A 230,686-nucleotide genomic window follows, 5' to 3' on the forward strand; every position below is an offset into this window, starting at 1 on the left:
TAAATTGAATGACAGCCTGCTTTTCTTTCAGCAAAGCTTCTCCGTCTTCTTTTTTCATTCCCGCTGTCGGTATTGTGGTGTGTTTTGGTTTTACCGGACGGATCGCGAGAGGTTTTGTCTTGCGGTTATAAATAATGACAGCTTTCGCACCAGCATCTTGGGCGTTTTTTATTTTTTGAGATACTGATATTTTCCCCTCTCTAATAACGGCTATTTTTCCTTTTGCTTCTTTTACTTCAAGGTTTAACCCATAGCCTCCGTCAAAGACGGCAGCCTCTATTTTTTCTTCATCTTCCACAAAGTTCTTATCTGCTGAGCGTATTGGATATTCATGATCGCCTGCCATTACTGAACCAGTAAAATATGTTTTCACATGAAATGGCTGAATCCGAACAGTTAACCCCTCATCTTGAAGCCGTTTCGATATGTATGATGCCGCTTCTTTTTCTTTCTCTGTCCCTGTTTCTCTCGGACCTATGACTTCACTAAGCTCATGAATGGTTTCATACGCATGCTCTTCATCAAACAACGGGGCCATTTCAGACAAAGAAAGAGGCTGCTTCTCATTCAGCTGTTCAGCCGAAGCTCCCCATATGACGCTTCCGGCCAGTGCTGCGGCCATTAATATCAGTTTCATTCTTACATTCCTCCTCTTATTCACTCCTTTCTTTTCGGTTCTGCTGTGTTGATTCCTTTAAAAAGCAATAAAATGAATACTAATTACCAAATCAAGGTAATCATATAGAAGGAGAATAAGAATGACAGCTAGGAAAGTTTGCATAAAAAAAGCCGCCGAGACATATCTCGGCGGTCTTTTTATTACTTATTCAAGTTGTAGAAAGAGTTAATACCGTGGTATTGAGCAGTTTCAGCCAACTGATCTTCGATGCGAAGAAGCTGGTTGTATTTCGCTACACGGTCCGTACGTGACGGAGCACCTGTTTTGATTTGTCCTGCGTTTGTTGCCACAGCGATGTCAGCGATTGTGCTGTCTTCAGTTTCACCAGAACGGTGAGAGATAACAGCAGTGTAGCCTGCGCGTTTCGCCATTTCGATCGCATCGAATGTTTCAGTCAATGTACCGATTTGGTTTACTTTGATCAGGATAGAGTTGCCTACGCCGTTTTTGATACCTTCAGCAAGTTTTTTCGTGTTTGTAACGAAGAGGTCATCACCAACAAGCTGAACTTTTTTGCCAAGACGCTCAGTAAGAAGCTTGTGGCCTTCCCAGTCGTTTTCGTCAAGTCCGTCTTCGATAGAGATGATTGGGTATTTAGAAACCATTTCTTCGTACCAGTCAACCATTTCAGCAGATGTTTTCACAACGCCTTCGCCAGACAGATGGTATTTGCCGTCTTCTTTGTTGTAGAACTCAGAAGATGCAGCATCCATTGCAAGTTTTACTTCTTCGCCAGGTTTGAAGCCGGCTTTTTCGATTGCTTCAACGATTGTTTGAAGCGCTTCTTCGTTAGAACCAAGGTTTGGAGCGAATCCGCCTTCATCACCTACAGCTGTGTTCATTCCTTTAGCAGAAAGAACTGATTTCAGGCTGTGGAAGATTTGAGCGCCCATGCGAAGTGCTTCACGGAAGTTAGGAGCACCTACTGGCATGATCATGAATTCTTGAATATCTACGTTGTTGTCAGCATGCTCTCCGCCGTTGACGATGTTCATCATCGGTACAGGAAGCGTTTTTGAGTTAAATCCTCCAAGGTATTGGTAAAGAGGAATCTGTAAGAAATCAGCAGCAGCACGTGCACAAGCCATAGATACGCCAAGGATTGCGTTCGCACCAAGTTTGCCTTTGTTTTCAGTACCGTCAAGCTCGATTAAAAGCTGGTCGATTGCATTTTGTTCAGTTACATCAAAGCCAAGAAGCTCTGGAGAAATGATTTCGTTTACGTTGTTAACAGCTGTTAACACGCCTTTTCCAAGGTAACGGTCTTTGTCGCCGTCACGAAGCTCAACTGCTTCGTATTCACCTGTAGAAGCTCCGCTTGGCACTAATGCGCGGCCGAATGCTCCTGTTTCTGTATATACTTCAACTTCAACTGTTGGGTTGCCGCGGGAGTCTAATACTTCGCGTGCATAAACATCAACAATGTATGGCATGAGTTTGTCTCTCCTTTGATTTTCAGCTTATTTTTGAATTAAAGATGTTCCAGTCATTTCTTTCGGTTTTTCAACACCGAGAAGGTCTAATAACGTTGGTGCAAGGTCGCCTAGGATTCCGCCTTCACGCAGCGTGATGCCTTCTTTCGTAACAATTACAGGGACTGGATTTGTCGTATGTGCAGTGTGCGGTTCGCCTGATTCTGTGATCAGAATATCAGCATTACCGTGATCAGCGGTAATGATAGCGTGTCCGCCTTTAGCGAGAATCGCGTCAACGACTTCGCCTAAGCATTCGTCCACTGCTTCAATCGCTTTAATTGTAGGTTCAACCATTCCGGAGTGGCCGACCATGTCTGGGTTTGCGAAGTTAAGGATAATCGCGTCATGCTTGTCAGCTTCGATTTCTTTGACAAGCGCGTCCTTCACTTCATACGCACTCATTTCAGGCTTCAAGTCGTATGTTGCGACTTTCGGCGAGTTGATAAGAATACGCTCCTCACCCGGGAATTCAGCTTCACGGCCGCCACTCATAAAGAACGTGACGTGCGGATACTTTTCAGTTTCTGCAATTCGAAGCTGTTTTAATCCTTGCTGAGATAATACTTCTCCGACTGTATTATCAAGATTTATCGGTTTAAACGCCACATAGCCGTCAACTGTTTCACTGAAGTGAGTCAGGCAGACGAAATGCAGGTTTTTCGGATAATTCTCACCGCGGTCGAAATCGCGGAAGTCTTTGTTCGTGAACGTGTTGGAAATCTGGATGGCGCGGTCCGGTCTGAAATTATAGAAAATCACAGAATCGCCGTCTTCGATTTTCGCAACAGGCTCACCGTTTTCTTTTGTGATGACAGATGGAATAACGAATTCATCGTGGATTCCATTCGCATATGAATCATCAACAACATCCAGTGCGCTGCGGTATGTCGGGCCTTCGCCATATGCCATTGCACGGTACGCTTTTTCTACACGGTCCCATCGTTTGTCGCGGTCCATTGAGTAGTAGCGTCCGGAAATGCTGGCGATTTCTCCGACACCGATTTCCTCGATTTGTTCGTTCAGCTGGTTGATGTACGTTTTCGCTGTTTGCGGACCTACATCACGGCCGTCAAGGAAGCCATGGATATATACCTTTGTCAGCCCTTCTTTTTTCGCAAGCTTTAACAGCGCGAATAAATGATTGATATGGCTGTGCACGCCGCCGTCTGATAATAGACCGAACAGATGCAGGGCTTTGTCGTTTTCTTTCGCGTTGCTGATCGCGTCAAGGAATGTTTGATTGCGTTCGAACTCTCCCTCGCGAATGGCAACATTTACGCGTGTTAAGCTTTGGTACACAATACGGCCCGCACCGATATTTAAGTGGCCTACTTCGGAGTTCCCCATCTGTCCGTCAGGAAGACCTACAGCCTCGCCTGAAGCAGTCAGTGTCTGATGAGGATACTGATTCCAATAGCGGTCAAAATTCGGTTTTTTCGCCAAAGCGACTGCGTTCCCTACTGTTTCGTTTCGTAATCCGAACCCATCAAGAATGATGAGTGCAGCTGGTTTTTTACTCATATTGACCTTCCTCCAATAATTGAACGAATGACTGTGGCTCAAGGCTCGCGCCGCCGACCAAAGCACCGTCAATATCGGATTCTGCCATATATTCTTTAATGTTTGCAGGCTTTACGCTTCCGCCATATTGAATGCGAAGCTTGTCTGCCGCTTCTTGGCCGAAGCTTTCAGCGACGGTTTTACGGATATGCGCACACACGTCGTTCGCATCTTTAGATGTAGAAGATTTGCCTGTTCCGATTGCCCAGATTGGCTCATAAGCAATAACAGAAGCTGGAACTTGTTCTTCAGAAAGACCAGCAAGGCCTTTTTTCACTTGGTCAGCCACAAGATCATTTGTTTTGCCGGCTTCACGCTCTTCAAGCGTTTCTCCAACACAGATGATCGGCACAATGCCGTGTTTGAAAGCAGCATGTGCTTTTTTGTTAACTGTTTCATCAGTTTCAGCGAACATTTCACGGCGCTCAGAGTGGCCGATGACGCAGTAGTCAACGCCAAGGTCTTTCAAAGCAACCGGGCTGATTTCGCCTGTGAACGCGCCGCTTTCTTCGAAGTGCATGTTTTGGGCGCCGACTTTAAGGTCAGTGCCTTTAACAGCAGAAGTCAGCTTTTCTAGGAAAAGCGCTGGCGCGCAAACAACAGCTTCCGCTTTGTCTGCTGCTGGAATGGAAGATTTCACTTCTTCAACGAAGCTGACAGCCTCGCCGAGTGTTTTGTTCATTTTCCAGTTACCGGCTATAATTGGTTTTCTCATCTGTTCCACTTCCTTATAGCAGTTTTAAAATTATTTATCGTTCAGTGCGGCTACCCCTGGAAGCTCTTTGCCTTCCATGAACTCAAGGGATGCGCCGCCTCCTGTTGAGATGTGGCTCATTTTGTCAGCTAGGCCGAATTTTTCAACCGCTGCTGCAGAGTCTCCTCCGCCGATGACAGAGTATGTATCTTTTGCCTCTGCCAATGCTTCCGCAACCGCTTTTGTTCCTTGAGCGAACAAGTCGATTTCGAATACGCCCATCGGTCCGTTCCACACGACAAGTTTGCTGTTTTTGATTACATCAGCATACGTTTCGCGTGTTTTTGTACCAATGTCAATCGCTTCTAAATCACTAGGGATTTCAGAGATCGGCACAATTTTTACGTTTGCATCGTTAGAGAAATCATCTGCAACGAGTACATCTTCAGGCATGTAGAAGTTAACGCCTTTTTCTTTCGCGCGATCCATAAATGTTTTCGCAAGCTCGATTTTATCTTCTTCAAGCAGAGATTTACCAACCTCATAACCAAGCGCTTTAACGAATGTGTAAGCAAGACCGCCGCCGATGATCAGGTTGTCTACTTTATCAAGAAGACTTTCGATGACGCCGATTTTATCTTTTACTTTCGCTCCGCCGATAATGGCAGTGAACGGACGATCAGGGTTGGAAATTGCTTTTCCGAGTACGTCAAGCTCTTTTTCCATTAAGAAACCTGCAACCGCTGGCAGATGCTCGGCAATTCCAGCTGTAGATGCATGAGCACGGTGGGCAGCACCGAATGCGTCATTCACATATACATCTGCAAGCTCAGCAAATGCTTTTGCAAGCTCAGGATCATTTTTCTCTTCACCAGGATAGAAACGTACGTTTTCCAATACAAGAACGTCTCCGTCCTTCATGTCGGAAATTTGTGATTTTACAGCATCACCGTATGCTTCATCCGCTTTTTTCACTTCTTTGCCAAGCAGTTCGCCGAGGCGTGCAGCAACAGGAGTTAAACGAAGCTCCTCAACGACTTCGCCTTTCGGGCGGCCTAAGTGGCTCGCAAGAAGGACTTTCGCGCCTTGGTCTGCAAGGTGTTTGATTGTCGGAAGTGCAGCACGGATACGTGTATCGTCTGTTACTTCCCCGTCTTTCATTGGAACGTTAAAGTCAACGCGGCAGAATACAACTTTGCCTTTTACGTCGATGTCTTTGAGAGTTTTCTTATTCATGCTTTAGGAGATCCTCCTTCAAAATGGTTTGCATGCAGCACGAAAAACGTGAAACCGTCTGATCAAGCGATTACTCCGCGAGGGCAGATCGCATACTTTTCGGCACAGGGCAGATCGTCTGAAGCCAGGGCAGTGGCCGCAGGCGAAGGCGCCGGAAAGCTGCAAAACGCAGATGCTTCTCTTTCACAGAACGTTTTCTGAAAGCCGGTCTTCATGGAAAAAGGGAAAGGGAGTCCGTCCCCTTCCCTTGTCCGCTTTCATTATAGCGCTTCTATTCAAAAGAACCAAGTCAGGTCCTTTTTTCAGCTATGAATTAAAGACCTTTTTTAGCGATGTAAGCTGCAAGGTCAACAACGCGGTTAGAGTAGCCGCTTTCGTTATCGTACCAAGAGATTACTTTTACCATGCTGCCTTCCATAACCATTGTAGAAAGAGCATCGATTGTAGAAGAATTTTTGTTTCCGTTGTAGTCGCCAGAAACTAATGGCTCTTCGCTGTAGCCAAGGATTCCTTTAAGATCTCCTTCAGCTGCTTCTTTAAGAGCTGCATTTACATCTTCAGCTGTTACTTCTTGGTTCAGTTCAGCAACCAAGTCAACTAAAGAAACGTTTGGAGTTGGAACACGCATTGCTCCGCCGTTCAGTTTGCCTTTTAGTTCAGGAAGAACTAGAGAAACGGCTTTAGCAGCACCAGTTGAAGTTGGGATGATGTTTTCAGCTGCTGCACGCGCACGACGGTAGTCTTTGTGCGGAAGATCAAGAATTTGCTGATCGTTTGTGTAAGAGTGAACTGTTGTCATCATACCGCGTTTGATGCCGAATTTGTCGTTAAGTACTTTTGCAAACGGCGCAAGGCAGTTTGTTGTGCAAGATGCGTTAGAGATAACGTCGTGGTTAGCCGCATCGTATTTATCTTCGTTAACACCCATAACGATTGTGATATCTTCTTCGTTAGCAGGAGCAGAGATGATTACTTTTTTCGCGCCAGCTTCTAAGTGCTTCGCAGCGTCTGCGCGTTTTGTGAAGAAACCAGTAGATTCAACTACGATTTCAACGCCTTGTTTACCCCAGCTAAGTTTAGCAGGATCGCGTTCTGCAGAAACTTCAATTGTTTTACCGTTAACAACAAGGTTGTTACCGTCAACTGAAACCTCAGCGTCTAATTTTCCGTGTACAGAATCATATTGTAAAAGGTGAGCGAGCATGTTAGCATCTGTTAAATCGTTAACCGCTACTACCTCAACTTCAGGATTGTTTAATGCTGCGCGGAATACGTTACGTCCAATACGACCAAAACCGTTAATACCGACTTTTACTGCCATGATTGTTTCCTCCTTTAAATAAGTGAGAGATATTTATATTGAGGGATTATTCATCCCTTAATAACTTCTTTGCGGCTCCTTCGTCAGTGACAAGAACCGTGTTGCGCGGCTTTTTAAAGTAAGCCTCGATCGCCTCGGCTTTTGATGATCCGCCCGCTACCGCTATAATATCGGGAATGGCGTCTATGTCATCCAGCTGCATTCCGACAGAATGCACTTTGTGGACCACTTCGCCGTCCGCGTTAAAATAGTAGCCGAACGCTTCTGTCACCGCGTTGTTATCATCTATTTTCTTTAAGTCTTCTAAAGGTGTGTTTCTCCGCTCAGCCATAGTTTTAGCTTCGCCGATTCCGTGAACCAGCATACTCGCTGATTTAATCGTGTTCAGCACCTCTTTGACAGAAGGTTCTTCAATAATAGATGAATAGGCGCCTTGTGACAGCTGACCCGGAACAAACAAAAGCCGGTAAGTGCCTGAAGCCTTTTCCGCCATATGCGCGCATATGGTGTTCGCCTGGTTTTTTACGTCTTCGCCTAAACCGCCTCTTGCAGGCACAAACAAAAGCTTGCGGTTTTTAGAATCCGGCGTCATCATCTCGGCGACAGCTTCAATTGTCGTACCGCCGGTCACAGCGACGATATTTTTGCCTGAAAATCTTTTTTTCATACATGCGGCAGCCGCTCTTCCCATTTCTTTTTTGACCCATGGGGAGTGGTCGCTGTCTCCGGATACAATAATGACGTCCTTTAGATTTAAACGTTCTTTTAATGTCTTTTCCAAAAGCGTCAAACCTAAAACATCTTTCATCGTATCTTCTAAAACGGAAAGCAGTTCATAACCTTCTTCTGTCAGCGTCATACCATTTGTTTTAATATCGACCAGATTCTGTTCCTTCAAAAACTGAACCTCGCCTCTCAGCACACGCTCGCTGATTCCGAGACTGGCAGACAGGCTTCTGCGGCCGATGGGTTCTGTCAGCCTGATATACTGCAAGATTTCGAACCTCTTTTGCATAACGAGCAGAAGATCAGGCAATAATTTTTTTTGAGCTTGTATTAACTGGTTCATGACTCAAACGTTCCTTCCTTTTTTTGCTGGACATCAAACGTCCCGCTATGACAAAAAACGTCCCATCATAGCCAAAAAAAATTATTTCTGCTTTCTTTAATTATTTTAACAGGGTGGAAATGTTTATTCAACTGTTAAGAGCCAATTCATCGACAATATTCGCGCAGTTTTCATGCAGCTGCGTTTCTTATTCAATATTTTTTCCTTTATATCTCTATCTTATACAGCAGACCGTTAATGGTGCGCACAAAATAAAAGAGCCCTCTCAATCGAAAGGGCTACATATTTTAAAGCGTTTTCATTTTATCCATAGCTTTTCAATCTCTTCGAGCGATTTATTCTTCGTTTCCGGACAGATTGTGACGACAAACAGGAAGCAGAGAATGTTAATGACGGCAAAGATCCAGAACGTGTAGGCCAGTCCGAACGAGCTGATCATCATCGGCACAAACTGCCCGATCGCCCAGTTTGCTCCCCATAAAAAGATGGTGGCGATCCCTGCGGCTCTCGCCCGCAGATGGTTCGGGAAAATTTCAGAAATCATAATCCATGTGATCGGCCCGACCGATACACAGAACGCGGCGACAAACCCTAATATAAAGAAGATCAGCATAAATCCGCTTGTTAACTGAAAATAAAACGAAGTCCCGATTAAGATCATAAAAATAGCCATGAAAGCAGAACCGATGGACATCAGTTTTTTGCGCCCGACTTTATCAATCAATAAAACTGCGATGACGGTAAAAATGACTTCCACGACACCGACAATACAGGTTGTCACAAATCCGGCATTTTGTCCGAATCCCATCATTTTAAAGATTTCCGGTCCGTAGTAGGTGATGGCGTTCATGCCGATCACTTGATTAAAGAGCGCCAGCAGGATTCCAATGATAAGCGCTTTTCTGAGACCTGGTTTGAAGAGCTGTGATAGTGACCCCATTTGTTCTATTTTTAAAGAGTTTTCAATGTTCTTCAATTCTTCTTTTGCGACAGTTTCTCCATTAATGCGTGTCAGAATCGATAACGCTTCTTTTGTTCTGCCTGCTTTCGCCAGCCATCTTGGACTTTCCGGCACGACCAGCAGGACAAGGAAAAAGATAACGGATGGCACCATTCCGTAAGCGAGCATCCATCTCCATCCGGTTTGCACGCCCCATTCATATGTTCCGGAACGCTGGACAGCGAGATTAATAAAGTACGTTGCGGAAATACCTAGTATCGTAAAGAGCTGATATAAGGAAGATAAACTTCCGCGTATGGCGGGCGGCGCCGCTTCCGTAATATAAGTCACGGATAATGACGAACCCATTCCGATCCCTAAACCTCCGATAATCCTCGCGATGATTAAGGTCGACACGTCTTGTGAAACAGCAGAAACAACTGCTGATACCGCAAATAACAGGGCCGCTGTCATTAAGATTTTTCTGCGTCCGAATCTGTCGCTTAAAAACCCGGATACCCCGACTCCCGCAACTCCTCCAATCATAATGCTTGAAATCACCAGCCCCTCCATGAACGGACTCAGGCTGTATAAATCCTTTAGAAAACCAATAGCACCGGAAATAACTGCAGTGTCATAGCCGTACAATAAACCGCCAAGCCCCGCCGCGCATGATATCAAAATCACAAATCCCATTGAATGGCTTCTTGTTACAGGAGCATTTGGTTCTAATTGAGTTGGAGTATTCTTCATTTCTCTGCCCTCCCGAAAGTTGAGTAAAGCGTTTACATTTTCCGTTCCAATTGTACGTACTTATTTAAAAATTTAACGAAAATTATTGTTTATTAGTACGTACAAATATAGAATAATCCCGTTTGCATTTTCTGTCAATGTTTTCTTGTATAGATCACTGTGATATACTGAAATTTGTCCGTATACATTTTGGAGGAATGGATATGTTACCAAAATATGCTCAAGTAAAAGAAGAAATCAGTTCATGGATTAATCAAGGCAAAATTCTGCCCGATCAAAAGATCCCTACCGAAAACGAGTTAATGCAGCAATTTGGCGTCAGTCGGCATACCATTCGTAAAGCCATCGGAGACCTCGTATCACAAGGCCTGCTTTACAGCGTGCAAGGCGGGGGCACCTTTGTCGCTTCACGCTCTGCTAAATCAGCGCTGCATTCCAATAAAACAATCGGCGTTCTGACGACCTACATATCAGACTATATTTTTCCGAGCATCATTAGGGGAATCGAGTCTTATTTAAGCGAGCAGGGATATTCTATGCTTTTGACAAGCACAAACAACAATCCGGACAATGAACGCAGAGGTTTAGAAAACCTGCTGTCACAGCATATTGACGGATTGATTGTAGAACCGACAAAAAGCGCTCTGCAAACGCCGAATATTGGCTACTATCTCAATTTAGAAAAAAACGGCATTCCTTTTGCGATGATTAATGCGTCATACGCCGAGCTTGCCGCACCGAGTTTTACTCTGGATGATGTGAAAGGCGGCATGATGGCGGCCGAGCACCTGCTCTCTCTCGGCCATACGCACATGATGGGTATTTTTAAAGCTGATGACACGCAGGGTGTCAAACGGATGAACGGATTTATACAGTCGCATCGCGAGCGTGAGTTATTTCCTTCTCCGGATATGATTGTGACGTTTACGACGGAAGAAAAGGAATCAAAGCTGCTGGAGAAAGTAAAAGAGACACTGGAGAAAAACAGCAAAAACATGCCGACTGCTATTCTTTGCTATAATGATGAAATTGCACTGAAGGTTATTGATATGCTTCGGGAGATGGATATCAAGGTGCCTGAGGATATGTCCATCGTTGGGTATGATGATTCCCATTTCGCGCAAATCTCTGAGGTGAAATTAACCTCTGTGAAGCACCCGAAGTCTGTGCTGGGAAAAGCGGCTGCAAAATATGTTATTGACTGTTTAGAGCATAAAAAGCCTAAGCAGGAAGATGTCATTTTTGAGCCTGAGCTGATCATCCGCCAGTCCGCAAGAAAGCTGAATGAATAAAAAAGCAATGTATGGGTTTCCCCTTTACATTGCTTTTTTATGGCCTTTATCTGTTTTTCCAAATGTCAGCCACGATTTCAAATGAACGCATTCTGTCAGCGTGATCAAAGGTTTCTGAGTTGACCATAATTTCATCGGCCTGAGTTGTTTTGACAAAGTCTTCAAGCTTTTCCTTCACTTCTTCAGGACCGCCGACGATGGTTGAACTGAGCTGTTGATGAACCATTGCTTTTTCATTTGGGCTCCAGATTTGATCCATGTCTTCTACTGGCGGCTTCAGCTGGTTCGGCGTGCCGCGGACAAGATCAAGGAATCGCTGGTAATGCGATGTAGCCAGATGCTGTGCTTTCTCGTTTGTATCTGCGGCGATAATCGTTACGCCGACCATCGCATACGGTTCGTTGAGCACTTCTGACGGCGTAAAGGAATTGCGGTACAGCTCCAACGCGGGAACCGTATTCGCCGGTGAGAAATGAGCAGCGAATGCAAACGGAAGGCCCAGCTCACCTGCAAGACGGGCACTAAAATCGCTTGAGCCCAGCAGCCAAATCGGCACATCTATGCCCTCTCCCGGAATGGCGCGGACTTGATTGCGCACATTTCCTGACGGTTTAAAGTAATTGCGCAGTTCCTCTAATTGTTCTGGGAAATCTTCACCGCTGCTGATGTTTCTGCGGAGCGCCCTTGCAGTCAATTGGTCTGTTCCCGGTGCACGTCCGAGCCCCAGATCAATCCGTCCGGGATACAGTGTTTCCAGTGTGCCGAATTGTTCAGCGATTACAAGTGAAGAGTGGTTCGGAAGCATAATACCGCCGGAACCGACGCGGATTTTCTTTGTACCGCCGGCAATATGGCCAATCAGAACCGATGTGGCAGAGCTTGCGACACCTTCGATATTATGATGCTCAGCGAGCCAGTAGCGATGATAGCCCCATTCCTCAGCACGGCGCGCCAAGTCCATGCTGTTTCGGAATGACTCTGCTATCGTTCCTCCTTGAACAACAGGAGATAAATTCAAGACAGAAAGCAAGGTATCTTTGCGTTGGTTGTTAGACATATTGTTCTCCTTTGCAGTTGTGATATAAGTAAACAGCCTCATGCTGTTATGTCTTTATCGAAAGGACTTCTATCACACCATAACACAACTGCGTTTAGGATTAAAAGAATTTGATTCGATGAGATTCGAACAATAAAAATTACGTTTCTTCATTTTGATTTTTACGCAAACAGTTCCTGTGCCATCTCAATGAAAAGCTTAGCCGCCAAAGAAGCCTCATGTAATGAAGGAACGGCAAGCTGCACATCCCGATACACCTGCGGATCGAGATCCCGCGTCACCACATGCTCCGGCAGCGGCATGCCCGACATGGACATTTCTGATAAAATCGCCAGCCCCAAGCCTTCTCTGATCATATTGATCGAGGTGTTCATGTTATAGACTGTAAAAGCGGCGTTCAGCGTAGCGCCCGCCTGCCTGAACATATCGCGAAAAGGTGATTCATAGCCGCCGTCACAGACGATTATCGGTTCATGATCGAGATCTTTCAGCGTAATGGCTGAACGGCTGCAAAGCGGATGATCATCTCTGAGCACGACGGCCATTTTATCTTTTTTCAGATGAATGTACTCCATCTCCTCTGTTGGATACAGAAGAATGCCGACATCTATCATCCGCGTGTGAAGCCACTCCTTAACTTCATTTACGGTTCCCTCATGCAGTACGAGCTCCAGTTTCGGATATTTTTGTTTAAACTCACTGATCAGCTTCGGCATAAAATAAGCCGAGGCAGTTGAGAATGTGCCAATATGGATCGTTCCCAATTCGAAGCCTTTTTCCGCGGCCGCGACTTGTTCAACTTTTTCAACACCTTTTAAAACTTCCCTGATGTGGACTAAAACCTTTTTTCCTGTCTCGGTCAGCATCAGGCCATTGCGGCGGTCACGGATGATCAGCTTCACATCAAGCTCTGCTTCAATGGCAGAAATCGCATGGCTGACAGCCGGCTGCGTCATGTTCAGCGCCTGCCCCGCTTTTGTAAAACTTCCCGTTTCAGCTATTTTTACGAAAACCCTTAATTGTGTAATGGTCATAACAATTTACTTATGCTCCTTATAAAAAAGATTCATTTTATTTATCTTATATTCTACCGTATCATATGATGGAAAAGTTCTACAAGGAGTGATCAAAAAGTGAACCAGCTCTCAAAAACGCGGACAGCGCTCCTGCTCGCCTTTCTCGTCATCATGTGGGGCGTCAATTGGCCGCTGTCGAAAGCAGCGCTCGCCTATTCGCCGCCATTGTTGTTCGCGGGCATCCGGACGCTGATCGGCGGACTTTTATTAGTCATTGTCGCACTGCCGCGCATTCATAAATTGCGCTTAAAAGAAACATGGCCGATTTATCTTGTTTCTGCGATTTTAAATATTACATTATTCTATGGTCTGCAAACGATCGGGCTGAATTATCTTCCAGCAGGCTTGTTTTCCGCTATCGTCTTCTTTCAGCCGGTGCTGATGGGTGTGTTTTCTTGGCTGTGGCTTGGCGAATCGATGTTTGCGATGAAAGTGATCGGGCTGATCCTCGGTTTTGCGGGTGTAGCGGTCATTAGTGCCGCGGGCTTTGGCGGGCATATTTCTGTCATTGGGGTTCTGCTCGCTCTCGGTTCCGCAATCAGCTGGGCGTTCGGGACGGTATATATGAAAAAAACAGGGAGCCGCGTCGATTCCATTTGGATGGTCGCCTTGCAGCTGACGATCGGAAGCGTGTTTCTGTTGATATCCGGCTTTGGGACAGAAAGCTTTTCCGCGATCCAATGGACAGCTCCTTTTATCACGAGCCTGCTGTTCATCTCTGTATTCGTCATCGCGCTCGGCTGGCTTGTCTTTTTTACCCTTGTCGGTTCAGGAGAAGCAAGCAAGGTCGCATCATATACTTTTTTGATCCCGCTCATATCAATCGTGGCCAGCTCCATTTTCCTGCATGAACCGCTCACCTTAAGCCTCTTGGCGGGTCTGCTGCTGATTGTCACGAGCATCTGCCTCGTGAATTCGAAATCCAAAGCACAGAAAACCGCGTCGATTGGTGTAAAGGAGAAGGCCGCACAATAAAAAAAACCCTCTTGCCGGATGTGGCAAGAGGGTTTTTCTTATTTACTGATACTTGCGTCCTTTGACCAAATATGCAACTGTAATCAAAAGGTAGATCGCCGCAGTGATGAGCGTAATGACAATTGACGTTGTCATGATGACCCCGATCAGAATGGCGAGTAATGCCAGAACCGCAAACCATGTCGTGTACGGGAACCATTTGACATAATAAGCAGGTGTTTCAGTTTGCTCTTTTCTCGATTTCAAATGGGCGAATCCGATGATCAGCCAAATGAATAAAACGGTATATCCCAATGAACCCATTAAGTAATTAAACGTTTGGCTTCCTGCGAACAGAGAAATCAATACGCCAATATATAGAGAAGAAGTGCACATCAGAATCGCAAACATCGGGACGTTTTTCGATGAAAGCTTAGAAAAGATCCGCGGCAGTCTTCCGTCAGTTGCCTGTGTATACAAAATGCGGGACGATCCGTATAAACCTGAATTCATAGAGGAAATGATGGCAAGCAGGATGACTGCATTCATGATATGGTCCGCCCCCGGAATGCCTACCATTTTAAAGACCATCACAAAAGGACTTTCAGGAACTGAATTCACTTGATTCCACGGGATCAGACTGACAATGATGAAAAACGGAAGCAGGTAGAATGCGACAATCCGTGTTAATGTGCTGCGGACTGCTTTCGGGACAACCTGTTCCGGATTTTTTGTCTCAGCCAGCGTCACACCGATAATTTCTGTACCGCCATAGGAATAGATGACGACAAGCATGGCTGTGATCAGCCCGGTGCCTCCGTGCGGGAAAAATCCGCCGTGCTCTGTCAGATTCGAAAACCCGGCAGCTGTATGATCACCGAATGATACAAATAAGAGCAGCAATCCTAATAAAATAAAGATAACAATAACGGTAATCTTGATCATAGCCAGCCAATACTCAGTTTCGGCAAAGATTTTTACAGAAAGCAAGTTCACAATCGTAACAACAAGAGAAATTGCTAATGCCAGCACCCAGATCGGGCAGCCCGGCAGCCAATATTGAATAAAGATCGCAGCTACAACAGCCTCAGCCGCAATGTTAAGCACCCACATTTTCCAGTAGATCCAGTCCAAGAAATATGCAGCGTAATTTCCTAACACCTGCTGCACAAGATCACGGAAGGTTCTCGCGTTTCGGTTGCGCACAGCCATTTCTGCGAGCCCCTGCATTATAAACAGCAAAATAATGCCGCCGAGCAGGTATGCGATAATGACCGATGGCCCTGCCACATCGATTGCCGAACTGCTTCCTTTAAATAAACCTGCTCCGATTGCACCGCCCAGCGCCATCATCATAATATGGCGGGACGTCATCGTGCGTTTTAACGTCTGATTGTCCTTTTTCATCCTCTTATTCCTCTCCTTCTCGTCTTCAAAAACAAAAAAAGCCCGCCGTCTCTTATCTATACGAATAGATAAAGAGACGACGAGCCTTCGGCTGACCGCGGTACCACTCTTGTTGATCCTTCCTAGAAGAATCCAGCTTTTTGACCCTGTAACGAAGGTTAGCCGTTAAAACATGGGGAATATTCAATCTATTCCGTTTCGTCCTACCACTCCCGGGCGAGTTCAAAGAAGAATCAGGCTGCGTCGCACCATCCCGCAGCTCTCTGTTCTGATACCTTTCTTTTACTGCTCCCAATCTATGTGTTTTAGTTTTCTGAAAAACTTAAATTTTATGATCTGAATATATTAACATAATATACGTGCTTCTCTTTTCTCTGTCAATAACTTGCGAGAAAAAAGAAATTGTTATTTTGTCCCTTTCTGAATGGCCTTCCAGAAGGATTCCGATTCGTGTCCTAAAGCATAGACAGAGACACCGGCTATTTTATATTGTTTCGCCAGACGGCTTTTTGTTTCGATTGTTTTTTCATTTTCATACCAAACGACATGTTTATGTTTCTTTTTGTCAGTGTAAGAAAACGTCATAGAACCTGTTTTTTTATTGAATGCCGGCTTTGCTTTCTGCTTCTTAATGAGGGACTTGATGTCATTCCATTCCTTCGCTGAGCTGCTGCTTCCGTCTTTCAGATCCCAATCATAGCCGTACGCAGGGACCCCCATGATCACTTTGTTTGCTTTTATTTTTTTGACAGAAAACTGCAGCGAGCGCTTGATCCAGCTTGTGCTTGCCACTGAGCCCGGTTCGCCCCAAATGCCGTGTTCGTCGTAAGTCATGACTTGCACATAGTCGGCATATTTCCCGATTTTCGCATAATCATACGGCCAGCTCCAGTCATCGTTTTTATTATCGGCGCTTTTGGCCGGAACGGAAACCATTGTTTTGATATGTTTCTTTTTCAAAGCTTGTGAGACATATTGAATGAAGCTTGAGTATGCAGAACGGTCTTTCGGATTAACTGCCTCAAAGTCAATATTGACTCCGTAATAGTGGTGCTTTTTTGCCAAAGAAATGAGCTGGTCTGTGAATCGTTTTCTCGCTGTTTTGTCAGTCATGACCCGATTCGCTAAGTTTCCGTCAAAATCATAAATAGCGTCATTATAATTGGAAATGACGGCCCACGTTTTGATTTTATTTTTTTTCGCGTATGTAAGCTGCTTGCTCGGGACATCGCCAATCACACGTCCGTTTTTATCAAACGCAAACGTATCAGTGGCAATGGAGCTGATATATTTATGGTATTTCGTAAGAGAATTGTATGATGCCGTATTCCCAGTTGTATAGCCTAATGTCATACCGGCCGCCTTTGCTTCTGTTTTTGTATACATAAACAGAACGATCGCAATCGCTAGTGAAACAGCTATGATCAGCCACTTTTTCATTTCGTTCCCTCCTTTTTGACGTCATATTCTTCTCATCGGCCAAATTTTTGGAAAATGAAGTTTTTTCAAGCAGAAAGCCCGGCATAAGTTGCCGGGCTTTTTTAGATCAGCGGTCAGATACGAGAATATAAGCCGCTTTAACCGGACCGTGAACACCGACCACCAAATCCATTTCGATGTCGGCGGAGTTGCTCGGTCCTGTAATGTAGTTAATGCATGAGGGAACCGTGATACCGTCAGCGATATTTTGCCGGATGATATCACTGGCTTGTGTCATTCTCGGCACTATGCTTGATTTCGGCACAATGGCAATATAGGTTGTCGGCAGAAGACTGACAGAGCGGCCGATTTCTTTTGAAGAATAAAGGACAACCGTACCCGACTCGGCCAGTGTGATTTCACTGAATGTAATCCCCACATTCGCTTGCTCCGCTTTTTTGATATTTTCTTCACCTTGGTCAGCATCCCATTCCCAGACTTGCGTTCCTTCACCAGGCCAGTCTTTGGTGAGCAGGCTATTTAAACCGTAAGCCTCAAACCGGGGGTCCTTCGGAATGATGACAGGCCCTCCGGAAAACCGGCTGACTTGTTCGCGCAAGGCATCGTACAAACCGATTGAATCCGTCTCAATCAGCTCAGTATGGATTTTGACACAATGGTTTTTGAGCACCGTGACTAAGTCATCGGCCGAATACCCTTCAAATGTTTTATATTGCGGCTGATGCGCCCACTCAGGGACGGCCACGCCACCCGTTCTTCTGTCTCGGCCAAGGCGTGACGCGATCCGGTTTAAAAAGCTCTCTTGATTCTGAATGGTTCCCTTCGTCATCACTGCTCCTCCTTCGTGCGTTCACTTGTTTCTCTGTCTGTAAACCAGTCTCTGAATCTTGATTTATGCGGTGCCGGGAAGTCGCGGATTTGCGTCCAGCCTTTTAGCGGGCCGGGCCCTTTCGAAATTTTGTCATCCTCTGTAAAAGGCGTCATGGCGGCCGGCGCCCATTTTGAGCCCATTTTATAAAGCGACAAAGAGGAAGACCCAAGACCGAATGCTTTCATCGCAAGCTTTTCACTGATCGGCGCTCTGCCTTCTTTTTCGACGATGTTCTGACGATGCTTGAGAAGCAGCTCATGAAGCGGGATTTTGACCGGGCAGGCTTCTGAACAAGCCGCGCACAGTGTAGACGCGTACGGCAGCTCCTTATAATCGTCATAACCGCCGAGCAGCGGCGATAAAACGGCCCCGATCGGCCCCGAATAGATCGAGCCGTATGAGTGTCCGCCGACATGGCGGTACACAGGGCAGACATTGATACAGGCAGCACAGCGGATACATTGCAGCACAGACTGAAATTCGGTGCCGAGAATGTTGGACCGGCCATTGTCAACAATGACAAGATGGAATTCCTCCGGGCCGTCGATTTCGTCTTCCAGTTTGGGGCCGGTTAAGGCCGTGATATAACTCGTCAGCCGCTGTCCGACAGCACTTCTTGTCAGCATGCCGACAAGCACTTCAAATTCGGAAAATGACGGGACAATGCGCTCCATTCCCATGACAGTGATTTGTGTTTTCGGCAATGTCGTGACAAGCCGCCCGTTTCCTTCATTGGTTACAAGGCTGACTGAACCCGTGTCGGCAATGGCAAAGTTGCAGCCGGTAATGCCGATATCGGCTTCCAGGAATTTTTTCCGGAGGATGCCGCGCGCATGCATAACGAGCTCTTCCGGTTTTTCTGTGTGTTTATAGTCCAGTCTTTCTTTAAACACATCGCGAATCTGCTCTTTATTTTTATGAAGAGCCGGTGCCACAATATGTGACGGCGGGTCGTGATCATCAATCTGCAAAATATATTCGCCGAGGTCAGTTTCGACGACTTCGCAGCCTTCCTTCTCCAGCACTTCATTCAGATTGATTTCTTCTGTCACCATAGATTTAGACTTTACGATTTTTTTGCCGTTTTTCTTTTGAATCACGCTGCGGATATAAGAGGATGCTTCTTCAGCTGTCTCAGCAAAATAAACGTGTCCTCCTCTGCTTGATACATTGGATGCAAGCTGCTCCAAATAAAAATCAAGATTTTCAAGGACATGCTGTCTGATCTCCTCAGATAACGAACGCCATTCTTCCCAGTTTCCCAGCTCTTCGGCTGCTTCCAGCCGTCTCGTCCGCAGACGCTCCTGCGCACCCGAAACAGCGCCTCTCATAAATTCATTATCGATCCCCTGTGATACCCGCTTTTTAAAAGCGTCAGTACCGATTTTCATCGCCATGATCCTTTTCCCCCTCTGTATCCAGTGTTATCTGCTGTTGAGCACTTCGGCGATGTGCATCACTTTGACATTCTTGTCTTTTCGGCCGAGCCGTCCCCCGATATTCATCAAACAGCCGCAGTCAGCGCCGATGAGCACCTCTGCTCCCGTTTCCTCCACACATGCGACTTTCTCATCAACCATCTGCTCAGAAATCTGCGCCATTTTAACAGAGAACGTTCCTCCGAATCCGCAGCAGTTGTGTTTCCCCGGAAGTGACGTGAATTCAAGCCCCTTCACATGGCTCAGCAGTTTCATCGGCTCCTCAGATACGCCAAGCAGCCTCGTCATATGGCATGACGTATGTAAGGTCGCTTTTTTATGAAGGGTCGCGCCGACATCCTCTACCCCAAGAACGTTGACGATAAAATCTGTTAATTCATACGTTTTATCCGCCAGCTTCTGCGCTTTATCCGCCCATTTCGGATCATCTTTAAACAGGTGCGGATACTCCCTGAACATTGTGGTGCAGGAACCGGATGGACTGACGACATAATCTGACTCCTGAAACGTTTCAATCATTCGTTTCATTGCTTTTTTGGCGTCATTGACGTAACCGCTGTTGTAAGCCGGCTGCCCGCAGCAGATCTGCCCCTCCGGAAAATCAACCTCACATCCGAGCCGCTCAAGCAGCTCTACCGTTGCTTTTCCTACGTTTGTTTGAAACATATCAACAAGACAAGTGACAAAAAGTGAGACTTTCATGATGAACCCCTCTCTCATCCCCAATATATGATCTGGTCATCTGATGACCTGAAGTTAAAGCTTTTACCAATATCGTACACTATTTGGACACAAAATTGAAAGCATTTTCTAATGATTTCAGCAATAAAAAAACGCCTGTACATAGGACAGAGCGTTCAAAAGGGCTGATATTGCTTTTTAATGTTCCTGCGTATTTCTTATATGTTTTCACAAAGAGATAAAGGAACGAAAGAGCACTGAGAAGGACGATCCAACCCGCGCCTCCTCTCATTAGCGCAAAAGGGTTTCAAACAAAAAAGCACCGATGAACGCTGAACCTGACATATCCCATAACCCTGGTGTATAGTACCAGCTTTGCGGACGGACAAATAGATAACCGAAAATAACCATGTAAATAAAAAGGAACCTGGTTATGTATGATTAACCAGGTTCCTCATTAAATCCATCCTTTCTCCTCAGCAATACTAGCCGCTTCTGTCCGATTTTTCGCATTCAGTTTTTGGATGATTTCTGAAATATAGTTTCGGACTGTGCCTTGAGATAAATAGAGTTCAAGTGTGATGTCTTTTGTTGTCTTGCCTAAAGCAGCCAGCCGCAGTATTTCTTGTTCTCTTACAGTCAGCGGATTTTCATCACGAATCATGTTGAAGGTTAATTCCGGGCTGAACATCCGTTTTCCCTTTACACACTTTCGTATGGCATCTGCCAGATCGTCAATTTCCCCATCCTTCAAAAGATATCCGTGTACGCCGGCTTTGACGGCGCGTTCAAAATATCCTGGGCGGGCAAAGGTTGTCAGAATAATGACCTTGCTTTTACAGCCTTTTTTCATTAGCTCCTCTGCAACCTCCAGCCCGCTGTGAACCGGCATTTCAATGTCCATGATGCAGACATCCGGCTCCAGCCTGAGAATGGCTTTCAGCGCCTCTTCTCCATTTAACGCTTGTCCGATGACCTTCATATCCTCTTCCAGGTCAAGCAAGGATCCCAGAGCGCCTAAAAGCATTCGCTGATCCTCAGCAATAAACAGACGAATCATCTATTTCGTCCTCCTATCATTCTGCTTTTCTAATGAGCGGAATCGTCAGTGTCAACACCGTTCCGTTATGGTCTGAAAGAGTCATCTCTCCGTCAATAAACATCAGCCGCTCTTCCATTCCCCGCAATCCATTCCCAAACATCTTCTCCTTCACCGCTCCTGTTCCGTCATCCCTTATGAGAACGGTCATTTTGTCGGCATATTGAGAAATGGTGACTGCACAATGGGTCGCTTTGCTGTGCTTGATGATATTTGTCACTGCCTCCCGCATACACATACTGACAATATTTTGAGTGACGGGAGATATGTCTGTAAAATCTTCGGCCCCTTCGTATTGAAAGGTAATATTACCCGCTCTTAAAATGTGCCGAATGTTGGCTAGCTCCTCCGTCATGGTGACCGTTCTCATATCCGCTACAAGCTCACGAACTTGTTTGAGTGCCGCACGCGAGCTTGTTTCCATTTCTTTCGCTTCAAGCTTGGTCCGTTCTGCATCGGCTGCCGCCAGCCGCTGAATCAGCTGGCTTTTTAACGTGAGGAGCGAGAGGGTATGGCCGAGTGTATCATGAAGATCGCGGGCTATCCGAACACGTTCCTCCCTTTTGGTGAGTTCCTTTATATGTTCGTTGGCTTGGTCAAGCTTTTTTTCAAGCTCTATTCTTCGAAACATGGAACGAATTCCGAAGGGAGAAATCAGCATAATGACCAGAAACGGAAGAACAGAAAACAGCTCCCTGATCGAAGCAGAATCCGCCAGAAAATGATACAGGCAAGGAAATATCAGCATGAAGACAAGCCCAAAGAAAGCACGGTTGAACTTCGTTTTCTCACGGTAATAGCCCACAAAGTTTGCCGGGAAAAAGCCTAAATAAATATAGCTGATATGATAAAACAAACTATAAATAAAAATAATGGCCATTTGCGCGCATAACCAATACGTAAATGAAGGTCTGTCCGCACTGACGAACAATTGACGATATGTCACAACAAATAGGAGCAGCATGCCATATCCCAGCACTTGTTTGCTGCCTGATTCTCTCAATAAAGAAAGAAACGGCATAATGGTATACACCAAAAAGATATAAGGGAAAAAACCGAAATGCTTTGGAAATATGGAATTTATGAGTTTCATGTATTACACCGCTTCTTGTTTTCTTCTTATATACTTAAATAGTAGCATGAAGATCACTAAATAAGCGATTAACATCAGAATATTTTTCCAGGTTGGAAGCTCGCCTTGAACAAGAGCCCACGCTCCGCTCCCAAAATGATAAGACGGGAGCCATTGACCTATGTTTTTCAATATGTCCGGCATGACCTCGATCGGCATCCACATGCCCCCGCTTATCGCCAGCAGCATGTAAAGCACATTACTGACCCCGGCTGCCGTTTCTACTTTTCTCATGAGACCGATTAATGTCCCTAACGCTAAAAACGGAAATGCCCCAATTAAAATCCAAAGCCCGCTCATGACCCATTCAAACGGTGACAAGTCAATGCCGTTTATGATGGCGCCGGCAAGAAAGATGACAGTAATAGATAAAAGATGAATGACACTTTGCCCGATCATCTGAGCCGCCAAATAAATATAATCCGGCAGAGGCGTGATGCGGATAAAAACTGACCAGCCTTGTGCCCGTTCTTGTACCAAACGGATTCCAAGCGTCATCATAGACGAACCCATTACGCTGAAAGTGGTCATTGACATTAAATAATGGGCATTCCAGGCATCCTTGTCAGGAACATTGGTATTCACTACGTTTGTAAAGAGATAGTAAAAGGCAATCGGCATAACAAGCGACCAAAACACAAAGTATTTATTCCTGAGCACCCTTTTCATTTCAGCTATGCACTGTTTCCGCAGCATGTTCATTTCACATCGCCTCCCTGTTCCCGTCAGCAAGCTGTCGAAATGCCTCATCGAGCGTTCCTTGTTCGATTCGAATATCATGTGCATTGATGTTTTCTTGAAAGATGAGCCCTAACACTTTATCGGTATTTGACGTTTGAATGCTGACTCGCTGATGCTTTTGAGTCACTCGTTCTACTTCCGGATGCCGATAGAGCTTTTCCAATGATTCATCCGATGAAACCTTAAAGGAAACAGACTGCTTCTGAATCCTTGCTCTGATTTGCTTCGGCGTTTCGTCTGCGGCAAGCCGTCCTTCAGCAAAAAACAAAATGCGCTGCGCGGCATCATCTGCTTCCTGTAAATAATGAGTTGAAAAAATAATGGTCTTTCCTTGATCCGCCAAGCTGTTCACTGTCTTCCAAAACTGGTGTCTTGATGTCGTGTCCATTCCGACAGTCGGTTCATCAAATACAAGTAACTCCGGATTGCCGGCAAGTGCCAAAGCAAAGCTCAGACGGCGTTTTTGTCCGCCGGATAATTTCTCTGCCGGTGTTTTCAAATCTTCTTTTGTGAGTGCTGTCAGCGAGACAAGCTCTTTCATGGATAATGGATGGGGATAATAACTGCGGATAAGCTCGAGGGTTTCGCAGACCTTTAATCCCGGCATGACACTTACTTCCTGCAGCATGGTACCGATTTTTTCACGCACCTGTTTTTCATCAGGCTGACGGTTAAATAATTTGATTTCACCCTCACTTGGCTTCAGCAATCCCAGCATCATAGAGATCGCTGTTGTCTTCCCTGCGCCATTCGGGCCAAGGATGGCCACGATTTCTCCTTTTCCTATGCTGAAATGAATGTTCTTCACTGCTGTTTTTTGCTGAAAATGTTTTGTGACATTTCTTACTGACACAACCTCATTCATTTTATGAGCACCTCCTGATTGCTTACATTGATTGTAAAATACCGGATCAGATGATTTTAGTAAGGGATGTCATGATTTGAGATGACAAATGTCATTTGTGTCATTCAGATGATATTACCGCTTTATATTATATCCGGCCCTAGGCAATCCTTCCGCTACATCTTCCAATCAATCCAGCTCTCCATGCCGCATGTCCTCTTTCTGCAAGACGCCTATTTACTTTCATAGAAAGCCCGCAATTCACGCCTTGAAGTGGTATGATATACATATTAATCTTCATGTCGTTTTAGCTGAAAGGAGCCGACTATGGATCAAGCTATTTTGACTAGGAATCATGTGAAGGTGAGGGGGAACGGCACAACACCAATTGTATTTGCACCTGGATTCGGGTGTGATCAAAGTGTGTGGGATGCCGTAGTTCCTGCCTTTGAAGACGAATACCAGCTGATTCTATTTGATTACGTAGGTGCGGGAAATTCTGATTTGCACGCATATGATATGGTTCGTTACCGCACACTTGACGGCTATGCCCAGGATGTTCTGGATGTTTGTGAAGCGTTAGATCTGTCAAAAGCCGTTTTTGTGGGGCATTCTGTGGGGGCTGTGATTGGCATGCTTGCATCATTACGACGTCCCGAGCTTTTTTCACAACTGATTATGGTGGGGCCTTCTCCTTGCTATTTAAATGATCCGCCTGAATATTACGGAGGTTTTGAGGAAGAGCAGCTCCTTGGGTTAATAGATATGATGGAGAAAAACTACATAGGCTGGGCAACCGTTTTTGCGGCGACCGTAGTGAATCAGCCGGATCGGCCAGAAATTAAGGAAGAGCTGGAAAGCCGTTTTTGTTCTACTGATCCTATCATCGCACGGCAATTCGCGAAGGCGGCGTTTTTTTCAGATCATCGAAAAGATCTGCCAAAGGTGACCGTGCCTTCGCTTATCCTGCAATGTTCGAATGATGTCATTGCACCGTCATTAGTAGGTGAGTATATGCAAAAGCATCTCCCTTACAGCACACTCATACAGATGAAAGCCAACGGGCACTGCCCGCATATGAGCCATCCCGAAGAGACGATACAGCTGATCAGCGATTATTTGAACGCATACGTGATTTAGGAACGAAAGGGATAGAGGTGACCCTCTGAATGGATCAACAATTGAATTATGCACCATGCGGTTTCCTTACTTTATCTGAAGAGGGTACAATTTTTGCTGTCAATCACACCTTGCTTAAGATTCTTGATTACGAATCGGAACAGGTGATCGGTCAGCATATCAATGCTCTTTTAACCGTTCCTGCAAAGCTTTTTTATCAGCTTTATTTTGTTCCGCTTTTGCAGCTTGAACAACACATTGAAGAAATGTACATCTCCCTGGAAACAAACAATGGGGAAGAAGTCCCCGTCCTTGTAAACGCAGTTCGGAGAGCGGATCAGGAAGCCGCTGTAACAGAATGCGTTGTCATTCCGATGCGGAAGCGAAACGAATATGAAAATGAGCTGCTGATTGCCAGAAACGCGGCTGAGGAAGCACTGCTCGCCAAACAGAAAGCAAATGCGGAGCTGGAAATTGCTTTGCAGACGCTGAAGGTGAAACAAGAAGAGCTTCTTGCGATCAATAAGCAAAATCAGCAATTCAGATCGAATACAAAAAGAGAGCTTGAACTCGCCAGGAAGATTCAAGAAAATTCATTGACCGAACCGATCTTGAATGATCAAATTCAGATTGATTCGTATTATAAAGCATCCAGTGACTTATCAGGCGACTTATATGGATTTTATCAAATCGATGAGCACCGCTACGGCTTGATCCTCCTTGATGTGATGGGACACGGCATTTCTTCTGCATTAGTTACGATGTCCCTCCACCCTTTATTCCAGCGATTAATGACACAAGGGATCAGTCCCGACAAAGTCATGAAGGAACTAGACTACCATCTTCACAGTTTGTTTCAAAACGACGAGGAAGCAAGGCATTACTGTACCGCCATTTGCCTCATCATTGATACAGGCCGGCAAAGAATTGATTATGTCAACGCGGGCCATCCGCCCGCATTATGGCAGGATGCCGAGGGAACCCAATCAACGCTGGACGCAACCGCACCGCCGATTGGGATGTTTGAAGAAGCGGTGTTTCAGTCAAGCAGCCTTCACTATACACGCGGCGGAAGGCTGCTTCTGTATACAGACGGTGTGATGGACCCGACGGCATCATGTTATTTACACCGTTTAATAAAGAATCATCCTGATTTGCCTATAGCTGAGCTGAAAAACAAAATCCTCTCATCTCTTCAAGCTGAGCCCAAGAACGATGATGAGTGTTTTATTTTAGTAGATGTAAAATAAAAGAATCCATGAGAGATAACAATGCGTTGTTACACCTCATGGATTTTCATTATTTTTTCGGGATATGGCCTGTTTCCGCGTATTTGAATACCTGTAAGGACGGCAGCGGATGTCCGTTGAAATCAAACAAAGCTTGATTATCCACTGCACTTCCTCCATACCACTTACCTGCGTCTTCAGGATCGTATTCGGCTGCATAGCTGGAGGCCCATCCGGAACCATATGTTTCCCATATCGTTTTATTTTTCTCCAATTGCGTCTTCGGGCCGACCGGAATCCACGCAGGCTCCCAATAAAAAACGCCCAATCCGGCTGTTCCTGTCTTTGCCACTGCGTCCATCACATCTCTTACGGCATTTGCCTGGCCTTGCACTGAAATCGGGTATGGCAGCGTCTGACCGCTTTTAGGCGCTGTGTTTTCATGTCCGTCTCCGTCTTCAGCCGTATAGGTGTATGACGTTTCCGCCACCATGACTTTTTTGCCGTACGTATCCGCAACAGCTTTCAGTACGGAGGACAAATTGTGTAACGTACCGTGCCAGAATGGATAATACGAGCTGGCAAATACATCATAATCGACTTTATTTTTGTTGAGGGTTTCAGCAATATATGAATATCGTCCCGACGTTTCTGGGTTGGTGAAATGCAGCGCGATCAATATGTCACGATTTGTTTCCCTGACTGCCCGGCTTCCTTCATTGAATAATTGACTCATCTTCTTCCAATCCGTTTCCCCGGCAAATGCTCCTGTTGTTTCGTTTCCGACCTGTACCATACCGATATCAATGCCTTCCTTGACCATGGCTTGCAGACTTTGTTTTGTAAATCCATAGAGCTTCGCTTTCTTAGCTTCGAAGCTTAAGTTCGCCCAAGCCTTTGGCACCTTCTGTTTTGCAGGATCTGCCCAGAAATCGGAATAATGAAAATCTGCCAGCAGCTTCATCCCGTTCGCGGTTGCTCTTTTTCCGATTTGGATGGCTTTTTGAACATCATTATTGCCTCCCCCATAACCATTGCCATAAGCGTTATACGGGTCATTCCAAATGCGGACGCGGACATAGTTGACACCTGCTTGCTTTAAGGTTGTAAAGATGTCCTGACGTTTTCCGCTTGCATTGTAAAAGGTTACACCGCTGTTTTCTAAAGCAATAATGCTCGACACGTCAACTCCTTTGATAAAGTCCTTGTTCATGCCCGCTACCTTTTTAACAAAAAGGTCATTTGCCTGAAGCTCTGACACATATTTCTCCCCCTCTGCGGCGGCATATCCCGTCGAACTTCCGATCCCGCTCCAGACGATGACAGCGGCTAACAGCACGATGATTCTGCTTTTCATATTTCCACCCTCTCACGTAAGCGATTTCAAAAAAGACCCTGCCCATATAGAGCGGAGGCACACCTCAATGTGAGTTCACGACAATTCTCACTTCATATTTTTCCAAGATCAGGTCTCCTGAAAGCATTTCACCAGTAACGATATCCTTCACACGCTCATCAAACGAAACCAGCTGCTGTTGTTCCGTAAAATTCATGATGAAGATATAGTCATTGTGCTGATCCTGTCTCGCCTGTACGGAGACGCCTTTACCATGCTTAACCGGAAAAACCGGAGACAAAGACAGTTCTTTTATCAAACTTTGATAAAAATCCCGGTGAAATTGATCCTCTAAACGCGCGCCGATAAAATACGCTTTTCCTTGTTCATATTGATGGCTTGTAACCGCAGGAGTATGCGCATAAAAGTCATCCTGATACACACCCTCTGCCGTTGCGGCTTTCAATTCGATCACCGTTGCATAATCTTTCATTTCATACGTTTGATTGCGGTAGCTGACGGCATTTCGGTCTTTCGGATACAGCGTATCTGTTTCGAGCGGCTCAATTCCAAATATCGTTTGCAAGTCTGGGTGCCAGCCGCCTGTGTACGTTAAGTCATGCTCGTTGACGATTCCGCTGATATAGGTCATCACCAAGGTTCCGCCGTTAGCCGTAAACTTCTTTAATCGCGAAATGGTTTCTTCACTGATTACATACAGCATGGGGACGATCAGCAGCTTATACGCTGAAAAATCTTGTTCTTTTGTAATGACGTCGACCGGGATATCCTGTTCCCAGAATGTGCGGTAATGCTGCTGCAGTGTTTGCGGATAACGCTTTGTCGCTTTTGCAAATCCCTGAGCGTCCTCAAGCGCCCAATTATTTTCCCAATCATACAAAATAGCAGCTTCAGACGGTCTCTTCGTTCCAACGACTTCAGACAGCTGTTCCAATGTCTCCCCGACTTTTGCCACTTCTTGAAAGACGCGGTTCTTTGTGCTGTTGTCATGATCCACAATCGCCCCATGCAGTTTTTCCGATGATCCTCGTGATTTTCGAAATTGGAAATAGAGGACGCTGTCTGATCCGTGGGCAATCATTTGCATAGATGAAAGCAGGTTCATGCCCGGGCGTTTTGCTTTGTTTACGTTATGCCAATTGACAGCGCTAGGCGTACACTCCATTAATAGAAAGGGCTGCTGCTTCAGGCTTCTGTACAGATCATTGATAAAGCCGACCTTCATCGCCAAATCTGCTGTGCTTTCCCAATCATTGTGCCACACAGGATAAGCGTCCCAGCTGATAACATCCACATGCTTTGCAAATTTGCTGTAGTCGAGACCCTGATAAGGAATTAAATCTGGTGTATCACCCATAAAATTCGTTGTTATCGGAATGTCCGGCGTCAGCTCTTTCAGCGGTACGATTTCATTTTCATAAAAGGAAATGGTTTGATCCGTGACAAACCGGCGCCAGTCTAAGTTCAGGCCGTGCAAGCCATTTTCTCCAATCGGGGAAGGGCTTTCAATTTGTGACCAGTCATTAAATGTATGGCTCCAAAACGGCGTCCACCACGCGTTATTCAATACCTTGAGACTATTGTCATATTTCATTCTCAGCCACTCTCTGAAAGCGTTCTGGCATAGGTCACAGTGGCATTCTCCTCCATATTCGTTGGAAATATGCCACATGAAAAGCGATGGATGTCCGCGGTATCTTTCTGCTAATAAACGGTTGATGTGCCGCGTTTTTTCACGATAGACCTTGGACGTCAGGCAGTGGTTATGCCGTCCGCCGTGCAGCTGTTTCACTCTGGAGGCATTGACCCGCAGCACTTCAGGGTAGGTTTGCGACAGCCAGGCAGGACGCGCTCCGCTCGGCGTTGCTAAAATGACACGGCCGCCGATACTGTGGATACGGTCAAAAACATCATCAAGCCATTCAAATTGATATACACCTTCCTCCGGCTCAAGCGCACTCCATGCAAAAATGCCGACAGAAAACGTATTGGTATGGGAAAGCTTCATCAGCTTTATATCGTCGGCTAAAATATCCGGCCGATCCAGCCATTGATCAGGGTTGTAGTCTCCTCCGTGGAGCATAAATTTCGCTTTTGTAACGTGCTTTTTTTCAAGCTTTGACATGATTTTCTCCCCCTTATTCTCTTATCCTTTCGTTCCGCCTGCGGTTAATCCGGACACAAAATTCTTTTGCAGCATGATAAAGATGACGGCAACCGGAATGCTGATGAGCAAGGCACCCGCCGCAAATGTCGTATAGCTTGCTCCCATGACATCATTGACTAAATTGAATAAGCCTACGGGCAATGTATATGATTCAGGTGTTCTCAATATCGTTGATGACAAAACAAAATCTCCGAGCGGGCCGGTAAATCCATTCATCGCAACCACTGCCGCCATCGGTTTTGACAAAGGCAGGATGATCTGCAAAAAGATCCTCGTGCTGCTTGCCCCGTCAATCTTTGCGCTTTCGTCTAAATCAATCGGAATGGAATCCATATATCCTTTCATCAAGTACGTATTCATCGGGATCAGGCCGCCGATATAAAGCAGGATCAGCAGCCAATGGCTGTTGACCATTCCTAACATTTGAGCCAGCACAAACAAGGCGATCAATGCAGAAAACTGAGGAATCATTTGCAGCAATAAAAAGAGCGTTAATGCGTATTTCCTCCCTTTAAACCGAAAGCGGGAAAACGCATAAGCCGTAAACGTCACACAGATCAGTGAGCCAGCCATCGTAAACAGGCTGATTTTTATCGAATTGATATACCACTGCACATATTGAAGGCTTTCTTTTCCCGCAAATAATTCTTTGTAGTGGTCAAATGTCGGATTCTTCGGAATGAGGGATGTACTGATTAAACTGTTGCCGGGATTAAAGCTGGCGCCTGCCGTCCAAAGGAGAGGATACACAATGATGACCGCCATGCAGGCTAAAAACAAGTAAGAGAAAAGGAGCCGCATAAATTTTCTGACCTTCATATCTGCCAGCATGTCTCAGCCCTCCTCTTTAAAAGACTTCGTCTGTCTGAATTGCCACAATGCAATGGCGATCACAAACACAGACAATAAAATGGTTAAAGCAGCCGCAAGGGAATATTGGCTGGACTGCATCGTCAATTTATAAATCCACGATACGAGGATATCTGTTCCGCCGGCTGTTGATCCCGCAACAGCCGGACCGCCTCCATTGAAAAGATAAATAATATTGAAGTTATTAAAATTAAATGTGAACTGCGTAATGATAATCGGAGCCATCGCAATGAACACCATCGGGAGCGTGATGTATCTCAGCTTTGAGAAGATGGAAGCACCATCAATTGTCGCCGCTTCATAAAGATCTTCAGGAATCGATTGCAAAACACCCGTTGAAACAAGGAAGATATACGGAAAACCAAGCCAGCCTTGCATGAGGATCAGCGCCAGCCTCGACCAATTCGCATCTGTCATCCACGGAAGCGGATCAATGCCAAAGAAAGCCAAGATGTCATGATTCATTGCGCCGAAACTATCGTTAAACAAACCTGCAAAAATTAAAATCGTGACAAATCCGGGAACAGCCCATGGCAAAATCAAAATAGTCCGGAAAAACCGTTTAAACCGGATGTCTTTCTGATTCACAATGATCGCCAGACATATCCCCAGACTGACTTGCAGAGTGGAAGCACAAAGTGTCCACACCACCGTCCAAGCCAGCACATCAAAAAAGGTCGAGCGCCAAATATCGACAGTAAAAATATCAGTGAAGGTTTGAAAACCAACCCAATCTACTAATTTAGCAGGAGGAGAATGATATAAATCATAGTTTGTAAAAGCTAAGGCAAAGCTGAATAAGATGGGAAAAATCACCGCGAAAACTAAAATAAACAGAGATGGTCCGCTGACGACATATGGATAGCCCTGAGCGACGATATTTTGATATTGTTCCTTGAGAGAGCTCAAGGGCCTCTTTTCATCACGGCGTTTTCCGCTTTGATAAGCGTCTCGCAAATTCACATAATATACCGCAAGTCCAAAGCATGTCACAATGACAGCGATAATGCCTTCCGCCAGCAGAAACACCGAGTTATCCCGCGGCACCTCTGTTCCCAGCGTAAAGATTCCCCAAAGCCCCATATTCAGCAAATCTCCAAATACCGCAAAAAACGATGCGCCCAAGAGGAGAAACAGGAGGCCTTTAATCCATTGTTTGTTGTAGAATTGACCAAGGCCCGGAATGATTGACAATAACAAAGCGACTTTACGATGCTGCACCGTTTTCACCTCTCTTACAATACAAATCTACTTTTCTCTTTATGTTCCGCTATGCTTTGCCTTCATCTGCCCTTTGGCTGTTTCGGCAGCCTGATCTAAGGCTTTTTTCGGGTCCGCTTTTCCTGTTGCAATCGTTTGTAATGCTGAATCAGCCGGGGTCCATATTTCATTCATTTCAGGTATATTCGGCGTCTGCTCTGAGAATCGGGATTGTTCGGTGACCGCCCGTGCCGCTTCGCTTTTCATAATAGCCGTGTCACTTGCTAATGATTGAACGGCCGGAACTTCTTTCGTTTGTTCATATCGTTTTTTGGAATTCGTTTCATTTGTCAGAAAAACGGCTAACTCTTGCGCCAGCTCTGCATGTTTTGAAAATGCGCTGACATTGTAGCTTTTGACGCCGATAAAGGAGCTCATGTTTTTGCCGTTTTCCAGCTTCGGAAGCTTGGTGATGCCATAATCAATTCCCGCTTTTGAAAAGGCTTCTACATTCCACGGGCCTGAGATAATCGCGGCAGCCTTTCCTTCTGTAAACAGCGACTCGAGTACATTTATTCCCTGCTCTCCGACAATGCCAGCCGGGAATAAGCCGTCTTGATAAAACTTCTGAATCAGCTCAGCACCTTTGACAGCGCCTTCATTATTGATTCCAAGATCAGACGGATCATCGTTTCCATCCTTATCCTTTCCAAAGATATATCCGCCGTACCCGCCCATGACACTTTGCGCGTAATAAATTTGATCAAATAAGGCTAAAAATCCAAATTTGCTGCCATCAGCCGTTTTTTTAGAGTAGTCGTACCACTCTTCCAGCGTTTGCGGCAATTCGTCCTCTGAGATGAGATCTTTGTTATAAAAAAGCACTGTTGTTTCGACGGCTTTAGGCAGGCCATAAATCTTCTGATCAATCATTTGAGATTGAATGGATGCGTCTGTGTAGAGCGATTGAACATCCTTTTCAACGTTTAATTCTTTGATTAATCCCTCTGTGACAGCCGTTCCGATCTGGTCACCGGGCATTGTTAACACGTCAGGCCCTGTGCCGGCCGGGCCGTCCATACGCAAATCTTCAATCTGCTGGGCATAAGGTTTTTCAACAACTTTGACCTTTACATCATGTTCTTTTTCAAATTCGGCAACAGCGTCTTTAATGCCGATGCTTTTTTCTTTATCCTCCCACACGACAAGCTCTGAGCCCTTTGAACTTGTTTTTTCGCTGCTGCTTTCCTGCGGTCCGCAGGCGGCTAAAGATAAACTGACAGCCGCGCAGAGCATGACACCGGCGTACTTTTTTATCATTTTCATCAATTGTCACCCTTCCGTATTAGATGAAAGCGCTTTAAAAATAATATAGCATGACTAAGAAAATGTGTAAACAAACTATTCACTCTTATAAGTAAATTTTTTTACCAAACAAAAAAATGACTTAGAATACTAAGCCATTTTGAAACGATTTAATTCATGCTCTTTCTGACGATTAATTCAGCTCCCATATATAACGTTTTAACCGTTTTCCGCTTTTCCAGCACTTGCTCAAGCAATAATTCCACAGCGTTTTTACATAGTTCCTTGATATCAATATGAAAGGTCGTCAGCGGCGGAGAGACGTACTTGGCAAAGCTGATGTTATTGATGCTCACGACGCTCACTCTGTTTGGTATCGCGATTCCTTTTTCATTCAGGGCCTGCAGACAGCCGACCGCAATCGGGTCTGCCGCGATAAAAAAGGCGGTCGGAAGCTGATCACCCAATGCTTCAATCGCTTTAGTCATCAGGCGGTAGCCATTTTCGACGGAGAAGCCGCGGTGGCATAAAATATAGCGCTCGTCCAGCATCCCTTTTTCCTGCATATAGGATCGGAACGTTTTTTCACGAATATCCATTTCATCTTGATTCGTGTTCGGATTTTTGTACGTGCCGCCAATAAATCCGATATTCTTATGCCCTTTTTCAACTAGGATGTTTACCGTTCTCTTCGTCATTTGCGCTAAGTCCGGCCTTACCGAATCAAAATGGTCGGGATCAGGGGAAGAGTCAATAAAAACACCGTTCTCCGTCAGATTTCTGAGAAACGCTAATTCTTTATCAGAAAAGGTGCCCACGGCAATAAAACCTTCTGTATGAGCTGGAATGCATTCAATACCGTCCGTTATTTTATAGATCGTCATGTCGACATTGAAGGTTTTCGCCAATTTCTCTACTTCTAATCTCATTGTTTTGAAATAGACATCTTCCAGCTCCTCTTGATCTGTCAGCCAATATAAAAAAGCAATGTGTTTCACCAGAGGCCTTACAGTTTTCTTGCGATAATTAAGTTTCTCCGCGGCTTCATATATCTTTTCACGCGTCTCGTCCGGTACAGAAAGGCTCTCATCGTTATTTAAAACACGGGAAACGGTTGAAATCGAAAATCCCGCGGCTTGTGCGATATCTTTAATTGTCGCCATTATATCTGCCTCCATTTTCAAACATGCCAGTGTTCGTTTTAGTAAAATATTTTACTTTCTTTTTCGTAAATGTCAAGCTGTGTCAGCCGCACAATGTAAATAAGACTGAACCATTACAGCTCAGTCTTGGTTGTGTGTATGCACCGGCAGAATTGCCCGGGAAATGAGTCGGTTATTGCACGTTTTCCTCAAAATATCCCGAAAGGACATCTTCCACATTCGTCAAGTGTGCCAGCATCGCTTCTTCCGCCTGTGCTCCGTCTTGGGCAGCCACGGCATTATAAATCCGTTCATGCTCCTCGTAAAGCCGCTGTACCGAGGTCTTCTTGGAAAACAGCCAGATTTTCCGCGTTTCTCTCATCGTTTCCAGCAGCAATGATGATACGTGATTCATCAGATGTTTGAGCAGATCGTTTTGTGAAGCGTCAGCGAGTGCCAAATGAAAGGCGAAGTCTGCTTTTTCACCTAGCTCCCCGTCTGCTTCAATCTCCCCCATTTCCTTTAACGCCGCATGAATGCTTTGGAGATTCTCTTCTGTCCGTTTTTCGGCAGCTAATGAAGCCACGCCGATTTCAAGCAGCTTTCTGACCTCGAGCAGCTGTTTGACATCTTCTTTTTTCATTAAAAGGGCGGCTGACAGAGGCTGAGAAATTTGATCAGGTTCAAACTCCTTCAGATAGGTGCCTTCTCCCTGTTTCATTTCGACAAGCCCCATCGCTTTTAATGCGGAAAGCGCTTCGCGCACCGCTGAACGGCTGACTTGAAAGCTTTCAGAAAGCGCCTGCACGGAGTCTAATTTATCCCCCGGCTTCAATTGGCCGGTTTTGATCATATCTAATAATGCATCCGCTACTTCTTCATATATCTTCTTTGTTTTAATCTGTTTATATTTCAATGCAATTCACCCCGCAACTTGTAGGTCTGGCTGTTTACGATCTATTATACTCCCTTTTGGGCGCCGCCAAAAGATTTAGACAATTTCGTCAAAAAGTCTTGTACTTTGATTTTTTTCAAAATATAATGCTAGGTAACTGGTCTTATTATCTAGTCATCAGATGATCATATCATCTTTAGAAACCGCTTACACATAGCCAGTTATGTTTGAAGGAGGGGTTTGGGATGCAATGGACACAGGCATATACGCCTATAGGGGGAAATTTGCTTTTATCTGCGCTTGCCGCACTTGTACCGATTATTTTCTTTTTCTGGGCACTCGCAATTAAACGAATGAAGGGGTATACGGCGGGATTGTCCACCTTGGGAATCGCGCTGCTGATTGCTGTATTGATTTACGGGATGCCGGCGGAAAAAGCGCTGATGTCCGCTACACAAGGAGCCGTATACGGCATTCTGCCAATCGGCTGGATCATTGTGACGTCTGTTTTTTTGTATAAAATCACTGTAAAAACGGGACAGTTTGATATTATTCGCAGCTCTGTTCTCTCCATTACCGATGACCGCCGGCTTCAGGCGCTGCTGATCGCTTTCTCATTCGGGGCTTTTTTAGAAGGAGCGGCGGGCTTCGGGGCGCCGGTCGCGATTTCGGCCGCACTGCTTGTCGGCCTCGGTTTTAACCCTCTTTATGCGGCGGGGATCTGTTTGATTGCCAATACGGCGCCAGTAGCCTTCGGGGCGATTGGGATTCCGATTACAGCTGTAGAAGGGCCGACAGGGATTCCGGCGATGGAGATTTCTCAAATGGTCGGGCGGCAGCTGCCGTTTTTATCTGTATTTATTCCTCTTTATTTAATTATCATTATGAGCGGATTCAGGAAAGCCTTTGAGGTATGGCCGGCGATTCTTGTTTCCGGTGTTTCCTTTGCCGCTGTTCAGTATCTCAGCTCCAACTTTCTGGGGCCGGAGCTGCCGGATGTTTTGTCGGCGCTAGTGTCGATGGCTGCGCTAGCTGTGTTTTTAAAATGGTGGAAGCCGAAGAAGACATTCCGGTTTGCGGGGGAGCAGGAATCGGCCGCCGCGATTGAAGCGGCAAAACTGCACCCTGATGCACCGGCTTACACCGGGGGGCAGATTTTTAAGGCCTGGTCGCCGTTTCTGCTGCTGACGGTGATGATTTCTGTTTGGGGCATTCCTTCGGTCAAATCCGCGCTGACAGGGCATTACGAAGGCACAGCCGTTGTCTTAAAATGGCTGAATGTGATTGGAGAACAGCTGACGTTTGCTCCTGGGGTGCCTTTTTTGAACAATCAGATCGTCAATGCTGACGGCACTCCGATTGAAGCTGTTTATAAGCTTGAGGTGCTCGGTTCGGCAGGAACCGCGATTTTAATTGCCGCAGTGCTGTCAAAATTCATCACGTCCATTTCGTGGAAAGAATGGGGAGCTGTTTTTAGCGAAACACTGCAGGAATTGAAGTTTCCGATTTTAACGATCGCCTCGGTCGTTGGTTTTGCATATGTCACCAACTCCTCGGGAATGAGCACGACGCTCGGCATGACGCTGGCGCTGACAGGCTCGATGTTTACCTTCTTTTCGCCGGTTCTCGGCTGGCTCGGCGTCTTTATTACCGGCTCGGATACGTCGGCTAACCTGCTGTTTGGAAACCTGCAGAAAGTAACGGCCTTGTCGGTCGGAATGGACCCTGTCCTATCGGTCGCGGCCAATTCATCAGGCGGCGTCACCGGCAAAATGATTTCCCCGCAGTCGATCGCGGTCGCGTGTGCGGCAGTCGGACTCGCCGGGAAGGAGTCGGATCTTTTCCGCTTTACGATCAAGCACAGCTTGTTTTTGCTGCTGCTCGTCTGTATCATCACCTTTTTGCAGCACCAGTTTTTCAGCTGGATGATCCCGTAAAAAAATCCTCCCTTACAGGGAGGATTTTATTTGTACCGTTTTCTTGCTGCCGATGACGGAATGTTCAATTGATCGCGGTATTTCGCCACTGTGCGTCTGGAGATTTGGATGCGGTGCTGTTCATATAACAGGTCGGCAAGCTTTTGATCTGAGAGGGGTTTTGTTTTATCCTCTTGCTGAATCAATGCTTGAAGATGCGTTTTGACCGCATAGTTGGATGTATCGCCATCCCCAGAGGCCTCTGCTTTTCCTGAGAAGAACATCTTCATCTCAAACAATCCGTAAGGCGTTTGTATCGTTTTCCCTTTAATGGCCCGGCTGATGGTTGATTCATGCAGGCCCAGACAATCCGCCACCTCTCTCAGTGTCAGCGGCTTCATGGCGCTCCGCCCTTTCAGGAAAAAATCTTTTTGACGCGCGGTCAGCTCATTTACAATTCTGGTGATCGTCTGCTTCCGCTGCTTCAGCGCGCGGCTCAGCCAGCGCCACTCCTGATATTTCGCAGATAAATAGGAAACCGTATCCTGACAGGCGCCCGACGATAGAAGCGGCCTGTACTGCGGATGCAGCTCAATCTCCGGGAACGAGCGGCTGTTCAGTTCCGCTGTGATCTGGCCGTTTTTAACGATGATGAAAATGTCAGGTTCAATATACATATCCTGCTCCGGACTGGCAAACAGAAGGCCGGGTCTTGGGTGAAGCGCAGCAATTTTATCAGAAATATCCTGAATCGCGTGAAGCGGGATTCCAGTTTCTTTTGAAAGCGCTTTCCAGTTTTTTTGCGCAAATACATCAAAGTGTTCTGAAACAAGCAGTTCTGCCTGTTCATTTCTGTTCGGGAGACGCTGTAATTGCAGCAGAATACACTCTTGAAGAGATCTTGCGCCGATTCCCGCTGGTTCAAGCGACTGTAGTTTTCTCAGAACCGCTTCCGCTTCCTCTGCCGAAACAGACAGGCGCCGGGCTGCCTCCTCCACATCTTCCTCCAGATATCCGTTTGAATCAAGCGAATGTATCAGATAATTAAAAATCTTTTTTTCAGTGTTTGACAGATTCATATCCAGTGACTGCTGTTTGAGGACATCCTGCAGTGTTTTTTGCGGATTGCTTAATTGAAGGCCCGCCTCCTGCCTGCTGATCCTGTTTATGTTTGTTTTATGGTAAGATAGTGGCGGTGTGTCTGTTTCCTTTCGTTCAATAAGAGGGTTTTCCAGTGAGAGCTCATCAATGTATTCGGCCAGTTCCGCCGAATGATAGCCAAGCAGCGTGATGGCCTGCCTGAGCTCCTGTGTCAGTTGAGGCTTTAGTACTTGTACTTGCTGAAGTTTCATATCCATCTTGCTCACTCCCCTTTCTTCATTGTACATGATTGGGATGACACCGTATACATTTATGAAAAAGGAGCTGCCAAAGAAATGTCTGAACTTTTTTCTGTACCGTATTTTATTGAAAACTTAAAGCAGCATATTGAAATGAACCCGTCTGAGGATAAGATCCACGCAATGAACAGCTACTACCGTTCTGTGGTCTCAACACTGGTGCAGGATCAGCTGACAAAAAACTCAGTTGTCCTGAAGCGGATTCAGCATTTAGATGAAGCCTACAACAAGGTAAAACGCGGAGAATCAAAATAAACCTTCCGCTCACATATGAGCAGGAAGGTTTTCCTTCTTTGAGGCGTCCCGAATGATTTGAGTATTTGGCACTCCCTCCATCCAAGTATGATAGTAATTGGCGTTTTTTCCGTAGGAATTATCAATGACCGTGTTTTCCTTTTGAAGAAGAGAGGACAAAATATGGCCGTGCAGCCTTGACGTTTCCACCGATTGGTAACGGCTGAAAAAGCGAATGGCTTTGGTGACGATGTAATCCGAGTATTTTCTCCATATAAATGCGATCGGCAGAGGATTGCCCGCTTTTTTGTTCAGGACGTTCAGCGTTTGGAGAAAAGCGATTGTCCGGCGGTCTGAAGCTGACAGCACTGTACGCCAGTCATAGCTTTCCGCTTGCGCATGTCTTTGAAGCTCATCATTTGCTTCATGATCTGTTCTGATAAATCTCAGCTTTTGGCCGGTCGGCTGCTGTGTCGGAATGATGGGAAACAGCTGGTGGGCCATATCAGGCAATAGCTTGATATGATTGTTTTGAAAGTACGCCTGTGCCGTTGCATAGGAGGCTTTTTCCCTTGTGATGATATGCAGATTTGAATGGGCAGAGAAAATGTCAGCTGTCCGTTTTAAGTTATCTTCATTCTGATAATAGATCGATTGCGGCAGGATGACGATTTTGTGGTTCGGATAGGTTTGAACGATTTTCTCTCTAAATCCTTGATAGTACGGATATAAATCCCCGAAGTTGCCGCCTCCCTGACAGACGATGATCAGATTCGGATCAAGCTTACGCCCGATTGGGAAATTGTCTGGATTCCAGCGGTTTCTGACCCGAATGTCATTTTCTTTAAAAAAGGCTTCCGTTCCTTTCATTATAAATAGATCCCCTACATTTCTGTATAGAGGATAGTCGGCGTAAATGATTTCGGATTGCTTCGGAATCATTTCGAGCAGCCCGGCCAGTTTTTTCTTCAGGCTGATCATTGAATGCTTGCTGTCCATCTCTTCACCTCTGTTGTTTGGAATAAGTGTAACAACACATCGATTACTCGGTCTTGATCTTCTTCGGTCATATTTGTTCCGGATGGGAGGCAGATCCCTCGCCTGAATAAGTTTTCGCACACACTTTCAGAATCTGTATGGGAATAAAATGCAGATGACGCAAACAGAGGCTGGGTATGCAGCGGCTTCCAAAGCGGTCTCGCTTCAATCTGTTCTTCAGCAAGATGCTGAACTACCTCATATGGAATCAGCCCGTTATCGAGCGTGAGTGCAGTAAGCCAGCGGTTGGACACGCCTTCTGAGTATTCCGGCATAAAGCAAACGCCATCTAGGCTGCCAAGCGCATTTTCATACCTCGTAAAAATCTCCCGTCTTTTCTCCACCCGCTCATCCAGCACCTCAAGCTGGGCAATGCCGACTCCGGCAAGGATATTGCTCAATCTGTAGTTGTGCCCGATTTCACTGTGCTGATAATGAACAGCAGGATCGCGGGCCTGTGAAGCGAGAAATCTTGCTTTTTCAATGGCGGCTTCATCGTCTGATACAAGCATCCCGCCTCCTGAAGTGGTAATGATTTTGTTTCCATTAAATGAATAAACGCCGAAACGGCCGAATGTCCCGCTCTGCTTCCCTTTATAGACCGAACCGAGGGATTCAGCCGCATCCTCAATGACCGGCACGCCGTATAAGCCGCACAGGCTTACAATCTCATCCATTTTCGCGCTTTGTCCGTACAGGTTGACAGCAATGACCGCTTTTGGCGGATTTCCCTTTCGTTTTGCTTCCTCCAGTGCTCTTTCAAGTGCTTTCGGAGACATATTCCACGTATCCGGCTCAGAATCTATAAAAACAGGCACCGCTTTTTCATATAAAATCGGGTTTGCCGTTGCCACAAATGTAAAGGACGGACAAAACACGGTATCTCCCGCTTTTACATCCAGCAAACGTAGCGCCAAATGAATTGCGGCGGTGCCTGAGCTGACCGCAGCCGCCCCTTTGGCGCCGACTCTGTCAGCCAATTTTTCTTCAAATGTATTCACAAGCGGCCCAAGCGGCGCAATCCAGTTTGAGCGAAAGGCTTCTGAAATATAGTGCTGCTCCCTGCCGCTCATATGAGGGGCGGATAAGTAGATTTTTTTATGCATGTAACCATCCTTTGCTTTAGGTTTGAATAGAGGAAATCACGCGCGCCGGGGTTCCTGCTGCCGTTACCCCGGCAGGGATGGAGCGGATCACCGCGGAGCCTGCGCCGACAATGCTCCAAGAGCCAATAGTAACCTGCGGAATGACGGAGGCCCCGGTGCCCACATGAGCCCCTTCTTGAACCGCAATACCACCAGAAAGCGTGGCGCGCGGAGAAAGATGTACAAAATCGCCGATCTGATTGTCGTGCTCTGCAATCGCGCCCGTATTGATGATACAGTGGGTGCCGATCAGAACATCCGCCTGAATAATAACACCGGCCATAATAACCGTTCCCTCCCCGATGACAGCCGATTTGCTGATGATGGCTGACGGGTGGATTAATGTGATGAAATCTTCTTTGTATAACCCTAGCCGCTCCGCCAGCTGTTTTCTGACGCTGTTGTTTCCAATTGCAATCACAAACATGACGTCAGGGATCAGCTTGCGCAATTCAGGAATTGCTTCCGAGGGGCCTGTGTACAGCTCTTTCCCGGCATCAAATGTGCTGAATTTATCGTCCAGCACCGCAGCTAAGCGCGTGTCTGAACGGGCGCTTATGAGTTCTCTGATCACCTTTCCGTGACCGCCGTCTCCCACAATGGCCACGTTTCTCATGAGGACACATCTCCGCTTCCTGTGAAGCGTTCTGCGGTCACATGATTGGTTTGCTGTATACCTTCTGACACAAGAACTTTGCGTACCGTCAGACATAAAATTTTCAAATCGAGCAAGAATGAACGGTTGTCAACGTACCAAACATCCAGTTCAAATTTCTTTTCCCAGGAAATCGCGTTTCTGCCGTTGACCTGTGCCCAGCCTGTAATCCCGGGTTTTACCTCATGGCGCCGTGCCTGCTGTTTCGTATAAAGCGGCAGATAGTCCATCAGCAGCGGCCGGGGACCGACGAGGCTGAGGTCTCCTTTCAAAACGTTCAGAAGCTGCGGCAGTTCATCAATGCTCAGCTTTCTGATCAGCCTGCCTGTTTTCGTAAGCCTGACTGCATCCGGCAGCAGATTTCCCTCACTGTCCCGTTCGTCCGTCATCGTTCTGAATTTATAAAGGGTGAACGGCTTCCCATGCAGGCCGGGCCGTACTTGTTTAAAAAAGACAGGCGATCCTATTTTCAGCCTGACAACGGCGATAGTGAATAGAATAATGACACCCGTGCAGCACAATAAAAGAATAGCGGCCGTCAGATCAAAAAGACGTTTCAGGATCAAATATTTACAGCTCCTTTCGTTTTTCTAAACCGTCTCAGCACCAGCTGTCGTTCCTCTTTCGTACAAACAAACATAAAAGCGAAAACGGCGTAGCAGCAGCTGACAGCGGCACCTGCGGCAATCAGTGATGTCCAGCTTTCAATGGTGATACATAACTGAATGGCCTCACAAACCGCCCAGGCAAATAAAGCGGCAAAGACCGGACCGAACATGCCTGTAAAGAACACATGCTTTTTGTAGCCGGTAATGCGTGATACATATAGCGGCGTAAAGATGACATTTTTCAGCACAAGCGAAATCGCCCCGGCCAGCGTAATGCCGTAAAGCCCCAGATGCGCTGGCCCGCTTAATGTGACCGCCAGCACAACATTCACTGCGCCTAACAGCAGGGTGACGAGCGCCGGTGTTTTTTGTTGATTAAAGGCGGTCCATATATAAAACAGCGGCATAAAGGCAAGACTGACCGCCAAATATCCGGCGTGAATATATAAAAGCGGCGCTACAGAGGAAAAGGACGGTCCAAGCCAGATCGTCAGAAAAGGCCCGGCCAAACCTCCCAATAATGCAGCCGGAAGCGCAAGCAAAAGCCCGTTCAGTCTCACTGCCTGATTGGCGTACTTGACCAAGCCGTCCATATCGCCTTTTGAATAATAAGAAGTAATGACAGGCGCAAATAGAGATGCAACTGTTCCTGCCAAACTGCGCAGCAGCAGCGGAAACTGGATAATCGCCGCGTATTTTCCCGCTTCAGATGCACCCAGCACCAAGTTGGCGGTTAATAGGTCGATCTGCAAAAAAAGCAGCACGCCGATCTGATTGACTGAGTTCCAGGTTCCTGCCTGAAACAGTTCCTTGCTTATGCGGAATGACAAATCTTTCAGCCTAAATGAAAACCATGGAATCAGTTTTCTGAAAAAGCAGAAAGACAGAATAGACGCTATGACGGCACCGGCTAAAGCGGCAAGCTGAATCTGCCAGATTTTTGGCGTAAAGCAGGCAAACAGCGCCAGCACACACAATACACGGATGAGCATTTGCACTGCCTGAATCGAACTGGTGATATACAGCCGGTTGGCATAAAACGGCGCCGCCCCAAACCCCGCCATCAAAAATGTTAAAAGAAACAGCAGACTTCCAATCAAAATCGACAGCCGAACATCAGCCAAAAGATCCTGTGGGACGTTCATGACGCGGTCAATAAAAAAAGCCGCACTCAAAAGAGGCAGCAGAAGCAGCAATGAAATCAAAACAGACGCAGCCAAATAATTGCTGATATACGCATTTGCTTTTTCCTGCTCTCCCCTGTGGGCTGCAACAGAAAAAAAACGCACAACCACGGAGCTGAGCGCCACCGTGATAATTGAAAAATAATTAATCACATTTTGCGTTAAATTCACAAAGCCGAAAGCCTCCACACCGAGCGTTTTGACAATAAAAGGCGTCATCCAGACAGACAGGAATACGGACAGAAGAAAAGCTGTGAGATTGGCGCTGAAGTTAATGGTGAATTTCATGCCTGCTTTGCACTGCCTTTCATGGTTCCGCGTGTCTCAAAAAACAGCTTGATGAGAAAGATCAGCCGCCATTTGCACAGTCCTAAGACCAATCGCTCGCCTCTGCCTAATTTCTCATGCTGGAACGGTGTGTGTCTGACAGCCTGCCGAACCATGTCATAGGATAAAATCTGTCTGATCTGTTTTTTGATGTCTTTCGCCGGCTGCGATGAGGCACAGGCGTTTGCCAGAAGCATCGGAAGCTGGTGCTTGCAAATGTACACATCTAAATCTTCTTTGCACACAGCCGATAAGCCGCACTGATTGTAAAATGCGAGTTTGGCTTGATATTGTTTTTGGATATTTTCATCCATCGCAGGTTTATAAGGGAGTTCCGTCAGGCTGTTCGGATTTTCACGGTATATGTACAAGCCTTCATCCAGCATTTTTACCCGCTCGGCTTCATAAAAAGCAGATAAATTAAAGGGTGAATCTTCAGCAAAACGGATGTCTTCATCAAACCGCAGGTTCGCCCTTTCCAAAAGCTCACGGCGATACACATATCGCCATACATACCAGATAAATCTCGTTTCGTGGGCACATTGGAGCTGTACAGCTATATCCGCTTTTGTCAGCATACGGCCTGTTTCGAGCTGCGGCGGTACGTATACCCGTTTGTCTTCAAACTGTTTATAAAATCCGCAGCCAGCGATATCGAGTCGGTGCTGCTCCGCTTCTTCTGCAAGCCTTTGAAACATGGCGGGAGAGACATAATCGTCTCCGTCTACAAACCCGATATACGTGCCGCGCGCCGCTTTGATTCCCGCGTTTCGTGCCGAACTCAAGCCGCCATTTTTTTTATGAATGACTTGAACTCTTGCATCCCGTTTCGCGTATGCCGCTGCCATCTCACCAGATCGATCGGGTGTTCCATCATTAACAAGGATGATTTCTATATCGGAAAGCGTTTGGGCAAGCAGTGAATTGATGCATTCTTCAATGAATGGTTCAACGTTATACATCGGGACAATAATGCTGACGAGCGGTGTCATTGTGCTTCACCGCTGATTTTATCCCGCAGCCCTTTAAAATACATATCCCGCGGAAAGCCGGCACGGTTTGTTTCTTTTGTCAGCAGCTCTTTCACTGCGGCTGTCACAATTTCCGGCTCCGGCTGTTCAATCAGCTTCATGGTTGGAATATCTTTCAGCCATTGGTAGCCTTCCATGACTTTATGATCAAAAGACCGAATCACTACACACGGCGTTCCTGTCAGCGCACAAAAAATCATGCCGTGCAGCCTGTCAGTGACAACGGCTTCAGCACTTTGCAGCTTAGACCAAAGCGCTTCCAGCTCCTGTTCCCGTGTGCCGCGGCTGACCCGGCGACCGATCGTTGTCGTAAAAGCTTTGATATCGCCAAATTCATCAAAAAGAGCGGCCTTCACGCGGTTTCTCTGATCCTCCTGAAGCACGCTTTCCTGATCCTCGCGCAAACACATATAAACCCCTTCGCGATCCGCAGGGGTGCTGCTTCTATCTAAATACAGCACCATATCAGGCTGCTTCAGGATCTTTTTTTCTTTAAAATGCCGCTTCATAAATTGATACGTAGTTTCATCCCGGGCCATCAGCAATAAACCGGGGTGCGCGTTATAAATTTTCTGCGCCCGTTTCAGCTCTCTTCGTCCCTTTTTCGTATCAGAAAAATGAACGGTTGCCGGTAGCTGGACGATTTGATAATCATGAAACGTTTTAATGATAAAACGGCGCGTCCACTCTTCATACCGGTATAAATCCCCCATGTTTCCGCCGCCGATGATAAAGACCATATCCTCCGGGTGGCGGGAGCGGATCAGCGCTTTTGCTGATTTGTATATGTCCTTCATATCGACCTCAACGATTTCAAAATCGGAGTATTCCTGCTCAAGAAACGCTTTGCTGGCATAAGCAATGGCATGATCCCCCAAATTGTCATGGGAAGGCAGCAGGGTCAGTATGATTTTCTTCTTATGTGCGGCAGCCTTTACCGGCTGATCGGCCGCACCCAGCCAAAATTGGGACGGGTACTTGACCTTTAGCAGCAGCCATTCTGCAAGATTGATTTTCAATGAATGTAACGACATGTCTTCACCCTCTGATTTTCATTTTGTACTCGATCACTCGCTGATACACGGCGGACGCCATAGCAACGAACGGTATCATTCTGTATTTCGCCATCAGCAGCAGGCATGACCGTTTTGCGTCAAAAGGCGCTGTCCCCGTTTTCGACAGACTGCCTTGAAACACCGGATCAGCGCAAATCACGCCGACCGTTTTGAGCCTTTCCAAAAGACGCCGGCTGCCGCTTGTTTTCCATTCGTTCAAGAGACAGATGGTCCCATGGAGAACGATAAAGAAATCAAGCTCCTTTCGGTACTCCTCCAGCTTGTTGTTCTCCTGTAAAAACGCTGCGTTTGCCTGATACAGCGCCAGTCCTGATTCAAACAGTTTTTTCTGATAACCCTGCACGATGGAGGAAAGGTGAATTCGGTAATGGTAGAGAGGCGCTTCTACATAGGAAACCGAGCGGGCGAAAAAATGTGCCCTGAAGCTGAAAAACTGATCCTCGACATGCTCCAGCTCACCTCTGAGCGGGAACGAAAGCCGGTGTGCGTCAATCATGCTTCTTCGGTACAGTTTATTCCATGAAAATCCCCTGACCTTCCCTTCGAATAACGCCTTGATATAGGACTCCTTCGGCTGATCCTGATAGGTTTCCGCAATGTCTGAGACAACGGTTTTTTCAGTGTCCTCAAACTCCGCGGCATAGTTGCAAATGACCAGATCGGTTTCCTCCGATGCTGCCTGAACCATTTGCAAGCAATAATCAGGCTCGATCCAGTCGTCTGAATCAATAAAAGCCACAAATTCGCCTCGGGCCGCCTCGATCCCTTTGTTCCGGACCGCACCGAGCCCTTGGTTTTCCTGGTGAATGACTCTGAATCGTTTATCCTTTTCTGCATATTCCTCTGCGATGTCCGGACTGGCGTCTGCCGAACCGTCATTGACGATGATGATTTCAATATTGTCCAATGTCTGGTTCCTCAAAGATTCAAGGCAGTTTCTGATATAGGTTTCTGTATTATAAACAGCGACTAACAGACTAACCGCAGGTGTTTCCATAATGACCGGCTCCTCTTGCATAAATTACCGGGAAAAAATCGTTCTGTACGGCAGAACGGAAGAATCAACCGGCATAAGCAAATAACTGTATAAAAAATAACAAACCACAATGGCGATATAGATCAACGCATTCGATTTCTCATCAAATATTCTGACAAAATAAGGGACTAGGATCATTTGATACAGTCCGAAGTAAATATTAAACCTGGCAAAGATCACGTCCTTTGTGGCCAAGAGACCGAATAAAAACCCGAGAAGGCACAAATTGACGACAATATCGATTTGCGGCCACAGCTTTCGGAGACGCTCCCTGTAACAAAAGGCCAAAAACAGCGGCAGGACCAAAACAGCGATTTTGACCACATTCATTCCGTTTGTATTTGTCATCAGCCACTTTTCATAATGGCTGTATGAGCTGTTTTCAAGGACAACGACAAATACCGAAATAAATTTCTGATATAAAAAGGTCATGCCGAGAAATAAAGCTGAGAGGCCGAATATTGCCGGTGACCAGGCTTTTCTTCTGACAATAAAATAGACCGGAATCATCACCAGCGCCGAGGAGTGAAAGAGCGAACTGACCAGCACAATCAGAAAATAACGCTTCCAGTTTCCATTGATGATATAGCGAATCGCCCAAAACAAAGCGGCCGCCACCATGTATTGTCTGATTCCGTTAAAGGATGCGTAATAATGAAAGGTTCCTAAAAATAAAAAGACGCTCAGCTCAAACGGTCTTCCGTAGTCTGCCAGCGTCTTGATAATAAAGATATAGGTCACGGCCGCAACGGTCACATACATGATTTGCGGGTCCTTCGTGATGAAATTCATCAGCCATAGCAGTGCGGTAAAGCCCGGATCTGTTGCCGTTTTCGCCGTGCCGAAACCGAATATCTGCCAAATATTTTGATAGTCTCCTGCCATTTGATACAGCAGCGTATACGTCTGAAAATCTGTACCGACCCTGTAACGCAGGCCCGAAACAAGCACAAGTGAGGCAAGCGGAATCCAAATGAGAAGCTTGTTCGGACGATAGCCGGTAGCAAGTGACTCATCCCGGCCGCCGCACATTTTAGCAAACCAAGACCAAATATATACAATTCCCATATTGACGACATACACAATCATTTTTATTGTCCTTTTTCAGTGCTAATCTGATATAAATTCATCAATGCACCCACATTTCGCCGCGCATCATAGCCAAGTTTCGCAAGGGTATCTTTCACGAGCTCCCGCTTCGGCCTGCCTGCGGCGGCCGCTCTTACAATCGTTTCAGCCCAAATGTCCATCGGCTTAGAGAGACTCACCCTTTTCACAAGTCCGAGGCCCGTGTCGACTTTTTCTGTGATCGTGTCGGAAATAATGCACGGAAGGCCCGAAGCCTGCGCTTCCACAAGCACAACAGGCAAGCCTTCGTACAGCGACGGCATGACAAATACATCAAAGGTGCGCATGAGCTCATGAATGTGTTCTTCAGTTCCTAAAAAGAGGACATCTGAAAGCAAATTCAGCCGCCGCGCTTCCTCCTCCATCTGCTCCCGCAGCGGTCCGTCTCCTGCGAGAACCATCTGAAAGCGAACTCCCCGTTTTTTCAGGTGAACGGCAAGCTTCAGCAAAAACGCGTGATTTTTCACTTCATGAAATCGGGCCACATGACCAATGATCAGACGGTCAGACGCTATGCCGCGTGCTTTTTTTTCGTCATCGGCCGCCTGCCCGGCGGGAGAGAACAAATCAAGGTCGATTCCGTTCGGCAGCAGATGAACACGCTTCCGCTCCATATTTGATCGCCCGAACAAAAACCGGCCCGCATCCTCTCCGCAAGCGCACAATTCAGTCGCATAAGCCAAAATGAGGCGTCTGAACACCATCAGCTGCAGGCGGTCCTTCCAATTGAAGCCGGTCTTCCACGAGGTGTTATGGGAATGGCATACTCTGACCTGCACCCCGGCTAGCCTTGCCGCAAGCGCGATAAAGCCGGTTTGAAAATCTGTGTGCGCATGAACCGCGCTGAACGGCCCGTTTTCTTTTATTGTGTTTCTTACATTCTTCACAAATGTGAGGGGATTGCTTTGTCCGATACTCGGGACATAAAAAAGCCGCCCGCCTAGCGATAAAATTTCTTCATCATAAGCGCACGGATCATTTCGATAGGTTAAAAAATCAAATTGCACCTTGCTTCTATCCATTTTCCGATATAAATTCATGACCATGGTTTCCGCGCCGCCCCTGTTCATGCCACTGAAAACATGGAGCACGCGCTGCTGGCTGTTATTCATGCTTCACAAGCCCTTCCTTCTGATTCATCACTCTTTTTTTATGGTAACGATTCATCACAGCAGGAGGCATAAACGCGCGAATGAGCGGTTTTGCGATATAGATGTAAGCGGAAAAAGGAAGCTTCAGGCGTCTGCATGCCTGGTACACAAGAATAGCGTTGTCGATTGAATAGGTAAAAGACCGCCTCTTGAATGCGTCGCTGTCTTCCCTTACTTTATACAGCGCTTCTTGGAGGTTATAGCCTCGGAAGCCCTCTCCAAAAAAGCGGAGCCACAAATCGATATCCTCCATTCGTCTTGTCCGCCGCACCGAACGATAGCCTTTCAGCGTACGGTAAGCGCTGGCTCTCATCATGATTGTCCCATGACAAAACGGCGTCCCTTTCGCCATGATGGCCGGCTCCGGAACAGAAGGCAGCATCCGTGTGCCCCTTACGCCAAATTCATCAAACACTAGCATGCCGGTGCCGACCACCTGGTAGTGCCGATGCTTTTCTAAAAAGGCAACCTGCTTCTCCAGACGGCGCGGAAAGGACAGATCATCTCCGTCCTGACGGGCGATATACTCGCCTGTCGCATAAGAAAGACAGTGATTTAACGAAGCGGCCAGCCGCTTGTTTGTTTGATTGTGAATCAGCTTGATGCGGTCGCTGTAATGAGCGGCATACTGCTTCGCAATACGGAGCGTGCCGTCTGTTGACGCATCATCGCACATAATCAGCTCCCAATTTTTATAGGATTGGCTGAGAATGGATTCAATGCTTTCCGCCAAAGTGCGTTCACAATTATAAATGCCCATAATGACAGAAACTTTCGGTCCTGAATTCATACGCTTTTCTCCTTTTTATCCATATCCATGTACACGGAATAAATATCTGCCATTTCTTCTACCGTTCGCGCTTCCGAAAAGCGCAAGGCTGTTTGGCGGCCTTCCTGTCCGAGTGTTCTCCGCAGTTCCGGCTCAAGGTAGAGCTGTTCAATCCGATCGGCAAAAGCGGCGCTGTCGCCAATTTTGATGAGAAACCCGTTTTTTCTGTCCCGGATGATTTCCCGGTGTCCGCGGTTCTCAGTAGCAATCGCCGGCTTCTCCGCCGCCATGCCCTCAAGCACATTCATGCCGAGGCCTTCTCTGATGCTGGAGGCGACAGATACATCCGCAAGCTGAATCAGCTCGTGAATATCGCGGCAAAAGCCGTAAAAGCAAACATTGCGGGAAGCTCCAAGCTTTTCAGCTAAGGCCCGATACGTTTGTTCCATCGCTCCTTCTCCGGCAAAAACAAGACGAAGCTCAGGAATCTTATCTTTCAGCAGTGCGGCAGCTTCAATTAACAGCTTCTGATTTTTGTTGAGATTCAGTTCAGCCGGATAGATCAATATAAAGTCGTCTTTTTGGAAGCCGTGCTTTTCTCTCAACCTATGCTGCTCTTCAAGGCTGACTGGCCGGAACCTGTCTGTATTAACGCCGATGCCGTGAATTTTTTCTGTCATTCCGCCCGGTCTTTGAAGCCCTTTCGCTCGTGTGTAATCTTCTTCATTTATGGTGATCAGGCAGTCTGTATAGGCAGAAAGCCATTTTTCAACCGGATAATAAAGGACCCAGTTTTTCATCGGCGCTCCGCTGCAAAAATGAAATCCGTGAGCGGTGTAGAGCACCTTTGTTCCGTTTCGTCTCGCATGCCGTGACGCAAGCCGGGCAAGAACACCGCCGACCGGCGTATGGCAATGGACGATGTCGTACTGATTGGTCTCGATCACTTTCTTCAGCTGTCTGTAAACGGCAATGTTATGAGGATGAAAGGGTGACCTTCGGATCGGAATGGAGAATTTCTCATCGACATACGGCAGCCGCGTCTGTCCGCTCGCAGCGACATGAACCTCCCAGCCCAATTGTTTAAACCATTTAAAGTAAGGAAGATGAAAGGCTTTAAAGTGATAATCGACAGTGGCACAAAATAGTATTTTTTTCGTCATCTCCACTCCCCCTAACGAACGCCGGCAGCCGTCATTTCGTTTGATGTGTCTATTGCCGCAAACAGCCGCTCTCTGAGCTCGGCTTCCGGCAGCTGATTGAAATCTTCTATAAAGCGCATCAGCAATGGCCAGTCGCCGTCCACCGCTTTGCCGATATGGATTTTCGGAAAAACTTGTTCGGCGTGAACTTCATTTTTGTTCAGCAGCTCCTCATACATTTTTTCACCCGGGCGAATGCCTGTGAACTCAATCGGAATCTGCTCTGTCGTGTAGCCCGATAAATGAATGAGATTTTTGGCGAGATCGACAATCTTCACGGGCTCGCCCATATCAAGAACAAAAATTTGGCGTCCTTTCGCCAGCGCTCCAGCTTGGATGACAAGCCGTGACGCTTCGGGAATGGTCATGAAATAGCGGGTCATCGCCGGATGTGTCACCGTAACGGGACCGCCTTTTTCAATCTGTTTCTTAAAAACCGGAATGACGCTGCCTCGGCTGCCGAGCACATTGCCAAAGCGGACAGCGACGAATTTTGTTCTGCTGAATTTCCCCAGATTCATAATAATCATTTCAGCAAAGCGTTTTGTTGCCCCCATTACATTGGCCGGGTTCACCGCTTTATCAGATGAAATGAGCACAAATGTCTCTGTCCCGCACATATCTGCCGCTTCCGCCACATTTTTTGTTCCGATAATGTTGTTTTTGACTGCCTCTTCGGGGTTGTGCTCCATTAAAGGCACATGCTTATGGGCAGCCGCATGATAGACGACGTGCGGTTCGTATTTTTTCATTAAGGTAAACATTTTGTCGCGGTCCTGCACATCCGCAATTTCTGTGTGGAACACGATGTGTTTGCCGAATCGTCCATTCAGTTCAGAATAAATAGAATGAATGCTGTTTTCCCCATGACCGAGAAGAACGATTTCCTTAGGCTGGAACGCGCTGATTTGCCGGCAGATTTCCGAGCCGATTGAACCGCCCGCTCCTGTGACGAGAACTGTTTTTTCTTTGATGCGGTTTGAAATTTCGCTTGTGTCGAGGGTTATCGGCTTTCTGCCGAGTAAATCCTCAGCCTTTACATCTCTGATTTGCCCGGCAGTGCGCGTTCCAAGCAGCATTTCATCAAAATGAGGCATGATTTTGATGTTCACCCCGGTCCGCACGCATTCTTTGTATAGCACCTGCAGTTCATGGGTACGAAGAGAAGGAATCGCAATAATAATATAGTTAATTTTGAGCTTTTGCACCGCAGGCATGATACTTTCTTTTCCGCCGATGACGGGCAGCCCCATCATTTCCAGCTTATGTTTCGTTTGATCGTCATCAATAAAAGCGACAGGTGTAATGTCGGGATCGTCTTTCTGCAGCAGCTGCCTGACCATCAGGGTTCCGCCTGATCCCGCTCCGATAATCAGTGCGCGGGCCGACGTGCTGCGTTTTTTTCTGATGCTTTCTTTTAATATTCTCGATAAAACGCGGGTCCCCCCGATGAACAGAAGCTGAAGCACCCAGCACGCCGTTAACAGCCGGAAAAACATCGTATGATACACAGCGTACTGAATGATGCCGGTCACAGCGGCTGAAATCGTAATGACCTTAAGCAGAGCGATCAGTTCGCCGAGCCCGGTGTATGTCCAGACCTGTTTATACTGACGGAACAGGATAGCACATACATGATAGCTGAGGAGCAAGCTGACAGCGGTAAGCAATAATGCTCCGGAGTCATAAAATTGATAAGAATCTTTTAAAAATTGATATCCTGCAATAACTGAATTCAAAACGAGATAAGTATCCAGCGCGATAATCATTGACAGTCTTCTCCGGTAACTCAACCTTTTCCCCCCTAATACTTTTATCGGTTTAGCTGCGGCGGTTTTCGTCATCTAAAAAACGACAGCAGCTAAACCGATAACATTTCCTATGTATATCAAATAAGTGGGCATTTAACCCGTCCTCACGCCCCGCCAGCGACGACCAGCATCTAAGGCAGCCTGTTCAAGCTTGCCCACAGCGGAGCCGAGTGCCTCCATTGATACAGGTAAGGAGACATCACCTAAAAGCACAAATTAATAGGAATAGTGTTCAGATTTTTTCATTTTCTTTTTATTTAAGAGAGCGCCTAAAAGCTTTGCATTGGATTGCTCCAGTGCGTCCTTCGCTTTCAGGACGGTATCGGTTTTTGTTTTTCCGCTTAAGACAACGAGCACGCTTCCATCTGTCTGGTTCGCTAAAATTTGAGCGTCCGCGACAGCTAAAAGCGGAGGAGAATCAAAGATCACCAGACTGAATTGGTCATAGATATCTGATATCAAATCTCCCATTGCCTTCGAGGATAACAGTTCTGCCGGATTCGGCGGCGTCGGTCCGCTTGTCAGCACATATAAGTTATCGATCGGTGTCTTTTGCACCGTTTCATTTAGAGAAGCATTGCCGACCAGCACATTTGTCAGCCCGGTCAGATTTTCAACCTGAAACGTCTGGTTAATTGTCGGTTTTCTTAAATCGGCGTCCACCAGCAGCACTTTCTTTTCCTGCTGCTGCGCAAAGACTGCCGCAAGATTCGCTGCACTGAACGATTTTCCTTCACCAGGCACAGAGGAGGTGACGAGAATGGACCGCAAGTTGGTCTGTACGGATGAAAACTCAATGTTTGTCCGAATGGTGCGATATTGTTCCGCAACAATTGATTTATGATGTAAAACGGATATTTGAGCCAAACCTCGCCTTGCTTTCTTTTTTCTAAAGACCACTCACTTCACTCCTCGAAATGTTTTATCCAACCCTGCGATTCCGTTTCTTTTTGACATCAGGGACGGAGCCTAAGCAGGGCAATCCGGTTTTCTCGCTGAGCTGCCGTGCGCTTTTGCACGTATCATCGAGAAAATGCAGAAAAAATGCCAGTGTAATGCCGCCCATCACGGCCGCCCCAAAAGCCATGACCATATTTCTCATTCGGGACGGCTTGATCATCGAGCTTTCAGAAGCCTTCGCCTCTGATAGAATATGTACGCCTTGGACATTCATTCTTTCATCTACTTCTTTTTCAAACTTGCTGACTAACGTGTTCGCAATCTTAGCCGCTCGCTCCGGGTTGTGATCCTGAACAGCAACGGTGATAATTTCTGATTCATTTTCACTGCTTGTCATCACTTTTCCTTTCAGCGAGGAAGCCGATTCAGAAAGATGCAATTCCGCCTTGACCTCTTCCATCAAGGCCGTGCTTTTTATAATGGATTGGAACGTGCTGCTGTACTGAAGATTTCGCTGGATGTCACTGAGATTCGAGTTTTCTTCACCGTCTGATTCATGAATCAGCACTTGAGTCGACGCCTGATAAGTCGGTGAAATAACCTTAAATTGCACAAAACCTGTAATAAAGGTGACGCCTATTGTGATGAGCAGAATCAGCACGAATCTATGTCTGACAATCGCGTATAATTCTTTAAAACTCATATTCTCATTCATATATTCATAGCCTTCAGCCTTCTCACGGCTGGCTTCCCAAGCCCCTTTCTGTTAATGATTGGATTATAAAAGAAAACTTTATTATTTAAAAATTGCAAAATAAGCCAATAAGTTCTCTTTAGAGAACAATATCATGATTTTCCTCTTATTTACTGCGCTTCCCTTATTATTTTAAATTTTATAAAGAACGAATAATTCCTTATAATGAACGAAATAACGACAGGAATAGAGGAGAATTTCATATTATGATTGGAAGAATTATCCGTTTGTACCGCAAAAGAAAAGGCTATTCTATTAATCAGCTGGCTATCGAGTCAGGCGTTTCTAAATCCTATTTAAGCAAGATTGAAAGAGGCGTTCATACGAATCCGTCCGTTCAATTTTTGAAAAAAGTATCAGCAACCCTGGATGTCGAATTAACAGAATTATTCGACGCTGAAACGATGATGTATCAAAAAATCAGCGGCGGAGAGGAAGAATGGCGTGTGCATCTTGTACAAGCTGTTCAAGCCGGAATGGAAAAAGAAGAATTGTTCACTTTTACGAACAAGCTAAAGAAAGAGGAGCCTGAAACCGCCTCCTACCGAAACCGAAAGCTGACAGAATCGAATATAGAAGAGTGGAAAGCGCTGATGGCGGAAGCGAGAGAAATCGGCCTGACGGTTCAGGAAGTCAAATCCTTTTTAAAAACGATGGGAAAATGAATATCAGATAAGGGCTGAGGTTCGCACCATCAGGACAAATCTGTTTATAATGGGGGAAAAAGGGAGAGAACGCTATGTCTGAATCAGTGGTCAAAACGCAATACGGCACAGTGAAAGGCATTTCAAAAAACGGTGTCCAAACATGGAAAGGCATCCCCTACGCAAAGCCGCCCGTCGGACAATTGCGCTTTAAAGCACCTGATCCGCCGGCGGCCTGGGAAGGCGTACTGGACGCAACTGCATACGGCCCGGTTTGCCCGCAGCCGCCTGATTTACTTTCATATTCATACCCTGAACTCCCCCGCCAGTCTGAGGATTGCCTGTATGTAAATGTATTTGCACCTGACACTCCGGGCAAAAATCGTCCTGTCATGGTGTGGATTCATGGCGGCACATTTTATCTCGGCGCGGGCAGTGAGCCTTTATACGACGGATCAAACCTGGCGGCTCAGGGGGATGTCATTGTCGTCACACTGAACTATCGGCTGGGGCCATTCGGCTTTTTGCATTTGTCTTCAATTGATGAAGCGTATTCCGACAACCTTGGACTGCTTGACCAAACCGCGGCTCTGAAATGGGTCAAGGACAATATCTCTGCGTTTGGCGGCGATCCGGAAAATGTAACGGTGTTTGGAGAATCAGCAGGCGGTATGAGCATTGCCGCACTGCTTGCCATGCCTGCTGCAAAAGGCCTGTTCCAGAAAGCAATCTTGGAAAGCGGCTCTTCCCGAACCATGACAGAAGAAAAAGCGGCAAGCACCGCGCATTCTTTTTTACGAATCCTTGGAATTGACCGTTACCAATTGGACAGGCTGCATACTGTGTCTGCGGAAGATTTGCTTAAAGCCGCCGACCAGCTGCGAAAAACCGAAAATGAAAATATCTTTCAGCTGTTCTTCCAGCCTGCACTTGATCCGAAAACACTGCCTGCTGAGCCGGAGAAAGCCATTGCTGAAGGGGCCGCTGACGGCATTCCGCTGTTAGTCGGAACAAATCGTGATGAAGGATATTTATTTTTCACGCCGGATTCAGAAGTTCACTCTCAGGAAACGATTGATGAAGCGCTTGAGTATCTATTGGGTCAGCCGCTGGCAAAGAAAGCGGCCGATCTGTATCCGCGCTCTCTCGAAAGCCAAATTCATATCATGACCGATTTGCTGTTTTGGCGCCCGGCCGTCGCCTGCGCCTCCGCCCAGTCCCGTTACGCACCTGTCTGGATGTACCGATTCGACTGGCATCCGGACAAGCCGCCGTACAATAAAGCGTTTCACGCCCTGGAACTGCCGTTTGTGTTCGGCAATCTAAACGGACTGAAACGAATGGTACAAGCAGACATTACGGATGAGGTCAAACAGCTCTCACACACGATACAATCAGCATGGCTTGCCTTCGCAAAAACAGGAAATCCAAGCTGCGAGGATGTACAATGGCCGGCTTATACTGAAGACAAACGAGAAACCTTGATTTTGAATTCCGAACTTTCTATTGAGCATGATCCTGATGGTGAGAAGCGGAAACAACTATTACACTCATAAGGAGAATCACATGGGGAAATCAAGCTGTATGGGTGCCGTCATCGTTGTGGCAGCGTGTATCTTTATTTTATCAGCAGTCGTTTTTTTGCGAGACACAGCTTATTACCAGCCCATTCGCTGGATTGGAATCATACTGTTTTTCCCAGGAATTGTGATGGTGCCCACATACTCAGCAAAAAGAACCCGGTAAAGAGAAGTCATTCTCTTTACCGGGTTTTTGTTTTTTTACAGTTTTCCTGCGCGAATATCGTCTGTCATTCCTTCATAAGGCGCTTTAGAAATGACTTCCTCATTATCGGCTCCCTCATTTTTCAGAAATGTAATTTCCGCAAATTCAGGCACTACGTATTTTGGATAGGTTTCATATTTTTCGCGTGATTCTTTCATCAGGTCAATGTGGTCATTTTGGTAGCAGACCGTAATTTCAGGATGTTCATGCACCCATTTTGGGAAGAAAATAATGCCGTGCATGCGTTTTTCATTCGGCATAAAGTTTAACGAAACATCTGTGCCTGTCGGCTCTGTCCAAGACACTTTATATACGCCCTCTGTCAGTTTGACAATGTTCACTTCCTGATCCCGAACCCAGCGTCCGGCAACCATTCCGCTATGAATTCTATAATCAATTGTATGGTCATTTTTAATATAAATCTCGTATTCCCAACCGTTTTCATAAGTATAAATCATGTGGCTTCCGATAAAGTTTTCCATATTTCACACTCTCCTTAGTCTTTTACTCTACTTCATAAATATCTAATCGAACGTAATCAGGGGTTCTTTCTGCGGAACCGATAAACAAGCGGTCATGCAGCCATTGATAGGTTTCACTGCCTGTCTCAAAAGTCGGCAACGTGCGGAAATAAACATGCTCGGTGTCAATCATTTCACCGGCAGCTGCTTGTGTTCGGAACGGCTCGCTGACTTGCCGTATTCCATTGTTTTCAATGTAAATCAGTTCATGATCTGCTGTTTCTATGACATATCTGGCAGATAAATCTGTTCTGCCGTCAGCGCGAATGATTTGCAAATCAGCTCCGCCCGGCAAAATACGTCCTTCCACTTCCCCGGTTATTGTTCCCGATCGAATCGGAATCCAACGTCTCAGCCCTAAGCCTGTCTCACCAATGGTGATCGGAGGATCAACCTTCATGTCTAGAGAGACGAATTTCTTTAAAACTGGCTTCTTCATAAGCACCACCTGACCTTCAGAAGAGATCATGTAACTATTTACATGTTTACTTTAACAACATTGCATGAGGCTGTCAAACGATAAGAACACAAAAAAACAAGAGCCGATTACATACAGCCCTTGTTGAATGGTTCGTTTTGATAGGCAAGATACGTGCTGACCGTGCTTTTTGCGAGACAATCAGAGGAATCGATAATCGGGATATCACCGTGAAAATGATCTAACACCGTGTTCAAATCTGTGCAAGCCGAAATGATGAGATCCGCTCTTTTACTGATTTCCAAATATAGCTCCCGCCATATGTCCTGAGTCTTGTGAACATGATTCGGCTGTTTGATCGCGGCGATGAGCTGATTGACTTCCCGCTGCCAATGTTTCTCATGAATAAACTCATGTCCGCCCGCCTTCAACCCTTTTTGATAAATACAGGATTGTATGGTTGAATCTGTTCCTAAAACAGCCACTTTTTGTGCTGAATCCGGAAGCTCCTTCACTGTTTCCTCAATGATATGTAACAAAGGAATCGACAATGCCTGCTGGATGTCTTCAAAATAGGCATGCGCCGTATTACAAGGAAGAGAAATAAAGTCCGCACCGGTCTTCTCCAGCTTGACGGCTCCATCAATAATCGCTTTTTTCATTTCATCATGATCGATTGGACGATCGACATAAAAGGGTGTCGGACAGGAATAAATCATCATCTGCGGGTAGTCGATATCATGTGAAGCGCCATACAGCTTCTGACAGTAATCAATGACCTTATCTAAAAACGGAGAGGTCGATTTTGGCCCCATTCCAGCTAATATGCCAATCATCAAATTCATTCCTTTCTATCCGTCCGGACCGCTTCTTCCTCTGTTCCGTCCTGATAAATGATAAAGCTCTTCGCAGCACCATCCCCTAACATAAATTCAACTTCAACAGGCAATGATTGGATAAAGAAACGGGTTTCCGAGGAAGGAAATAATTCAAACCTCATCTGTCCGGTAATTTGCAGATAAAGCCGCTCGTTCTCGGCTGTCACCGTCGCAGCTGTCCCATCATGAATGGAGTAGCTGCCAACATAGCGGCTGTAAATCGCTGTATCAATGTCTTTTTTCTTTTTATCAGCAGGACGTTCCGGGATTTCATATGGCTGGTCAAATAAAATATTCTCCGCCGCCTTCAGAATCGCTTGTTCATATTCGGCATCCTGTTCCATATTGCTCAAATAGATCAGCGTTTTACGATGGTCTATATATCGGATCATCATCGTCGAATAGCCGGGCCAGCCTCCGCTATGGCTGACAATTCGTCCTTTTTCAGGGCTGTTTTGCAGCACCCAGCCAAATCCGTAGTCAACCGTTTCCCCATTGTTCAGTTGTACAGGAGAAAACGCGGCTTCCTTAGAAACCTCGCTGATCAATTTGTCCTGATATAAAGCCTGATCAAACCGAAATAAATCGCTTGTGACAGAATTCACTGTACCGTCTCCCTGTATTCCATCCAGATACACAACATAGCTGGTTTCCTCCAGATCATCAGGAAGAACGTACTGTCCGGAATGCACATCATACACATATCCATACGCATAGCCTTCAATCTGCTCAGGACGCAGCCTCCTGTTATATACTCTCGTGTTCGCCATGCTGACCGGGGTGAAAATATGCTGTTTCAAATAATCCGCATAGCTTATGCCGGATGCCTTCTCGATCAAAACTGCCAGCAACACATACCCCGTATTGCTGTACAGCCAGCCTTCATTCGGAGCAAAATAGCAAGGAGGCTGCTCATTCATCAGCATATCCACTACATCCTGATTCACTGCGATCCTGCTTTTATCCCAATTGACAAAAAACCACTCTATATATTCCGGAAGCCCGGATGTATGGTTCAATAAGTGCCGAATCGTAACGCCCTCATAAGGAAATCCGGGAATCCAGCGCTCCACCATATCCTCATAACCAAGCATCCCTTTCTCCTCCAATAGAACAACTGCCATTGCTGTAAAAGGCTTTGATAGTGATGCCAGCTCAAACAAAGAATTCTCTTGCAAAAGCCGTTTTCCCGGCAAATCCGCATAACCGAAAGCGTGATGATATAATATGTCGCCATCCTCTGCGGCTAAAACCGCCCCGTTGAAATGTTTTCTTTCACCTAATGTTTCAAATAAAGTCTTAAGTTCCTTCCTTTTCTTCTGCTTCATTGCTCCACCTCCCCTTTTTCATACGATACTGAGCTATTAATGTTTCGATTATTTTGAAAATATAAAAAAAGCTGATCAATCCTCTAGCAGGAAAAATCAACTTTAGATTTACATTGAATCAAAATCTCTTTTTTACGCAGTCGGAGAAGGAACTCTGGCGGCTGCAAAACGGGTTCTCGGAGTCGCTTGAATGAATCCGGCGGCAGTACTTCTCATTGCAACTGTCACCGTATCTCCGGCGTTTAACTGAAGAATTTCCGTAATGGCTACGACTGCCGGAAGATTTCCTGCTTGAAATTGGCTATTTCCGCCTATCACATCTTGATTCACGAGAAATACGACTTCTAAGTTGAAGTCAACAATCGCATTCGTTTGAAACTCAACTGATGCATTTAAAGAATATACGCCTGCTGTTCTCGGTGAAAATGTAGATGTGTTGGGGTTATATTCATTCGCCAAATCAAATTGTACATTTTGAAATCGAACTCCGCTAGCTGCATTTGCAGCCACTGACAGATTCGCATTGCTGGTGGCTCTGAAAGCAGAAATAGGCTGGTTCGTATCTGATGTAATTGGTGCGAAGAGCTGGTTTTGTTGAGTGGATGGGGTATTTCCATTTCTGCCTTGCATGACACTTGGTGATAAAAGAGGTTCCGGTCGATCGTTTCTCTTAATCCATTTAGTTGGCCTGGGCGGCATTGACTTATTCCTCCTTATACGTTTTCTTTCGCTTCTATCATTTGTTTGCTTTCGCAATACATTATTATATTGATCCTTACAAGCTTTGAAACGGTATCTGCCCGACTAAACTCAAAACAAAAATGAAAGCTTCTAGTTCCGAAACGGATTACCGCTTCTATTACAAGACCATAAAAAAGATAGAAGATCAATCCACATTTTAAATTGCGATTACGAGAATTACCAATGGCAATATCGTTTGGTATCCCCTACCTGGGGTACAGCCATCATCATCACCGCGATGAGAGCCACAAAAAAGCCGGGAGACCATCCTCCCGGCTTTTCCAGCTTATTTACCTGTTTCCGCAAAGCGCTTGAGCCGCTCGCCGATTTCGTCACGAACTCGCTGAAAGAACACCCATTTTTCCGCTTCCGATCCTTCCGCTTTTGCAGGGTCATCAAAGCCCCAGTGCTCGCGCTTGACGTGAGGCGGCGTCATCGGGCATTTATCAGCCGCGTCCCCGCAAAGCGTCACGACAAGATCAGCACTGTTTAAAATAGCCGGATCGATGATATCTGATGTTTGGCCGGAGATGTCAATCCCCGCTTCCTTCATCGCTTTTACAGCATTCGGATTGAGCCCGTGCGCTTCGATTCCCGCGCTGTATACATTCCATTCATCTTCTAGATATTGTTTCGCCCAGCCTTCAGCCATTTGGCTGCGGCAGGAGTTGCCCGTGCATAAAAAGCAGATGGTTTTTTTAGACATGTTTGTTCATCTCCCAGATGTTTTAGTGAATGATCAATAACCAGATATAAAGGCCAAAAAGAGTCATCAGCAGGGTCGGAACCGTCAGGATCACCCCTGTTTTCACGTATGTCCCCCAAGAGATTTTCACTCCTTTTTGGGCGAGAACATGAAGCCATAACAGCGTCGCCAGCGACCCAATCGGCGTGATTTTTGGCCCCAGATCAGAACCGATGACATTTGCATAAATTAAGGCTTCTTTCATCATTCCATGTGTATCTGTACCGGCTATCGCAATAGCATCAATCATGACGGTCGGCATGTTATTCATTATCGATGATAAAATAGCCGCGATAAAGCCCATTCCAATGGTTCCCGCCAATAGCCCCTGATCTGCGGCTGCCTGTATAAGGCTGGACAGAAGGTCTGTTAAGCCGGCGTTTCTTAACCCGTACACGACGACATACATCCCAATGGAAAAAAACACAATCGCCCACGGTGCCCCTTTGACCACCTGCTTCGTATGAACGGCCGGGCTGTTCTTCGCCATAATAAGAAAGAAAACAGCCACCGCACCGGCGATAAAGGATACGGGGATGGACCATATCTCGCTTACAAAATAACCGATTAATAACATGCCCAGCACAAGCCATGACATACGAAACATGTTTATATCTTTAATGGCGTCAGCCGGTTTCTTCACCTGACTGAGATCATAATGTTTCGGAATCCCTTTTCTGAAAAATAAGTATAAGACGAGTATACTTGCCGCAAGCGAAAAGAGATTCGGGACAATCATCCGTGCCGCATATTCAATGAACCCGACGTGAAAGAAATCGGCCGACACGATATTCACCAAATTGCTGACCACAAGCGGAAGCGATGTTGTATCAGCGATAAACCCGCTCGCGATAATGAATGGGAACACCAGCTTTTCTTCAAAACGCAAAGCCCGCATCATCGCAAGCACAATTGGCGTTAAAATAAGCGCCGCACCGTCATTGGCAAAAAACGCCGCCACGACGGCGCCTAAAACGGAAATATAAATAAACATACGCAGGCCGCTGCCTTTAGCCGCCTTCGCCATATGCAAAGCAGCCCATTCGAAAAAGCCAATGTGGTCTAAAATGAGCGAGATGAGAATGATCGCCACAAACGCCAGAGTCGCATTCCATACAATGCCGGTAACGTCCGCCACATCCTTTACGCTCACAACCCCCGCAAGCAAAGCCAAAACCGCTCCCCCGCAGGCTGACCAGCCAATAGACAGATTTTTCGGCTGCCAAATAACAAAAATAAGTGTAAGGATAAAGATAATTGCTGCTAAAACTGCTGAACTCAAACGAGAACCTCCTACTTACAAGAAACTTGAGTTTCTTTTTTCTGAATAGACTGCAACACGTCATCATCTGAGCTGATGTGACCGAGAATCGATTGAATCAATCCATATTCAGGACAAGCCGAATTAATTGAATAAAACCGCCACTGTCCCTTTTTCTCTTCCTTCACAAATCCAGCCTGTTTCAGCTTCCGTAAATGCTGGCTGATAGCTGGCTGGCTCATGTCAAACATATCGACAAACTGGCAGACACAGTATGTTTTTTCCTCCAGCAGCTTCATGATCAAAAGCCTGGTTTGATCATGAAGAAGCTTCAGGCAGTGACTGATTTCAGCAGATGTCAAGGCATGCTTCATGAAAGCATCAGCTCCCTTCCGCGTTCATTGTATAACTCACCGATTATATAAGTCAATGCTTATATCATAGAAGAAAAAGGATCACCGTTTAAAATCTTTTTTTATTATCATTCCTTCCCTTATGAAGCTAAAATGGCTTTATTTATACTGTCACATATTGTGAATGATTTATGAATTTACATTTCTTTATCACTTTTGTGTTGTTCGGATAGGCCTGATAAAAAGGAACTTTGTGCCCATGCGAAAGCTTGTTATAACCTATAGAAGATGTAAAGAAACAATCAGCCGGATTAGTCCATAAGACCTGTACTCTTAAATTTTTTTTATTCATTTTCTATCAAACAAAAGAGGAAAATAGACCCGTTGAAATAAGATTCAGTGTCTAATAGAATAATGTCGAAAAGCAAATTACGCAGGTTTGTTACTGATAAAGCAGGCAAGACCTAAAATGTGTTAAGGGCAAAGTGTATTCTTTGACGTCATCCCTTTACATATTTTAGGTCTTTTTTTATTGCACGTAATCGACTTGCCATTATCAACAGGAGGGCTGGAAGAAAGCAGACCGCTAACACAGTACATAAAAAAGGAGACAAGAACGATGAACATCAAAAAGTTTGCCAAACAAGCAACAGTATTAACCTTTACAACCGCACTGCTGGCAGGAGGCGCGACTCAAGCGTTTGCGAAAGAAGCAGATCACAAACCGTATAAAGAAACGTACGGCATTTCCCATATTACCCGCCACGACATGCTGCAAATCCCTGAACAGCAAAAGAATGAAAAATATCAGGTGCCTGAATTTGACCAATCGAAGATTAAAAACATCTCTTCCGCAAAAGGCTTGGACGTGTGGGACAGCTGGCCATTGCAAAACGCTGACGGCACAGTCGCAAACTACCATGGCTACCATGTTGTCTTTGCATTAGCCGGAGACCCTAAAAACGCGGATGACACATCGATTTACATGTTCTATCAAAAAGTTGGCGAGACTTCCATTGACAGCTGGAAGAACGCAGGCCGTGTCTTTAAAGACAGTGACAAGTTTGATGCAAATGATCCCATCTTAAAAGATCAGACACAAGAATGGTCAGGATCAGCTACATTTACATCTGACGGCAAAATCCGTTTATTCTACACTGACTTTTCCGGTAAACATTACGGCAAACAAACACTGACAACTGCACAGGTTAACGTATCAACTTCAGACAGTTCTCTTACGATTAACGGTGTAGAAGATCACAAGTCCATTTTTGATGGCGACGGCAAAACATATCAAAATGTTCAGCAATTCATTGATGAGGGCAACTATAGTTCAGGCGATAACCATACGCTGAGAGACCCTCACTATGTGGAAGATCACGGCCGCAAATACCTAGTATTTGAAGCGAACACAGGAACTGAAGACGGCTACCAAGGCGAAGAATCTTTATTCAACAAAGCTTACTATGGCAAAAGCACATCATTCTTCCGTCAAGAAAGTCAAAAACTTCTGCAAAGCGATAAAAAACGCACTGCTGAATTAGCTAACGGCGCACTTGGCATAATTGAGCTTAACGATGACTACACACTGAAGAAAGTCATGAAGCCGCTGATCACATCTAACACAGTAACTGACGAAATCGAACGTGCGAATGTCTTCAAAATGAATGGCAAATGGTATCTGTTCACTGACTCTAGAGGATCAAAAATGACAATCGACGGCATTACATCTAACGATATTTACATGCTGGGTTATGTCTCTAACTCCTTAACAGGCCCGTACAAGCCGCTGAACAAAACCGGCCTTGTGCTGAAAATGGATCTTGATCCTAACGATGTGACCTTTACTTACTCACACTTTGCCGTACCGCAAGCTGAAGGAAACAATGTCGTGATTACAAGCTACATGACTAACAGAGGCTTCTATGCAGACAAACAGGCAACGTTTGCGCCAAGCTTCTTACTGAACATCAAAGGCAAAAAGACATCTGTTGTGAAAAACAGCATCCTTGAACAAGGACAATTAACAGTTAACAAATAAAAACGCAAAAGAAAATGCCGATATCCTATTGGCATTTTCTTTTATTTCTTATCAACATCATAAAGGTGAATCCCATATGAACTATAAAAAAGCAGGCAAATGGCTAACCGTATTCCTGAGCTTTTTAGGAATATTGCTGTTTATCGACTTATTTCCAAAAGAAGGACATGACCAAAAAACAAAATCAACACAGAAGCCGGACTACCGGGCGGCATATCATTTTACGACGCCGGATAAATGGAAAAATGACCCTCAAAAACCGATCTATTTTGATGGCAAGTATCATTATTTCTATCTATATAACCGGGATTACCCAAAAGGCAACGGTACAGAATGGCGCCATGCCGTATCAGACGATTTGGTGCATTGGACAGATGAAGGCGTGGCGATTCCGAAATATACAAACCCGGACGGTGATATTTGGACCGGTTCCGTCGTGGTGGATAAAGAGAACACAGCCGGCTTCGGGAAAAATGCGCTTGTCGCGATTGTGACACAGCCCTCAGCCAAAGACAAAAAACAGGAACAATATTTGTGGTACAGCACAGACAAAGGAAAATCATTCAAATTCTACAGTGGCAACCCCGTTATGCCTAATCCGGGCACAGACGATTTTAGAGATCCGAAAGTGATATGGGATGACCAGGATAACAAATGGGTCATGGTCATGGCTGAAGGATCAAAAATCGGCTTTTATGAATCCGATAATCTTAAGGACTGGCATTACACAAGCGGATTCTTCCCAGAGCAGGCGGGAATGGTCGAATGTCCTGACCTCTACATGATGCGGGCAAGCGACGGAACGAATAAATGGGTTCTCGGTGCGAGCGCGAACGGTAAACCGTGGGGCAAACCAAATACGTACGCCTACTGGACCGGTAGCTTCGACGGAAAAGAATTTACAGCCGATCAGACTGAAGCCCAATGGCTTGACTATGGCTTCGACTGGTACGGCGGTGTGACGTTCGAAGACAGCAAAAGCACAGATCCATTAGAAAAGCGGTATGCGCTTGCCTGGATGAACAATTGGGATTATGCCAACAACACCCCGACAATGAAGAACGGCTTTAACGGCACAGATTCTGTCATACGCGAACTCCGGCTGCAGGAGCAGGACGGAACATACAGCCTCGTCTCACAGCCGATTGAAGCTTTGGAGCAGCTGACTGTTTCAACTGACGAAATAGAGGATCAGGATGTGAACGGATCAAAAACTCTGTCGATAACAGGTGATACGTACCAGCTTGATACGGATCTTTCTTGGTCAGAGCTGAAGAATGCTGGCGTCAGACTGAGAGAGTCAGAAGATCAAAAACGCCATATTGATGTCGGCATATTCGCTGAAGACGGCTATGCATATGTCAATAGAGCAGCCACAAATCAGCCTGACAAAAGCAATACCTATGTCGAAAGCAAAGCTCCTTATGATGTAAGCAAACGTAAGGTGCATTTGAAAATACTTGTCGATAAAACAACGATAGAGGTATTTGTTGACGACGGGAAAACCGTTTTTTCAAATGAAGTCTTCCCAAAGCCTGAAGATAAAGGTATTACCCTTTTTTCTGATGGCGGCACAGCCTCCTTCAAAAATATAACAGTGAAACACTTTGATTCGATTCATGAATAAAAACAGGTGCAGCGCGGGCTGCGCCTGTTTTTTATTCAGAACGGTATTCTCTGTTTCATATTGGGCATTGTAAGAAATATAAGGCTTGTTTCTAAGGAGGAAGCGGATGTCTAAACAAGGAAATTTTCAAAAATCGATGTCGCTGTTTGATCTGATTCTGATCGGGATGGGAGCTATCTTTGGATCAGCATGGCTGTTCGCTGTCAGTAATGTCGCTTCAAAAGCAGGACCCTCCGGCGCTTTTTCCTGGATTATCGGAGGAGCCATTATTCTGTTAATCGGACTGGTGTACGCAGAACTCGGAGCCGCTTTACCCCGCACTGGAGGCATCATCAGGTATCCGGTCTATTCACACGGCCATTTGGTCGGCTATTTAATTTCATTTGTCACAATTGTCGCTTACACAAGCCTGATTTCGATTGAAGTCACAGCCGTCCGGCAATATGTGGCCTATTGGTTTCCTGGCCTGACCAAAGAGGGCTCTGACTCACCGACCATTGCAGGCTGGATTTTGCAGTTTGCCTTGCTCTGCTTGTTTTTCCTGCTGAATTACTGGAGCGTTAAAACCTTTGCAAAAGCCAATTTCATTATTTCTATTTTTAAATATATCGTACCGGTCACGATCATTATTGTGCTGTTTTTTCATTTTCAGCCGGGAAACTTGTCGGTTGAAGGGTTTGCGCCTTTTGGTTTTACAGGCATACAGGCCGCCATTTCGACCGGGGGTGTCATGTTTGCATATCTCGGGCTGCACCCTATTGTGTCTGTTGCCGGTGAGGTACAAAATCCGAAACGCAATATCCCGATCGCTTTAATTATCTGTATTATCGTTTCAACCATTATTTACACGATTTTACAAATCACCTTTATCGGTGCGATTCCGACAGAAACGCTGAAAAACGGCTGGCCGGCAATAGGCCGTGAATTTTCATTGCCGTTTAAAGACATTGCGGTCATGCTCGGTTTAGGATGGCTTGCAACGCTTGTCATTTTAGACGCCATTCTGTCTCCGGGAGGAAACGGGAATATTTTTATGAATACGACATCTCGCCTCGTTTACGCTTGGGCGCGGAACGGCACATTATTTGGCATATTTTCAAAGGTCAATAAAGAAACGGGAACACCCCGTGCTTCACTCTGGCTTTCATTTGCCATGTCGATTTTCTGGACGCTCCCCTTCCCTTCGTGGAACGCGCTCGTCAATGTCTGTTCTGTCGCTCTCATCCTTTCTTATGCGATTGCACCAATTTGTTCAGCCGCACTGAGAGTAAATGCGAAGGACTTAAACAGGCCGTTTTATTTAAAAGGAATGAGCATCATCGGGCCGCTTTCATTTATTTTCACAGCTTTTATTGTGTACTGGTCAGGATGGACAACCGTTTCCTGGCTTCTCGGCTCACAGCTCGTCATGTTTTTGATCTATCTCTGCTTCAGCAAATACGCGCCTAAAGAAGACGTCAGCCTGGCCCAGCAGCTGAAATCAGCCTGGTGGCTCGTCGGATTTTATGTCATGATGCTGATTTTTTCCTATATCGGCTCTTTCGGGCATGGCTTAGGCATTATCAGCAATCCCGTCGATCTCATATTGGTTGCCATCGGCTCGCTTGCGATTTACTATTGGGCAAAGTATACCGGGCTCCCGAAAGCCGCGATTGATTATGATAAATAAGAAGCAGGAGTTTCTCTTGCTTCTTTTTTCGCTTTACAAACGCCATCACTCGAGATAAAATGAATGATAGTCAGTCATTAAAGGAGGTGTTCCTCGTGCCAAAACAAACATCAGGAAAATATGAAAAGATTCTGCAGGCGGCGATTGAAGTCATTTCTGAAAAGGGACTCGATAAAGCCTCCATCTCAGAGATCGTAAAAAAAGCCGGCACTGCCCAAGGAACGTTTTATTTATATTTTTCATCCAAAAATGCTCTGATTCCGGCCATTGCGGAAAACCTTCTCACTCATACGCTAGAGCAAATCAAAGGAAGACTGAATGGCGAGGAAGATTTTTGGACCGTCTTACAAACCTTAATTGATGAGACGTTTCACATCACAGAGCGCCATAAAGATATTATCGTCCTCTGCTATTCGGGGCTTGCCATCGACCATTCCATGGAAAAATGGGAGACCATTTATCAGCCTTATTATTCCTGGCTTGAGAACATCATCAACAAGGCGATCGACAGCCAAGATGTGATCGAAGGCATCAATGCAAAGTGGACGGCAAGAACCATCATCAATTTGGTTGAGAACACAGCAGAACGGTTTTATATCGGGTTTGAACAAGATGAAAACCTTGAAGTATCTAAAAAAGAAATTTTCACATTCTTAAAACGGAGCTTAGGTAAAGCTTAAAAAATGACTGGGTGACACCGCTCATTTTTTAATACCTAAAAATGACTGACGTTCATTCATAAAAAGAGGTGTTACTGTTGTATTGGGTACTTGTTTTGATAGCAGGGCTTCTAGAAGTGGTTTGGGCCTCCTCCCTCAAACATGCGGATTCGCTTTTTGATTGGATTATCGTTTTTCTATTAATAGCGATAAGCTTTATACTGTTAATCCGCTCTTATCGAAAAATTCCTATGGCCGCGGCGTATACCGTATTTGTCGGAATTGGAACGGTCGGAACCTACACGACCGGGATCTTCTTAGGCGAATCCTTCTCAGCAGCGCAAATCTTCTTTTTGATGCTGCTGCTAGCCGGTATTTTAGGAATGAAGCTTTTCACAAAAGAAAATAAAACTCAGCCGAGAGGTGAAAAATAATGGCGTGGTTTTTATTATTTATTGCGGGTATAGAAGAAATTATAGCTGCCATCGCCATGAAATATATAGACGGCACAAAGAAAAAATGGCCGATTATTGTGATGACTGCCGGATTTGCTTTATCTTTTTACTGTCTTTCACAGGCCATGCAAGTCCTGCCTTCCGGTGTCGCTTATGCCGTCTGGACCGGTATAGGCAGCATAGGCGTAACAGCAGTCAGCCTAATTTGGTTTAAGGAACGGTTTCAGCTTTCTCAGCTGATTTCTCTTTGCCTGATACTTGCCGGCGTCATCGGCCTGCGTCTTACGTCTTAGATCATAAAAGGCATATACAGAAAGCTGTATATGCCTTTTATCTTTTACTCATCATCTTGATGTTTATGAAGATGAAGCGGCGGCGGGATGAGCCAGCCTTTGTTTTTCAGCAGCCTTAAGTATTTTGCCCCTGTTGCCGCCTTGGTCATATGAAATTGCCCAAACATCATGGCGATGTCTTCGCGAATCGACTGCCCCATAATTTTGCTGCATGTCACAAGACCGGCTGCATTTTGCGCCGCTGCAGATGCGGCCACATCCGGATCGAGAAACCGCGCGCCCGGCGGAATGTCGTTAAGATCTGCATCCGGCGGCTCAGGAGAAGCGGGCGGAAGCCCCACGCCATTTTCTTTCAGGATATTGCTGACCTGTTTGATTTCATCTTGGCATTTCTCGATGGACTCACGAAGCAGCTTCTTTAAATCGCCATCACCAACATGATGCAATAACATCTGGTAATTGCCGATCATTTTATTTCCCGCCATCACATAACTCCACAAACTGAATACCTCACCGTAATGCATCGGTTCTTCCTGCGGGTTTCCGCTTAAAATACCCATGTTCATCCTCCTTGCAAATTCATATCGTACATCTCATAACGTGCCCGAGAGGAGGAATATTTATGTTTCAGCGGGAAATTTTTATAAAACAAAAAAAGACAAAAGCGCAAAAATGCCAAGCCCTTGTCTTTCCTGTTGTTCTATTGGACGCGCTCGGAGGGATTCGCCCCCCCGGCAGACGTGGTACCGGAAACCATTCAAATGCTTTTGTAGTATGAGTTATTGATTCCATCTATTTTTTAATTAAAGTTATAAACTCAGGGGGTTTTATTTTCGAAACGAATTAATTTTTAACGAGCTGGCGGGATGCTTTGTGGAAAACAAAATAAATTTTCGGGATCATATTTCGCTTTTATTTTTCGAAGCCTTGCAAAGTTTGCACCATAATATTCTTTTCCGAAATTTTCAATGTTTTGATCTGGAACATTAACATATGAACCTGCTACATATGGTTGCATCAGCTGACGTACTCTTTCAACTGAGGCAAGGTTTGAAGCTTCTTGTGATTTATTTTGCCAACTAGCCGTCCATTCCGTATAAAACAGTGGATGGCGCCAAAAAAAGGCTGTTTCGTCTTTAGGTACTCTTCTTATAGCACCCCCCCAATTTATAAAAAAGAAGTTGGAGTCTGCTCCAGTGGCCTCTTCCAAGAATTTTCTCATGATTGAAATGGGTTCGTCAGACCAAAGATCATGTCCCCAGGCTGAGGAGAATTTAACACTCTGATCATTTCTGCCAGGGATGGGTTCGTCAGGGTCTAAGAAATCTATAGCATCTGGATAGGATAATGTTTTGATATCTGCTCGTGTTGGAGTTCCAGCATTTAATAAAGGATTTAATAATTTAATCAATTCATTTTTTGGACCGAGGAAAATTCCTTCTGCATGACACAAACCATTTACTTTGCTGTAAATTTCAAGGTAGCATCCTAATCGTTCATCTACAAACGGCGCCCATTTCTGCCAGGCTTTAAAAACCGTCTCCAATTGTTCCCATGGCCAAATAATATTGAAGACAGTTGCTGTTTTAGGGGCACGATGAACTTTGAAAGTATATTGGGTATTATATCCAAAGTTTCCTCCGCCGCCACCTCTAGAAGCCCATAGTAAATCCTCATTGCAAGATTGATTTGCGTGAATAATCCTGCCTTTTGCATCTACCGTTTTCAGTGCGAGAAGGTTATCACTTATAAGGCCAATCGATCGTGAGACTACTCCAAATCCACCGCCCATCGTAATTCCTCCGATTCCAACTGTTGGGCTGTCTCCAAACGGAGCCATAAAACCATCTCGAGCTAATCCTTTTACAAGCGGGCCAACATGAATGCCAGTTTGAACGGTTGCAATCGCGTTTTCTTCATCTAAGAAAACTTTATTCATGTCACTCACATCAATAACAATTCCTCCACTTACTACTGAAAGGTTCTTATCTAGAGCATGGCGACCACTTCTGACACGTAAGGGCACATTATTCTCACGAGCCCATTTAATAGCATTACTTACATCGTATGAATCTTGTGCAAAAACAAAGACAAGGGGATAGACATCAACATAAGGGTTCCAATTCTTAACTGCCTGTGTATAGCCGGGGTCCCCTTTGAAGATTACACGCCCTGTTAACTGTGTTGATCCCATATATTTCACTCCCAATAAAATTTGATTCCGATATCAGCATATGTAGGATCTGGATAAATTCTTAGACAAATTTTCTACGAACTTAAAAACATACAAAAAAGACAAGAGCGGCAAAATGCCAAACCCTTGTCTTTCCTGTTGTTCTATTGGACGCGCTCGGAGGGATTCGAACCCCCGGCAGACGTGGTACCGGAAACCACCGCTCTATCCAACTGAGCTACGAGCGCATATTGACATATTTTCACTGTGTGATGATAACGTCAGCATAACTCATTATACGGTATTTCAGCCGAAATAACAACCCTCTATTTTAAAGGGCTGTTTTTTTAAGAAGACACATCATCTTCTTTCAGAAGCTCACATACGATGGTTTGAACCGTTGTATTTTTGGGGAAAATGGGAAAAAGAGAAGAGTTTGCATGTCAAGCCAGCTTTTTGTTTGACCTTTATTGACCAAAAATGTATCATGTAACTACATACTTACCTAAAAGGTGAAGGAGGAGCATTATGAATTTAATACCTACAGTCATTGAACAAACGAACCGCGGGGAAAGAGCGTATGACATTTATTCTCGTTTATTAAAGGATCGTATCATCATGCTTGGATCTGCGATTGATGACAACGTTGCGAACTCCATCGTGTCACAGCTTTTATTCTTAGAAGCGGAAGACCCTGAAAAAGATATTTCTATTTACATCAACAGCCCGGGCGGCTCTATCACGGCCGGTATGGCGATCTATGATACCATGCAGTTTATTAAGCCGAAGGTATCTACAATTTGTATCGGTATGGCTGCGTCAATGGGCGCGTTCTTGCTTGCTGCCGGAGAAAAAGGCAAACGCTATGCACTTCCGAACAGTGAAGTTATGATTCACCAGCCTCTTGGCGGAGCTCAAGGTCAAGCGACAGAAATTGAAATTGCCGCGAAACGTATTCTCTTGCTTCGCGACAAATTAAACAAAGTGCTTGCTGAACGTACTGGCCAGCCGCTTGAAGTGATCGAACGCGACACAGACCGCGATAACTTCAAGTCTGCTGAAGAAGCGCTTGAATACGGCCTGATTGACAAAATTCTGACTCGCAACACTGAAGAGCAAAAGTAAAACGAGAAGAGCCTTCCTTTCGGAGGGCTCTTTTTTAAATTTCTGTCCACTTTTTCTCTAAAATCGGATATGAGTAGTTCTTCATTTGCTCAACTAACTCATCGGGCCGTGAAGAGCTATGAATCAGTTTAAGATGAGAGTCGTTAGAAAATCCTTCTTGAATGCTGTATTTGACCATTTTCATCATCGGTTCAAAATATCCGTTGACATTATACAGTCCGATCGGCTTTTGATGAATGCCGATCTGCGCCCAGCAAAGCACTTCAAATAATTCTTCATATGTACCGAAACCGCCCGGCATGGCGATATAGCCGTCAGCCAGTTCGCTCATTTTTGCCTTCCGTTCGTGCATACCGTTGACTTCAATCAGCTCTGTCAAGTTTTGATGGACAACCTCTCCGCTGAACAGGCCGCTTGGCATCACTCCAATTGCAGTGCCGCCGTTTTCCATTAACGCATCGGCAATCGCGCCCATCAACCCTACACGAGAGCCCCCGTATACCAGGCCGATTCCCTGCTCTGCCATATACACGCCAAGCTCTGTCGCTTTTCTTTTATACGCTTCATTTCCCCCCGGGTTTGAGCCCGCAAATACACAAATTGTTTTCATCTCGTCATCTCCGCATCTATATATCGTGTTAACATTCAAAAAACACACTATATATTGTCCCACCTTCATGTGATAATATCAATATGAAATACATAAAGAATGCAGGAGTGATGATGTTGCAGCTGGCTGATGCTGAAAAATGGATGAAAGAGTTTTACGAAAAAAGGGGCTGGACGGAATACGGACCGTTTATTCGAGTCGGGTTTTTAATGGAGGAAGCCGGAGAGCTGGCACGGGCTGTCAGGGCGTACGAAATCGGCAGAGACCGGCCGGATGAGAAAGAATCGACACGAGCTGAGCAAAAACAAGAATTGATTGAAGAAATGGGAGACGTCATCGGAAATATCGCCATCCTTGCTGATATGTACGGCGTTTCTTTAGAAGACGTGATGATAGCCCACCAAGAAAAACTGACAAAGCGATTTGAGCATGCCTAAAAAAAACGGCCGCAGTCGGCCGTTTTTTTCATCCTGTGATTTCATCATGATGATCAAAGAAATGCTGCTTTCCTATTTTGTGAAAGAGGCCTGTTTTATGCAGGAGCTCTTTAGGCTGAGACTGCAGCCCTACGATCATCAGCTTTCCGTTGTGGCGCTTAATTCTGTTCATGATGTTCACAAGCACCGCTTCTGCAGATGTATCCATGTAATGCACTTTATTCATGAGTAAAATGAGGGTCTTCGGCTTTTTCTGTACATGCTCTAACAGTGACGATTCAAGCGAATCAATCGATCCGAAAAACAGCGGTCCTTCTATGGAGTACATGCTGACGGAAGGATCTGTCCCCTGCTCACTCTTAGCCGCTTTCGCAAGAGCTGGATGAGACTCCTGATTGTGAATACGGGTCGCTTCACTCATTCTTCTGATGAAGAACACAAATGCGAGCAGCAATCCGGTCGCCACACCGACGATTAAATCAAACAGAACGGTCAGGACAAAGGTAGCGGCTAAAATGAAGGAATCGGCGTTTTTCAATCTCAGCATGTTTGCGACTTCCTTCCGCTCACTCATATTCCATGCGACAACCATCAATATCGGCGCCATACTTGCAAGCGGAACGTGGGAAGCATAAGGCGCGAATACAAGCAGAACAAGAAGAACCACGACGCCGTGAACGACACCTGAGACAGGTGAAACCGCTCCGTTTTTAATATTGGTTGCCGTCCGCGCAATCGCTCCGGTAGCCGGGATTCCGCCAAACAGCGGCGCGGCCATATTCGCAATCCCCTGGCCGACAAGCTCTTTGTTGCTGTCGTGCTTTGACCCTTTCATATTATCGGCAACCATCGCGGATAATATTGACTCGAGGCCGCCAAGAAGCGCGATGACAAGCGCTGCCGGAAACAGCATGACCATTTTATCTATTGTCAGCTCCGGAAACTGAAATTCAGGCAAATGGCGAGGAATATCTCCATAGGTTGAGCCAATCGTTGCCATGCGGTCAGGGAAAAACACAACCGCAACAAGCGTAGAAATGAGAAGAGCCAATAAAGCTCCGGGTACTTTTGGCATCACTTTGGCGGATACAAGCAAAATGACAAGTCCTATGACTGCTGTCAAAATGGCATATCCGTTAAAGGTGCCGAGCTTCTGTGCAATTTCAAACATGTTGTGATGAAAGTTCTCATGTTTTTCTACGTTTTTCAAACCGAGAAAATTAGCGATTTGTTCAGTGAAGATTAACACGGCGATTCCAGCCGTAAATCCGACGATAACTGGCTTCGGCACATACTTCATAATTTTGCCGAGCTTAAACAATCCGAACAGCACCAGCATGACGCCTGCCATAAATCCCGCTATCAGCAGATTTTCCAGCCCGTACTGCATCACAATACCGAATAAAATCGGGACAAACGCGCCAGTCGGACCGCCAATTTGATATTTAGATCCCCCGAACAAAGAAATACAGATCCCCGCCACGACAACAGTATACAGCCCGTATTCAGGCTCGACTCCCGAGGCAATGGCAAACGCCATCCCTAAAGGAATTGCCACGACTCCTACTACGATACCTGCAATTAGGTCTTTCTGAAATTTCTGCAAATTGTATCCCTTGAATCTCCCAGAGAATCGCATATTTTGTTAAAACCTCCCTTATGAATTAGTCTTTATGAACTCAGTTTCATAACCGTTAATCACGACGTCAAGTTTGCCTGTCTCCGGGTGTATCACAAGCCCGTGAACCGGCAGCTTTTTTGGCAGCAGCGGATGATTCTTGATCAGATTGACACTGTGGGAAACGCTTTCTTCCACACTGTGAAAACCGGTCAGCCAGGTTTTCAAATCTAATCCGGCGCTATCAAGCAAACTCAGGCAGCTTGCTTCTACCCCGCGTTCCTTTGCTTTTTCAAGAATCGAGGCCGCATTCAGGCCTGACATCCCGCATTCATGGTGGCCGATAATGCAAACCTCTTCAGCCTGCAATTCATAAATGGCGACCAATATGCTGCGCATAACACTTCCAAATGGGTGAGAAACGATGGCTCCCGCGTTTTTTACAATCTTAGCGTCGCCGTTTTTAAGCCCCATTGCTTGCGGAAGAAGTTCTGTGAGTCTTGTATCCATACAGGTAACAATAACGAGCTTTTTTGAAGGAAATTTTGTCGTTTTGTAGGGTTCGTACTTCTTCTCTCTGACAAACTGCTGATTGTGTTCCAAAATTGATGTTAAAGAAACCATTTTTATTCATCTCCCATCCCTATGTTATTGCAAGCCTTCTTACCCAGCTTACAGTAAGGAATTATAGCATAGGAACAGGCTGCGAAAAGGCTTTCAACAAAAGACGATCTAATTGGACTGTAAAATAAATACGTAAAAATTTATATCTTTCAAAGATAATAAAATTTATATTTATTGAATCCTATAATCCAGGTTCTGCTGATATTTTGGTGATTTGTCTGACAAAAAATATAGGCGAATTCAGATAATTAAAAAACTTATTTAAGCAGCGGCTGCTGTTTTTTCAGTCATCTCGATCATTTTAAGTTCAAAAGAACCAGAAATTTAAACAAACGCAGCAATATTTCTAACTTCTATTTCTTTCCGATATAATAAAATAGACAACAGCCATAAAGGGGGAGCCTTGTTGAAACCATTTGTATTTATCACCAAACCGATTCCTGAAGAGATTGAAAACATGATCAGTGAGCATTGCCGCTATGAGATATGGCAGGAGGATACACTTCCGCAAGAGGTGCTATTCGAAAAAATGAAAGATGCTGAAGGGCTTTTAACTACTGGAACATCTGGGCCGTCCATCAACAGCGAGCTGCTTGAACATGCTCCTAAGCTGAAGGTCGTCAGCAATCAATCCGTCGGCTACGATAATTTTGATATAGAAGCGATGAAAGAAAAAAGCGTCGTCGGCACTCATACGCCTTATACACTGGATGACACAGTGGCCGATCTGGCCTTTTCTTTAATTCTATCATCGGCCAGACGTGTTGCTGAACTGGACCGTTTCGTCCGGGCCGGTAAATGGGGTACGGTTGAAGAAGAAGACCTTTTCGGCATTGACGTCCATCATCAAACATTAGGCATTATCGGCATGGGCAGAATCGGCGAGCAAGCGGCCAGACGCGCCAAATTCGGTTTCGATATGGACGTGCTTTATCATAACCGCCATCGCAAACAAGAAACTGAAGAAAGCATCGGCGTCAAATACGCTGAGCTTGACACACTGCTGGAGCAATCAGATTTTGTTCTGCTGATTACTCCGCTGACTGACGAAACGTATCACATGATCGGGGAACGTGAATTTAAACTGATGAAGGATTCTGCAATTTTCGTCAATATTTCCCGGGGAAAGACGGTTGATGAAAAAGCCCTCATCCGCGCTCTTCAAGAAGGCTGGATTCGCGGTGCCGGTTTAGACGTGTACGAAGAAGAACCTGTCGCAAAAGACAACCCGCTCTTGCAGCTCGACAATGTCACCCTACTGCCGCATATTGGCTCAGCAACAGCGAAAGTGCGCTTCAATATGTGTAAACAGGCCGCTGAAAACATGATCGCAGCTATCAAAGGGGAAACACCGAAAAATCTGACAAGAGAATTTCAGTAAATCAAAAAATCCGGTCTGATGAAGACCGGATTCCATATTACATATGCTGGAGTACAGCACGCTTATAAATATGACGTGTGACGATATAATAAACAGTCTGGAATACAAAATAAATGAAGATGACAATCACGGCCTCAAGAAATAAGTTAGCATTCAGCATGTTGCTTAACGCCACATACGCAAAACCGGCGTGAATCGTGCCCGCGATAAACGGGATGAAGAACAAAAATCCAATTTGTCTTCCAAGGATGGAGTGAATCTCATTGTCCGTAACCCCCATTCTCTTTAATGCTAACACTTGCACTCTCGTATCTTCTATTTCAGTAAACATCCGCAAATACAGCATGCTTCCTTGAACAATAAAAAACAGTACGCTGACAAACAGACCGATAAACAGCATTAGTGCGACTCCCTGCTTCACAACTTGAAAACTCGGAGCACGCGTTTGAAAATCAGATGTATGTTCTTTCGGCACCATGTTTTCAAGCTTCTCAGAGACGTCCACCGTCTCCTGCCAATGCTCAAGCTCATAGCCTACCACTCTCGTCTGATCCTTCAGCGGCACCTCCTGTGTCAGGCTGTCAAAGCTTTTTTCGCCGACAACCAATAAACGGCTGACTCCTCCGACTGACATCAATATCCCTTTGTTTTGCTGCTTTTTCATGACATAGGAAAGTGATTTTCCTGACTTCATATGAAACGCTGCTTTTTCCCCTTCCCTGAACGTATCTTTCACCATCATTTGAAACGGAACATTGATAAACGCTTCATTTTCTTGTAAATGAATAACGGGAAAACCTTTTTCCTTTGCGACTTGATTATAGATTTTCTCTGAAATCAGCAAGGCCTCTGTTTCCGCTTTCCTGTTTCCATACGGCAAGTCTGATTGAAATGTAACAGGAATACCTGTGGCATTCACCTTATATTTAATCTCAGCATCTGCTCTTTTCAATGTATTCTCAGCCGTCTCAGGCTTCATAACCTGAAAGCGGGAAGCGTCTTTTTCCACCCAGGCAACAGATTGAGGAATGCTTTGCTCCTCCTGCCTTTCTAAATCAGCATAAAACATATAGATCACACCTGTAGCGGTTAAAATGACTGCTGTAATCACAGAGGTTAAAAACAGCATGCGTGCGTGATCTTTCAGCCTGAATATCATGTTGGAACGCACAATGATATTGGTTCCTTTGTAAAAGCTGTGTTTCTTTCTGTACAGCATGCGGAAAAACGCGACACTGCTTTGTGTAAAAAAGAAATACGTGCCGATTAACACTAAAATCAAAATCGGAAAGACACGAAACATCATGTCGATCGCATTGGCTGTGGCAGACAGATAATAACCGCCAGCCAGACAAAGCAAAGACAGCACAGTGAGCCATTTTGAATAGGCCGGTAAATTTTTAGGTTTTTGAGCTGATTTAATCAAATCTATGATTTCGAGCTTGCGAATCTGCCCCAGCGATAAAATAAGCAGGACTTGAAACAATATGAGAAAACCGACCGCCGTCAGCACAAATGCTTTCGGTACAATCGCAAACGAGATCGGCACCTTCACACTGAGCATCCATGTCATGACCATAAAAAACAGTTTTGAAAATAACAGCCCCGTGCCGATACCGGCCGCAATCGCCGCAAGAGAAATCAGCGACTGCTCATAATAAATCATCTTTCGGAGCTGCTGCTTTGATGTCCCAAACAGCGTAAACAAGCCAAACTCTTTCTTTCTCGCTTGTAAAAATGCTGAATTTGAATAGGAAATAAAGAATATACAAAACACGATGATGACGATAAGAGCCGCGCTCAAACACGTTTTCACAAGGCTTCCGCCATACACATTGTCTTCCGTCACATCCGGGTGAAAAATAAAAGATGTGAAGACGAAAAAGACCGAGACGGCAAACACACAGCTTAAAAAGTAAGCAACATATCTTTGCAGATTCCCAATAATGTTCTTACGGGCGATGGTTCTCAAATTCATGAAAATCGCCTCCCAACACGCTCAGGGTATCTAGGATACTTTGATAAAACACCTGCTGATTCGTTCCCCTGCGGATCTCTGAAAAAAATCTTCCGTCTTTAATAAAGACGATCCGTTTACAGAAGCTTGCCGCTGTGGCATCATGCGTAACCAATAGTATCGTTGCTTCCTTTTCTTCATTTAGCTGAGCCAGCGTGTTCATGACCTGTTTTGCAGATTTTGAATCAAGGTTGCCTGTCGGTTCATCCGCCAATATCAGAGCCGGATTATGAATAATGGCTCTTGCACAGGCCGCACGCTGTTGCTGGCCTCCGGACACTTCGTATGTACGGTGGTCCAGAATATGTTTGATTTGCAATGTATCTGCCAGTTCATCTAAGCGGTTTTCCATTTCACTCAGCTTTACCTTGTCCAACGCGAGCGGAAGCAGGATGTTTTCCCGAATCGTCAGCGTATCAAGCAGATTAAAGTCTTGGAAGACAAAGCCCAGCTCTCTTCTGCGAAACAGAGCCATCTCTTGATCCTTTAACGTTTTCGGCTGAATGCCGTTGATCATCATCTCGCCCTGGGTCGGCTTATCAATGGTGGCCAGCAAATTCAGGAGCGTGGTTTTTCCGCTTCCCGACGGCCCCATGATGCCGACAAATTCTCCTTTATTTACACTGAGGTCAAAATCGCTAAGCGCCTGATATGACATCGTTCCTTTATTTGAATAATATGTTTTTGACAGCTTCGTTGTTTGCAGCACGTTCATGCCTCTGATCCTCCTTTTTTCTTTATTATAAAAAGGAAGTCAGCAGCCTCCCATCGAACTTTCTTTCAATCTCGCTTTCGAACCTTACAATGCTGTCACATTCGCCAGGGTGTCACTTGAAAAGACGATTGTCATCACGGTGCCCGCTCCCTCTTTTGATTGTGCGTACAGTTTATGGCCCAGCTGGCTGCACACCTCTTTCGCCAAATATAGGCCCATTCCTGTCGCCTGCGTCATGCTTCGCCCGTTTTCACCAGTAAAAAACGGATCAAAAATCCGGGGAAGATCCTGCACCGGTATGCCGATACCGTCATCTGCAACTGATAAACGCGTTTCACGGCCTTGCGTTTCAATCCGGATGGTAATATGGTCCCCAGCGCCTTGCTTTGAATATTTCAGGGCATTGAAAAGGATTTGCTCCACAACAAAGGAGAGCCACTTTTGATCACTGGAAACCTGGACGGCGTTTGATGGCACATGTAATTTCGGAAAAAGGCGCCGTTTAATAAACTGCCGTTTTTCCTGATTGATCAATAAGCGGACAAGCTCTGTCAAATCAAAGGTTTCTGGTTTTACATCAAAAGCGAACTCCTCCAGCCGGGCTGTTTGCAGCATCATGTCCAGCCCATGGCGAAACCGTTCATTTTCATCTTCCAGCTCCTCTAAAAATGTCTGAAAGGAAGAAGCGGTCCCGTTCTTTCCTTCTTGAATCATTAAGGAAATGACGGATACGGGTGTTTTCATATGGTGAATCCATTGATTCGTAAATGTATAATGCTGTTTTTGTTTATTGATATATTGTGAGAGCTTTCCGGCATATTGATCACCAAGCGCGTTAATCATTTTTGTCCAAAGGGCTTGCTCTCTTGTTCTTGGCTTGCGGGCTTCAAGCGACCGCCCTATGTCATTTGAAGCGGGTGCCTGGTCGGCCAGTTTTTTCAAAAATGCCAGAAAGGACACTTGCCGTATGTAATCGGCAGTAAAACCGGCCGCCAAAAGGACACCAGGCAGAACCCATATGTACATCATATTTTCTGCAGAAGGCTCGGCACCGCTCTCTATAATGCTTAAATAGGCAATAAACATAGCGGCACCTATGCTTAATAACGAAAAAAGAATAATGGCTAATCGGTCGATTATATAAGTCTTTAACACTCCCGTTCATCCTTCCGATTGACTTCAAATACATAGCCCTGCCCCCTGATGGTTGCAATGGCGTCTTTCAATCCGGCATTCTCCAGCTTTCTCCGCAGCCGGTTTACATTAACCGTTAATGTATTATCATCAACAAAATCGACGTCGTCCCATAATGCCTCCAGCAATTCATCACGCGAGACAATTTTTTTATGCTCTCTTATGAAAATCGAAAGCAGCTGAAATTCTTTTTGTGAAAACGAAATGCGGCTGTTCTTCCACTCCGCTTCATATTGATCTGGATATATGGTTAGACCGCCAAGCTCCACCAGTCTTGATTCCTGAGACAAAGAAGGAGAATACTCACCATAAGTCCGGCGCAGCACGCTTTTGATTTTGGCCATGACGACTTCTAAGTGAAACGGCTTTGTGATATAGTCATCGCCCCCGTTCTCAATCGCCATCACCTGATTCAGTTCATCAGTCCGCGCCGAGATAAAAATAATCGGAGCATTGGAAACCGTCCGGATTTGCCTGCACCAATAAAACCCGTCAAAAAAAGGGAGATTAATATCTAGCAGCACAAGATCCGGTTTCATTTCCGCAAATTCTTCCTTTATGTTATTCAGCTTTTCAGCTATTTTTATATGATATCCGTATTTCTGAAGATGGCCGCCCAGCAAAGAAGCAATCCGTTCATCATCTTCCACGAGTAAGATCCGATACACGTTTATCCCCCTTATATGCCTAGCACGTTGATTTTTCTAGAAGATTCCAAAATTCATTATAGCATGTGGGGGATAGTAAATCGGTCTTTTTCTATTCGTTATGGCAGAATGAAAAAAGGGAAAAATTTCTTAATAAGTAGGTGTCATTATGAAGATAATCATGCTACTTGTAACCATTACGTCAACTCTTTCAGCATGCCAGCCGAACTATACCGGGGAATACATAGAAATTGGAGATTCACTGACTGAATACGAAAAAGAGTGCTTTAAAGAGAATCACATTCCTTATCAATATGAAAAAGGGAAACTGTATATCCCGGAAGATGCATTTGATGTAGTAATCAATACTTGTTCATAAGAAAAAGCTTGCAGTATGTCTGCAAGCTTTTCACATTACAAAAAATAAGTGTTTAATTTCTCTTCAAACTCTGAAGGGGCGATGTCACTTTTTTGGCCTTCTCCGCCGTTTTCATGAATCGTAAAATGGCGGTCTGACATGACCATCCGCCCGTTCGGTGTCAACTTTGAGGCGAGCAGTGATTTGTTAAAAGGAGATTTTTCATGAGAATGAATCAGGTCCTTCATGTCATCTAAATCACCGGGATCCCTCTCTTCAAGGGTAAAGGCATAACCGATTTGCCAGCCTTCTCCTTTTTCCATCAACAGAAGATGGGTACCCATTTCCGTCGCTTTTTCCTTGATTCGGAATGCTCCCACAGGAGATTGTACCGTTTCTCCGGAAAGCGGTATCGGCTCCAGCGCCAGGTTGATGCCAAAACCAATATCAACGATGTAATCTCCCTTTTCTGCCGACAGCCATACAGCAGCATGGGTTCCTTCTAATGCCCACTCTTCTTGCTTTCCTGCATAAACTGTTCCGCGAATGAGCTTCACATGAAAACCGGCATCGCGTAAGACATAGTAAAGAAAACCATTCAGGTCGTAGCATAGTCCCCCATGCTGCTCTTTGATCAGACGGCGCCAAAGCTCCTCTTTGGTTACCTTATAATTCTCTTTTGCAAGAACTGCCCGGTTTTCAAAAGGGTATCGGTACGCCATCGCTTTTAGAAAAAGGGGAAGATCGTCGAAGCTGACATGATCCTTCTTCCAGCCGATTTTCTTAAAACAGTCTTTCAGAAAATCATTCATTTTGCATCACCTAAACTTCCTCTTGAACATACGCCGAAAGCTTTTCCAGCGCCTCTTGTTCATCTTCTCCCTCGGCAATCAATATGACTTCTGTGCCTGTGCTTACTGCAAGGCTCATCAGCCCCATGATGCTTTTCGCATTTACTTTTTTCCCATCCTTCTCAAGAAACACATCTGACGTAAACCGGTTTGCTTCTTGTACAAACAAAGCAGCAGGACGCGCCTGCAGTCCAGTCTTTAATCGAACTTCCACTTTCTGCTGAACCATAAGATCTCCCCTTTTCTTTACGGTTATTTTAAAGTGACGGTTTGCCCTGTCCGCAGCTGTTCTGCGATTTCGTCAAGTTTTCTCAGCCTGTGATTGATCCCTGATTTGCTGATTTTTCCGCTCGCTACCATTTCTCCCAGCTCTTTCAGCGTCACTTCCTGGTAATCAATCCGCAGCTGCGCGATTTCCCGAAGTTTTTCAGGAAGCGCCTCCAAGCCGATTCTTTCATCGATGTATTTAATATTTTCTACCTGTCTGAGCGAAGCCCCAATGGTTTTGTTTAAGTTGGCTGTTTCACAATTGACAAGGCGATTAACCGAATTTCTCATGTCTCTGACGATTCTGACATCCTCAAAACGCAGCAGCGAATTATGTGCGCCGATTACGTTCAGAAATTCAGTAATCTTTTCTGCCTCTTTTAAGTAAGTGATATAGCCTTTTTTCCGTTCGAGTGTTTTGCTGTTTAAATGAAACTCATTTAACAGGTCGCATAATGAATCGTTATGCTCTTTATAGAGAGAAAAAATTTCTAAATGATACGAGGAAGTTTCCGGGTTATTGACTGAACCTCCCGCCAAAAATGCCCCTCTCATGTAAGAACGCTTGCAGCATCTCTTTTTGACAAGCTCTTTTGAAATATTTCGCTCAAACACAAAATTCTCGCCGAGTATTTTTAAATCCTCTAAGATGAACTTTGCATTCTCTGAAAAACGCACAATATAGACGTTATTCTTTTTCAGCCGCATTTTCTTTCTGACCAGCAGCTCAACCGACACATCATATTGTCTTTTCAGCAATGTATAGATGCGGCGTGCAATCGCTGCATTTTCAGTTTGAACATCAAGTACGAGATGGCGGTTAGCAAATGATAAAGATCCATTCATTCGGATAAGTGCAGACAGCTCTGCCTTAATGCAGCAGTCTTTCACTTCCAGGTTCGTTAATTCTTTTTTTGTTTCCGATGCAAATGACATATAGTCACCTCATTTCAAGGCTTCATTCTTTCAGTAAATCGACAAGAAGAGAAGCCACTTTATGTGTATCGTGACGAATTACGTCATTTTTATGTGTTACGATTTGATCTCTGATAACTTCAAGCCCCATCGCTTTCAGCTCTTCGATATCAAAATCAACAGGACGCGCCGATTCTACTGCGTACTTACGTTTTATTTCGTCAGGAATGTCTTCACTGTTAACCAGTATGGTATCGATAAAGCCGCAGCCCATATGCTGATTGAGCGCTTTCACATGATCGGCAGCGGTATAATGCAGCGTTTCTCCGGGCTGTGTCATCACGTTGCAGATATACACTTTTTTCGCCGGCGCCTTGATCACTTCTTCTCCAATTTTCGGGACGAGCAAATTAGGAAGAATACTGGTATAAAGGCTTCCCGGTCCGATAATAATCAGATCCGCTTCCCTGATCACGTCTATCGTTTCCGGCAGCGGATCAATGTTTTCAGGCGTCAGAAAAACGCGCTTAATACGCTGGCCGTACTCCGGAATAGTGGACTCGCCTGAGACCACGCGGCCGTCCTCCATTTCGGCATGCAGAACAACACTGGCATTGGCTGCCGGCAACACCTTTCCTCTTACATTCAGCACCTTGCTCATTTCTGTGACAGCGTGAAAAAAATCACCGGTTATATTCGTCATCGCTGCCAAAATTAAATTTCCGAGTGAATGACCCGTTAAGTCGTTCCCTTTATTAAAACGGTGCTGAAAGAGATCTTCAACTAGCGGCTCCACATCGGATAAAGCGGCAAGTACATTTCTGATGTCTCCTGGTGGCGGGATTTGCAGTTCGTTCCGCAGCCGCCCCGAGCTACCTCCGTCATCAGCAACTGTGACAATCGCCGTAATATCAACGGGTTTATGCTTTAAGCCCCGAAGCAATACAGAAAGGCCCGTGCCGCCGCCAAAGATTGCGATTTTCGGTTTTTGTCCCATCTTATTTCCGGCTTCTCTTTTCAATGTCCCGGTGAGTAACATGAGTATAGTAATCCTTTTTGAAATAGCCAGCTAAATACTCGGCAAGTGTCACAGAGCGGTGCTGGCCCCCTGTGCAGCCGATCGCAATGACGAGCTGGCTCTTTCCTTCTCTTTTGTAGGACGGCAGCATGAAGCTGAGTAAATCGATTAATTTTTCATTGAACTTTTGTGTTTCATTCCATTTCATGACGTAAGAGGATACCTCTTCATCTTTTCCGGTCAGCGGCCTCATGCTTTCGATATAATATGGATTCGGCAAAAATCTGACATCAAAGACGAGATCGGCATCAATCGGAATACCGTATTTAAAACCAAATGACATGACATTTACCGTAAATGTCTCTCCTTGGTTTGTCGCAAAATGCTTTACAATTTTCTCGCGCAGATCGCGCGGCTTCATGTCTGATGTATCATAAATCATTTGAGAGCGGCCTTTTAATTCCTCAAGCAGCTCACGTTCCAGCGCGATGCCTTCGAGCGGAAGACCAGTCACTGCCAGCGGATGCGAACGTCTCGTTTCTTTATATCTTGTCACGAGAATCGAATCCTTCGCGTCTAAAAATAAAATTCGCGGTGTAATCCACGGATTTTCCGCCATTTCATCCAGCGCCTCAATCAGCCGGTCAAAAAATTCACGGCCGCGCAAATCCATAACAAGCGCGACCTTGCTCATTTTCGAATTTGATTCCTTCATCAGCTCTAAAAACTTCGGAAGCAATGAAGGCGGTAGATTATCGACGCAGAAATAGCCGAGATCCTCAAAGCTTTGAATCGCAACGGTTTTTCCCGCTCCCGACATACCGGTTATAATGACAAGCTGAATATCATGTGATTCACTAACACTCATCTTTCTCCCCCCTGACTTGTCTTTCTATTTGATGTGCTGCGGATCTAAACGATAACTGAGCAGCTCAAACTCCGGTGTATACGTAAATGTGCCGTGCAGCAGACCTTGTCCCTTCATCATAAAGTCGAGGATATGGCCGTCTCCCGGGGCCATAGGCAGGTTTTGAATATCCTTCACATTGTGCCACTGCAAAATGCCTTCTTCTGATTCTGACACATTTTCTCCCGTATAGGAATCAGCAACAAACGTAAACATCATCCACTCAGACACAATGTGGTCACCGTCTTTAATAATAAAGGTAAAAACGCCTTTTAGCTGGGGATTTATGATATAGATACCAGTCTCTTCTCTGAATTCTCTGATGACGGAATCCCTGACTGATTCTCCGCTCTCCATCTTGCCTCCCGGCGCAACCCACCAGCCGCGTCTTGGCTTTTGAAGAAGAAGAACTTTGTCATCCGCCTTGAGAACACAATTTGTCACTCTTTGCAAGTACGTCACCTAACCTTCTCGTCCTGTCATCGTCTCTTTATTATACCGTTTCAAGATGCCTCTCACAATGAAGAGACATTGACAATCTTTTCTTCTATTTTACAGCATATTCTTTCCCGCGTTCAGATGATTTTATTGTGAAAGGAAATTGTCTTTTATTTTTGGACAAAAAAAGGACACGGATAACTGGAGAATCCGTGCCAAAAGTGTATTCATTATAAAAAGGGGGTCAATTACTTTATTAATCATAACCGATAAGTTTTACACAACTGTTACAGCGGAATTAAAACCCAGTAACGTTATGTGAAACTCGTATGACAGCCCTTTTTATTTTAAGGTTTTCAGCGTTTCCTGGAGCTCTTCGACATAATGCTGTACGCTTTGTGCCGCAATACTTCCGTCACCTGTAGCCGTTACGATTTGGCGCAATGATTTTTCGCGAATGTCTCCGGCTGCGAAAATCCCTTCAACCTTTGTTTCCATTCGGTCGTTGGTTTCGATGTAGCCTTCTTCATTTGTGATGCCAAGGTTTTCAAACGGTTTAGACAGAGGAAGCATACCGATATAAATGAATACGCCGTCTGTTGTGAATTCACTTTCTTCACCAGTTACCGTATCCACAAGCGTCACTTTGCCGACTTTGCCGTTTTCCTCATGAATTTCCTTCACGGTTTTATTCCATAAGAAATCTACTTTTTCATTATCAAACGCTCTCGCTTGGAGAATGCTTTGCGCACGGAGTTTGTCACGTCTGTGTACAATCGTTACTTTTGAAGCGAAACGTGTTAAGTACACGCCTTCCTCAACCGCTGAGTCTCCTCCGCCGACAACAACCAGCTCTTTGCCTTTAAAGAAAGCGCCGTCACATACTGCACAATACGAAACACCGCGGCCGCCCAATTCTTTTTCGCCAGGTACGCCGATTTTTTTATACTCTGCACCTGCGGCAATGATAACAGCACGTGCTTTATATTCTTTTGAACCGGCTTTCACAACTTTGTACTCTTTGCCGTCCACAATTTCTTTAATATCGCCATAAGCGTATTCCGCGCCGAATTTCTTCGCGTGTTCAAACATTTTGTTGGAAAGCTCAGGTCCGAGGATGCTTTCGAAACCAGGATAGTTCTCCACATCTTCCGTGTTTGCCATTTGTCCGCCTGGAATTCCTCTTTCAATCATTAATGTCGATAAGTTTGCTCTAGATGTGTATACAGCGGCCGTCATCCCAGCAGGACCCGCGCCGATAATAATCACGTCATATATTTTTTCTTCTGACACACTCATTCACTCCTTAAAACGTCTTTTCGAGTTGGGCTCTTCCTTATATGATAAGAATCCCCATCAAACGTATTCCTTACCCATATCCTATAAAATCTCATGGTGATACGCCATTTTTTTGCTCATTTTTTTCGAAACGCGATTAAATGTATTTCAAAAGGGTATGTATATTAATAAAGAAAGAGCCTTCTGTCCATAGAAGGCCCTTGTCTTATTTATTATTGAACAACACGTCTTACAACGCCTTTAAATGCTTTTTTCCAGTACACGTTGTTCATAGAGTCAACAGATACACCATGAGATGTATTGTCGTTAAGGAACGTACCGTTTCCTAAGTAGATTCCAACGTGACCATTTGTTTTGTATGTGTCAAAGAAAACTAAGTCTCCGCGTTTCATGTCTGACGCGCTTACAGCTTGTCCTCTTCCAACTAAAGTATCAGTCGTTGTTCCGCCGACAGGTCCAAGGTTGACACCTGCAGAAGCGTAAGCCCAGCGAACGAATGATGAGCAGTCAAAAATACGGTTGTTGATATCAGACTGAGAGCGTCCGCCGCCAAACTTGTACGGAGATTGTCCGACAATGCTTGAACCAACGCTGATCGCGCCTTCAATTCCGCCTGAGTTGCTGATGACAGTGCCGCCTGAGTTATTGCTTGAGCTGCTGCTCTTCTTAGAAGATGAGCCGTTAGACGAACTGTTAGATGAACCCTTAGAAGAGTTGTCTGAAGAATCATCATCAGATGAGCTTGCTTTTGCTGTTTCAGTTGTAGCCGTTTGGCTGTCATCTGTTTGTGTTTCATCAGATGCTTTTTGTGCTTCTTCCTGCTTTTTGATCAGGGCAGCCGCAGCTTCTTGTTGTTTTTTGATACGCGCTTGTTCTTCTTCAGTATCTGCTTTTTGGTTTGCAAGGTCAGCTGCTTCTGATTTTAATTCGGAAATCGCGTCAGCTGTTTTCTTCTGGCTGTCCTTTGCTTCGTCGAAAAGCTTGTCTTTTTCATCAAGCTGTTTATCAAGATCTTTTTGCATTGTTTCTAATTTAGCCAGTGCAGCTTGTACTTCTTTCAGCTTATCATTCAGATCTGCTTCAGAGTCTTCAAGCTTCGCTTTATCCTGCTCTTGCTGCTTGATTAAATCTTTGTCTGCATCAACAATAGATGAAACCGCAGTTGCACGTGAGATAAAATCACCAAAGCTCGTTGATCCTAAAAGTACATCTATGTATCCTTGAGATCCGCCGCTTTCCTGTAAAGAACGAACGCGTTTTTTCAGGATTTCGTTGCGTTTTTCGATGCGTGCTTCTGTTTCTTTAATCTCTTTTTTCAGTTTTTTGATTTCTTCTTTTGTTTTATCGTTTTCTTCTTTTTTATCATCGATTTTGTTGCTTGTATCGAGCGCCTTAGCGTTAATGTCTTTCAGTTCTTTTTCAATCTTTGATTGGTTTTCCTGAAGCTCAGTTAATTCTTTTTCCTTCGCTTCAATGCTGGAAGCAACCTCAGATTGCTTGCTTTCGATTTTTTGTTTCTTTTCATCTAATGTTTCCGCCGATGCAGTTTTACTTGTAAATGGGATCAAAAAACTGCTTGTCCCGATGACGGAAGCCAAACCAAGTGTCAATAAACTCTTTCTCACTTTTTATATCCTCCCTTTTACTGTGAACCTGTTCTCATTTGGAATTGTATTTTGAACATCAAGTTTCGTTCCTCATACTCTACGAGGAATGATGATTTTTTATGGTTAATTATTCTGTGCATCTCTTAATCTGGGTGTATAGCGTTTATTTCACATCATATGTAAAAAACACTAATTCCTTATGTACGAGAATCATTATACCATCAAGTTTCGACAAATTAGCGATAAATTTTATTACATTTGTGTTTCAAACAGATGTCAGGTTGCACATCATTTGTCATTTTTCTTAAATTGATAAAAAACCTGTCGATATTACTTTCTTAATATACTTCTTAGAATAAAAAGAGAGTTGATTCTGTGAATCAACTCTCAATCAATATACTATTCTAAAATATCATCAATATATTTCATATATTTCGTCAAAGTAGCCGGAGAGATGCCAAATTGGGCTGCTGTTTCTTTTTTGGTGTCATGTTTGCCATGGGCTTCTTTCCAAATATAGTAGATAGCCGCAGCCCATCCGCTCACATTTTTCAGCGGCCCCGCTGCGCGGATTTGCTGTATCACATGGAATACCCAGCAGCTCATGACTTCTGTTTTCATCTCATCTTGTTCTGCTTCTTCCAGCAATTTAACCGTTTGATAAGCGAAAAGCGCATCCTCTGACACATCTGCTGCTGCGGAATCTCCGTTCAAGAGCAGCTTAACAAAATGGTTTTCAAAAGGAGCGGTGATGCGCTTCGAGCGTATCACGGCCTCAAGATGCTCCGTTTCACCCTTGGTGCTGCTGATATAATAGGCCGCCAATCGCTGTTCTACTGACGAAGGAAGTACTTCCCGCCGCTCAATCCACGGAGCCGGACGGTCTGCTCCTGGATATTGCGACTCGACTTTTCTCCATACCGTTTCGGCAAATTCTTTATGGCCCGTAAAGTAAGCAGAGCACGAGAGCCAGTAGTAGAATGTGTCGTCTCCTTCAAAACCGCTTTTATATAGTGATCTGAGCCATTTGTACCCAATATCATACCGGCCGACAAGCGACAGAGTGGCACCCAGTTTATAGCGCTGTTCAAATAACATCGGATATACATTTGAAAGCTGATCACTCAGCTCTGCCACCTTTTCATCTTCTCTTTCATAATAGTAGAAAACGAGAAGATTACATAATGCGTGAAGATTTCCTTCATTATTATTCAGCACTTGATAAGCCGTTTGTTTCGCTTTCACAACATTGCCGGAATAAAAGTGGGCAAGGGCGAGATTATTATAAGCGGACCAAAGCTCAGGATATTCGTGTGTGATTTCCTCAAGGGCCGCAACGGCTTCAGCAAGCTGACCGCTTTCAAGCAAGGACTTCGCCCGGTCCTGTTTGATAAGCAATTCATCCTGATCATATAAAGAATCCTCAGGCCCGCCGTCTCCTAAATCAAGCAGTTCAAGCAGACTATCATTCTCTTCGGAAAATTCACCGTCCGGATCAGCGTCTGAATAAGCAGCAGCTTCTTTATAAGCTTCCTGAAAGAGTCCCAGATGGGCAAAGTTATTTGCTTTAAAATAATGGCATTCCGGCATTTCCGTCTCAAGATTCGCCAAAATATAATCAAGCAAATCGTTTGATTCCTGGTATTGCCCCATCTCAGAATAAATGACCGCAAGCTGCGAAAGCATCTCTGAATCCCTCGGCTCCAAATGAACCGCACGCTGGATCAGTTTGCTTGCCCGCTTCAAATTGCGTTCTTTATACGCTTTCAAACCTTTATGAAAAAAATAATGTCCATCTTGAAGCAGCTGGACAATTTGTGCGTGATTTTTATGTTCAGAAGTGTGTTTTCCCACAACTACCCTCCGTTTTATACAATATTACCGTCAGTAGTATACCATAAATCGTAAGCCTCTCAATAGTTCAAAAGGAAGGATTGGGAAAATCCCTCCTCTTTTTTTTATTGGCTGAATCGACCAGAATTTACCCGGCTTTGTTTTCTAAATCTGCATTCATTTTAAGCTGCTGTTCAGCAAAATCTCTGTAAAGGTCATGGGTAGCCATTAATTCATGGTGCGTGCCGCGTCCCGTAATTTCCCCTTTTTCAACAAATAATAGCTGATCAGCATCTACAACAGTCGATAAGCGGTGAGCGATGACAATTGTTGTCCGGCCTTCCATCAGCACCTCAAGTGCCTGCTGCACTGATTTTTCAGATTGGCTGTCGAGGCTGGAAGTGGCTTCATCAAGCATCAGGATGCTCGGATCACGGAGAAGCGCCCTGGCAATCGCAATTCTTTGTCTCTGTCCGCCCGACAGCATAATGCCGCGTTCACCCACTTCAGTATCAAGCTGATTCGGCAGCTCCTGTATAAAATTAAGAGCGTATGCCATCTCCGCTGCTTTTTCGATTTCGGCATCCGTTACCTCACGTTCCAGCCCATAACAAATATTGTCTCTGATCGTTCCCGACATTAACGGACTTTCCTGTGACACGTAGCCGATATGCTGACGCCACGATTCGAGCGAATACGTATCCACCGGCTCGTCTCCCAGCAGAATGGTCCCTTCAGTCGGAGAATAGAAACGCTCAAGCAGCTTAAACAGCGTGGTTTTCCCGCCGCCGCTCGGCCCAACAATTGCTGTAACTTTCCCCGCTTCAATCACGGCGCTGATATCCTTCAAGATCATCTGCCCAGGCTTATAGCCAAAGGACACCTGATCAAGCCGGATAGGCAGATGCGCGTTGTCAATTTGGTTACCTGTGACGGTATCTTCCTCTTCCTCTGCCAAAATCTCAATCATCCGTTCCGTTGCACCGATTGATTTTTGCAGCTGTGTGAAGAACGTTGTAATCTGGCCCATCGGCATAATGATTTGAAACAAATATAAAATAAAAGCCACGAGTGCTCCGGCAGTCAATTCGCCTGATGACACCTGCATACCGCCGTATCCAATAACAGCCACGAGTGCGGCCATTAATACGAGAGAAATAAGCGGCCCAACAAGCGATTGCACCTTCGCTTCACGAACCCCCAGCTGGAATAATGAAGAAATCCCCAGCTTTCCGCGTTTGTATTCGACTTCCTCTGCATTTGAAGCCTTCACAAGCCTGATTTCCGGAAGTATTTGATTGAGCAACCCTGTAAAACGTGCGGTTTCATCTTGAGTTTCCCGAGAAATGGAGAACATCTTCTGGCCGATCGGCACTAAAATCAGCGCCGCTAATGGAACAACTACTAAAACAAGCAGCGTCAGCTTCCAGTTCATAATGAATAAGATGGTGAGTGATCCAATGACCGAAATAATGCCTGTTATAAATCCGCTGATATGGCTGGTGATCAGCTCTTTTACCACCATCGTATCATTCGTGACCCGGCTGACAGTTTCACCGGAAGCGTTAGTATCAAAATAAGATACAGGAAGCTTAATTAATTTCTTCCATAATAAATCCCTTAACCCAGAGATGATTTTTTGCCCGCTATAGTTTAGCGCGTATGTAGCGTAGGCGCTTAAAGCGGCCTGAATAAGAAAAACGAGCGCGATCAGCCCGATTTGCGTGCCGGACAGCGCTGACATGGAAAAACCGTCGACAAGCTGTTTCGTTAATAAAGGAATCAGCAGGCTGACCAGTGTTGTCACAATACTGAGAATCAGCGCAAAAGCGAGCTTTCCATAGGATGGGTTTGTCTGTTTCACTAATGCAAAAAAGGCTTTGAATTTTCTTTTAGGTTGCTGTGTTGACATAGTATTTTTCCTCCTGTTTCAATCCCTTTACGCGGTCAGCAAGGTTGAACGGAATATAATAGGATTATTTTTACTCTTTCTAAATCATAACAATGGAGAGAGGCTTTTTCAGTATATTTTTCTTGTACACTGAAAATAAAAATCCCCTATTCATGACTCGAATAGGAGACGTTTCATCTTATAGATCCTTTTCGGGCTTCTTTTTTCGATACGTTAAGGTAACCTCTTGCTGCCTCAGGTCTTCAATGATCATCTTGAACCGGTCAACCTTTGCAGTATGCTCTTCTTTTATCGTTTGAAGTGCAGTTTTCTGCTTTTCGCTTTTCGATTCAAGCTCTTCTTTTATTTTTTTGACAATCATTCCTTTTTGCCCTTTGATTTCTTCTTTTAATGCAGACTCAAATTTTTTAGTCAGGCTGAGAATGTCGTTGATGGGTTTATTGAGACTGCCTGCTTTCCCCTTCATTTCGTCATGGGTTAGAAACATATAGGTGGTTGATACAACTTCTGTTTCACTTTCTGAAAATAAGGAAGTCACTCTGTCTATTCCTCCTAAGGCTGAAAATCGAATAACTGTGAGATCATTTCTTCTTTTTCAAATAGCTTTTCGATGCTCTCGCGGATATTTTTGATAAAGTTCTTTTTTTCCGATGTCTGTTTTTTTAGTTCTGCAACAATTCCGTCATTAGCAGGGAGAGCACCTGTATGGAACGATTCATGAACTGATATTTTCTCTAATTTATCGAATGTGTGACTGAAACCGGCCGCAAGCCGGAATTGAAGATCGAAGGCATAATGCGAAGGGTTTTCTTCCATATGTTGAATCGACGTGATGATTGCCTGTTTTTTGTCTATAAACTCATCATCGATTTCCTGACGGAATACCTTTTGGTACGCGGAAATCGCATCTTCCATATCTTCAACTATCTTCATGCCGTTTTGATAGATTCTGACAGCGGAAGAGATATTGACTTTAATCGTTTCTCCCGAGCCGCCCTTCCCTGTAAAGTAAATATCAGAACCCTTATAGCTAAATCCTTTTTCCTTTGATAATGCGTTCAGCATTTGAACGATGCTGTGGCCGTCGACGATGAGTTTTAATGCGTCTTTTGTTTCTGTGTCGAGTGTTTCAAAAGAAGAAATCATTGATTTTACATACTCCACAATTTTACCAACATCATTTAGAGCTTGCGTGAATTGGCCATGCTTTAGATGATCAATGAAATCATCGTATTGTAATTCTATACCTTTCATACTCGCATTAAGATTAGATAACTCTTTTTTTATGACTTTTTTCTGTGTATCATCAATATAACCATTTTCAGCAAGCTGATCTACAATAGGCCCGCTGTTTCCCAACAGGGTGTGAAGAAAACCTAAAAAGGCTGGCAGCTGCTCTTTAATTCGGCCATACATTTGCTTAACATCATCAAAATTTTCATAAACAACACTTGCTTTCGCTAAAACGCCGTCTGTATGCTTTACTTTTTCTATCAATTCTATGTCTATTCCGCTGGCTGCCTTTACAAAACCGTTTAAGCCGTCTTTTTCATAGTCGTCCTTATATTTTTGAAGGTATTCCTGCATCGACCTTACGTCTTCATCAGGAATCCCATCCATAATGTTTCTGATGCCTTTCACACTTGTGTTCGTATCCGCCATCTTCACATCGCCGAATGTAATGAAATCCGCCTTGCCGCTGACTCCGTACAGCGGGTCATCTTTTGATATGCGTTGGGTGATGTTTGCTGTGACGCCTTTGTCTTCATAATATTTTTGGATTTCTATTTTTAGCTTTTCTGATGGGATATCATTAATATCTTTTAAGCGTCTAATATGAAATTTATGCATTATCTTATCTCTCAAATTCAAATCAGTTGCTAATAGGTGATCAACACTTATTTGAGCTCCGTTAACTCCATAAACTTCATCAAATTCCCCGTCAATTAATTGAACCATCACCTGATTATTATTAGCCAGTGAGTGACCCATAGCAAAGGTCTTTAAATCATTAGAATCCTTTGTTTCTTTTTTTGCATTTCTTGTAAACTCTTTTGTCGCTTGATACTGGCTGTCATCTATCCCTAAAAAGAGACCGAAGAAATTGTATGACCAATCCTCGTTATCTGCACTACCCTCTGAAATAATATGAAGCTGATTAATGTGTTGTTTGTCATCCTTAATGTAAATAGCTGTACCATCATATCCGGACTCTCTTATTGATGTATCTACTTTTGAATTTTTTTTAATAAGTTCATTTGATGTATATATTTCCACGTTTTTTGGAAGCTCTTGGTGTGTTTCTTCTTTATAAATTCTTCGGACCTCCGCTTCAAAATCGGCTTTAGCCTTCTTTGTTTCATGCTCATTATCAGAAGCAAATTTTTCTTTATAATCGTATTCTAAGTTAATTAAACGGAGTTTCACATTTTCATTTTCAAATATATTTTTGTTTTCCATTCTATTTCTCCTTTTTAACTTTTAAAAAGGTAATGGAGTCTATTATTTTTTGAACTTTTTGTCTGGCTTCTTCTTCTTTTAATGAACAAGGTTCTTCATCTTTATAACAAGCAAATCTAAAGGAATATTCTATTCCTAGATAATCCTTTTTGGTAGATTTAACATAGCCAAAAAATCTATAAGAATAATTGCTCTTTCCGTCTACGTCATCAAAAACACTTTTCTTTTGAGCAGAATATACAATTTTATCAGATAGCTCTCTTTCTCCGTATTTTCCTTTATAACCGTTTCTTCCGCTTACGATGTCAAGCATTGTATCCTTGTCATTTGCAAAACTTTTGTCTTGATGATAATCCAGTTGACCATCATATTGAATGTTAGTTTTTTTATTAAAACTATCAAATACTATTGTTTCTTCATTGTCTCCTGTACTGGACATATCAGGTACGTATTCCCCATCCGCCGGAAACAACATCCTAAACCCCTTCAGCTTAGACTCCAGCAAATAGTACCCAGGCTCCTCTTCCTTCGTTGACACCATGTACTCTCTCGTTTTCTCATCCTGAAACGCGGGAACTTGCGGCAGGTCTTTTGGATCCATGTCTTTTGGTTTTACGGCTTCTGTTTTATTTTCATTTGTGTTTTTATCATTGTCGTTCATACTGCATCCTCCTGTCAGGGCAAGTAATAAGCTGAAGCAAATAAAGATAATCTTTTTCATTACGAACCTCCAAGGGTTTTGTGGGATCATTCTATTTTTCAAAAGTAATACTATTGACCCGGTTGCAGGGTGATTATATTATCCTTTTCCATGTTACATCATGGCGGAATTTGGATAAATAGGAAATCAGACTTGGTTTTGACCTTCTTTTATCCATTCGGAATGTGAAACACTCATCCCATTACTAAATACCCATTACATTTTTCTTACAATAAAAAAAGAGCCGTTATCCATAGGCTCTTTCCATTTACTATTCAGAATGGCGTTTTCTCAGCACTTCCAGCACATCATCCAGCGGTAATGCTTGTTCTCTGAGCAGGACAAGGAGATGATACAGCAGGTCTGCCGCTTCCCATTTCAGTTCCTCGTGATCACGGTTTTTGGCGGCGATGATGACTTCTGATGCTTCTTCACCGACTTTTTTCAAAATCTTATCGACGCCTTCATCGAAAAGGTAAGTGGTGTAAGCTCCTTCAGGCATTTCCGCTTGGCGTTCTGCGATGACGCGCTCCAGCTCGCTTAAGATGTCAAATCGGCCGGAAGTTTGTTCTTCTGTCTGTTCCTTTGTAAAACAGCTGTAGCTGCCTGTGTGGCATGCCGGACCGGACGGCTCTACAAGCACGACCAGTGCATCTTGGTCGCAGTCATATCGAATGCCCTTGACGCCTTGCGTATTCCCCGATGTTTCTCCCTTGTGCCATAGCTCTTGCCGCGAGCGGCTGTAAAACCACGTTTCTTTCGTTTCCAGTGTTTTTTCGTATGATTCCCTGTTCATATATGCAAGTGTCAGCACTTCTTTGCTTGACGCGTCCTGCACGATGGCAGGGATTAATCCGTCTTCGTTAAAACGCAGTTCATCTGCCTGTTTCATCTCACATTCACCCCGTGCTCTTTCAAATATGATTTCACTTCTTTAATTGATGTTTCTTTATAATGAAAAATGGAGGCAGCCAGCGCGGCGTCCGCTTCCCCTTTTGTAAAAGCCTCGAGCATATGCTGCGCGTTTCCTGCTCCCCCTGAGGCGATGACAGGAACCGGAACACCTTCTGACACGAGCTTTGTCAGCCTGTGGTCAAAGCCCTTTTTCTCCCCATCCGAGTCCATGCTGGTCAGGAGGATTTCTCCGGCTCCGCGTTTGACAGCTTCCTTCGCCCATGCTGTAACTTCCCAATCCGTTTTCTTTCTGCCGCCATGCGTGTAAACTTTATATGTGTCAGACTCTTCGTCGTACTTGGCGTCTATGGCGAGTACGATACATTGAGAGCCGAAAAACTCCGCGCCTTCGGTAATCAGCTCGGGACGGAGAACAGCTGCCGTGTTTACAGAAACTTTGTCCGCGCCGGCACGCAGAATCGTTTTCATATCGCTAAGCTGATTGATGCCGCCTCCGACTGTAAACGGAATCGCAAGCTTTGCAGCAACCTGCTCTACGACGTCAACCATCGTTTTGCGGCCTTCATGCGAGGCAGAAATATCAAGAAACACCAGTTCATCTGCGCCTTCCTGATCGTATACTTCCGCCAGCTCGACAGGGTCGCCGGCATCCTTCAGCTCAAGAAATTGAATCCCTTTGACAACGCGCCCTTCTTTCACATCAAGACATGGGATAATCCGTTTTGTTATCATTTCCCCTTCATCCTTTCAAGCGCCTCGCCAAGTGTAAACTGGTTGGTATACAGTGCTTTTCCGATAATCGCTCCAGAAACCCCATTCGCATGATAACGGGCAAGAGCTTCAAGGTCCGCAACGGAGCTGACTCCGCCAGAGGCGATGACAGATTTTCCGGTTTCCTTTGCGAGTTCCACTGTGCTTTCGAGATTGGGGCCTGACAGCATCCCGTCTGTCGCGATATCAGTAAAAATAAAAACTTCTGCGCCTTCGTTGGCGAGCTCTTTGCCGAGTTCAGTCGCCTTAAGACTTGATGTTTCCAGCCACCCTTCTGTTGAAACAAAGCCGTTTCTTGCGTCCAGCCCGATGGCTATCCTTTCGCCATACTCTTTCAGCATTTTTTTTACAAACGGCGGATCAGAAACAGCAGAGCTTCCCAGGATCACGCGATCGACTCCTGCCGATAAGTAATCGTAGACGTCGCTTTCCGAACGAATGCCGCCGCCGATTTCGACTTTCAGATTGAGCTTTTGTACAATTTCGATGACATGACGGTCATTTACTTTTTTTCCTTCCTTCGCGCCGTCAAGATCAACAAGATGAATCCATTCAGCCCCCTCACTCGCAAATAAAGAGGCCATGTCGAACGGTGAATCACCGTATACAGTTTCCTTGCTGTAATCACCTTGAACGAGGCGTACGCATTTGCCGTTTCTCATATCAATGGCCGGGTATAATGTAAAAACACTCATTTTTTCACCTTCTGTTCTGCTGCCATTTTTGTGAATTGGATTAAGATAGACATTCCGACCGTGCTGCTTTTTTCCGGGTGAAACTGGGCGCCGAAGACATTCTCTTTTCCGACAACCGCAGGCACCCGAACACCGTACTCGGCGCTTGCCAAAAGCGCGCCGTCATCCATTCCGTCAATATAAAAGGAATGGACAAAATAAGCGTAGCCTTCCTCCACTCCTGCCAGCAGCGGAGATTCGTTATGAAAGGAAAGGCGGTTCCATCCCATATGCGGAACCTTCAGCTTGTTTCCCTCCTGATCTTCCGGCTTCAGCCTGACTGCTTTTCCCTTTAACAAACCGAGGCCTGCAGCGGTTCCATGCTCTTCGCTCTCATCAAACAATAGCTGCATGCCAAGGCAGATCCCAAGAAGCAGTCTCCCCTCTGATACCATATCGTGAATGAATTGATCGAGTTTGGCGTTGCGCAAATTGTCCATCGCATCCCCAAATGACCCGACTCCCGGCAAAATGAAAGCATCTGCTTTCCTCAGCTCCTCTGGCATGCCAGAAACAAAGTACGGCACGCCGACACGCTCCAGCGCCTTTGAGACGCTGTATAAATTGCCCATTCCGTAATCTATCACACCGATCATTTACAGCATCCCTTTCGTTGACGGAATCCCTTTGACACGCGGGTCAATCGTTGTCGCTTCATCAAGCGCGCGTCCTAATGCTTTAAAAACAGCTTCTATCATATGGTGCGTATTTGTGCCGTAATGAACGATCACGTGCAAGTTCATCCGTGCTTCAAGCGCCAGCTTCCATAAAAATTCATGTACAAGCTCAGTATCGAAAGTTCCGACTTTCGCTGCCGGAAAGTCAGCACGCATTTCTAAGTGCGGCCGATTGCTTAAATCAATCACCACCTGAGCAAGCGCCTCATCCATCGGCACAAACGCCGAGCCGTAGCGTTTAATTCCTTTTTTATCGCCTAGTGCTTCAAGCAAAGCCTGCCCTAAGCAAATGCCGATATCTTCAGTTGTATGGTGATCATCAATATCGACATCGCCTTTTGCATGAATGGAAAGATCAAATTGCCCGTGTTTTGTGAACAGATCCAGCATATGCGTCATAAACGGCACATCTGTTTTGATTTCTGCTTGCCCTTCACCGTCTATTGCGAATGCCAGCTCTATATCCGTTTCGTTTGTTTTTCTGGCGCGCTCCGCTTTTCTCATTTTGAATTCCTCCGTTCTCTCGCTTCGATTGATCTCGCATGCGCTTCTAATCCTTCCAGTCTGGCAAAAGCCGCAATGCTATCCGCATGTTCTTCAAAGGCTGATTGGCTGTATGAAATAATGCTCGATTTCTTTTGAAAATCCGTGACGTTTAATGGGCTTGAAAATCTGGCCGTTCCATTTGTCGGGAGCACATGGTTCGGTCCGGCAAAATAATCTCCGACCGGTTCAGGGCTGTATCGGCCTAAGAAAATCGCACCTGCGTGCTTGATATTGCCAAGCAAAGCTTCGGGAGACCGTGTGATGATTTCTAAATGCTCCGGGGCGAGCGTATTGACTGTATTGACCGCTTCATCTATCGTTTCAGCCACATAAATAGATCCATAATCTCTCACTGAAGCTTCCGCAATATCTCTGCGCGGCAAGGTTTTAAGCTGCTCGTTCACCTCGGCTGAAACGGCCTCAGCCAGCGGCATGGAATCTGTGACAAGCACACATGAGCTGAGCATGTCGTGTTCCGCCTGTGACAGCAGGTCAGCGGCAATTTCCCGCGGGATAGCTGTTTCATCAGCCAGCACGACGATTTCACTCGGTCCGGCAATCATATCAATATCGACATCACCGAACACCTCTCGTTTGGCAAGCGCGACATAAATATTTCCCGGGCCTGTGATTTTATCCACCGGCTCAATGGTTTCTGTTCCGTACGCCAGCGCCGCAATTGCCTGAGCCCCTCCCATTTTGTATATATCTTTAATGCCCAGCTCGGCAGCGGCAGCTAAGACTCCCGGAGACAGCCGTCCGTCTTTTCCCGGAGGTGTGACAAGAACAATTCTTTCCACGCCCGCTGTAAGCGCCGGAATGACATTCATCAAAACAGATGACGGATATGCGGCAGTTCCGCCCGGCACATAAACGCCGGCAGAATCAAGTGCTGTCACTTTCTGTCCCAGCATTGTGCCATCCTTTCTGTGATAAAACCAGGAAGACTGAAGCTGCCTTTCGTGATATTCAGTAATGTTTTTGATCGCTTGCCTGATCACCTGCAGCAGCTGGGGATCCAGCAAGCTGTATGCTTCTTCAATTTCTTCTGTTGTGACCAATGCACTGTCGAGCTTGATGCCGTCAAACTTGGCCGTGTAGTCACGAACGGCCTGATCACCGTTTGCTTTTACATGTTCAATAATGGATCGGACCGCTTTTCTTTGTTCTTCCGTTCCGGAGTCAATTGACCGCTTGAGAGAAAGCCGGTCCGCGCCGCTGATCGTTTTGATTTTCATTTTGCCGTTTCTCCTTCCACAACAAGAGATAAACGGGATGCCATTTCGTCGATGACATCATCCTTCATGCGATAGCTTACTGGGTTGACGATAAAGCGGGAGGTGATATCACAAATATGCTCTGTTTCAACGAGTCCGTTTTCTTTGAGCGTCTGTCCCGTTGATACGATGTCGACTATTCTGTCCGCAAGCCCGATAAGAGGTGCCAACTCGATAGAGCCGTTCAGTTTAATAATCTCGACTTGCTCTCCCTGCTCCCTAAAATAACTGGAAGCCACATTCGGATACTTTGTGGCGATTCTCGGCGCGACGCCGCTCCAGTCTGTATCTGGAAGTCCGGCAACCGCCAGATGGCATTTGCTGATTTTCAAATCCAGTACCTCATATACATCGCGTTCTTCCTCCAGCATGACATCCTTCCCCGCAATTCCGACGTCTGCCACGCCGTGCTCCACATATGTGGTGACATCCATCGGCTTTGCTAAAATGAAGCGGAGATTTTCCTCCGGCACGTCGATGATCAGCTTTCTGGAATCCTCAAACTCTTCCGGCAGCTTGTATCCCGCCTGCCGCAGCAGCCCTGCTGCTTCTTCAAATATTCGCCCCTTCGGCATTGCCATTGTGAGTAACTTACCCATTTTGCTCTTCCTTTCTGGCACCGATAAAATAGGTGACATTCGCAAATGATTTTGTCATCTGATCAATATTTTCAATCCCCAGTAAATCCTGAAGAACAACTTTTTTACCTTTCAAACGCTCTTCATTTGCAAAAGCGATGGCCTGCACCCGCTGTTCTTTGCTGAAAATGACAGCATCCATTTCACAAGGTTCGTCTTTCATATGGAGCGCTTCAATCATCCGGTCAATCCGAAGCCCAAAACCCGTCGCCGGCGCCGGTGAATTAAAATGTCCCAGAAGCTTGTTATAACGGCCGCCGCTGCCAATCACAAAGCCGACATTCTTCGCGTACACTTCAAATAAAATCCCAGTGTAGTAGCTCATATGGCTGACCATATTCAGATCAAGACGGACATTTTCCGTACATCCGTAGTCCTCAAGAATCTCCCACAGCGCCTTCAGTTCATCAACCACACTTTTACCTTGCGCTGAATCGACGATTTCTTCAGCACGTCTGCATACTTCTATGCTCCCTCGCAATTCGAGAAGCTCAAGCAATCTGTTTTTATCAATGGAGGAAAGCGGAAGAGATTTGACGTGCTCTCTGTAGCCGACATAATTCTTTTCATATAAAAACCTCCGCAGCACGTCCGCTCGTTCAACATTCCCGAGCACCTCGACAAACAGGGCATCTGCAATGCCTGCGTGGCCGATTGCAATTTTAAATGAAGTCAAGCCGGCATTTTTTAACGCACCGACTACTAAGGCAATGACCTCTGCGTCCGCACTTGTCGTGCCATCACCGATCAATTCCACTCCAACCTGTTCAAACTCGGCAGGACGTCCGCCCTCGCGTTCCTGGGCTCTGAACACATTTGCCGCATAGCCGACTCTGAGGGGATGATCATGTTTCAGCAGCTTTGATGCCGCCACCCTTGCGATCGGCCCTGTCATATCCGGGCGAAGCACCAGTGTCTTTCCATCCTGATCCAGAAGCTTAAACAGCTGCTGCTCTTCAATTGCTGACTGCACACCAACCGTATCGTAAAACTCCAGCGTCGGTGTTTCCATAAATTGATAGCCCCATTTATCTATCATATCGGTTAACGATTGCCTCACCTTTTTTTTCGTTTCATATAAACCGGGCAGTGTATCTCTCATGCCGTGCGGTTTTTCAAACATAAACATCAACCCGAGCACCTCCGTAATCCTTTGAAGGAAAATTCCGAATCCTTTAGTTCGCTAATATGATAATATGTTAGCAGATGAAAGAATGGAAATCAATGCTTAACTTTCGCACGAATCTTTTTCGTTCAGAAATCCTCCTCCTAAATATGAAAAAGTCATGAATAAATGATGAAAGGTAGGTCATATCTCAAATTCTTGATGTTTGGCATGCTATAATACAAATCAAATAGAGAACAAGGAGTTAAAGATGAAAACACTGCGAACGTTATGTGTACTGATCATACTTTCTGCTGTCATTTTCTTCGGCATCAAAATATATGCAAAAGATATAGATATTTCGTTTTTCAAAATTGATTTAGGTGCAACGAAGAATGAATCTGAAGCAGCAAACAAAGAGAAGAAACTGAAAGGAAGCGCTGAGCCGATGGACGTCACGCTTTTCAATCAGATGGATGCCCCAAAGCTCTATAATGGCTGTGAGGTGACGAGCCTTGCGATGGTGCTGCACTATGCGGGATACAACGTGACAAAGAATACACTGGCAAACCAGATCGCAACAGTGCCTTTGACATACAGCAGCGGATTAAAAGGTGATCCGAATGACGGATTTGTCGGTGATATGGCGAACGGCCCGGGGCTAGGTGTCTATCACGGCCCGATCTATCAGCTCGCTAAAACCTATGCGGGGGACAGCGTTTCTGATCTGACAGGAAAAAGCATCTCTGCTGTTTATGAGCAGCTTGAGAAAGGCAACCCGGTTTGGGTTATCACGACAGCCAACTTTACGCCGGTTGACAACATGCAGACATGGAAAACGCCAAACGGAACGATCGATATCACGTACAGCGAACACAGTGTCGCCGTCACGGGTTATGATGAAAATTACGTGTATGTGAATGACCCTTATGGCTATAAAAACAGAAAAACAGACCGGACCAGCTTCGAAAAAGCGTGGGTGCAAATGGGCAGCCAAGCCATCGTCGTTCAAAAGTAAAGCTGCCCGCTTTCACAAGCTTTTCTTATGCTCTCTCCTGAGCAAATACGCCAATACTCATGCTTGATGTTTAAATCAGGTAACAATGACGCATTTTCCATTTTCCATCCAAATTTGTCTTTACTTTCAGGCTGGCTATTTTTATGATTAAAACAGATTCAGCCTTGCCCCGATCTATGTGAGAGAAGCCGGTGCAAGATGCTGACGCTTCTCTTACAAAACTAAAGATATCCGGGGAGGATTTTATCATTGAAAAAAATCGTGTCTATCCTATTTATGTTCAGTTTGGTTATGGGCTTCAGCCAGTTTCAGACATCAACTGCTTTTGCAGCTGACAAAGTGGTTCATGAAACAATTATCGTGCCAAAAAATACAACATATGACGGGAAGGGACAGCGGTTTGTAGCAGGAAAAGAATTGGGTGACGGAAGCCAATCCGAAAACCAAAAGCCTGTTTTTCGTGTGGAAGACGGAGCAACTCTGAAAAATGTAGTGCTCGGAGCTCCTGCTGCTGATGGCGTGCACACTTATGGAAACGTTAACATTCAGAATGTGACGTGGGAAGATGTCGGTGAGGACGCGTTAACTGTGAAGAAGGAAGGAAAAGTAACCATTGACGGCGGTTCTGCTCAAAAAGCTTCTGATAAAATCTTTCAAATCAATAAAGCCAGCACGTTTACAGTGAAAAACTTCACTGCGGATAACGGCGGAAAGTTTATTAGACAGCTGGGCGGGTCGACCTTCCATACCGATGTCATTATCGACAGATGCACCATCACAAACATGAAGGAAGCGATTTTCCGTACGGACAGTAAAACGAGCACTGTCACCATGACGAACACAAGATACTCCAACGTCGGCAAGAAATGGATCGGCGTCCAGCACGTAACGGAAAAAAACAATACCCAATTTTAATATACAGAAAAAGCCCGCGCTATTTATTCAGCGGGCTTTTTATTCTTTCCTGCATTTCTTCCCTTGTGTATATGATTTTCATCGGATTTCCGCCGACAAATGCTCCGGCTGGCACATCCTTATGGACAAGCGTTCCGGCAGACACGACTGCGCCATCCCCTATTTCTACGCCTGGCAGAATGGTCGTGTTGGCTCCGATCATCACTTCGTCTCCGATCAGGACTTTACCGGTTCGATACTCCTGAATTAAATACTCATGGGCCAAAATGGTCGTATTGTATCCGATGATTGAATTCGTTCCGACTGAGATCTTTTCCGGAAACATAATATCGGGCATCACCATGAGGGCAAAGGATGTCTGCTTTCCGACCTTCATCCGCAAAAATGTACGGTACAGCCAGTTTTTCATCCCTATAAACGGTGTGTATCTCGCGATTTGAATGATCATGAAATTCTTCACTACCTTCAAAAAAGGCACCGTTTGATAGACATGCCACAGTGAGTTAGCACCTGATACCGGATGCCGATCTGTTTTTCTCACAGATTACTTCACTCCAACGATTTGTAATAGATCACTCATTTTCTCAAGCATATAGTCAGGCTCATGTTTCGCCAGCGCTTCCGGGCCTTTAATCGTCCAAGCGACCCCGGCTGTTTTTGTGCCGGCGTTTTTACCCGCCAGAATATCATGATAGTTGTCGCCGACCATGATGGCTTCCGCAGGCTCGCTTCCCAGCTGTTTCAGCGCCAGCAGAACAGGCTCGGGATCAGGTTTTGCCATCGTGACGTCATCAAGTGTAACAACGGTTTCGAAAAATTCGCCGATGCCCGTCAGCTTAAGGCCCATATTGACAGTATCTCTTAATTTTGTTGTCACAATTCCTAATGTAAAGCCTGCTTTTTTTAGTTCATCCAGCGTTTCATAAACCGTTTCATATTCGGTGACAAGTGTGTCATGCATCTGGTGATTGTATGTTCTGTACATGCTGATCATATCTTCAGTTTTCTCAGCATCCATTGAAGAAAACGTTTCAAAAAGAGACGGGCCGATAAACGCAAGCACATCTTCACGTTTATAGCGGCTCGGGTAATAATGCTCCAGCGTATGCAAAAATGAAGCGATAATTAATTCATTCGTATTAATAAGGGTTCCGTCTAAATCAAACAGAATTGTCGTAACTTGTTTATCAGTCATACTGCTTCCTTTCCAACCGCTGAGGGTTTCCATTTTTTCCACGTATACGATATAGCCATCGTCAGCAGCACAGCCGTAGTGACCCGGATCAGCAGAAGCGGCCAAACCGGAATGCCAAGCGGAATAAAGACAAGTGTATCTTCAACGACGGCATGGCAGGCAACGAGAAAAATAAAGGCCAGTGTCATGTCGCGCCTGCCAACGCCGTCATCTTCGACTGCTTTAATCATGACACCCGCTCCGTAGGCCAGACCGATTGTCAAGCCGGCCACCATTGTCATCGAGGTATTTTTATTCATGCCGAGCATCTGCGTAAACGGAGACAGCCACTTCGAAAACGTGTGCAGCCAGCCTAAGTCTCGCATAAATTGAATGATGATCATCAGCGGGATCACAATTGCCGCCAGCTGCAAAACGCCAAGACCGGCTTTCATTAAAGCCTCGGCCAGCATCGCCAGCCAGCCGTCAGGCGCATCACCCCTTGCAGCGATAAAACCGTACTGCGCCGTTTCCTGCCCGCCATGCCAGATGAGATTGATGACGATTGCAGAAACAGCTGCCAAACCAATGCGCACTGCCAATATGATGCCAATCCTGATCCCGACCTTTGCTGCGACTGTCGATTCGATAATCAAGTTATGACAGAATGAAAGCATCACCGCTAAGATAAAAACTTCCTTCACGGATAAATCCAGTGTCAATATCCCGGCAATCCCCGCGTACAGATTCAGCATATTCCCAAGAACAAGCGGGATCGCCGCTTCACCGGAAAGCCCGAACAGGCCCATTACCGGTGTGATCAGCCGTACCAGCCAATCCATGACAGGCGTATGCTGAAGCAAAGTGACCACCAGCGTTACCGGAAAAATGACTTTGCCGAGTGTCCATGTTGTTTGAAGACCTGCCGCAAAACCGGCCAGAAAAATCTTCTTCATCCCTCATCCCCCTTTGTTACCGTCTACTCTGCGTAACGTTTCGCCGAGTACCCCTTGACGCGTCTGAAGATGATGGCTGCTACAGCCAAAACAATCAATACGATTGAGATCACCTGAGCGATGCGAAGCGAACTTGTCAGCATTAAGCTGTCAGTCCGCATTCCTTCAATAAAGAGCCTTCCGATTGAATACCAAATGATATAGGTTAAAAACAGCTCGCCTCTCCGCAAATTCGCTCTGCGCAAAAGCAGCAACATAATAACGCCGACAAAGCTCCATAGTGATTCATATAAAAAAGTAGGATGATAATATTGGCCGTTGATGTACATTTGATTGATGATAAACTCAGGCAGGTGCAGGTTTTCTAAAAAGGCTCTGCTGACCGCCTCCCCGTGTGCCTCTTGATTGACAAAGTTTCCCCAGCGGCCGATCGCCTGACCGAGCAAAATGCTTGGCGCCGCGATATCCGCAAGCTTCCAGAAAGAAATGTTTTTCACTCTCGAAAAGACATAGCCTGTCAAAATGGCACCGATTAAGCCGCCGTGAATCGCGATGCCGCCCTTCCAGATTTTTATGATTTCCCCCGGATGTTCGGCATAATAATCCCATTCAAATGCAACGTAATAAATCCGTGCGCAAATAATCGCGATTGGGATCGCAAAAAGGACGAGATCGATAAAAATATCTTTCTGCAGTCCTCGTTTCTCACTTTCTCTCATGGCAATCCAAAGCCCCAGCAAAGCACCGAGGCCGATAATGATTCCGTACCAATGGACGGCTAACGGTCCCAGCTGAAACGCTATCGGATTGAGTGGTTCTATCGCTTCATTCATTTATTGCCAACTCCTATTCGTCTTGTTCACCGTCTTCGATGACATCCGCCAGCTTGTTGGTAAATTGCTCAGCGGCGTTTAAGCCCATCCGCTTCAATCTGAAGTTCATAGCAGCCACTTCAATAATGACCGCGAGATTTCGTCCCGGACGGACAGGGATCGTGAGTTTTGTAATTTCTGTATCAATGATTTTCATTGTTTCTTCTTCGAGTCCAAGGCGGTCGTATTGCTTGCCCTGCTCCCAGAGTTCAAGATTCATGACAATTGTAATTCGTTTATTGCTTCTGACCGCACCGGCACCAAACAGCGTCATGACGTTTATAATGCCGAGCCCTCTAATCTCAAGCAGGTGCTCAATGAGCTCAGGGGCGTTTCCGACAAGGGTATCCTGATCCTCCTGCCGAATTTCAACACAATCATCAGCAACAAGGCGGTGGCCTCTTTTCACAAGCTCCAACGCGGTTTCACTTTTTCCGACGCCGCTTTTCCCTGTGATCAGCACCCCTACTCCATATATATCGACAAGCACACCGTGAATGGCTGTGGTTGGCGCAAGTCTGCTTTCTAGGAAGTTGGTCAATCGGCTTGACAGTCTTGTCGTTTTCAAAGGCGATCTGAGGACAGGCACGCCGTTTTTCTCGGAAGCGTCAATGAGCTCCTGCGGGATAGGCATATCTCTAGACAGAATAATAGCTGGTGTTACATCCGTGCATAGAGAGTCCATTCGCTGCTTTTTATCCTCTTCCGGCAGCTGTTCAAAGAAAGAGAGCTCTGTTTTCCCCAGAAGCTGTACGCGCTCCCTGGGGTAATATGTAAAATATCCGGCAATTTCAATGCCTGGTCTTGATAAATCGCTCATCGTAATCGGGCGGTTAATTCCTTCTTCTCCGCTGATTAATTCCAAATGAAACTGTTCCATTACATCTTTTGTCCGAACCTTTGCCACGATATGTTCCTCCTGTTCCGGGATAACCCGAGCTTGCTCAACAATAATTTCATTTTATCACTTTCGGGCTTGAACCTAAAACAGATTTTATAAAAGACTGGCAAACGTGTCAGCTGGTCTAGATCACTAGTCTGAAAAAGAGTAAAATAAACGTATTCATATTCCAGAAAGGCGGATCATTCATGGCAGATAGTCTTCTTCTCAGCGGAATCAGTATCGTGACAGAAAATGAAGTGATCAAAAACGGCTATGTTGGGGTCAAGGACGGAAAAATCAGCGCTGTCTCAACAGAACGGCCAAAAGAGCAATACGCAAAGGAAATTCAAGGCCCAAAGGATGCCGTATTGCTTCCGGGGCTGATTGATATTCATATTCACGGCGGCTATGGCGCAGATACAATGGATGCGAGCTTTTCCGCGCTCGATGCCATGTCCTCAAGACTGCCTGAGGAAGGCACAACGAGTTTTTTAGCGACAACCATCACACAGGAGCACGGCCAAATTTCTCAAGCTCTGGTAAATGCGAGAGATTGGAAGTCTGCGGAGGAATCCTCTTCCTTAGGTGCGGAATTGATCGGAATTCATTTGGAGGGTCCCTTTGTTTCACCTAAAAGGGCCGGAGCGCAGCCAAAGGAATGGATCAGGCCCTCAGATCTTGCACTTTTCAAGAAGTGGCAGCAGGAGGCAGGCGGACTGATCAAAATCGTCACGCTTGCGCCGGAGGAGGACCAGCAATTTGAGCTGATCCGTTATTTAAAGGATGAGTCGATTATCGCGTCAATGGGGCACACGGATGCAGACTCCGCATTACTTTTGGAAGCCTTTGAAGCAGGCGCCAGCCATATGACTCACTTATACAATGCGATGAGCCCGTTTCATCATCGTGAACCCGGAGTAATCGGGACAGCCCTCGCACATGAGGGGTATGTCACAGAGCTTATTGCTGACGGTATCCACTCCCATCCGTTAGCGGCAAAGCTTGCTTTTTTAGCAAAAGGCAGCAGCAAGCTTATCTTGATCACCGATTCGATGCGGGCGAAAGGGCTGAAAGACGGAGTCTACGAGTTCGGCGGACAGAGTGTGACAGTAAAGGGAAAAACAGCTCTTCTTTCGGACGGGACGCTTGCCGGTTCGATTTTAAAAATGAATGAAAGCGCCCGGCATATGCGCGCGTTTACGAATTGCTCTTGGACGGATATAGCAAATATAACTTCAGCAAACGCGGCCAAACAGCTTGGCATCTTTGACCGAAAAGGCAGTATAACAGAGGGAAAAGATGCGGATCTTGTAATTGTCAGCAGTGAATGTGAGGTGCTTCTCACCGTTTGCCGCGGAAACATTGCATTTACATCCAAGGAGGCTGATCATATATGAAAGTAATCGAATGTCAATCGTATGAGGCATTAAGCCAAAAAGCTGCCGGCATTGTGGCTGAAACAGTCAGGGAAAAGCCTGATGCCGTTCTCGGTTTAGCAACAGGCGGGACACCGGAAGGCACGTACCGCGAGCTGATCCGCCTGCACCAAACAGAGAATCTTTCTTTTCAAAACATCACCACGATTAATTTAGATGAATACGCCGGGCTTTCCGGTGATGACCCAAACAGCTATCACTGCTATATGAATGACCGTTTCTTTCAGCATATCGACAGTCAACCGAGCCGGCATTTTATTCCTGATGGAAACGCAGGTGACCTGGAAGCCGAGTGCAAACGCTACGAACAATTGATTGAATCACTTGGCGGAGCGGACATTCAGCTGCTCGGCATCGGCCGGAACGGGCATATCGGCTTTAATGAACCAGGTACATCATTCCAGTCCCGCACACATGTCGTGGCATTAAATGAACAAACCCGTCAGGCCAATGCCAGATATTTTCCCTCCATTGACAGTGTGCCAAAAAAAGCCGTTACAATGGGAATTCAAACGATTCTCTCAAGCAAGCGGATTCTTCTGCTTATCTCCGGCACAAGCAAAGCCGAAGCTGCCAAACGGCTGCTGGACGGACAAGTCAACGAGGAATTCCCTGCGTCTGCTTTGCATCTGCATCCTAACGTTTCGGTTTTGATTGATCAACAAGCCGCGGAATTCAGGCATTGAAAGGATTTTCGCTATGAATATCGATAAACAATCTCCTATCCCGATTTATTATCAGATTATGGAGCAATTAAAAGCCCAAATAAAGAGCGGAGAGCTGAAGCCGGATATGCCGCTTCCTTCCGAGCGGGAATATGCCGAGCAATTCGGGATCAGCCGGATGACAGTGCGCCAAGCGCTTTCTAATTTGGTCAATGAAGGTTTTCTCTATCGCCAGAAAGGCCGGGGCACCTTTGTCAGCAAGTTAAAAATGGAGCAAGCGCTCCAAGGGCTTACAAGCTTTACCGAAGATATGAAAAGCCGCGGTATGAGGCCGAGCAGCAGGCTCATCGATTATCAGCTTATCGATTCGACTGAGGAGCTGGCCGCCATACTAGGATGCGGGCACCCGTCCCGCATCCACAAAATCACACGGGTTCGGCTGGCGAATGATATTCCTATGGCGATCGAAGCCTCACACATCCCATTTGAGCTGGCAGGTGAATTAAATCAGTCTCATTTCAAGTCTTCGATTTACGAGCATATCGAAAGGTACAACAGCACGCCGATTTCCCGCGCCAAACAAGAGCTTGAACCGAGCGCCGCAACACAGGATGAAGCAAGCATGCTCGGCATCCAAGAGGGGGCGCCAGTCCTGTTGATTAAACGAACAACGTATTTGCAGAACGGGACTGCTTTTGAGCATGTAAAGTCTGTATACAGGGGCGACCGTTATACTTTTGTTCACTACATGGATCGGCTGTCATAAAAAATCTCCAACCCCTTTTTAAGGATTGGAGACACGGCGAAAATCAAACTGGTCTGGCGCTGGACGATAGGTTTCTTTTTTCGTCTTGAACTTCCAGATCGGTGATTTCGTTTTTCCGTTAAAGCTGTCTTCCACAATGGTGTACCAATAATAAACAGAACTCGGCTCTAGATTCTCCCAAAGGAATTCGGCGGTTTCCCCGCTTTTCACTTTCTCGCGTTTTCCGAGCTGTTCGTTTGTATAGACATTGCATTCAAAATAATCGGTTTCTACTCTTTTCATTCTTGGCTTCAGATCAAGCTCCAGCGTAAACTCATCCTTGTTGCCGTAACTATCTGTATCATAAAAGTTTTTATCATCCAAATACGGAGAGTATGTGGATACATGCACCACATTGTTTGCCTGGTCAAACTGCATCAAACGCAAATACCCCTGGCCGCCCTCGGGCCCGCCCTGATAATCAGCAAGCATTTGATGTACGAGACGATCCGGTTTTCCGTCTCCGTCATCATCCAGCTCATCTGTTTTTCTCATCGCGCTGTGATAATGTCCGCTTAACACCATCACGACATTCGGGTTCGGCTTGACAACTTTCTTGAAAATTTTCTCGCCGATCGGGCTTCTGTTTCCGCTTACGAGTAAATATTCATGAAAAGCTAAGACAGCTGTCCTGTCAGGGTGCTTCTTCAGCACTTGATTCATCCATGCGATGTCTTCGTCCGTGATGCCCCAGCCCATGTACAGCATGATATAATCATTGCCGCTGCTTGATATGAGGTCATAATGCCCGCGGTTATTTTTGTACGATTCGCCATAATGCAGTCTCTTATCGAAACGGTGGCTGCCAAAGTATTTGCCAAATGCCCTGTAGGAGCCGTCCTTATGACCGACATCGTGGTTTCCGGCCAGCACGCCGTAAGGAATTCCGCTGTTGTCCAGGACACGCATTGATTGATCAGCGTTTCTCCACTGTCTGATATCCGCGGAATCATCTACAATATCCCCTGTATGAAACACGTATTTCGTATTCAGCTTCCTTTGGGTATTTTTGATCCATGCAGTCTGCTTATCAAAAATATGCGGATAGCTTTTTGCATAATACTGCGTGTCTGACATCCAGACAAAGGTATACATATCCTTCGCAGGAGGAATTTCGTCCTGAACAATGATATTCACCTTAGATTTCCGTACATAATCGGAAGCGATGACAGACGCCTTTAGCGTGAACTGTTTGTCATCTTTGGCAACGAAGCTGTCAATCGGCTGCCACTGGCTTGTCCGGTAATTCCAAGCGTACATTGTCACTTTTCTCCCCGGCAGAGAGCTTCCTCTCCAAACGGCTTCAGCCAAATCATTCTCATCAATGGACGGGTCAACCGTCACTTCAAAACGGTGATAAGGAAAAAGCTCCTTCTCTTCAGTTGACACTGTTTTTCCGTCAGCTCCTGACACCCGATTCATTTCTTCATTGGTAAACGGCGTCTCGCTTTCCGGGACAAAGCTCTTCGGAGGTTCAGTCAGTGACGCATGCTTAAAAATTTTCACATTATTTCTGTTTTGCGCCGTATATTGAAAGCCTCTGTAAAAAGACACATCCATCGCGTCATTCGTCGGATCCTTCACCCGCACCGAAAGCTTGGCTTTGTGCGTATCGGCATCGCTATTTACGATTTCCGGCTGGTCCGGATGCTCCCGCTCTGTCTTAAATGTCCGCTCAATAACCGTTTTATTGCCAGCCAAATCTGTTGCTGAGACTTTCAGCGTGTGTTTGCCCGGAGACAGCTCAGAAGTGGACGTATGATACGGGAGCGTAATGCTGTCACCATCTAAAAATGCCTCTGTTTCCTCTATTTTGCTCCATTTATCAAACATATCTGCCTGCAGAACCAGGTTTCCTTTATACGACTGTCCGTCCGTCACATTCGGTTCGATGTGCGGCCCTGAATTATCAACCCGCACTACAAAACTCAGGTTTTCATTCCCGTCGCTTACTGCAATATGATGGGCTCCTTCAGTCAGTTTCTCTGTATCCCACTTCAGCAGCTGTGACGTAAACAGTCCGTCAGGCAAATGAAATTGAAACGGCCAGCTTTTATTTGAGCGCTGATTATCCCCAATAAAAAGCTCCTTCTCGGGAGAAATACGCTCATCCCTGATCACCGTTCCATCCGATAATACCAATCGGGCATTTTTGACTAAAAAGTCATCACGGTTTTCAGCCGTATCAAACGGAGATACCTTTGAACCCGATCGTATCGTGATACGCTGCAGCTGCTTCCCTTTTTGAAGCAGCGTCTCCGGCAAAGGGACAGAATAGGTGCGGTATTTATTTGTCGTATCATCGAAGACTTTTAGCACCTTGCCGTCCATCGTTACAGCATTTTTAAAGTAAAGGTTCGTTTTTCGGGTATCGAACGCAAAATATACTTCTTTTTCCATGGCGGGCTCTGTCAGTTGTTTTTTTCCGTCAATCCACAACTTAATGCTGTCAGTCCGCCCATCCGTAGTCGCTTTGAGAAACTGTGTCCCCGAAAGTGTATCTCTGTTTTCTATATTCATCCGCAAACCGTGCGACTTGCTTGTTTGCTTAATATCAATCATTTTGACAGGCGTCTTCGCTTCATTAATCCCGTCACCGGCTACGACGTAATACTCAAGCTGATCCATCCCGATCAGCTCAGGTGAGTAGACAATATAATGGTACAAATGATCGTTGCGGTCTTTTTCAGCGAAAATGCGTTTGAACGGTTTGTTTTCATCTGTCCGATAATAAAAGGCGGCCGTTTTCACTAAACTGCGGTCACGTATGTCAGCCCGCAGTTCAATGCTTTCAGCCGGACGGACAGGCTTGCGGTCTGTTAAATCTTCTATAACCGGCTTTTCTTTATCAAGCATCATTTTTCGTTTTTGCTCTGGAACCTGCGCCTGTAAAACCGAGCCTGGCGACGGATTTTTTTCTGCTATTGAAATGTTGAGCAGTTCCGCTGTTCCATCGAGAGGATATTTATAAAGCACAGACGACAGGCGGCGCAGCGCATGCTTTCTGTAGTGCGCAACTGAAATATCCTTCCCTGTATTCGTCGATATCGCAACCGCACGCGGCCGGGTATTCGCCATGCCCTCTGTTCCTTCCAGCACCAACAGATTTTCCCCTTCTCTCAAATGTGTCTGATAGTGCCGGTTAAAATCATCCGCTGTCAACTCAGGATGTCCGGCAGGCTTGAGCCAAAATACACAGGTTTCGCCAGAAGGAATGACGACCCGCTGATCAGGTCTCCAAATCAAATCGGAGTCCGGCCCTTCCTTCGGATAGCGATAGCGGATGTGATAATCTTTAAAATCAATTGTTCTGTCGGTTGTATTATATACCTCAATAAATTCATAACCGTCTGTACGCCCGGTATTTTTTGTATCAACCGCAAGCTCGGTGATCAGCAGCTCCGGGATATGGGCGAGATCAGCCTGAAATCCATCCAGCTTCAGTGTCTTCGTTTCTGACTCCACCTGCTGCTTTCCATTCGAGAACACAATGTAATACTCGAGCTCGCTATTCCAGATTGACCTCTTCGGAATTTGCGCCAAAAACTGGCGGATAGCTCCAGGGGTTGGGTCCATCGGCACCATTTTATAGCCCAGTTCATTGCTTTGTTTATAAAACAAAAAGGCAGAAAACGATTGATACTCACTGTCACGCACGTGCGCCTGAATGATCAGGTTGCCCTTCATTTCAGCCTTCACTTCAATTTGAGGAGGGTTTTCAAGCAAGGGTATGTAATGAGGCGTTTGAAACGGCTCCTGCTTTATGACGGGCAAGGCCCTCGCTTCATGATGGCCGCCAGACTGAACAAACAGAAAAGACAATAATAAAGAAGCGATGACTGTGTATTTTCTCATCACGACACCTCCCTTTTACGTATTTTGCGTCTGAACAGGGAAGCTTATGAGTTAATTTTTGTGCAAAAAGAACAAAAAGATATCTGCACCTTGAAGTTCCACTATTATCCAATAAACCGAGGTTAGTTAAACCGGTTAACGATAAAATCAGAGAGGCAGATTGATGAATAACAGCATTCATAATGAATGATTTCAAAGCGATACAAGAGTTCGCATTAAAAAGAGATAAGCACGGTACAGCTTCCATCTCATTTACCTCTTAAAATGAGATGGATTATTGATAGACAGCACTTAAAGCTTCAACGGATCATTTTCAGCAATAACCTTTTTTCGTTTCATAGACGATTATCATAATTAATGTTTATCAGTAAACATCGGTCATTCCATCCCTTATTCTGCCATGTGTCAATATCATCAGCCCTAAAAAATTGAAAATAAGTGTAAATGCCATGGTTATTACACTATTTTTACTGGTCATTTTTCAGCTTCTTTAAGCACCAGCAATTGACAACAAAAACAAGTACAGATAAAATAAAATCGTTCACCGGTAAACAATTTTTATTATTTCCTGGTAAACCATTCATTCAAAGAAAGAAGGTAGCCTATGTCCGGTCTGACAAAACAGCTGATATACGACATATACGTTCGGCTCCTGCATCTTAATGAACAAAAAGCGAATACTTCACTTCAGCAGTTCTTTAAGGAGGCCGCAGAAGAAGATGTGATTGATGTTCCCAAAAACATCACTAGCATCCATGTCATTGACTGTATTGGCCAACATGAACCGATTAATAATACGGGAATTGCCAAAAAAATGAACTTATCAAAAGCGAACGTAACGAAAATCAGCACAAAACTGATCAAAGAAGAATTTATCAATAGCTATCAGCTGACTGATAACAAAAAAGAAGTCTATTTCAAATTAACCCGTAAAGGCAGACAGATTTTTGATTTGCATGAAAAACTGCACAAAAAAAAGGAGCTGGCATTTTACCAATTCCTTGATTCATTCTCACAAGATGAACAGCATGCTGTATTGAAATTTTTAGAACAGCTTACCTCCAGACTTGAAGCTGAGCAAACAGATGATACTTCAGAGAAACCTGTAAAGTAAAAAAGGGGGTTGTTCTTTATGGCTCAAACGAAATCAAAAGCAATGCTGATCTTGTATATTGTTTGTTTCAGCGCATTTTTTGCTTCTTTAAGCCAAAATATATATTCACCCATCATCCCGATTATTAAAGAATCTTTCCATGTCTCTGTAACCCTCGTAAACCTGACAATTTCAGTTTTTATGATTGTGACAGCCATTATGCAAATTATTTTGGGCCCCATCATCGATTTTAAAGGCGCGCGTTATATCTTGCTTGCCGGAATACTGGCAACGGCGGCAGCCAGTTTCGGGTGTGCCATCACCACTGATTTTACTTTGTTTCTTATTTTTAGAATCGTACAGGCAGCCGGTTCCGCAGCACTCCCTCTCATTGCAGCCACCACAATCGGCCAGCTATTTACAGGCAGTGATCGCGGAAATGCCATGGATACGTATCAAATGCTGCTTTCGGCCGCCCCGGCTATTGCTCCTGTTCTCGGGGGGTTTCTCGGCGGTGCTTTCGGACACGAAGGGATCTTTTGGATGCTGACGGTGATCTCTGTTATTTTATTAGCAACAAACAGCATTTTCTTCCCTAAGGATTCTCATAGCGCACCAAAGCAAGATGCAAAATCAGGCAGTTTGCTTGCTCATTATAAATCCATTTTCACAAACAGAGCTGGAAATGTCATTTTGACCTTAAGCTTTTTTCTCTTTTTCATTTATTTTGCGGTTATTGTCTATCTTCCGATATTGCTGACGGAACATTATCATATGGATGTACAGATAGCGGGACTGTTATATTTGCCTCTGGCGTTAAGCACAATCGCTGGTACCTTTCTGTTTAAAAACATACAGGCAAAAGTTCCTTTAAGTACATTGTTTGTCTACAGCAATTCAATTGCAGCGGTCAGCATCATTTTATTTGCTTTTACCCATTCCGTCTCGATCATTCTTATGGCTCTCACATTGGCGCTGTTCGGTGTCTCGATGGGGGTTATTCCTCCCCTGTATTCCACGATGATCACCAATGAGTTTGAACACAACAGGGGGAGCGCGATCGGAATCTTTAACTTTGTCAGATATACAGGTATGGCGGCCGGCCCGATGATATCAGCTTATCTGTTGACACGGATGCCGTCTGTCATGTCCTTTGGCCTTTTGGGTATCGCATTTGCCATATTGAGCTTTTGCCTTCTGCCGTATATGCATCAGGCGAAACATGACATCAAACAAGAAAAACATCTTATGTAAAAAAGCTGCCATTTGTATGGCAGCTTTTATTTTTTTCGAAGCGGTTCTAAAATGCCTTTTTGAATCAGCAAATGGAACACCGACAGGACAACAGATGCCAAGATGGCTGATCCGAAGCCGTCAATTTGAAAACTGTCACCCATAATGGACGCTGTCATCATCAAGGTGATGGCATTAATCACAAACAAAAAGAGACCCAGCGTCACAACTGTGACAGGCAGCGTAAAGATAATCAAGAGCGGTTTAATCAGCACGTTTAAGATTGATAAAATGAGGCTGGCAATAATCGCTGCCCCGATGCTGCTGATATGAATGGAATCAATGTAACCGTCAATGACGATTAATAATAAAGCATTTACTAAAATGCTGACTGCCCATTTGACCATGTTACTTCATATCCCTTTCTGACGGAACAATAAAAATCCAAATGATATATATGAGCAGAACAGGAATAACGCTTGTCATAACGGCTAAAATGACGGTTATCACTCTGAGGAGTGACGCATCCCAGTTGAAATACTCCGCCAGGCCGCCGATGACGCCGGCCATTTTCCTGTTTTTTTCTGAACGATATAATCTATTCATTCGATCACCTCTGTGTATACTTTAATTTGATGGCGCCAGTTAATGATTCGGAGAAAACGGCGATGTTTTGATCATGTGCTTGATTAGAAGTGAACATCATTTCTTTTTGAATGGTATCATTTTTTTCTTTCAGCATGTCAACATCTATTAATTCGTGGGACAGCGAGCCGAGATTGCTTTTCAGTTCAGCCTTCACCGCAAGATCATCCGGAATCGACAGCTCCACATTTCCAGTCGTCGTTTTTGTGTAAATCGAGCGGCAGTCTGATTCTGTTACAGTAATCGCGATATTTCCGTTAAAGCTTTGAACATCAATGGATTCGCTTTTTCCGCGCAGATCAATCAGCCCGTTAATGGTTTCCGCTTCTATCGTGCCGCAATTGTGATTGGCTAGCTTAATTTGGCCGTTCGCCGTTTCTGCCGAAGCTTTTTCAGCCGTCAAATTCGAGAACGACAGCACGCCATTTGTCGTTTTCGCCGAGAACTCTTTTACATGTAAATGTTCCCCTCTAATCGGTCCGTTAAACAGCTTCACCCGAATCTTATCATACTCCTTCTGAGGAATATACAATGTGACATTGGTTTTCATCGTTTTCTTTTCTGTACGGATAAAAAACTTATTTCCTTTGATTTCACATTCAATATGCTGAAGAAAAGCGTCTCTTGCTGCTTCTTGGCTGTCAGTGCGATATACCTTCGCCTGGCATTCCGCTCTGATATCCTCGTCTTCCCACGGAACAATATTTACGCTGCCGTTTGCGATCTGGAGCTCCACACTGGAAAAATCAGTATCCTTAAATTGAAAAATATGCTGTACGTCAAACGAATGCCCGAAGTTTAAATCAAGATCAACTTCTTTGACCTTTTTCACAGCAGAATCAATCCAATCGAACAGCTTCGCCCCTAAAGACGGCTTGTTGCCCTCTTTTTTGGCCGCTGTGAATGGCTCATCCTCTTCATGAACGTTAACTGACAGAGCCGTGATTTTTTCTTCTTTTTCCTTATAGTCGCTGTCGAGCTTTTCAATCAGCGTCAGTGCTTCCTGTGCCGTCAGCTTTCCTTCCTCCACAAGCTTGAGGATTCGTTCCTTTTCCTGCTTCATTCGATCTCCTCCCTATGATCTACTTATGCTGCACGCAGCACCTTAATGCCCTGAATGACGTTCCAAATGATAATACCGAGTACAACTAAGAAATAGACGATGACTCCGCCAATCATCACAAAGACAGGCAAAACGCTTTCCCCATCAATGGCAATAGCCCCGCCAAGAAAAGCGATAAATAAAACCAGCCAGCCGGCAAAAGGAACAATGTGAGAAAGCAGAGAACGTATCGCGTGACGTTTTGTCTCTTTCTCATCAACAACAAAATAAGCGACAATCGGCACAATGACCGGCGCGATAAAGACGCTGAAATAACAAAGTGATGCAATTATGGCTTGGTTACGGTTCAATTTATTCCACTCCAATCGTTAATCATCCGTGACAATAAGTCAGGACGTTTTACTTAGATAGATATACGTATAAAACCTCCAGAGGTTTCAAAATCATCCTTTAGACATGCTTCCATTTACGGAAATTGGATTTTAAAAAGTTTTAGAAGTAGAATCTTTCAGCCGTACCGATTACAATATGTAAAAAGCTTACGGCAATCAAGGAGGCTGGACAAGCAATGGAGAAAGATCCCAGTGACTATACAGTAACACAAGAATCCGTTTTAAAACTGATTCATGAACAAAAAAGAATGAACCGTGAAATGTTAGCCGAGCTTGAACAGATTCACGGGCTTCTTCCCATCTCTCATGACATTCAATATATAAAAGTTCTTCTGGACAGCAGCAGCACTCATATTGTTCAAGATTTAATGAATGTGAGCCGGCAGCTGTATAAGAAGACGTTTTAATAAATACTGCAAAGAAAAGTGAAAACCCTCTGAAAAGAGGGTTTTAAGATGTTGCAGTTTCTTTCGCTTCCAAGAGTGACTTCATGCGTTTTTTGTCACGCTCCATAACAGGCTTCAAATAACGCCCTGTATAGGACTCTTCCACTTCAGTGATTTCCTCCGGTGTTCCCGACGCGACAATGGTGCCGCCTCCGGCTCCGCCTTCGGGCCCCAGATCAACAATATAATCAGACGTCTTGATGATATCAAGATTATGCTCAATGACAAGCACTGTATCCCCATTATCAACCAAACGCTGAAGCACGACAAGAAGTCTGGCGATATCGTCGACATGCAAACCTGTTGTCGGTTCATCTAAAATGTACAGCGTGCGGCCGGTTGAGCGTTTATGCAGTTCAGATGCAAGTTTCACCCGCTGCGCTTCACCGCCTGACAAGGTAGTCGCCGGCTGGCCGAGCGTAATATAACCAAGACCAACATCGTACAGGGTTTGGAGCTTGCGCTTAATTTTCGGGATATTTTCAAAGAAAGAAAGAGCATCTTCGACCGTCATATCAAGCACATCAGAAATGCTTTTTCCTTTGTATGTCACTTCAAGTGTTTCCCGGTTGTAGCGTTTGCCGTGGCACACTTCACATGGCACGTATACGTCAGGAAGGAAGTGCATTTCAATTTTTATAATCCCGTCTCCGCGGCAGGCTTCGCATCGTCCGCCCTTCACGTTAAAACTGAAACGGCCTTTTTTATAGCCGCGGACTTTCGCTTCATTTGTCTGTGCGAATACATCGCGAATATCATCAAAAACACCGGTGTATGTCGCAGGATTTGACCGCGGCGTTCTTCCGATCGGCGCCTGATCAATATCAATGACTTTGTCTAAATGTTCGAGGCCTTTGATTTCTTTATGGCTGCCTGGCTTCGCTTTTGCTTTATGAAGCTTTTGCGCTAATGCCTTGTGAAGTATTTCATTGACGAGGGTGCTTTTCCCCGATCCTGATACACCCGTAACCGCTGTAAACGTCCCTAGCGGAAACTTGGCATTTGCCTTTTTCAGATTGTTTTCTGAAGCGCCTTTAATCTCAATATAGCGGCCGTCCGGTTTTCTTCTTTCGGGAGGCAGCGGGATAAATTTCTTCCCTGATAAGTAACTGCCTGTTAACGAATCTTGATCTGCCATGACTTCTTCCGGAGTTCCCGCGGAAATAACTTGTCCTCCGTGGATGCCCGCACCCGGGCCGATATCAATTAAATAATCGGCTGCCATCATCGTATCCTCATCATGTTCTACAACGATCAGTGTGTTCCCCAGGTCTCTCATGTTTTTCAGCGCGCTGATTAAACGGTCGTTATCACGCTGGTGCAGACCAATTGATGGCTCATCTAAAATATAAAGCACACCGGATAACCGCGAACCGATTTGAGTTGCCAGCCTGATCCGCTGCGCCTCTCCCCCGGACAATGTTCCCGCTGCCCGGCTCAGTGTCAGATAATCAAGTCCGACTTTATCCAGAAAGCTTAAACGCTCCACAATTTCCCGCAAAATCAGATCGGCAATCTTCATATCCTTTTCAGAAAGCGTAAGGTCTTTGAAGAAATCAAGGGCATTTCCGACAGACAGCTCGGTAATTTTTCCGATGTGACGTCCGTCGACCAGCACCGCAAGCGCCTCTTTCTTTAGCCGATACCCTTTACAAGTCGGACAAGCCTTTTGGGACATATATTGCTCCATCTGCTCACGGATGAAATCCGAGCCTGTCTCCTTGTAGCGTCTTTCAATGTTGCGCAATACGCCTTCAAATTGGATTTCACCTTCGCGTATTTGCCCGAAATCATTTTCGTAACGGAAATAAATCAGGTCATCTCCGCTTCCATAAAGGACTTTATCCAGCTGATGCTTCGGCAGATCCTTTACCGGCACATCCATATCAATGCCGTAATGGGTGCAGACCGCTTCAAGAAGCTGCGGATAATATTGTGAGCTGATCGGCGTCCAAGGGGCAATTGCATTCTCTTTCAATGACAAATCTTGATTGGGAATAACAAGATCTGCATCAACTTCGAGCTTCATACCGAGACCGTCACACGTTGGACACGCTCCGAATGGGCTGTTGAATGAAAAAAGCCGCGGCTCAAGTTCACCGATTGAAAATCCGCAATGCGGACAGGCATGATGCTCACTGAACATCAGCTCTTCCTCACCGATCACATCAATCATGACACGCCCTTCACCTAATCGAAGCGCTGTCTCCAATGAATCCGACAGACGGGCTGCTACGCCTTCTTTTACCACAATCCGGTCAATGACAACCTCAATTGAATGTTTTTTATTCTTTTCTAATTCGATCTCATCAGAAAGCTCGGCCATCTCGCCGTCAATTCTGACTCTGACATAGCCTTGTTTTCTGATCTGCTCAAGCGCTTTTACATGAGCGCCTTTTCTGCCGGACACAATCGGCGCCAGCACCTGAAGCTTCGTCCGCTCCGGATATTCCAAAATCCTGTCCACCATCTGCTCAATGGTCTGTGACGTGATTTCAATTCCGTGCTCCGGGCAATGCGGCTTTCCTACTCTCGCATACAAAAGACGCAGATAATCATAAATTTCCGTTACCGTACCGACAGTAGATCTCGGGTTTCGACTCGTTGTTTTCTGGTCAATGCTGATGGCAGGAGAAAGCCCTTCAATCGCATCGACATCAGGCTTATCCATTTGCCCTAAAAACTGGCGGGCATAGGCGGATAACGACTCAACATATCGTCTCTGCCCTTCTGCATATATGGTATCAAAGGCAAGGGAGGATTTCCCTGACCCAGACAGTCCTGTAACAACGACAAGCTGATCTCTCGGAATGGTTACATCAATATTTTTCAGGTTGTGCGCCCTTGCTCCCTTCACCTCAATCCGATCCATAGCCATTCTTTCATCATCCTTCCGCTTTTAACTCTAAAAGTAAATCGCGAAGCTCCGCGGCTCTTTCAAAATCAAGCGCCTTGGCGGCTTCCTTCATTTCGTGCTCCATTTGTTCGACGACTTTTTGACGCTCTTTCTTCGTCATTTTCGACAGCTTCGGCGCAGCTTTTGTTTTATACTCCGCTTTGTCCTCAGCAGCCACAGTCGCACGAATCACGTCACGAATTTCTTTATTAATCGTTTGCGGCGTAATGCCGTGTTCTTCGTTAAACCGCTCCTGCTGCTCGCGCCGGCGTTTCGTTTCATTAATTGCAATTTCCATAGACTTCGTCATTTTATCGGCGTACATGATGACACGGCCTTCCGCGTTCCTCGCCGCCCGTCCGATCGTCTGAATAAGCGAACGCTCCGAACGCAGGAAGCCTTCCTTATCCGCATCCAAAATCGCAACCAAGGATACTTCCGGAATATCAAGCCCCTCTCTCAGGAGGTTGATGCCAATGAGCACATCATGCTTGCCGAGACGCAAATCACGAATAATTTCGATCCGTTCAAGCGTCTTAATTTCTGAATGCAGATAATTAACCTTGATGCCGATTTCTTTTAAATAATCGGTTAGGTCCTCTGACATCTTCTTCGTCAAAGTCGTTACAAGCACCCGTTCATTCCGTTCAACTCTCGCGTGAATTTCACCGATTAAATCATCAATCTGGCCTTCAATCGGCCGCACGTCAATAAGCGGGTCAAGAAGCCCTGTCGGACGGATGATCTGCTCTATCATTTCATCTGTATGTTCAATTTCATACGGCCCTGGTGTGGCTGACACATAGACGATATTGTGCATATGCTTTTCAAATTCTTCAAACCGGAGCGGGCGGTTATCAAGCGCTGACGGAAGACGGAATCCGTGATCCACCAGCACCTGCTTTCTCGCCTGGTCTCCGTTAAACATGCCGCGCACCTGAGGAATCGTCACGTGCGACTCATCCACCACAATCATAAAATCGTCAGGAAAATAATCGAGAAGCGTATACGGCGTTGAACCCGGCGGGCGAAGCGTCAAATGTCTTGAATAATTCTCAATGCCGGAGCAGAATCCCATTTCCCGCATCATTTCAAGATCGTATCTCGTCCGCTGCTCTAAGCGCTGCGCTTCCAGAAGCTTGCCGTTTTCATGCATGACCTTCAGCTGCTCCTCAAGCTCCTTCTCGATATTTTGAATCGCTTTTTCCATTTTTTCGGCCCGCGTAACGAAGTGGGATGCCGGGAAAATCGCGATATGTTCACGGTCGCCTAAAATTTCTCCGGTCAGGGCGTCCACTTCCCTAATCCGTTCAATTTCATCTCCGAAAAACTCGACTCTTACACAGTGTTCATCACGGGATGCCGGGAAAATTTCCACTACATCTCCGCGCACACGAAATGTACCGCGCTGAAAATCAATGTCGTTACGGGCATATTGAATGTCAACAAGCTTTCTAAGCAGCTCGTTGCGCTCAATTTCCATTTCAGGACGCAATGACACAACCATTTCACGGTATTCTTCAGGCGAACCGAGACCGTAAATACAAGACACACTCGCAATGATAATCACATCTCTCCGTTCAAACAGAGACGATGTAGCGGAGTGTCTAAGTTTATCAATTTCATCATTAATGCTGGCATCTTTCTCTATAAATGTATCCGTTTGAGGCACATACGCCTCCGGCTGATAATAATCATAGTAGCTGACAAAATACTCGACAGCGTTGTTCGGGAAAAATTCCTTAAACTCGCTGTAAAGCTGTCCGGCAAGGGTTTTGTTATGGGCAATGACGAGTGTCGGCTTATTGACCTCTTTAATCAAATTGGACACCGTAAATGTTTTGCCCGTTCCTGTTGCACCCAGCAGAGTCTGATGCTTCTTGCCCTCCTGAATGCCTTTGACAAGCTTTTCAATGGCTTTCGGCTGATCTCCCTGGGGCTGGTATTTTGAGACTAACTCAAAGCGATCTTTCACAAATAAGCCTCCGTTTCTTTAACGAAATCTTCCTATAGATATAGTAACACAATGGAAAGCAAAATCACCAAAAATACGAACTAAAGTTCGGTGGTTTTTTATTTCCAGCTGTTTTCATGTATAAAAAACCTGCTTTTAAAACGTAAAAGCAGGAATTCATCTTTATATTCATTATGTCCGGTTTATTCTTCTTTTTTCTCAGCAGCTTTTTTGGCCATGTAAAGTCCGCCGGCCACAAGGGAGACAACATCTAATCCTACAATAAAATACGTTTCTGTATAGCCTTTTAAATAAGAAGCAAACAGCAGTGCAGCTGTAAGAGCGATCGCCACGTAATGGTTAAAGGTCACTCTCGTAAATAGGACGACAAGCATAAAAGGGAAAAATAATGCAAAAACGGCTTTTGTAATCACAAAAACCCTCCTCAGGGATTCTTCATCTGATTTGATTATAGTAAAAAATGAAGAATCGGACAATCGTGCAATGGTTCCCTCTTTCTACACCATACCCTTTTTCAGTTCAATTCAATCATCGTGCCCTGCCGCAAAACTCTCTTCTTATAGTTAGACAGATGCCTCGTCCGATTTTTTTGCAAGACCCAAATCCAGCTATTCAACCCGGACAGAAGAAATGTTCATAATAAAATAATAGATCACCGGCAGGCAAAATAGACGGTAGCAAATATAAAGAAAAATTGATTTTAGTGCGGCTGAATGAGAGCTGAAACTGTACTGATTGTCAAATCAGCAGGAAGATAGGTATTAAGTCTCGTTTAATGAAGGAAGCTTGGCCAACAGTGATCTGAAAGCTCAGTGAAACGATTTGCGAATACGAAAAAATAGGCAGGCAGACCCGCTTCAGTTTTATTTTTCATGATCATCTAACTAACTTAAATATTCATTTTATTTAGGGCTTTTTGCGTTTGACAGCATTTTCCTTTAAACCTACAATTGAGTGATAGTGTTCACTATCATTTTTTTGAACATTGGCTCCCAAAAATAAAAGATAGAGAGAAAAATACTAAGGAAAGAGGGGTTTTAAACATGTACTCTGTGTTATTTCGCCAAGCTGAAGAATCCAGTCAGCTGGCTGGAGCAAAAGGCATGAATCTGATTAAACTGACCAAACACGGACTTCCTGTTCCAGATGGGTTTATCATTCAAACGAACGCTCTCGCCCGTTTTATGGAGGATAATCAGCTTCATGATTCAAGCGAAAATATCGAAAATGCCATTATTGCCGGAGCATTTTCAGATGAGCTAAAGAACGAGCTGACGAGCTCCTTTTACGAGCTGAGAGAATCATATCGTTCCGTGGCCGTCCGCTCTTCATCAGCCTCAGAAGATTTAGAGGGCGCTTCATTCGCCGGTCAATATGAAACCTATTTAAATATAAAAACAGAAGAAGAATTTCTGGCTAAGGTGAAAGAATGCTGGGCCTCCTTTTTCTCAGGCAGGGTCAGCCGCTATAAGAAGAAAATGAACAATCAAATCGCAGAGCCGTTAATGGGTGTTGTGGTGCAGGGCCTGATCAATTCAGAAATATCGGGTGTGATTTTCAGCCAAAATCCCGTTACCCATGATGATAGAGAGTTATTAATCAGCGCCAGCTACGGCCTGGGAGAAGCGGTCGTATCAGGAAGCGTCACTCCTGACACGTATATCGTTCATAAAGCTTCATTTGAGATTCAGAAAGAAATGGGTTTAAAAGAGATCTACATGGAGTCCGCAGCAGAAGGCATTGCCGAAAAAGAAACGAGCGAAGACATGCGCAGCCGTTTTTGCCTTACAGATGAACAGGTAATTGAGCTGACTGAAATCACAAAAAAAACCGAAGCCCTATACGGATATCCTGTTGATTTAGAATTCGGGATCGCCGATCATAAACTGTACCTTCTGCAGGCACGGCCAATTACCACCATTGAACAGGATAAAAAAGCGGCTGAGGAAGAACGGAACTTCATGATTACCGGCGAGGATATGGATGATTTTTGGCTCAATATGGAGTCCAACATCGAAGGCCCGGTCAGTCCGCTATTTTCATCTTTTATTGTGCCCGCACTTGAATACGGCTTAAAGAAAAGTATGCAGCAGTTCCCGATCGGTGTCATCGTCGATGAAGTAAAAGTTTACCGGGGACATATTTATTCAAAAAATCAAGGCGGACAACAACAGCCTCCTGAGGACAGTGCCGAAGAGCTTTTTCCGATATTGGCCGAGCGCATGTACGACATCATTCATAACACGTACCTTCCGTTTTACCGGACATTGGACCAACTCACACAAACGGAACACACTCCGGAAAGTGCGCTGGATGCCTTTAAAAAACTGAAGGCCTTTTATCTCACGGCCTATGAGGAACACTTCAATATCGTTTTCCCGCAAATTCTGTTGACGAACAAACTGCAAGCAATGTATCAAAACATTCAGGGTGAAGCTGAAAACTCACATTTTTATGAAATGCTGACAGGAGTCATGAACAAATCGCTGGAAACAGACCGCCGCCTATGGCAATTCTCCGTTGAAGTACGAGAAAATCCGAGTCTGACAGCCATTTTTGAGCATACCGAGCCGCAACAGCTGCAGAAGAAATTAGAACAAATCGACGAGGGCAGACGTTTCCTGCAAAAAGTCAATGAATTTTTACAGGAATACGGATGGAGATCTGTAAAAAGCCACGATCTGATTGAACAGACTTGGGCAGAGAATCCATATTACGCATTGACTCATATTCAAAACTACGTCCGCAATGGCTATCATTTTGACAACGAATTTAAGAAGACCATTGAAAAACGTGAGAAGTTGTACAATGAATTCTTGCAAAGCATTGAGGATTCCGCTTTGCAGAAAGAATTTGAACGTTATTATCAATGGACGCTGAATTCGTCCAATATTAAAGATGATCATCATTTTTACATTGATGCTATGCTGGATGCCAAGGCAAGAGTCTTTTTGCTGAAGGTAGGAGAATTGCTGGCAAAAAGCGGTGTGATCCGAGATCGAGAAGACCTTTGGTTCTTATATGATGACGAGGTGGAAAACGCGCTCCTTCATCCCGTATCCCTTCAAGAGAAGGCTGAAAAACGGAGACAAATCTTTCATGAGTATGAGCTGGCACAGGCGCCTGCTTATCTCGGTACACCGACAAAAGCGCAGCTGAAAGCGGCTGAAGAAATTGTCGGTGCTGTCATAGAAGATGAAAAAAACACGGAGAATGATATTTTCGGAATTGCAGCATCAAGCGGTATCGCAACAGGGCCGGTTAAATTGATTCGGGATGCCAGTGAGTTTTCTCAATTCGCGCCTGGAGACATCCTGGTTTGCAAAATGACGACACCGCTATGGACCAGCCTGTTTCAAGATGCCAAAGCCATTATTACAGACACAGGAGGAATCTTGTCTCACGCAGCGATTATCGCACGGGAATACGGCATTCCCGCTGTTCTCGGCACACGTGCAGCGACAGAAAGGCTTCGAGATGGAGACATCGTCACTGTAGACGGAAACAGCGGCAAAATCACAGTTGTCAGCCGGTCCTGATGCGCCCACCCTCTTTATTATACAAGCGGGGCAGGTGTATACTTGTCCTGCCAGTATATTCGTGAGGTGAAATGTATTGAGACCGACAAACCGCAGAATCCTTGACGCTGCCATGCAGCTGCTCGTCAAAAAAGGATATCGTGCAACGACGACAAAAGAAATTGCAGAAAAAGCAAATGTAAGTGAAGCGACGATTTTCAGGAATTTTAAAAACAAACAGGGGCTTGTCGAGGCTCTGCTTTCTCAGCATTCTGCAAATCGAAATCGCATCTTTGAGCAAACAGAGGGTGATTTGTATAAAGACCTGCTGCATATCGGAACCTGTCTGCTGGAAGAGCTTGAACAAAGAAAAGATATAATTAAAATCAGCTTTCGTGAACCGGCCATGTTTCAGGATGTCATCAACCATGTGACTGAATATCCCCAATCTATGAAACAGCTTTTAGTTGATTATCTCACAAGCATGGGTGAGAAAGGGGCTATCCAGACAGGAGATGAATCGGAACATGCCGATGTATTTATTTCGATGATTTTCGGTTACTTTGTACACCGTCTTCATTTAGGAGACAGAGTGATTACAATGCCCCAGGAAAAAATGCTGGAACATAGTACAGCTGTATTCGTCAAAGGAATTACTGCCCGTTAGCTCCTTGGCAAAACAAAAGGAGGATCCCAATGAGCTCAAAAAAAGAATGGGCGCTGATCGTCTCACTTTTATTGGGGGCCATCCTGGTTCCCATTAACTCAACGATGATCGCAGTCGCGCTTTCATCTATATCACATACGTATAACGAATCCATCGCAAGCATCACTTGGGTGGTTACCGTTTATTTAATCGTCATGGCCGTCACACAGCCAATAGCCGGAAAACTCGGTGACATGTACGGCAACAAAACCATGTATTTATGGGGCGTCGGCCTGTTTCTGATTGCTTCATTAGGCTGCGCTCTATCGCCGAGCCTGTTTTTGTTAATTGTATTTCGGGCTTTGCAGGCTGTCGGCGGGGCACTGCTCACGCCAAACAGCATTGCCATTATCCGGCACGTTGTATCAGAGAAACGCCTTCCGAAAGTGTTTGGCTATTTCGGGCTCGGCGCGGGTCTGGGCGCCGCTCTCGGGCCGTTTATCGGCTCTCTTTTGATTGACAGCTTCAGCTGGCATTCGATTTTTTGGGTCAACATCCCGTTTCTCGCCATTGCTTTATTTACAGCATTGACCATGTTTCCTCAATATAAAGAAAACAAATCAGAGGCGCCGCTGGATATCATCGGCTCTCTCTTGCTGGCAGGCAGCATCGTTTCGATTATCCTGCTGACGAAAAATGAGTCTTCATGGGGCTATGCATTATACAGCATATTGATACTGCTTTTTGTCCCGCTTTTTTTCAGACGGGAAAAACGCACACAGCACCCAATCATTGATTTTGCGCTGTTTAAAAGCTCAACCTTTACAAATGCCAATCTATCCGTCTTGTTAAGCAATCTAATGATGTATGCCGTCTTATTGATTATGCCGTTATTCATGACAAACCAGTTTGGGCTTAATACGTCTAACAGCGGCATGGCGCTTTCCGTCTTTTCGATATTTATGTCGGCGAGCAATTGGGCAGGCGCTCAGCTCCATCATAAATGGGGTGCGAAAAAAATCATATTTCTCTCATTTGCGATGATGGCCGGAGCCAATTTGTTATTTTTGCTCTTGAGCAGCTCCCATTCCGTTTTCTTCCTGATGATCTCTCTTATTCTCGGAGGGCTCGCATCCGGAGTCGGACTGACCAGCATGCAGGTGTCATCCCTTGCCACAGTAGAGCCCGCGATGTCCGGAGTGGCTTCCGGTATTTTCTCGACCTTCCGTTATTTCGGAAGCATTATTTCGTCAGCCTTAATTGGCCTGATTTCTGGGTATCACACGTTATTTATTATTCTCTTCGCGGTATCCATCATTGGTGTTTTTGTTTCGTTAGGCATCAAATCTGACGAAACAGCACGCATGGAACAAAATTCAGCGTAAAACAAAACAGCCCGGCGCCACACAAAATATGTGGTGCCGGGCTGTTTTTTATGATCCAGGCAAAGCGGCTGCTTCATCTTCACGGTCATCCTTTACGAACAGAATGCCCAATTCATGATGTTCTCCCTCATAAGACGCACGCTGATCAAAGCGAATCTCCCCGTTCAGACCGATAATTTCAAGCTTCACATACGCACGGTTGCGCTGGAGCGCTTCATAAAAATCTGATACGTGCTTAACGGGCACGCCGTTGACTTTCGTAATAATTTCTCCGATTTTTAATTCCAAATCTTCAGCCGGTGTATTTGGTATAATGCCAAGCACCATTAAGCCTTGATCACGCTTGGAGAAATAAAACGGTGCTGCATTGTCGTTTACCCTTTGCTTCACGGACAGAAAAATACGTCCTAATACAGCCGCACAGACAGCTGCACCCGCAAGCGGCGTCCACAGCAAACTCGCTGCACCGAGAGCGGAGACAATAAGCCCGAGTATACAGACTCGCTTCGCTGTGATTCTTATACTGGTTTCAGGAAGGGAACCCTGCACCCTTTGGCCGAATCCGACAAAGTAAGGTATCCACAGAAAATGGAATGACCCTCCGGGAACAGAAAACACAGGCCACCAGCTGAGGTGTGATTCTAATCCATTGCCAGGTACAAGAATAAACAGCGGCAAAAGCCATATACGGTTTGCAAGCTGCTGACCGATCGGCAAACCGCGGCTGCTGACGACCAATCCCGGTGATGTTTTCACATGGGCAGAACGATATGCAACCGCTCCTTCAGCGATAACCAATAAACCCAAAAACACCGCCAGGGCCGGCCACATGACCGCAAAGCCTTGCGGAAACCGATCCAGAAAAGGTTCAGCCTGATTCACTTGCAGTCCAAAACCTATCAGCATACTCACACTGACGATATATGCAGCAGACATCCAGTTTGCGCGAAGAGTGAGCGCTGCCGCTGCAGTCATAACGGCAATAATCGCAAGCATACCGAGAGGAATAGAAATTCCGAGTACCCCTAAAACAATAGACAAAAGGATACCGGGAATTAACCCTTTTGTATATGTAAATTTTAGTTCATCATAAATGTCTGCTATTCTTGTATGAAAGGTTTTTCGCTCACGTTTGATCCTCACATATCCGAAAGCCAGACTTACAATGACAAAAAACCAGAATAGCGGGTGCAAAAAGAACAGGCCCGCACTTTTTAACAGTTCAAATCCCCATTGAACAGACACTATCTTTCACCGCCTCAAGCCAAACATATTACTCATATTCTATCAAATATTAAATGGCTTGGATATCCTCAGGAGGGTTTATCTCTCTTGCGTCATCCACAGCGTGACATTCGATAGTGAAAAATCCTTTAAATAATGGTTTACATCAACGTCCAATAACCCGCTGATCAGGTGCATCGACCTCTTTATATCTGTCAGATTGATTCCTAATCGTTTATGGTTTTTCATTAAGTAATTAAAATAATGCTTGGCACATTCTTCATTAATGTCATTGACCGATTCAACATTTGTGTAATTCACTAGGTACCTGCTAAACAGCATAAGAAGACTTAGTGCTTTTGTAGCTGAAAATGTTACGTCTTGTGTTCTGTCTTTTAATTGTTCCACTAATTCATAATATTTTTTTTCACGCACAATACTTGCCCTCTTCAATTGTGAACCCCCATTTTCTTTGTACAGATAAGCACGGGCCAGTATAAGCAGCAGTACTGGAGTGCTAACAAGCATTCTCGCTAACGTTTCTCTTTTAAATACCTGTAGTTCAGCTGCCATAAACCTGATTACTGTTCTTTTTAGAACCTTCTTATATTGTATGAAGTAAACAAAGACTAGGCAACTTGCAAAAGTTTCATTTTAAATGCATATTTTCTCGTTAGAAAGTCTCTCTCATATATTGATATCGGGTAATCTCGGTCCTTTATAAATGTTTATTTGTGAAAAATTTTTTAATATCTTGTCAAAAACTCAATTTTTATGTGACTTATGGATTATTTATTCATTAAGCACAAAGAAACAGGAGATGGAACACCATCTCCTTTAATTGACAAATAATGATTTAAGCGCCGTTTGAAGCTGCAAATCATTTTTTTCATCTGATTTTTTCATTTCAATTAAATGATTTATTTTCTCCGCGGTGCGATTGTCAATCACACCCGTTTTTGCGAGCTTGTTTTGATCCTGAAAGGCCAAAACCGCTTTTTTCATTTCTTTACTGAAATAGCCGTCTTCCCGACCCGGATCAAAACTGAGTCCTTTCAGCAAAACCTGTGCATGTTTCACATCTTCATTGTTCATATCAGCTTTAAGAGGCTCTTTTAGCTGCAATGGACCTGCGGAGAAATAATCAGGCTGCTTTATCGCAATGGTCGGCTTAACACCCTTCTTATGAATCCAATTCCCGTTTGGCGTCAGCCACTTGTAAAGCGTCAATTTAATATTGCTGCCGTCTCCCATCGGTACAGCTTGTTGAACAGTTCCCTTTCCGAACGACGTGTCACCTACAACATCATAATGCCCCGCTTCTTTTAATGCGCCTGCAAGAATTTCAGAAGCAGAGGCGCTCCCCTTATCTGTGATGACATTGACAGGGTATGTTTTTTTATGGGTCAATGTTGAAAAATAACGTTTTCTATCTCCATTGCGTTCAGCAATCTGAATGTACGGCTGATCCTTTGTAATGAAATGCTTAAGAATCTCTTCAACACTTTGAAGATATCCTCCCGGGTTTCCTCGAACATCCAGCACGAGGCCTTCAATTCCTTTTTTCTCAAGCTTGCCCAATGCTTTTGCAAAATCCTCCGCCGTATGCTCAGAAAAAGTAGAAATGGCGATATACCCGACAGAATGCCCCTGCACTTTTTTCTCTGAAGCAAACACCGTTTCAAGCGGAATTTCAGCTCTCTTAATGCGGAATGACAATTGCTTCTTCGTCCCGGGCCGCTGAATCTTTATTGACACGCTGGAACCTTTCTTTCCTCTTATTTTTAAGACAGCGTCATTTAAATCCTTGCCCGCCATCGATTCTCCATCAATACTGATGATTTCATCATTCGGCTTCAGCCCGGCTTTTTCCGCAGGAGATTGTTTAAATGGCGACACAATAATGATTTTGCCTTCTTCCACTCCAACCTCAGCCCCGATGCCTTCGAAAGAGGAATCAAGAGAATCAGAAAATTGCTTTGCCGTCTGCTTGTCCATATAGACGGAATAAGGATCGTTTAATGTAGACAGCATCCCTTGAATGGCTCCTTCAAGCAGCTTTTCTCTATCAACCTTTTCTACATATTCATTCGAAATCAATTCATATGCTTTTTCAATTTTATCCATAGCTGCAGCCCGATCAGAGTCAGCTTGAGCCGTTGCGGCAACAGCTGCGGCTTCCGGCTTTTCGGCTTCCAGCAGGTTCATTCCCGCATATACGCCGGCGCCTCCGAACAGCATGCTCCCCGCCGCTATCACAGCGATTATTTTTTGATTCATCCTTTACTCCTCCTGTATGCCAGACTGTCTTTGCAAAACCTAGAGATAGTATATGTAAAGGATGGAGATTTCATGTAATCATAGAAGAAAAAGAAGGCAAAAGAAAAAAGCCGTCCCGCAATCGGGATGGCTTTTCTTATGTTTATACCCGCAAAAACTTGCGGATGGAAGTCAGGCTTCCCCATACTCCAATCACTGCGCCAATTGCAATTAATACAAGCGAGACTTGGAATACAAACGGATTATATGGAAGAAGAGAGACAAATGATCCTTGAACCTTCGGAACGACCCATCCGATAACATATTGATAAGTGCTCAATACAAGCGCGATCGGAATGACTGAACCGAATACGCCGAGCAGCAATCCTTCAAGGAAAAACGGCCAGCGGATAAACCAGTTCGTCGCACCAACAAGCTTCATGATTTCAATTTCTTTTCTTCTTGCAAAAATCGTAATTTTGATGGTGTTGGAAATTAAGAACATCGCCGTAAACAATAAGCCGATAATTAACGCGATTCCGATGTTGCGGGAAACGCCGACCACTTTAAACAAACGGCTGACCTCTTCTTTTCCGTAAGTAACTTTATAAACATGATCCATTTTTTCTATCTTTTTCGCGACACTTGGCGTATCATGCGGATCGGTCGTTTTCACGACAAACGCGTCATTCAGCGGGTTTTCCTGATCCTGCATCGTCAGGGATTTTCCGCTGTCTCCAAAACTGTCAACTAACTGGTCAAGCTCTTTTTCTTTAGATGAAAAAGTGACGCTTTGAATGCCGTTCAGGTCTTTTATCTCGTTCTGCAGCTTGTCCTGTGCCTTCTTATCTGCAGTCAGATCAACCAATACCTTGATTTCGACTTCTTTTTCAGCATTCGTAGCCATGTTATTCAAATTCAGCATAATCACTAAAAACACGCCGACTAAAATCAGCGTAACGGTTACTGCACTAATGGATGCAAACGTCATCCATGTGTTTCTCCCGAGAGATTTAAAACTCTCACGCAAATGGCGCCCGAGAATTTTAATCATAAGAACCATACTCCCCTCTTGACTCATCACGCACAATGATACCATCTTCGATTGCAATGACACGTTTCTTAATGGTGTTTACGATTTCTTTATTATGTGTCGCCATTACGACTGTTGTTCCGCGGTTATTAATCTCCTCCAGCGTCTTCATGACTTCCCAAGACGTATCCGGATCAAGGTTTCCCGTAGGTTCATCTGCAATGACAACATCAGGGCTGTTCACAATTGATCTGGCTATAGAGACACGCTGCTGCTCCCCGCCTGAAAGCTGGTCAGGGAATTGTCTCGCTTTATGCTTCAGCTGCACCAAATCAAGCACTTCAAGCACCCGTTTTTTAATGACAGACGGCTGTTCTCCAATTACTTCAAGGGCAAAAGCCACATTCTCAAACACAGTAAGTTTCGGGAGAAGCTTGAAGTCCTGGAAGACTACACCTATTTTACGCCGCACGAAAGGAATCTCTTTTTCTTTAACCGATGCGAGATCTTTATGATTGAGTAAAATTTGCCCTTTTGTCGGCTTTTCTTCTCTGTATATCATTTTAATAAAAGTAGATTTACCCGCTCCGCTCGGTCCGACAACATAAACAAACTCTCCGGGATGAATGGTAACTGAAATCCCGTTTAGCGCCTTTACACCGTTCGGATAGGCTTTGTATACTTCTTTCATCTCTATCATGAAATCACCTAATCTTTTATATCATTTTATGTCGCACGGTCATACTCTTCGAAAGCATTCGACAGTTTATGACCCATTCATTTGTAAAAAGATGAAAAATCTGAAAGTTTGATTTTCAACACACTTCATTATACGTCAAATTTAGACATAATACTATTACAGTTTCTTTTCATTCATCATGATTTCGGCATAAAAAAATCCTTGCCTGAATCGCGGCAAAGATTTTCTCATCTTACTTTTTCTCTGACAGCCATTTGGCAATTGAAGCGGCTTCCTTATCATCTACAAGCCCCTTCGGCATATTGCCCCGTCCGTTTTTAATAATGCTTTCAATTTTTTCTTCGTCGTATTTGCCTCCAACCTCTTGGAGATTAGGTCCTGACACACCTTCTAAATCCTTGCCGTGGCAGCCTACACAGCTCTGCTGATATAATTCTTCCCCTTCAGACGCAGAGGCTTCTGTTTTGCTGTTGTTGTCTGTCTTCTCTTCTTTTGCATCGTTAGAACCGCAGGCAGCCAGCAGGGCAGAAATGGCAAATACAAGCATTAGTATCGATAGTTTTGATTTCATGTTGAGAAGCACAACTCCTTTACGATCTCTTCCATATTATAACCCCGTTTAAGCGCGTTTGAAACCCTCGCCCAGCACCTCGCTTGCATCTGCTACAATCACAAAAGCAGTCTCATCAATCTGTTTGACGATTTGTTTCAATTTCGTGAATTCAGTTTGGCCAACCACGCACATTAAAATCGGCCGTTCATCGTCAGTATATCCGCCGACTGCAGAAATTTTCGTAACGCCTCTGTCAATTTTTTTAAAAACAGCTTCCTTCACGGCCTGTTCCTGTTTTGTAATGATAAGCGCCATTTTAGAGCGGTTAAAGCCGACTTGGACGACATCAATGGTTTTGCTTGATACATACACCCCAAGCATGGCATACAGTCCCTGCTCTATATTAAATACGATCATCGCCGTAACAACAATCAAACCGTCAATGATCGCGAGACAGGTCCCTAATGAGAGACCTGTGTACTTATGAATGATTTGAGCCGCTAATGCCGTTCCCCCGGTTGATCCTTTGCCTAAGTACACAATGCCGATTCCAATCCCGATGCCGACGCCGCCAAAAATCGCCGCCAGAAGCTCATGATGTGTAGCAGGCTGAATGTCTCTCGTCAAAAACACGACAAGAGGCAAAAAGACAGAACCCGCGAGTGTCTTGAGTCCAAATTTACCGCCAAGCAAAATGATACCGGCAATAAATAAGGGAATATTAATGATCCACTGCACATAGGCCGCTTCAAAACCATATGACTGTAAAATGGTACTGATCCCGCTGACACCGCCTGCGGCTATTTTGTTAGGAAGCAGAAAGACATTAAAGGACACTGCTGTAATTGCTGCCCCTATCAGTATGTATACATAATCCCTTATAACCCGAAGACTTTTATTCCGTACATCCATCATTACAACCTTCCTCCGTTTCTTCCTATGCTCTCCGATAGCATTTTAATCCTTCCCCGATTAGATGTAAATAACACCCAAACACAGTGGTAATATGCTAAAGCAGCAGTGAAAGCAAGGATATGCAGGCAATAAAAAAACACACCTGTAGACACCAGGTGTGTTTCCTGCTTATGAAAGTTTAGAACGAAGGTATGCGTCAATAAATACGTCAATATCTCCGTCCATTACGGCTTGAACGTTACCCATTTCTGTATTGGTCCGATGGTCTTTTACCATGGAATACGGATGGAATACGTAAGAGCGGATTTGGCTTCCCCAGCCGATCTCTTTTTGCTCACCGCGAATTTCGTCCAGCTCGGCCTGCTGTTCTTCAATTCTGCGCTGATACAGCTTTGCCTTCAGCATTTTCATCGCTCTTTCACGGTTTTTAATTTGTGAACGTTCTGTTTGACATGTCACAACCACGTTTGTCGGCAAGTGGGTAATCCGAACAGCTGAGTCTGTCGTGTTGACGTGCTGTCCGCCTGCTCCGCTTGCACGGTACGTATCAACTTTAATATCCTCCGTACGGATATCAATATCGATCTCATCGTTGAATTCAGGCATAACTTCACAAGATACGAATGAAGTGTGGCGGCGGCCTGATGAATCAAACGGAGAAATCCGCACGAGACGATGGACGCCTTTTTCCGCCTTGATATATCCATAAGCGTTGTGCCCTTTAATCAGTAATGTGACTGACTTAATACCGGCTTCATCACCAGGAAGGTAATCGAGCGTTTCCACTTTAAAGCCGCGGCGCTCAGCCCATCTGGTGTACATTCTGAGAAGCATAGAGCCCCAATCCTGTGACTCAGTACCGCCCGCACCCGGATGCAGCTCCAAAATTGCGTTGTTTTTATCATACGGCTCACTGAGAAGAAGCTGAAGCTCAAACTCATTGAACTCCTTCGTTAAAGCCTTTAGCTCTTTTTCAAGCTCAAGCTGAAGATCTTGATCCGGCTCTTCTTTCAGAAGGTCATGAGTCATTTGCAGTTCTTCATGGGATTCATTCAATTTTTTATAGGAATTGACATAATCCTTTAAACCATTTGCTTCATTGATGACCGTTTGAGCTTTCTGCTGATCATTCCAGAATTCCGGATCAGCCATTTGCTCATCTAGCTCAGCAATGCGGGTCTCCTTTGATTCGAGGTCAAAGAGACCCCCTAAAGTCCGCTAAACGAGAAGCCATATTTTCGAGCTCAACTCTGATTTCTGATAATTCCATTCCATTCACCTCATTAAAAGATCCGCGGGCGCTCAAGGCGCCGCGGTCAGCAAACTTGCCCGAACGAACTATTCAGTCCGGCCGCAGCAATTTTTATATTTTTTTCCGCTTCCGCAGTGGCATGGCGCATTTCGGCCGATATCAACCACTTTACGAACCGGCGCTTTCTTTGCTTTTTTGTTTTCATCGCCTTCTTGCGGCTGATGAGCCGTGGTTTGGCCTTGTACAACCTCTTCACGCTCCAGATTATTTTCAATCTCAGCCTTCATCACAAATTTGGCAACCTCGTCCTCGATGGATTCAATCATATGCTCAAACATCGCAAAGCCTTCCATTTGATACTCACGCAGCGGATTTGTTTGCGCGTAAGCACGAAGGTGAATCCCTTGGCGAAGCTGATCCATTGCGTCGATATGATCCATCCATTTTGAATCGACGGCGCGAAGCACGATGACTTTCTCAAATTCGCGCATTTGTTCTTCGCCGAATTTTTCCTCTTTGTCATTATATTTGGTCTTGATGCGATCCATAATGAGCTCAAGCATTTCATCCGGCTCTTTGCCGAAGATGTCGCTCTTTTCAAGCGCGCCTTCGTCAAGGTAAGCCGTGTTAACAAGCTCAACAAGACCGTCAAGCTTCCACTCCTCAGGAAGCTCTTCTCTTGGTGTATAGGCCGCAATTGCCCGCTCGAGAGAAGATTTGATCATATTTTCTACGATTTCACGCAGGTTTTCAGAGTCGATGACTTCGAAACGCTGCTTATAGATAACCTCACGCTGCTGGCGAAGAACATCATCATATTGGAGAAGCTGTTTACGTGAATCGAAGTTATTTCCTTCAACGCGTTTTTGAGATGATTCAACCGCGCGGGATACCATTTTGCTTTGAATCGGAGTGGAGTCATCCATACCAAAACGGTCAAGCATTGCCATTGTCCGCTCAGCACCAAATCTGCGCATCAATTCATCTTCCATAGAAAGATAAAATTGTGTGATCCCCGGATCACCCTGACGTCCTGAACGTCCTCGCAGCTGATTGTCAATCCGGCGTGATTCATGGCGTTCCGTTCCGACAACGGCTAGTCCGCCAAGCTCTTTTACTCCTTCGCCAAGCTTAATGTCTGTTCCGCGCCCCGCCATGTTTGTCGCAATCGTCACAGCGCCTTTTTGACCGGCCTCTTCAATGATTTGCGCTTCTCGCTCATGGTTTTTGGCGTTTAATACCTGATGCGGGATACCCTTGTTTTTGAGCAGCTTTGAAATCAATTCAGACGTTTCAACCGCAACTGTACCGACAAGAACGGGCTGTCCTGTCATATATCGCTGGGCAACATCTTCTGCAACGGCCTTAAACTTCCCTTCCATTGAACGGTAAATTAAATCAGGACGGTCATCACGAACAACCGGCTGGTTTGTCGGAATCGTCACAACCTGCATGTTGTAGATGTTACGGAACTCCTCTTCCTCTGTTTTAGCCGTACCCGTCATACCGGCCAGCTTTTCATACATCCGGAAGTAGTTTTGGAACGTAATCGTCGCCAAGGTCATGCTCTCATTTTGAATTTCAAGCCCTTCCTTCGCTTCGATCGCCTGGTGAAGCCCTTCGCTGTAGCGGCGGCCTTTCATTAAACGACCCGTGAAAGAGTCAACGATGACAACCTGACCGTCTTCTACTACGTAATCAACATCCTTCTGCATGGCAACGTGCGCTTTTAAGGACTGGTTGATATGGTGGTTGAGCGCCACATTTTTCACATCAAACAGGTTGTCGATGCCGAACGCTTTTTCAGCCTTTGTCATTCCTTCTTCTGTGAGCTGTACACCTTTTGTTTTCACATCATACGTATAGTCTTTTTCTGCTTTTAACGTGCGTACAAAAGCATTTGCCTGTACGTACAGTTTTGTCGATTTTGCAGCCTGTCCTGAAATGATAAGCGGTGTTCTCGCTTCATCAATCAAAATAGAGTCGACTTCATCAATTACCGCAAAATGAAGCGGACGCTGCACCATTTGCTCTTTATAAAGAACCATGTTGTCTCGCAAATAGTCGAAGCCGAGCTCGTTGTTTGTAGAATAAGTGATGTCAGCCGCATAAGCTTCCCTTTTTTCATCTTTCGACATTGAGTTCAAATTCAGTCCGACAGTTAAGCCGAGAAACTCGAAAATTTTCCCCATTTGCTCTGCGTCACGGCTCGCCAAGTATTCATTGACTGTCACGACGTGCACGCCTTTTCCAGATAAGGCATTTAAATAAACAGGCAGAGTAGACGTTAATGTTTTACCTTCCCCTGTTTTCATCTCCGCGATATTTCCGTCATGAAGAGCCACGCCCCCCATAAGCTGGACTTTAAACGGGAACATGCCGGTTACGCGGCGAGAAGCTTCCCGAACCACTGCGAATGCTTCAACAAGTAGATCATCAGTTGTCGCCCCTTTTTCAAGGCGCTCTTTAAATTCAATTGTTTTATGTTTCAGCGCATCATCTGAGAGATTTTCATAGTCTCCCCGAATCGCATCAATATCGTTAGCTATTTTTTCGTATCTATTCAGCGTACGTTTTGTTGGATCAAACATTTTATTTAAAATTCCAAGCATTTATAACGCTCCTCTATCATCACATGCCTGTTTGACAAGCATGTATAAATAATTTACTAGTCCATGTATACCTCTCATTATCATATCATACCTTCTCTTATTTCCAAAGAATTTGCAAATAAGAAAAAACAAAAACCTTCCGCGAAAATCACGGAAGGCTGCTCTTCATTATTCAGTCGGTTCAATCAGGCCATATTTCCCGTCATTTCTGCGGTACACGACGTTTGTAAGGTTTGTTTCCGCATTTGTGAAAACAAAGAAGTTATGGCCGAGCATATTCATTTGCAAGATCGCTTCTTCATTATCCATCGGCTTTAAATTAAAGCGCTTCTGACGGACGATTTCTAAGCTTTCATCTTCTTCTATTTCGTCCTCAACCGCAATATCTGTATCAGAGCCGAGGCCGTTTGCCACTGAAGATTTCGGAAGACCCTGCTCACGGAATTTGCGGTTTACTTTTGTTTTATGCTTACGGATTTGACGTTCCAGCTTGTTTGTAGCGAGATCAATTGCATTGTACATATCCTCGTTATGCACTTCAGACCGAAGCGCCAGATCTGTCATCGGAATCGTAACCTCAACCTTGGACTCCTTGTCATTGTAAAACTTCAAGTTGACGTTCACATCGGCATTTACACTATGCTCAAAATAACGCTCCAGCTTGCCGATCTTCTTCTCGACATGATCCTTTAACGCGGGTGTCACTTCAATATTTTCTCCTCTGATGTTATAGTTCATCAAAGAACGCCTCCCTTTTATTAAGGATATGTATCTATTTCTCCTTTACCCTTTACAATTCCTGCTGAAACGTAAACCTTTTGTGAAAATTCAGTGAACTTTGTCGAATTATGCCGTTTTATGCTAATGTTTCTATGGTTACGGGAGGTATATGTATATGCTGGCAATAAGAAAAAATGCCTTACACAAAGTCAATTGATCACAAAGGGCTCCATACATCGATGAATGGACAGCATCCATTTCCTATAGTGAATCAGAAAATGTCCTTTTAAATACTCGCAGAATTCATGAGAGGGGAATGAGAAAGAAACCAATTGATCAAATTCTGCAAAAATCTCGTCAAAAGCCTTAACGCATACTTCTGCGCACCGTGTGTTCATCACGAAAAGAAGAGTTGAATGGGTTGAATCCAAATAAAAAAAGGCTTGGATCAGATCTTGGTAGATCCGATCCCCTTCTGTTTTTGATAAATTCTGTTCCGCCTCTATCAAATAGCACAGCCCTTCCTCAATGGTAAAAAGAAGATGATAATAAGCTGATAAAAGCGTATAATCCTCAATGCTCTTCAAGGCACTCACCTATTTACGCTTGTCATAATATCTGCCGTCAATCGTGATGTTGTTATAAGGATTTAAATACGTCGTATGCATCGCACGTTTTCTTTTCACCTGCTGAAGTTCTGCTGCGATTGACTGCTTCAGTCTTTCCATTTCCTTCACAATAAGCTGATCCCATGTCAAGACAAGCTTCATCTGCTTTCGCTCTTCTTCTGAAAGCGGCAGAGATATCCCCTGAATAAGTTCAGACCGTTTAGACACAAAGTCTTCAATTTGCTTTAAAAGTTCATCGCTTTCCGGTGTATTTTGTATGTGTGACAGCATACTCTCCGTCTCAGTGTATAGTTGATCTATGTTTTTCATGCGATCCCGCCTGATCCGTGCCGGTCCTTTCGTTCACTTTGCATGGCTTGTTTCCAAGCATCGCGAAAATCTTTTACATAGCCCTCTACCTCAGCCAGCATGCTCGTATCATTTTTGATATTTGCCTGTACCAATCTTCGATACATATAATCGTACATCGCACCCATTGAACCGGAAAGCTCTATGTTGCGGTTAAGTGTACCATTTAATTCCTGAATGATATTTTGCGCTTTAATCAGATTTTCATTTTTACCTTCCATATCATTATTCTCAATGGCCTGAGATGCAAGTTTTATAAATTTCAAACAGCCATTATACAGCATAAGGGTCAGCTCCCCGGGCGTAGCGGTATTCACTGAATTTTGCTGATAAGCTGCATAAGGATTTTGGATCGCCATGTGTCATCCTCCAAATTACATTTATTGTACAAGTAGCTGTGATAAATAGGACGCTTGTTCGTTCATTTTTTGAATCGCAGAATCCATTGCACTGAATTTTTTATAATAACGGTTTTCTATCGTGGTCAACCGGTCCTGCATTTTGGTGATATCAGTGCTGATCGTGTTTAAATTTTTACCGATTGAGTAATCACTGGTTCCCATTGTCGAGTTACCAGCTTTTGCTTCAATGCTTTTCACTGTACTTTTCAGTGTTTCACCTATACGTTTCATAATACCTTTATCACTATAGTTGCTTTCGCTCGATCCGCTCGTAAACAAATTAGCAACACTTTGCGGATCTTCTTCTATTTTTGCTTTTAGTTTATCCTCGTCTATTTCTAAATGACCCCGTTTGAGATAAGCGCTTGAAGTGGTAATGCCGAATTGTGTCAATTGATAGGATTCACCATTCGCATTTACTTGAGAATAAAAATCAGTCCGCAACTGGTTTGTCCCGGCGCTTATACTAGTATCATTTCTAAGCAAACCGCTCTTCGCTTTCTCTTCCCAGAGCTCTACTTCTTTATCAGACATTGCTTCTTTTTGCTCACTCGTCAGCGGCGTATAGTCTCTGTATTTCGTTTCTTGCAGCTTTTCATTCAGACTGTCAACCAGCTCATTATATTTATCTACAAAATCTTTAATTTTGTTATAAATACCGTCAACATCGGTAGAAACAGATGTAGTAACGGGGCCTGTTGCAGCGGTTGTATTTTTAATTGAGTAGGTTACGCCGTTAACCGTAAAGTTGTTTGTCAGCTTCTCCATTTCAAAGCCATTAATTGTGACCTTTGCATTTGTTCCTTCTTTGTAAGCAGTGAGCTTATTTTCAGCGTCTAAAGAAAAACCAAGCTGACCGGACATAAAGTCGGATGTAGCAGAGTCTGCTGCCTGTATGCTGCCTCCTGCACCTGTTGCTTTAGAAGAAAACGCAATCGTTTCTACATACTCTGTACCGTTCCATATTTTATCTTTAAATGCTGATACTCCTAGATCTGAACTGTTAAGTTTAGAAATCACATTATCAATGGTATCGGCGCTCGTCACACTGATGTTCACTGTTTTTGCCGTTGTCTCACCAGGTGCTACAACGTTAAATGCCAAATTATAATCGCCTTGTGTGTATCCCGTATAATTATTTGCCTTATACGTTGCTGCAGTTGCCAAACTCGCTACTTCAACAGTAGAAGACGAGTTTGGCGCACTTGCGCTTCCTGTAGCAGTTAACACAGACTCATTGGAGCTGGTCACAGTTTTGCTCTGATACGTGCTCGGATATGTCAACGTATTTTTAGACATATAATCTTGTAATTCTTTTATTTTTGAGTTGACTTCACGATAGCTGTCACGCTGCCATTCTAGCGTCTGTTTTTTTTGAGTCAGCTTATCAAGCGGCGCTCTTTCTGTTTGCATCAGCTTTGATACGATATCATCTATATCCATTCCTGACGCAAGACCTGTTATTCTCGTGACCATTTCAAACCACTCCTCATCTACTTTTTTTCATCTACAAATAACCCAAGAAATTCAGTCATAGCCGCATAAATATCAAGCCACCGTTTCGGCGGAATTTCGCGGATGACTTCATTTGTAGAGTCCTCTATTACTTTTACATAGTATTCATTTAACTTCTCATGGAGCTCAAACTTCAGGTGAACTTGCGAAGGTTCCAAAAGCTTGTTCATTTCCCCTACCATTTCAGCAAGATTGGTATATGAAACTTGATGAACAGGAACCTCACTCTCATGATCTTTCTGTTTATGTATTTGAGTATCATAACGATCCCAAACAGGTTGTAACGTAGTGAGTCTTTCAATGTTCAATTGATCATCCCCTATGTCCCAATCTATCGTTTATATCGACTAAGTCGAGATAAGATTACACATATTTATGGAAAAAAACTCATCTGTTTTAGATTTCTTGTTTGGAAATACTTTTATAGGTTAGTGGAGAATCCGATTATTATATCACGAGGTATAGACAGCAAGGGGGAAAGATTTGGAGTTAGGAATATAAAAAAAGACCCCGGCAATCGCCAAGGTCTTTTTCAAAATTAACGTAACAATTGAAGTACGTTTTGAGGCTGTTGGTTCGCTTGAGCAAGCATAGCTTGAGAAGCTTGAGAAAGAATGTTGTTCTTTGTGAACTCGCTCATTTCTTTCGCCATGTCAACGTCACGGATACGAGACTCAGCAGCTGTCAGGTTTTCACCAGAAGCGCCTAAGTTGTTGATTGTATGCTCAAGACGGTTTTGAACTGCACCAAGTTTACCTCTTTCAGAAGATACTTTATTAATTGCAGAATCAACTTTTTCTAAAAGCGCATCTGTGTTAGCTGCTGTAGCTGTTGTTACAACGTAATCTGCTTTTACCATGTCAAGGCCTGTAGCAGCAGTACTCATATTCCCAATGTTAACTGTTAATTGTTGACCTTTGTTGGCGCCAATTTGGAAAGTGAATCCATCCGTTTGCGTACCATCAAGAAGGTTTTTACCGTTAAACGCTGTACGTTGAGAAATTCCATCTACTTCATCAAGAAGGTTGTTAATTTCATCTTGAATTGCTACAAGGTCTGTCGTTGCATCTTGAGTACCAGTGTTACCCGCTTGAACAGTTAACTCACGAACACGTTGAAGAATAGAGTGAGTTTCAGTCAATGCACCCTCAGCTGTTTGGATAAGAGAGATTCCGTCTTGAGAGTTTTTAGAAGCCATTTCAAGACCTCTGATTTGTCCTCTCATTTTTTCAGAGATCGCAAGACCTGCTGCGTCATCTCCTGCACGGTTGATACGAAGACCAGAAGAAAGCTTCTCCATGTTCTTTTGGCTAGCACCGTTGTTTGAAGACAAACGGTTTAGTGTGTTAAGTGCTGCGATATTGTGGTTAATTCTCATTGTTTTGTTCCTCCCTGAATATGTTGTTAAGGCACGTCCTTGTGCCTTGTTTTTTTGTAACTGGCGGAGTGTTTGCGTCTCCTCCCGGCTACATCATTAATATCGGATTGTCTCTGATTTTGTTAATACAAAAATAAAAAAAATCCTCACTTTTTTTGTGAGGATAATGCGGAGATCACATCGCTGGATAACGCTGCCGCACGGTTATTTTCTTCCTGAATGGTCAGGTAAATTTCTTTCCTGTGAATATCAATATGCTTTGGGGCTTCAATTCCAATTTTCACTTGGTCACCCTCAACCGCAATCACTTTTACTTCAATATCAGCACCTATTTGAATCGCTTCGTTCATTTTCCGAGATAAAACTAGCATGATTCTCCTCCAATCGGATGCTTTGTCGTATATGGGGAGTCGTGTAAAACGACTTGCTTAGCCAGCATGTTTTTGCGATTCACAATAATAGGAGCCAATAAATTAGCAGTAGTTTTTTCGAATGGCTCTGCCATGGTCAATAATGTCATGACTTCTACGTCTTCAATATTATCGATATCCAAAAGTTCAGCAGTTGATTCATCAAGGTCAAATTCATAATTCTTAAAAAAGATAAACGGACTTACAACGATGAACGCAAGATTCTCTGAAGTGACGGACTGCAGCGCCACGAATGGAGAGTCTTCTGAAAGCGGAAGAATGACGAACTGTTTTTCTTCTAAAAAGCCCGGAATCCCGTTTTCAAAAAGAATGATTTGTTCTTCTTTTACATTCATTTGGCCATGGTATTTAGTATGAATGATCATTGTTCACGATCCTTTTCTTTTTACTTTTCGAGTGATTCTTTTAGGTTTTCTACCTCTATATTTAAATCAGGGTATTGGAGCATGTCAACCTCAACATTTCCAGGCGTATATTCAACAATCGGCTTATGCGGTTCAGCCTGAATAACAGGCTTTCGCGGCGTAATCTGAATATCAAGCTGTGACGGGGTATATTGTATTTTCACCCTTGAAAGAGAAGGAGCATAATGTTCGCCTAATTGAATTTGGTGCATCTCAGAGTTCCTCTTTGCTTGTGAAGCGATTGGGTTCCCCTTATTTTCAATTCTCATAAGCTCGTCGCCTTCTTCTGCAGTACGGGCTATCCCTTCGATTACATCCTCATGCCCTTGTTGGGCAGCTTCTTCGATTCTTTTGGATATATGCTTTCTGTCTAATTCTTCCCATGCTTGCGTCTGGTCAATCGTGAGTTTTCCCGGGGTCACCGATATTTCCATTTCCGCGCTTGGCTGTTCAATTTCCAAGTCGGCTTGCGGCTGCTCCATTTTTAAGCTGGCAGGCGTCGTTGTTAAACCAATTTTCCCTTGAACACTATGCATAATCAATCTGGGAATTTGCATCACTCTACCTCCTAAACTATAAAAAAAGCGAACTCCTGAGAGCCGCTTACTTTAAAAAGTCGATCAATGTAGGCTGAACAATTTGCGCATTTACAGCCAGAGTAGCCCTGTGCACGCTTTGCTGCGCAATAAATTCAGTTATTATTTCTTCCAGTTCTACGTCTTCATTGTCTGACAACACTTTTGTAGCTGTTTCTTCTTGAGCTGAAAGTCTTGTATTAATCAGTTCAAGACGGTTATATCTCGCTCCAATATCAGATCGTTCTGCACTCATACCGTCAGAAAATTGATCAATATCATCTAAAACGCTGTCCACATCGTCCAAAGAGCCTGAATTAAGTGCTGTCTCAAATGAATTTAGCATTTCAAACACATTTTGTCCGCTTCCAGAAGTACCGCCAAAGGCTGCCTTCGGATCTGAGTTTACCTTTAATGACATATTATCCGATATATTGACAATAACGTCAGCCGTATCAGAAATCGTATAAGTTCCGTCACCGTTGTCTTTAACTGGAGGTGTATCTGAATTAGTGCCATTGAAGATATATCTGCCGTTCACTTGTGTATTAGCAATATTTAAGAGCTGTTCTTTTAATTGTTTTACTTCTACACCAATAGCTTGCAATTCTGCTCCACCATTTGTGTCATTCTTAGCTTGAACAGCTAACTCTCTGACCTTTGACATAATGTCAATTCCTTCAGTAATGTTTGTTTCTGTGTTTTCAAGCCAAGTAAAGGCTTGAGAAGCATTACTTTGGTATTGCTGAACTTGAGATAATTGCGTATTGTACTTTAAGCTTTTCATAGCTACTACTGGATCATCGGAAGCTTTTGAGATTTTTTTTCCGGAAGAAATCTGTGATTGAAGTTTATCCAGCTTTGAGTAGCTTGAACCGATATATCTCAATGAGTTTTGCTGAATCATGCCTTGTGTTACTCTCATTTGATCTACCTACCTTCCCCCGACACCCATGCCATTAATTACTTTATCAAGGATTTCGTCTTGTAACGTTACCATTCTTGCGGCAGCATTGTATGCGTGTTGGAATTGAATCATATTGGTCATTTCTTCATCTAAAGAAACAGCGCTCATTTGCTGACGGTTTATGTCTGCATCATTCAGCTGTGTTTCTGTATTAGATGCCAGCCGATTCGCCTCTTGAGCTTTGATCCCCAGCTCGCCAATGAGACCAGCATAATAATCTAGCACACTCGTTTCTTTTCCGTTAATGGTGATGTCCCCAGTTAACACATTTGCTAAATTCGTTGCGTTTGAATTATCGTTTGCTGCTCCAGTAAGTGAGAAAGCGATATTCGCGCCTTTTGAATCTTTTATGCTGTCAGTGACTTTAATCTTACCTGCTGCGCCTTTTGCCGGCTCAGTTTCACCCCCGGTAAAATCAAAAAAGTCCCCGCCTTGTTCACCGCTCTCTGTCAGACCATTTCGGTGTACTTCATTGAAAGCTTTTGCAAATTCGAGCGCCATATTATCAAAATCTGAAAGCATCTCCGGATATATGCCCTTTTCTTTGCCGTCTGCCGTGACATATCCATAAGACTGTATAAATCCTAACAGTGATCCATTGCTGCTGAACGACTCAGCTTGAACCGCAGTGTCTCCAATTGAAATACTTGTCACTAAGCCCGTTTCATTATCATAGTTAGCTTTCAGCTCTGAAACCTCATAATTTTTTCCGTCCAGAACAGTTCCCAGCGACTGTTTATTTTTATCCAGGATTTCGATCGATACAGTTCCTTCCGAAGAAGCAAGCGCATTCCCGCCTGATTTGTTGTAGCTCACTTTGACATCAACAATTGAAGATAATTTATCAATCAGCAAATCACGTTGATCGTATAAACCATTCGGAAGCAGACCGACTGGTTCTACCTGTGCAATTTGCTTATTGAGACTGTTTAATTGAGATAGCAGTGAATTAACATCTAGTACACTAGTATCTAGTTCTGCTTTTAAATTTGATTGAACTTTTGTAAGGGACTCAGAAATATGATTAAACGTATCAGCAACAGCCTGTCCTTTTTGAGAGACAACAGAACGCGCACTGTCCTCATTTGCATTATTGGATAGTTCTTGCAGAGAATTCCAAAATGAATTTAGCACACTGTTTAATCCGCTGCCACCAGTCTCATTCATAATCCCTTCCATTTGGGACAGGGCTTTAGCCTTCGTGTCATAATATCCAGAACTGTTGTTTTGGAGGCGGTATTGGTAGTCAAGAAAGATGTCTCTGATTCTTTCAACTGACTTGCCTTGTACACCCGTTCCCATTTGTCCCGCAGTTTTTTCTGCATTTTTTGATACAGCAGGGAAATAGTCCGTTGCCTCTAATGAGACTCGCTGTCTTGTATAACCATCAGTATTGGCATTTGCCACATTATTTGCAGTAGTGCTTAACGCTGCTTGCTGAGCGCTTAACGCCCGCCTTGCAGTTTCAAGACCCATAAAGGTAGATGTCATATTCTGAATTCCTTTCTGCTAAGCTTTTGAATCAAAAAGTTTCATCCGGCTGCTCTTTGGAAGCTCAGCTTTAATTGATTTGCTGTAATTGAAATTATTTTCCTTAGGAACCAGCATATCGTACGAAATAGAGATGAATTGCAGCGCGTCTCTCGTCAACTGCCTATTCATCTCATTCACTTCTTTCAGATGTCCGAGAACGTTAGAAAGAGCTTCATATAGTTGTTCCAGCTCTTCCTTTTCACTGCCTGAAGTTTTGGCGATACAAGCAGAAATGGTGTTATTTTCGCTGAATCCGAGAAAGGCGGAAGCCGCTTTGATCCGGTCATCTTCTGTCTGCCCGATAGCTTGAATATATTTTTGTTCCTTTGTCAAAATGTTAGAAAGCTCTTTTGTTTTGCCGGCTTTGAGCGCTTCCGTCTTTTCCTCAGACAGCGTGAGCAGATGCTCATGCAGAACGCAAAGTCGCTTCAATTGTTCAATAATTGGCTTTGCTGACATGGGCTTTCTCCTTTTTTATTGCTTTTTATAAAAATTAATCATATTTTTCGCTATATGATTTGCGTCTACTTTGTATGACCCGTTTTCAATTTGCGCTTTAAGCTGCTCAATTTTTTCCTGGCGTGAACCAGTGACTGCGTCGGATGCATTTTGCAGTTCCTTAGCCTGTGATGAAATTTCAATTTTATCTTTAGGCTGTGCAGCAGTTTTTTGCACCGCTTGCTTTTCATAATTTTTTTGGTATGGATTAACGGATTGTGTTCCAAATTGATTGATTTTCATAGGATTCCTCTCGCTTTCCGTTGCAGTCTTTAAACAATCTAACCCTTTTATCGACTGCGTTTTCAGTTAGTTTAGGGAATCAGCTGTTTTTGGTATTATAGGCATAGTATGTGTCTTTTTTACTATTTTCCCGTTCTGTTTTCAATGCGGATTCTTGGTTCAGATGATCTATTTGATCCTTTATATCGGACTGGCAAGCCTTGCAGAACTTGCCTTCCCTAATCGATGTCCCGCACCTTTCACAAGGGTATGCCAAATTCGGCAGATGAGTGATTTGGATTCGCTTTTGCCTGATGAATTTTAAAATCAGCTCTTCCTCCACACCTGTTTCCTCAGTTATGCGGCTCAGTGTTGATTGCCTGTTTTCCTGTTTCCTTAAAAATTTATACACAGTCTCAAATGATTTTTCTTCTTCCTTAATACACGCCTGACACACGGTTTGCAGCTTTGTTTTTAAAAATAAAGCATTGCATTTCGGACAATTCGCCAGTTCACCCATCATTTTTACTCCTTATTCATTAATATGCCTGCAGTAATTTCTAGACATTATATCGGCACAAAAATTGAATCATTTAGCTTCTCACTAAGGTAAAAGATGACACAGAACCAGCTTTGCCTTTCTCCAATAAACAGCGGGCAGCATAGTGCAAAGTGGCTCCCGTAGTATAAAGATCGTCGATTAAAACGATATCCATACCCTCAACGGAGCTGTTTTTTGTTTCAAAAACATGCTCTGAAAGCAGGCGCTCCGTTTTCTTTTTCTTAGACTGCTTTTCATGATTCAAGCGGATGAGAGGATTGAGGATGGGCCGGTTTAAGCATTCAGCAAGCATTTGTGACTGGTTAAAGCCGCGTTCTGCTTTCCGTTCTTCGCTTAACGGAATGGGAACGAGCACAAGGCGTTTATCTGGATAGACAGCAGAGAATTCTGAGGAAAAGTCATTTTTAAAAGCGCTTATTATCGCTGCATCTCCCCTGAATTTCATTCGGGCGAGCGTTTCTTTCATCATGTCATTATATAAGTAAACAGAACGGTTTTGACTGAGCCTTAAGCCGTCATCTATTCTTGATTTCCATGCCTCGCAATCCGCGCACACTTCATGAGCGGTTTGAGGCCTGCCGCAAAGCGGACAGATGGCCCCTTTGATGATCTGTAATTTGTTTCTGCAGGACTGACAGACCCTGTCGTCAGGTTTTAATAAGAATAGTGAGCACCATGAAACAGCTTGAGAAAATTGTGAATCACATAATAGACAGATCAGTTTTTTAGAGCCTCCTCCTGTCTCGTTTCGCATTGATCACTCGGATTCTCCGATACCACAGCAGCTGCTTCAGCCAAAATCACAAGCATAGCCGTGTTTTTCTGTTTATCTACCAGCTCAGCTTTCGTATATGCAATCTTTTTTAAATCAGTGACGTAAGCTGGTCTTACTTGGTTTAAAGAAAGTGCAAGTACATCATTTTTGCATACTTGGCAAGTGCAGGTCATATGAAGCTGATCCATATATCGGTCAAGAAGTTCTTCCATCATGATTTCTTTTGAATTGACAAGCATTTTTACAGCTCCTCATTAGTTATATGAGTATACTGTATCATGTTTTTAAATATTAACTAGTCTATCAATTTATTTTTTAAAGCCAATTCATTCATTATTTTTATATGTTTTCTTGCCTCTATCATACTCTTTGTTTTTCCGAAGTGAAAATAAATGACATCGCCGTCTGCATGTTTTTTATGCCGTCCTGTCCTTCCCGCGATTTGCACAAGCGCGCTTTCCGTAAAGATGGGCGATTCTGCCCCTAAGATGCCTGTTTGGACCATAGGAACTGTGACACCTCTTTCCAATATTGTTGTTGTGATTAACAGATCAAACTGACCGTCTCGAAATTGCTGCACTTTTTCTTTTCTGAGCTTATCTTCCGCATGTACAGCCGCTGTTCGATAATTCATGTTTTTAAAACAGGAAGCAGCTTTTACCAGAACAGAAATGGAAGGAACAAATAAAAAAACGGGCCTTCCTTCTTTCACATGCTGTTCTATCCATCTTTTTACCGCATTTGGGATTTTGTTTCGGGTTAATTTCTTTTTCCAGTTTCCGCACCACTGAAAGCGCGGTTCAGGCAATGGCTTCCGATGGTATCTGGCCGGTATGCGAACGGATTTTAACTCACCTTTATATGTTTTTCTTTTTAATTCTTTAGGAGGTGTTGCGCTTAGATAAACAAGAGTGCTGTTTTTCTTTCTCGCTTTTTGAACAGCGAATTGAAGAGTTTGATCAGCGGAATATGGAAAAGCATCCACTTCATCAACGATCATGACGTCGAATGCGTCTTTATAGCGCAAAAGCTGATGGGTTGTGGAAATCATAAGCGGAGATAAACGCCCTTTGTCATCACTTCCTCCGTATAGAACTGAAATATCAGCACCCTGAAATGCAGCCTTCAGTCTCGGAGCAAGCTCTAAAACAACATCGGTGCGCGGGGTCGCAATACAAACACGCAGTCTTAGATTTAATGCCGATTCTATACCTTGGAATAATAATTCAGTTTTACCTGCGCCGCAAACAGCCCAAATAAGGAGCTCTTCTTGCTTCGAAATTGCTTCAATTAAGACGTCAGCTGCCTTTTGCTGTCCGCTTGACAGCTTTCCATCCCAAGTCAGTTTTATAGGCTTCCAGTTTGCCTCTGCCTCCTTGCACCAGGAATATAAAGAAATATCCTCACTCACTCTGCCCATCATGACACAAGAGCGGCAGTATACTTTATCTTCTCCTGATGAAATATACGAAGAAAAATACTGTTGATCATTTTGACCGCATCTATTGCATCTATATCCCCATTTATTTTTTGATATAGACTCCTCGGCAGATATATAACCATGCTCGATATGCCAATCAATGATCTCGTCAGAAAATGGGATTTCTGTTTTAAGCAGATGACGGCCCTGAAGCTGCTGCTGCAGTTCTTTAGAGAATAGGCTGTTCGATTCTGATGTCTTAGTCTGCATAGTACGGCCTCCTTGCGAGATATTATGCCGGAATGAAAATATTCTGTCTAACAGCTAAAAAAAGAATATAAAAAAATCTCCGCTTCTAAAACGGAGATTTCATCATTTATTTAAAACACCAGCAGATTCCTATTGCACCTTCACCAAGATGAGTGCCTATAACCGCACCAAAGTAGCTGTTATAAAATTCAACATGCGGATATTTTGCAGAGAGCTCTTCAATAATACTCGATGCTTCTTCTTCTCGATTAGCGTGAATAACGGCAGCTTTCATCGGCATGCCCTTACTCGCGTCTTCATCTAAAAGCTCGTAAATCCGCGAAATCGCTTTTTTGCGTGTACGGATCTTCTCAAAAGGCACAATTACCTTATTGTCAAAATGAAGAATAGGCTTTACCTTGAGAAGACTCCCAATAAAGGCTTGAGCACTGCTTAATCGTCCGCCTCGCTGAAGATGTGTTAAATCATCCACCATAAAATATGCCCGAACGGTTTTTTTCATTTCTTCCAGTTCTTTTATAATATCTTCCGGCGATGACGCTCCATTTCTGATCAATTCAGCTGCTTTCAGAGCATAAAAACCTTGAGCCAGACAGCTGATCTCTGAGTCAAACGGGTATACTTCAATATTATCGACCATTGTATTCGCTGCAGCTGCACTGCTGAACGTTCCGCTAATTCCGCTAGAAAGATGAATACTGATCACCGCATCATATGACTTGCCGAGCTCTTCATACAAAGCAACCAGCTCGCCGATCGCAGGCTGAGAAGTGGATGGAAGCTCTGTATGCTTTTTCACTTCTTGGTAAAAGCTTCTCCAGTCCATTTCTGTTTCTTCATGATATGTTTCATCCCCAAAAACAACCTGGAGAGGAATCATGTGTATATGATTTTGTTCACGCATTTCTTTTGGAATATATGCCGTACTATCTGTTACTACTGCAATATTCATAGCTTCGTTACCTGCCTTATCACTTTATGACTCTATTGTAAGGGAAACAGAAGCCTAAAAAAAGACCTGCCTCAAAAAGGCAAGTCCAATTTCATGCTATCTCATTTCTACCCAACCATTTTTAATGGCGACCACCACGGCTTGCGTCCGGTCGTTTACATTCATTTTTTGTAAGATATTGCTGACATGGTTTTTAACAGTTTTTTCACTGATAAACAATGATTCACCGATGCCACGGTTGCTTTTTCCGTCTGCAAGCATTTGCAGCACTTCACATTCCCGTCTTGTTAAAATATGTAATGGTCTGCGAATCTCTGGATAGACCTCATGCTGAGGATGAGCAGAAACTCCGCTTGTTGCAAGACGTCGGAATTCGTTTACGAGGTTGTGAGTAACCTTCGGGTGAAGGTAAGAACCGCCCTCGGCAACTACTTTAACCGCTTCAATTAGTGTATCAGCATCCATCTCTTTCAGCAGATAACCTCTTGCACCTGTTTTCAGGGCATGTGTTACATAATTCTCGTCATCGTGAATTGATAGAATAATTACTTTAGATTCAGGATACAGCTCTACAAGCTGCTTTGTAGCTTCCACGCCATTTACGTTCGGCATATTGATATCCATGATCACGACATCAGGATGATAGTGCTCAACAATACGAGCCGCTTCATCTCCGTCGTCTCCTTCCGCTACCACTTCAAAGGTAGGTTCAAAATCCAATATCCGCTTAACACCTTCACGAAATAACTGATGGTCGTCGATAATAACAATGTTTACTTTAGTCACAAGCCACGCCTCCTTGTATTATTGTTCTATATACTCTGGTATTCGGTCAATATGCCTTTTGGCTCTATTTTACAAATCATAGTCAAAGAGATAACGGAACCTTAATCATGATAAATGTCCCAAGACCTATTTTTGAATCTATAGTCATGGTCCCTTCCAATAAATCTACTCTTTCTTTCATTCCAAGCAAGCCGAATGATTTGTTTTTCTTCTCTTTCGCTTCCTTCAGGTCAAATCCTTTGCCGTTATCTTTTATCATTAAAATCACAAAATCCTTTGTAATCTCAACTTTGACTGTAATTTCTTCAGATCCAGAATGCTTTAACGCATTGGATACAGCTTCCTGTGCGAGTCTGAAGAGCGCAACTTCAAACTGAGGCGCGAGTCGTTTGTCCTCCGTATCGCCGATGCACTGAAAATGTATTTTCACCTTACCGTTATATTCTTCGGTTGTATATAGATATTTCCGCAAAGTTGGAATCAGGCCTAAGTCATCAAGGGCCATCGGTCTTAAATCATATATAATCCGTCTCACTTCGTAAAGAGCATTCCGCACATTTTGGCGGAGATTTTTGATTTCCTGGAATCCGTCTTCAGCGCCTCGGTCTCGGAAAATCCGTTCAATTAATTCCGATCTCATCATAACATTTGCCAGCATTTGTGCAGGACCGTCGTGAATTTCTCTCGAGACTCTTTTTCTCTCTTCTTCCTGCGCTTCAATAATTCTCAAGCCAAAATCCTGTTTTGCCTGCGCATCAGCAAGAAGCAGCCCAACCTCCCGAAGATCCTGATTCAGATAGTTCAGCACGACCGTAATCTGGCTCACTAGTGATTCTGAGCGTTCGATGATTTCCTGAAGGCCTAACAGTCTGCGTTCCAAATCGTCCCGGCGTTCGCGCAATTGCTTTTCACGCTGCTGGATCATCGTCAGTTCTACTTGCAGCTTATGGGCTTTTTCATAAGCGTTGCGGATTTCTTCTTCACTGAATCTATGAAAATTGCGGCTGACCTCGGATAAACGGTTTCGCGCATGGCGGGTTTGCACTTCAAGTTTATCACCAAGCTCGATGACTTCATAAACCTGCTGTTTAATTTGTTTCAGTTCTTCGACCAGCTGTTCATACTGCTGGCGTGACTGCTCCCCGATTTGAAAAACCTCATCCTTGCTCCCGTCAACGGTTTTCAGCATCTTCATCAAAATAGAATCCAGAACTTTGGAATCCATCTTTGTTTTATTCATAATTTCCCTCCGTCACGGTGTTGTCATATATTTTTATTATAAATGTAATTGATCTGCAAATTGTGTCGAATTATAATGAAAGAATGCGTATATTCTAGAAAAAAACAATTTTATGTACCTTCTTACTCTTTATGATAACAAAATACGCACAAAAATTCTAAAGACTGTACGAATTTGTATAGGCGGTCTTTTATGCTTAGCAGGGGGTCAGCAAGCATGCTGCACAGCTATTTTACTGTGAAAGAAGCAGGAGAACACGAGATTGTTATAGAAAAATCGCGTTTTATCTGTCATTTAAGCCGTGTTTCTACCGAACAAGAAGCACAGGAATTTATACAGAAAATAAAGAAACAGCACTGGAATGCAACTCATAATTGCTCAGCTTACGTAATTGGCGAAAACGATCATATCCAAAAAGCCAATGATGACGGAGAACCGAGCGGCACCGCAGGAGTACCTATGCTCGAGGTGCTAAAAAAACGCGGACTTAAGGATACTTGTGCTGTTGTTACGCGTTACTTCGGCGGCATAAAGCTGGGAGCAGGCGGTTTAATCCGCGCTTATGGGAAGTCAGTGTCTGAAGGATTAAACCATATAGGTGTTGTAGAACGGAAGCTTATGAGGGTTATGCATACTTCCGCAGATTATACTTGGCTTGGCAAGATTGAAAATGAATTAAGGGAATCACCTTTTCTATTAAAAGAAATTCATTATGCAGAAAACGTAGAATTCGAAGCATATGTAGAAGAAAAAGAAACACAATCGTTTTCTGAGTGGATGACAGAGTTAACAAATGGAAAAAGTGATATTACAGAGGGAGAGTTGACGTATCTTGAAAAAGCCGTCAATCACATAAAGGAGACTGAATAATGGCTGAACGCGTTAGAGTGCGTGTGCGCAAAAAGAAAAAGAGCAAACGCAGAAAAATTTTAAAAAGGATTATGTTGTTGTTCGTCCTTGCATTATTGGTAGTTGTAGGTCTCGGAGGATATAAACTATATAAAACCATTAACGCTGCGGATGATTCATACGATGCGCTTTCCCGCGGAGATAAATCAAATCTTCGCAGTGAAGTTGTAGATATGAAGAAAAAACCATTTTCTATTTTATTTATGGGAATCGAAGATTACGCGACAAAAGGACAAAAAGGGAGATCTGACTCTCTTATTGTAGTTACCCTTGATCCAAAAAATAAAACCATGAAAATGCTGAGCATTCCGCGCGATACACGTGTGCAATTAGCAAGTGACACAACCGGCAGCAAAACAAAGATCAATTCCGCTTACAGCAAAGGCGGAAAAGATGAGACTGTTGAGACTGTTGAAAACTTCTTGCAAATCCCAATCGATAAATATGTAACAGTCGATTTTGACGGATTTAAAGATGTTATTAATGAAGTTGGCGGTATTGATGTAGATGTACCTTTCGACTTTGATGAAAAAAGCGATGTGGACGAAAGCAAACGTATTTATTTCAAAAAAGGCGAGATGCATTTAAATGGTGAAAAAGCCTTGGCGTATGCCCGCATGAGAAAGCAGGATAAACGCGGAGATTTCGGCCGTAATGACAGACAGAAACAAATTTTAAACGCGTTGATCGATCGGATGTCCAGCGCAAGCAATATTGCAAAAATTGATAAAATCGCAGAAACAGCCAGTGAAAACGTAGAAACCAATATTCGCATTACTGAAGGTTTAGCCTTACAGCAAATTTACAGCGGCTTTACCAGCAAGAAAATTGACACGCTGTCAATTACTGGTTCTGATTTGTATTTAGGGCCTAACAACACGTATTATTTTGAACCGGATGCTGCGAATCTGGAAAACGTCAGAAAAACGCTTCAAGAACATCTAGATTATGTTCCTGATACTAGCAGTTCAAGCACTGACAGCTCCAGTACCGATGGCTCAACATCAGACAGCACTGGCAGTTCAAGCACTGACGGAAGCACTGCAACAGACGGCACTACGAGCGGAAGCGGCTACACAAATGACAGCAGCACAAGCTCAAACGGCACAACAAATTCAACAACTGACTCATCATATTGAAAAAAAGCCCGGTCCTTTAACGGATCGGGCTTTTTTGCGCAGAAAAAACACCGGCTCATAGAACCGGTGTTTTAATTTCTTTTCACAAGACGTTTATAGAATTTTGTAAATGGCTTAAAACGTTCATTCACGAGTCCCGTAACTTCTGCTATTATTTGCATAAATATAATTAAGATAAAGATAATAAACAGGGAAAGCCAAATTGTAGCGCTTTTCAGCACGATTGCACTGATGCTGAAAATAAATCCAATCAGGTAGATGACAATGACCGACATCCGATGTGAAAGGCCAAAGGCCATCAGCCTATGGTGAATATGTGATTTATCGGGCGCCGAAATCGGCTGTTTGTTTAGTATCCGTCTTATGATTGCAAATGTTGTGTCAAAAATCGGCACGCCTAATATAATAATCGGAATGACAATACTGAACAATGTTACGCTTTTATACAGCCCTAACAATGAGAGAATGGAAATGACATACCCTAAAAACAGTGATCCCGTATCCCCCATAAAGATTTTTGCCGGATGAAAATTGTAGAACAAAAATCCGAGCGTACTTGCGATAACAACTAATGAAAGTGACAGAATGAGTACTTTTCCGCCAGATAACGCCATAACTGCAATCGTGGACAGGCCGATAACAGAAAGACCTGCTGCAAGGCCGTCCAATCCGTCAATCAGGTTCATCGCGTTTGTGATGCCGACAATCCATAATACAGTCAGCGGATATGCCATCCAGCCCAATTCAAATCGCTCAGCTAAAAAAGGTACTGAGAAAAAGTCCATTTTTAAGCCTGTGCTTACAATCATAATAGCTACGGCTAATTGAATGATAAATTTAACTTTTGCGCTTAATTGATATTTATCGTCAAGAATTCCCAACACAATAATGATAAATGCCCCGACTGTGATAGCCGTCATTCTTGTTTCTGTGTATATACCGGATACAAGCACACCTGTAACCACCCCGATAAATATGGCCAGCCCGCCCATTCGGGGCATGATTTTATCATGTACTTTTCGATTGCCGGGCTGATCAACTGCACCTATTTTAATCGCAATCCTTTTTACGATTGGGGTTATGATTAAAACCGTTAGCAGCGAGACAATAAACGCAACAACAATGCGAATCATGCGTTCGTCAAGCATAAAGAAGTCTCCTTTGGAATTATATGAAGTCTTTATTTATATAGAGAACCGTTCCTTCCATTATACCTTCTCCTTAGTTATTATAACAAGCTTCATCAAAAAGAAACACGTATAATCAAAAAACGCGCATCCCAATTAAAGGACTACGCATGTTTTTGAATACCTGTATATTTCATGATTTGTTTGAATAAAACATTCCAATCTTGTGTTCGGGCAATGTTTCGCCGCATCTCTTTGTATGTCTCGTCTCCGTCTTTTTCAAGCACTTTCTCGCACGCAGTTATAAAATCATTATGGTCATTGCCTTCCATATATTCGTAAATATACGGCTTTTGCATTTTAGAAGTTGACGGAAGGTTAGAGCCGACGACCGGCTTTCCTGCTGCTAAAAATTCAAATAGCTTAAGCGGGAAAACCGCTTGGTTATAGGATGACTTTTTATAAGGCATAATACCGACATTAATCAGTTCCATAAAATGCGGAACTTCTTTCGGATCTGCCGGTCCCGTCCATATCACATTGGAAAGCTTCAGAAGCTCTTGAAACGCTGTGTCACCATTGGTGGCGTCCGGGCCGACCCATAAAAATGTCCAATCGGGTTTTCTCAGAGCCGCTTCTTCAATCAATTTAAAATCCAGCTTTGGTTTAATCCCGCCGATAAATCCCAGTACAGCCCCTTCTCTTCCCTGCAAGATGCTTCGATCGGGAACCGCTTTATGTTCTGAAAACAGGTCATATTCAACACCGTTTTCAATGGTATGAACCTTTTCTTGTCCCGCTGTCAGCTTTTTGTCAACTTCATTGTGCAGGTACTCTGATGAACAAGTAATGGAATCGGCACGCTCGATAATTCGCAGCTCCGCTGTTTTGATGACTTTCCGCCTGAACTCGGAAAGCATATTGGAACGTCCGCTGATCGGCGCCGCCCACAAGTCACTGCAATCATAAATCACCTGATCCCAAGGATACAGGGAAGACAGCAGCGGGAATCCGGGAAACGTGTACCATAAGCAGCAGCGTTCACCTCTGGCTGAAGCGGATTTCAGCTCTTCTAATAAAGGTGAGAGCTTATGCTTATAAAACACATCGGTATACCGTCCGAAGCGAAACATTTTCTTTTGCAGCAAGTCCTTTACGGCAAACTGCCGGATGCCGGAGTGAACTTGCTGAAATTCCATCCTTTGGGTGCGCGGAGCCGGGCAGACCCAGATGACTTCCTTTGTTTCTTCCTGAGCAGCTAAAAATTCAGCCAATCGATGCCGTCTGTACCTCAATTGATCTTTTCCCCATTCAGCAGTAGCCACGATGACGTGAATCATTGCTTTTGTTTCCACCTTCATCACCTTTTCTCTCTGTTTGCGGTTACAGTCTTTTTTTCACCGCGTTTTTCGCATATTGAACAAAACACCATGTCGCTTTCATTAAATGGAGCCGTTCGATCTCTCTGTAGACAAACCATGTTTTTTTTGCAGCCTTCCATTTGTTGCTTGAAATCGAATTATTGACAAGCCGGTATTCAGCTAAACACTCATTCATTCCGTAAGCTGTAAAACCCTTTTTTAAAAGAGACAGCCATGTTGCCAAGTCTTGCCTCGTTCTAATATTCGGCATTTGGATCTGTCCCGTCTGTTCCCTGTCAATCATCACCGTTAGACAGCCGATAATGGTATTTTTAAGAGCATCATCATATGTCAGGCTTTCGGGAGCATGAATGAATTTATCCATCGGCACCCCGTCCTGCGACATTAAACTGTAGCCTGTAAAGGAAAACGCACAGGACCGCTCCATCATAAAATCAAGCTGCCTTTTCAGTTTGTCTTTTTTCCATTTATCATCACTGTCCAAAAATGCCACATAGCGTCCTTGGGCATGTTCCAGCGCTTTATTTCTTGCTATCGCGGCTCCGCTGTTCTCTTCCAGAAAGATCACATGAATTCTTTCATCTATCTTCTCATACTGCTTTAAAATGTCGCGTGTGCCGTCCGTTGAGCAATCATCCACGATAATCATTTCCCAATGAGGGTGGCTCTGATCTAACACTGAATGAATCGTGTCTTCAATATAGTCACGCGCATTATAAGAAGGTGTAATGACAGATACGAGAGGTTTCCAGTTGGTCATGATCACATCTCCATCGTATGATTTTAGAAGGACTCTCTGAAAAATTCAGGAATGACAACGAACATAAAGGCAATCGTTATGCCGATCAGAACACCCAGAACCGCTTTCTTTTTCGGGGACATTCCTCCGCCTGATGCCTCACTTACGGTTTCAGAATCAACGGCACTGGCCGCTTTCAGATTAAGCTGTGTGTTTTTCAGCTCATACAAAAATCTTTCTTTATCCACCTTGGAATCCTCGCTCACCGTTTCACCTTCCAGCGCGTCTATGCTGCGGCGGATGACGGCTTCTCTTTCCTCAAACAGCTTTTGGTCGTTTTTGAGAAAGGTGGAGGAAACAGCGTTTAACACCGATTCGGTTCTTTCCTGATCTTGGTCGGCATAGCTCAAAGACAGTAAAGACTTAGATTCCGATTTCACGGTGAGCTTCTCTTTGATCTCCGCAAGATCTTCATCTTTTTCGTCAGGAAGCGCCTCCTTCAAAAAAGCATCACTCCTCAGCAGGAGCGGAATCTCTTCTGTACTGTTATAAACCGGATGATCATAGCTCCCCACAGCTAAAGTAACCTCAGCTGTGTAACTCTTTTTATCCGCGATTTGGGACGGCAGTATATATCCCGCCGCACCTAAAATAAGCGGCACTAATATAATCCAGATGATATTTTTCTTTATGCGCCGGGCTAATCTTATCACTATATCCTTCATATAAGTCTCCCTGCTTTTTTGTAGTCTGTTTACCGGTATATGGGCTCAAGCTGCTGCCTGGATCGCCTTAAGACATTCACCGCGGCGATGACGAGCGCCAGAAATACCCAATGGAAAAATAAATTTGAGACAGAGCTTGGGCTGATGCTGGATACCAGAAAACTGACCATAGCTGTGATGAGCCCTTCTGTGATCAGTCTTGACTGATTTTCCATTTTTCTTTCATAAAACTTGTAAAGCACCCATATCAGGTATAAATAAATGGCCAGATAGCCGAGCATGATAAGCAAGCCGAAGTTTGCCAGAATCTCTACCAGCCAATTGTGCACCTCTGTCACATTGTCAGTATCATATAAAGCATGATGCTCAAGATAATAAGACACATTGCCTGCGCCCACTCCGAATCCGTATGAGTCAAGGAAGAAGTGCCATGCGTTTTTTAACAGATTGGCTCTGGCCACATTGGACGGAAGCGTCTCTTGGAATGAATGAGACGTCTGAGGAGCCAGGAACAGCTTCCAAAACACTGCGAAAATCCGGCTGGCAAAAAGAGCCGCAAAGACCGCAATTCCTGCTGCCGACAGCCAAATAGCGATTTTTTTCAGAACAGGCGGCAAGACAATAAAAATGTAGACGGCTATTCCCGCAAAAACGCCCAGCAGGCTGGCTCTGGAACCAGTCGCAAAGATTAAATACAATGTACCAAGCGAGAGCACAAGGCCAATTCCCTTTAAGTAACCGTTCTTTATGTTTTTCACCATTGCGATGTAAAAAAAGAAACTGATCGACAAAAATGTCGCAAAATCATTTTGATTAAAAAAGACTGAGGTCGGATAATGCTGCTTATATTCCGGTCCGCTGTACAAAGTCGAACTCGGGAGATGATGATGCGTGATATGATTGTAAAAACCGATGATCATCAGAAATACCGTCATCACCAGCCAGATGGAATAAATAATCATCAGACGTTCCATTTTTTGCACATACATCACAATAAGATAAATAAAAAATATCCCCATCGCCAGCAGGGCTAAATATTTCAGACCGTCTGTAACTGATTTGGCCCATAGCAAGGAAACAAGGCCATATAAAAACCAAAAGGCGAAAAAGAGCAAAATCCCTTTTACTTGCAGCCCGTTCCACTTTTCAATATGTGTTCGGCTCCGCAGTACCCCCACAAGATGGAGGCAGCCGGCGGCGATGAGCAAAAGCCGATAAAGAAACAAACTAAAGAATCCAAGATGAATCGCGAAAAAAGCATTATTTAAAAAAGTGCAGGCAATCAAAATATAGATGACGGCCATAAACAGCTGTTCTTTTGTTGTAAATGATGCTGCAAGCGTCAGCGCAAACAGGCCGATAGCCAATACAGCGAGAACGGCAGCCATCTGCGTAAGACCTGTATCTGTGCGGATGGCTCCCAGCAATAGGACGATCCCCAATATGACAGCGGCCAGTAACGCAAGCGTATGAACCGCTGAACGTTTGATACTCACATGCTTAACCCCTTTCCTGATGTTTCAGGAGCCGGCGGCCGAGCCTAAGCAGCCGGCACTTCAAACAAGTAACCCTTTTTCTTTTTATAAATTGACACTCCCCAAATCCTTAGCCAGTTCTTCCATTGGCAAAGCCGGAAAGTAGCGGTCGGAAGGTTCTGTTCCCCGAACCGCAGGACGGCCGATGGAGTGATAAATGTATCCCGCAGCCTGCATTTCTTCGAGTGAAAATATATTTCTGCCATCGATGATGATTGGCTGTTTTAAAAGCATTTTTGCTTTTACAAGCTCCATTTCTTTTACTTCCGGCCAATCGGTCAAAATAAGGCATGCGTCGGTTCCCTCCATCGCAGCATACACATCTGTGTAATACTCGGTCTGGTCGCCAAGGACTGCTGATGCCTCCGGAATGGCAATCGGATCATATGCTTTCACTTGTGCGCCCAGCTGCTGCAGCATTGGAATGATATCGAGAGCTGGAGCGGACCTCACATCGTTTGTATTCGGTTTGAAGGCCAATCCGAGCACGGAAATGGTTCTCCCTTTTATGCTTCCCATCACAGTTAAGAGCTTATCTACAATGTGAACGCGCTGCTTTTCATTTGTCTCAATGACGGCTTCTATGAGCTTAAATGGATAGCCGGCCGTTTTGGCAATTTGAAGCAGTGCGGTTGTATCCTTAGGAAAGCAGGAGCCGCCAAACCCAATACCCGCTTTCAAGAACTTTCTGCCGATCCGGCTGTCGAGCCCGACGCCGTCAGCAACTTTTGAGACGTCCGCGCCGACTCGCTCGCAAATGTTCGCGATATCGTTAATAAACGAAATCTTTGTAGCCAAAAATGCATTTGCAGCATATTTAATCATCTCTGCACTTTCTAAATTCGTTTTAATAACAGGAGCATGAAAAGGCTGATGCAGTTCCTCTATGATGGAAGCGGCTTTATGACTGGTAGATCCAATGACGGCACGCTCCATATTCATCGTGTCATGAATCGCTGAGCCCTCCCGAAGAAATTCAGGGTTGGATACAACATCAAAGGAGCATCTTCCCTTCGAAGCTTTTTGAATGATAGATTGAACCAGTTTTCCAGTACCGACTGGGACTGTGCTTTTATTGACAATGATTTTGTAGCCGGTGAGATGTTCACCGATCGTTTTCGCAGCCGCTTTGACATACGTTAAATCAGCTTCGCCTGTTTTAGACATCGGGGTCCCGACTGCAATATAAATAATGTCTGAAGCCCGAATGGCAGACGGAATATCGTTAGTAAAAGACAGGCGCTGTTCTAACACATTTTTTTCAACTAAATCTGCAAGCCCTGGTTCATAGATTGGGATTACTCCGTTTTTCAGACTTCTGATTTTTGATTCGTTGATATCACAGCAAATCACTTTATTTCCGATTTCCGCAAAGCAGGTGCCTGATACGAGTCCTACATATCCTGTTCCAATGACAGCAATTTTTTTCACAGCCCTCATCCCTCTCCTGTAAATTCATCTTCCTATTTATATTGGTCGCAGTTACTTACGATTAAACAGGTGTTTTCAGAACCATCTGATACTGATCATACAGCGCCCTGGCATTTTTCCCGGCGTCATATTGAGTGTGAATGATTTGATATAATTCATCTGCCACTTCCGGCTGCCATATTTGATCTTGTGCGTATAAAGAGATCGTGTTTGCTAAGGCTTGAGCTGATTTCGGTTCAATCAGCAAATGCCGATGCTTTCCGAATAATGAAGCCACTCCACCGACATCTGTACAGATGACAGGAACCCGCAGCGCCAGCGCCTCGATCACAACAGTCGGCATTCCCTCGCTATAAGAAGGGAGCACAAACATATCTGCGGCGAGCAAATACTCTCTCACCCTGTGATTCGGCACTTGGCCTGTTACAATATGTCCCTTTTGCATCAGCAAAGATTTTGCGGGGCCGTCTCCCACAAAAACAGCTCGAGGCGCTTCCTCCATCATCTCAATGGCTTCTGACAATTCAAAAATGCCTTTTTCCTTAACGAGCCTGCCCACATAGACAGCAAGGTGCTGGTCAAGCGGGAGCCCGAGGTTTTTTCTGATTTCTTCTTTTGTCTGATCATTTTCCTGAAAACGGCTGAGCTGTATGCCGATCGGCAAAACCGTACTGTCAAAGCCAGAAAGTTTTTTGGTTTCTTCCTGAAGCTTTTCGCTGACTGCAAGAACTGCGGATGCGGAACCAACCGCAGTTTTGAAGGCTTTAAACGCGCCTTTGCTGTAGTGAGGATAGACATTCACATCACTGCCATGCAAAGTTAAAATATACGGAATCCCGATTGTCTTTGACACGACTGCCGCAGCCCCGCCCGAAGGCATAGCAAAGTGCGCATGGATCAGATCAGGGTTCAAATCATGCTGTTTAATGGTTTTTAAAACAGCTGCCCCAATGCGCCGGTGCGGCTGAGCCCATTTCAGCTGGCCGGGAACAGCGGGATAGAAAGGCCGGTAAACCGGGATTCCTTTCCGTATCTCATATTCTGGTCTGGCATCCTTTTTTCGGTATGCCTTTTTCAGCATACGGACAGGCGCAGGGTGAAAAGGTCTTGGGCATATCACGGTGATATCCAGCCCGAGCTTCAGCAGCTCTTGCACCTGTGTTTCATGAAACACACCCTCGCCGGGTTTCAGACTGCTTGGATATACGCTTGTGATCCACAAAATCTTCATGACAAACGTCCTTTTCTTAGTAGTTTGCTTTTCATCTGAGGGTACGCTTTACCCAAAAGAAAGAGATAGCAGAGCGCCCCGGCCGCCACTGAAATTGCCAGCCTCATTTCCGCCTGCAAGCTGAAGCGTTCTGTTCCTAAACTCGCGCCGAACGCGATAACGGCCATACCCGCTGTGATCAGAAACGGCTTCATAACGGCTTTAAAATAAGCTGAAAGATTGAGCTTAATGACATATGCCAGCAGCCAGCGACCGATTAGAAAATTGAAAACGCTGATGACGGCATATACCCAAGCGACAGTCAGAAGATTGCCCGTCTGAACAGCTGCAAACAGCGACAAACCATACAGCAGCATGACGCCGGAGTCCCAATAAAAAGCCAAATCTGCTCTTCCTTTAGCAAGAAGCACAGAACCATTCGGATTCATCAGCACCCTGAGTATCCCGACGATGGCAAGAACATTCAGAACAGGGACAGCAGCAAGCCATTTTTCTCCGAAAACAGCTGCGATAAAGGCGTCTGACACGGATACGAGCCCGATTAACAGCGGGAACGATACAAGCGCAAGCATTTTTGTCATATTCAGAAAGCCTTCTCTGATCACGCTGTTTTCGTATTTGTTTTTGGCGAAAATGGGAAACGCGACCCGCGTCACAATCGGATTAATTTTCAAAACCGGAATGGTGACAATCTGGTAGGCAAGATTATAAATGCCCAGCGCTTCGGCACCGATAAACCGGCCGATTAAGATCATATCGATGTTCGCTCCCAGCCTGTTCACAAGACGGGATGAAAGCTGAAAGGCTCCAAAGGAGAAGAACTCCTTCATTCCCCTTAGATCAAAAACAAAGGATGGGCGCCATTTTTTTTGGTATACAGCCCAGAATAGAATCCCTTTACTGGACTGCAGCAGCACCTGAGAAACCACGTACGCCAAAATCGCATCCGTCATAAAAACCGCTATCGCTAAATATCCGAAGGACAATACATTTGAAAAAATCTCTATTTTGCTTAACGTATTAAATTGCAGCTCCTTCTGCAGCATATACTGGTACTGCTGTCCGATCGGAGCTACCAAAAACATAATCCCCAAAATCCTGATGAGAAACACAAGCTCTTCTCTTTGATAAAATCCCGCAATGACGGGACTGCACACATATAAAAGCACAAACAGCAAAATGCCGGTCATAATGTTCAGCCAATACAATGTTGACAGCTGGCGCTCCGTGGCGTCATCTCTTTGAATTAACGCGGCGCCAAATCCCATATCAAGCACAATCTGGGCGAATATTGTAACCGTTGTGATCATGCCGACGAGTCCAAATTCCGTTAAGGTCATCATATTTCCAAGCAAGGCAAACTGAACGATTTGAATGATTGTAATACAGATTGTTGAAACACTTGTCCACTTTGCGCCGCTCATGATTTGTTTTGTAATACTTGGCATCATATTCCCTACTTCTTTTTAAGCTCAGTTTGATGGCGAATGCAGATGTTTATCTTGCACCATCACCTGTCAAGACTACTTTACAAGTTTTTAACATAATTTTTAATTCCAACATGAAAGTCAGATTGCGAATGTAATATAAATCAAATATAAGCTTTTCCTTCGGCGTCATGTCGTAACCGCCGTTCACCTGCGCCCAGCCGCTCAATCCCGGTTTGACAGCCAGACGCTGTGTAAACCCCGGAATCTCATTCTGGAACTTTTCCGTAAACACTGGACGTTCCGGGCGAGGTCCAATCATGCTCATATCGCCTTTCAGCACATTAAACAGCTGAGGAAGCTCGTCAATTCGCGTTCTTCTGATAAATGCTCCAATTCGTGTCACCCGCGGATCCTGCTTCTGCGCCCAAACCGCCCCAGACTTCTCGGCATCTATTTTCATGGAACGAAGCTTATAAAGCTTAAAAGGTTTCCCGCCTTTTCCTACACGCTCCTGCGTATAGATGGCAGGCCCCGGCGTCTCCAAACAAATCAATATTGAAAATACCGCAATCATTGGCAGCGCAACCACCAATCCAATCAGCGCAAACCAAATATCCATCACGCGCTTTACTGCCAAATAACGAGCCGTTTTTTCAGATAATGCAAATGATGCTTGCTGCACTGAGAATTCGCGACTCACATTCATGCTTTTTTCTGCACCCACTGACACACACCTCACGATTTGTTTGGGATGTTATGATGACCTATGCCAGTCAGTTTAGCAGACGGATGTTAATTGGTTGTAAATGGATTGTTAAGAAGTGTGAATTTGTTATTTTTTCTGACATTTCTTTGTTAACTTTTTATTGTTTTTGACACTTTTTTTAAAAACTAAGCATTTTGTATAAAAAAAGAGACAAACCGTTTTACATCGATTTGTCTCTTCAATAGAAGCATTTTAATATTGAAAGTAAAATTTTGATTTAGAGGTTGTCAGCTTGTATTGAACCTCAACCGTTTTTCTAAAAAACAACATAAAGCTTTGTTCCGCGTTCTTTTTATCTAGGATAATCGCTTGATTATCCTCTTTTGCACTGATTTTATTATTTGATGTATTTATCGCAAATTCAACTAATCGCTGGTCTTTTTTAACATTAGACAATTGGTCAAGCAAACCCTGAATATTTATCGTTAATTTAGTGCTATCAGGCTCTAAATCAACACGTTTTATCGGCAATGAGATTTCAGACTGGCCGGTATTTACAATAATTTTCGAATGATTTGGCAGACAGATTTGTTTACCGCTAAAAATAAATGATAAATCTTTTGTTTCTGCTTCATAAGAAAGTTCAGCTTCTGTATAGGCATGTTTCTTTATATCAATCGAAAGATTATCATAATTCATTGTAAAATATGGTCTGGCGCTATAGACAAACAAAGCATTATGACCCAGATACATAGCTTTTGTTGAATATTTGTAAGAAGCTCGATTATTCCCTACTCTTGCTCTAAGTTTGTAGCTGTCTACTGATGATTCAATGAAGAAATCCCAAACTCCTAAATCTTCTTCAGCAGATGCAATCTCATCAAACAGACATTCAAATGCAAATGTTGAATTATCAAATGAAACTGGCGAAATATACTTCTCCGCCTTAGTATTGCGATGAACAAATACGCCAGTAAGAGATTGGTTTTTGTTCGTTTCATCATCCAACAATTTGTGTTTAATTGTTCCTTGAATGCTGAGCATACGGTCACTAAATTCAATATTCTTCAGATAATGTTCAAGTTTGTTTTTATAATTTACTTTTAATAGCTCTTCAGAAACTTGATAACGCTCTAAGCTAGGGTAACGTGCAATAAGATTACCTTCATGCACCGTACAGAACTTTTTGATGTCTTGTTCCTCACGCTCATACTGGGTTAATCCTTGTAAATCATTATTCCGAATAAACAGAAGCCGTAATTTGATATGCGGTAATACAAACTGATCAGCCTCTTCAGGGACTGCATGAATAAATGATGAGAGATATTGAAACCATTCTGCTCTTTCTTTCTCATTTTTCATTTTGATCGTGACATTTTTTGTCCGAGAGAAATCGAAATGCCTATTTAAAAATACTGCCATCAGCTTAATTTTTCTCTCTTCTTCCAAATCACTTGCTTTGATTGCAGAGATAATATCTTCCATTGCTCCATAAAAATTTTCTGGAGGAACATAAGCAACACTCATATGTTCGCCGTCTCTTTTGACCAGATAGTAATAATCATAGTCAGCTGAAACAGATATCTTCTTTGCTTTCAGATAAGCATTCATCGTGAAGACTTGATCCTCTGCTGCTTTTATGTGAGTAGGAAACGTTAAGTGATTCTCTTTTAAAAGTGAAGCTTTAAATAGTTTTTGAGGTCCAAGGGTAAACACGATTTTGGAATCAACCAAATCAACATCCGGATTTGTTTCCTTAAACATCGATTTCGGTACTCCTCTTCCGTTTATCCCTTTTAATTTTCCTAAAGTAATATCAGATTGATTCTCTTTTGAAAAATTATACCATCTCAACAATGCTTCACTGCCTAAATAATCATCGGAATCAACAAATAAAATGTACTCACCTTTGGCAATTTTTATTGCGTCATTCCGCGGAGCACCTGGTCCGCCTGAGTTTTCCGTTCTTTCAACAACAACAATGTTTTCATATTTCTGTTTATATTGATTCAATATGTCTAAAGACGAATCCGTAGATTTATCATCGACACATATAATCTCATAATCCTCTTTAGGCATTGTTTGATTAACTAAGCTGTCAAGACATTCAGAAATAAGATCTTCAGAATTATATACAGGTATAGCAATGCTTATTTTCATCGATTACCTCACTACCCTACTGGGTCAGAATAAATATTTTGATTCATTTCATTATAGCAAAAACAAATATCAAAAAAAATATACCTAAGTTTAAATTATGTTAAACTTTTACAAGGTAGGCTCATTTCAAATTCATTTTACCGTATAAAAAAGCTTGCCAGCAATTCCTGATAGGTTTGCCGACAAGCCGTATCCAAGTAAGTACTTATCTTTCTAGTAATAGCCGATAATTCCCTCATATATCGCTTGCGCTGCTTTTTCTTGGTATAAAGCACTCTTTAACTTACTAGCGTCATTTGCATTTGATATGAATGCCAGCTCCACTAAACTGCTTGGCATCGTCGACTCTCTGATCACATGGAAGTTTCCGATTTTCACGCCGCGGTTTTGAGTATTCAGCGCTTTATAGAGCCGGTTTTGTATTTCTGTCGCAAGGCGTTTACTGTTGTCTGACTCATACTTTGTATAATAGTATGTTTCTGTTCCAGTAGCAGCCGGGCTCGCTGAATTGGAGTGAATACTTACAAACAGGTTAGCATTGTTGCTTTTGGCTTTTGCAACACGTTCAGAAAGCTCTAAGAATACGTCCGTTGATCTGGCCATAATCGGTATAGCTCCGCCTTTAGAAAGTTTGCTGTTTACGAGCTTTGCAACGGCAAGGTTAACGTCTTTCTCCTTTAATCCGTTCCCGACCGCTCCGCTGTCGTATCCTCCGTGTCCAGCATCTACAAATACCTTTTTACCTACCATTACATTTTTAAGCTGGTTGACAACATTTGTTGTAACTGAAATGGTTCCCCCAAGTACAGTGAACGTATTCTTGCTATTTGACCCGATGGCTGCTCTTGTAGCAGTCGGCAGTGAACCGGCATCCGTAAATAACATCGGACGATTTTGCTTGGCCGCCAGGACAGAACCCGCTAAAGCATCGGCATATGTATAGCCATTGCTGACAAAAGCGGCTTTTGATGAAGAATAATACTTTTTCGCTATGTTTGCAGCGACCTCGAAACGGCTGTTTCCGCCGATTCTTGTTGGAGAAGGAAGCTGGCTGTAAACACTTTTTGAGACACTGATTTCACCACCGACCACTATAGTCGATGACGTTCCTTTACTGCTCATCGCATTTTTTGTCGGTGTCGGAATTGAGCTTGCCGTTGTTAACAAAATCGGAATTCCATTGCGTGCAGCATAAGAACCGATTGCCAGACTGTCAGCATATGCCGTTCCATTTGCGATGACTGCTTTAGAATTTGAAGACAATTTCTTAGAGATATTTTGGGCAACCTCATAGCGGCTTCTTCCGCCAATACGTTCCACTGTGGAAACACCCAGGTTTTTCATTTCACTTACAACATTGTTGGAAACACTGATCGTTCCGCCAATTACGATGACCTTGCTCGGTTTGAGCTGGCTGATTCTGTTTTTAGTCGGCGCAGTCAGTTTAGATGATTCAGTTAATAGAATAGGAGCATTGTATTTATAAGCCAGAGGAGCTGCAGTTAATACATCGGCATAGGCTGTTCCGTTCGCCACAACAACTGTGCCCGCGCTGCTCCAGCCTTGTTTTGAAACATTCACAGCAACTTCATATCTGCTTGCCCCATCCAGTCTTGTGACAGAATTGGCCGCAAAAGCATTTGGTACAAACAACACGACTCCCAATATCAGGATTGGTATGCTTTTAAGAAAGATCCGCAAAGATAGTCCCTCCAAAGATTGATAATGATTCATACATCAAATAACGAACGAAGGAGGCAGCAGCGCCTCCCTGAACTTCTATCAATCTTTTAATAGCTTGATAGAGTCGTTCCCGGATAGTAAAAACTTAAAATCGTTGTATATGATTGCCCGGCAGCAGCTCTGGCATTGGCCCCGTACTGACTCATGCCTATACCGTGTCCGTAACCTTTACCGCTAATGATAAAAGCACTTGTATTGCTTGAGACAGACGCATATGTACTCTTCATATTTGAAGCGCCAAGCATTGTTCTAAGCTGTGTCGTCGGTACAGAAATTGTCGCTGTTTTTTCACTCAAACTTCCATTCGAAAGGATGTAACCATTTGATTTCTCTTTTGCGAAATATGAAAATGTTACATCTGCTGTTTCCGGACGCTGGCCGGCTGTTTTTGCCGTGCTGAATTTCACACTGGAAATTTTCGTGATTTTGATAGACTCGGCATTGCTGTTTTTATTTTTAATAAACCAGCTTTTCAAACCGCTTAAATAGGCAGAGTTTGTTTCATTTTTAGAGTTCCACCACGATCCCGGGCTTTTTAGATTCAGACTGCTTTTATCCAGCTGGGTTTTGTTTAATGACAGGGACCAGCTGATTTGCGGGTCGTACGTATCTTTTTTGGCGATTAAATAAGGAAGCTGGCTGCTCCAGACCTCGCTACTCGCTTCTGTATATCCGCCGTTACTTGATGAATACGTAGCTGAAATCAAATTCCCATTGTATTTCAAGACTTTTCCTCTTGTGGATTCTACCACTTCAGAAGTCTTCGAATTCCAGTCATAGCCGCCGTATACCTGAAAAGCAGTAGTATCCTTCACTTCTTTTCCGGCCGAGCTGATGGAATAGGTTCTCGCTGCGACAGCTTGAGCCTTTAGCGCCTCTTTCTGCCAGCTTGCCGGCATTTCGTGCGGAACAACACCCTTTAAATAATCCTCAAAAGGGATATCCACGTTGATCGGGCGAACGTACTTACCGGACTCAATCGTAAATTTCATGTTTCCGAGATACGGCGTTCCATTCAAGCTAATAGAATTTGTTGTTGCGTATTTTTTAGGCTTTGCGGTAAAAGAAGTACCTAAAGTTTTAATGGCAGTGCTGTTTTTATAGAGTACTAGGTTCCCGCCGGACAATTTAACTGAATACCCTGTCCCCGCAAAGGTATCAGCCAGGTTATTTTTCAGCGAATCACTGATGGAGATGCTTCCTCCAAGCAGAGCAAATGACTGTGTCCCTTTTTCCGCCACTACATCAGCGACTGGTGACGGCAGGCTGCCGGATTCAACAAGCAATAAAGGACTTCCCTGCTTTGCTGCAAGCACAGACCCCGTCAATGCATCCGCAAAGGTTTGGCCGTTCGACAAGAAAACCTTTGTTGCTTTCATATTTAATTCTTTTACGATATTGGCAGATACTTGATAACGGGAAACCCCGCCAATCCGTTTCACAGTCGCTTGTTTTTTTAATGTGGTTTCCACGCCAGTGCTGACACTCAACGGACCGCCGACGATTGTAACCTTGCTCGGAATTTTATAATCGCTGCGGATGTTATTGTCTCCCGCAAGTAATATCGGATAACCGTTCATTGCAGCATATGGCGCAATTGACAGGGCGTCTGTAAAGACCATGCCGGTTGCCACTACAGCTTGACTGTAATTCCCCATGCGGTCGGCGATGTTTTTAGAAACCTCATAACGGGTAGCCCCGCCAATCCGATCAATAGAACCATATTTTTTCAATGTGTTTTCTACATTTTTAGAAACGCTTATTGTCCCGCCAATAATGAGGATATTATCAGGGTTTAATTTCGCAATTTCGCTTTCTGTTTTAGGTGTTAAAGAATTCGCATCTGTTAACAGAATCGGAGCATCGTATTTTTTAGCCAGCGGTGTTGCTGAGAGCGCATCCGCAAAGGCATCTCGGTTCACAATGACTACAGTTGTAGGGTTTGTCCAGCCCGCTGAAGCAACATTATTGGCAACATCAAAACGAGTAGCTCCCCCATACCGCTCTGTATCTGCAATTCTTGAACCAGAGATCTCATAACCGCCTGTTATATCCACATCCAGACTTGACTTACTGCCTACATAATTACTCAGCTTTACCGAAATGGTTTTATCAGCGGCTTTTGCAGACTGCATAAATGCCGGACATGCAAAAGCCGCTGCAGTGACTGACGATAGAAGCAAAAGCTTCATTTTTTTCAAAACATGTAAACCCCCTAAGAAGTTAAATTACTTCGTCTCTAAATCTTTAAGCTCTAGGACGCCATTTGTTCCTTTAGTATATTTGACAACAACTTTTTGTCCTTCTGAAATGCTGTTCATTTTGTCCTGAAGGTCTGAACCAACCTGAATCGAAGTTTCTTTACCATCAATAGTGACTGCAATCGTATGGCTGTCTGCTAAACCGGCAAACGTGCCTTCCTTCGTTACAGTCTCTTCAGCAGCCGAATCCTGGCTTTCTGAATTTGTCTCTGAACCTGTTTTGTTCTCAGCTGTGCCACAGGCAGATAAAAGAAGCAGCATTGAGAACATTAAAATAGCGATTTTTTTCATTCCTATATCACCTCTCCTCTTTTTATCGACAATTTTAAGCTTATTTTAAGATTTCTTTCAAAACAACGAAAATTTTTTGCGGATTTTCTTAAATTACCGAAACATTTGTTACAAGCCGTCGTCTATTGTAAAGAACCAGACAAATTTTAGTTGTTTTCAAATATTAAGAAACTTATAATCGAACTAGATTACAAAAAAGTGAGGACATTATTTATGAGAGTTGAAAAAAGAAAGAAAAAGAGAAAGGTTTTACTTGTCATTTTAACCATACTGGCAGTGTTCGTCCTCTGTACAGGCGGTTATGCATACTACTTATGGCATAAAGCCGCTTCAACCGTGGCAAGTATTCATGAAAGTATTGATAAATCCAAAAAGAGGGATACAGAGGTTAATATCAATAAAAAAGACCCGTTTTCTGTTTTAATTATGGGGGTGGATGAACGTTCCGGCGATAAAGGACGCGCCGATACACTCATTTATATGACCGTTAACCCAAAAACGAACACCACAGATATGGTCAGTATTCCCCGTGATACCTATACAAAAATTATCGGAAAAGGCACGATGGATAAAATCAACCATTCGTACGCATATGGCGGTACACAAATGACAGTTGACACGGTTGAAAATTTCCTCGATGTTCCGGTCGATTATTTTGTAAAAGTCAATATGGAAAGCTTTAGAGACGTGGTTGATACACTCGGCGGCATCACAGTTAACAGCACATTTGCGTTCAGCTATGACGGTTATTCATTCGGCAAAGGAGAAATCACACTGAACGGAAAAGAAGCATTAGCGTATACACGAATGAGAAAAGAAGATCCAAGAGGAGATTTCGGACGTCAGGACCGTCAGCGCCAAGTGATCGAAGGAATCATTAACAAAGGGGCAAATATTTCTTCCGTTACAAAGTTTGGAGATATGTTTAAAGTCGTTGAAGATAATGTGAAAACCAATTTGACGTTTGATAATATGTGGGATATCCAGTCCGATTACAAAGGCGCCCGAAAACATATCAAGCAGCACGAACTGAAAGGCGAAGGCACAAGAATCAATGACGTCTATTACTATAAAGCAGATGAGAGCGAGCTAGCTGACATCACAAATGAACTGAAAGAAAGCTTAGAAAGCTAAAACAAAAAGAAGCTTCGCACCTATGTGCAAAGCTTCTTTTTTATTTACCCGTAAAAGAGTCCGGATGTTCATTCCGATATCCGTAGTGAAACAGCAATTCCTCTACAATCCGGCGGGAGGCCTGTCCATCACCATACGGATTTGAAGCATAGGACATTTTCTGATACTCATCGGCGTCAGTTAAGAGCTCTTTTGCAAGCTGATAAATGTTCTCCTCATTTGTCCCCGCAAGTTTAAGCGTCCCTGCTTCCACTCCTTCAGGGCGCTCCGTCGTATCACGAAGCACAAGAACCGGTTTCCCGAGCGATGGCGCTTCTTCCTGCACTCCGCCGGAATCAGTCAAAATGAAATGGGATTTTGCCGCAAAGTTATGGAAGTCAATCACTTCTAAAGGCTCAATCAGATGCACTCTGTCAGAGTCGCCAAAATGCTTTTGAGCCGCTTCCCGGACAACAGGGTTAAGGTGCACAGGGTAAACAACCTGTACATCATTATATTCCTCTACAATTCTGCGGATGGCCTTAAACATGTTTTCCATCGGCTCACCTAAGTTTTCACGGCGATGAGCGGTCAGCAAAATCATCTTATCCTCACCAACCTGGTCAAGGACAGGGTGTGAATAACCTTCCCTAACTGTTGTGCGAAGCGCGTCAATCGCTGTATTGCCCGTTACAAAAATAGAATCGGCCTTTTTGTTTTCTTTTAACAAGTTGTCTCTTGCCTGTCCTGTCGGTGCAAAATGCAAATCAGCAATAGCACCGGTCATTTGGCGGTTGAGCTCTTCCGGAAACGGAGAATATTTATTGCCTGTGCGAAGACCGGCCTCCACATGCCCGACAGCAATTTGATGATAAAACGCGGCAAGGCTTCCGGCAAATGTCGTCGTCGTATCACCGTGGACAAGCACAATATCAGGCTTGATGTCTTTAAACAGCTCGTCCAATTTCACAAGTGCATTTGACGTAATTTCTGCCAGCGTCTGCCGCTCCTTCATAATGTTCAAATCAAAATCAGGCTTAATCCGAAACGCTTCAAGCACCTGATCCAGCATTTGTCTGTGCTGGGCAGTCACCGTTACATAGGACTCTATTTCAGGGTATTTTTTTAATTCAAGCACGAGCGGCGCCATCTTTATCGCTTCCGGCCTGGTTCCGAAGACGGTCATGACTTTTAGTTTTTTCATAATTGTCACCTGGTTTCTTTGTTTAACGGGCTGTTAGATAGAATTTGGATTGGTCTGATTGTATAAATAGATCTACTTTCTTTCTTATTTTAAAACACCATAGTTTTTTTTCAATATTTTTACTGCAAAAATACACGCTGACATCCTTTTTAGGAACCAGTACAGTTTGGTATGAATTTATTGATAAAACGATATCTGTGCTTTGTAAATAAGATGGGACAAATTTTTGTTCAACTAAGTTTCGGTCAACTTGTATAACCGTCCCCTCAGCCGAACTTATTTGTTTTTTTATAGGAATTAAGAACTCTTGTTTATTACATTCAAGCAACAATAAAGATTGCTTTGGGAAAAACAACTGGCTCCCAGGGAAAATGAATGTTAAATACTGGTCAGAATCATGATTTCGAAATTCGACTTTCAGCATCTCTTGTTTTTTTATCTCTACTGACAAATTATCAAATGTCTTTGTAAAGTACGGCCTTGCGCTGTATGCATATTTTCCGTTATTTCCAATATATTTAGCATGTTTAGAATAGGGGTACTTTTCTCTGCTGTTGCCGATTCTGGCACGTTTTTTGTACCCATCAATTTCCGACTCGATAAAGAAATCCCATACGCCAATATCCCCTTCATTGACAGCTAAATCAGTAAACTTCGTGAGGAATTCAAACTCGCCATCCTTTGAATACACCGGAGATATGATTTTTTCAATTTTTCTTTCACGATGAACCCAAATACCTGATAATTTTTGCAGAGATTGATACTCTGGTTTTAAAGCTGTATGAGTAACTGATCCTTTTATTGAAAAAGAATTGTTCTTGATTTGAAATTTGCTCACGTAATGACTGATCTTGTTTCTGTCATCAATGACAAGCTCATTCTCAGATAAGTGATACGGCACTATACTAGGATAGTTTGCGATGATATGCCCGTTTTTAACAGACGTAAATTGAATCATATTCTCTTTATCAGATTCGAATTGCTTTAAACCCTTTAGGTCATTATTACGTACAAAATATAATTTTAAACGCGTATGCGAATGAACAAGCTTATCAATTTCCCGCGGAATATTTCGCTCAACAAAATGATGCAGCTCCGTCATCCACTCTAGCTGTTCCTGTTCATCCTCAATTGTTATGGTAAAGTCCGTAGTTCTGGAAAAGTCAAAATGGCGATTTAAAAACTTCGCCATAAATTTCATTTTATCGGTACGAGAAAGACGGCTCTCATGAATCATATCAATGATGACTTTCATAGCACCGTAATAGTCTTGAGGTGCAACATATGCAAATGTCATATGCTCGCCGTCATGCTGTACAGCATAGTAATAATCATAATCGCCAAGAACAGAAATCTTGTCTGCTTTTAAATAAGCTTTCATGACAAAAACCTGATCCTCTGTTGCCTGTATATTAGAGGGAAACATTATGTCATATTTTCTGAGCAGTGAAACTTTAAAAAGCTTCGTCGGGCCAATTGAGTAGACAAGCGGTGATTTTATCAGATCAGCTTCAGCTTTCGATTCCTTAAAAATTGCTTGCGGCACTGGTCTGCCGTTTACACCAACCATTTTCCCAAGCACGATGTCCGAATCATGAACCTTTGCAAACTGATACATTCTTTCAAAGGCTTCAATTCCGAGATAATCATCAGAATCGATAAAAAATATATATTCACCGCTGGCCGCACGAATTGCCTGATTTCTTGGTTCTCCCGGTCCACCCGAGTTTTTTTCTCTCTCAATAACCTTTATATTAGGATACTGTTCACCGTATTTTTTTAGTATCGAAACCGTGCCATCTTGAGAACAATCATCTATACAAATAATTTCGTATTCATCATTTGGCAAGGTTTGTTGAACAAGACTATCCAGGCAGCGGGATATAAAATGTTCTGAGTTGTATGTGGGTACTGCTGCAGTAATTTTCAACATTACACCTCTATCCTTATCCGCTCTTTTTTTATAGAAAGCTCATATAGTGAACAAAAATGGTATAGAAATGTATTATTTCGTCACTTCAAATACTTCTTCCCATCTTTCAAACAATCGTTCCTCACTGTATTCTGTATCCATTAATTGCTTTGCATTCTTTCCGTATTGAATCGCCTGCTCAGGATTGTCATAGAGATAAATAATACTTTCAGCAAGCATTTCAATATGATCAGGTTCTACAAGCATTCCTGTTTTATGTTGTTTTATAAGCTCTCTTGGGCTGTATTTCACATCAAAACTAATCACTGGGGTTGCACAAGAGAACGATTCACAAATGGCAAGGCTGAACCCCTCAAATTTTGATGTTAATAATGTGGCTAGCGCTTGCTGGTAAAAGGGAGCAGGATTGGCTACATAGCCTTTTAGATGCACATTATCAAGCCGAAGCTCCTCAATTAAATGTTGATACTGATCGTGGCCAGGACCGCTTCCATATATATTAAGAACAACATCAGGCCGGGATTTTTTCACGATTTCCATTGCTTTTATAACCTTATCTATCCCTTTTTCCTCATGATATCTTGCTACCATCACAAATTCGTTTTTCTTTTTTTCATAGGTTTGTAATTTTTCAAGCCTTCTTGGAGCATGAGGAATCACAAAAATATTATGGTTTGATTCAAAATCCTTCATGATATCATCTTTTTGTTCATTCGTTAATACGATCAGTCCGTCGTAATCTTTAATATGCTCCATAGCGTATTGATGATTTTTCCGAACTTTGCTGCCCAATGTGTAAGGATAATCTAAATGATTTGAGTGAACACAGTAAAAGCGTTTTGCCAATCCATCACGCATTTCATTTACTTTTGAAGCACTCCCGACTCCATCACAGATGATAATAGGGTCTGTTTCTTTTTCACACAGTTCTTCAAGCCAATGTGTATGAAATGAATGCTTGTTTTTAAAAAACGCAGCTTCTTTCTCATTTCGTTCAAACAGTACAACTCCCTGGCTGGCTCCTGTTTGAAAATGATACCATTCCGTTAAATAACAAAAGCCATCAGGTGCTGTGTAACAAACTTGATTTATTTTTGCTGTTCTCGTATCGAAGAAGACAGTTTTATTTATATACTCACCATTAAAATATTCCCGCTTTGTGATTTGCATATTTTCATTGAAATAGTCCATATATAAAAGATGATCCGACTCATCCCACTTTTTCTTTTTTATATATAAACCATTTTTGAAGTATTCAGTTTCTAATTTTGCCTTGTTATGAAAAACAGCATAAGATTCTTCGAAGCGTTCAAGAATTTGTTCATAGTCATTTCGCTGCTCAACACCTATTTTGATATCGGTGTGCTGATTTTTATAGTAATCATAGATATTGATAAGATTCACATCAGGATGCAGCCTTCCAGCCTTTTTCAGCTCTTGCTCAATCTGATCATAGTTGTCTTTATAATCAAGTGTAACCAAGTCAATTTTATGGCCATGCTCTGCAAAAGTATACGACCTTGACATCATAGAGCTTGTAATGCCGCCTTTTTCAATGTCTATTTCATAAATTAGTGAAAAGATCCTTCTCATCTTCAAGCTCCTTCTTCTTGTAAAACCTTTCGCTGCTATTGATTCTTTTTAACAAACAGACGATTGATTAGTTTTCTCCTAAATCCTTCAGCTGTGTGAATTAGCAAATGATTATTTTCTTCATCCAAAGTAATTCGCCAGCCTGAGATATTTTGTTCCGTTAACGGAATTTCCTTTTTGTCATTCACTTTTACATTCATAGCAAAGAAGCTATTATCCCACTCAGAACAGAGATACAATTCAATCGTAGAGAGGTCATCTAATGCTGAGTGAATACGAAGTGTCCCGCTTACAGTAAAAATTAAATCTACCTCTCTGTTTACCTGAGCGCTAAACGTACATTCGGTGCCGCTCTTCTTATTTTTTAGTTTCCAGTACATTTTATTACGACCAACGGAATGGGCCGGAACTTCACCTTTAAATGCTGCCTTTGCTGACAAGTACAAGTCAGATTTTGATCGCCATTCTGCTGTTAACAGCTCAACATTCATATCTCTCAATTTATTGTTAAAAGACACTTGATCAATAAGTTTGTCCACAAAACGTTTGCGGGCAAACGGTTCTTCAGAAACATAGTAAATGTTCGAACGGGGTCCCGTTCTTTCAATCGTGTCATTATATCTCGTCAAAGAAGGGACTACGTAAGCATCAAGATAGTTTATTTCTTCTTCAGGGTTGTCCAAAATATCATTCGTCTCTATAAAACCTAAGTACGCTGTCGAATATTTCGCTGAAAGAAGCTTCAGCATTGAATAAATTTTCATTTCTGAAGTTAACAGCAGATAGTCCGTTTCATGTATCAAGCGGCTCAGAAAATACTGGGAAAGTTCATTTTCTGAATATAATACACCCTCTATACTGTCTTTTTCGTCAAAAATAATAATTTTTTCAGTCGATCCATCATACTTATACCACTTAGTCATATAACAGGTGCCGTCAGCCCTCAAAAAGAGATGCTGCTTTGGTTTGTTGGTCTCCAAGTCCATGTACATCAAGCTGTGTACATAGCCGTTTGCATCATATTCCTCTCGTTTAAACCTTTGCCTATTATCATTAAAATAATCCGCGACAGCAAGTGTTCCCCCTGCTGTAAATCTTTGATATTTTATATAACGCCCGTCACGGTAATATCGAAATATTGGTTTGTCTTGTTCTTGAACATACGTTAAACCTTCTTCTTCAACCTGATGCTCTATTTTATGTTTCTGAGGTTCAGGCCCTTTAAAGAAGCTGTACAAATTGATAACAGCAGCATCTTTAAAAAAGGAAGGTTCATTAGGCTCATGATTTAAAGTAACAATGTCCATTGGATAATTCCAATCAATTGAATTAATGTTGTTTTTTTTTGCAGAGTGAAGCCCTGAACAAACATATGCTAATTTAGGATGAGAAACCTTAATCGTCATAATTTATAATTACCTTTCGCTAAAAATCGTACAGTCATTTTCAGAAGTACATTATATCATGTTTAATCAGCTGGCTCTAGAATGAAGAAACAGTTAAATCTCAAGAACTTTTTGGAACATTTTAAGCCGATAACCTCTATCTGTTACTGAAAATTAACTAATGATATTTTTTGTATTTTCTATATTTTCCAGATCTAAATCCCACTGAATTGACCCTTGTTTAATATTGGTTTTTCTTATATGATTAAATGTGTTTAACAGATTGAAAATAGGGTACTGAGAAAAAAGAAACTCCAAAATTTTAAATACTCAGCATTTCATAAAGCTGAACCTAAATCTGTTCTTAAGGAAGGTGCTTTGAAAGTGAAAAAAGTACGTAAGGCCATAATCCCTGCAGCCGGTCTCGGAACGAGATTTTTGCCGGCTACGAAAGCAATGCCGAAAGAAATGCTTCCTATCGTAGATAAGCCAACCATTCAATACATAATTGAAGAAGCTGTTGAGTCCGGTATTGAGGACATTATTATTGTAACAGGTAAAAGCAAGCGTGCGATCGAGGATCATTTTGATTACTCTCCTGAGCTTGAAAGAAACCTTGAAGAAAAAGGAAAGATTGAACTCCTTGAAAAAGTGAAAAAATCTTCCAATCTGGCTGACATCCACTACATCCGTCAAAAAGAGCCTAAAGGGCTTGGACATGCTGTGTGGTGCGCGCGTAACTTTATCGGCGATGAACCTTTTGCGGTTCTGCTTGGAGACGATATTGTTCAGGCGGAAAAACCAGGATTGCGCCAGTTAATGGATGAGTATGAAAGAACACTTTCTTCTATTATAGGTGTTCAGCAAGTGCCTGAAGAAGAAACTCACCGCTACGGTATTATCGATCCGCTGACAAGTGAAGGTCGCCGTTACCAGGTGAAAAACTTTGTTGAGAAGCCGTCTAAAGGCACAGCACCTTCTAATCTTGCCATCTTAGGCCGTTACGTATTTACGCCTGAGATCTTTATGTACTTAGAGGAGCAGCAGGTTGGCGCAGGCGGAGAAATTCAGCTGACAGACGCCATTCAAAAGCTGAATGAAATTCAAAGAGTGTTTGCTTACGATTTTGAAGGCAAACGCTATGATGTTGGTGAAAAGCTTGGCTTTATCACAACAACTCTTGAATTTGCGATGCAAGATAAAGAACTCCGCGGACAGCTTGTTCCATTCATGGAAAACTTATTAAACAAAGAAGAAATCTAAACAAAAAGGCTATTGGACATTCATCCAATAGCCTTTTCTTATTTCGACATTAAAGTCAGCGTATGCTCTTCATTATCAACTGCGAAGACCTGATCAGCTGTATTCACAAGAAAACGATCCTTGCTGCTGTCATACAATACATCTCCATCACTTAATGATAATGACGCTGGAGTAACGGGAGAAATGTTGTGAAAGATAAGCTGTGAAGCTTTATTATCTTCCAATACATAGCTGATCTTTTCATAATCAAAATCCAAAGTCTTTCTGCCGTCAGCTGTTTCTCCTTCTGTAAAGCCGTTCAGTTTCGATTGAATACTGTCACTGCTGTCTCCGAGGAACTTCAGGAAGTATTCATAGGAAGCTGCTGCGTTTTGCTGGACATGGGGTGTAAAAGCAGAAGCCGGCAATTCCGCCTTCTTCACATCAGTCGCAACAGCATTCTGCTTCACAAAATAAGAATGTCCGTGAAACTTAACTTTTGCTGCTTGTTTGCCTTTTGCGCTTACCGTCACTGCAGTACCGAAAGGCAGTGTAGCACCGGCCTTCTTTTTCAGATCTTGGTCTTTATAGACTGTCACTTCTTCATCAGCTATAAAGCCTTTTTTATTCATTGCAGTTAGGCTTTCCTCCATCTTGCCCTTTGCATCGCTATGATGATTCTTGACTTCATTCTGCGGAATTGCGCCAAACGAAGCAATCGTTCGAAGCGGGGCATCAAAAAACATCGTACCCGCAACAAAAACTAACAGGATAGATAAAATCGCAATTTGTACTGCGTTGGCCAGTGATTTTGGCTTTTTCTTCTTTTTGCGGAAACGGGCAAAAGCTTCAGGATCTTCTTTCTTGCGCTCTTCCGTCTGCTCTTTTTTATATGTTTCTTTTTCTTTTTTCGAGAGCTTATTAAACCAGTCAATAAACGCTTTGTACTCTTTCACAACGGTTTTTGTATCATCAAACATCCGAAGTTCGCCGTAATGCATCCAAGCAACGCGGTCACACATTTTCTCAATCTGGCCGATGGAATGGCTGACAAAGAAAATGGTTTTTCCTTGTTTTTTAAACTCATTAATTCTGTCTACACATTTCTGATAAAACGTTTGGTCTCCTACGGAGAGCGCTTCATCAATAATTAAAATATCCGGATCAATATGAACGGAAATCGCGAAACCGAGACGCGATTTCATCCCGCTGGAATAGTTTTTAACCGGCTGATTAATAAAATCGCCAATCTCCGCAAATTCAACGATACTGTCATACATGTCATCAATTTCTTTATTTGTTAGACCCATCATCAAACACTTGAGCCGGACGTTGTCCCGGCCCGTTAATTGATTATTTAAACCGGCCGCGATCGCAATCAGCGACGGCTGGCCGTTCATTTCAATTTCACCGCTGGTCGGCGGAATAATTTTAGCCAGCAGGTTAGACATAGTCGATTTCCCCGACCCGTTTATCCCTACAAAGCCGATTGTTTCTCCCTCATACACGTCAAAGGAGACATTCCGCACAGCAAAAAAACCATTATCCTTAGCCGGAAAAAACAATCCTTTAATCTTGTCCGATTGTTTTTTATACAAATGATACTGCTTTGAAACATTTCGAAACGAAACTTTTAGTTTCATCGTACAATCTCCTTACGTATTAAAGAAAGTCAACAAACTTGTCTCTGAATTTCATGTGCAGGATAGAACCTACTGTTAATAAAAGAAAAGTGAACAGCCAGAAATACAGCGTGTATTTCATATCTTGGAAAAACCATTTCCCGTCTAAGAAGCTGTTCCGGAATCCTTCTATCAAATAATAAATCGGATTCAGTTTCAGCACAGGCAGAAGGTTCGGATGATTTTTTCCAAGCTGCTCTGATATATTCCAAAAAATCGGAAGCAAGAAGAACAATAATCTGGTAACTGCCTGGAGTAAAAATTGATAATCTCTGACAAGCACACTGATTGTAGAGTTAAACAAACTAAACGAAAACATAAATACAATCATGCAGATTAAATAGTAAATATATTGTATCCAATGCAAGCTTGGGTAAATACCACTTGCTAACAGAACTATGACATAAACACCCATCATCACAAAATAACTAAATAAATTTGAAGCAATCACGACAGATGGCAGCGAACTGATCGGAAAATTCATTTTCGCGACCATATTGATCCGCTTAAACACACTGTTTGATCCATCAAGAATCGTCGGACTAATAAAAAACCATGGAATCAAACCAGCCAGCATCCAAACAATAAAAGGCACTTCTCCGATACCCGTTATGATCGGCTTACTGTTACGAATTCCCATGCCAAATACAAACCAGTACGCCAGCATTTGAATGAGGGGATTTAAAAACTGCCATAATACACCAAGATAATTCATCTGATACTGAGACTTTGTCTCATACGAAGCCAAGCGCAAAATTAAAGGAAACGATGTCACTTGCTCTTTTACGATTCTTACTAATGCATTCATTGTTTATCTTCCTTAGACTTAAATGATTTTTGGGATCTTTCGGTTAAAGAAATTTGAAAGCACCGCAGATTATTGTAACAGATGTTGAGTTTTTTTTCACTTTTTAAAAGGAGAAGTTCCCGTTGAACTTCTCCTTTCATTAGTTTAATGCCTATATAAAACAAAACTTATTTAGCAACTTTATTATTGTCTAATTGCAGAATAGCATTATAAATGCGGTGTCTGTTATTTTTATCAGTATATGCAAAAAAGTTGTCTACTCTTTTTCTATACTTATCTTCCATACGACTATTATTCTTCATATAATAGATAACTTTATCAATTAAGCTATCATGATTATTTATTACATCTCCAAAGCCCATTTTCTTATAATCATAATAATCAAGTTTAAAATGATATGAATTTTCATATTGATAATAGATTACAGGCTTTTTCTCGTATGCAAAATCGAAAGCTACAGATGAAAAATCAGTAATCATTATATTTGATGAATTAAATAACATTTGATAGCTGCTGTTATAATCAGCAAACTCTACGTACTCATGCTTTTTAAAATCCTCAATTTGTTGTTGGATGTCTGGATGTGGAAAAAAGGTTATTTTATAGTTGTTTTTTTTAGCAAATTCAATTAGTCTATCATCATTAATTAATGCATTATACCTTGCAAAGTATTCACTCTCTTTAAATTTTGGATTGTAAGGTCTAACTCCCTTTGCCTGATCTTTTGGTAATACAATATCCTTTCTCCATGTAGGCATTATTAAAAGCTGCTTTTCCCCTTCACTCTTCTTTAGATTATCGTATCTCGGAAATCCGCCTAAAAAGATATTTTCTTTTTTATAATTGTAATTCCCTTTAATAATAGAACGATATTCAGGTTTTGCTGATGTTATTAACAATTTTATATTCTTACTATATTTATTTAACCACTCTGAATGATCAGCCATTGTTATTCCATGCTGCAAAAAGACAAACTCAAATTTAAATAGATCTCTAAAATATATCTCCATATTGAAAAATGGATTTACAACCCATATATCTGCATGTGTAGATATTACTTTGGAGGAAGCCAAAGTCAAAATTTTATGTCTGAGAGATCGATAGGGAATTACCTTTCCATATTTTTTAATTCGGTCATAATCTTTGCTATCCTTTTTTATAATAAAGTACTTTTTTACACCATCGTTCTGATTGATAGCATACTTATAAAGATGTTCGGCATTATCATCAGCTTTGTCTTGTCTATCTACGAATAACCATACTGGTTTTTTGTTAAAAAAACTGAACACATGATGTGCCACTCGTGCCAACATAGCCTTTTTAATTGCTGATTTTCGTTTCTTTGACTTACCGCTTATTTTATTAAGAGTTTTCAAGAAACGAAATTCTTTTATAAATCTATTTTTAAAGTTGTTTTGTTCGAACAGTAATTTTTTATAATTGTAATAAAAAATATAATCTCGTTTAGCGGCATAGGAATTAAATAATTCATTTGATAAACCTGAATACTTAAAGAAACGAAGCTTTGTCATTTTTCTCTTATTGCCCTTAGTGATAAAAAATTCTATATGGTGATTGCCAGTAAGATATTTTTTTGGGATATCTATAGAAAAACCAGGATATTTTTTGATTACTTCTCCTAAACTAACATAATCATTATGCTGTCTTTTTATAATCTTTGCTTTTACTCTTTTTTCACCAATTTTAGCATAAAAATCAAAACCTTTTGCTTTAAATAGCGAGCTCCAAAAACCTTCTATATGAATAGAATCCTTATTTTCTTCTAAGATTTCAATAGTTAGAGTTTGATTTGATAATTTAGATACAATTTCATCTTCTCTGTACAAATAAAAATCTTGGTCAGTTTCTATTTCATATACATACTTATTATAATTTTCACCATGTTTTATTTTTAAAGCATGATAAAGATAAAAATGACTTATACTTTTTGCTTCAATAATGACACTATCATCGATATATGAAAGTACTTCTCGAATTAATTTTAAAAATTCTTGATATTCATTTTGATTTAAAGGTGTTTCACTAATATCCCTAATTAATAATTTCCACTTCAGATCATGCATAATCATATATTGAAGAAACAGAGGTATTTTTTCTTCATGATTCTTTGTCATATTAATTAAACTCTTAGAAAATGTAATAAGTGAATGGTTAAACCAATCTTTATTTGCTTTAGCATTCTGCATTGCAGACGAACCGTCTTCTCTTACTCTATAGTGATATTTAGCTTCCTTAACTAAACCGTACTTTTTTTTACCTGATATAATTAAATTAACCAGCTTGGCGTCTTCCCCGATTCTACAGTTCTCATCAAAACAAATATTTGTTAAAGCATCTTTTTTTATAAAAGTAGAACAGCAATGGGTTAATATATGTTGTGGCTCTTTTTCCACATCCAAAATTCTTGTCGAAGTAAATTTATTATTAAGGTTATGTTCTCCAATTCTTCCTTCTTCGAAAAATATTGGTATTGCTACAATATCAATATCTTCTTTGTGTTGGTTAAAAAAGTTTAAAACATTTTCAAATGTTTCTTTTGAAACTAAATCATCCGGATCAAGGAATTGAACATATCTCCCCTCAGCATACTTTAATCCGAAATTTCGCGCACTGCTAACTCCGCCGTTCTGTTTCTTTACATAAACTACGTTGTTTGGATACCTTTGTTCATATTCTCTGCATATGATCTCACTTTTGTCAGGGCTGTCATCATTAACAAGTATTAATTGAATGTTATTGAAGCCTAAAGTCTGATTAATCACGCTTTCTATAGCGTCAGTTAAATACATTTCCACATTGTAAATTGGCATTATTACACTAAAATCAAATTTATAATTCTTATCTTCCATACAAATTTACTCCTAACAAAATGTTTATATTAAAAAGAATCCGGGTAATAGATAGAAAAACATTGTGAATAAATTGTTTAATCCTTTGAATAAAAATCAATATTTTGGTAATATGAATATAATTATCTTCTTTAACTATCTTTTGAAAATTTTCACGAGTAAACTTCTAAATATGTTTACATGATTAAGCTTTATAGCACTATCTGATGTTTTTAAAATAAATTCGAAAGCAAAGGCCCAAATTGGTATTTCAACAACAAAGCCAGCATATTTAAAATCTCTTAACTTATATCCCCATACTTCAATAGATTTTTTCAATTCTTTGCGCTTGCATATTTTTAAAGTTTTAAAGTACTTTACATATATGAAATCACTTTCTTGCATTTCATAATACTGGTTAATAAAGTGTCCAGTTAATTCGAGTTTCCACCCTTTAATCTTTGTTTTAGTAACAGTGCAGGAACTTTGAAATATTTTTTCTTTTTTTATTCTTTCAAGACCTTCTGTATTTTCTTCTTTTAGAAAAAACATAAATTCTTTATAATATATAGGCATATCTTGTTCGTTTATATATTGCGTATCGATATGTTTGAGAATATTAATATAAGAATGAATAAAATCTCTTTGCTCACTTTTATTTAAAACCGTCTTATAAATCTCTCGATAACTAGGATACAAAAACAATTTTATATGGTAAATAATCAAATATTGTATATAAGGAAGAATAGCATTGTATTTTTCGATTGACTTCATAAACAAAGTCATATAGCTTACATCCAGCAAATAAGAATACCTATTTTTGTTTAACCATGAACCATCCACTAATGAATTCTTTTCTTTCCGCTTTCTATAGAAATATTTCCCTTCTGCAACTACTCCGTAACTTTTTTCATTTAGCAATAACTGATTGATAAATATAGCGTCTTCCCAGAAATCCATGGATTCATCAAACAGAACCTTATGATTTATAATTTGCCTTCTATAAAAAGTTCCTCCAATATAAAAATGGACAGATTTATACTCTTTAAGAATGTTTATAATCCTGGTCCCTTTTTCAAATCTATTATTTAACTTATGATCGCCTTTTTTTTCACCTGTAAAATAAACTGGCAAAACAGCTATATTTGTATCTTTTCCGCAATTGCAAAAAAAATTATAAACACTTTGTATAGCATTTTTAGAGAGTACATCATCTGAATCTAGAAAACCAATGAATTTAGATTTTTCACTTACATTCAACAATCCACAATTTCTAGCGGCAGAAGGCCCTGAATTTTCAATCTTAAAAAATTTGATATTATTCGGATATGTTTTTTTATATAATTCACAAATTTGAGAGCTGTGGTCCACACTACCATCGTCTATTAATATAAGTTCTATATTTTCTTTAAAACCGATTGATTGTTGGATAACACTCTCTATTGAAGCCTTCAAGTAATTCTCGGAGTTATATATTGGCATAATTATAGAAAACATGTTAGTACCTCTTTGTATAGAAGTTTTAAAGAATCGTCTCAATAACTCTTTTAGAAGCCTGTCCATCTTCTAAATTGCAAAATTCATTGTAAAAAAGCTCGTAATTATTATCTATATAAGGGTTATGCAGCAAATCTTTAACTGTCTTAATAAGTTCTTCACTTGTTTGCACAAAGCTTCCTGGGGTTTTTTGTTGAAAATCAAAATAAAAACCTCTAATAGAGTCACGATAAATCGGGAGATCATACACAAAAAATACAATGGGTTTTTTTAAGTTTATATAATCAAAAAAAACAGAAGAATAATCTGTTATTAACAAATCACTAATTAAATACAAATCCCTTATATCTTTATATAAAGAAACATCCTTAACAAAATCATTATATTTGCCTAAATTAAACTGTTCTGAAACTAGATAATGCATTCTTAGAAGAATTACTACAGACTCTCCAAGTTCTCTTTTCATTTCTTCTAAATCAAATTGGAGTTTAAATTTATATTGGCCAACCTTCTTAAACTCATTATCTCTCCATGTTGGTGCATATAAAATAACTTTTTTATCCTCATTAATTCCTAACTCTTGCTTTACCTTTTTAATTAATGATTCCTTATTTGAAGAATACAAAATATCATTTCTCGGATAACCAGCCTCTATGATTTCTTTGTTAAATTGAAACGCACTTTTAAAAATTTCAGTCGAATAAGCATTAGGAGAAATTAAATAATCCCACTTGCTAGCTTCCCGCAGAAAATTTTGTTTGTATTTTTCAGTTGTAGTCCCCGGCATATGCACTTCATCCATATCATTAGCAAGCTTTTTTAACGGAGTGCCATGCCACGTTTGCACATACAATGTTTTTTTGGGTTTTGGGATCCATAATGGGAGGCGGCTATTTGTTATCCAATACTTTGCAGTGGCCATGTACCAAAGCCACTTGAAAGAAAACCTTTTAATATATGCTGCATCCACACCTTCTAATGCCGACATGTAACGCTTATCAATACTCCATATTAACTTATAGTCATATCTATCTTTATTTTCCTGAAGATATTCGTAGATTGCTCTGGGATTGCAGCTAAACTGTTTGCCAGAATAGCTTTCAAATAAAATTAATTTGTTGTTTCTTGGCAGAAGAGCGAAAAGTTGAAACAGCACCGAATATACCTTAATTAATAAACTTCTGCATTTATTTAAAATAAACGATTTCATCATAAACTCCTTAAAGAGCAAAAATTTATAATTCACGCACACAAGAAAAAAAGAAGCAACTGAACATTACTTCAAGCCTCTTTTAATTAGTACTTCTATAGACTAGCCATGTCTTTTTTGATTTGAGTAGTTGAAATGCCCTCTGTTCTTGGAAGGTATATGACCTCGCAATATTCCTTTAAGAAATCAAACTTCCCTTTCCAGTCATCACCGATGACAAACGTATCAATTCCGTACTTTTTGATATCTGAGATTTTTTGTTCCCAGTTTTTTTCTGGAATGACTTCATTCACAAAATCGATTGTTTCTAAAATGAGTTTTCTATGTTCATAAGAATGATGCGATTTTTTTTGTTTTTGCAAATTAAACTCATCTGTAGACAAGCCTACGATTAAGTAATCTCCGAGGTCTTTTGCTCGTTCAAGCAGCTTCATATGTCCATAGTGAAATAAATCAAATGTTCCGTACGTTATCACTTTCTTCATTAGATAACATCACCTTCCAACCGTTTTCAACTGAGAGTGCCAGATAAAAACCAAAAAACTTAACAAACTGTTTATAATTTCGACATAAATTTTACGTACCATTAATAATGAACAATAATAGCATAAGTTCCTATAAAAGTTAAGGCTCTTTAAAAATGTCAATTGCTAATAATATTTGGGATAAATCTATGTTGTTGTATAAAATTTACAGGTCTAATGCCTTATCTCATTTCATTATACCAAGCTTTCGTTTATGGAAACATCGATTCTTTTGTCATCAATTTGAGTGAAACGATTTGCTTTGTGTTACGTCATTTATTTTGTACACCCTCCTCATATTAATTCATCGTCAAAACGTGAAGGAATTGTAATGTGAATGTTAAAAGTTCCTAAAGATTTTTGTGGTATGATAGGGTAAGATGTTTTCAGGTAAAGTGATGAATTATGGTCTTTACACAAACTATACGAATGACACATGTTTTTTATAGACATATAGATGAAAAGGAGGGTTGACATAATGCAAACGAAACCCATTAATCAATTAGATTTTGTAGACGGTGAATTGTCTTCATTTGTATCCCATTTGGAAACTTCATATTTGGATCAGGCCAAAGGAGCGTTTATTGTTACGGCAAATCCAGAGATCGGGTTTGAAGCGATGCAAAATCCGCGATATGAAACAGTTCTTTCATCTGCTGATTTTATTTTGCCGGATGGTATTGGTGTTGTTATGGTCTCCAAGTTAATCGGAAGGCCTCTTCAATCCAGAATAGCCGGCTATGATTTGTTTACGTCCCTGTTGGATAAGGCTCACCAAAAGAAAAAGCGTGTTTTCTTTTACGGTGCAGCAAAACATGTTATTGAGCAAACAATCGAACGAGTCCGCCGTGATTATCCTGGAGTTGAAATTGCCGGATACTCTGACGGCTATGTCAAGGATCAAAGTGAAGTGGCAGACAAGATTGCTGCTGCAAAGCCGGATATGGTGTTTGTCGCGTTAGGTTACCCTGTTCAGGAGTTCTTTATCCATAAATACAGGCATTTATTCCCTCAAGCTGTAGCTGTAGGGCTCGGCGGCAGTTTTGATGTGTTTAGCGGCAATGTAAAAAGAGCGCCGTCGTTTTTTATCCGTTTTCACCTTGAATGGATGTACAGGCTGATCACCAACCCTTCGCGCTGGAGAAGAATGCTGAGCATTCCTAAATATGTTACAGCCGTGCTGAAGCATGAACGAGCTTCAGCCAAGCCGCAATATACAGGGCAGGTTAAAGATCAATCACGCCATTTGTAAACGGTCTTTAAAGGAGCTATGGTTTAAATGAAATATATGAATCATTCGCTGTATCAGCGGATAATCTTTGACAGCCCATTAGAGCTGATGACAGGGTGAACCCTCAATCTATGTTTGCGTTTTTTTATTCTTTGTTCATAAAAGTCATTGGCGCTTTACTCTTTTGGGTAAAACCGGGGAATCAACTGACCCTGCTTGTCTCTTTTCCTGATAATGCCCGTGCTCTGTTAAAGGAATATCAGGAGGAACAATATTCCTTTAACATTAATGTGCTGCTTACCCAGCACGCCAAATCACTGGCAGATGAATTTCCGGCACTCTCCGTCTCAGTTATTAATGAAAAACACCCGCTTCATATATGTAAAGCGGTCTTTTCTATGCTGAGCAGTAAAGCCGTGGTTGTTGATAACTATTTTGTTCTAACAACTGTTTTGGCCAGCCGGCCGGATATTGAGTGCATACAAGTCTGGCATGCGAACGGGGCGTTTAAGCGCTTTGGGTTAAAGGATATCAATACTCAGAACCGTTCCCGGTCTGACGTGAGACGCTTTCGTAAGGTATATGCTTCATTTGACCGGATTGTCGTCGGTTCTGAACACATGGCCGACATATTCAAGGAATTTTTCGATATCACAGAGGATAAATTTCTTCGATTTGGCGTGCCATTAACTGATGCTTACTATGAGGCCGGCAAAAACGGTCATGAACTAAAATGCAAACACCATCTGCCGGCAGGGAAAAAAATCATTCTGTATGCCCCGACTTTCAGGGATCATCAGTTTGAAAGCTTTTCGCTGCCATTTTCAGAAAAACAGCTGGCATATGATTTAAAAGGAGAATTTTTGCTTGCAGTAAAATTGCATCCTGTTATGAAACAATCTGCAGATTTACCTGTCAATAATGAGTGGATAAAAGATGTATCAGATCTCCCTCTTGCAGACCTTTTAAAAATGAGCGATCTGTTAATATCGGATTACTCTTCAGTTCCTTTTGAATTTGCTCTGTTGGACAAACCCATTCTGTTTTATGCGTATGATATGGTTGCTTACGACAAAACACGCGGTTTGATTAGAAATTATACAGAGATGATACCTGGGGTGCCTTGCATTGATTCAGAAATGCTCCTAGAACAGATGCAAGATATAAACAAGCTTCAATCTGAAGTGGAGCGTTTTTCCCATGAATGGAATCTGTACTCTAAAGGAAATGCCAGCAAGCAGCTTTTACGCTATATAAACGAGAAATCATACTGATCTTTATATATAATAAAGATCGGTATTGCAAATAATATGAAAACCCTTTATAAAACATTATGAGTTGTGGTAAGGAAGGAGTCATTTTATGATTTATGCTGAGATTCTAGCCGGTGGAAAAGGTTCCCGCATGGGAAATGTCAATATGCCAAAACAGTTTTTGCCGTTAAATAAACGTCCTATTATTATTCATACGGTTGAAAAATTTTTATTAAATGACCGTTTCGATAAGATTTTAATCGTTTCACCTAAAGAGTGGATTAACCATACAAAAGATATTTTAAAGAAATTCATTGGAAACGATGATCGCCTGGTCGTGGTGGAAGGCGGAAGCGACCGCAATGAATCAATTATGAGCGGTATCCGTTACATCGAAAAAGAATTTGGCATTCAGGATGATGACGTGATTATTACCCATGATTCTGTGCGCCCATTTTTGACTCATCGTATTATCGAGGAAAACATTGATGCTGTTCTTCAATATGGCGCTGTCGACACAGTCATATCAGCCATTGACACAATTATCGCTTCAGAAGACCAAGAGTTTATCTCTGATATTCCTGTACGCGATAATATGTATCAGGGACAAACACCGCAAAGCTTCCGCATCAGCAAATTGGTCGAACTTTATAATCAGCTCTCAGATGATCAAAAAGCCGTACTGACTGACGCTTGTAAAATCTGTTCACTAGCTGGTGAAAAAGTGAAGCTGGTTCGCGGTGAAGTCTTTAATATTAAAGTAACGACACCATATGACTTAAAAGTGGCAAATGCCATTTTACAGGAGCGAATTTCACAATGATTAATCAAACGTATCGTTTAGTTTCTGCCCGACAATTTGAAGTGACGTATAAAGATAAAGTTGTCCATTCAGATAAGGTCGTCGTCCGGCCTACCCATTTATCCATCTGTGCTGCCGACCAGCGTTATTACACTGGTTCCCGCGGCAAAGAAGCCATGGATAAAAAACTGCCGATGGCCCTGATCCATGAAGGAATCGGAAAAGTGATGTTTGATCCGACCGGCACTTTTAAAGTCGGAACACGGGTTGTCATGGTGCCGAATACACCGGTTGAAGAGCATGAAGTGATTGCGGAAAATTATCTGCGGTCCAGCAGATTCCGTTCCAGCGGTTATGACGGTTTCATGCAGGATTACATGTTTATGGCCGCGGATCGGCTCGTTGAACTTCCGGACAGCATTAATCCGCATGTAGCAGCTTTTACCGAGCTAATCACCATTGCAGTCCATGCGCTTTCCCGATTTGAACGGATGGCGCATAAGAAGCGTGACACATTTGGTGTCTGGGGAGACGGAAACCTCGGATTTATCATGACGCTTCTTTTGAAGAAGAAATATCCGGACAGCAAAGTGTTTATTTTCGGAAAAACGCCTTATAAACTTGATCATTTCTCTTTTGTTGATGCAGCTTATCAAATCAACGACATTCCTGAAGATGTGAGAATCGATCATGCCTTTGAATGTGTAGGCGGACGCGGCAGTGAAAGCGCGATTGAACAGATCATCGCCCATGTTCATCCTGAAGCATGTGTAGCGCTCTTAGGCGTATCGGAATACCCAGTGGAAATTGAAACAAGAATGGTGCTTGAAAAAGGGATTACGCTGATCGGCAGCAGCCGCAGCGGACGCGAGGATTTTGCCCGTACTGTAGACTTTTTAGCTCAATACCCAGAAGTCGTTGATTATTTAGAAACATTAGTCGGCGGACGCTTTCCGGTACGCAGTATTGAGGAAATTACACACGCGTTTGAAGCAGATTTGACTTCATCTTGGGGAAAAACTGTTATTGAATGGGACATTTAAACAGTGAAAACATTCCTTACACGAATTATAAAAGGAGTATTCGGCACTGCTTATAAACTATTGAGCGCTTTATTACCAGTACAGCATAACAAAGTTGTCATAGCTTCCTATCGTGAGGATCATTTAAGTGATAATTTCAAAGCAGTCTATGAAAAGCTGGAGCAAGATCCGTCTCTTCGTATTACCCTGCTATTTCGCAAGATGGATAAGGGGTTGATCGGACGAGCTTCGTATTTGCTTCATCTTTTCAGCTCTTTATATCATCTTGCCACATGCCGTGTGCTGTTGTTGGATGATTATTATTTTCCTTTGTACGTTGTTCCCAAACGAAAGGAAACAGTAGCCATCCAGCTTTGGCATGCTTGCGGTGCGTTTAAAAAATTTGGCTACAGCATTGTGAACAAGCCGTTTGGACCTTCTTCCGATTACCTGAAGATCGTTCCTGTGCATTCTAACTATGACTATGCGATTGTCAGCGCACCCGCTGCCGTTCCGCATTTTGCTGAAGCTTTTCAAATGGAGCAAGAGCAGATTTTGCCGCTTGGTATACCGAGAACAGATTATTTTTATGATCAGGAACATATTCGCACTGTTCAAGATCAGTTTGATCGGGCTTATCCTGAACTTAAGCATAAGAAAAAGCTTTTGTATGCTCCTACCTTTCGAGGCAGCGGACATCATCAAGAGGGTTACGCTACCCCGCTTGATCTGCTACAATTAAAATCAGCGCTAAACCATAAAGATTATGTCGTCATGCTCCATCTTCATCCGTATATGCGCCAGCACGCGCGTACGGAAGAGGATGATTTTGTGCTGGATTTATCCGATTCGTACTCTTTGTATGATTTGATGGCAATCTCTGATGGACTGATAACCGATTATTCTTCAGTCATTTTCGAATACAGCCTGCTGAAGCGTCCGATGTATTTTTACTGCCCGGATTTAGAAGACTATTTAGAAGAACGAGATTTCTACTATCCATTTGAATCATTTGTGCCCGGGCCGATTTCTAAAGACGTTACATCGCTTGTACGAGACATCGAGAATGTGCATGAAGCTGATACGAAGCGGATTGAAGCTTTTTCGCAGAAGTTTATTACCCATCAAGACGGCAAATCTTCAGAGCGGGTAGCCGATTTTATTTCATCATTTTTAACATCTGGTGCCGATTAGGAGAAAGTGAGGTACAAAGTGAAGCTTGCCAGAAAGATTAAGAACAGACTTTTCAGATCAAGAAAGAAAGCGAAAAAAGAAAATACAGCTCTGATTGTTCATCCAACAGATAACAGAGTCTTTTCTCTTTTTGATAAAACGAAGCGTGTCGAAGAAAATCAGCAAGTGCCTGTCAGAAAAATTTCTGAGTTTTCTTGGAATGGGTCGATCCTTAAGATTGCGGGTTATATGTATATTAAGGGTCTGCCTCTGCAAAAAGAGGATCAGGTCCGCAAACGTTTATTATTGGTGAACAACGGTGTTTTATTCACAGCTGTTTCGTTGCGCGATTGTCCTGTAGAACAGTTATCCATCAATACTGCAAATGTGCCTGAAGCCTATAAATGGGCAGGATTTTCACAGCAGATTAACTTTTCTAAATTGATGAATGACAAGCCTCTTCCCCAAGGCGAGTATAAGCTCTTTCTCGAAATCGAGGCAGTCGATGACCAAAATATCAAACACCAGGAAGTGCATACGGTCGGAAATGTCAGCAGTTTCCTCTCTAATGATGTGTATGCGACAAAGATGGAATTTCATTCAGCTAAAAAGCTGATGAAGTTCAATTTGATTGTCAACTATGATGAGAGCGAAAAGACGATTAATTTGTCTTGCAACAAACTGCAGGAAATTGATCCGAGCCTTTTGGAGCTTGATACCGGAAAAGAAGCAAACCGCTTTTTGCGCAAGCTGAATACGAGCTTGTTCCATTTTGCTTATGATGTGTTCCGCCTGCTTCCAATTAAGTCGAACAAGATCGTCTTTGCTTCCGACAGCCGTCTTGATTTGACAGGCAACTTTGAATTTGTTTACGAGGAACTGCTGAAGCGGGAAGAAAACTTTGATTTTAAATTTTTCTTAAAGAGCAGCATACGTGACAGAAAAAGCCTGTCTGAACTAATGTCAATGGCTTATCATTTTGCGACTAGCAAGATCATTTTTATAGATGATTTTTATCCGATTATTTATCCGTTAAAAATCCGTAAAAATGCTGATCTTGTCCAGCTGTGGCATGCTGTCGGCGCCTTTAAGACATTCGGCTACAGCCGAATCGGACTGCCGGGAGGACCGTCACCGCATTCGAAAAACCACAGAAACTACACGAAGGTTATTGTCAGCTCTGAAAATATACGGAAGCACTATGCAGAGGGCTTTGGCGTGGACATTGAGAATGTGATTGCTACCGGTGTTCCGCGAACAGACTTCTTCTTTGATGAAGCGAAAAAAGCATTTGTGAAGGAACGTCTTTATACGGAATATCCATTCCTTAAAGATAAGAAGGTTATCCTCTTTGCGCCTACTTTCCGCGGAAATGGACAGCAATCAGCCCATTATCCTTTTGAGGTACTTGATTTTGACCGTCTGTATCATGAATTAAAGGATGAATATATCTTCTTATTTAAAATACATCCGTTCGTTCGGAACGACGCCAATATCCCTTATCAGTACAGCGATTTCTTTTATGATTTCTCTTCTTTCAGAGAAATCAATGAGCTATTGCTTGTGACGGATGTTCTGATTACGGATTATTCTTCAGTATGCTTTGAGTATGCTTTATTAAATAAACCGATGATCTTCTTCAGCTATGATGTTGATGATTATATTCGGAAACGTGATTTCTATTACGATTACTTTGACTTTATCCCAGGCCCGCTTGCGAAAACGTCTGAGCAAATGATTTCTATTATTAAAGAAGAGAAATATAACTTCGATCAAATTGATTCATTTGTACATTATTTCTTTGATGATCTGGATGGGAAAGCAAGTGAACGTGTCATTGATCAAATTGTTTTCCCTCAGGAAGAGGAACCGTTAGAGGATAAAGTTCTTAAAAGATAATAAAAAAACACCTTTTGCTGCGGGACTGACCCCATAAGATGAGACAAATAAAAAACACCTTCAAGTTTGAAAACGGATAGTTGTTATCCGAAATAAGACTTGGAGGTGTTTTTTGTATGGGAACAAGAATGAGTTATCCGATTGAAGTCAAACAGAAGGCTGTAGAAATGAGATTGGCAGGCGTGCCTATGAAAGAGATCATGCAGGAATTGAATATCAGGAATAAGACGCAGGTTCAGACATGGGTTAGATGGCATAAAGCTGGGGATACACATCGATTTGAACAGCCTGTTGGTAAGCAATACACTTACGGAAAAGGTCCGGAGTATTCTTCCGAATTAGAGAAACTGCAGGCAGAGAACCGTTATCTGAGACAACAAAATGAAGTTTTAAAAAAGTACAACGAATTGGAAAGGAAGTTGATAGCCAAACGTCAGTCGAACTTGTAGAAGTATTGCACGGCACAATGACCGTACAGAATATCTGTGTTCATTTAGGTATCTCACGAGCGTCTTATTATCGTTGGAAGAAGAACCTGATGAAAGATCATCCCAAGTGCCATTCGGAAAAACAAATCGGCACGTTGTGCCGAGAGCACAAGTATCGATATGGATATCGAAAAATTACAGCTATATTAAAAAAGGAAATGCGTATTAACCATAAAACGGTTCAGCGTATCATGCAGAAAAATCAGTGGCAGTGCCGGGTTAAGGTGAAAAAGCGCAAGAAGAATGGGCAGCCATATGCCGTGGTTGATAATATATTAGATCGGAACTTTCAGTCCGATCATCCTCTTGAAAAACTAGTAACGGATATCACGTATTTGCCTTATGGACAGAAACAATTGTACCTTTCCAGTATATTGGATGTATACAATGGAGAAGTAATTGCTTTCACGATTGGAGATAAGCAGGACACAGACTTTGTCTTAAACACACTTGATCAGCTGCCAACACTGCCTCAGAACTGCGTGTTACATAGTGACCAAGGATCTGTGTATACATCTTATGAGTATCAGAAAGCTGTTAAAACAAAAGGCATTACCATGAGCATGTCCCGCAAAGGGACGCCCGCTGATAATGCCTCCATCGAATCGTTTCATTCCTCACTAAAGTCTGAAACGTTCTATCTTAACAGCATTGATCGAACCACGACCGCCATCGTAGAACGCACTGTCAAAGAATACATTTATTATTATAACAACATTCGTATTCAAACGAAACTAAACAGCCAATCACCGATAAGCTATCGGCAATTGGCTGTATAAAAGGTGTTTTGATCCCTGTCTCAAAAACAGGGGTCAGTCCCCCGCAGCAAAAGGTGTTTTTTTATTTATTGATACTCCGGAACATCATAATACAGTGTGTATCCATCCAGTAATGAATACAGGCTGTACATGCGGTTTACTTGTTTGTACGCCCAGCCGATATCTGTTGCATATTGGTGTGCAGCTGTGGCTGACCATCTCATCTTGTATAGCGTATCTTGATTGTAGGCTGTGTTATGAATGTAGGATGTGCCTATGAATTTGGCGCCCCCGATAATGGCGGCTTCTGGAGTGAACCAGCCTTGCTCGTATGCGTATTTGGCGCCGTAGTAGTTCGGGTTGCTATCGTATGCGCCGATTCCGTACATGTTATAAACGGTTTTTCCGTTATAGGTTAAACCATTGGCCAAATCGGATGTTCCGTTGCCTGTTTCAAGGAGAGCGTGTGAGATTAAATATAGCTCGTTGATGCTGTACTTATTTGCGGCATCGATAAATGCCTTTGCTTTCCCTGTCAGGATGCCTTTGCCCGCAAGCACTTTCTGATTGACCTCGGCAACGCTGAGGCCGGCTGTCTGTGACAGCTTAAGAAATTGGAAGTAGTATTTGCTGTCCATGGAAAAGTTGTTTGGGTCAACGTATTGTCCTACTTCATCACTGCTGGCGTTTCTCCACCCCATATTGATTTTAGCCCAGCCGTTTGTCTGGCCGATGATTCTCACTTTATCACCTTTTCTTAATTGGCCAATGACGTTCGTCGGACTGACTGCCGGTGTTGACCGGATGTTGAGTACATCAGCTGTAACCGTAGAGGTTGCTGTATTGATATACGCGAGGGATACGTAAGCTGCACCGTCGGTTTGCGGGCTGACTTTCATTTGTTTTTGAACCATATCACGAAGCGAGAGATTATAATTCGTTTTCATGATTTGCGGACCGTTTTTTATTTTTACAGTGGATGATGTCCATCCATATAATTGTTTCAGCTTCGCTGATGCCGCTGAAGCTGCGCTATTGCCTGTGAATTGCTCGTTAAGGCTAATTTTATAAAGCGTGTTGCTTTTGGTCGTGTAGTTCGCGCTTAACTGCTGAGCTTTAAAATAGTTCAGTCCATTGTTCAATGCTGTTTTGCTGCTGAGCTGAGATGTCAGGATTTTGTATTGTGTATATGCTGTTGCGCCTGTTTTCGCGGCTGTGCCAGAGACGTTATTTTTTTTGAAAAAAGCAAGTACACGATCGATGTCCTCTTGGCTGATGATCGCCTCAGTGGTGATTTGATATTTACTTCCTGCTGTCTGACCCGTTTTTTTGCTTGCGGCTGAAATCTGATTCGATTTAAAGAACGTGATGGCTTCATTGACTTTTGCCGCATCCAGCAGAGATTCAGTTGTAATTTTAAATGTGTTGGCAGTTTGTTTTTTTACTGTTTTTGCTGCAGCACTTAGCTTATTCTTCTTTAAAACGTTCAAACCTTTTGTAACTTTTGCTTGGTCTGTTGTTTCTTCAGAAATGAGCTGATATTGGTTTTCGGCTTTTTTTCCAGTCGCTTTTTTCGTTGCCTTTACTTTTTTCTGTGTGAAGAAGGCCGCAGCTTTGTTGGCCTGCTGCTCACCTAAAATCTGTGCAGTCGTAATTTGATAGGCAGATGATGTTGCCGTTTTTTTCACGGCAGATGACGTGTAATGCCATTTTTTCTTTTTGAAAAATGCGTCGACCTTTTGAAGCTGCTGTTTTGTCAAATTCTTCATGTTTACCGTATATGATGTGCTTTTGCCGACCTTTTGATAATATCCGGACACCCCAGTGTTTTTCTTGATTTGGCTGATGGCATCCTTCACTGTATTCAGCCCTTTGAAATAAGCCGATTGGACATTGTATACGTCTGCTGTAGTTTTTTGATTGATTGACTTGTAGCTTCCCGTAATTCCGGTGCTTTGTTTCAGCTGCTGTAACAAAGTCTTGGCGTTTGCTTCACCTGATATAGAGGCTGTTGTAAACGTGTAATAGGCTTGGCCTTTCGCTGTTTCTTTTAATGATGCCTTCAGTCCTGATTCTTTTTGGAATGCGTTTTTGACTTGGGCAGCCTTGCTGTCTCCGATAATAGCACCTGATTGAATGCTTGTTACAGACACTTCATGAGTAACGGGCTGGTACGTGCTTTTTATCCCCGTTTTCTTTGTCAGGCCTTGGATAAGCTCCTTTACCTTCATCTCATCTGCTATTTCCGAGGTAACCACGTTCATGTAAAACTGGGCTGTGCCGGACATCTTCACAGCGCCGGATACCCCTGTTTCCTGCTTAAGTTTGGCCAGCAGGGTGTTGGCCTGTTTTTCACTTGAAATTGCGCCGGATGTGATGGTCATATACGGCTGTTTGCTGCCGACTGGACTGGATGTGCCTGTAATGGCAGTCTGTTTTGTCAGTCCGCTCAGCACGGTTTTAGCTTGTGCTTCGCTATGTATGCCTGTAGCGGTAATTTGGTAGGTTGCTGTTGTTCCTGAAGCCTGATAGGAGGCATCCCAGCCTGTGTCTTTTTCCAATTTGGCGGCGGCCTGAGAGGCTTGGCTTTCTGTACTGAATGTTTTTGCCGGCTCCACCTTATAAATCGAGTAGTCCGTATACGCTGCAGCCTGTGCAGAGCCGGTTATGGTAAAAAAGGCAAGGGACGCGGCGGACAGAAGCATCGGTGCGATTAATCTCTTTTTCATTCCTTCTCCTCTTTCTTATTCAATGAGTATATAAAACTAGTTTATTTATCGGCACGCGTATGCTCTATTTATAGGTCAATCCATTCCATTTTTGAAAAATAAAAAACTTAATCTCTAAGTGAGATTAAGTTTACATGTGTGACACAATCAATGTGCATGTGCCTTTAATTGTGAAGTCGGACATATTGTAAGGCAAAATAAAGTGATCGCCCTTTTTAAGCGGGCATGTTTCTTTTCCATACGTAAGCGAACCGCTTCCTTCTATTACACTGCATATCAAGAAGCTCTCATCCTGCGAAAGCTCAGCCTCTCCATTAATGTCCCATTTATAGACGGAAAAGTATTCCCCTTGGACAAACGTTTTAATTGTTATTCCTTTTCTTGATTCGGTTGATTCGTCTATATATCCGTCCACATGGGGAACGGTCGCCGCGTTAATGGCTTTTGCAAAATGAAGCTCTCTTGGCTTGCCGCTTGTTTCGAGACGGTCATAGTCGTAGACCCGATATGTGGCATCTGAATTTTGCTGGGTCTCTAACACAAGCGTTCCTTTGCATAAAGCATGTATCGTACCGCTCGGCACATAATAGAAATCACCCGGCTTAATCTTGATTCTTCGCAGCAAGCCTTCCCAGTCACCGCTGTTAATCATTGTGACAAGCTCAGTTTTTGAACGCGCCGTATGTCCGTAAATGATTTCTGCGTTTTCTTTGCAGTCAATAATATACCAGCACTCCGTCTTGCCGAGTTCTCCCTGTTCGTTCTCTCCAGCGTAATAATCATCGGGATGGACTTTAATCGACATATCTTCTTTTACGTCCAGCAGCTTCGTCAGTAACGGGAACCGGTCTCCCTCCACGCCTCCGAACAATTCCCGGTGCTCATCCCAAAGCTCGGTCAATGTCTTTCCTTTATACGGGCCATTCACAACAGTGCTCGGTCCTTTTGGATGAGCGGAAATGGCCCAGCACTCCCCTGTTGTTTCTGATGGAATGTCATACCTGAAGACATCGCGTAAAGCGGTGCCGCCCCAGATTCTTTCTTTAAACACTGGCTTGAAAAAAATCGGTGATTGCGTCATGATCCGTACCCCTCCCCTTTAAATGGCTGATCATTATTTTCCCGATGCGTGCCCCTTACAAACGCCCCTATGTCTGTCTGCTTTTCAATGACAACATATGTACAAAGCATTATGTATCAATGACCCCTTTTGAGAAAACGCTTCCTTTTTATTATATCACTTTCAAAAGAAGGTTTGTTTCAGCCTTTTCCTTATGAAGAATAATTCTCCTTTTTTGATACAAATTAAGAAAAACCGTCAATATGTTTTTATAAAGGAGAGAACCTATGCAAATCGACTCTGATCTCCAGCGCAATGTAGAAACATTGAAAAAAAAATTGGGTCAAAACGACGATATCATGTTTTATACGTTTTCTTTCGGAGACAGCAGACAGAAGGCTTGCCTGCTGTATATTGACGGTTTGACAGAAAATAAGCTTCTGGCGCAATACGTCATTTCTCCTTTACAAAAAGAATCGTTAGCTCAAAAAGAAGGCTTGATTGAAGATTTATCAGCTTTCTTTTTCGGCTATCATCACAGCGTTGTTTCTACAATAAAAGAAATACAGCAGCTCATTTTTACCGGACATACCATTTTGCTGGCCGATGGTTACAGCGCGGGGCTGGCATTTGATACGAAAACGTTAATGACGCGCAACCTTGAAGAGCCTTCCTCAGAAATCGTGGAACGCGGGCCGAAGATTGGCTTTATTGAAAAACTGCGGACAAACACGGCACTTTTGCGAGAGCGGACGAGTGACCCTAATCTCGTCATAAAAGAAATGACAATAGGCAAAAGGACGAAAAAAAAGATAGCTGTCGCTTATATTCAGGATATTGCACCTGATTATGTCATAAAAGAAGTGTTTAAACGGCTGAAATCCATCACGACAGATGATTTGCCGGAATCAGGCACACTTGAACAGCTCATTGAAGATGAACCCTTTTCAATCTTTCCCACGATCTTAAGCACTGAACGGCCTGATCGTGTAGAAAGCTCATTGTTAGAAGGACGGGTCTCCATATTAGTAGATGGTACACCATTTGCATTGATTGTACCGGCAACGGTGGATGAATTTATTCATTCACCAGATGATTACAGCCAGCGCTGGATTACAATGTCTCTTATTCGTTTGCTTCGTTATTCAAGCATCCTGATTACCATTTATTTGCCCGGCTTATATATTTCTCTCGTTTCCTTCCACACCGGTCTTTTGCCGACGAGAATGGCCATTTCGATTGCGGGCAGCAGGCTGAATGTGCCCTTTCCGCCTTTTGTCGAAGCCTTTATTATGATATTTACGATAGAACTGATCAGGGAAGCCGGTTTAAGATTGCCAAAACCGATCGGGCAGACGATTGGGCTTATTGGAGGTGTTGTCATTGGACAGGCAGCCGTACAGGCGCAAATCGTCAGCGCACTGATGGTCATAGTTGTATCAATTACCGCATTGGCATCATTCACCGTTCCTTCATACGCCTTTAACTTTCCGCTGCGGATTATTCGCATCGCGGGTATGATAAGTGCCGCGATGCTTGGCATGTATGGCGTCATCATGGTCTTTCTGTTTGTGATCGGCCACTTGATGCGACTGAAAAGCTTTGGCCAAGATTACATTATTCCCATAATGGCACAGCCCGGACAAGATTTAAAGGACACTGTGATTCGCATCCCTACCCTATTTTTAAAAAGGAGACCTACCCGTAAAGACACAAAAGATAAAATCAGACAAAGGTGATGGCTATGATGCAATCAGAGGACAAGCTTACATTTATGCAGACGCTTATTATGGTAAGCAGTACAATGATCGGTGCCGGTGTCTTAACCCTTCCCCGCTCAGCCGCTGAAACCGAAAGTCCGAGCGGATGGATTATGATCCTGCTTCAGGGCGTTATTTTTATTATTTATGCTCTGCTTTTTTTGCCTTTTCTTCAACGAAACAGCGGGAAAACAATTTTTGAGCTCAACAGCATTGCAGCCGGAAAATTGATCGGTTTCTTTTTGAATTTATTTATTACCCTTTATTTTATCGGTATCGTATGCTTTCAAGCCCGGGTCTTGGGAGAGGTTGTCGCATTCTTTCTATTAAAAAACACGCCGATGGCGGTTGTCGTCATTATTTTTCTGGCGGTTGCCATCTATCATGTGGCCGGAGGCGTTTACCCCATTGCGAAGGTATATGCGTATATCTTTCCTGTTACTATTATTATTTTTCTGATGCTTCTGATGTTTAGCTTTCGTTTGTTTCAGTTAGATTTTATCCGACCCGTATTTGAAGGCGGCTATCAAAGTTTTTTCTCTTTATTTCCTAAAACCCTTTTGTATTTTTCAGGATTTGAAGTCATTTTTTATCTCATTCCCTTTATGAAAGATCCGAAGAAGGTTAAAAAAGCTGTCGCTTTGGGCATTGCAACCTCAACTGTTTTCTACAGCATTACTTTGTTTATTGTCATTGGCTGTATGAGTGTGGCTGAAGCTAAAACAGTGACGTGGCCGACCATTTCACTCATCCACGCATTAGAAATCCCAGGGATTTTTATTGAACGATTTGACCTGTTTTTACAGTTGACTTGGACAGCTCAGCAATTTGCATGTATGCTCGGCTCTTTTAAAGGCGCGCATATCGGATTAACAGATGTCTTTCACCTAAAAAATAAAAACAATCCGTGGCTGCTTGCTGCACTGCTGGCTGTTACATTTTTCTTCACACTGCTTCCTGACGATCTTAATGCCGTGTTTTATTACGGTTCACTTCTCGGATATGCATTTTTAGGTGTCATTATCATACCATTTCTCATCTGGTTTTTGAGCTGGGTACAGAAGAAGCTGGGGAGGGGGCAACTGCAATGAAAACAATAATAAAGCTTGCGGCAATGGTTCTGATGCTGCAGCTGCTCTGCGGATGCTGGGATGTCAAAAATATTGAAAAACTGTCTTTCGCCAGGGGACTTGCTATCGATGAAACTGATGACCATCAGTATAAATTAACCTATCAAAACCTTCTTCCTCAAAGTGAAGACAGCCAAGCATCAGGAAAACCGGAATTTGTTAATGTGACCTCCAGCGGGAAAACCATTCTCGAAGCGGTCAGTGATGTATCCATCAAGGACCCTCCTATCTATAGCGATCATTTGAAAGTGATTCTTTTGGGAGAAAAGCTAATGAAAAACCAAAATATGGATCAATTGTTCAACCATTTTATCCGGGATGATGAGCTGAGGAGAAGCAGCTATTTGATGGCAGCGAGAGGGGAAGCTGGAGACATTTTTACGGAAGGAAGTCCAAAGCAGCAGCTGCCGATGCCTTCCGAAAAACTGATTGATCTGACAAATAACAGCGGATATAACGGGAAAATTATGATGCCGCTTCGGATCGGAAGAGCTTCTATCTATTGCCAAAACGGCTACAGTTTTCTCATTCAAGCCGTGAAAAACCAAAAGGGAAAAGCAAAGTATGACGGGGCTGGCATTATTAAAAGCGGCAGCAATAAACTCGTCGGATTTCTTTCAGCGAATGAAACACAAGCGCTGACATGGGTAATGGGGACGATCCAAGGCGGCGTCATGCCGGCGGAAGAAAAAGGATCTCCGATTACATTTGAGATTAAGAAGTCCAAATCAAAAATCAAACCTGCCATTCAGAATGGAAAGCCTGTCTTTCATATTTCTGTCAAAACAACAGGCATTCTGACAGAAGATCAAAGTCCAAGAGAAAATTCTTTTAGCGAGAGCTATTTGCGTAAGCTGGAAAACATTTTTGAGAAAAAGCTGAAACACGATATCAAGCAGATTATGGATCAGCTGCAGCATACGTATAAAGCAGACCCTATCTTTTTATCTGACTACGTTCGGATTCAATACCCGGATTACTGGGATAAAGTAAAAGGGCATTGGGATGAAACGTTCACTGAGGCAGAGTTCACATACGATATTTCGTTCAAAATCATTAATTTTGGAACAGTTGGAAGGTAAGCAGCAAAAAGGGTGCGCCTATTGGCAGCACCCTTTTGAATATGATTTACGTTCCCGCTGTCTGCTGTTTACCTGCCGATCCACTCTGGCCGTTTTTATCGCGCAAATCCTGCTCGATTTCTTCAAGGCTTTTTCCTTTCGTCTCTGTTACTTTAAACCGGACAAATAGAAATGCCATAATGCCGATCGCAGCATAAATCAGGAATAAATAGCTGATGCCGATCGCTTCCATTAAAATTGGATAGGTTAGAGAAACAATCAAAGTTCCAGCGTGCAGCATCAAGGTAGAGACTCCAGTCCCGATGCCTCTCACATGAAGCGGAAATAGTTCAGGAAGCATCACCCAGACAACCGGGCCCCAGCTGACGGCAAACACAACGATAAACACGCCTAAGCAAATGACTGTCGTCCATGATGCGGCCGGGGTGTTATCGAAAAAGAGATTCACCATAGCCAGGACAATCAAGCTGATCACCATGCCGGCATTCCCGAATAACAGCAGCGGCTTTCTGCCGATTTTATCAATGATTTTAATGGCGAGAAGAGTCATAAGAACATTCACTGTTCCGATTCCGACCGTTCCTAAAATAGAGGCGGAGTTTCCGAACCCGACGTTTGTAAAGGTCTTCGGCGCATAATAAATGATTGTGTTCGTACCGATAAATTGCTGCAGAAACGCCAGTCCCAATCCGGCAATCAGCGCCGGGCGCACCCACGGATCGAACAGCTCCTTCAGACCGCCTTCGTCCTCTTTTTCCGCTTCTTTAATATCATGGATTTCCTGATCAATATCCTTTGTTCCCCGCAATCTTTGAAGAACTTTCTTCGCTTTGCCCTCTTCACCATTTGTAAACAGCCAGCGCGGGCTCTCAGGCATAAACAAAATACCAATGAGCAGGAGCAATGATGGTACGGCAGCCAATCCAAGCATCCAGCGCCACGCTTCCGCATCGGCAAATATGTAATTGACGATATAGGAAAGCAGGATACCGACCGTAATCATCAGCTGGTTGAGGGACGAAAGCGCACCCCGTTTCTCTTTTGGCGCCAGCTCAGACAAATACAGCGGCACGATCGTTGTCGATGTTCCGACTGCCAGTCCCAGAATGATTCTAAAGAGCACCATCACTCCTGTATTTGGCGCAAGCGCAACTCCCAATCCTCCTATACAAAACAGCAGCGCGGCAGCCATAATCGCTTTTCTCCTGCCAAAACGGTCCGTCAGCTTGCCAGCCGCTCCGGAACCGAGTATCGCTCCGATTAATAAAGAGCTGACAACAAGTCCCTCTGTAAAGGCGTTGAGGCCTAAATCCTGTTTCATAAATAAAATGGCTCCCGAAATGACGCCGGTATCATAGCCGTATAAAGCGCCACCAAGAGCGCCGAAAAAATAAAGCCATATATTTGACTGCTTCTTCATAGAAATGACTCCCTTTCTCCAATCAGTGATCCAATGGCACTGTCCACGGAGTTTTTTAGAAATCTTTTAGCCTATTTTTCTGGCAAATAAACCTATGCAGACGTACAGACATCTAATACCCATTAATTTACTGGCGTTTTTTTCAACTGCACCGAAACATTTTTTTCCCCAGTGGCGTCCAATAGAAGGTGATTCAGCACATCATCATAAATCTCTAAAAACAAAAACATATAAATATAGGAATTTTTATCGAATATTGTCTTATCGGCAGTTGCCCTATGGCAAAATGAATGGTACGCTTCAAATATTAATGAAACGTGAGGTATTGATATGGAAGAACGATCACAACGTAAGAAGAAAAAGAGACGCCTAAGAAAATGGGTGAAATTATTAGCCGGTGTAATGGCTTTCCTCATCATTGCCGCAGGTTCTGTCGGCACATACGCTTATGTCAAACTGAACAACGCTTCTAAAGAAGCTCACGTCAGTCTTGCCCGCGGAGAACAATCTGTAAAACGGATTAAAGAGTTTGATCCTGGAAAGGATTCTTTCTCTGTATTGCTCTTAGGGATTGATGCCAGGGAGAAAAACGGTGAGACGGTAGACCAGGCCAGAAGTGATGCGAATGTACTGATTACCTTTAACCGCAAAGAAAAAACAGCCAAAATGCTGAGCATTCCGCGCGACGCCTATGTGAATATTCCAGGCCATGGCTATGATAAGTTTACGCATGCCCACGCCTATGGCGGCGTAGATCTAAGTGTGAAAACAGTTGAAGAAATGCTTGATATTCCCGTTGATTATGTAGTCGAAAGCAACTTCACTGCGTTTGAAGACGTGGTAAATGAGCTGAATGGCGTCACAGTCAACGTAAAAAGCGATAAAGTCATCCAGCAAATCAAAAAGGATACAAAAGGAAAAGTTGTCCTTCAACAAGGCACACACACGCTTGATGGAGAGGAAGCGCTGGCTTACGTAAGAACACGTAAAGCTGACAGTGACCTTTTACGCGGACAAAGACAAATGGAAGTGCTGAAAGCCATTATCGATAAATCAAAATCACTTAGCTCCATTCCGGCTTATGATGATATTGTGGATACAATGGGAGAAAACTTAAAAATGAATCTATCTCTTAAAGATGCCATTGGCTTGTTCCCGTTTATCACTTCACTGAAGTCGGTTGAATCCATCCAGCTGACAGGCTATGACTATGAGCCTGGCGGCGTCTACTATTTCAGATTGAATCAGGAAAAACTGCAGGAAGTGAAAGAAGAGCTGCAAAACGATTTAGGTGTATAATGAACGGGATGGCGTGCAGCCATCCCGTTTTACATATTTCATTGTTGAAAAATAGGATCGTAAGGTTTAGCCTTGTCCTATATGGTTTATGTTTCGTATGAAAGCTGAACATACTACACGAAGCAGCTTCATTATTAAGGAGGTTTCCCCTACATATGAAATTAATAGCGATTGATTTAGACGGTACATTGCTGAATAAGGAAAGCATCATTTCTAATGAAAACAGAGCGGCTATCAAGCGGGCGCTTGATGCGGGTATCCTCGTTACCATTTGCACAGGAAGAGCAACGTTTGATGTTAAAGCGCTGCTGGAAGGCTTGGATATCCCTATCATCGCGGCAAATGGCGGAACGGTTCATGACAAAGGCTACCGCCTGATCAGCCGGACATTAATGGATCAAGAGGCCGGCAAAGCGATCGCTGATTACCTGCTCTCAAAAAATATTTACTTCGAGGTCTATACAGATGACCATCTGCTTTCTCCTTTTGACGGCGAATCTAAGCTTCAAGCAGAGCTTGACATTTTAAGGAGCGCCAATCCAGATGAAAACATGGATGAATTGTGGAAAGGGGCCATGACCCAGTTCAAGCAGTTCGGCATCAAACCGATCCCGCATATCGAATCGATTTTCGACGGCAGCGAAAACATTTACAAGCTCCTTTGCTTCTCCTTTGATATGGAAAAACTGAGACATGCGAAGGAAGAACTGAAGCATCATAAAAAACTGGCGCAAACCTCTTCCGGAAAGCACATTATCGAAATTCTCCCGGCCTCTTCCGGCAAAGGGCGCGCGCTGACTGAGCTTGCCGGCAAATACGGAATTGAGACGCAAGATATCTATGCGATTGGTGACAGTCCGAATGATTTATCCATGTTCGAAGTGGCAGGACACCGAATCGCCATGGAAAATGCGATTGATGAACTGAAAGAAAAAAGCACTTACGTGACGAAAAGCAATGATGAAAATGGTGTGGCCTACTTTATAGATCAGCTTCTATCCGGCCAATATGCATAAAGAAAAGACTCCAGAGATCCTGGAGTCTTTGTTTTTTATTATTGCACCCGAATACTTCCCGCGTATTTATCTTTCCAATACGTGCTCGTATTCATATTGGTAATGGTTACACCATTTGTTAATGTGACATGAACGACTTGGCCATTTCCAATATAGATGGCCGGGTTTAAGCTTGTTGATTGGAAAAAGACAATGTCTCCCGGTTTCAGGTCAGCCTTATCAACCTTTGTTCCCGCTTTATACTGGCTCGTCGCGTATCGGGGCAGTGAAATGCCTGCCGCTTTCTGGTAAACATATTGGATAAAGCCAGAAGTATCAAATCCTGTTTCTGGAGAAATCCCGCCCTTTTTGTAAGGAACTTCCCCGATATAGAGCGTCGCCTCCGACACAATCGGATTTTCTTTCGGAATCGTAAGGTTGTTAAACCGGCGGATGCCTGTCATCTTAGATTTCCAATAATCCTCTGATAAGTAGGAAATGGTTACTTTTTCAGACCGGCTCGCCTGAATGAACCTTCCGCCTCCTGCATAAATGCCGGCATGCGAAATTCCTGTTTTATACGTATTGCTGAAATAGATGACATCACCGGGTTTAATGTTCTGAAACGCAACCTTCTCGCCTACTGCCCACTGCTGCTCTGCTGATCTCGGCAGATAGATGTCAAGCGCCTGTTTAAAGACATATTGCACAAGCCCTGAGCAATCGAAGCCCTCTGACGGTGTGCTTCCGCCAAAAACGTACGGAATGCCGAGGTATTTTTCGGCCTCCTGCACAACATCCACATCAGCAGTCTCCGGATCGGCAGCGACTCGTTTCGCCCCAATGTAAGAGCCGCTCCAATAGCTGCTTTTTTTGTAATTTGTGACGATAACCCCTTTTGATAGGGTGCTGTGAATCATTTGCCCGTCTCCAATGTAAAGAGCGGCGTGTGTCGGTGCAGTCCCGCTGCTTCCCGCTTTTTTGAAAAATAAAATATCACCTGGTTTTAGATCTGCCGGCTTTACTGCCGTTCCGACTTTTGACTGGTCGTTCACAGATCTCGGCAGATGAATATCAGCCTGACCGAAAACATATTGAATCAATCCAGATGAATCGAAGCCTTCTTTCGGAGTTTCACCGCCGTATCTATACTTATACCCAAGCAGTTTCTTTGCTTCACTGATGATCAGGTCAGATTTTGCATCAGCCTCCGCAATATCCGCTTTTGTCATAATAGGAACCAAAAAACAAATCATAACGGCCACAAGCAAAAACTTCTTCCAGTTTGCCAGTGTGTTCACTTTTATTATCTCCTCCTCTATTTGCAGTTTTAACATCGGTATTTTTCTAGATATGTTAAGAGACTTTTTCATATTTTTACAGAATGAATATGCTGGCTTTCAAAATGGCAAATAAAAAAAGAGAATGTCTCGTAAGACATTCTCTTTTTTTTGTGTGTTATTTAGCGGCGTTTGCCGTTTCTTCCTGCTGTTGAATTTTATGAATTTCTGTATCGATTTTTTGCTTTTCCTGATCAGTCAGCTGATCGTTGAATTTGAAAGCTGACATAAACATAAACACGACTGCAACGGCAACAAACGGCCAGATGGCTTTGACAAATTTCATCTTATATCACTCCATTATTTAGATTTTAGTTTGTCACTGTGATCGACATCAAAAGTCAGTTTTCCGTCTTCTACTTCCCATGCGAAATTAGAGTCTTTCGTCAGTTCGCGAATAATTGTTTTCTGTTTCAGACTGCCTTTTTTAACCGGGGCAGGTGTCGCTTCATGGATATCAATCGGCGTTACCTCAAAGTGTCCCGTTCCGTTTTTCTTCAAATGATACTGCACCAGCGCACTGTCTCTGGTTCTTGTCCAGCCTTGGTCAAACACAAAGTTCCCCAGACTGTAGAAAATGACGGTCCCGTTATAGACTTCGATCGGTTCAAGGACGTGCGGGTGATGGCCGACGATGATATCGGCACCTGCATCAGACATAGCTCTTGCCAATTGGCGCTGACGGTCATTCGGATCATTATCATACTCTTGTCCCCAGTGTGACTGTACAACTACGACATCAGCATGTTTTTTCGCTTCTGAAATCATAGGGATAAAGACTTCCGGATCTGCGGGAAGCACGCCCGGTGTATTCTTTTTAGCCGCGAAACCTTTGCCGGATACATCCGTGAATCCAAGGGTTGCGATTGTTACCCCATTTACTTCTTGATATGAGATATTCTTTTTCGCATCGCTCAAGCTGTATCCAGCCCCAACGATATCGAGGTTATGGTTCGAAAATTCTTCAAGTGTATCTTTCATGCCCTGTGCGCCGTAATCCATGGCATGGTTATTCGCGCCGTTAAGGACCGTGAAATTCATATCCTTCAGGACTTTTACGGATTCCTTGTTTGTCTGCAGATGAATTTCTTTTTCTGCTTCTTTATAGTTCTTTTTATAAGTTACAGGGTTTTCAAAGTTTCCGGCTACGTAGTCTGATGCTTTAAAGATAGGCTCAACGTATTGAAAAATACTGCTTACCCCTTTTTGTTCCGTTACTCTCTCAACATAGCGCCCCATCATAATATCGCCTACAAATGAGGCTGAAAGAACGTCATCTGAATAGGTTTTAACCTTTGGCGTCTCTGCTTTGCCTGCCCACATAAAAGCAAACATGAGGACAAAAACGATCGGAATCGCGATAAATACGTGCTTATTGGTTTTCTTTTTTTGCTGTTTTGTCAGCTTCAGCAGCTTTTCATGAAAGCTCAGTTCTTTTTTCATCGTTTGACACACCTTACATTAAATTAAGTAGTAAACAAACATGATAGCAAAGGTCGCTCCGCTTAATAGCAGCGTGCTTCCGAAAGTAATTGTTAATCCTTGTTTCTGAATGGTATTGGCAATTAAACCTGGCACGATAATGCCGATTCCTCGAAATTCTGCGATTTCAAATGGTACAATCGGGTATAGAAAATCAAAGGCAATTTTCAGGACGATCCCTGTGATCAGCATGGCAGCGAATTTTCTGCGTCCATACAAAATCATAAACTTGGATAAACCGAATTTCACAATGACATAGGTGAGCAAACTGACTAATAATACGAGTAAAATAAAGACCGGCTGATTAAACACAAGTCCTAAATACCCCGGTACAACAAGCCCTGCCGGCACAATCCCTGTTTTTTCCGCAAAAATTAAACTGAGTAGTACACCTAAAATTAGTGCAATGTATAAATCTGATCCGAACATGTCTGCATTTCCTCCTAGCTTACGAGCTGCTTAACCTTATATTCGTGGATTTTTTCAATTAACGGCTCTGCGGCACCATGAATGTTGCCGACGCCATATATGACACGGTTGTGCATTCTTTTCTTTAACAATTCCATAATTTCTTCCGTTGATTTGTACTCTAGATCATGCAGTTTGTCTGCAGGAATTTTACCTTCTTCATAAGCTTTTACGATTGGTTCTGTTGTTTCACCGATTAAGATCAGTTCACTTGCTTCAATATAAGGCAATACGTCATTTGCGAATTGCTGTGTCCGATCCACACGGTCTGCGCGGCAGTTCATAATGATGATCGGATCATCGGTCGGATAACCGATTTCTTTTACACGTTTCCATATATTCAAAGTAGAAGAAGCGTCGTTTGCGGCAAACCCATTAACAAAGTGCCCAGGCTCGCTCGGACTGATCAGCGGAAGAATTCTCATTGCTCCCGGATCTGGCGGCGCATTCAGCATTCCTTTAAACGCTGTTTCTTCATCAATGCCGAGTGCTTGAGCCACACCCAATGCGAGAGAAGCGTTATCAGGGAATACCATATATTCAAATTTACGAAGATATTCATCAGTAATTTTCGAGTTATCAGCAATGATGACTTTTGTGTTTCGCTCTTTGGCTTTTTGTTTAAAGAACTCGGTATATTCACTATCTGTAATGACAAGATGGCCATTATAAGGAATAGTAGCGGTAAACGCTTCTGCAATTTCATCAAGCGTCGGCCCCATGACATCCATATGATCTTCCAGCACGTTTACGATGACACCGATATTAGCTTGAAGAAGTTCTTCCTGAAAGATAATTTGATAGTCCGGATTAACGGCCATACATTCACTGACGAGGGCGTTAGCTCCTCTTTCTACCGTTTCTCTCATGACTTCTTTTTGTTCGCCGATATTCGGTCCCTGAGGTTTCCGTTTAATCGGCTTTTCCTCCGGTGTATCCCAATAGATCATTCTTGCGTCCGTTCCTGTCGTTTTTCCGACAGTTTTGTAACCGGCTTCTATTAATATTCCGGTTGTCAGCCTTGTCACAGTGGACTTTCCTCGGATGCCGTTAATATTCACTCGAACAGGGAGGGCATCAATGTTTTTCTGATGTCGCCGTTTTTCTAATATTCCGATGACCAGTATGACAGCACAGGCTATAATGAGTAACCACATTGCTTATCGACATCTCCTTCTATATTGTTGTAAATTCATTCATCAGTATATAGAATCACTATGAATTCTCAATCGGCATTATGTAACATAATCTCCCCTAATCTACTGAGCCAAACTTCTCTTTTGAAAGAGATTTTGTACCTACAAAGTGTTCTCTATTTTTGGAAATCGACAGGACTTACATCTTATCGATTTTTTTAATACTAAAAACGAATGCGCTTTCATTTACCAAATGATTTCCTTCTGGACGTTTAGTCACACCTTGAATGTTCAGTTTAATATGCATTTCAAATCAATCTTTTTTCAGGCCCGGTATATCAGGCTTTTGCTGATACAATGCGTGTTTCCGGTTCTTATGAACATAAAATTATTTCTGCCTGTTTCTTAAGGATAAGGTCATAATGTCATCCTTTCTGCACGGAATAGACAATATTAGGCCCATTCCAAATTGACTAATGGCCCCTGCAATAAAAACGGCAAACAAACAGGTCCAGGTTCTCTAACATAATTAAACATTTTCTGGGCGGATAGTCTAATCTGTTTCATCCTATTTACAGGTCTAATCGCATGACTTTGAAACAATTTTAATAAAACTTAATATTCGTTCATGAAATGTTCATCCAGATTTGTGAAGACTTTGTCAAAAAAAGCGTGAATATCTTTAAATTCTCATATTTATACACCATTTACAGTTCGGTTTGCTATATCGCCATGTTTTATTTTTTTCTTATTGCCAATAAAGGAATGTTCATGATAATCTATCTATGTAAACGGTTACACAAATGAGGAGGAGCTGTGTTGGCTACAATTAAAGATGTCGCGGGAGCCGCGGGCGTCTCAGTTGCAACGGTCTCCCGCGTCCTGAATGACAACGGCTATGTCCATGAAGAAACGAGAACACGTGTGATGGCCGCCATGGAGAAGCTGAACTATTATCCGAACGAAGTCGCCAGGTCTCTTTATAAAAGAGAATCCAGGCTGATCGGGCTTTTGCTTCCGGACATTACAAACCCTTTCTTCCCCCAGCTTGCCCGCGGCGTGGAGGATGAATTGAACCGGGAAGGCTATCGGCTTATTTTCGGCAACAGTGACGAGGAATTAAATAAAGAACTTGAATACCTTCAAACCTTTAAACAAAATCATGTCGCAGGTATTATTGCTGCAACAAATTATCCGCATCTTGAGGAATACAGCGGCATTGATCAGCCAGTCGTTTTCCTGGACAGAACACCTGAAGGCGCTCCTTCTGTATCCAGTGACGGACATACCGGAGGAAAATTAGCAGCGGAAGCAATTGTTCATGGAAAAAGCAAACACATTACGCTCCTGAAGGGCCCTGCTCACCTGCCGACTGCCCAAGACCGCTTTCACGGCGCTTTAGAGGTATTACAGCAGGCGGGTGTTGATTTTCAGATCATCGAGACGGCGTCCTTTTCTTTTAAGGATGCACAGGCACTGGCAAAGGAGCTGTTTGTCTTATATCCTGAGACAGACGGGGTAATTGCCAGTAATGACATTCAAGCAGCGGCTGTTTTGCATGAAGCTTTGCGGCGCGGAAAAAAAGTGCCCGAGGATATTCAAATTATCGGCTACGATGATATTCCCCAAAGCGAGCTGCTGTTTCCGCCGCTGTCAACGATTAAACAGCCGGCATATGACATGGGTAAAGAAGCGGCTAAACTTCTTTTGAGCATCATAAAAAAACAGCCTCTCGCAGAAACGGCGATTCAAATGCCCGTCATGTATATAAGAAGAAACACGACAAGAAAGGAAGAAAACGATGCGTAATATTTGTGTAATTGGAAGCTGTTCTATGGATTTGGTGGTCACCTCAGACAAACGCCCAAACGCGGGCGAAACCATACTGGGTACTTCATTTCAAACTGTGCCGGGCGGTAAAGGCGCGAATCAGGCTGTTGCCGCCGCCAGACTCGGCGCCAATGTTTTTATGATTGGCAAGGTTGGTGACGATCATTATGGAACAGCCATCATGAATAATTTAAAAGCAAACGGTGTTCGCACCGACTATATGGAACCGGTTACACATAAAGAAAGCGGCACCGCCCACATCGTGCTTGCCGAAGGTGATAACAGTATTGTCGTCGTTAAAGGTGCGAATGATGAGATCACCCCATCTTATGCGATAGACGCTCTTGAAAAGCTTGAAAATATCGATATGGTTCTGATTCAGCAGGAAATCCCGGAAGAAACGGTTGATGAGGTGTGCAGATACTGCCATTCTCACGACATCCCGATCATGCTTAACCCGGCACCGGCCCGCCCGCTGAAGCAGGAAACCATTGACCATGCCACCTATCTTACGCCGAATGAACATGAGGCGGCGATCTTATTTCCGGAGCTGACGGTTTCTGCAGCATTGGCGCTTTATCCGGCGAAGCTCTTTATCACTGAAGGCAAACAAGGCGTACGCTATTCATCCGGCAGCAAAGAGCGGATCATTCCTTCCTTCCCTGTTGAGCCTGTCGATACAACCGGGGCGGGTGATACGTTTAACGCGGCTCTTGCAGTGGCCATGGCGGAGGGAAAAGATATTGAAGCTGCATTACGGTTCGCAAACCGCGCCGCCTCCCTATCTGTAGGTTCTTTCGGCGCTCAAGGCGGAATGCCGTCCAGAAAAGAAGTAGAGGAGCTGCTGTCATGAAAAAACACGGTATACTGAACAGTCAGTATGGCCAAGCTATTGGCTGACCTTGGCCATACTGACAAAATTGTTATCGCTGATGCAGGGCTGCCCGTTCCTGACGGCGTGCTGAAAATTGATCTCTCACTGAAGCCGGGTTTCCCGGCTTTCCGGGATGTAACCGCAGTGCTGGCAGATGAAATGGCGGTTGAAAAAGTAATTGTCGCATCCGAAATAAAGGTATCCAATCCAGAAAATGCGAGTTTTATAGAAACCCTTTTTTCTGAAGAGGCAGTTGACTGCCTTCCCCACGAGGAATTTAAGGAGCTGACTAAAGAAGCTAAAGCTGTCATACGAACAGGAGAATTCACACCATACGCCAACTGCATCCTGCAGGCGGGTGTGCTTTTCTAGAAAGGAGGACCGATATGCAAATCGAAATGAATGACATTCATAAAGCATTCGGAAAAAACCAGGTGCTTTCAGGTGTGTCCTTTCAGCTCAAGCCCGGCGAAGTTCACGCACTGATGGGAGAAAACGGCGCCGGCAAGTCCACCCTGATGAACATCCTGACTGGTCTGCACAAACTGGACAAAGGACGGATCACCATAAATGGTAACGAGACGTATTTCTCCAACCCAAAGGAAGCCGAGCAGCACGGAATCGCCTTCATCCATCAGGAACTGAATATCTGGCCGGACATGTCCGTACTTGAGAATCTATTTATCGGAAAAGAAATGTCAACGAAATTTGGTATTTTACAAACCGGAAAAATGAAAGCGCTAGCAAAGGAACAATTTGATAAACTATCCGTCTCTCTTTCACTTGATCAAGAAGCGGGTGAATGCTCCGTCGGACAGCAGCAGATGATTGAAATCGCAAAAGCGCTCATGACCAATGCCGAGGTAATCATTATGGATGAACCTACCGCGGCTTTGACTGAACGGGAAATCAGCAAGCTGTTTGACGTCATTACGGCTTTAAAAAAGAACGGTGTTTCCATTGTATACATTTCACATCGAATGGAAGAAATTTTTACGATTTGCGACAGAATCACCATTATGCGTGACGGAAAAACCGTTGATACAACAAACATTTCAGAAACCAATTTTGACGAGGTCGTGAAAAAAATGGTCGGACGTGAGTTGACGGAACGGTATCCTAAACGCGTCCCTTCACTCGGAGACAAAATATTTGAGGTGAAAAACGCCTCCTCAAAAGGAAGCTTTGAAGATATCAGCTTTTATGTCCGTTCAGGTGAAATTGTCGGCGTTTCCGGTTTAATGGGAGCCGGACGAACCGAAATGATGAGAGGACTGTTCGGCATTGACCGGCTCGATTCGGGTGAGATTTGGATTGCAGGAAAAAAGACTGCTATTAAAAATCCGTATGATGCTGTGAAAAAAGGGCTCGGTTTTATTACGGAAAACCGCAAAGATGAAGGACTGCTGCTCGACACATCGATTCGGGAAAATATTGCGCTGCCCAATTTGGCCAGTTTTTCTCCAAAGGGCATCATTGATCACAAGCGGGAAGCAGAGTTTGTAGACCTTCTCATAAAACGCCTGACCATCAAAACGGCTTCACCAGAAACGCACGCGCGCCATTTGTCTGGCGGCAACCAGCAAAAGGTCGTGATTGCCAAATGGATCGGTATCGGCCCAAAAGTGCTCATATTGGATGAGCCGACAAGAGGCGTGGATGTGGGCGCGAAACGGGAAATCTATACGCTGATGAATGAGCTCACTGAACGCGGTGTCGGCATCATTATGGTGTCATCAGAGCTGCCGGAAATACTCGGGATGAGTGACAGAATCATCGTCGTCCATGAAGGCAGAATCAGCGGAGACATCGAAGCGAGTGAAGCGACACAAGAACGAATTATGACACTTGCCACGGGAGGGCGGTAACATGAAAACGGAACAACTGAAGCAAACAAAACAAAAACAGATTCACTTCGATGGCGTCATGCAGAAGCTCGGCCCGTTTCTCGGTTTATTTATTCTCGTTATGATCGTATCGATTTTAAACCCGAGCTTCCTTGAGCCTTTGAATATTTTAAACCTGCTTCGGCAGGTGGCAATTAACGGATTGATCGCATTCGGCATGACCTTCGTTATTTTAACTGGCGGCATTGATCTTTCTGTCGGGGCTATTCTCGCCCTGTCCAGCGCCTTAGTCGCGGGTATGATTGTATCTGGTGTCGACCCGATTCTCGCCGTCATCATAGGCTGTCTGATCGGCGCTCTTCTAGGGATGATCAACGGACTGTTAATCACAAAAGGGAAAATGGCCCCTTTTATCGCGACGCTTGCGACCATGACTGTCTTCCGCGGACTTACTCTTGTGTATACAGACGGAAACCCGATCACAGGGCTTGGCACTAACTATGCCTTTCAGCTGTTCGGCCGCGGTTATTTCTTAGGAATTCCAGTACCTGCAATTACAATGGTTCTCGCCTTTGTTATCCTTTGGGTGCTGCTTCACAAAACGCCGTTCGGGCGCCGGACATACGCAATTGGCGGCAATGAAAAAGCGGCACTCATCTCAGGCATAAAAGTCACACGTGTAAAAGTCATGATTTATGCTTTAGCCGGTCTATTATCCGCCCTTGCCGGCGCGATTTTGACTTCCCGTCTCCACTCAGCACAGCCGACAGCTGGAGAATCATATGAACTGGATGCCATCGCGGCGGTTGTCTTAGGCGGAACGAGTCTTTCCGGGGGCCGCGGGCGCATTGTCGGAACGTTAATCGGGGTGCTGATTATCGGCACACTCAATAACGGACTCAACCTGCTTGGCGTCTCATCATTTTATCAGCTGGTTGTTAAAGGGATTGTCATTTTAATCGCGGTATTATTAGACCGCAAAAAGTCAGCATAGGAGGGTTTTACATGAAAAAGGCTGTATCCGTCATTTTGGCGCTGTCACTGTTTGTATTGAGCGCCTGTTCGCTTGAGCCTCCCCAATGGGCGAAGCCGTCAAACTCAGATAAGAAAAAGGAATTTACCATCGGCTTGTCGATCTCAACGCTTAACAATCCCTTTTTTGTTTCTTTAAAAAAGGGAATTGAAAAAGAAGCGGAAAAGCGCGGAATGAAAGTCATCATCGTCGATGCACAAAATGATTCCTCCAAGCAGACAAGTGATGTGGAGGACTTAATTCAGCAAGGCGTTGATGCCCTGTTAATCAATCCAACTGATTCTTCGGCTATTTCAACGGCAGTAGAGTCTGCAAATTCGATTGGTGTGCCTGTCGTCTCAATCGACCGGTCCGCTGAACAAGGCAAAATAGAAACCCTCGTGGCTTCAGACAATGTAAAAGGCGGAGAAATAGCCGCAGAGTTCATCGCAGACAAGCTTGGAAAAGGTGCTAAGGTGGCGGAGCTTGAAGGCGTTCCGGGTGCCTCCGCTACACGGGAACGCGGTTCAGGCTTTCACAAAATCGCAGATCAAAAGCTGGACGTTGTCACAAAACAATCAGCTGACTTTGACCGCACTAAAGGCCTGACTGTCATGGAAAACCTGCTCCAAGGACACCCGGATATCCAAGCGGTTTTCGCTCATAATGATGAAATGGCGCTTGGAGCTCTCGAAGCGATTAACAGCTCCGGCAAAGATATTTTAGTCGTCGGTTTTGACGGAAATAAGGATGCGATTTCTTCGATTAAAGACGGTAAGCTCTCAGCCACTGTCGCTCAGCAGCCTGAATTGATCGGTAAACTGGCAACGGAAGCAGCGGATCAGATTTTACATGGAAAGAAAGTTAAGAAAACAATATCAGCGCCTCTGAAACTGGAAACGAAAAAATAATGCAAAGGATCAGATCTTTATCTGATCCTTTTTTATGTTTAGCGACCGGCCAAAACGTGAAAGGAATAATAGAAATGATTATTTCTCTTATGTGAGGAGAGGAACGCAATGAACAAACCCACGAAAATACTGTCTACACTTGCACTTGCAGCCGGAATAACTGCGGCTTCTGCAGGCGGCGCAAACACAATTCATGCACAACAGCCAGAAACAAACGTAAGCATTGATGATTTATACAGCTATCCGATTGATTCCTACTTGGTTTCAGCAGAGGCTCTGAATGTCAGAACAAAGGCCTCCGCTACAAGCGCTAAAGCCGACACCCTTCATCTGGGCGACAGCTTAAAGCTCATTTCGTTTTCAAACGCTGATTGGGCAAAGGTTCATTACAAAAACGGAAAGACAGGCTTTGTCTCCACTCATTACATTGTAAAGGCAGCGACAACGGTAAAAACCAAAACAAAGACGAAAGCATATACATCTGCTGAAGGAAAAAGCATCAAGACACTCCCGGCTAACACAAGCGTATCTTTTTTAGGCTGGAGTAAAACAAAAAAAGGCGGCTTTGACTTTGATTGGGTCTATGTAGATTACGGCGGTAAGACAGGTTATATCAAAACAAAGGACCTGCAAATGACAAAATAACCGAAAGGGATTCCGTTTACAGAACGGAATCCCTTTTTTCTTCGCTAATTATGGATTGAATTGTCGCATTCAAAATATTTCTCAGGAAATATTGTCGTATGCCGTGTCGAAATCTATACATGATCAACAGCATTTTTGTTTACGTTAAAGGATGGAGGTGGAAAAATGGATCAATTTGAAGCTACATATGAATCGTATAAATCCAAACAAACAAATATCGATCAGCCAGTTGATACGTCCGGAAAAGAAGAAATTATCGCGGTCAGAAGAAATGAGGAAGACAATATTATCGCGGTGAAAACGAACACAGGAAGAGAACTGGACTATCCCACTGCGCTATCAGAAGCAAAAGCGGGAAAGATCGCTCACGTTGATGTATTTCATAAATACGGACGTGACATTTTAAGAAGTGAACCAGACGGCATAAAGGATAATAACCTATCTGAATTACCCGATTTTTAATAGAGAAAGCCCTGTCCCATTCCGGACAGGGCGTTTCTTTTTTAAGAAAAAGGCTGCTGGATATAATCAGCTAACCGTTTTGCACTGATCGCAATATCCTCAGCATTTGCGTATTTCACGCCATAAAACACATATGGCGGGAGATATGTCATGCCAATCAGATTGCTTGTCGCCTGAAACGGCTTCAGGAGCTCACTGATTGAATAATGATTCCCTCCGCCCGCCTGATACTTTTCCGCTTCGCTTCCTGTGGAAACAGCCAGCATCAGCTCTTTGCCATGCAGAGCTTTCCCTTCTGACCCGAAGGCCCAGCCGTATGTCAGCACAAGATCCTGCCATTTTTTAAGAAGCGGCGGTGAGCTGTACCAATAAAGCGGGAATTGGAACACAATCCGATCGTATTGCTCGCATACCTGCTGCTCTTTGGCAACATCAATGGCTTCATCCGGATATTCCTTATAAAGCTCCCGTACAGTGATATTGTCATGTTTACTTAATTCCTCTGCCCACGCCTTATTGACGACTGAGGTTTCCATTTGAGGATGAACAGCCAAAACCAGTATTTTCAATTAGACCCACACCTTTATCATTTTAATGTTATTTTAACTAAAATCAGGTAAAGTGCCAAATAAAAAGCAAGCCCTGCACATGTGCGGGCTTGCTTTTTTTATTCTGGGCTTCCTTCAGTCGTTTCGATATCTTTGGCGAAATCCGGGTTATCCAGATTGGCATTAAAGAAATCTGGTGTATTTGGAAGTCTGAGATTCATGTTCATTTTTTGAGAAATCGTAACCGTGCAATCCTCAAGCACATAATCAAAGACGTGTCCGCCTGAATTTCGCCCTTCGTCAATGAAGTGCAGGTGATAGCCAGAAACGGCGATTCCGTTCGCATAAGCAGGAGTCAAGAAACCAACGATTGTGCCTCTGATGTTGTCGAAGTTGAAAATCGGCTGTGTTTTAACCGCTTCAATCATTGGCACATATGGTTTTTCTTGCAGTTCTACCGTTCTTGTCTGCACTTTTTTAAACAATCCGTCAATACGGATGGCATAAAATAGGTTTTTACTTGGCAGAATGCTGTTGATTTCTTTTTCAAATTCTTCACGTGTCATTTTCGCATCAATTTTGTGCGTCATATCCGGTGTAAAGAACGTAAATGAGCAAAACGGAGAGCGGTCTCCGCTTTGCACAGGTGTCGCAGTGCCGTCGGAACGAAGACGGTAAAATTCGCCGTCAAATCCAATCAGCTCTCCATCAAGCTTGTTAAAAGTCCCGATACCGAAGTCTCCGTATTTCGGAATATCTGACAGTTCAAAATCGCCGTCATATACTCCGTCTAAAAGAGAAGTCATTGTTGATACTTGATAAATTTGGCTAACGGGCTGTTCTTTTTTGCCGCGGCTCAGCATTTGAATGTTGCTTTCTTGTTTCATATTCCCTTCACTCCTTTAGTAATGTGCTGTTCTTCGAAAACAGTGTCTTGGTGCGCAGAGTGCTAGAGAGCTTTTGTTTTCATCAGTTCTCCAAATTCTTTTGGGAGCTTGTCACTCGCTAAATTAACGTTATCACTGTAGTCAACTGGGACATCAATGATAACAGGGCCTTCAGCATTCATGGCTTGACGCAGAACATCTTCCAGCTGGTCTGGTGATTCGACACGTAAACCGGTTGCCCCGAAGCTTTCCGCATATTTCACGATATCGATGTTTCCGAACTCGACTGCAGATGTACGATTGTATTTTTTCAATTGCTGGAATGCAACCATGTCATATGTGCTGTCGTTCCATACAAGGTGTACAATTGGAGCTTTTAAGCGCACCGCTGTCTCTAACTCCATTGCCGAGAATAAGAAACCGCCGTCACCAGAGACAGAAACGACTTTTTCTCCCGGTTTCACCAATGAAGCACCGATTGCCCACGGAAGCGCAACACCAAGTGTTTGCATACCGTTACTGATCATTAATGTTAACGGCTCATAGCTGCGGAAATAACGGGACATCCAAATCGCGTGTGAACCGATATCGCATGTCACTGTGACGTTATCATCGACTGCATTTCGTAATGCTTTAACGATTTCAAGAGGATGCAGTCTGTCTGATTTCCAATCTGCAGGCACCTGCTCTCCCTCATGCATATATTCTTTTAGATCAGAAAGGATTTTTTGCTCACGTTCCGCAAAATCCACTTTTACAGCATCATGTTCGATATGATCCAAAGTAGATGGGATATCCCCGATCAATTCAAGCTCAGGCTGGTAAGCATGATCAATGTCAGCCAGAATCTCATCCAGATGGATAATCGTCCGGTCTCCATTGACATTCCAGAATTTCGGATCGTATTCAATTGGGTCATAGCCGATTGTCAGAACAACATCAGCCTGCTCAAGCAGCAGATCGCCCGGCTGGTTGCGGAATAAACCGATACGGCCGAAATATTGATCCTCTAACTCTCTTGTAAGAGTCCCGGCAGCCTGATATGTTTCTACGAATGGAAGCTGAACCTTTTTCAAAAGCTTGCGAACCGCTTTAATCGCTTCAGGTCTTCCGCCTTTCATTCCGACTAAAACAACAGGAAGTTTTGCTGTTTGGATTTTTGCGATAGCCGCACTGATTGCATCATCAGGTGCAGGGCCAAGTTTTGGCGCTGCCACTGCACGCACGTTTTTGGTATTTGTGACTTCATTCACAACATCTTGTGGAAAGCTCACAAAAGCGGCCCCAGCCTGACCTGCTGACGCTGCTCTAAATGCATTTGTAACAGCTTCCGGTATGTTTTTTACGTCTTGAACCTCTACACTGTATTTTGTAATCGACTGAAATAACGCCGCATTATCCAATGATTGATGAGTCCGTTTTAAACGATCGGCACGGATAACGTTCCCAGCAAGCGCAACGACAGGGTCACCTTCAGTGTTTGCAGTCAGCAGTCCCGTTGCCAGGTTAGAAGCACCCGGTCCTGATGTGACTAAAACGACTCCCGGTTTTCCAGTTAAACGGCCTACAGCCTGCGCCATAAATGCCGCATTTTGTTCATGCCGTGCAACAATGATCTCAGGCCCTTTATCTTGTAAAGCGTCAAATACCGCATCAATTTTTGCACCTGGAATGCCAAATACATGTGTGACACCTTGCTCCACTAAGCAATCAACAACAAGCTCCGCCCCTCTGTTTTTCACAAGGGATTTTTGTTCTTTTGTTGCTTTTGTCAACACCCTCACTCCTTATTATGCATTTTAAACATAAAAATTTAAATAAATCTTGTGATACGTTTCACTATACACTCTTTGGAAATTGACCTCCAATATCAATTCGACTTATGATTAATATGTATTACGAATTATTAACCTAAGAAAGGAATGCATGATTGATGGAGCTTCGCCACCTTCAATACTTTATCGCAGTTGCCGAAGAGCTTCATTTCGGGAAAGCTGCGCTTCGGCTGAACATGACACAGCCTCCTCTCAGCCAGCAGATCAAACAGCTGGAAAAAGAAGTCGGGGTGACGCTTCTGAAGAGGACAAAACGATTTGTGGAACTAACCGCAGCCGGAGAAATATTTTTAAATCACTGCCGCACGGCTTTGATGCAAATTGATCAAGCGATTGAATTGGCACAGCGGACTGCTCGCGGCGAGCACGGCCATCTCGTTATCGGTTTTGTCGGATCAGCTACATATGAATTTCTGCCGCCGATTGTCCGGGAATATCGTAAAAAATTCCCATCAGTAAAAATAGAATTACGTGAAATATCCTCGTTTAGGCAGCAAGAGGAGCTGCTAAAGGGCAACATTGATATTGGTATACTTCATCCTCCTTTACAGCACACAGCATTGCATACTGAAATCGCCCAAAGCAGCCCTTGTGTTTTAGCTTTGCCTAAACAACATCCGTTAACATCTAAGGAAGCCATTACAATTGAAGATTTGAGAGATGAACCGATTATTACTGTAGCCAAGGAAGCATGGCCTACTTTATACGTTGATTTCATCCAATTTTGTGAGCAGGCTGGCTTTAAGCCAAACATTGTACAAGAAGCGACTGAATATCAAATGGTCATTGGATTAGTCAGCGCTGGCATCGGGATTACATTTGTACCTTCCTCAGCTAAAAAATTATTTAACTTGGATGTGACTTATCGAACAATAGATAAAATACAGCTGAATGCCGAATGGGTTATCGCCTATCGCAAAGACAATCAAAATCCGCTTTTGAAGCAATTTATTAATATTTCAAATTGTCAGCAGTTAAGAACTAAAGAGAGTGATGCAAGTACCTGAAATGATACTTGCAAACTCTTTTTTCTTTTGGGATTCTCATGGAATTTTAATTAATATAATATAATCGCTTAGTACAACTTCATATCAGTATACGTATACATACAGTACAAATAGTTGGCAAGGATACTAGTAAGCGTATGACAATCGTTTGATTTTAGAATGATAGATAGAGAGGTGAAATATATTACACAGTTCACGAGTATATTAACATTGCTCGCTTTTTTCATAACAATGATTTTTATTTTCTGGAGGCCGAAAGGATTAAATGAAGCTATCCCCGCGACAATAGGCGCTTTAATGGTGTTATTATGCGGAAGTGTGTCATTGACCGACTTAGGAGAAATAGGATCAAAAGTCACGGGTGCATCGGTCACAATTCTTGCCACTATGATCATGGCCATTGCATTAGAAAGTTTTGGGTTCTTTTATTGGGTGGCTGCAAAGCTGCTCCAACAATCCAGGGGATCAGGCATCAAGCTTTTTTGGTTAACCAATTCACTTTGCTTTTTAATGACCATTTTCCTAAATAATGATGGGAGCGTTTTGATCACAACCCCCATCCTTTTGCTGGTTTTAAAATATTTAGGTTTGAAAAAACATCAAAAAACCCCTTATCTCATAAGCGGCGTTTTAATAGCTACAGCCTCCAGCGCACCGATCGGCGTAAGTAATATTGTAAATTTAATTTCTCTCAAAATGATTGGAATGGATTTATATTTGCACACTGCCATGATGTTTGTCCCTAGTATGATGGGACTCATTTTTATGGCTTGTCTACTGTTTATTTTCTTTTATAAACGTCTTCCTAAAA

The 230,686-nt window shown here is 43.5% G+C and carries 212 protein-coding genes, 1 tRNA gene, 2 pseudogenes and 1 other annotated feature (2 of these 216 running past the window's edge); of the genes and pseudogenes, 57 read left to right on the forward strand and 158 right to left on the reverse strand.

Features of this window, described 5'->3' with window-relative positions:
- The 5 genes from NYE43_RS17770 to NYE43_RS17790 form a co-directional block, all read right to left on the reverse strand.
- Window positions 1-637, reverse strand: the 5' portion of a protein-coding gene (locus NYE43_RS17770) for a M20/M25/M40 family metallo-hydrolase (RefSeq protein WP_024122891.1). The gene continues 641 nt to the left of window position 1, outside the view; only the first 637 of its 1,278 coding nucleotides appear in the window; it begins with the start codon at window positions 635-637; its stop codon lies off the left edge, out of view.
- 182 nt (window positions 638-819) lie between these two features.
- Window positions 820-2,112, reverse strand: coding sequence for a phosphopyruvate hydratase (gene eno, locus NYE43_RS17775; protein ID WP_007409956.1), 1,293 nt, complete (start codon window positions 2,110-2,112; stop codon window positions 820-822).
- A gap of 27 nt (window positions 2,113-2,139) precedes the next feature.
- Window positions 2,140-3,675 carry a 2,3-bisphosphoglycerate-independent phosphoglycerate mutase gene (gene gpmI, locus NYE43_RS17780; protein WP_024122892.1) on the reverse strand — a complete coding sequence of 512 codons (1,536 nt, stop codon included), beginning with the start codon at window positions 3,673-3,675 and terminating at the stop codon, window positions 2,140-2,142.
- Window positions 3,668-4,429 (reverse strand): triose-phosphate isomerase, encoded by a 762-nt coding sequence (gene tpiA, locus NYE43_RS17785; protein WP_341062262.1) that lies wholly within the window; start codon window positions 4,427-4,429, stop codon window positions 3,668-3,670. Before tpiA ends, gpmI begins: the two co-directional genes overlap by 8 nt.
- A 30-nt stretch (window positions 4,430-4,459) precedes the next feature.
- A complete protein-coding gene (locus NYE43_RS17790; RefSeq protein WP_095712992.1) occupies window positions 4,460-5,644 on the reverse strand; it encodes a phosphoglycerate kinase in 1,185 nt (394 codons plus the stop codon).
- Between the two features lie 48 nt (window positions 5,645-5,692).
- On the opposite strand from NYE43_RS17790, the gene NYE43_RS17795 reads away from it, so the two are divergent.
- Window positions 5,693-5,845: a hypothetical protein gene (locus NYE43_RS17795; protein WP_024122894.1), complete on the forward strand. Its 153-nt coding sequence runs from the start codon at window positions 5,693-5,695 to the stop codon at window positions 5,843-5,845.
- Window positions 5,846-5,957: 112 nt separating this feature from the next.
- Here NYE43_RS17795 and gap read toward each other — a convergent pair whose 3' ends face one another.
- The 3 genes from gap to araE all read right to left on the reverse strand — a co-directional run bounded on the left by gap (window position 5,958) and on the right by araE (window position 9,727).
- The gene (gap, locus tag NYE43_RS17800) at window positions 5,958-6,965 is read right to left on the reverse strand and encodes a type I glyceraldehyde-3-phosphate dehydrogenase (protein WP_010331916.1); all 1,008 of its coding nucleotides are present in this window, start codon (window positions 6,963-6,965) and stop codon (window positions 5,958-5,960) included.
- 46 nt (window positions 6,966-7,011) lie between these two features.
- Complete coding sequence (gene cggR / locus NYE43_RS17805; RefSeq protein WP_024122895.1) at window positions 7,012-8,034, reverse strand: gapA transcriptional regulator CggR; 1,023 nt, start codon at window positions 8,032-8,034, stop codon at window positions 7,012-7,014.
- A gap of 298 nt (window positions 8,035-8,332) precedes the next feature.
- Window positions 8,333-9,727: an arabinose-proton symporter AraE gene (gene araE, locus NYE43_RS17810; protein ID WP_024122896.1), complete on the reverse strand. Its 1,395-nt coding sequence runs from the start codon at window positions 9,725-9,727 to the stop codon at window positions 8,333-8,335.
- A gap of 203 nt (window positions 9,728-9,930) precedes the next feature.
- Between araE and araR the strand changes: the two genes are divergently transcribed.
- Window positions 9,931-11,019, forward strand: coding sequence for an arabinose utilization transcriptional regulator AraR (araR, locus tag NYE43_RS17815; RefSeq protein WP_024122897.1), 1,089 nt, complete (start codon window positions 9,931-9,933; stop codon window positions 11,017-11,019).
- A 46-nt stretch (window positions 11,020-11,065) separates the two neighbouring features.
- On the opposite strand, the gene NYE43_RS17820 is transcribed toward araR, so the two are convergent.
- Both NYE43_RS17820 and NYE43_RS17825 read right to left on the reverse strand, forming a co-directional pair.
- Window positions 11,066-12,076 carry an LLM class flavin-dependent oxidoreductase gene (locus NYE43_RS17820; RefSeq protein WP_024122898.1) on the reverse strand — a complete coding sequence of 337 codons (1,011 nt, stop codon included), beginning with the start codon at window positions 12,074-12,076 and terminating at the stop codon, window positions 11,066-11,068.
- A gap of 161 nt (window positions 12,077-12,237) precedes the next feature.
- Window positions 12,238-13,110 carry a LysR family transcriptional regulator gene (locus NYE43_RS17825; RefSeq protein ID WP_024122899.1) on the reverse strand — a complete coding sequence of 291 codons (873 nt, stop codon included), beginning with the start codon at window positions 13,108-13,110 and terminating at the stop codon, window positions 12,238-12,240.
- A 99-nt stretch (window positions 13,111-13,209) separates the two neighbouring features.
- Here NYE43_RS17825 and NYE43_RS17830 point away from each other — a divergent pair, with 99 nt between their 5' ends.
- Window positions 13,210-14,127, forward strand: coding sequence for a DMT family transporter (locus tag NYE43_RS17830; protein WP_024122900.1), 918 nt, complete (start codon window positions 13,210-13,212; stop codon window positions 14,125-14,127).
- A 42-nt stretch (window positions 14,128-14,169) separates the two neighbouring features.
- Here the strand turns inward: NYE43_RS17830 and NYE43_RS17835 are convergent, their stop codons facing one another.
- The 9 genes from NYE43_RS17835 to NYE43_RS17875 all read right to left on the reverse strand — a co-directional run bounded on the left by NYE43_RS17835 (window position 14,170) and on the right by NYE43_RS17875 (window position 23,781).
- Window positions 14,170-15,513: an amino acid permease gene (locus NYE43_RS17835; RefSeq protein ID WP_024122901.1), complete on the reverse strand. Its 1,344-nt coding sequence runs from the start codon at window positions 15,511-15,513 to the stop codon at window positions 14,170-14,172.
- 69 nt (window positions 15,514-15,582) lie between these two features.
- Window positions 15,583-15,821 (reverse strand) — a binding site (T-box leader).
- A 97-nt stretch (window positions 15,822-15,918) separates the two neighbouring features.
- Window positions 15,919-16,953 (reverse strand): glycosyl hydrolase family 18 protein, encoded by a 1,035-nt coding sequence (locus NYE43_RS17840; protein WP_341062266.1) that lies wholly within the window; start codon window positions 16,951-16,953, stop codon window positions 15,919-15,921.
- A gap of 106 nt (window positions 16,954-17,059) precedes the next feature.
- On the reverse strand, window positions 17,060-17,782 hold the full coding sequence (lutC, locus tag NYE43_RS17845; protein WP_024122903.1) for a lactate utilization protein LutC: 723 nt from the start codon (window positions 17,780-17,782) through the stop codon (window positions 17,060-17,062).
- Window positions 17,782-19,221, reverse strand: coding sequence for a lactate utilization iron-sulfur protein LutB (lutB, locus tag NYE43_RS17850; protein WP_024122904.1), 1,440 nt, complete (start codon window positions 19,219-19,221; stop codon window positions 17,782-17,784). Before lutB ends, lutC begins: the two co-directional genes overlap by 1 nt.
- Before the next feature lie 27 nt (window positions 19,222-19,248).
- Window positions 19,249-19,965 (reverse strand): lactate utilization iron-sulfur protein LutA, encoded by a 717-nt coding sequence (gene lutA / locus NYE43_RS17855; RefSeq protein WP_024122905.1) that lies wholly within the window; start codon window positions 19,963-19,965, stop codon window positions 19,249-19,251.
- Window positions 19,966-20,401: 436 nt separating this feature from the next.
- Window positions 20,402-21,004 (reverse strand): two-component system response regulator YvfU, encoded by a 603-nt coding sequence (gene yvfU, locus NYE43_RS17860; RefSeq protein WP_024122907.1) that lies wholly within the window; start codon window positions 21,002-21,004, stop codon window positions 20,402-20,404.
- A gap of 16 nt (window positions 21,005-21,020) precedes the next feature.
- Window positions 21,021-22,136 carry a sensor histidine kinase gene (locus NYE43_RS17865; RefSeq protein WP_198098032.1) on the reverse strand — a complete coding sequence of 372 codons (1,116 nt, stop codon included), beginning with the start codon at window positions 22,134-22,136 and terminating at the stop codon, window positions 21,021-21,023.
- A gap of 3 nt (window positions 22,137-22,139) precedes the next feature.
- Complete coding sequence (locus tag NYE43_RS17870) at window positions 22,140-22,877, reverse strand: ABC transporter permease (RefSeq protein WP_341062270.1); 738 nt, start codon at window positions 22,875-22,877, stop codon at window positions 22,140-22,142.
- Window position 22,878: 1 nt separating this feature from the next.
- A complete protein-coding gene (locus NYE43_RS17875) occupies window positions 22,879-23,781 on the reverse strand; it encodes an ABC transporter ATP-binding protein (protein WP_095712985.1) in 903 nt (300 codons plus the stop codon).
- Window positions 23,782-24,087: 306 nt separating this feature from the next.
- Here NYE43_RS17875 and NYE43_RS17880 point away from each other — a divergent pair, with 306 nt between their 5' ends.
- Complete coding sequence (locus NYE43_RS17880) at window positions 24,088-24,900, forward strand: alpha/beta fold hydrolase (protein ID WP_095712984.1); 813 nt, start codon at window positions 24,088-24,090, stop codon at window positions 24,898-24,900.
- Between the two features lie 29 nt (window positions 24,901-24,929).
- The gene (locus tag NYE43_RS17885) at window positions 24,930-26,129 is read left to right on the forward strand and encodes a PP2C family protein-serine/threonine phosphatase (protein WP_103671298.1); all 1,200 of its coding nucleotides are present in this window, start codon (window positions 24,930-24,932) and stop codon (window positions 26,127-26,129) included.
- Between the two features lie 49 nt (window positions 26,130-26,178).
- On the opposite strand, the gene NYE43_RS17890 is transcribed toward NYE43_RS17885, so the two are convergent.
- The 7 genes from NYE43_RS17890 to lutR form a co-directional block, all read right to left on the reverse strand.
- Complete coding sequence (locus tag NYE43_RS17890; protein ID WP_341062274.1) at window positions 26,179-27,465, reverse strand: arabinogalactan endo-1,4-beta-galactosidase; 1,287 nt, start codon at window positions 27,463-27,465, stop codon at window positions 26,179-26,181.
- A 64-nt stretch (window positions 27,466-27,529) separates the two neighbouring features.
- Window positions 27,530-29,593: a beta-galactosidase gene (locus NYE43_RS17895; protein ID WP_341062744.1), complete on the reverse strand. Its 2,064-nt coding sequence runs from the start codon at window positions 29,591-29,593 to the stop codon at window positions 27,530-27,532.
- Window positions 29,594-29,611: 18 nt separating this feature from the next.
- Window positions 29,612-30,463 (reverse strand): arabinogalactan oligomer ABC transporter permease GanQ, encoded by an 852-nt coding sequence (gene ganQ, locus NYE43_RS17900; protein WP_341062276.1) that lies wholly within the window; start codon window positions 30,461-30,463, stop codon window positions 29,612-29,614.
- 3 nt (window positions 30,464-30,466) lie between these two features.
- Window positions 30,467-31,723 carry an arabinogalactan oligomer ABC transporter permease GanP gene (ganP, locus tag NYE43_RS17905; RefSeq protein WP_341062277.1) on the reverse strand — a complete coding sequence of 419 codons (1,257 nt, stop codon included), beginning with the start codon at window positions 31,721-31,723 and terminating at the stop codon, window positions 30,467-30,469.
- Window positions 31,724-31,762: 39 nt separating this feature from the next.
- Complete coding sequence (locus NYE43_RS17910) at window positions 31,763-33,028, reverse strand: sugar ABC transporter substrate-binding protein (RefSeq protein WP_341062279.1); 1,266 nt, start codon at window positions 33,026-33,028, stop codon at window positions 31,763-31,765.
- A 149-nt stretch (window positions 33,029-33,177) separates the two neighbouring features.
- Window positions 33,178-34,170 (reverse strand): LacI family DNA-binding transcriptional regulator, encoded by a 993-nt coding sequence (locus NYE43_RS17915; RefSeq protein WP_326231276.1) that lies wholly within the window; start codon window positions 34,168-34,170, stop codon window positions 33,178-33,180.
- 172 nt (window positions 34,171-34,342) lie between these two features.
- A complete protein-coding gene (gene lutR, locus NYE43_RS17920) occupies window positions 34,343-35,065 on the reverse strand; it encodes an L-lactate utilization/bacilysin biosynthesis transcriptional regulator LutR (RefSeq protein ID WP_024122919.1) in 723 nt (240 codons plus the stop codon).
- A gap of 224 nt (window positions 35,066-35,289) precedes the next feature.
- Between lutR and lutP the strand changes: the two genes are divergently transcribed.
- Window positions 35,290-36,981 (forward strand): L-lactate permease LutP, encoded by a 1,692-nt coding sequence (lutP, locus tag NYE43_RS17925; protein WP_024122920.1) that lies wholly within the window; start codon window positions 35,290-35,292, stop codon window positions 36,979-36,981.
- 26 nt (window positions 36,982-37,007) lie between these two features.
- Here lutP and rpoN read toward each other — a convergent pair whose 3' ends face one another.
- Window positions 37,008-38,318: an RNA polymerase factor sigma-54 gene (gene rpoN / locus NYE43_RS17930; RefSeq protein WP_341062281.1), complete on the reverse strand. Its 1,311-nt coding sequence runs from the start codon at window positions 38,316-38,318 to the stop codon at window positions 37,008-37,010.
- A 78-nt stretch (window positions 38,319-38,396) separates the two neighbouring features.
- Here rpoN and yvfG point away from each other — a divergent pair, with 78 nt between their 5' ends.
- Window positions 38,397-38,615: a protein YvfG gene (gene yvfG / locus NYE43_RS17935; RefSeq protein ID WP_024122922.1), complete on the forward strand. Its 219-nt coding sequence runs from the start codon at window positions 38,397-38,399 to the stop codon at window positions 38,613-38,615.
- Window positions 38,616-38,624: 9 nt separating this feature from the next.
- Here yvfG and NYE43_RS17940 read toward each other — a convergent pair whose 3' ends face one another.
- From NYE43_RS17940 to NYE43_RS18010, 15 genes are all read right to left on the reverse strand, one after another.
- The gene (locus NYE43_RS17940) at window positions 38,625-39,593 is read right to left on the reverse strand and encodes a polysaccharide pyruvyl transferase family protein (protein WP_341062283.1); all 969 of its coding nucleotides are present in this window, start codon (window positions 39,591-39,593) and stop codon (window positions 38,625-38,627) included.
- The gene (locus NYE43_RS17945; protein ID WP_341062285.1) at window positions 39,572-40,738 is read right to left on the reverse strand and encodes a DegT/DnrJ/EryC1/StrS family aminotransferase; all 1,167 of its coding nucleotides are present in this window, start codon (window positions 40,736-40,738) and stop codon (window positions 39,572-39,574) included. Before NYE43_RS17945 ends, NYE43_RS17940 begins: the two co-directional genes overlap by 22 nt.
- 16 nt (window positions 40,739-40,754) lie before the next feature.
- Window positions 40,755-41,393, reverse strand: a complete 639-nt coding sequence (locus NYE43_RS17950) for an acetyltransferase (protein WP_341062286.1) — start codon at window positions 41,391-41,393, stop codon at window positions 40,755-40,757.
- On the reverse strand, window positions 41,390-41,998 hold the full coding sequence (locus tag NYE43_RS17955; RefSeq protein ID WP_059353581.1) for a sugar transferase: 609 nt from the start codon (window positions 41,996-41,998) through the stop codon (window positions 41,390-41,392). The genes NYE43_RS17950 and NYE43_RS17955 overlap by 4 nt, the downstream gene beginning before the upstream one ends.
- Complete coding sequence (locus NYE43_RS17960; RefSeq protein WP_341062288.1) at window positions 41,995-43,512, reverse strand: MATE family efflux transporter; 1,518 nt, start codon at window positions 43,510-43,512, stop codon at window positions 41,995-41,997. The genes NYE43_RS17955 and NYE43_RS17960 overlap by 4 nt, the downstream gene beginning before the upstream one ends.
- Window positions 43,509-44,543 carry a glycosyltransferase gene (locus tag NYE43_RS17965; RefSeq protein WP_024122928.1) on the reverse strand — a complete coding sequence of 345 codons (1,035 nt, stop codon included), beginning with the start codon at window positions 44,541-44,543 and terminating at the stop codon, window positions 43,509-43,511. The genes NYE43_RS17960 and NYE43_RS17965 overlap by 4 nt, the downstream gene beginning before the upstream one ends.
- The gene (locus NYE43_RS17970; protein ID WP_024122929.1) at window positions 44,540-45,616 is read right to left on the reverse strand and encodes a polysaccharide pyruvyl transferase family protein; all 1,077 of its coding nucleotides are present in this window, start codon (window positions 45,614-45,616) and stop codon (window positions 44,540-44,542) included. The genes NYE43_RS17965 and NYE43_RS17970 overlap by 4 nt, the downstream gene beginning before the upstream one ends.
- A 4-nt stretch (window positions 45,617-45,620) precedes the next feature.
- The gene (locus NYE43_RS17975; RefSeq protein WP_216393883.1) at window positions 45,621-46,655 is read right to left on the reverse strand and encodes a glycosyltransferase family 2 protein; all 1,035 of its coding nucleotides are present in this window, start codon (window positions 46,653-46,655) and stop codon (window positions 45,621-45,623) included.
- Window positions 46,656-46,679: 24 nt separating this feature from the next.
- Window positions 46,680-47,783, reverse strand: coding sequence for a biofilm exopolysaccharide biosynthesis protein EpsG (epsG, locus tag NYE43_RS17980; RefSeq protein ID WP_024122931.1), 1,104 nt, complete (start codon window positions 47,781-47,783; stop codon window positions 46,680-46,682).
- 2 nt (window positions 47,784-47,785) lie between these two features.
- On the reverse strand, window positions 47,786-48,934 hold the full coding sequence (locus tag NYE43_RS17985; protein ID WP_198098040.1) for a glycosyltransferase family 1 protein: 1,149 nt from the start codon (window positions 48,932-48,934) through the stop codon (window positions 47,786-47,788).
- Entirely contained in the window at window positions 48,927-49,763 is an 837-nt protein-coding gene (epsE, locus tag NYE43_RS17990; RefSeq protein WP_024122933.1) for a glycosyltransferase EpsE, read from the reverse strand. The genes NYE43_RS17985 and epsE overlap by 8 nt, the downstream gene beginning before the upstream one ends.
- Window positions 49,760-50,905 (reverse strand): glycosyltransferase family 4 protein, encoded by a 1,146-nt coding sequence (locus tag NYE43_RS17995; RefSeq protein WP_268497325.1) that lies wholly within the window; start codon window positions 50,903-50,905, stop codon window positions 49,760-49,762. The genes epsE and NYE43_RS17995 overlap by 4 nt, the downstream gene beginning before the upstream one ends.
- An 11-nt stretch (window positions 50,906-50,916) precedes the next feature.
- Window positions 50,917-52,737: a polysaccharide biosynthesis protein gene (locus tag NYE43_RS18000; RefSeq protein WP_174754434.1), complete on the reverse strand. Its 1,821-nt coding sequence runs from the start codon at window positions 52,735-52,737 to the stop codon at window positions 50,917-50,919.
- A 234-nt stretch (window positions 52,738-52,971) separates the two neighbouring features.
- Window positions 52,972-53,655, reverse strand: a complete 684-nt coding sequence (gene epsB / locus NYE43_RS18005) for a protein tyrosine kinase EpsB (protein ID WP_024122936.1) — start codon at window positions 53,653-53,655, stop codon at window positions 52,972-52,974.
- 22 nt (window positions 53,656-53,677) lie between these two features.
- Window positions 53,678-54,370, reverse strand: a complete 693-nt coding sequence (locus tag NYE43_RS18010) for a YveK family protein (RefSeq protein WP_024122937.1) — start codon at window positions 54,368-54,370, stop codon at window positions 53,678-53,680.
- Window positions 54,371-54,615: 245 nt separating this feature from the next.
- Between NYE43_RS18010 and slrR the strand changes: the two genes are divergently transcribed.
- The 3 genes and pseudogenes from slrR to NYE43_RS18025 form a co-directional block, all read left to right on the forward strand.
- Entirely contained in the window at window positions 54,616-55,074 is a 459-nt protein-coding gene (gene slrR / locus NYE43_RS18015) for an HTH-type transcriptional regulator SlrR (RefSeq protein ID WP_101859908.1), read from the forward strand.
- 74 nt (window positions 55,075-55,148) lie between these two features.
- On the forward strand, window positions 55,149-56,609 hold the full coding sequence (locus NYE43_RS18020; RefSeq protein WP_101859907.1) for a carboxylesterase/lipase family protein: 1,461 nt from the start codon (window positions 55,149-55,151) through the stop codon (window positions 56,607-56,609).
- A gap of 10 nt (window positions 56,610-56,619) precedes the next feature.
- A pseudogene (locus tag NYE43_RS18025) lies at window positions 56,620-56,806 on the forward strand (hypothetical protein); the annotation flags it as partial.
- 28 nt (window positions 56,807-56,834) lie between these two features.
- Here NYE43_RS18025 and padC read toward each other — a convergent pair.
- The 8 genes from padC to NYE43_RS18065 form a co-directional block, all read right to left on the reverse strand.
- Window positions 56,835-57,320, reverse strand: a complete 486-nt coding sequence (padC, locus tag NYE43_RS18030; protein WP_003235304.1) for a phenolic acid decarboxylase — start codon at window positions 57,318-57,320, stop codon at window positions 56,835-56,837.
- A gap of 22 nt (window positions 57,321-57,342) precedes the next feature.
- Window positions 57,343-57,798, reverse strand: coding sequence for a DUF3237 domain-containing protein (locus NYE43_RS18035; RefSeq protein ID WP_185848586.1), 456 nt, complete (start codon window positions 57,796-57,798; stop codon window positions 57,343-57,345).
- 107 nt (window positions 57,799-57,905) lie between these two features.
- Window positions 57,906-58,613 carry an aspartate/glutamate racemase family protein gene (locus NYE43_RS18040; protein ID WP_044159244.1) on the reverse strand — a complete coding sequence of 236 codons (708 nt, stop codon included), beginning with the start codon at window positions 58,611-58,613 and terminating at the stop codon, window positions 57,906-57,908.
- A gap of 5 nt (window positions 58,614-58,618) precedes the next feature.
- On the reverse strand, window positions 58,619-59,983 hold the full coding sequence (locus NYE43_RS18045; protein WP_101859905.1) for a serine hydrolase: 1,365 nt from the start codon (window positions 59,981-59,983) through the stop codon (window positions 58,619-58,621).
- A gap of 132 nt (window positions 59,984-60,115) precedes the next feature.
- Complete coding sequence (locus NYE43_RS18050) at window positions 60,116-60,682, reverse strand: C1q-like domain-containing protein (protein WP_024122943.1); 567 nt, start codon at window positions 60,680-60,682, stop codon at window positions 60,116-60,118.
- A 328-nt stretch (window positions 60,683-61,010) separates the two neighbouring features.
- Entirely contained in the window at window positions 61,011-61,430 is a 420-nt protein-coding gene (gene arsC / locus NYE43_RS18055; protein ID WP_185848585.1) for an arsenate reductase (thioredoxin), read from the reverse strand.
- A gap of 22 nt (window positions 61,431-61,452) precedes the next feature.
- Complete coding sequence (locus tag NYE43_RS18060; RefSeq protein WP_185848584.1) at window positions 61,453-62,751, reverse strand: arsenic transporter; 1,299 nt, start codon at window positions 62,749-62,751, stop codon at window positions 61,453-61,455.
- Between the two features lie 11 nt (window positions 62,752-62,762).
- Complete coding sequence (locus NYE43_RS18065; RefSeq protein ID WP_105990931.1) at window positions 62,763-63,104, reverse strand: ArsR/SmtB family transcription factor; 342 nt, start codon at window positions 63,102-63,104, stop codon at window positions 62,763-62,765.
- A gap of 598 nt (window positions 63,105-63,702) precedes the next feature.
- On the opposite strand from NYE43_RS18065, the gene sacB reads away from it, so the two are divergent.
- The 6 genes from sacB to NYE43_RS18095 all read left to right on the forward strand — a co-directional run bounded on the left by sacB (window position 63,703) and on the right by NYE43_RS18095 (window position 69,827).
- Window positions 63,703-65,124 (forward strand): levansucrase, encoded by a 1,422-nt coding sequence (gene sacB / locus NYE43_RS18070; RefSeq protein WP_341062299.1) that lies wholly within the window; start codon window positions 63,703-63,705, stop codon window positions 65,122-65,124.
- A gap of 76 nt (window positions 65,125-65,200) precedes the next feature.
- Window positions 65,201-66,751 carry a 2,6-beta-fructan 6-levanbiohydrolase gene (gene levB / locus NYE43_RS18075; RefSeq protein ID WP_341062302.1) on the forward strand — a complete coding sequence of 517 codons (1,551 nt, stop codon included), beginning with the start codon at window positions 65,201-65,203 and terminating at the stop codon, window positions 66,749-66,751.
- 106 nt (window positions 66,752-66,857) lie between these two features.
- Window positions 66,858-68,420, forward strand: a complete 1,563-nt coding sequence (gene aspP / locus NYE43_RS18080; RefSeq protein WP_024122949.1) for an aspartate/proton symporter AspP — start codon at window positions 66,858-66,860, stop codon at window positions 68,418-68,420.
- 95 nt (window positions 68,421-68,515) lie between these two features.
- Window positions 68,516-69,100 (forward strand): TetR family transcriptional regulator, encoded by a 585-nt coding sequence (locus tag NYE43_RS18085; protein ID WP_024122950.1) that lies wholly within the window; start codon window positions 68,516-68,518, stop codon window positions 69,098-69,100.
- Window positions 69,101-69,177: 77 nt separating this feature from the next.
- Entirely contained in the window at window positions 69,178-69,513 is a 336-nt protein-coding gene (locus NYE43_RS18090; protein WP_044160350.1) for a DMT family transporter, read from the forward strand.
- Window positions 69,513-69,827, forward strand: coding sequence for a DMT family transporter (locus tag NYE43_RS18095; protein WP_024122952.1), 315 nt, complete (start codon window positions 69,513-69,515; stop codon window positions 69,825-69,827). Before NYE43_RS18090 ends, NYE43_RS18095 begins: the two co-directional genes overlap by 1 nt.
- Window positions 69,828-69,871: 44 nt before the next feature.
- On the opposite strand, the gene NYE43_RS18100 is transcribed toward NYE43_RS18095, so the two are convergent.
- The 3 genes from NYE43_RS18100 to NYE43_RS18110 all read right to left on the reverse strand — a co-directional run bounded on the left by NYE43_RS18100 (window position 69,872) and on the right by NYE43_RS18110 (window position 72,248).
- Window positions 69,872-70,387 carry a DUF3231 family protein gene (locus NYE43_RS18100; RefSeq protein ID WP_024122953.1) on the reverse strand — a complete coding sequence of 172 codons (516 nt, stop codon included), beginning with the start codon at window positions 70,385-70,387 and terminating at the stop codon, window positions 69,872-69,874.
- A 290-nt stretch (window positions 70,388-70,677) separates the two neighbouring features.
- Window positions 70,678-72,021 carry an FAD-binding oxidoreductase gene (locus NYE43_RS18105; RefSeq protein WP_024122954.1) on the reverse strand — a complete coding sequence of 448 codons (1,344 nt, stop codon included), beginning with the start codon at window positions 72,019-72,021 and terminating at the stop codon, window positions 70,678-70,680.
- Window positions 72,022-72,172: 151 nt separating this feature from the next.
- Window positions 72,173-72,248, reverse strand: a tRNA-Arg gene (locus NYE43_RS18110).
- Between the two features lie 280 nt (window positions 72,249-72,528).
- Between NYE43_RS18110 and clpP the strand changes: the two genes are divergently transcribed.
- On the forward strand, window positions 72,529-73,125 hold the full coding sequence (gene clpP, locus NYE43_RS18115; RefSeq protein ID WP_003219849.1) for an ATP-dependent Clp endopeptidase proteolytic subunit ClpP: 597 nt from the start codon (window positions 72,529-72,531) through the stop codon (window positions 73,123-73,125).
- Window positions 73,126-73,159: 34 nt separating this feature from the next.
- Here the strand turns inward: clpP and NYE43_RS18120 are convergent, their stop codons facing one another.
- On the reverse strand, window positions 73,160-73,735 hold the full coding sequence (locus NYE43_RS18120; RefSeq protein WP_024122955.1) for an LOG family protein: 576 nt from the start codon (window positions 73,733-73,735) through the stop codon (window positions 73,160-73,162).
- Between the two features lie 116 nt (window positions 73,736-73,851).
- Here NYE43_RS18120 and NYE43_RS18125 point away from each other — a divergent pair, with 116 nt between their 5' ends.
- Window positions 73,852-74,172 (forward strand): MazG nucleotide pyrophosphohydrolase domain-containing protein, encoded by a 321-nt coding sequence (locus NYE43_RS18125; protein WP_024122956.1) that lies wholly within the window; start codon window positions 73,852-73,854, stop codon window positions 74,170-74,172.
- Between the two features lie 28 nt (window positions 74,173-74,200).
- Here NYE43_RS18125 and NYE43_RS18130 read toward each other — a convergent pair whose 3' ends face one another.
- Together NYE43_RS18130 and NYE43_RS18135 are read right to left on the reverse strand one after the other, a co-directional pair.
- On the reverse strand, window positions 74,201-75,811 hold the full coding sequence (locus NYE43_RS18130) for a SulP family inorganic anion transporter (RefSeq protein ID WP_024122957.1): 1,611 nt from the start codon (window positions 75,809-75,811) through the stop codon (window positions 74,201-74,203).
- Window positions 75,812-75,829: 18 nt separating this feature from the next.
- Window positions 75,830-76,414, reverse strand: a complete 585-nt coding sequence (locus NYE43_RS18135; protein ID WP_095712951.1) for a beta-class carbonic anhydrase — start codon at window positions 76,412-76,414, stop codon at window positions 75,830-75,832.
- 403 nt (window positions 76,415-76,817) lie between these two features.
- Between NYE43_RS18135 and NYE43_RS18140 the strand changes: the two genes are divergently transcribed.
- The gene (locus NYE43_RS18140) at window positions 76,818-77,795 is read left to right on the forward strand and encodes a 2-hydroxyacid dehydrogenase (RefSeq protein WP_095712950.1); all 978 of its coding nucleotides are present in this window, start codon (window positions 76,818-76,820) and stop codon (window positions 77,793-77,795) included.
- Between the two features lie 37 nt (window positions 77,796-77,832).
- Here NYE43_RS18140 and NYE43_RS18145 read toward each other — a convergent pair whose 3' ends face one another.
- The 4 genes from NYE43_RS18145 to NYE43_RS18160 form a co-directional block, all read right to left on the reverse strand.
- A complete protein-coding gene (locus NYE43_RS18145; protein WP_185848582.1) occupies window positions 77,833-79,773 on the reverse strand; it encodes an FtsX-like permease family protein in 1,941 nt (646 codons plus the stop codon).
- On the reverse strand, window positions 79,748-80,527 hold the full coding sequence (gene psdA, locus NYE43_RS18150) for a lantibiotic ABC transporter ATP-binding protein PsdA (RefSeq protein WP_024122961.1): 780 nt from the start codon (window positions 80,525-80,527) through the stop codon (window positions 79,748-79,750). The genes NYE43_RS18145 and psdA overlap by 26 nt, the downstream gene beginning before the upstream one ends.
- An 84-nt stretch (window positions 80,528-80,611) precedes the next feature.
- A complete protein-coding gene (locus NYE43_RS18155; protein WP_103671279.1) occupies window positions 80,612-81,682 on the reverse strand; it encodes a HAMP domain-containing histidine kinase in 1,071 nt (356 codons plus the stop codon).
- Window positions 81,676-82,389 (reverse strand): response regulator transcription factor, encoded by a 714-nt coding sequence (locus NYE43_RS18160; protein WP_106019614.1) that lies wholly within the window; start codon window positions 82,387-82,389, stop codon window positions 81,676-81,678. The genes NYE43_RS18155 and NYE43_RS18160 overlap by 7 nt, the downstream gene beginning before the upstream one ends.
- A gap of 148 nt (window positions 82,390-82,537) precedes the next feature.
- Here NYE43_RS18160 and NYE43_RS18165 point away from each other — a divergent pair, with 148 nt between their 5' ends.
- On the forward strand, window positions 82,538-82,747 hold the full coding sequence (locus tag NYE43_RS18165) for a hypothetical protein (RefSeq protein WP_010331995.1): 210 nt from the start codon (window positions 82,538-82,540) through the stop codon (window positions 82,745-82,747).
- 35 nt (window positions 82,748-82,782) lie between these two features.
- On the opposite strand, the gene NYE43_RS18170 is transcribed toward NYE43_RS18165, so the two are convergent.
- From NYE43_RS18170 to NYE43_RS18270, 21 genes are all read right to left on the reverse strand, one after another.
- On the reverse strand, window positions 82,783-83,538 hold the full coding sequence (locus NYE43_RS18170) for an arylamine N-acetyltransferase family protein (RefSeq protein ID WP_268542934.1): 756 nt from the start codon (window positions 83,536-83,538) through the stop codon (window positions 82,783-82,785).
- A 10-nt stretch (window positions 83,539-83,548) separates the two neighbouring features.
- On the reverse strand, window positions 83,549-83,806 hold the full coding sequence (locus NYE43_RS18175; protein ID WP_010331997.1) for an HPr family phosphocarrier protein: 258 nt from the start codon (window positions 83,804-83,806) through the stop codon (window positions 83,549-83,551).
- A 23-nt stretch (window positions 83,807-83,829) separates the two neighbouring features.
- Window positions 83,830-84,780 carry a DNA-binding protein WhiA gene (gene whiA / locus NYE43_RS18180; protein WP_024122966.1) on the reverse strand — a complete coding sequence of 317 codons (951 nt, stop codon included), beginning with the start codon at window positions 84,778-84,780 and terminating at the stop codon, window positions 83,830-83,832.
- 22 nt (window positions 84,781-84,802) lie between these two features.
- Window positions 84,803-85,756: a gluconeogenesis morphogenetic factor gene (gene mgfK / locus NYE43_RS18185; RefSeq protein ID WP_105954130.1), complete on the reverse strand. Its 954-nt coding sequence runs from the start codon at window positions 85,754-85,756 to the stop codon at window positions 84,803-84,805.
- A 1-nt stretch (window position 85,757) separates the two neighbouring features.
- On the reverse strand, window positions 85,758-86,645 hold the full coding sequence (rapZ, locus tag NYE43_RS18190) for an RNase adapter RapZ (RefSeq protein ID WP_024122968.1): 888 nt from the start codon (window positions 86,643-86,645) through the stop codon (window positions 85,758-85,760).
- 24 nt (window positions 86,646-86,669) lie between these two features.
- Complete coding sequence (locus tag NYE43_RS18195; protein ID WP_081638370.1) at window positions 86,670-87,146, reverse strand: 8-oxo-dGTP diphosphatase; 477 nt, start codon at window positions 87,144-87,146, stop codon at window positions 86,670-86,672.
- Window positions 87,147-87,464: 318 nt separating this feature from the next.
- A complete protein-coding gene (trxB, locus tag NYE43_RS18200) occupies window positions 87,465-88,415 on the reverse strand; it encodes a thioredoxin-disulfide reductase (protein ID WP_044159317.1) in 951 nt (316 codons plus the stop codon).
- Window positions 88,416-88,633: 218 nt separating this feature from the next.
- Entirely contained in the window at window positions 88,634-90,046 is a 1,413-nt protein-coding gene (gene cwlO, locus NYE43_RS18205; protein ID WP_101859896.1) for a peptidoglycan DL-endopeptidase CwlO, read from the reverse strand.
- A 381-nt stretch (window positions 90,047-90,427) separates the two neighbouring features.
- A complete protein-coding gene (locus NYE43_RS18210) occupies window positions 90,428-91,882 on the reverse strand; it encodes a tetratricopeptide repeat protein (RefSeq protein WP_216393895.1) in 1,455 nt (484 codons plus the stop codon).
- 127 nt (window positions 91,883-92,009) lie between these two features.
- Complete coding sequence (locus tag NYE43_RS18215; RefSeq protein WP_213418021.1) at window positions 92,010-93,773, reverse strand: ABC transporter ATP-binding protein; 1,764 nt, start codon at window positions 93,771-93,773, stop codon at window positions 92,010-92,012.
- A 178-nt stretch (window positions 93,774-93,951) separates the two neighbouring features.
- Window positions 93,952-94,311: a hypothetical protein gene (locus NYE43_RS18220; RefSeq protein WP_044159330.1), complete on the reverse strand. Its 360-nt coding sequence runs from the start codon at window positions 94,309-94,311 to the stop codon at window positions 93,952-93,954.
- A 14-nt stretch (window positions 94,312-94,325) separates the two neighbouring features.
- Window positions 94,326-96,233, reverse strand: coding sequence for a DUF6792 domain-containing protein (locus NYE43_RS18225; protein ID WP_341062317.1), 1,908 nt, complete (start codon window positions 96,231-96,233; stop codon window positions 94,326-94,328).
- 1 nt (window position 96,234) lies between these two features.
- Window positions 96,235-96,954, reverse strand: coding sequence for a lipoprotein YvcA (locus NYE43_RS18230; RefSeq protein WP_103671275.1), 720 nt, complete (start codon window positions 96,952-96,954; stop codon window positions 96,235-96,237).
- A gap of 250 nt (window positions 96,955-97,204) precedes the next feature.
- Window positions 97,205-97,825 (reverse strand): bifunctional phosphoribosyl-AMP cyclohydrolase/phosphoribosyl-ATP diphosphatase HisIE, encoded by a 621-nt coding sequence (hisIE, locus tag NYE43_RS18235; protein WP_024122977.1) that lies wholly within the window; start codon window positions 97,823-97,825, stop codon window positions 97,205-97,207.
- Window positions 97,822-98,580, reverse strand: coding sequence for an imidazole glycerol phosphate synthase subunit HisF (hisF, locus tag NYE43_RS18240; RefSeq protein WP_024122978.1), 759 nt, complete (start codon window positions 98,578-98,580; stop codon window positions 97,822-97,824). The genes hisIE and hisF overlap by 4 nt, the downstream gene beginning before the upstream one ends.
- A complete protein-coding gene (gene hisA, locus NYE43_RS18245; RefSeq protein WP_185848574.1) occupies window positions 98,577-99,314 on the reverse strand; it encodes a 1-(5-phosphoribosyl)-5-[(5-phosphoribosylamino)methylideneamino]imidazole-4-carboxamide isomerase in 738 nt (245 codons plus the stop codon). Before hisA ends, hisF begins: the two co-directional genes overlap by 4 nt.
- Window positions 99,311-99,949 carry an imidazole glycerol phosphate synthase subunit HisH gene (hisH, locus tag NYE43_RS18250; protein WP_341062319.1) on the reverse strand — a complete coding sequence of 213 codons (639 nt, stop codon included), beginning with the start codon at window positions 99,947-99,949 and terminating at the stop codon, window positions 99,311-99,313. Before hisH ends, hisA begins: the two co-directional genes overlap by 4 nt.
- Complete coding sequence (hisB, locus tag NYE43_RS18255) at window positions 99,950-100,534, reverse strand: imidazoleglycerol-phosphate dehydratase HisB (RefSeq protein WP_101864712.1); 585 nt, start codon at window positions 100,532-100,534, stop codon at window positions 99,950-99,952. It abuts the gene before it with no gap.
- Window positions 100,531-101,814 (reverse strand): histidinol dehydrogenase, encoded by a 1,284-nt coding sequence (gene hisD, locus NYE43_RS18260; protein ID WP_024122982.1) that lies wholly within the window; start codon window positions 101,812-101,814, stop codon window positions 100,531-100,533. Before hisD ends, hisB begins: the two co-directional genes overlap by 4 nt.
- Window positions 101,811-102,452: an ATP phosphoribosyltransferase gene (gene hisG / locus NYE43_RS18265; RefSeq protein WP_024122983.1), complete on the reverse strand. Its 642-nt coding sequence runs from the start codon at window positions 102,450-102,452 to the stop codon at window positions 101,811-101,813. Before hisG ends, hisD begins: the two co-directional genes overlap by 4 nt.
- Window positions 102,445-103,620, reverse strand: coding sequence for an ATP phosphoribosyltransferase regulatory subunit (locus NYE43_RS18270; protein ID WP_341062322.1), 1,176 nt, complete (start codon window positions 103,618-103,620; stop codon window positions 102,445-102,447). The genes hisG and NYE43_RS18270 overlap by 8 nt, the downstream gene beginning before the upstream one ends.
- 247 nt (window positions 103,621-103,867) lie before the next feature.
- Here NYE43_RS18270 and NYE43_RS18275 point away from each other — a divergent pair, with 247 nt between their 5' ends.
- Window positions 103,868-104,614, forward strand: a complete 747-nt coding sequence (locus NYE43_RS18275; protein ID WP_010332017.1) for a C39 family peptidase — start codon at window positions 103,868-103,870, stop codon at window positions 104,612-104,614.
- A gap of 249 nt (window positions 104,615-104,863) precedes the next feature.
- A complete protein-coding gene (gene pelC, locus NYE43_RS18280) occupies window positions 104,864-105,529 on the forward strand; it encodes a pectate/pectin lyase PelC (protein ID WP_010332018.1) in 666 nt (221 codons plus the stop codon).
- Window positions 105,530-105,548: 19 nt separating this feature from the next.
- On the opposite strand, the gene hprF is transcribed toward pelC, so the two are convergent.
- The 5 genes from hprF to hprK are packed head-to-tail and all read right to left on the reverse strand — an operon-like array spanning window position 105,549 to window position 109,438.
- Window positions 105,549-106,070 (reverse strand): heptaprenylglyceryl phosphate O-acetyltransferase, encoded by a 522-nt coding sequence (gene hprF / locus NYE43_RS18285; protein ID WP_095712936.1) that lies wholly within the window; start codon window positions 106,068-106,070, stop codon window positions 105,549-105,551.
- Window positions 106,071-106,073: 3 nt separating this feature from the next.
- Complete coding sequence (ppaX, locus tag NYE43_RS18290) at window positions 106,074-106,724, reverse strand: pyrophosphatase PpaX (RefSeq protein WP_024122986.1); 651 nt, start codon at window positions 106,722-106,724, stop codon at window positions 106,074-106,076.
- Window positions 106,721-107,659 carry a nucleoside recognition domain-containing protein gene (locus tag NYE43_RS18295; RefSeq protein ID WP_024122987.1) on the reverse strand — a complete coding sequence of 313 codons (939 nt, stop codon included), beginning with the start codon at window positions 107,657-107,659 and terminating at the stop codon, window positions 106,721-106,723. The genes ppaX and NYE43_RS18295 overlap by 4 nt, the downstream gene beginning before the upstream one ends.
- A 23-nt stretch (window positions 107,660-107,682) precedes the next feature.
- Window positions 107,683-108,492, reverse strand: coding sequence for a prolipoprotein diacylglyceryl transferase (lgt, locus tag NYE43_RS18300; RefSeq protein WP_103671274.1), 810 nt, complete (start codon window positions 108,490-108,492; stop codon window positions 107,683-107,685).
- 13 nt (window positions 108,493-108,505) lie between these two features.
- Window positions 108,506-109,438 (reverse strand): HPr(Ser) kinase/phosphatase, encoded by a 933-nt coding sequence (hprK, locus tag NYE43_RS18305; protein WP_010332023.1) that lies wholly within the window; start codon window positions 109,436-109,438, stop codon window positions 108,506-108,508.
- Between the two features lie 182 nt (window positions 109,439-109,620).
- Between hprK and nagA the strand changes: the two genes are divergently transcribed.
- From nagA to NYE43_RS18320, 3 genes are read left to right on the forward strand one after another with little or no spacing between them, the layout of a single operon-like run.
- Window positions 109,621-110,811 carry an N-acetylglucosamine-6-phosphate deacetylase gene (nagA, locus tag NYE43_RS18310; RefSeq protein ID WP_341062326.1) on the forward strand — a complete coding sequence of 397 codons (1,191 nt, stop codon included), beginning with the start codon at window positions 109,621-109,623 and terminating at the stop codon, window positions 110,809-110,811.
- A complete protein-coding gene (gene nagB / locus NYE43_RS18315) occupies window positions 110,808-111,536 on the forward strand; it encodes a glucosamine-6-phosphate deaminase (RefSeq protein WP_341062328.1) in 729 nt (242 codons plus the stop codon). Before nagA ends, nagB begins: the two co-directional genes overlap by 4 nt.
- Window positions 111,537-111,549: 13 nt before the next feature.
- A complete protein-coding gene (locus tag NYE43_RS18320; RefSeq protein ID WP_101859884.1) occupies window positions 111,550-112,281 on the forward strand; it encodes a GntR family transcriptional regulator in 732 nt (243 codons plus the stop codon).
- Between the two features lie 18 nt (window positions 112,282-112,299).
- Here the strand turns inward: NYE43_RS18320 and NYE43_RS18325 are convergent, their stop codons facing one another.
- Window positions 112,300-116,175, reverse strand: coding sequence for a metallophosphoesterase (locus NYE43_RS18325; RefSeq protein WP_341062330.1), 3,876 nt, complete (start codon window positions 116,173-116,175; stop codon window positions 112,300-112,302).
- A 604-nt stretch (window positions 116,176-116,779) separates the two neighbouring features.
- Here NYE43_RS18325 and NYE43_RS18330 point away from each other — a divergent pair.
- Both NYE43_RS18330 and NYE43_RS18335 read left to right on the forward strand, forming a co-directional pair.
- The gene (locus NYE43_RS18330; protein WP_341062332.1) at window positions 116,780-117,289 is read left to right on the forward strand and encodes a MarR family transcriptional regulator; all 510 of its coding nucleotides are present in this window, start codon (window positions 116,780-116,782) and stop codon (window positions 117,287-117,289) included.
- 18 nt (window positions 117,290-117,307) lie between these two features.
- Window positions 117,308-118,522 carry an MFS transporter gene (locus NYE43_RS18335; protein WP_341062333.1) on the forward strand — a complete coding sequence of 405 codons (1,215 nt, stop codon included), beginning with the start codon at window positions 117,308-117,310 and terminating at the stop codon, window positions 118,520-118,522.
- Between the two features lie 26 nt (window positions 118,523-118,548).
- On the opposite strand, the gene NYE43_RS18340 is transcribed toward NYE43_RS18335, so the two are convergent.
- Genes NYE43_RS18340 through NYE43_RS18355 form a run of 4 tightly spaced genes read right to left on the reverse strand, consistent with a single transcriptional unit; the run spans window position 118,549 to window position 120,559 of the window.
- Window positions 118,549-118,908: a phage holin family protein gene (locus tag NYE43_RS18340; RefSeq protein WP_010332033.1), complete on the reverse strand. Its 360-nt coding sequence runs from the start codon at window positions 118,906-118,908 to the stop codon at window positions 118,549-118,551.
- Between the two features lies 1 nt (window position 118,909).
- Entirely contained in the window at window positions 118,910-119,107 is a 198-nt protein-coding gene (locus NYE43_RS18345) for a PspC domain-containing protein (RefSeq protein ID WP_024122997.1), read from the reverse strand.
- 4 nt (window positions 119,108-119,111) lie between these two features.
- A complete protein-coding gene (locus NYE43_RS18350) occupies window positions 119,112-120,209 on the reverse strand; it encodes a DUF4097 family beta strand repeat-containing protein (RefSeq protein ID WP_095712927.1) in 1,098 nt (365 codons plus the stop codon).
- Window positions 120,210-120,232: 23 nt separating this feature from the next.
- A complete protein-coding gene (locus tag NYE43_RS18355; RefSeq protein ID WP_103671267.1) occupies window positions 120,233-120,559 on the reverse strand; it encodes a hypothetical protein in 327 nt (108 codons plus the stop codon).
- Between the two features lie 218 nt (window positions 120,560-120,777).
- Here NYE43_RS18355 and NYE43_RS18360 point away from each other — a divergent pair, with 218 nt between their 5' ends.
- The gene (locus NYE43_RS18360; protein WP_341062335.1) at window positions 120,778-121,008 is read left to right on the forward strand and encodes a hypothetical protein; all 231 of its coding nucleotides are present in this window, start codon (window positions 120,778-120,780) and stop codon (window positions 121,006-121,008) included.
- Window positions 121,009-121,051: 43 nt separating this feature from the next.
- On the opposite strand, the gene uvrA is transcribed toward NYE43_RS18360, so the two are convergent.
- The 3 genes from uvrA to NYE43_RS18375 all read right to left on the reverse strand — a co-directional run bounded on the left by uvrA (window position 121,052) and on the right by NYE43_RS18375 (window position 126,331).
- The gene (gene uvrA, locus NYE43_RS18365) at window positions 121,052-123,925 is read right to left on the reverse strand and encodes an excinuclease ABC subunit UvrA (protein ID WP_106019629.1); all 2,874 of its coding nucleotides are present in this window, start codon (window positions 123,923-123,925) and stop codon (window positions 121,052-121,054) included.
- Window positions 123,926-123,932: 7 nt separating this feature from the next.
- A complete protein-coding gene (gene uvrB, locus NYE43_RS18370; protein ID WP_010332039.1) occupies window positions 123,933-125,918 on the reverse strand; it encodes an excinuclease ABC subunit UvrB in 1,986 nt (661 codons plus the stop codon).
- A 182-nt stretch (window positions 125,919-126,100) separates the two neighbouring features.
- Window positions 126,101-126,331, reverse strand: coding sequence for a CsbA family protein (locus NYE43_RS18375; RefSeq protein ID WP_003228053.1), 231 nt, complete (start codon window positions 126,329-126,331; stop codon window positions 126,101-126,103).
- A gap of 630 nt (window positions 126,332-126,961) precedes the next feature.
- On the opposite strand from NYE43_RS18375, the gene NYE43_RS18380 reads away from it, so the two are divergent.
- The 3 genes from NYE43_RS18380 (at window position 126,962) to NYE43_RS18390 (ending at window position 131,467) form a co-directional block, all read left to right on the forward strand.
- On the forward strand, window positions 126,962-129,457 hold the full coding sequence (locus NYE43_RS18380; RefSeq protein ID WP_341062337.1) for a PEP/pyruvate-binding domain-containing protein: 2,496 nt from the start codon (window positions 126,962-126,964) through the stop codon (window positions 129,455-129,457).
- Window positions 129,458-129,533: 76 nt separating this feature from the next.
- Complete coding sequence (locus NYE43_RS18385) at window positions 129,534-130,103, forward strand: TetR/AcrR family transcriptional regulator (protein ID WP_024123004.1); 570 nt, start codon at window positions 129,534-129,536, stop codon at window positions 130,101-130,103.
- A gap of 29 nt (window positions 130,104-130,132) precedes the next feature.
- Window positions 130,133-131,467 carry an MFS transporter gene (locus tag NYE43_RS18390; RefSeq protein ID WP_105990901.1) on the forward strand — a complete coding sequence of 445 codons (1,335 nt, stop codon included), beginning with the start codon at window positions 130,133-130,135 and terminating at the stop codon, window positions 131,465-131,467.
- Between the two features lie 48 nt (window positions 131,468-131,515).
- Here the strand turns inward: NYE43_RS18390 and NYE43_RS18395 are convergent, their stop codons facing one another.
- The 30 genes from NYE43_RS18395 to degS form a co-directional block, all read right to left on the reverse strand.
- A complete protein-coding gene (locus NYE43_RS18395) occupies window positions 131,516-132,712 on the reverse strand; it encodes a S1C family serine protease (protein ID WP_101859875.1) in 1,197 nt (398 codons plus the stop codon).
- Window positions 132,713-132,790: 78 nt separating this feature from the next.
- Window positions 132,791-133,144: a swarming motility protein SwrAA gene (swrA, locus tag NYE43_RS18400; protein WP_015251121.1), complete on the reverse strand. Its 354-nt coding sequence runs from the start codon at window positions 133,142-133,144 to the stop codon at window positions 132,791-132,793.
- 384 nt (window positions 133,145-133,528) lie between these two features.
- Window positions 133,529-134,971, reverse strand: a complete 1,443-nt coding sequence (gene ctpB / locus NYE43_RS18405; protein ID WP_101864698.1) for a carboxy-terminal processing protease CtpB — start codon at window positions 134,969-134,971, stop codon at window positions 133,529-133,531.
- A gap of 142 nt (window positions 134,972-135,113) precedes the next feature.
- Window positions 135,114-136,004, reverse strand: a complete 891-nt coding sequence (ftsX, locus tag NYE43_RS18410; protein WP_024123007.1) for a permease-like cell division protein FtsX — start codon at window positions 136,002-136,004, stop codon at window positions 135,114-135,116.
- Window positions 135,997-136,683: a cell division ATP-binding protein FtsE gene (gene ftsE, locus NYE43_RS18415; protein WP_010332047.1), complete on the reverse strand. Its 687-nt coding sequence runs from the start codon at window positions 136,681-136,683 to the stop codon at window positions 135,997-135,999. The genes ftsX and ftsE overlap by 8 nt, the downstream gene beginning before the upstream one ends.
- A 232-nt stretch (window positions 136,684-136,915) precedes the next feature.
- Window positions 136,916-137,254 carry a cytochrome c551 gene (gene cccB / locus NYE43_RS18420; RefSeq protein WP_341062342.1) on the reverse strand — a complete coding sequence of 113 codons (339 nt, stop codon included), beginning with the start codon at window positions 137,252-137,254 and terminating at the stop codon, window positions 136,916-136,918.
- A 48-nt stretch (window positions 137,255-137,302) separates the two neighbouring features.
- Complete coding sequence (locus tag NYE43_RS18425) at window positions 137,303-138,148, reverse strand: YitT family protein (protein WP_024123009.1); 846 nt, start codon at window positions 138,146-138,148, stop codon at window positions 137,303-137,305.
- Window positions 138,149-138,319: 171 nt separating this feature from the next.
- Window positions 138,320-139,421 (reverse strand): peptide chain release factor 2 gene (gene prfB / locus NYE43_RS18430; protein WP_099043490.1). Its coding sequence is split into 2 segments (ribosomal slippage): window positions 138,320-139,348 and window positions 139,350-139,421, totalling 1,101 coding nucleotides; the frame shifts between segments, so codons are not numbered across the junction.
- A gap of 68 nt (window positions 139,422-139,489) precedes the next feature.
- A complete protein-coding gene (gene secA / locus NYE43_RS18435) occupies window positions 139,490-142,015 on the reverse strand; it encodes a preprotein translocase subunit SecA (protein WP_095712920.1) in 2,526 nt (841 codons plus the stop codon).
- A gap of 168 nt (window positions 142,016-142,183) precedes the next feature.
- Window positions 142,184-142,753, reverse strand: a complete 570-nt coding sequence (hpf, locus tag NYE43_RS18440; protein WP_341062344.1) for a ribosome hibernation-promoting factor, HPF/YfiA family — start codon at window positions 142,751-142,753, stop codon at window positions 142,184-142,186.
- A 191-nt stretch (window positions 142,754-142,944) separates the two neighbouring features.
- Complete coding sequence (locus NYE43_RS18445) at window positions 142,945-143,322, reverse strand: hypothetical protein (RefSeq protein WP_024123013.1); 378 nt, start codon at window positions 143,320-143,322, stop codon at window positions 142,945-142,947.
- A 9-nt stretch (window positions 143,323-143,331) separates the two neighbouring features.
- On the reverse strand, window positions 143,332-143,673 hold the full coding sequence (locus tag NYE43_RS18450) for a flagellar protein FliT (RefSeq protein ID WP_024123014.1): 342 nt from the start codon (window positions 143,671-143,673) through the stop codon (window positions 143,332-143,334).
- Window positions 143,670-144,071, reverse strand: coding sequence for a flagellar export chaperone FliS (fliS, locus tag NYE43_RS18455; RefSeq protein WP_024123015.1), 402 nt, complete (start codon window positions 144,069-144,071; stop codon window positions 143,670-143,672). The genes NYE43_RS18450 and fliS overlap by 4 nt, the downstream gene beginning before the upstream one ends.
- Before the next feature lie 21 nt (window positions 144,072-144,092).
- Window positions 144,093-145,589 (reverse strand): flagellar hook-associated protein 2, encoded by a 1,497-nt coding sequence (locus NYE43_RS18460; RefSeq protein ID WP_341062347.1) that lies wholly within the window; start codon window positions 145,587-145,589, stop codon window positions 144,093-144,095.
- Window positions 145,590-145,606: 17 nt separating this feature from the next.
- Entirely contained in the window at window positions 145,607-145,936 is a 330-nt protein-coding gene (gene flaG / locus NYE43_RS18465) for a flagellar protein FlaG (protein WP_341062349.1), read from the reverse strand.
- Between the two features lie 230 nt (window positions 145,937-146,166).
- A complete protein-coding gene (gene hag, locus NYE43_RS18470; protein ID WP_216393907.1) occupies window positions 146,167-147,006 on the reverse strand; it encodes a flagellin Hag in 840 nt (279 codons plus the stop codon).
- A gap of 146 nt (window positions 147,007-147,152) precedes the next feature.
- A complete protein-coding gene (csrA, locus tag NYE43_RS18475; protein ID WP_059292441.1) occupies window positions 147,153-147,377 on the reverse strand; it encodes a carbon storage regulator CsrA in 225 nt (74 codons plus the stop codon).
- A complete protein-coding gene (gene fliW / locus NYE43_RS18480; protein ID WP_024123020.1) occupies window positions 147,371-147,802 on the reverse strand; it encodes a flagellar assembly protein FliW in 432 nt (143 codons plus the stop codon). Before fliW ends, csrA begins: the two co-directional genes overlap by 7 nt.
- 20 nt (window positions 147,803-147,822) lie before the next feature.
- The gene (locus tag NYE43_RS18485) at window positions 147,823-148,398 is read right to left on the reverse strand and encodes a DUF6470 family protein (protein WP_216393908.1); all 576 of its coding nucleotides are present in this window, start codon (window positions 148,396-148,398) and stop codon (window positions 147,823-147,825) included.
- Window positions 148,399-148,444: 46 nt separating this feature from the next.
- Window positions 148,445-149,341, reverse strand: a complete 897-nt coding sequence (gene flgL / locus NYE43_RS18490; protein ID WP_095712912.1) for a flagellar hook-associated protein FlgL — start codon at window positions 149,339-149,341, stop codon at window positions 148,445-148,447.
- A 9-nt stretch (window positions 149,342-149,350) separates the two neighbouring features.
- A complete protein-coding gene (flgK, locus tag NYE43_RS18495) occupies window positions 149,351-150,874 on the reverse strand; it encodes a flagellar hook-associated protein FlgK (protein ID WP_339234449.1) in 1,524 nt (507 codons plus the stop codon).
- Window positions 150,875-150,892: 18 nt separating this feature from the next.
- Window positions 150,893-151,375, reverse strand: a complete 483-nt coding sequence (gene flgN, locus NYE43_RS18500; RefSeq protein ID WP_103671257.1) for a flagellar protein FlgN — start codon at window positions 151,373-151,375, stop codon at window positions 150,893-150,895.
- 15 nt (window positions 151,376-151,390) lie between these two features.
- Window positions 151,391-151,657 (reverse strand): flagellar biosynthesis anti-sigma factor FlgM, encoded by a 267-nt coding sequence (gene flgM / locus NYE43_RS18505; protein ID WP_003219712.1) that lies wholly within the window; start codon window positions 151,655-151,657, stop codon window positions 151,391-151,393.
- Between the two features lie 79 nt (window positions 151,658-151,736).
- Window positions 151,737-152,156, reverse strand: a complete 420-nt coding sequence (locus NYE43_RS18510; protein ID WP_024123026.1) for a TIGR03826 family flagellar region protein — start codon at window positions 152,154-152,156, stop codon at window positions 151,737-151,739.
- A 73-nt stretch (window positions 152,157-152,229) separates the two neighbouring features.
- Window positions 152,230-152,952 (reverse strand): double zinc ribbon domain-containing protein, encoded by a 723-nt coding sequence (locus tag NYE43_RS18515; RefSeq protein WP_216393911.1) that lies wholly within the window; start codon window positions 152,950-152,952, stop codon window positions 152,230-152,232.
- Window positions 152,916-153,212, reverse strand: a complete 297-nt coding sequence (locus NYE43_RS18520) for a late competence development ComFB family protein (RefSeq protein ID WP_024123028.1) — start codon at window positions 153,210-153,212, stop codon at window positions 152,916-152,918. Before NYE43_RS18520 ends, NYE43_RS18515 begins: the two co-directional genes overlap by 37 nt.
- Before the next feature lie 56 nt (window positions 153,213-153,268).
- The gene (gene comFA, locus NYE43_RS18525; protein WP_341062355.1) at window positions 153,269-154,663 is read right to left on the reverse strand and encodes an ATP-dependent helicase ComFA; all 1,395 of its coding nucleotides are present in this window, start codon (window positions 154,661-154,663) and stop codon (window positions 153,269-153,271) included.
- 106 nt (window positions 154,664-154,769) lie between these two features.
- The gene (locus NYE43_RS18530; protein WP_198098077.1) at window positions 154,770-155,615 is read right to left on the reverse strand and encodes a DegV family protein; all 846 of its coding nucleotides are present in this window, start codon (window positions 155,613-155,615) and stop codon (window positions 154,770-154,772) included.
- Window positions 155,616-155,711: 96 nt separating this feature from the next.
- The gene (gene degU, locus NYE43_RS18535) at window positions 155,712-156,401 is read right to left on the reverse strand and encodes a two-component system response regulator DegU (RefSeq protein WP_003219701.1); all 690 of its coding nucleotides are present in this window, start codon (window positions 156,399-156,401) and stop codon (window positions 155,712-155,714) included.
- Window positions 156,402-156,483: 82 nt separating this feature from the next.
- The gene (gene degS, locus NYE43_RS18540) at window positions 156,484-157,641 is read right to left on the reverse strand and encodes a two-component sensor histidine kinase DegS (protein WP_024123030.1); all 1,158 of its coding nucleotides are present in this window, start codon (window positions 157,639-157,641) and stop codon (window positions 156,484-156,486) included.
- A 216-nt stretch (window positions 157,642-157,857) separates the two neighbouring features.
- Here degS and NYE43_RS18545 point away from each other — a divergent pair, with 216 nt between their 5' ends.
- On the forward strand, window positions 157,858-158,511 hold the full coding sequence (locus NYE43_RS18545) for a YigZ family protein (RefSeq protein WP_044159478.1): 654 nt from the start codon (window positions 157,858-157,860) through the stop codon (window positions 158,509-158,511).
- A complete protein-coding gene (locus tag NYE43_RS18550; protein WP_024123032.1) occupies window positions 158,511-159,689 on the forward strand; it encodes an LCP family protein in 1,179 nt (392 codons plus the stop codon). The genes NYE43_RS18545 and NYE43_RS18550 overlap by 1 nt, the downstream gene beginning before the upstream one ends.
- Before the next feature lie 71 nt (window positions 159,690-159,760).
- Here NYE43_RS18550 and NYE43_RS18555 read toward each other — a convergent pair whose 3' ends face one another.
- The 13 genes from NYE43_RS18555 to NYE43_RS18615 all read right to left on the reverse strand — a co-directional run bounded on the left by NYE43_RS18555 (window position 159,761) and on the right by NYE43_RS18615 (window position 176,450).
- On the reverse strand, window positions 159,761-160,837 hold the full coding sequence (locus NYE43_RS18555; RefSeq protein ID WP_010332075.1) for a glycosyltransferase family 4 protein: 1,077 nt from the start codon (window positions 160,835-160,837) through the stop codon (window positions 159,761-159,763).
- A gap of 143 nt (window positions 160,838-160,980) precedes the next feature.
- A complete protein-coding gene (tuaH, locus tag NYE43_RS18560; protein ID WP_341062745.1) occupies window positions 160,981-162,171 on the reverse strand; it encodes a teichuronic acid biosynthesis protein TuaH in 1,191 nt (396 codons plus the stop codon).
- Window positions 162,172-162,199: 28 nt separating this feature from the next.
- A complete protein-coding gene (gene tuaG, locus NYE43_RS18565) occupies window positions 162,200-162,958 on the reverse strand; it encodes a teichuronic acid biosynthesis protein TuaG (RefSeq protein ID WP_024123034.1) in 759 nt (252 codons plus the stop codon).
- A 23-nt stretch (window positions 162,959-162,981) separates the two neighbouring features.
- Window positions 162,982-163,662 carry a teichuronic acid biosynthesis protein TuaF gene (gene tuaF, locus NYE43_RS18570; RefSeq protein ID WP_101859863.1) on the reverse strand — a complete coding sequence of 227 codons (681 nt, stop codon included), beginning with the start codon at window positions 163,660-163,662 and terminating at the stop codon, window positions 162,982-162,984.
- Between the two features lie 29 nt (window positions 163,663-163,691).
- The gene (tuaE, locus tag NYE43_RS18575; protein ID WP_216393915.1) at window positions 163,692-165,158 is read right to left on the reverse strand and encodes a teichuronic acid biosynthesis protein TuaE; all 1,467 of its coding nucleotides are present in this window, start codon (window positions 165,156-165,158) and stop codon (window positions 163,692-163,694) included.
- A gap of 84 nt (window positions 165,159-165,242) precedes the next feature.
- On the reverse strand, window positions 165,243-166,628 hold the full coding sequence (tuaD, locus tag NYE43_RS18580) for a UDP-glucose 6-dehydrogenase TuaD (protein WP_095712900.1): 1,386 nt from the start codon (window positions 166,626-166,628) through the stop codon (window positions 165,243-165,245).
- 61 nt (window positions 166,629-166,689) lie between these two features.
- Window positions 166,690-167,859, reverse strand: coding sequence for a teichuronic acid biosynthesis protein TuaC (gene tuaC, locus NYE43_RS18585; protein ID WP_216393917.1), 1,170 nt, complete (start codon window positions 167,857-167,859; stop codon window positions 166,690-166,692).
- A complete protein-coding gene (gene tuaB / locus NYE43_RS18590; protein ID WP_095712899.1) occupies window positions 167,856-169,307 on the reverse strand; it encodes a teichuronic acid biosynthesis protein TuaB in 1,452 nt (483 codons plus the stop codon). Before tuaB ends, tuaC begins: the two co-directional genes overlap by 4 nt.
- 49 nt (window positions 169,308-169,356) lie before the next feature.
- Window positions 169,357-170,013 carry a sugar transferase gene (locus NYE43_RS18595; protein ID WP_024123040.1) on the reverse strand — a complete coding sequence of 219 codons (657 nt, stop codon included), beginning with the start codon at window positions 170,011-170,013 and terminating at the stop codon, window positions 169,357-169,359.
- Between the two features lie 234 nt (window positions 170,014-170,247).
- On the reverse strand, window positions 170,248-172,155 hold the full coding sequence (locus NYE43_RS18600) for a glycosyltransferase family 2 protein (RefSeq protein WP_284559819.1): 1,908 nt from the start codon (window positions 172,153-172,155) through the stop codon (window positions 170,248-170,250).
- 213 nt (window positions 172,156-172,368) lie between these two features.
- The gene (locus tag NYE43_RS18605) at window positions 172,369-173,856 is read right to left on the reverse strand and encodes an N-acetylmuramoyl-L-alanine amidase (protein ID WP_268497429.1); all 1,488 of its coding nucleotides are present in this window, start codon (window positions 173,854-173,856) and stop codon (window positions 172,369-172,371) included.
- 89 nt (window positions 173,857-173,945) lie between these two features.
- Window positions 173,946-176,099 carry a SpoIID/LytB domain-containing protein gene (locus NYE43_RS18610; protein WP_341062362.1) on the reverse strand — a complete coding sequence of 718 codons (2,154 nt, stop codon included), beginning with the start codon at window positions 176,097-176,099 and terminating at the stop codon, window positions 173,946-173,948.
- A gap of 27 nt (window positions 176,100-176,126) precedes the next feature.
- Window positions 176,127-176,450 (reverse strand): hypothetical protein, encoded by a 324-nt coding sequence (locus tag NYE43_RS18615; protein WP_105954028.1) that lies wholly within the window; start codon window positions 176,448-176,450, stop codon window positions 176,127-176,129.
- Window positions 176,451-176,663: 213 nt separating this feature from the next.
- Between NYE43_RS18615 and tagU the strand changes: the two genes are divergently transcribed.
- A complete protein-coding gene (tagU, locus tag NYE43_RS18620) occupies window positions 176,664-177,584 on the forward strand; it encodes a polyisoprenyl-teichoic acid--peptidoglycan teichoic acid transferase TagU (RefSeq protein ID WP_341062365.1) in 921 nt (306 codons plus the stop codon).
- 40 nt (window positions 177,585-177,624) lie between these two features.
- Here the strand turns inward: tagU and wecB are convergent, their stop codons facing one another.
- The 4 genes from wecB to NYE43_RS18640 form a co-directional block, all read right to left on the reverse strand.
- Complete coding sequence (gene wecB / locus NYE43_RS18625) at window positions 177,625-178,767, reverse strand: non-hydrolyzing UDP-N-acetylglucosamine 2-epimerase (protein ID WP_103671250.1); 1,143 nt, start codon at window positions 178,765-178,767, stop codon at window positions 177,625-177,627.
- A gap of 22 nt (window positions 178,768-178,789) precedes the next feature.
- Complete coding sequence (locus NYE43_RS18630) at window positions 178,790-180,700, reverse strand: glycosyltransferase (protein ID WP_341062367.1); 1,911 nt, start codon at window positions 180,698-180,700, stop codon at window positions 178,790-178,792.
- Window positions 180,701-180,772: 72 nt separating this feature from the next.
- Window positions 180,773-182,293, reverse strand: coding sequence for a glycosyltransferase (locus NYE43_RS18635; RefSeq protein WP_341062368.1), 1,521 nt, complete (start codon window positions 182,291-182,293; stop codon window positions 180,773-180,775).
- A gap of 35 nt (window positions 182,294-182,328) precedes the next feature.
- Window positions 182,329-183,702 (reverse strand): alpha-glucosyltransferase N-terminal domain-containing protein, encoded by a 1,374-nt coding sequence (locus NYE43_RS18640; RefSeq protein WP_216394001.1) that lies wholly within the window; start codon window positions 183,700-183,702, stop codon window positions 182,329-182,331.
- Between the two features lie 360 nt (window positions 183,703-184,062).
- On the opposite strand from NYE43_RS18640, the gene galU reads away from it, so the two are divergent.
- The gene (gene galU, locus NYE43_RS18645; protein ID WP_044159515.1) at window positions 184,063-184,941 is read left to right on the forward strand and encodes a UTP--glucose-1-phosphate uridylyltransferase GalU; all 879 of its coding nucleotides are present in this window, start codon (window positions 184,063-184,065) and stop codon (window positions 184,939-184,941) included.
- A gap of 38 nt (window positions 184,942-184,979) precedes the next feature.
- On the opposite strand, the gene tagH is transcribed toward galU, so the two are convergent.
- The 6 genes from tagH to tagD all read right to left on the reverse strand — a co-directional run bounded on the left by tagH (window position 184,980) and on the right by tagD (window position 193,451).
- A complete protein-coding gene (gene tagH, locus NYE43_RS18650) occupies window positions 184,980-186,563 on the reverse strand; it encodes a teichoic acids export ABC transporter ATP-binding subunit TagH (protein WP_268497440.1) in 1,584 nt (527 codons plus the stop codon).
- 19 nt (window positions 186,564-186,582) lie between these two features.
- A complete protein-coding gene (gene tagG, locus NYE43_RS18655) occupies window positions 186,583-187,410 on the reverse strand; it encodes a teichoic acids export ABC transporter permease subunit TagG (protein ID WP_059353643.1) in 828 nt (275 codons plus the stop codon).
- 167 nt (window positions 187,411-187,577) lie between these two features.
- Window positions 187,578-190,280, reverse strand: a complete 2,703-nt coding sequence (locus tag NYE43_RS18660) for a bifunctional glycosyltransferase/CDP-glycerol:glycerophosphate glycerophosphotransferase (protein WP_255002074.1) — start codon at window positions 190,278-190,280, stop codon at window positions 187,578-187,580.
- A gap of 135 nt (window positions 190,281-190,415) precedes the next feature.
- Window positions 190,416-191,756 (reverse strand): glycosyltransferase family 2 protein, encoded by a 1,341-nt coding sequence (locus NYE43_RS18665; protein WP_255002075.1) that lies wholly within the window; start codon window positions 191,754-191,756, stop codon window positions 190,416-190,418.
- 25 nt (window positions 191,757-191,781) lie between these two features.
- Window positions 191,782-192,966 (reverse strand): CDP-glycerol glycerophosphotransferase family protein, encoded by a 1,185-nt coding sequence (locus NYE43_RS18670; RefSeq protein ID WP_339234485.1) that lies wholly within the window; start codon window positions 192,964-192,966, stop codon window positions 191,782-191,784.
- A gap of 95 nt (window positions 192,967-193,061) precedes the next feature.
- Entirely contained in the window at window positions 193,062-193,451 is a 390-nt protein-coding gene (gene tagD / locus NYE43_RS18675) for a glycerol-3-phosphate cytidylyltransferase (protein ID WP_059353647.1), read from the reverse strand.
- 517 nt (window positions 193,452-193,968) lie between these two features.
- On the opposite strand from tagD, the gene NYE43_RS18680 reads away from it, so the two are divergent.
- From NYE43_RS18680 to NYE43_RS18710, 7 genes are all read left to right on the forward strand, one after another.
- Window positions 193,969-194,742, forward strand: coding sequence for a WecB/TagA/CpsF family glycosyltransferase (locus NYE43_RS18680; protein WP_127696422.1), 774 nt, complete (start codon window positions 193,969-193,971; stop codon window positions 194,740-194,742).
- A 110-nt stretch (window positions 194,743-194,852) separates the two neighbouring features.
- Complete coding sequence (locus tag NYE43_RS18685) at window positions 194,853-195,995, forward strand: CDP-glycerol glycerophosphotransferase family protein (RefSeq protein WP_216393927.1); 1,143 nt, start codon at window positions 194,853-194,855, stop codon at window positions 195,993-195,995.
- Between the two features lie 88 nt (window positions 195,996-196,083).
- On the forward strand, window positions 196,084-196,797 hold the full coding sequence (locus tag NYE43_RS18690; RefSeq protein ID WP_059353650.1) for an IspD/TarI family cytidylyltransferase: 714 nt from the start codon (window positions 196,084-196,086) through the stop codon (window positions 196,795-196,797).
- On the forward strand, window positions 196,794-197,819 hold the full coding sequence (locus NYE43_RS18695; protein WP_059353651.1) for a ribitol-5-phosphate dehydrogenase: 1,026 nt from the start codon (window positions 196,794-196,796) through the stop codon (window positions 197,817-197,819). Before NYE43_RS18690 ends, NYE43_RS18695 begins: the two co-directional genes overlap by 4 nt.
- A 3-nt stretch (window positions 197,820-197,822) precedes the next feature.
- On the forward strand, window positions 197,823-198,992 hold the full coding sequence (locus NYE43_RS18700; RefSeq protein ID WP_202853593.1) for a CDP-glycerol glycerophosphotransferase family protein: 1,170 nt from the start codon (window positions 197,823-197,825) through the stop codon (window positions 198,990-198,992).
- An 18-nt stretch (window positions 198,993-199,010) separates the two neighbouring features.
- Window positions 199,011-200,870: a CDP-glycerol glycerophosphotransferase family protein gene (locus NYE43_RS18705; protein WP_216393929.1), complete on the forward strand. Its 1,860-nt coding sequence runs from the start codon at window positions 199,011-199,013 to the stop codon at window positions 200,868-200,870.
- 116 nt (window positions 200,871-200,986) lie between these two features.
- Window positions 200,987-202,137 (forward strand): IS3 family transposase gene (locus tag NYE43_RS18710; RefSeq protein WP_341062376.1). Its coding sequence is split into 2 segments (ribosomal slippage): window positions 200,987-201,260 and window positions 201,260-202,137, totalling 1,152 coding nucleotides; the frame shifts between segments, so codons are not numbered across the junction.
- Window positions 202,138-202,202: 65 nt separating this feature from the next.
- Here NYE43_RS18710 and NYE43_RS18715 read toward each other — a convergent pair.
- Together NYE43_RS18715 and manA are read right to left on the reverse strand one after the other, a co-directional pair.
- A complete protein-coding gene (locus NYE43_RS18715; protein WP_341062378.1) occupies window positions 202,203-204,845 on the reverse strand; it encodes a glucosaminidase domain-containing protein in 2,643 nt (880 codons plus the stop codon).
- A 130-nt stretch (window positions 204,846-204,975) separates the two neighbouring features.
- Window positions 204,976-205,926 (reverse strand): mannose-6-phosphate isomerase, class I, encoded by a 951-nt coding sequence (manA, locus tag NYE43_RS18720; protein ID WP_326323701.1) that lies wholly within the window; start codon window positions 205,924-205,926, stop codon window positions 204,976-204,978.
- A gap of 266 nt (window positions 205,927-206,192) precedes the next feature.
- Here manA and NYE43_RS18725 point away from each other — a divergent pair, with 266 nt between their 5' ends.
- The 3 genes from NYE43_RS18725 to NYE43_RS18735 are packed head-to-tail and all read left to right on the forward strand — an operon-like array spanning window position 206,193 to window position 209,877.
- A complete protein-coding gene (locus tag NYE43_RS18725; RefSeq protein ID WP_341062380.1) occupies window positions 206,193-207,644 on the forward strand; it encodes a spore germination protein in 1,452 nt (483 codons plus the stop codon).
- A gap of 5 nt (window positions 207,645-207,649) precedes the next feature.
- A complete protein-coding gene (locus NYE43_RS18730; protein ID WP_341062381.1) occupies window positions 207,650-208,756 on the forward strand; it encodes a spore germination protein in 1,107 nt (368 codons plus the stop codon).
- Window positions 208,753-209,877 (forward strand): Ger(x)C family spore germination protein, encoded by a 1,125-nt coding sequence (locus tag NYE43_RS18735; protein ID WP_341062382.1) that lies wholly within the window; start codon window positions 208,753-208,755, stop codon window positions 209,875-209,877. The genes NYE43_RS18730 and NYE43_RS18735 overlap by 4 nt, the downstream gene beginning before the upstream one ends.
- A gap of 46 nt (window positions 209,878-209,923) precedes the next feature.
- On the opposite strand, the gene NYE43_RS18740 is transcribed toward NYE43_RS18735, so the two are convergent.
- On the reverse strand, window positions 209,924-211,297 hold the full coding sequence (locus NYE43_RS18740; RefSeq protein ID WP_341062384.1) for a sugar porter family MFS transporter: 1,374 nt from the start codon (window positions 211,295-211,297) through the stop codon (window positions 209,924-209,926).
- Window positions 211,298-211,627: 330 nt separating this feature from the next.
- On the opposite strand from NYE43_RS18740, the gene NYE43_RS18745 reads away from it, so the two are divergent.
- Window positions 211,628-212,596, forward strand: a complete 969-nt coding sequence (locus NYE43_RS18745) for an LCP family protein (RefSeq protein ID WP_069486829.1) — start codon at window positions 211,628-211,630, stop codon at window positions 212,594-212,596.
- 155 nt (window positions 212,597-212,751) lie between these two features.
- Complete coding sequence (locus tag NYE43_RS18750; protein WP_024123066.1) at window positions 212,752-213,612, forward strand: Cof-type HAD-IIB family hydrolase; 861 nt, start codon at window positions 212,752-212,754, stop codon at window positions 213,610-213,612.
- Window positions 213,613-213,650: 38 nt separating this feature from the next.
- On the opposite strand, the gene NYE43_RS18755 is transcribed toward NYE43_RS18750, so the two are convergent.
- From NYE43_RS18755 to pgsB, 5 genes are all read right to left on the reverse strand, one after another.
- Window positions 213,651-214,892, reverse strand: coding sequence for a C40 family peptidase (locus tag NYE43_RS18755; protein WP_341062386.1), 1,242 nt, complete (start codon window positions 214,890-214,892; stop codon window positions 213,651-213,653).
- A 157-nt stretch (window positions 214,893-215,049) separates the two neighbouring features.
- Complete coding sequence (gene edmS, locus NYE43_RS18760; RefSeq protein ID WP_010332114.1) at window positions 215,050-215,217, reverse strand: extrachromosomal elements maintenance protein EdmS; 168 nt, start codon at window positions 215,215-215,217, stop codon at window positions 215,050-215,052.
- Between the two features lie 14 nt (window positions 215,218-215,231).
- The gene (pgsA, locus tag NYE43_RS18765; RefSeq protein WP_101865001.1) at window positions 215,232-216,374 is read right to left on the reverse strand and encodes a capsular polyglutamate synthetase PgsA; all 1,143 of its coding nucleotides are present in this window, start codon (window positions 216,372-216,374) and stop codon (window positions 215,232-215,234) included.
- A gap of 18 nt (window positions 216,375-216,392) precedes the next feature.
- Complete coding sequence (gene pgsC, locus NYE43_RS18770) at window positions 216,393-216,842, reverse strand: poly-gamma-glutamate biosynthesis protein PgsC (RefSeq protein WP_010332116.1); 450 nt, start codon at window positions 216,840-216,842, stop codon at window positions 216,393-216,395.
- A 14-nt stretch (window positions 216,843-216,856) separates the two neighbouring features.
- Window positions 216,857-218,038 carry a poly-gamma-glutamate synthase PgsB gene (pgsB, locus tag NYE43_RS18775; protein ID WP_019715925.1) on the reverse strand — a complete coding sequence of 394 codons (1,182 nt, stop codon included), beginning with the start codon at window positions 218,036-218,038 and terminating at the stop codon, window positions 216,857-216,859.
- A gap of 798 nt (window positions 218,039-218,836) precedes the next feature.
- Here pgsB and NYE43_RS18780 point away from each other — a divergent pair.
- The 8 genes and pseudogenes from NYE43_RS18780 to NYE43_RS18815 all read left to right on the forward strand — a co-directional run bounded on the left by NYE43_RS18780 (window position 218,837) and on the right by NYE43_RS18815 (window position 225,598).
- The gene (locus NYE43_RS18780) at window positions 218,837-219,826 is read left to right on the forward strand and encodes a LacI family DNA-binding transcriptional regulator (protein ID WP_101861395.1); all 990 of its coding nucleotides are present in this window, start codon (window positions 218,837-218,839) and stop codon (window positions 219,824-219,826) included.
- Window positions 219,819-220,700: a ribokinase gene (rbsK, locus tag NYE43_RS18785; protein WP_341062390.1), complete on the forward strand. Its 882-nt coding sequence runs from the start codon at window positions 219,819-219,821 to the stop codon at window positions 220,698-220,700. The genes NYE43_RS18780 and rbsK overlap by 8 nt, the downstream gene beginning before the upstream one ends.
- Window positions 220,697-221,093 (forward strand): annotated as a pseudogene (gene rbsD, locus NYE43_RS18790) (D-ribose pyranase). Before rbsK ends, rbsD begins: the two are co-directional and overlap by 4 nt.
- Before the next feature lie 14 nt (window positions 221,094-221,107).
- Window positions 221,108-222,589, forward strand: coding sequence for a sugar ABC transporter ATP-binding protein (locus NYE43_RS18795; protein ID WP_341062392.1), 1,482 nt, complete (start codon window positions 221,108-221,110; stop codon window positions 222,587-222,589).
- Between the two features lies 1 nt (window position 222,590).
- Window positions 222,591-223,562 carry a ribose ABC transporter permease RbsC gene (gene rbsC, locus NYE43_RS18800; protein WP_024123073.1) on the forward strand — a complete coding sequence of 324 codons (972 nt, stop codon included), beginning with the start codon at window positions 222,591-222,593 and terminating at the stop codon, window positions 223,560-223,562.
- Window positions 223,563-223,573: 11 nt separating this feature from the next.
- A complete protein-coding gene (gene rbsB / locus NYE43_RS18805) occupies window positions 223,574-224,491 on the forward strand; it encodes a ribose ABC transporter substrate-binding protein RbsB (protein WP_341062394.1) in 918 nt (305 codons plus the stop codon).
- Between the two features lie 108 nt (window positions 224,492-224,599).
- Complete coding sequence (locus NYE43_RS18810) at window positions 224,600-225,136, forward strand: SH3 domain-containing protein (protein ID WP_341062396.1); 537 nt, start codon at window positions 224,600-224,602, stop codon at window positions 225,134-225,136.
- A 165-nt stretch (window positions 225,137-225,301) separates the two neighbouring features.
- Window positions 225,302-225,598 carry a DUF3892 domain-containing protein gene (locus NYE43_RS18815; RefSeq protein WP_106295346.1) on the forward strand — a complete coding sequence of 99 codons (297 nt, stop codon included), beginning with the start codon at window positions 225,302-225,304 and terminating at the stop codon, window positions 225,596-225,598.
- 41 nt (window positions 225,599-225,639) lie between these two features.
- Here the strand turns inward: NYE43_RS18815 and NYE43_RS18820 are convergent, their stop codons facing one another.
- The 3 genes from NYE43_RS18820 to alsS form a co-directional block, all read right to left on the reverse strand.
- Complete coding sequence (locus NYE43_RS18820) at window positions 225,640-226,167, reverse strand: NAD(P)H-dependent oxidoreductase (protein ID WP_341062401.1); 528 nt, start codon at window positions 226,165-226,167, stop codon at window positions 225,640-225,642.
- Window positions 226,168-226,265: 98 nt separating this feature from the next.
- Entirely contained in the window at window positions 226,266-227,033 is a 768-nt protein-coding gene (gene budA / locus NYE43_RS18825) for an acetolactate decarboxylase (protein ID WP_024123078.1), read from the reverse strand.
- 62 nt (window positions 227,034-227,095) lie between these two features.
- Complete coding sequence (gene alsS, locus NYE43_RS18830; protein ID WP_024123079.1) at window positions 227,096-228,808, reverse strand: acetolactate synthase AlsS; 1,713 nt, start codon at window positions 228,806-228,808, stop codon at window positions 227,096-227,098.
- Between the two features lie 158 nt (window positions 228,809-228,966).
- Between alsS and alsR the strand changes: the two genes are divergently transcribed.
- Window positions 228,967-229,875: an acetoin biosynthesis transcriptional regulator AlsR gene (alsR, locus tag NYE43_RS18835; protein WP_059292399.1), complete on the forward strand. Its 909-nt coding sequence runs from the start codon at window positions 228,967-228,969 to the stop codon at window positions 229,873-229,875.
- 210 nt (window positions 229,876-230,085) lie between these two features.
- A protein-coding gene (locus tag NYE43_RS18840; protein WP_101864992.1) for an arsenic transporter crosses the window boundary here: on the forward strand, window positions 230,086-230,686 show its 5' portion. It continues 728 nt past the right edge of the window; 601 of the gene's 1,329 nt are visible here — the first part of the coding sequence; its start codon is at window positions 230,086-230,088; the stop codon falls past the right edge of the window.

The organism is Bacillus sp. FSL R5-0434 (assembly GCF_038004745.1).
Classification (GTDB): domain Bacteria; phylum Bacillota; class Bacilli; order Bacillales; family Bacillaceae; genus Bacillus; species Bacillus halotolerans.

Excerpts from the sequence above, each read along its gene's own strand:
- tuaB (WP_095712899.1), bottom strand. The coding sequence starts at position 169,307 with ATGCCAAGTATTACAAAACAAATCATGAGCGGCGCAAAGTGGACAAGT.
- fliW (WP_024123020.1), bottom strand. The coding sequence starts at position 147,802 with ATGATCATTCATACTAAATACCATGGCCAAATGAATGTAAAAGAAGAA.
- NYE43_RS17940 (WP_341062283.1), bottom strand. The coding sequence starts at position 39,593 with ATGGACAGCAAGCATTCAATGATCAGCCTGAAGAAAAAACTGGCCGGG.
- psdA (WP_024122961.1), bottom strand. The coding sequence starts at position 80,527 with ATGAACGTGCTGCAAACAACGAAGCTGTCAAAAACATATTATTCAAAT.
- NYE43_RS18685 (WP_216393927.1), top strand. The coding sequence starts at position 194,853 with ATGTTTGCGTTTTTTTATTCTTTGTTCATAAAAGTCATTGGCGCTTTA.
- NYE43_RS18725 (WP_341062380.1), top strand. The coding sequence starts at position 206,193 with ATGCAAATCGACTCTGATCTCCAGCGCAATGTAGAAACATTGAAAAAA.
- NYE43_RS18815 (WP_106295346.1), top strand. The coding sequence starts at position 225,302 with ATGGATCAATTTGAAGCTACATATGAATCGTATAAATCCAAACAAACA.
- NYE43_RS18215 (WP_213418021.1), bottom strand. The coding sequence starts at position 93,773 with ATGTCAACACAGCAACCTAAAAGAAAATTCAAAGCCTTTTTTGCATTA.
- NYE43_RS17835 (WP_024122901.1), bottom strand. The coding sequence starts at position 15,513 with ATGAAAAAGGACAATCAGACGTTAAAACGCACGATGACGTCCCGCCAT.
- rbsB (WP_341062394.1), top strand. The coding sequence starts at position 223,574 with ATGAAAAAGGCTGTATCCGTCATTTTGGCGCTGTCACTGTTTGTATTG.
- NYE43_RS18680 (WP_127696422.1), top strand. The coding sequence starts at position 193,969 with ATGCAAACGAAACCCATTAATCAATTAGATTTTGTAGACGGTGAATTG.
- wecB (WP_103671250.1), bottom strand. The coding sequence starts at position 178,767 with ATGAAAAAACTAAAAGTCATGACCGTCTTCGGAACCAGGCCGGAAGCG.
- ganQ (WP_341062276.1), bottom strand. The coding sequence starts at position 30,463 with ATGCTGGCAGATATGAAGGTCAGAAAATTTATGCGGCTCCTTTTCTCT.
- NYE43_RS18425 (WP_024123009.1), bottom strand. The coding sequence starts at position 138,148 with ATGGATGTACGGAATAAAAGTCTTCGGGTTATAAGGGATTATGTATAC.
- NYE43_RS18350 (WP_095712927.1), bottom strand. The coding sequence starts at position 120,209 with ATGAAGCAGGAAAAGGAACGAATCCTCAAGCTTGTGGAGGAAGGAAAG.
- NYE43_RS18325 (WP_341062330.1), bottom strand. The coding sequence starts at position 116,175 with ATGAGAAAATACACAGTCATCGCTTCTTTATTATTGTCTTTTCTGTTT.
- hisB (WP_101864712.1), bottom strand. The coding sequence starts at position 100,534 with ATGAGAAAAGCGGAGCGCGCCAGAAAAACAAACGAAACGGATATAGAG.
- hpf (WP_341062344.1), bottom strand. The coding sequence starts at position 142,753 with ATGAACTATAACATCAGAGGAGAAAATATTGAAGTGACACCCGCGTTA.
- araR (WP_024122897.1), top strand. The coding sequence starts at position 9,931 with ATGTTACCAAAATATGCTCAAGTAAAAGAAGAAATCAGTTCATGGATT.
- NYE43_RS18170 (WP_268542934.1), bottom strand. The coding sequence starts at position 83,538 with ATGAATGATTTTCTGAAAGACTGTTTTAAGAAAATCGGCTGGAAGAAG.
- flgK (WP_339234449.1), bottom strand. The coding sequence starts at position 150,874 with ATGACATCTACCTTTATGGGTCTTGAAACTGCAAGGCGGGCGTTAAGC.
- NYE43_RS18035 (WP_185848586.1), bottom strand. The coding sequence starts at position 57,798 with ATGAAGAAGCCAGTTTTAAAGAAATTCGTCTCTCTAGACATGAAGGTT.
- lutC (WP_024122903.1), bottom strand. The coding sequence starts at position 17,782 with ATGACGAAGGGAACCATTCAGAATCAAGAGAGCTTTTTAAACCGGATC.
- flgM (WP_003219712.1), bottom strand. The coding sequence starts at position 151,657 with ATGAAAATCAATCAATTTGGAACACAATCCGTTAATCCATACCAAAAA.
- NYE43_RS18615 (WP_105954028.1), bottom strand. The coding sequence starts at position 176,450 with ATGAAAAAAATCGCTATTTTAATGTTCTCAATGCTGCTTCTTTTATCT.
- NYE43_RS18225 (WP_341062317.1), bottom strand. The coding sequence starts at position 96,233 with ATGGAAAACAAAAATATATTTGAAAATGAAAATGTGAAACTCCGTTTA.
- hag (WP_216393907.1), bottom strand. The coding sequence starts at position 147,006 with ATGAGAATTAACCACAATATCGCAGCACTTAACACACTAAACCGTTTG.
- NYE43_RS17820 (WP_024122898.1), bottom strand. The coding sequence starts at position 12,076 with ATGTCTAACAACCAACGCAAAGATACCTTGCTTTCTGTCTTGAATTTA.
- NYE43_RS18020 (WP_101859907.1), top strand. The coding sequence starts at position 55,149 with ATGTCTGAATCAGTGGTCAAAACGCAATACGGCACAGTGAAAGGCATT.
- NYE43_RS18165 (WP_010331995.1), top strand. The coding sequence starts at position 82,538 with ATGAAGATAATCATGCTACTTGTAACCATTACGTCAACTCTTTCAGCA.
- mgfK (WP_105954130.1), bottom strand. The coding sequence starts at position 85,756 with ATGGGACAAAAACCGAAAATCGCAATCTTTGGCGGCGGCACGGGCCTT.
- NYE43_RS17960 (WP_341062288.1), bottom strand. The coding sequence starts at position 43,512 with ATGAAATTCACCATTAACTTCAGCGCCAATCTCACAGCTTTTCTTCTG.
- NYE43_RS17965 (WP_024122928.1), bottom strand. The coding sequence starts at position 44,543 with ATGACACCGCTCGTCAGCATTATTGTCCCGATGTATAACGTTGAACCA.
- secA (WP_095712920.1), bottom strand. The coding sequence starts at position 142,015 with ATGCTTGGAATTTTAAATAAAATGTTTGATCCAACAAAACGTACGCTG.
- ctpB (WP_101864698.1), bottom strand. The coding sequence starts at position 134,971 with ATGAATCAAAAAATAATCGCTGTGATAGCGGCGGGGAGCATGCTGTTC.
- rbsK (WP_341062390.1), top strand. The coding sequence starts at position 219,819 with ATGCGTAATATTTGTGTAATTGGAAGCTGTTCTATGGATTTGGTGGTC.
- aspP (WP_024122949.1), top strand. The coding sequence starts at position 66,858 with ATGTCTAAACAAGGAAATTTTCAAAAATCGATGTCGCTGTTTGATCTG.
- NYE43_RS18040 (WP_044159244.1), bottom strand. The coding sequence starts at position 58,613 with ATGATTGGCATATTAGCTGGAATGGGGCCAAAATCGACCTCTCCGTTT.
- NYE43_RS18745 (WP_069486829.1), top strand. The coding sequence starts at position 211,628 with ATGGAAGAACGATCACAACGTAAGAAGAAAAAGAGACGCCTAAGAAAA.
- NYE43_RS18390 (WP_105990901.1), top strand. The coding sequence starts at position 130,133 with ATGAGCTCAAAAAAAGAATGGGCGCTGATCGTCTCACTTTTATTGGGG.
- hisF (WP_024122978.1), bottom strand. The coding sequence starts at position 98,580 with ATGATAACAAAACGGATTATCCCATGTCTTGATGTGAAAGAAGGGCGC.
- NYE43_RS18730 (WP_341062381.1), top strand. The coding sequence starts at position 207,650 with ATGATGCAATCAGAGGACAAGCTTACATTTATGCAGACGCTTATTATG.
- NYE43_RS18120 (WP_024122955.1), bottom strand. The coding sequence starts at position 73,735 with ATGAAAACAATTTGTGTATTTGCGGGCTCAAACCCGGGGGGAAATGAA.
- tagH (WP_268497440.1), bottom strand. The coding sequence starts at position 186,563 with ATGAAACTAAAAGTTTCGTTTCGAAATGTTTCAAAGCAGTATCATTTG.
- degS (WP_024123030.1), bottom strand. The coding sequence starts at position 157,641 with ATGAATAAAACAAAGATGGATTCCAAAGTTCTGGATTCTATTTTGATG.
- arsC (WP_185848585.1), bottom strand. The coding sequence starts at position 61,430 with ATGTCTAAAAAAACCATCTGCTTTTTATGCACGGGCAACTCCTGCCGC.
- NYE43_RS18175 (WP_010331997.1), bottom strand. The coding sequence starts at position 83,806 with ATGGTTCAGCAGAAAGTGGAAGTTCGATTAAAGACTGGACTGCAGGCG.
- tagG (WP_059353643.1), bottom strand. The coding sequence starts at position 187,410 with ATGAATGCATTAGTAAGAATCGTAAAAGAGCAAGTGACATCGTTTCCT.
- NYE43_RS18715 (WP_341062378.1), bottom strand. The coding sequence starts at position 204,845 with ATGAAAAAGAGATTAATCGCACCGATGCTTCTGTCCGCCGCGTCCCTT.
- edmS (WP_010332114.1), bottom strand. The coding sequence starts at position 215,217 with ATGAAATTTGTCAAAGCCATCTGGCCGTTTGTTGCCGTTGCAGTCGTG.
- NYE43_RS18600 (WP_284559819.1), bottom strand. The coding sequence starts at position 172,155 with ATGAAAATAAGCATTGCTATACCTGTATATAATTCTGAAGATCTTATT.
- levB (WP_341062302.1), top strand. The coding sequence starts at position 65,201 with ATGAACTATAAAAAAGCAGGCAAATGGCTAACCGTATTCCTGAGCTTT.
- pgsA (WP_101865001.1), bottom strand. The coding sequence starts at position 216,374 with ATGAAAAAAGAACTGAGCTTTCATGAAAAGCTGCTGAAGCTGACAAAA.
- NYE43_RS18345 (WP_024122997.1), bottom strand. The coding sequence starts at position 119,107 with ATGAATAGATTATATCGTTCAGAAAAAAACAGGAAAATGGCCGGCGTC.
- NYE43_RS18295 (WP_024122987.1), bottom strand. The coding sequence starts at position 107,659 with ATGAAGAAGATTTTTCTGGCCGGTTTTGCGGCAGGTCTTCAAACAACA.
- NYE43_RS18750 (WP_024123066.1), top strand. The coding sequence starts at position 212,752 with ATGAAATTAATAGCGATTGATTTAGACGGTACATTGCTGAATAAGGAA.
- NYE43_RS17945 (WP_341062285.1), bottom strand. The coding sequence starts at position 40,738 with ATGCATAAAAAAATCTACTTATCCGCCCCTCATATGAGCGGCAGGGAG.
- NYE43_RS18135 (WP_095712951.1), bottom strand. The coding sequence starts at position 76,414 with ATGGTTTCTTTAACATCAATTTTGGAACACAATCAGCAGTTTGTCAGA.
- NYE43_RS18380 (WP_341062337.1), top strand. The coding sequence starts at position 126,962 with ATGTACTCTGTGTTATTTCGCCAAGCTGAAGAATCCAGTCAGCTGGCT.
- NYE43_RS18555 (WP_010332075.1), bottom strand. The coding sequence starts at position 160,837 with ATGCTTGACGAACGCATGATTCGCATTGTTGTTGCGTTTATTGTCTCG.
- epsE (WP_024122933.1), bottom strand. The coding sequence starts at position 49,763 with ATGAATTCAGGACCGAAAGTTTCTGTCATTATGGGCATTTATAATTGT.
- NYE43_RS18670 (WP_339234485.1), bottom strand. The coding sequence starts at position 192,966 with ATGAAATCGTTTATTTTAAATAAATGCAGAAGTTTATTAATTAAGGTA.
- NYE43_RS18630 (WP_341062367.1), bottom strand. The coding sequence starts at position 180,700 with ATGTTGAAAATTACTGCAGCAGTACCCACATACAACTCAGAACATTTT.
- rpoN (WP_341062281.1), bottom strand. The coding sequence starts at position 38,318 with ATGGATATGAAACTTCAGCAAGTACAAGTACTAAAGCCTCAACTGACA.
- rbsC (WP_024123073.1), top strand. The coding sequence starts at position 222,591 with ATGAAAACGGAACAACTGAAGCAAACAAAACAAAAACAGATTCACTTC.
- NYE43_RS18635 (WP_341062368.1), bottom strand. The coding sequence starts at position 182,293 with ATGAGAAGGATCTTTTCACTAATTTATGAAATAGACATTGAAAAAGGC.
- rapZ (WP_024122968.1), bottom strand. The coding sequence starts at position 86,645 with ATGAGTGTTAGTGAATCACATGATATTCAGCTTGTCATTATAACCGGT.
- NYE43_RS18335 (WP_341062333.1), top strand. The coding sequence starts at position 117,308 with ATGGCTCAAACGAAATCAAAAGCAATGCTGATCTTGTATATTGTTTGT.
- csrA (WP_059292441.1), bottom strand. The coding sequence starts at position 147,377 with ATGCTAGTTTTATCTCGGAAAATGAACGAAGCGATTCAAATAGGTGCT.
- tagD (WP_059353647.1), bottom strand. The coding sequence starts at position 193,451 with ATGAAGAAAGTGATAACGTACGGAACATTTGATTTATTTCACTATGGA.
- NYE43_RS18065 (WP_105990931.1), bottom strand. The coding sequence starts at position 63,104 with ATGAAGCATGCCTTGACATCTGCTGAAATCAGTCACTGCCTGAAGCTT.
- hisA (WP_185848574.1), bottom strand. The coding sequence starts at position 99,314 with ATGAGTGTTTTTACATTATACCCGGCCATTGATATGAGAAACGGCAAA.
- tuaC (WP_216393917.1), bottom strand. The coding sequence starts at position 167,859 with ATGAAGATTTTGTGGATCACAAGCGTATATCCAAGCAGTCTGAAACCC.
- NYE43_RS18045 (WP_101859905.1), bottom strand. The coding sequence starts at position 59,983 with ATGAAGCAGAAGAAAAGGAAGGAACTTAAGACTTTATTTGAAACATTA.
- flgN (WP_103671257.1), bottom strand. The coding sequence starts at position 151,375 with ATGTCAGCAAAGCCAATTATTGAACAATTGAAGCGACTTTGCGTTCTG.
- lutA (WP_024122905.1), bottom strand. The coding sequence starts at position 19,965 with ATGAAAGTCTCACTTTTTGTCACTTGTCTTGTTGATATGTTTCAAACA.
- NYE43_RS18130 (WP_024122957.1), bottom strand. The coding sequence starts at position 75,811 with ATGCGATTCTCTGGGAGATTCAAGGGATACAATTTGCAGAAATTTCAG.
- NYE43_RS18485 (WP_216393908.1), bottom strand. The coding sequence starts at position 148,398 with ATGCAAATTCCCAGATTGATTATGCATAGTGTTCAAGGGAAAATTGGT.
- epsG (WP_024122931.1), bottom strand. The coding sequence starts at position 47,783 with ATGATTGTGTATGTCGTCAATATGGGAATTGTATATATTTGGTCTTGG.
- NYE43_RS17985 (WP_198098040.1), bottom strand. The coding sequence starts at position 48,934 with ATGAATAACAGCCAGCAGCGCGTGCTCCATGTTTTCAGTGGCATGAAC.
- NYE43_RS17840 (WP_341062266.1), bottom strand. The coding sequence starts at position 16,953 with ATGAAAAAGTGGCTGATCATAGCTGTTTCACTAGCGATTGCGATCGTT.
- tagU (WP_341062365.1), top strand. The coding sequence starts at position 176,664 with ATGAGAGTTGAAAAAAGAAAGAAAAAGAGAAAGGTTTTACTTGTCATT.
- NYE43_RS18460 (WP_341062347.1), bottom strand. The coding sequence starts at position 145,589 with ATGGTCACGAGAATAACAGGTCTTGCGTCAGGAATGGATATAGATGAT.
- cggR (WP_024122895.1), bottom strand. The coding sequence starts at position 8,034 with ATGAACCAGTTAATACAAGCTCAAAAAAAATTATTGCCTGATCTTCTG.
- NYE43_RS17790 (WP_095712992.1), bottom strand. The coding sequence starts at position 5,644 with ATGAATAAGAAAACTCTCAAAGACATCGACGTAAAAGGCAAAGTTGTA.
- nagB (WP_341062328.1), top strand. The coding sequence starts at position 110,808 with ATGAAAGTAATCGAATGTCAATCGTATGAGGCATTAAGCCAAAAAGCT.
- ppaX (WP_024122986.1), bottom strand. The coding sequence starts at position 106,724 with ATGACTGATAAACAAGTTACGACAATTCTGTTTGATTTAGACGGAACC.
- NYE43_RS18665 (WP_255002075.1), bottom strand. The coding sequence starts at position 191,756 with ATGTTTTCTATAATTATGCCAATATATAACTCCGAGAATTACTTGAAG.
- NYE43_RS18010 (WP_024122937.1), bottom strand. The coding sequence starts at position 54,370 with ATGAATGAGAATATGAGTTTTAAAGAATTATACGCGATTGTCAGACAT.
- NYE43_RS18360 (WP_341062335.1), top strand. The coding sequence starts at position 120,778 with ATGGAGAAAGATCCCAGTGACTATACAGTAACACAAGAATCCGTTTTA.
- NYE43_RS17950 (WP_341062286.1), bottom strand. The coding sequence starts at position 41,393 with ATGAGAAACGTGGCCATTGTGGGAGACGGCGGTCACGGAAAGGTGATC.
- manA (WP_326323701.1), bottom strand. The coding sequence starts at position 205,926 with ATGACGCAATCACCGATTTTTTTCAAGCCAGTGTTTAAAGAAAGAATC.
- whiA (WP_024122966.1), bottom strand. The coding sequence starts at position 84,780 with ATGTCATTTGCATCGGAAACAAAAAAAGAATTAACGAACCTGGAAGTG.
- tuaG (WP_024123034.1), bottom strand. The coding sequence starts at position 162,958 with ATGACCAACTGGAAACCTCTCGTATCTGTCATTACACCTTCTTATAAT.
- NYE43_RS17910 (WP_341062279.1), bottom strand. The coding sequence starts at position 33,028 with ATGAAAATGATAAAAAAGTACGCCGGTGTCATGCTCTGCGCGGCTGTC.
- NYE43_RS18550 (WP_024123032.1), top strand. The coding sequence starts at position 158,511 with ATGGCTGAACGCGTTAGAGTGCGTGTGCGCAAAAAGAAAAAGAGCAAA.
- hisH (WP_341062319.1), bottom strand. The coding sequence starts at position 99,949 with ATGATCGGTGTGATAGATTACGGAATGGGCAATTTATACAGCGTCTCA.
- NYE43_RS18270 (WP_341062322.1), bottom strand. The coding sequence starts at position 103,620 with ATGTTTATGTTTGAAAAACCGCACGGCATGAGAGATACACTGCCCGGT.
- ftsE (WP_010332047.1), bottom strand. The coding sequence starts at position 136,683 with ATGATAGAGATGAAAGAAGTATACAAAGCCTATCCGAACGGTGTAAAG.
- NYE43_RS17870 (WP_341062270.1), bottom strand. The coding sequence starts at position 22,877 with ATGAACATGCTGCGGAAACAGTGCATAGCTGAAATGAAAAGGGTGCTC.
- araE (WP_024122896.1), bottom strand. The coding sequence starts at position 9,727 with ATGAAGAATACTCCAACTCAATTAGAACCAAATGCTCCTGTAACAAGA.
- pgsC (WP_010332116.1), bottom strand. The coding sequence starts at position 216,842 with ATGTTCGGATCAGATTTATACATTGCACTAATTTTAGGTGTACTACTC.
- hisD (WP_024122982.1), bottom strand. The coding sequence starts at position 101,814 with ATGAAAATCAAAACGATCAGCGGCGCGGACCGGCTTTCTCTCAAGCGG.
- NYE43_RS18230 (WP_103671275.1), bottom strand. The coding sequence starts at position 96,954 with ATGAAAAAGATTATCTTTATTTGCTTCAGCTTATTACTTGCCCTGACA.
- eno (WP_007409956.1), bottom strand. The coding sequence starts at position 2,112 with ATGCCATACATTGTTGATGTTTATGCACGCGAAGTATTAGACTCCCGC.
- padC (WP_003235304.1), bottom strand. The coding sequence starts at position 57,320 with ATGGAAAACTTTATCGGAAGCCACATGATTTATACTTATGAAAACGGT.
- lutB (WP_024122904.1), bottom strand. The coding sequence starts at position 19,221 with ATGGCGATGAAAATCGGTACTGACGCTTTTAAAAAGCGGGTATCACAG.
- NYE43_RS18275 (WP_010332017.1), top strand. The coding sequence starts at position 103,868 with ATGAAAACACTGCGAACGTTATGTGTACTGATCATACTTTCTGCTGTC.
- comFA (WP_341062355.1), bottom strand. The coding sequence starts at position 154,663 with ATGCAGACTAAGACATCAGAATCGAACAGCCTATTCTCTAAAGAACTG.
- NYE43_RS18740 (WP_341062384.1), bottom strand. The coding sequence starts at position 211,297 with ATGAAGAAGCAGTCAAATATATGGCTTTATTTTTTCGGCGCTCTTGGT.
- gpmI (WP_024122892.1), bottom strand. The coding sequence starts at position 3,675 with ATGAGTAAAAAACCAGCTGCACTCATCATTCTTGATGGGTTCGGATTA.
- NYE43_RS17975 (WP_216393883.1), bottom strand. The coding sequence starts at position 46,655 with ATGGAAACACCTGCGGTTAGTCTGTTAGTCGCTGTTTATAATACAGAA.
- pgsB (WP_019715925.1), bottom strand. The coding sequence starts at position 218,038 with ATGTGGTTACTCATTATAGCCTGTGCTGTCATACTGGTCATCGGAATA.
- NYE43_RS18515 (WP_216393911.1), bottom strand. The coding sequence starts at position 152,952 with ATGCGAAACGAGACAGGAGGAGGCTCTAAAAAACTGATCTGTCTATTA.
- ftsX (WP_024123007.1), bottom strand. The coding sequence starts at position 136,004 with ATGATTAAAATTCTCGGGCGCCATTTGCGTGAGAGTTTTAAATCTCTC.
- hisG (WP_024122983.1), bottom strand. The coding sequence starts at position 102,452 with ATGGGTAAGTTACTCACAATGGCAATGCCGAAGGGGCGAATATTTGAA.
- NYE43_RS18320 (WP_101859884.1), top strand. The coding sequence starts at position 111,550 with ATGAATATCGATAAACAATCTCCTATCCCGATTTATTATCAGATTATG.
- NYE43_RS18330 (WP_341062332.1), top strand. The coding sequence starts at position 116,780 with ATGTCCGGTCTGACAAAACAGCTGATATACGACATATACGTTCGGCTC.
- yvfU (WP_024122907.1), bottom strand. The coding sequence starts at position 21,004 with ATGATTCGTCTGTTTATTGCTGAGGATCAGCGAATGCTTTTAGGCGCT.
- lgt (WP_103671274.1), bottom strand. The coding sequence starts at position 108,492 with ATGAATGAAGCGATAGAACCACTCAATCCGATAGCGTTTCAGCTGGGA.
- fliS (WP_024123015.1), bottom strand. The coding sequence starts at position 144,071 with ATGGCGATCCAAAATCCTTATGCAGCTTATCAGCAAAATTCAGTGAAT.
- NYE43_RS17915 (WP_326231276.1), bottom strand. The coding sequence starts at position 34,170 with ATGGCGACAATTAAAGATATCGCACAAGCCGCGGGATTTTCGATTTCA.
- tuaF (WP_101859863.1), bottom strand. The coding sequence starts at position 163,662 with ATGAAGGATATAGTGATAAGATTAGCCCGGCGCATAAAGAAAAATATC.
- NYE43_RS18340 (WP_010332033.1), bottom strand. The coding sequence starts at position 118,908 with ATGGTCAAATGGGCAGTCAGCATTTTAGTAAATGCTTTATTATTAATC.
- NYE43_RS18145 (WP_185848582.1), bottom strand. The coding sequence starts at position 79,773 with ATGAATTTGAGAACCATCGCCCGTAAGAACATTATTGGGAATCTGCAA.
- NYE43_RS18660 (WP_255002074.1), bottom strand. The coding sequence starts at position 190,280 with ATGGAAGATAAGAATTATAAATTTGATTTTAGTGTAATAATGCCAATT.
- NYE43_RS17890 (WP_341062274.1), bottom strand. The coding sequence starts at position 27,465 with ATGAAAAGCAGAATCATCGTGCTGTTAGCCGCTGTCATCGTCTGGAGC.
- NYE43_RS18095 (WP_024122952.1), top strand. The coding sequence starts at position 69,513 with ATGGCGTGGTTTTTATTATTTATTGCGGGTATAGAAGAAATTATAGCT.
- tpiA (WP_341062262.1), bottom strand. The coding sequence starts at position 4,429 with ATGAGAAAACCAATTATAGCCGGTAACTGGAAAATGAACAAAACACTC.
- gap (WP_010331916.1), bottom strand. The coding sequence starts at position 6,965 with ATGGCAGTAAAAGTCGGTATTAACGGTTTTGGTCGTATTGGACGTAAC.
- NYE43_RS18735 (WP_341062382.1), top strand. The coding sequence starts at position 208,753 with ATGAAAACAATAATAAAGCTTGCGGCAATGGTTCTGATGCTGCAGCTG.
- NYE43_RS18510 (WP_024123026.1), bottom strand. The coding sequence starts at position 152,156 with ATGGGTGAACTGGCGAATTGTCCGAAATGCAATGCTTTATTTTTAAAA.
- slrR (WP_101859908.1), top strand. The coding sequence starts at position 54,616 with ATGATTGGAAGAATTATCCGTTTGTACCGCAAAAGAAAAGGCTATTCT.
- cccB (WP_341062342.1), bottom strand. The coding sequence starts at position 137,254 with ATGAAATCAAAACTATCGATACTAATGCTTGTATTTGCCATTTCTGCC.
- NYE43_RS18810 (WP_341062396.1), top strand. The coding sequence starts at position 224,600 with ATGAACAAACCCACGAAAATACTGTCTACACTTGCACTTGCAGCCGGA.
- nagA (WP_341062326.1), top strand. The coding sequence starts at position 109,621 with ATGGCAGATAGTCTTCTTCTCAGCGGAATCAGTATCGTGACAGAAAAT.
- NYE43_RS18545 (WP_044159478.1), top strand. The coding sequence starts at position 157,858 with ATGCTGCACAGCTATTTTACTGTGAAAGAAGCAGGAGAACACGAGATT.
- NYE43_RS17885 (WP_103671298.1), top strand. The coding sequence starts at position 24,930 with ATGGATCAACAATTGAATTATGCACCATGCGGTTTCCTTACTTTATCT.
- NYE43_RS17880 (WP_095712984.1), top strand. The coding sequence starts at position 24,088 with ATGGATCAAGCTATTTTGACTAGGAATCATGTGAAGGTGAGGGGGAAC.
- yvfG (WP_024122922.1), top strand. The coding sequence starts at position 38,397 with ATGTCTGAACTTTTTTCTGTACCGTATTTTATTGAAAACTTAAAGCAG.
- NYE43_RS17825 (WP_024122899.1), bottom strand. The coding sequence starts at position 13,110 with ATGACCATTACACAATTAAGGGTTTTCGTAAAAATAGCTGAAACGGGA.
- sacB (WP_341062299.1), top strand. The coding sequence starts at position 63,703 with ATGAACATCAAAAAGTTTGCCAAACAAGCAACAGTATTAACCTTTACA.
- flgL (WP_095712912.1), bottom strand. The coding sequence starts at position 149,341 with ATGAGAGTAACACAAGGCATGATTCAGCAAAACTCATTGAGATATATC.
- NYE43_RS18105 (WP_024122954.1), bottom strand. The coding sequence starts at position 72,021 with ATGGGATCAACACAGTTAACAGGGCGTGTAATCTTCAAAGGGGACCCC.
- clpP (WP_003219849.1), top strand. The coding sequence starts at position 72,529 with ATGAATTTAATACCTACAGTCATTGAACAAACGAACCGCGGGGAAAGA.
- NYE43_RS18690 (WP_059353650.1), top strand. The coding sequence starts at position 196,084 with ATGATTTATGCTGAGATTCTAGCCGGTGGAAAAGGTTCCCGCATGGGA.
- NYE43_RS17865 (WP_198098032.1), bottom strand. The coding sequence starts at position 22,136 with ATGAAACTCATAAATTCCATATTTCCAAAGCATTTCGGTTTTTTCCCT.
- NYE43_RS18530 (WP_198098077.1), bottom strand. The coding sequence starts at position 155,615 with ATGAATATTGCAGTAGTAACAGATAGTACGGCATATATTCCAAAAGAA.
- uvrA (WP_106019629.1), bottom strand. The coding sequence starts at position 123,925 with ATGGCTATGGATCGGATTGAGGTGAAGGGAGCAAGGGCGCACAACCTG.
- alsR (WP_059292399.1), top strand. The coding sequence starts at position 228,967 with ATGGAGCTTCGCCACCTTCAATACTTTATCGCAGTTGCCGAAGAGCTT.
- NYE43_RS17875 (WP_095712985.1), bottom strand. The coding sequence starts at position 23,781 with ATGAATGAGGTTGTGTCAGTAAGAAATGTCACAAAACATTTTCAGCAA.
- NYE43_RS18520 (WP_024123028.1), bottom strand. The coding sequence starts at position 153,212 with ATGCTTGTCAATTCAAAAGAAATCATGATGGAAGAACTTCTTGACCGA.
- budA (WP_024123078.1), bottom strand. The coding sequence starts at position 227,033 with ATGAAACAAGAAAGCAACATTCAAATGCTGAGCCGCGGCAAAAAAGAA.
- NYE43_RS17995 (WP_268497325.1), bottom strand. The coding sequence starts at position 50,905 with ATGACGAAAAAAATACTATTTTGTGCCACTGTCGATTATCACTTTAAA.
- hisIE (WP_024122977.1), bottom strand. The coding sequence starts at position 97,825 with ATGAAACAGGCAGATGAACTGCGTTTTAACGAAGACGGATTAATCCCT.
- NYE43_RS18795 (WP_341062392.1), top strand. The coding sequence starts at position 221,108 with ATGCAAATCGAAATGAATGACATTCATAAAGCATTCGGAAAAAACCAG.
- NYE43_RS18450 (WP_024123014.1), bottom strand. The coding sequence starts at position 143,673 with ATGAAAAACATAGATCAACTATACACTGAGACGGAGAGTATGCTGTCA.
- NYE43_RS18100 (WP_024122953.1), bottom strand. The coding sequence starts at position 70,387 with ATGGGTATTTTAAGCGGAAACCCGCAGGAAGAACCGATGCATTACGGT.
- NYE43_RS18050 (WP_024122943.1), bottom strand. The coding sequence starts at position 60,682 with ATGCCGCCCAGGCCAACTAAATGGATTAAGAGAAACGATCGACCGGAA.
- NYE43_RS17970 (WP_024122929.1), bottom strand. The coding sequence starts at position 45,616 with ATGTCGTTACATTCATTGAAAATCAATCTTGCAGAATGGCTGCTGCTA.
- NYE43_RS18695 (WP_059353651.1), top strand. The coding sequence starts at position 196,794 with ATGATTAATCAAACGTATCGTTTAGTTTCTGCCCGACAATTTGAAGTG.
- lutP (WP_024122920.1), top strand. The coding sequence starts at position 35,290 with ATGCAATGGACACAGGCATATACGCCTATAGGGGGAAATTTGCTTTTA.